Source organism: Sphingomonas sp. HMP9, from assembly GCF_013374115.1.
Lineage (GTDB): Bacteria > Pseudomonadota > Alphaproteobacteria > Sphingomonadales > Sphingomonadaceae > Sphingomonas.
Window position 1 is genome coordinate 2,073,748 of record NZ_AP022673.1, and the last position, 230,686, is coordinate 2,304,433.

210 protein-coding genes, 3 tRNA genes and 4 pseudogenes (2 of these 217 running past the window's edge) are annotated in these 230,686 nt (G+C 64.3%); 104 read left to right on the plus strand and 113 right to left on the minus strand.

All coding sequences use genetic code 11. The features are described 5' to 3' along the window. The 5 genes from gmk to HMP09_RS09175 all read right to left on the minus strand — a co-directional run. On the minus strand, window positions 1–105 hold the beginning of the coding sequence (gene gmk, locus HMP09_RS09155) for a guanylate kinase (protein ID WP_176500103.1). It extends 546 nt beyond the left edge of the window; only the first 105 of its 651 coding nucleotides appear in the window; its start codon is at window positions 103–105; its stop codon lies off the left edge, out of view. Between the two features lie 72 nt (window positions 106–177). Further along, on the minus strand, window positions 178–378 hold the full coding sequence (locus HMP09_RS09160; RefSeq protein WP_056065647.1) for a hypothetical protein: 201 nt from the start codon (window positions 376–378) through the stop codon (window positions 178–180). Beyond that, window positions 375–587 (minus strand): hypothetical protein, encoded by a 213-nt coding sequence (locus HMP09_RS09165; protein ID WP_056019850.1) that lies wholly within the window; start codon window positions 585–587, stop codon window positions 375–377. Before HMP09_RS09165 ends, HMP09_RS09160 begins: the two co-directional genes overlap by 4 nt. A gap of 158 nt (window positions 588–745) precedes the next feature. Then, window positions 746–2,137 (minus strand): class II fumarate hydratase, encoded by a 1,392-nt coding sequence (gene fumC / locus HMP09_RS09170; protein ID WP_176500104.1) that lies wholly within the window; start codon window positions 2,135–2,137, stop codon window positions 746–748. 190 nt (window positions 2,138–2,327) lie between these two features. Next, on the minus strand, window positions 2,328–2,813 hold the full coding sequence (locus HMP09_RS09175) for an SspB family protein (RefSeq protein WP_176500105.1): 486 nt from the start codon (window positions 2,811–2,813) through the stop codon (window positions 2,328–2,330). Between the two features lie 71 nt (window positions 2,814–2,884). Here HMP09_RS09175 and hisB point away from each other — a divergent pair, with 71 nt between their 5' ends. The 9 genes from hisB to HMP09_RS09220 all read left to right on the plus strand — a co-directional run bounded on the left by hisB (window position 2,885) and on the right by HMP09_RS09220 (window position 8,957). After that, on the plus strand, window positions 2,885–3,472 hold the full coding sequence (gene hisB / locus HMP09_RS09180; RefSeq protein ID WP_176500106.1) for an imidazoleglycerol-phosphate dehydratase HisB: 588 nt from the start codon (window positions 2,885–2,887) through the stop codon (window positions 3,470–3,472). After that, window positions 3,469–3,786, plus strand: a complete 318-nt coding sequence (locus HMP09_RS09185; protein ID WP_197942422.1) for a YciI family protein — start codon at window positions 3,469–3,471, stop codon at window positions 3,784–3,786. Before hisB ends, HMP09_RS09185 begins: the two co-directional genes overlap by 4 nt. After that, the gene (gene hisH / locus HMP09_RS09190) at window positions 3,783–4,388 is read left to right on the plus strand and encodes an imidazole glycerol phosphate synthase subunit HisH (protein ID WP_176500107.1); all 606 of its coding nucleotides are present in this window, start codon (window positions 3,783–3,785) and stop codon (window positions 4,386–4,388) included. Before HMP09_RS09185 ends, hisH begins: the two co-directional genes overlap by 4 nt. Next, window positions 4,385–5,119, plus strand: a complete 735-nt coding sequence (hisA, locus tag HMP09_RS09195; RefSeq protein ID WP_176500108.1) for a 1-(5-phosphoribosyl)-5-[(5-phosphoribosylamino)methylideneamino]imidazole-4-carboxamide isomerase — start codon at window positions 4,385–4,387, stop codon at window positions 5,117–5,119. Before hisH ends, hisA begins: the two co-directional genes overlap by 4 nt. Window positions 5,120–5,363: 244 nt before the next feature. After that, the gene (gene hisF, locus HMP09_RS09200) at window positions 5,364–6,161 is read left to right on the plus strand and encodes an imidazole glycerol phosphate synthase subunit HisF (protein ID WP_176500109.1); all 798 of its coding nucleotides are present in this window, start codon (window positions 5,364–5,366) and stop codon (window positions 6,159–6,161) included. Window positions 6,162–6,165: 4 nt separating this feature from the next. After that, window positions 6,166–6,342, plus strand: a complete 177-nt coding sequence (locus HMP09_RS09205) for a hypothetical protein (protein ID WP_176500110.1) — start codon at window positions 6,166–6,168, stop codon at window positions 6,340–6,342. Window positions 6,343–6,374: 32 nt separating this feature from the next. Beyond that, on the plus strand, window positions 6,375–6,692 hold the full coding sequence (locus tag HMP09_RS09210) for a phosphoribosyl-ATP diphosphatase (protein WP_176500111.1): 318 nt from the start codon (window positions 6,375–6,377) through the stop codon (window positions 6,690–6,692). A gap of 164 nt (window positions 6,693–6,856) precedes the next feature. Continuing rightward, window positions 6,857–7,234, plus strand: coding sequence for a histidine triad nucleotide-binding protein (locus HMP09_RS09215; protein ID WP_176500112.1), 378 nt, complete (start codon window positions 6,857–6,859; stop codon window positions 7,232–7,234). A gap of 112 nt (window positions 7,235–7,346) precedes the next feature. Further along, the gene (locus HMP09_RS09220) at window positions 7,347–8,957 is read left to right on the plus strand and encodes an amino acid permease (protein WP_176500113.1); all 1,611 of its coding nucleotides are present in this window, start codon (window positions 7,347–7,349) and stop codon (window positions 8,955–8,957) included. A 181-nt stretch (window positions 8,958–9,138) separates the two neighbouring features. On the opposite strand, the gene HMP09_RS09225 is transcribed toward HMP09_RS09220, so the two are convergent. Continuing rightward, window positions 9,139–10,137 (minus strand): adenosine kinase, encoded by a 999-nt coding sequence (locus HMP09_RS09225; protein ID WP_176500114.1) that lies wholly within the window; start codon window positions 10,135–10,137, stop codon window positions 9,139–9,141. 438 nt (window positions 10,138–10,575) lie between these two features. Between HMP09_RS09225 and HMP09_RS09230 the strand changes: the two genes are divergently transcribed. Together HMP09_RS09230 and HMP09_RS09235 are read left to right on the plus strand one after the other, a co-directional pair. After that, on the plus strand, window positions 10,576–11,277 hold the full coding sequence (locus HMP09_RS09230) for an EI24 domain-containing protein (RefSeq protein ID WP_176500115.1): 702 nt from the start codon (window positions 10,576–10,578) through the stop codon (window positions 11,275–11,277). Further along, window positions 11,274–11,645, plus strand: coding sequence for a hypothetical protein (locus tag HMP09_RS09235; protein WP_176500116.1), 372 nt, complete (start codon window positions 11,274–11,276; stop codon window positions 11,643–11,645). The genes HMP09_RS09230 and HMP09_RS09235 overlap by 4 nt, the downstream gene beginning before the upstream one ends. Here the strand turns inward: HMP09_RS09235 and HMP09_RS09240 are convergent. Next, window positions 11,558–12,592: a phosphatase PAP2 family protein gene (locus tag HMP09_RS09240; RefSeq protein WP_176500117.1), complete on the minus strand. Its 1,035-nt coding sequence runs from the start codon at window positions 12,590–12,592 to the stop codon at window positions 11,558–11,560. The two genes, HMP09_RS09235 and HMP09_RS09240, sit on opposite strands and share 88 nt — an antisense overlap. Window positions 12,593–12,651: 59 nt before the next feature. Then, window positions 12,652–13,719, minus strand: coding sequence for a tRNA epoxyqueuosine(34) reductase QueG (gene queG / locus HMP09_RS09245; protein WP_176500118.1), 1,068 nt, complete (start codon window positions 13,717–13,719; stop codon window positions 12,652–12,654). Window positions 13,720–13,736: 17 nt separating this feature from the next. Here queG and HMP09_RS09250 point away from each other — a divergent pair, with 17 nt between their 5' ends. The 4 genes from HMP09_RS09250 (at window position 13,737) to msrB (ending at window position 17,858) form a co-directional block, all read left to right on the plus strand. Beyond that, window positions 13,737–14,690 (plus strand): ABC transporter ATP-binding protein, encoded by a 954-nt coding sequence (locus HMP09_RS09250; protein ID WP_176500119.1) that lies wholly within the window; start codon window positions 13,737–13,739, stop codon window positions 14,688–14,690. After that, on the plus strand, window positions 14,687–15,931 hold the full coding sequence (locus HMP09_RS09255) for an ABC transporter permease (protein ID WP_176500120.1): 1,245 nt from the start codon (window positions 14,687–14,689) through the stop codon (window positions 15,929–15,931). Before HMP09_RS09250 ends, HMP09_RS09255 begins: the two co-directional genes overlap by 4 nt. Before the next feature lie 141 nt (window positions 15,932–16,072). Beyond that, complete coding sequence (locus HMP09_RS09260) at window positions 16,073–17,308, plus strand: cytochrome P450 (RefSeq protein WP_176500121.1); 1,236 nt, start codon at window positions 16,073–16,075, stop codon at window positions 17,306–17,308. Window positions 17,309–17,357: 49 nt separating this feature from the next. Then, the gene (msrB, locus tag HMP09_RS09265) at window positions 17,358–17,858 is read left to right on the plus strand and encodes a peptide-methionine (R)-S-oxide reductase MsrB (RefSeq protein WP_197942423.1); all 501 of its coding nucleotides are present in this window, start codon (window positions 17,358–17,360) and stop codon (window positions 17,856–17,858) included. Between the two features lie 384 nt (window positions 17,859–18,242). Here the strand turns inward: msrB and HMP09_RS09270 are convergent, their stop codons facing one another. The 4 genes from HMP09_RS09270 to HMP09_RS09285 all read right to left on the minus strand — a co-directional run bounded on the left by HMP09_RS09270 (window position 18,243) and on the right by HMP09_RS09285 (window position 23,357). Next, window positions 18,243–18,866: a CHAP domain-containing protein gene (locus tag HMP09_RS09270; RefSeq protein WP_107957749.1), complete on the minus strand. Its 624-nt coding sequence runs from the start codon at window positions 18,864–18,866 to the stop codon at window positions 18,243–18,245. A gap of 137 nt (window positions 18,867–19,003) precedes the next feature. Then, entirely contained in the window at window positions 19,004–20,884 is a 1,881-nt protein-coding gene (locus HMP09_RS09275; RefSeq protein WP_176500122.1) for a M1 family metallopeptidase, read from the minus strand. Between the two features lie 198 nt (window positions 20,885–21,082). Then, window positions 21,083–22,507 carry an MFS transporter gene (locus tag HMP09_RS09280; RefSeq protein WP_232090158.1) on the minus strand — a complete coding sequence of 475 codons (1,425 nt, stop codon included), beginning with the start codon at window positions 22,505–22,507 and terminating at the stop codon, window positions 21,083–21,085. Window positions 22,508–22,529: 22 nt separating this feature from the next. Continuing rightward, a complete protein-coding gene (locus HMP09_RS09285) occupies window positions 22,530–23,357 on the minus strand; it encodes an SDR family NAD(P)-dependent oxidoreductase (RefSeq protein WP_176500123.1) in 828 nt (275 codons plus the stop codon). 130 nt (window positions 23,358–23,487) lie between these two features. On the opposite strand from HMP09_RS09285, the gene HMP09_RS09290 reads away from it, so the two are divergent. Beyond that, window positions 23,488–24,276 carry an SDR family NAD(P)-dependent oxidoreductase gene (locus HMP09_RS09290; protein WP_176500124.1) on the plus strand — a complete coding sequence of 263 codons (789 nt, stop codon included), beginning with the start codon at window positions 23,488–23,490 and terminating at the stop codon, window positions 24,274–24,276. Between the two features lie 36 nt (window positions 24,277–24,312). On the opposite strand, the gene HMP09_RS18400 is transcribed toward HMP09_RS09290, so the two are convergent. Beyond that, complete coding sequence (locus HMP09_RS18400) at window positions 24,313–24,933, minus strand: hypothetical protein (RefSeq protein ID WP_232090159.1); 621 nt, start codon at window positions 24,931–24,933, stop codon at window positions 24,313–24,315. A 740-nt stretch (window positions 24,934–25,673) separates the two neighbouring features. Beyond that, a complete protein-coding gene (locus HMP09_RS09300) occupies window positions 25,674–27,929 on the minus strand; it encodes an NADP-dependent malic enzyme (RefSeq protein ID WP_176500125.1) in 2,256 nt (751 codons plus the stop codon). Window positions 27,930–28,159: 230 nt separating this feature from the next. On the opposite strand from HMP09_RS09300, the gene mutS reads away from it, so the two are divergent. The 3 genes from mutS (at window position 28,160) to HMP09_RS09315 (ending at window position 32,396) form a co-directional block, all read left to right on the plus strand. Further along, window positions 28,160–30,739 (plus strand): DNA mismatch repair protein MutS, encoded by a 2,580-nt coding sequence (mutS, locus tag HMP09_RS09305; protein ID WP_176501690.1) that lies wholly within the window; start codon window positions 28,160–28,162, stop codon window positions 30,737–30,739. Window positions 30,740–30,940: 201 nt separating this feature from the next. After that, entirely contained in the window at window positions 30,941–31,921 is a 981-nt protein-coding gene (locus tag HMP09_RS09310; protein WP_176500126.1) for a cation diffusion facilitator family transporter, read from the plus strand. Window positions 31,922–31,973: 52 nt separating this feature from the next. Then, the gene (locus HMP09_RS09315; protein WP_176500127.1) at window positions 31,974–32,396 is read left to right on the plus strand and encodes a glycine zipper 2TM domain-containing protein; all 423 of its coding nucleotides are present in this window, start codon (window positions 31,974–31,976) and stop codon (window positions 32,394–32,396) included. 64 nt (window positions 32,397–32,460) lie between these two features. On the opposite strand, the gene HMP09_RS09320 is transcribed toward HMP09_RS09315, so the two are convergent. After that, the gene (locus HMP09_RS09320) at window positions 32,461–33,777 is read right to left on the minus strand and encodes an Nramp family divalent metal transporter (RefSeq protein ID WP_176500128.1); all 1,317 of its coding nucleotides are present in this window, start codon (window positions 33,775–33,777) and stop codon (window positions 32,461–32,463) included. Between the two features lie 184 nt (window positions 33,778–33,961). Continuing rightward, window positions 33,962–34,585: a DNA-3-methyladenine glycosylase family protein gene (locus HMP09_RS09325; RefSeq protein ID WP_176500129.1), complete on the minus strand. Its 624-nt coding sequence runs from the start codon at window positions 34,583–34,585 to the stop codon at window positions 33,962–33,964. 60 nt (window positions 34,586–34,645) lie between these two features. Between HMP09_RS09325 and HMP09_RS09330 the strand changes: the two genes are divergently transcribed. After that, on the plus strand, window positions 34,646–34,963 hold the full coding sequence (locus HMP09_RS09330; RefSeq protein ID WP_176500130.1) for a 2Fe-2S iron-sulfur cluster-binding protein: 318 nt from the start codon (window positions 34,646–34,648) through the stop codon (window positions 34,961–34,963). A gap of 161 nt (window positions 34,964–35,124) precedes the next feature. Here the strand turns inward: HMP09_RS09330 and rlmB are convergent, their stop codons facing one another. After that, a complete protein-coding gene (gene rlmB, locus HMP09_RS09335; RefSeq protein ID WP_176500131.1) occupies window positions 35,125–35,868 on the minus strand; it encodes a 23S rRNA (guanosine(2251)-2'-O)-methyltransferase RlmB in 744 nt (247 codons plus the stop codon). Window positions 35,869–36,039: 171 nt separating this feature from the next. On the opposite strand from rlmB, the gene HMP09_RS09340 reads away from it, so the two are divergent. The 8 genes from HMP09_RS09340 (at window position 36,040) to HMP09_RS09375 (ending at window position 47,330) form a co-directional block, all read left to right on the plus strand. After that, window positions 36,040–36,126 (plus strand) — tRNA-Tyr (locus HMP09_RS09340). 185 nt (window positions 36,127–36,311) lie between these two features. Beyond that, window positions 36,312–38,720 carry a glycogen/starch/alpha-glucan phosphorylase gene (locus HMP09_RS09345; RefSeq protein ID WP_197942492.1) on the plus strand — a complete coding sequence of 803 codons (2,409 nt, stop codon included), beginning with the start codon at window positions 36,312–36,314 and terminating at the stop codon, window positions 38,718–38,720. Continuing rightward, entirely contained in the window at window positions 38,717–40,879 is a 2,163-nt protein-coding gene (gene glgB / locus HMP09_RS09350) for a 1,4-alpha-glucan branching protein GlgB (protein WP_176500133.1), read from the plus strand. Before HMP09_RS09345 ends, glgB begins: the two co-directional genes overlap by 4 nt. A gap of 59 nt (window positions 40,880–40,938) precedes the next feature. After that, window positions 40,939–42,201: a glucose-1-phosphate adenylyltransferase gene (glgC, locus tag HMP09_RS09355; RefSeq protein ID WP_176500134.1), complete on the plus strand. Its 1,263-nt coding sequence runs from the start codon at window positions 40,939–40,941 to the stop codon at window positions 42,199–42,201. Window positions 42,202–42,406: 205 nt separating this feature from the next. Continuing rightward, the gene (gene glgA / locus HMP09_RS09360) at window positions 42,407–43,852 is read left to right on the plus strand and encodes a glycogen synthase GlgA (protein WP_176500135.1); all 1,446 of its coding nucleotides are present in this window, start codon (window positions 42,407–42,409) and stop codon (window positions 43,850–43,852) included. Then, on the plus strand, window positions 43,849–45,468 hold the full coding sequence (locus tag HMP09_RS09365; RefSeq protein WP_176500136.1) for an alpha-D-glucose phosphate-specific phosphoglucomutase: 1,620 nt from the start codon (window positions 43,849–43,851) through the stop codon (window positions 45,466–45,468). Before glgA ends, HMP09_RS09365 begins: the two co-directional genes overlap by 4 nt. An 18-nt stretch (window positions 45,469–45,486) precedes the next feature. After that, on the plus strand, window positions 45,487–46,323 hold the full coding sequence (locus HMP09_RS09370; RefSeq protein ID WP_176500137.1) for an HpcH/HpaI aldolase/citrate lyase family protein: 837 nt from the start codon (window positions 45,487–45,489) through the stop codon (window positions 46,321–46,323). Between the two features lie 194 nt (window positions 46,324–46,517). Further along, window positions 46,518–47,330: a FadR/GntR family transcriptional regulator gene (locus HMP09_RS09375; protein WP_176500138.1), complete on the plus strand. Its 813-nt coding sequence runs from the start codon at window positions 46,518–46,520 to the stop codon at window positions 47,328–47,330. A gap of 20 nt (window positions 47,331–47,350) precedes the next feature. Here the strand turns inward: HMP09_RS09375 and uxuA are convergent, their stop codons facing one another. Further along, on the minus strand, window positions 47,351–48,523 hold the full coding sequence (gene uxuA / locus HMP09_RS09380; RefSeq protein ID WP_176500139.1) for a mannonate dehydratase: 1,173 nt from the start codon (window positions 48,521–48,523) through the stop codon (window positions 47,351–47,353). 222 nt (window positions 48,524–48,745) lie between these two features. On the opposite strand from uxuA, the gene HMP09_RS09385 reads away from it, so the two are divergent. The 10 genes from HMP09_RS09385 (at window position 48,746) to HMP09_RS09430 (ending at window position 59,176) form a co-directional block, all read left to right on the plus strand. After that, complete coding sequence (locus tag HMP09_RS09385) at window positions 48,746–49,045, plus strand: hypothetical protein (RefSeq protein WP_176500140.1); 300 nt, start codon at window positions 48,746–48,748, stop codon at window positions 49,043–49,045. A 42-nt stretch (window positions 49,046–49,087) separates the two neighbouring features. Then, complete coding sequence (locus tag HMP09_RS09390) at window positions 49,088–49,879, plus strand: hypothetical protein (RefSeq protein WP_443026411.1); 792 nt, start codon at window positions 49,088–49,090, stop codon at window positions 49,877–49,879. Between the two features lie 72 nt (window positions 49,880–49,951). After that, window positions 49,952–50,278: a Rap1a/Tai family immunity protein gene (locus HMP09_RS09395; protein WP_176500141.1), complete on the plus strand. Its 327-nt coding sequence runs from the start codon at window positions 49,952–49,954 to the stop codon at window positions 50,276–50,278. A gap of 124 nt (window positions 50,279–50,402) precedes the next feature. Beyond that, the gene (locus HMP09_RS09400; protein ID WP_176500142.1) at window positions 50,403–51,896 is read left to right on the plus strand and encodes a carboxylesterase/lipase family protein; all 1,494 of its coding nucleotides are present in this window, start codon (window positions 50,403–50,405) and stop codon (window positions 51,894–51,896) included. Window positions 51,897–51,910: 14 nt separating this feature from the next. Then, window positions 51,911–52,672: an SDR family NAD(P)-dependent oxidoreductase gene (locus tag HMP09_RS09405; RefSeq protein WP_176500143.1), complete on the plus strand. Its 762-nt coding sequence runs from the start codon at window positions 51,911–51,913 to the stop codon at window positions 52,670–52,672. Window positions 52,673–52,801: 129 nt separating this feature from the next. Then, a complete protein-coding gene (locus HMP09_RS09410) occupies window positions 52,802–54,982 on the plus strand; it encodes a TonB-dependent receptor (RefSeq protein ID WP_176500144.1) in 2,181 nt (726 codons plus the stop codon). 4 nt (window positions 54,983–54,986) lie between these two features. Continuing rightward, entirely contained in the window at window positions 54,987–56,387 is a 1,401-nt protein-coding gene (locus HMP09_RS09415; RefSeq protein ID WP_176500145.1) for an FAD-binding oxidoreductase, read from the plus strand. Beyond that, on the plus strand, window positions 56,384–57,676 hold the full coding sequence (locus HMP09_RS09420) for an MFS transporter (RefSeq protein WP_232090160.1): 1,293 nt from the start codon (window positions 56,384–56,386) through the stop codon (window positions 57,674–57,676). Before HMP09_RS09415 ends, HMP09_RS09420 begins: the two co-directional genes overlap by 4 nt. Before the next feature lie 67 nt (window positions 57,677–57,743). After that, window positions 57,744–58,493, plus strand: a complete 750-nt coding sequence (locus HMP09_RS09425; RefSeq protein WP_232090161.1) for a helix-turn-helix transcriptional regulator — start codon at window positions 57,744–57,746, stop codon at window positions 58,491–58,493. Further along, window positions 58,490–59,176: a FadR/GntR family transcriptional regulator gene (locus HMP09_RS09430; RefSeq protein WP_176500146.1), complete on the plus strand. Its 687-nt coding sequence runs from the start codon at window positions 58,490–58,492 to the stop codon at window positions 59,174–59,176. Before HMP09_RS09425 ends, HMP09_RS09430 begins: the two co-directional genes overlap by 4 nt. Before the next feature lie 39 nt (window positions 59,177–59,215). Here the strand turns inward: HMP09_RS09430 and egtD are convergent, their stop codons facing one another. From egtD to HMP09_RS09450, 4 genes are all read right to left on the minus strand, one after another. After that, complete coding sequence (gene egtD, locus HMP09_RS09435) at window positions 59,216–60,193, minus strand: L-histidine N(alpha)-methyltransferase (RefSeq protein WP_176500147.1); 978 nt, start codon at window positions 60,191–60,193, stop codon at window positions 59,216–59,218. Next, window positions 60,193–61,461, minus strand: coding sequence for an ergothioneine biosynthesis protein EgtB (gene egtB, locus HMP09_RS09440; RefSeq protein ID WP_176500148.1), 1,269 nt, complete (start codon window positions 61,459–61,461; stop codon window positions 60,193–60,195). Before egtB ends, egtD begins: the two co-directional genes overlap by 1 nt. Before the next feature lie 48 nt (window positions 61,462–61,509). Next, entirely contained in the window at window positions 61,510–62,094 is a 585-nt protein-coding gene (locus tag HMP09_RS09445; RefSeq protein WP_176500149.1) for a cob(I)yrinic acid a,c-diamide adenosyltransferase, read from the minus strand. A gap of 99 nt (window positions 62,095–62,193) precedes the next feature. Then, on the minus strand, window positions 62,194–62,424 hold the full coding sequence (locus HMP09_RS09450; RefSeq protein WP_056052241.1) for a twin transmembrane helix small protein: 231 nt from the start codon (window positions 62,422–62,424) through the stop codon (window positions 62,194–62,196). 83 nt (window positions 62,425–62,507) lie between these two features. Here HMP09_RS09450 and HMP09_RS09455 point away from each other — a divergent pair, with 83 nt between their 5' ends. Beyond that, the gene (locus tag HMP09_RS09455) at window positions 62,508–62,858 is read left to right on the plus strand and encodes a DUF3147 family protein (RefSeq protein WP_176500150.1); all 351 of its coding nucleotides are present in this window, start codon (window positions 62,508–62,510) and stop codon (window positions 62,856–62,858) included. Window positions 62,859–63,057: 199 nt separating this feature from the next. Here the strand turns inward: HMP09_RS09455 and gluQRS are convergent, their stop codons facing one another. Next, the gene (gene gluQRS / locus HMP09_RS09460) at window positions 63,058–63,900 is read right to left on the minus strand and encodes a tRNA glutamyl-Q(34) synthetase GluQRS (RefSeq protein ID WP_232090162.1); all 843 of its coding nucleotides are present in this window, start codon (window positions 63,898–63,900) and stop codon (window positions 63,058–63,060) included. Between the two features lie 92 nt (window positions 63,901–63,992). Between gluQRS and HMP09_RS09465 the strand changes: the two genes are divergently transcribed. From HMP09_RS09465 to ppc, 3 genes are all read left to right on the plus strand, one after another. Next, the gene (locus tag HMP09_RS09465) at window positions 63,993–64,559 is read left to right on the plus strand and encodes an HNH endonuclease (protein WP_055882270.1); all 567 of its coding nucleotides are present in this window, start codon (window positions 63,993–63,995) and stop codon (window positions 64,557–64,559) included. Window positions 64,560–64,584: 25 nt separating this feature from the next. Next, window positions 64,585–64,959, plus strand: coding sequence for an EF-hand domain-containing protein (locus HMP09_RS09470; protein ID WP_176500152.1), 375 nt, complete (start codon window positions 64,585–64,587; stop codon window positions 64,957–64,959). 93 nt (window positions 64,960–65,052) lie between these two features. Next, window positions 65,053–67,728, plus strand: coding sequence for a phosphoenolpyruvate carboxylase (gene ppc / locus HMP09_RS09475; protein ID WP_176500153.1), 2,676 nt, complete (start codon window positions 65,053–65,055; stop codon window positions 67,726–67,728). Between the two features lie 115 nt (window positions 67,729–67,843). Here the strand turns inward: ppc and HMP09_RS09480 are convergent, their stop codons facing one another. Beyond that, window positions 67,844–68,236 carry an acyl-CoA thioesterase gene (locus HMP09_RS09480; RefSeq protein WP_176500154.1) on the minus strand — a complete coding sequence of 131 codons (393 nt, stop codon included), beginning with the start codon at window positions 68,234–68,236 and terminating at the stop codon, window positions 67,844–67,846. Further along, window positions 68,233–70,287, minus strand: a complete 2,055-nt coding sequence (locus tag HMP09_RS09485) for a S9 family peptidase (RefSeq protein WP_176500155.1) — start codon at window positions 70,285–70,287, stop codon at window positions 68,233–68,235. Before HMP09_RS09485 ends, HMP09_RS09480 begins: the two co-directional genes overlap by 4 nt. 502 nt (window positions 70,288–70,789) lie before the next feature. On the opposite strand from HMP09_RS09485, the gene HMP09_RS09490 reads away from it, so the two are divergent. Continuing rightward, complete coding sequence (locus HMP09_RS09490) at window positions 70,790–72,586, plus strand: aminopeptidase P family protein (protein ID WP_176500156.1); 1,797 nt, start codon at window positions 70,790–70,792, stop codon at window positions 72,584–72,586. Here HMP09_RS09490 and HMP09_RS09495 read toward each other — a convergent pair. Beyond that, the gene (locus tag HMP09_RS09495) at window positions 72,579–72,716 is read right to left on the minus strand and encodes a hypothetical protein (RefSeq protein ID WP_176500157.1); all 138 of its coding nucleotides are present in this window, start codon (window positions 72,714–72,716) and stop codon (window positions 72,579–72,581) included. The genes HMP09_RS09490 and HMP09_RS09495 overlap by 8 nt on opposite strands. A gap of 89 nt (window positions 72,717–72,805) precedes the next feature. On the opposite strand from HMP09_RS09495, the gene HMP09_RS09500 reads away from it, so the two are divergent. Next, a tRNA-Thr gene (locus HMP09_RS09500) sits at window positions 72,806–72,880 on the plus strand. 408 nt (window positions 72,881–73,288) lie between these two features. Here HMP09_RS09500 and HMP09_RS09505 read toward each other — a convergent pair. Beyond that, the gene (locus HMP09_RS09505; RefSeq protein WP_176500158.1) at window positions 73,289–74,824 is read right to left on the minus strand and encodes a hypothetical protein; all 1,536 of its coding nucleotides are present in this window, start codon (window positions 74,822–74,824) and stop codon (window positions 73,289–73,291) included. Between the two features lie 176 nt (window positions 74,825–75,000). Between HMP09_RS09505 and HMP09_RS09510 the strand changes: the two genes are divergently transcribed. After that, the gene (locus HMP09_RS09510) at window positions 75,001–76,353 is read left to right on the plus strand and encodes an IS1380 family transposase (protein ID WP_176500159.1); all 1,353 of its coding nucleotides are present in this window, start codon (window positions 75,001–75,003) and stop codon (window positions 76,351–76,353) included. A 157-nt stretch (window positions 76,354–76,510) separates the two neighbouring features. Here the strand turns inward: HMP09_RS09510 and HMP09_RS09515 are convergent, their stop codons facing one another. Then, window positions 76,511–77,878, minus strand: a complete 1,368-nt coding sequence (locus HMP09_RS09515) for a hypothetical protein (protein ID WP_176500160.1) — start codon at window positions 77,876–77,878, stop codon at window positions 76,511–76,513. Between the two features lie 523 nt (window positions 77,879–78,401). Here HMP09_RS09515 and HMP09_RS09520 point away from each other — a divergent pair. From HMP09_RS09520 to HMP09_RS09530, 4 genes are all read left to right on the plus strand, one after another. Beyond that, entirely contained in the window at window positions 78,402–79,784 is a 1,383-nt protein-coding gene (locus HMP09_RS09520) for an RNB domain-containing ribonuclease (RefSeq protein ID WP_176500161.1), read from the plus strand. A gap of 435 nt (window positions 79,785–80,219) precedes the next feature. Then, on the plus strand, window positions 80,220–80,702 hold the full coding sequence (locus HMP09_RS18405; protein WP_232090163.1) for a hypothetical protein: 483 nt from the start codon (window positions 80,220–80,222) through the stop codon (window positions 80,700–80,702). Next, a complete protein-coding gene (locus tag HMP09_RS09525) occupies window positions 80,638–81,378 on the plus strand; it encodes a DUF4113 domain-containing protein (protein ID WP_232090164.1) in 741 nt (246 codons plus the stop codon). The genes HMP09_RS18405 and HMP09_RS09525 overlap by 65 nt, the downstream gene beginning before the upstream one ends. Before the next feature lie 50 nt (window positions 81,379–81,428). After that, complete coding sequence (locus HMP09_RS09530) at window positions 81,429–81,773, plus strand: hypothetical protein (protein WP_176500163.1); 345 nt, start codon at window positions 81,429–81,431, stop codon at window positions 81,771–81,773. 4 nt (window positions 81,774–81,777) lie between these two features. Here the strand turns inward: HMP09_RS09530 and HMP09_RS09535 are convergent, their stop codons facing one another. The 4 genes from HMP09_RS09535 to HMP09_RS09550 all read right to left on the minus strand — a co-directional run bounded on the left by HMP09_RS09535 (window position 81,778) and on the right by HMP09_RS09550 (window position 83,321). Further along, the gene (locus tag HMP09_RS09535; RefSeq protein ID WP_176500164.1) at window positions 81,778–81,963 is read right to left on the minus strand and encodes a hypothetical protein; all 186 of its coding nucleotides are present in this window, start codon (window positions 81,961–81,963) and stop codon (window positions 81,778–81,780) included. 68 nt (window positions 81,964–82,031) lie between these two features. Beyond that, a complete protein-coding gene (locus tag HMP09_RS09540; RefSeq protein ID WP_176500165.1) occupies window positions 82,032–82,226 on the minus strand; it encodes a hypothetical protein in 195 nt (64 codons plus the stop codon). After that, window positions 82,219–82,875, minus strand: coding sequence for an SOS response-associated peptidase family protein (locus HMP09_RS09545; RefSeq protein ID WP_176500166.1), 657 nt, complete (start codon window positions 82,873–82,875; stop codon window positions 82,219–82,221). The genes HMP09_RS09540 and HMP09_RS09545 overlap by 8 nt, the downstream gene beginning before the upstream one ends. 113 nt (window positions 82,876–82,988) lie before the next feature. Continuing rightward, window positions 82,989–83,321, minus strand: coding sequence for a hypothetical protein (locus HMP09_RS09550; protein WP_176500167.1), 333 nt, complete (start codon window positions 83,319–83,321; stop codon window positions 82,989–82,991). A 45-nt stretch (window positions 83,322–83,366) separates the two neighbouring features. Here HMP09_RS09550 and HMP09_RS09555 point away from each other — a divergent pair, with 45 nt between their 5' ends. The 3 genes from HMP09_RS09555 to HMP09_RS09565 all read left to right on the plus strand — a co-directional run bounded on the left by HMP09_RS09555 (window position 83,367) and on the right by HMP09_RS09565 (window position 87,202). Next, window positions 83,367–83,693, plus strand: a complete 327-nt coding sequence (locus HMP09_RS09555) for a hypothetical protein (protein WP_176500168.1) — start codon at window positions 83,367–83,369, stop codon at window positions 83,691–83,693. A gap of 390 nt (window positions 83,694–84,083) precedes the next feature. Continuing rightward, the gene (locus HMP09_RS09560; protein ID WP_176500169.1) at window positions 84,084–84,977 is read left to right on the plus strand and encodes a hypothetical protein; all 894 of its coding nucleotides are present in this window, start codon (window positions 84,084–84,086) and stop codon (window positions 84,975–84,977) included. 2 nt (window positions 84,978–84,979) lie between these two features. Then, window positions 84,980–87,202 carry a UvrD-helicase domain-containing protein gene (locus HMP09_RS09565; RefSeq protein WP_176500170.1) on the plus strand — a complete coding sequence of 741 codons (2,223 nt, stop codon included), beginning with the start codon at window positions 84,980–84,982 and terminating at the stop codon, window positions 87,200–87,202. Window positions 87,203–87,663: 461 nt separating this feature from the next. Here HMP09_RS09565 and HMP09_RS09570 read toward each other — a convergent pair whose 3' ends face one another. Continuing rightward, a complete protein-coding gene (locus tag HMP09_RS09570) occupies window positions 87,664–88,662 on the minus strand; it encodes a hypothetical protein (protein ID WP_176500171.1) in 999 nt (332 codons plus the stop codon). Continuing rightward, window positions 88,659–88,787, minus strand: a complete 129-nt coding sequence (locus HMP09_RS18540) for a hypothetical protein (protein ID WP_269473557.1) — start codon at window positions 88,785–88,787, stop codon at window positions 88,659–88,661. The genes HMP09_RS09570 and HMP09_RS18540 overlap by 4 nt, the downstream gene beginning before the upstream one ends. Window positions 88,788–89,245: 458 nt before the next feature. On the opposite strand from HMP09_RS18540, the gene HMP09_RS18675 reads away from it, so the two are divergent. Further along, window positions 89,246–89,551 carry a helix-turn-helix transcriptional regulator gene (locus HMP09_RS18675; RefSeq protein ID WP_176500172.1) on the plus strand — a complete coding sequence of 102 codons (306 nt, stop codon included), beginning with the start codon at window positions 89,246–89,248 and terminating at the stop codon, window positions 89,549–89,551. Beyond that, window positions 89,548–90,114: a hypothetical protein gene (locus tag HMP09_RS09580; RefSeq protein WP_176500173.1), complete on the plus strand. Its 567-nt coding sequence runs from the start codon at window positions 89,548–89,550 to the stop codon at window positions 90,112–90,114. Before HMP09_RS18675 ends, HMP09_RS09580 begins: the two co-directional genes overlap by 4 nt. A gap of 85 nt (window positions 90,115–90,199) precedes the next feature. Here HMP09_RS09580 and HMP09_RS09585 read toward each other — a convergent pair whose 3' ends face one another. From HMP09_RS09585 to HMP09_RS09615, 7 genes are all read right to left on the minus strand, one after another. Beyond that, on the minus strand, window positions 90,200–91,861 hold the full coding sequence (locus HMP09_RS09585; protein WP_176500174.1) for a hypothetical protein: 1,662 nt from the start codon (window positions 91,859–91,861) through the stop codon (window positions 90,200–90,202). Window positions 91,862–91,883: 22 nt separating this feature from the next. Then, window positions 91,884–92,084 (minus strand): hypothetical protein, encoded by a 201-nt coding sequence (locus HMP09_RS09590; RefSeq protein WP_176500175.1) that lies wholly within the window; start codon window positions 92,082–92,084, stop codon window positions 91,884–91,886. Window positions 92,085–92,194: 110 nt separating this feature from the next. Continuing rightward, window positions 92,195–92,503 carry a helix-turn-helix domain-containing protein gene (locus HMP09_RS09595; RefSeq protein ID WP_176500176.1) on the minus strand — a complete coding sequence of 103 codons (309 nt, stop codon included), beginning with the start codon at window positions 92,501–92,503 and terminating at the stop codon, window positions 92,195–92,197. 83 nt (window positions 92,504–92,586) lie between these two features. Then, window positions 92,587–93,642: a ComEC/Rec2 family competence protein gene (locus tag HMP09_RS09600; protein WP_176500177.1), complete on the minus strand. Its 1,056-nt coding sequence runs from the start codon at window positions 93,640–93,642 to the stop codon at window positions 92,587–92,589. Beyond that, window positions 93,639–95,114, minus strand: coding sequence for a hypothetical protein (locus HMP09_RS09605; protein ID WP_176500178.1), 1,476 nt, complete (start codon window positions 95,112–95,114; stop codon window positions 93,639–93,641). Before HMP09_RS09605 ends, HMP09_RS09600 begins: the two co-directional genes overlap by 4 nt. Continuing rightward, entirely contained in the window at window positions 95,111–96,316 is a 1,206-nt protein-coding gene (locus tag HMP09_RS09610; RefSeq protein ID WP_176500179.1) for a caspase family protein, read from the minus strand. The genes HMP09_RS09605 and HMP09_RS09610 overlap by 4 nt, the downstream gene beginning before the upstream one ends. Before the next feature lie 199 nt (window positions 96,317–96,515). Continuing rightward, window positions 96,516–97,481, minus strand: a complete 966-nt coding sequence (locus HMP09_RS09615) for a hypothetical protein (protein ID WP_176500180.1) — start codon at window positions 97,479–97,481, stop codon at window positions 96,516–96,518. A 98-nt stretch (window positions 97,482–97,579) separates the two neighbouring features. On the opposite strand from HMP09_RS09615, the gene istA reads away from it, so the two are divergent. The 7 genes from istA (at window position 97,580) to HMP09_RS09650 (ending at window position 106,153) form a co-directional block, all read left to right on the plus strand. Next, window positions 97,580–99,103, plus strand: a complete 1,524-nt coding sequence (istA, locus tag HMP09_RS09620; RefSeq protein WP_176499629.1) for an IS21 family transposase — start codon at window positions 97,580–97,582, stop codon at window positions 99,101–99,103. Beyond that, entirely contained in the window at window positions 99,093–99,872 is a 780-nt protein-coding gene (gene istB, locus HMP09_RS09625) for an IS21-like element helper ATPase IstB (protein WP_176499042.1), read from the plus strand. Before istA ends, istB (HMP09_RS09625) begins: the two co-directional genes overlap by 11 nt. A 146-nt stretch (window positions 99,873–100,018) precedes the next feature. Further along, entirely contained in the window at window positions 100,019–100,828 is an 810-nt protein-coding gene (locus tag HMP09_RS09630; protein WP_176500181.1) for a helicase-related protein, read from the plus strand. Next, complete coding sequence (locus tag HMP09_RS09635; protein ID WP_176500182.1) at window positions 100,818–101,813, plus strand: ParB N-terminal domain-containing protein; 996 nt, start codon at window positions 100,818–100,820, stop codon at window positions 101,811–101,813. Before HMP09_RS09630 ends, HMP09_RS09635 begins: the two co-directional genes overlap by 11 nt. A 140-nt stretch (window positions 101,814–101,953) precedes the next feature. Continuing rightward, window positions 101,954–102,970 (plus strand): DGQHR domain-containing protein, encoded by a 1,017-nt coding sequence (locus tag HMP09_RS09640; RefSeq protein WP_232090165.1) that lies wholly within the window; start codon window positions 101,954–101,956, stop codon window positions 102,968–102,970. Then, window positions 102,963–104,612 carry a radical SAM protein gene (locus HMP09_RS09645; protein ID WP_176500183.1) on the plus strand — a complete coding sequence of 550 codons (1,650 nt, stop codon included), beginning with the start codon at window positions 102,963–102,965 and terminating at the stop codon, window positions 104,610–104,612. Before HMP09_RS09640 ends, HMP09_RS09645 begins: the two co-directional genes overlap by 8 nt. Beyond that, on the plus strand, window positions 104,609–106,153 hold the full coding sequence (locus tag HMP09_RS09650) for an ATP-binding protein (RefSeq protein ID WP_176500184.1): 1,545 nt from the start codon (window positions 104,609–104,611) through the stop codon (window positions 106,151–106,153). Before HMP09_RS09645 ends, HMP09_RS09650 begins: the two co-directional genes overlap by 4 nt. Before the next feature lie 172 nt (window positions 106,154–106,325). Here the strand turns inward: HMP09_RS09650 and HMP09_RS09655 are convergent, their stop codons facing one another. Next, a complete protein-coding gene (locus HMP09_RS09655) occupies window positions 106,326–108,206 on the minus strand; it encodes a hypothetical protein (protein WP_176500185.1) in 1,881 nt (626 codons plus the stop codon). On the opposite strand from HMP09_RS09655, the gene HMP09_RS09660 reads away from it, so the two are divergent. The 4 genes and pseudogenes from HMP09_RS09660 to istB (HMP09_RS09675) all read left to right on the plus strand — a co-directional run. After that, entirely contained in the window at window positions 108,132–109,286 is a 1,155-nt protein-coding gene (locus tag HMP09_RS09660) for an IS4 family transposase (RefSeq protein ID WP_176500186.1), read from the plus strand. The genes HMP09_RS09655 and HMP09_RS09660 overlap by 75 nt on opposite strands. Before the next feature lie 41 nt (window positions 109,287–109,327). Next, complete coding sequence (locus tag HMP09_RS18680) at window positions 109,328–109,543, plus strand: hypothetical protein (protein ID WP_176500187.1); 216 nt, start codon at window positions 109,328–109,330, stop codon at window positions 109,541–109,543. Between the two features lie 164 nt (window positions 109,544–109,707). Further along, entirely contained in the window at window positions 109,708–110,823 is a 1,116-nt protein-coding gene (locus HMP09_RS09670; RefSeq protein ID WP_176500188.1) for an IS110 family transposase, read from the plus strand. Between the two features lie 340 nt (window positions 110,824–111,163). Next, window positions 111,164–111,790 (plus strand): annotated as a pseudogene (gene istB, locus HMP09_RS09675) (IS21-like element helper ATPase IstB); the annotation flags it as partial. Between the two features lie 53 nt (window positions 111,791–111,843). Here istB (HMP09_RS09675) and HMP09_RS09680 read toward each other — a convergent pair. The 8 genes from HMP09_RS09680 to HMP09_RS09715 all read right to left on the minus strand — a co-directional run bounded on the left by HMP09_RS09680 (window position 111,844) and on the right by HMP09_RS09715 (window position 125,333). Further along, the gene (locus HMP09_RS09680; protein WP_176500190.1) at window positions 111,844–112,272 is read right to left on the minus strand and encodes a transposase family protein; all 429 of its coding nucleotides are present in this window, start codon (window positions 112,270–112,272) and stop codon (window positions 111,844–111,846) included. Between the two features lie 246 nt (window positions 112,273–112,518). Continuing rightward, a complete protein-coding gene (locus tag HMP09_RS09685) occupies window positions 112,519–113,895 on the minus strand; it encodes an alpha-amylase family glycosyl hydrolase (protein ID WP_176500191.1) in 1,377 nt (458 codons plus the stop codon). Window positions 113,896–114,335: 440 nt separating this feature from the next. Beyond that, entirely contained in the window at window positions 114,336–115,835 is a 1,500-nt protein-coding gene (locus tag HMP09_RS09690; protein ID WP_176500192.1) for a tryptophan halogenase family protein, read from the minus strand. Window positions 115,836–115,890: 55 nt separating this feature from the next. Continuing rightward, window positions 115,891–118,878: a TonB-dependent receptor gene (locus tag HMP09_RS09695; RefSeq protein ID WP_176500193.1), complete on the minus strand. Its 2,988-nt coding sequence runs from the start codon at window positions 118,876–118,878 to the stop codon at window positions 115,891–115,893. Between the two features lie 155 nt (window positions 118,879–119,033). Continuing rightward, window positions 119,034–120,470 (minus strand): tryptophan halogenase family protein, encoded by a 1,437-nt coding sequence (locus tag HMP09_RS09700; RefSeq protein WP_232090166.1) that lies wholly within the window; start codon window positions 120,468–120,470, stop codon window positions 119,034–119,036. Window positions 120,471–120,526: 56 nt separating this feature from the next. After that, window positions 120,527–121,525 (minus strand): cupin-like domain-containing protein, encoded by a 999-nt coding sequence (locus tag HMP09_RS09705; protein ID WP_197942425.1) that lies wholly within the window; start codon window positions 121,523–121,525, stop codon window positions 120,527–120,529. A gap of 24 nt (window positions 121,526–121,549) precedes the next feature. Then, complete coding sequence (locus HMP09_RS09710) at window positions 121,550–124,039, minus strand: glycoside hydrolase family 31 protein (protein ID WP_176500195.1); 2,490 nt, start codon at window positions 124,037–124,039, stop codon at window positions 121,550–121,552. An 85-nt stretch (window positions 124,040–124,124) separates the two neighbouring features. After that, window positions 124,125–125,333, minus strand: coding sequence for a LacI family DNA-binding transcriptional regulator (locus tag HMP09_RS09715; RefSeq protein ID WP_232090167.1), 1,209 nt, complete (start codon window positions 125,331–125,333; stop codon window positions 124,125–124,127). A gap of 117 nt (window positions 125,334–125,450) precedes the next feature. On the opposite strand from HMP09_RS09715, the gene HMP09_RS09720 reads away from it, so the two are divergent. After that, window positions 125,451–125,669, plus strand: coding sequence for a hypothetical protein (locus HMP09_RS09720; RefSeq protein ID WP_176500196.1), 219 nt, complete (start codon window positions 125,451–125,453; stop codon window positions 125,667–125,669). Here HMP09_RS09720 and HMP09_RS09725 read toward each other — a convergent pair. From HMP09_RS09725 to tnpC, 15 genes and pseudogenes are all read right to left on the minus strand, one after another. Further along, window positions 125,616–127,004: a DUF6880 family protein gene (locus HMP09_RS09725; protein ID WP_176500197.1), complete on the minus strand. Its 1,389-nt coding sequence runs from the start codon at window positions 127,002–127,004 to the stop codon at window positions 125,616–125,618. The two genes, HMP09_RS09720 and HMP09_RS09725, sit on opposite strands and share 54 nt — an antisense overlap. Before the next feature lies 1 nt (window position 127,005). Beyond that, window positions 127,006–127,248: a hypothetical protein gene (locus tag HMP09_RS09730; RefSeq protein WP_176500198.1), complete on the minus strand. Its 243-nt coding sequence runs from the start codon at window positions 127,246–127,248 to the stop codon at window positions 127,006–127,008. 142 nt (window positions 127,249–127,390) lie between these two features. Next, a complete protein-coding gene (locus HMP09_RS09735) occupies window positions 127,391–127,558 on the minus strand; it encodes a hypothetical protein (protein WP_176500199.1) in 168 nt (55 codons plus the stop codon). An 855-nt stretch (window positions 127,559–128,413) separates the two neighbouring features. Beyond that, window positions 128,414–130,600 carry a TonB-dependent receptor domain-containing protein gene (locus HMP09_RS09740; protein ID WP_232090168.1) on the minus strand — a complete coding sequence of 729 codons (2,187 nt, stop codon included), beginning with the start codon at window positions 130,598–130,600 and terminating at the stop codon, window positions 128,414–128,416. Beyond that, complete coding sequence (locus tag HMP09_RS09745; protein ID WP_176500201.1) at window positions 130,585–131,766, minus strand: IS256 family transposase; 1,182 nt, start codon at window positions 131,764–131,766, stop codon at window positions 130,585–130,587. Before HMP09_RS09745 ends, HMP09_RS09740 begins: the two co-directional genes overlap by 16 nt. A 122-nt stretch (window positions 131,767–131,888) precedes the next feature. Then, window positions 131,889–132,767: pseudogene (locus HMP09_RS09750) on the minus strand (TonB-dependent receptor); the annotation flags it as partial. Between the two features lie 58 nt (window positions 132,768–132,825). Further along, window positions 132,826–134,133: an MFS transporter gene (locus HMP09_RS09755; protein WP_176500202.1), complete on the minus strand. Its 1,308-nt coding sequence runs from the start codon at window positions 134,131–134,133 to the stop codon at window positions 132,826–132,828. Further along, window positions 134,123–134,530: an acyl-CoA thioesterase gene (locus HMP09_RS09760; protein WP_176500203.1), complete on the minus strand. Its 408-nt coding sequence runs from the start codon at window positions 134,528–134,530 to the stop codon at window positions 134,123–134,125. Before HMP09_RS09760 ends, HMP09_RS09755 begins: the two co-directional genes overlap by 11 nt. Beyond that, entirely contained in the window at window positions 134,527–135,378 is an 852-nt protein-coding gene (locus HMP09_RS09765; RefSeq protein ID WP_332103216.1) for an alpha/beta fold hydrolase, read from the minus strand. The genes HMP09_RS09760 and HMP09_RS09765 overlap by 4 nt, the downstream gene beginning before the upstream one ends. Next, window positions 135,272–135,577, minus strand: a complete 306-nt coding sequence (locus tag HMP09_RS09770; RefSeq protein WP_176500204.1) for a DUF4387 family protein — start codon at window positions 135,575–135,577, stop codon at window positions 135,272–135,274. The genes HMP09_RS09765 and HMP09_RS09770 overlap by 107 nt, the downstream gene beginning before the upstream one ends. Next, complete coding sequence (locus tag HMP09_RS09775; RefSeq protein ID WP_176500205.1) at window positions 135,570–136,958, minus strand: acyclic terpene utilization AtuA family protein; 1,389 nt, start codon at window positions 136,956–136,958, stop codon at window positions 135,570–135,572. The genes HMP09_RS09770 and HMP09_RS09775 overlap by 8 nt, the downstream gene beginning before the upstream one ends. Beyond that, window positions 136,958–138,346 carry an MmgE/PrpD family protein gene (locus HMP09_RS09780; protein WP_232090868.1) on the minus strand — a complete coding sequence of 463 codons (1,389 nt, stop codon included), beginning with the start codon at window positions 138,344–138,346 and terminating at the stop codon, window positions 136,958–136,960. The genes HMP09_RS09775 and HMP09_RS09780 overlap by 1 nt, the downstream gene beginning before the upstream one ends. An 11-nt stretch (window positions 138,347–138,357) precedes the next feature. Beyond that, entirely contained in the window at window positions 138,358–139,404 is a 1,047-nt protein-coding gene (locus HMP09_RS09785; protein ID WP_176500207.1) for a TauD/TfdA family dioxygenase, read from the minus strand. Window positions 139,405–139,529: 125 nt separating this feature from the next. Beyond that, entirely contained in the window at window positions 139,530–140,717 is a 1,188-nt protein-coding gene (locus HMP09_RS09790) for a citrate/2-methylcitrate synthase (RefSeq protein ID WP_176500208.1), read from the minus strand. Between the two features lie 313 nt (window positions 140,718–141,030). Further along, the gene (tnpC, locus tag HMP09_RS09795) at window positions 141,031–142,314 is read right to left on the minus strand and encodes an IS66 family transposase (RefSeq protein WP_176500209.1); all 1,284 of its coding nucleotides are present in this window, start codon (window positions 142,312–142,314) and stop codon (window positions 141,031–141,033) included. Between the two features lie 278 nt (window positions 142,315–142,592). Between tnpC and HMP09_RS09800 the strand changes: the two are divergent. After that, window positions 142,593–143,548: pseudogene (locus tag HMP09_RS09800) on the plus strand (IS630 family transposase). Between the two features lie 155 nt (window positions 143,549–143,703). Here the strand turns inward: HMP09_RS09800 and HMP09_RS09805 are convergent. Next, window positions 143,704–144,645 (minus strand): GlxA family transcriptional regulator, encoded by a 942-nt coding sequence (locus tag HMP09_RS09805; protein ID WP_176500210.1) that lies wholly within the window; start codon window positions 144,643–144,645, stop codon window positions 143,704–143,706. A gap of 90 nt (window positions 144,646–144,735) precedes the next feature. Between HMP09_RS09805 and HMP09_RS09810 the strand changes: the two genes are divergently transcribed. Both HMP09_RS09810 and HMP09_RS09815 read left to right on the plus strand, forming a co-directional pair. Further along, window positions 144,736–145,320 (plus strand): cysteine hydrolase family protein, encoded by a 585-nt coding sequence (locus HMP09_RS09810; RefSeq protein ID WP_176500211.1) that lies wholly within the window; start codon window positions 144,736–144,738, stop codon window positions 145,318–145,320. A 193-nt stretch (window positions 145,321–145,513) separates the two neighbouring features. Next, window positions 145,514–146,056, plus strand: a complete 543-nt coding sequence (locus HMP09_RS09815) for a LysE family translocator (RefSeq protein WP_332103217.1) — start codon at window positions 145,514–145,516, stop codon at window positions 146,054–146,056. 379 nt (window positions 146,057–146,435) lie between these two features. Here HMP09_RS09815 and HMP09_RS09820 read toward each other — a convergent pair whose 3' ends face one another. Beyond that, the gene (locus HMP09_RS09820; protein WP_176500188.1) at window positions 146,436–147,551 is read right to left on the minus strand and encodes an IS110 family transposase; all 1,116 of its coding nucleotides are present in this window, start codon (window positions 147,549–147,551) and stop codon (window positions 146,436–146,438) included. Window positions 147,552–147,902: 351 nt separating this feature from the next. After that, complete coding sequence (locus tag HMP09_RS09825) at window positions 147,903–148,469, minus strand: TetR/AcrR family transcriptional regulator (RefSeq protein ID WP_176500213.1); 567 nt, start codon at window positions 148,467–148,469, stop codon at window positions 147,903–147,905. 117 nt (window positions 148,470–148,586) lie between these two features. Between HMP09_RS09825 and HMP09_RS09830 the strand changes: the two genes are divergently transcribed. Further along, window positions 148,587–150,023 carry an 8'-apo-carotenoid 13,14-cleaving dioxygenase gene (locus HMP09_RS09830; RefSeq protein WP_176500214.1) on the plus strand — a complete coding sequence of 479 codons (1,437 nt, stop codon included), beginning with the start codon at window positions 148,587–148,589 and terminating at the stop codon, window positions 150,021–150,023. Window positions 150,024–150,561: 538 nt separating this feature from the next. On the opposite strand, the gene HMP09_RS09835 is transcribed toward HMP09_RS09830, so the two are convergent. The 3 genes from HMP09_RS09835 to HMP09_RS09845 form a co-directional block, all read right to left on the minus strand. Then, a complete protein-coding gene (locus HMP09_RS09835; protein ID WP_176500215.1) occupies window positions 150,562–150,978 on the minus strand; it encodes a hypothetical protein in 417 nt (138 codons plus the stop codon). Continuing rightward, window positions 150,975–151,616 (minus strand): hypothetical protein, encoded by a 642-nt coding sequence (locus HMP09_RS09840; RefSeq protein WP_176500216.1) that lies wholly within the window; start codon window positions 151,614–151,616, stop codon window positions 150,975–150,977. Before HMP09_RS09840 ends, HMP09_RS09835 begins: the two co-directional genes overlap by 4 nt. Window positions 151,617–151,699: 83 nt before the next feature. Continuing rightward, the gene (locus HMP09_RS09845; RefSeq protein WP_176500217.1) at window positions 151,700–152,113 is read right to left on the minus strand and encodes a hypothetical protein; all 414 of its coding nucleotides are present in this window, start codon (window positions 152,111–152,113) and stop codon (window positions 151,700–151,702) included. 306 nt (window positions 152,114–152,419) lie between these two features. On the opposite strand from HMP09_RS09845, the gene HMP09_RS09850 reads away from it, so the two are divergent. Then, entirely contained in the window at window positions 152,420–153,574 is a 1,155-nt protein-coding gene (locus HMP09_RS09850) for an IS4 family transposase (protein ID WP_176500186.1), read from the plus strand. Between the two features lie 127 nt (window positions 153,575–153,701). On the opposite strand, the gene HMP09_RS09855 is transcribed toward HMP09_RS09850, so the two are convergent. From HMP09_RS09855 to HMP09_RS09865, 3 genes are all read right to left on the minus strand, one after another. Further along, entirely contained in the window at window positions 153,702–154,970 is a 1,269-nt protein-coding gene (locus HMP09_RS09855; protein ID WP_176500218.1) for an IS256 family transposase, read from the minus strand. A gap of 60 nt (window positions 154,971–155,030) precedes the next feature. Then, complete coding sequence (locus HMP09_RS09860) at window positions 155,031–155,192, minus strand: hypothetical protein (RefSeq protein WP_176500219.1); 162 nt, start codon at window positions 155,190–155,192, stop codon at window positions 155,031–155,033. A 274-nt stretch (window positions 155,193–155,466) separates the two neighbouring features. Continuing rightward, the gene (locus tag HMP09_RS09865; RefSeq protein ID WP_176500220.1) at window positions 155,467–155,745 is read right to left on the minus strand and encodes an ArsR/SmtB family transcription factor; all 279 of its coding nucleotides are present in this window, start codon (window positions 155,743–155,745) and stop codon (window positions 155,467–155,469) included. Window positions 155,746–156,373: 628 nt separating this feature from the next. On the opposite strand from HMP09_RS09865, the gene HMP09_RS09870 reads away from it, so the two are divergent. From HMP09_RS09870 to HMP09_RS09895, 6 genes are all read left to right on the plus strand, one after another. After that, on the plus strand, window positions 156,374–157,138 hold the full coding sequence (locus HMP09_RS09870) for a hypothetical protein (protein ID WP_232090169.1): 765 nt from the start codon (window positions 156,374–156,376) through the stop codon (window positions 157,136–157,138). Window positions 157,139–157,205: 67 nt separating this feature from the next. Next, the gene (locus HMP09_RS09875; RefSeq protein ID WP_176500221.1) at window positions 157,206–158,087 is read left to right on the plus strand and encodes a 3'-5' exonuclease; all 882 of its coding nucleotides are present in this window, start codon (window positions 157,206–157,208) and stop codon (window positions 158,085–158,087) included. Between the two features lie 250 nt (window positions 158,088–158,337). Continuing rightward, complete coding sequence (locus HMP09_RS09880) at window positions 158,338–158,562, plus strand: hypothetical protein (RefSeq protein WP_176500222.1); 225 nt, start codon at window positions 158,338–158,340, stop codon at window positions 158,560–158,562. Further along, a complete protein-coding gene (locus HMP09_RS09885) occupies window positions 158,562–159,230 on the plus strand; it encodes a hypothetical protein (protein ID WP_176500223.1) in 669 nt (222 codons plus the stop codon). The genes HMP09_RS09880 and HMP09_RS09885 overlap by 1 nt, the downstream gene beginning before the upstream one ends. Before the next feature lie 445 nt (window positions 159,231–159,675). Next, window positions 159,676–160,029: an antitoxin Xre/MbcA/ParS toxin-binding domain-containing protein gene (locus tag HMP09_RS09890; protein ID WP_176500224.1), complete on the plus strand. Its 354-nt coding sequence runs from the start codon at window positions 159,676–159,678 to the stop codon at window positions 160,027–160,029. Between the two features lie 74 nt (window positions 160,030–160,103). Further along, window positions 160,104–160,535 (plus strand): hypothetical protein, encoded by a 432-nt coding sequence (locus HMP09_RS09895; protein WP_176500225.1) that lies wholly within the window; start codon window positions 160,104–160,106, stop codon window positions 160,533–160,535. Here HMP09_RS09895 and HMP09_RS09900 read toward each other — a convergent pair. The 4 genes from HMP09_RS09900 to HMP09_RS09915 all read right to left on the minus strand — a co-directional run bounded on the left by HMP09_RS09900 (window position 160,532) and on the right by HMP09_RS09915 (window position 166,149). Beyond that, window positions 160,532–161,059, minus strand: coding sequence for a hypothetical protein (locus HMP09_RS09900; protein ID WP_176500226.1), 528 nt, complete (start codon window positions 161,057–161,059; stop codon window positions 160,532–160,534). The two genes, HMP09_RS09895 and HMP09_RS09900, sit on opposite strands and share 4 nt — an antisense overlap. After that, on the minus strand, window positions 161,056–163,536 hold the full coding sequence (locus HMP09_RS09905; RefSeq protein WP_176500227.1) for a hypothetical protein: 2,481 nt from the start codon (window positions 163,534–163,536) through the stop codon (window positions 161,056–161,058). The genes HMP09_RS09900 and HMP09_RS09905 overlap by 4 nt, the downstream gene beginning before the upstream one ends. Window positions 163,537–163,786: 250 nt before the next feature. Continuing rightward, window positions 163,787–165,178 carry a hypothetical protein gene (locus tag HMP09_RS09910; protein WP_176500228.1) on the minus strand — a complete coding sequence of 464 codons (1,392 nt, stop codon included), beginning with the start codon at window positions 165,176–165,178 and terminating at the stop codon, window positions 163,787–163,789. A gap of 224 nt (window positions 165,179–165,402) precedes the next feature. Beyond that, window positions 165,403–166,149 carry a hypothetical protein gene (locus tag HMP09_RS09915; protein WP_176500229.1) on the minus strand — a complete coding sequence of 249 codons (747 nt, stop codon included), beginning with the start codon at window positions 166,147–166,149 and terminating at the stop codon, window positions 165,403–165,405. Between the two features lie 35 nt (window positions 166,150–166,184). Here HMP09_RS09915 and HMP09_RS09920 point away from each other — a divergent pair, with 35 nt between their 5' ends. Further along, complete coding sequence (locus tag HMP09_RS09920) at window positions 166,185–166,808, plus strand: hypothetical protein (protein ID WP_176500230.1); 624 nt, start codon at window positions 166,185–166,187, stop codon at window positions 166,806–166,808. Here the strand turns inward: HMP09_RS09920 and HMP09_RS09925 are convergent. The 7 genes from HMP09_RS09925 to HMP09_RS09955 all read right to left on the minus strand — a co-directional run bounded on the left by HMP09_RS09925 (window position 166,805) and on the right by HMP09_RS09955 (window position 175,396). Next, on the minus strand, window positions 166,805–167,242 hold the full coding sequence (locus HMP09_RS09925; RefSeq protein ID WP_176500231.1) for a hypothetical protein: 438 nt from the start codon (window positions 167,240–167,242) through the stop codon (window positions 166,805–166,807). The two genes, HMP09_RS09920 and HMP09_RS09925, sit on opposite strands and share 4 nt — an antisense overlap. A 306-nt stretch (window positions 167,243–167,548) precedes the next feature. Next, window positions 167,549–168,709 (minus strand): hypothetical protein, encoded by a 1,161-nt coding sequence (locus HMP09_RS09930; RefSeq protein WP_176500232.1) that lies wholly within the window; start codon window positions 168,707–168,709, stop codon window positions 167,549–167,551. A gap of 199 nt (window positions 168,710–168,908) precedes the next feature. Next, complete coding sequence (locus HMP09_RS09935; RefSeq protein ID WP_176500233.1) at window positions 168,909–169,253, minus strand: hypothetical protein; 345 nt, start codon at window positions 169,251–169,253, stop codon at window positions 168,909–168,911. A gap of 35 nt (window positions 169,254–169,288) precedes the next feature. After that, on the minus strand, window positions 169,289–169,888 hold the full coding sequence (locus tag HMP09_RS09940) for a hypothetical protein (RefSeq protein WP_176500234.1): 600 nt from the start codon (window positions 169,886–169,888) through the stop codon (window positions 169,289–169,291). 605 nt (window positions 169,889–170,493) lie between these two features. Beyond that, on the minus strand, window positions 170,494–173,124 hold the full coding sequence (locus tag HMP09_RS09945; RefSeq protein WP_176500235.1) for an AAA family ATPase: 2,631 nt from the start codon (window positions 173,122–173,124) through the stop codon (window positions 170,494–170,496). After that, complete coding sequence (locus HMP09_RS09950) at window positions 173,121–174,239, minus strand: metallophosphoesterase family protein (RefSeq protein ID WP_176500236.1); 1,119 nt, start codon at window positions 174,237–174,239, stop codon at window positions 173,121–173,123. Before HMP09_RS09950 ends, HMP09_RS09945 begins: the two co-directional genes overlap by 4 nt. A 173-nt stretch (window positions 174,240–174,412) precedes the next feature. Next, window positions 174,413–175,396, minus strand: a complete 984-nt coding sequence (locus HMP09_RS09955) for a helix-turn-helix transcriptional regulator (RefSeq protein WP_176500237.1) — start codon at window positions 175,394–175,396, stop codon at window positions 174,413–174,415. Between the two features lie 63 nt (window positions 175,397–175,459). Here HMP09_RS09955 and HMP09_RS09960 point away from each other — a divergent pair, with 63 nt between their 5' ends. Next, the gene (locus HMP09_RS09960) at window positions 175,460–178,795 is read left to right on the plus strand and encodes a TM0106 family RecB-like putative nuclease (RefSeq protein ID WP_176500238.1); all 3,336 of its coding nucleotides are present in this window, start codon (window positions 175,460–175,462) and stop codon (window positions 178,793–178,795) included. A 257-nt stretch (window positions 178,796–179,052) separates the two neighbouring features. On the opposite strand, the gene HMP09_RS09965 is transcribed toward HMP09_RS09960, so the two are convergent. Both HMP09_RS09965 and HMP09_RS09970 read right to left on the minus strand, forming a co-directional pair. Next, window positions 179,053–179,574 carry a hypothetical protein gene (locus HMP09_RS09965; RefSeq protein ID WP_176500239.1) on the minus strand — a complete coding sequence of 174 codons (522 nt, stop codon included), beginning with the start codon at window positions 179,572–179,574 and terminating at the stop codon, window positions 179,053–179,055. A gap of 384 nt (window positions 179,575–179,958) precedes the next feature. Further along, on the minus strand, window positions 179,959–180,246 hold the full coding sequence (locus HMP09_RS09970; RefSeq protein WP_176500240.1) for a hypothetical protein: 288 nt from the start codon (window positions 180,244–180,246) through the stop codon (window positions 179,959–179,961). 86 nt (window positions 180,247–180,332) lie between these two features. Between HMP09_RS09970 and HMP09_RS09975 the strand changes: the two genes are divergently transcribed. The 3 genes from HMP09_RS09975 to HMP09_RS09985 all read left to right on the plus strand — a co-directional run bounded on the left by HMP09_RS09975 (window position 180,333) and on the right by HMP09_RS09985 (window position 181,745). Then, the gene (locus tag HMP09_RS09975; RefSeq protein ID WP_176500241.1) at window positions 180,333–180,992 is read left to right on the plus strand and encodes a hypothetical protein; all 660 of its coding nucleotides are present in this window, start codon (window positions 180,333–180,335) and stop codon (window positions 180,990–180,992) included. A gap of 166 nt (window positions 180,993–181,158) precedes the next feature. After that, window positions 181,159–181,449 (plus strand): hypothetical protein, encoded by a 291-nt coding sequence (locus HMP09_RS09980; protein ID WP_176500242.1) that lies wholly within the window; start codon window positions 181,159–181,161, stop codon window positions 181,447–181,449. A 5-nt stretch (window positions 181,450–181,454) separates the two neighbouring features. Then, window positions 181,455–181,745 (plus strand): DUF1488 family protein, encoded by a 291-nt coding sequence (locus HMP09_RS09985; protein ID WP_176500243.1) that lies wholly within the window; start codon window positions 181,455–181,457, stop codon window positions 181,743–181,745. Window positions 181,746–181,833: 88 nt separating this feature from the next. Here HMP09_RS09985 and HMP09_RS09990 read toward each other — a convergent pair whose 3' ends face one another. From HMP09_RS09990 to HMP09_RS10000, 3 genes are all read right to left on the minus strand, one after another. After that, entirely contained in the window at window positions 181,834–183,216 is a 1,383-nt protein-coding gene (locus HMP09_RS09990; RefSeq protein WP_176500244.1) for a tyrosine-type recombinase/integrase, read from the minus strand. Between the two features lie 241 nt (window positions 183,217–183,457). Continuing rightward, window positions 183,458–184,471: a zinc-binding alcohol dehydrogenase family protein gene (locus HMP09_RS09995; protein WP_176500245.1), complete on the minus strand. Its 1,014-nt coding sequence runs from the start codon at window positions 184,469–184,471 to the stop codon at window positions 183,458–183,460. A 43-nt stretch (window positions 184,472–184,514) separates the two neighbouring features. Beyond that, window positions 184,515–185,576 carry a Gfo/Idh/MocA family protein gene (locus HMP09_RS10000; protein WP_232090869.1) on the minus strand — a complete coding sequence of 354 codons (1,062 nt, stop codon included), beginning with the start codon at window positions 185,574–185,576 and terminating at the stop codon, window positions 184,515–184,517. Between the two features lie 70 nt (window positions 185,577–185,646). Between HMP09_RS10000 and HMP09_RS10005 the strand changes: the two genes are divergently transcribed. From HMP09_RS10005 to HMP09_RS10020, 4 genes are all read left to right on the plus strand, one after another. After that, complete coding sequence (locus HMP09_RS10005) at window positions 185,647–186,540, plus strand: aldo/keto reductase (protein WP_176500246.1); 894 nt, start codon at window positions 185,647–185,649, stop codon at window positions 186,538–186,540. Continuing rightward, complete coding sequence (locus HMP09_RS10010; protein ID WP_176500247.1) at window positions 186,537–187,604, plus strand: LLM class flavin-dependent oxidoreductase; 1,068 nt, start codon at window positions 186,537–186,539, stop codon at window positions 187,602–187,604. Before HMP09_RS10005 ends, HMP09_RS10010 begins: the two co-directional genes overlap by 4 nt. A gap of 365 nt (window positions 187,605–187,969) precedes the next feature. Beyond that, a complete protein-coding gene (locus HMP09_RS10015; protein ID WP_176500248.1) occupies window positions 187,970–189,232 on the plus strand; it encodes an MFS transporter in 1,263 nt (420 codons plus the stop codon). 86 nt (window positions 189,233–189,318) lie between these two features. Further along, on the plus strand, window positions 189,319–191,637 hold the full coding sequence (locus tag HMP09_RS10020) for a TonB-dependent receptor (RefSeq protein WP_176500249.1): 2,319 nt from the start codon (window positions 189,319–189,321) through the stop codon (window positions 191,635–191,637). On the opposite strand, the gene HMP09_RS10025 is transcribed toward HMP09_RS10020, so the two are convergent. Further along, window positions 191,604–192,707 carry a GNAT family N-acetyltransferase gene (locus HMP09_RS10025; protein ID WP_176500250.1) on the minus strand — a complete coding sequence of 368 codons (1,104 nt, stop codon included), beginning with the start codon at window positions 192,705–192,707 and terminating at the stop codon, window positions 191,604–191,606. The two genes, HMP09_RS10020 and HMP09_RS10025, sit on opposite strands and share 34 nt — an antisense overlap. A 126-nt stretch (window positions 192,708–192,833) precedes the next feature. Here HMP09_RS10025 and HMP09_RS10030 point away from each other — a divergent pair, with 126 nt between their 5' ends. Genes HMP09_RS10030 through HMP09_RS10040 form a run of 3 tightly spaced genes read left to right on the plus strand, consistent with a single transcriptional unit; the run spans window position 192,834 to window position 194,955 of the window. Then, window positions 192,834–193,292 (plus strand): DUF2721 domain-containing protein, encoded by a 459-nt coding sequence (locus HMP09_RS10030; protein ID WP_056065567.1) that lies wholly within the window; start codon window positions 192,834–192,836, stop codon window positions 193,290–193,292. Beyond that, the gene (locus tag HMP09_RS10035; RefSeq protein ID WP_176500251.1) at window positions 193,289–193,717 is read left to right on the plus strand and encodes a DUF4345 domain-containing protein; all 429 of its coding nucleotides are present in this window, start codon (window positions 193,289–193,291) and stop codon (window positions 193,715–193,717) included. The genes HMP09_RS10030 and HMP09_RS10035 overlap by 4 nt, the downstream gene beginning before the upstream one ends. A 59-nt stretch (window positions 193,718–193,776) precedes the next feature. Further along, complete coding sequence (locus HMP09_RS10040) at window positions 193,777–194,955, plus strand: MBL fold metallo-hydrolase (protein WP_176500252.1); 1,179 nt, start codon at window positions 193,777–193,779, stop codon at window positions 194,953–194,955. Window positions 194,956–195,186: 231 nt separating this feature from the next. On the opposite strand, the gene HMP09_RS10045 is transcribed toward HMP09_RS10040, so the two are convergent. Both HMP09_RS10045 and HMP09_RS10050 read right to left on the minus strand, forming a co-directional pair. Beyond that, window positions 195,187–195,573: a VOC family protein gene (locus HMP09_RS10045; RefSeq protein ID WP_176500253.1), complete on the minus strand. Its 387-nt coding sequence runs from the start codon at window positions 195,571–195,573 to the stop codon at window positions 195,187–195,189. Between the two features lie 169 nt (window positions 195,574–195,742). Further along, a complete protein-coding gene (locus tag HMP09_RS10050; protein ID WP_176500254.1) occupies window positions 195,743–196,573 on the minus strand; it encodes a ferredoxin--NADP reductase in 831 nt (276 codons plus the stop codon). Window positions 196,574–196,846: 273 nt separating this feature from the next. Here HMP09_RS10050 and uvrB point away from each other — a divergent pair, with 273 nt between their 5' ends. Continuing rightward, a complete protein-coding gene (gene uvrB, locus HMP09_RS10055; RefSeq protein ID WP_176500255.1) occupies window positions 196,847–199,045 on the plus strand; it encodes an excinuclease ABC subunit UvrB in 2,199 nt (732 codons plus the stop codon). 111 nt (window positions 199,046–199,156) lie between these two features. Here uvrB and HMP09_RS10060 read toward each other — a convergent pair whose 3' ends face one another. Further along, window positions 199,157–199,531, minus strand: a complete 375-nt coding sequence (locus tag HMP09_RS10060; RefSeq protein WP_176500256.1) for a PRC-barrel domain-containing protein — start codon at window positions 199,529–199,531, stop codon at window positions 199,157–199,159. Window positions 199,532–199,643: 112 nt separating this feature from the next. Here HMP09_RS10060 and HMP09_RS10065 point away from each other — a divergent pair, with 112 nt between their 5' ends. Beyond that, complete coding sequence (locus HMP09_RS10065; RefSeq protein ID WP_232090170.1) at window positions 199,644–200,225, plus strand: hypothetical protein; 582 nt, start codon at window positions 199,644–199,646, stop codon at window positions 200,223–200,225. 560 nt (window positions 200,226–200,785) lie between these two features. On the opposite strand, the gene HMP09_RS10070 is transcribed toward HMP09_RS10065, so the two are convergent. From HMP09_RS10070 to HMP09_RS10085, 4 genes are all read right to left on the minus strand, one after another. After that, on the minus strand, window positions 200,786–201,274 hold the full coding sequence (locus tag HMP09_RS10070) for a DUF2501 domain-containing protein (protein WP_176500257.1): 489 nt from the start codon (window positions 201,272–201,274) through the stop codon (window positions 200,786–200,788). Between the two features lie 82 nt (window positions 201,275–201,356). After that, window positions 201,357–201,977, minus strand: a complete 621-nt coding sequence (locus tag HMP09_RS10075) for a hypothetical protein (RefSeq protein WP_176500258.1) — start codon at window positions 201,975–201,977, stop codon at window positions 201,357–201,359. Window positions 201,978–202,027: 50 nt separating this feature from the next. Next, complete coding sequence (locus HMP09_RS10080; protein WP_176500259.1) at window positions 202,028–203,545, minus strand: fumarate hydratase; 1,518 nt, start codon at window positions 203,543–203,545, stop codon at window positions 202,028–202,030. Between the two features lie 249 nt (window positions 203,546–203,794). Next, window positions 203,795–204,574, minus strand: a complete 780-nt coding sequence (locus tag HMP09_RS10085) for a hypothetical protein (protein WP_176500260.1) — start codon at window positions 204,572–204,574, stop codon at window positions 203,795–203,797. A 205-nt stretch (window positions 204,575–204,779) separates the two neighbouring features. Here HMP09_RS10085 and HMP09_RS10090 point away from each other — a divergent pair, with 205 nt between their 5' ends. After that, window positions 204,780–205,478 (plus strand): NAD-dependent deacylase, encoded by a 699-nt coding sequence (locus HMP09_RS10090; protein ID WP_176500261.1) that lies wholly within the window; start codon window positions 204,780–204,782, stop codon window positions 205,476–205,478. A 34-nt stretch (window positions 205,479–205,512) separates the two neighbouring features. On the opposite strand, the gene era is transcribed toward HMP09_RS10090, so the two are convergent. From era to lepB, 3 genes are all read right to left on the minus strand, one after another. Further along, window positions 205,513–206,436: a GTPase Era gene (gene era, locus HMP09_RS10095; protein ID WP_232090171.1), complete on the minus strand. Its 924-nt coding sequence runs from the start codon at window positions 206,434–206,436 to the stop codon at window positions 205,513–205,515. Between the two features lie 176 nt (window positions 206,437–206,612). Further along, entirely contained in the window at window positions 206,613–207,275 is a 663-nt protein-coding gene (rnc, locus tag HMP09_RS10100) for a ribonuclease III (protein WP_232090172.1), read from the minus strand. Beyond that, window positions 207,272–208,096 (minus strand): signal peptidase I, encoded by an 825-nt coding sequence (lepB, locus tag HMP09_RS10105; protein WP_176500264.1) that lies wholly within the window; start codon window positions 208,094–208,096, stop codon window positions 207,272–207,274. Before lepB ends, rnc begins: the two co-directional genes overlap by 4 nt. A 126-nt stretch (window positions 208,097–208,222) precedes the next feature. On the opposite strand from lepB, the gene pgi reads away from it, so the two are divergent. The 5 genes from pgi (at window position 208,223) to HMP09_RS10130 (ending at window position 213,917) form a co-directional block, all read left to right on the plus strand. Beyond that, window positions 208,223–209,713 carry a glucose-6-phosphate isomerase gene (gene pgi, locus HMP09_RS10110; RefSeq protein ID WP_176500265.1) on the plus strand — a complete coding sequence of 497 codons (1,491 nt, stop codon included), beginning with the start codon at window positions 208,223–208,225 and terminating at the stop codon, window positions 209,711–209,713. A gap of 162 nt (window positions 209,714–209,875) precedes the next feature. After that, complete coding sequence (locus HMP09_RS10115; RefSeq protein WP_176500266.1) at window positions 209,876–210,253, plus strand: DUF4174 domain-containing protein; 378 nt, start codon at window positions 209,876–209,878, stop codon at window positions 210,251–210,253. A 107-nt stretch (window positions 210,254–210,360) separates the two neighbouring features. Continuing rightward, on the plus strand, window positions 210,361–211,716 hold the full coding sequence (gene gorA, locus HMP09_RS10120; RefSeq protein WP_443026412.1) for a glutathione-disulfide reductase: 1,356 nt from the start codon (window positions 210,361–210,363) through the stop codon (window positions 211,714–211,716). Between the two features lie 72 nt (window positions 211,717–211,788). Next, complete coding sequence (locus HMP09_RS10125) at window positions 211,789–212,985, plus strand: thiolase family protein (RefSeq protein ID WP_176500268.1); 1,197 nt, start codon at window positions 211,789–211,791, stop codon at window positions 212,983–212,985. 155 nt (window positions 212,986–213,140) lie between these two features. Then, entirely contained in the window at window positions 213,141–213,917 is a 777-nt protein-coding gene (locus HMP09_RS10130; RefSeq protein ID WP_176500269.1) for an SDR family NAD(P)-dependent oxidoreductase, read from the plus strand. 6 nt (window positions 213,918–213,923) lie between these two features. Here the strand turns inward: HMP09_RS10130 and HMP09_RS10135 are convergent, their stop codons facing one another. The 5 genes from HMP09_RS10135 to HMP09_RS10155 all read right to left on the minus strand — a co-directional run bounded on the left by HMP09_RS10135 (window position 213,924) and on the right by HMP09_RS10155 (window position 218,999). Next, window positions 213,924–214,148 carry a hypothetical protein gene (locus HMP09_RS10135; protein ID WP_176500270.1) on the minus strand — a complete coding sequence of 75 codons (225 nt, stop codon included), beginning with the start codon at window positions 214,146–214,148 and terminating at the stop codon, window positions 213,924–213,926. Between the two features lie 7 nt (window positions 214,149–214,155). Continuing rightward, window positions 214,156–215,472 carry a dihydrolipoamide acetyltransferase family protein gene (locus HMP09_RS10140; protein WP_176500271.1) on the minus strand — a complete coding sequence of 439 codons (1,317 nt, stop codon included), beginning with the start codon at window positions 215,470–215,472 and terminating at the stop codon, window positions 214,156–214,158. Then, a complete protein-coding gene (locus tag HMP09_RS10145) occupies window positions 215,472–216,479 on the minus strand; it encodes an alpha-ketoacid dehydrogenase subunit beta (protein WP_176501702.1) in 1,008 nt (335 codons plus the stop codon). Before HMP09_RS10145 ends, HMP09_RS10140 begins: the two co-directional genes overlap by 1 nt. A 56-nt stretch (window positions 216,480–216,535) precedes the next feature. After that, window positions 216,536–217,825 carry a 3-methyl-2-oxobutanoate dehydrogenase (2-methylpropanoyl-transferring) subunit alpha gene (locus tag HMP09_RS10150; protein ID WP_176501703.1) on the minus strand — a complete coding sequence of 430 codons (1,290 nt, stop codon included), beginning with the start codon at window positions 217,823–217,825 and terminating at the stop codon, window positions 216,536–216,538. 139 nt (window positions 217,826–217,964) lie between these two features. Beyond that, complete coding sequence (locus HMP09_RS10155; protein WP_176500272.1) at window positions 217,965–218,999, minus strand: fumarylacetoacetate hydrolase family protein; 1,035 nt, start codon at window positions 218,997–218,999, stop codon at window positions 217,965–217,967. A 150-nt stretch (window positions 219,000–219,149) separates the two neighbouring features. On the opposite strand from HMP09_RS10155, the gene HMP09_RS10160 reads away from it, so the two are divergent. The 4 genes from HMP09_RS10160 (at window position 219,150) to HMP09_RS10175 (ending at window position 222,303) form a co-directional block, all read left to right on the plus strand. Next, window positions 219,150–219,404 (plus strand): DUF6894 family protein, encoded by a 255-nt coding sequence (locus HMP09_RS10160; RefSeq protein WP_176500273.1) that lies wholly within the window; start codon window positions 219,150–219,152, stop codon window positions 219,402–219,404. Between the two features lie 184 nt (window positions 219,405–219,588). Then, window positions 219,589–220,317 (plus strand): Crp/Fnr family transcriptional regulator, encoded by a 729-nt coding sequence (locus HMP09_RS10165; RefSeq protein ID WP_176501704.1) that lies wholly within the window; start codon window positions 219,589–219,591, stop codon window positions 220,315–220,317. Between the two features lie 225 nt (window positions 220,318–220,542). Then, entirely contained in the window at window positions 220,543–221,982 is a 1,440-nt protein-coding gene (locus HMP09_RS10170) for a DEAD/DEAH box helicase (protein WP_176500274.1), read from the plus strand. Window positions 221,983–222,036: 54 nt separating this feature from the next. Beyond that, window positions 222,037–222,303: a hypothetical protein gene (locus HMP09_RS10175; RefSeq protein WP_176500275.1), complete on the plus strand. Its 267-nt coding sequence runs from the start codon at window positions 222,037–222,039 to the stop codon at window positions 222,301–222,303. A 161-nt stretch (window positions 222,304–222,464) separates the two neighbouring features. Here HMP09_RS10175 and HMP09_RS10180 read toward each other — a convergent pair whose 3' ends face one another. The 5 genes and pseudogenes from HMP09_RS10180 to HMP09_RS10200 all read right to left on the minus strand — a co-directional run bounded on the left by HMP09_RS10180 (window position 222,465) and on the right by HMP09_RS10200 (window position 226,283). Then, the gene (locus tag HMP09_RS10180) at window positions 222,465–223,130 is read right to left on the minus strand and encodes a nitroreductase (protein ID WP_176500276.1); all 666 of its coding nucleotides are present in this window, start codon (window positions 223,128–223,130) and stop codon (window positions 222,465–222,467) included. A gap of 100 nt (window positions 223,131–223,230) precedes the next feature. Continuing rightward, on the minus strand, window positions 223,231–224,526 hold the full coding sequence (gene hslU / locus HMP09_RS10185) for an ATP-dependent protease ATPase subunit HslU (RefSeq protein ID WP_176500277.1): 1,296 nt from the start codon (window positions 224,524–224,526) through the stop codon (window positions 223,231–223,233). A gap of 119 nt (window positions 224,527–224,645) precedes the next feature. Further along, window positions 224,646–225,188 carry an ATP-dependent protease subunit HslV gene (gene hslV / locus HMP09_RS10190; protein ID WP_056053053.1) on the minus strand — a complete coding sequence of 181 codons (543 nt, stop codon included), beginning with the start codon at window positions 225,186–225,188 and terminating at the stop codon, window positions 224,646–224,648. Between the two features lie 236 nt (window positions 225,189–225,424). Further along, a pseudogene (locus HMP09_RS10195) lies at window positions 225,425–225,652 on the minus strand (3TM-type holin); the annotation flags it as partial. Window positions 225,653–225,746: 94 nt separating this feature from the next. Beyond that, window positions 225,747–226,283, minus strand: coding sequence for a glycoside hydrolase family 108 protein (locus tag HMP09_RS10200; protein WP_176500279.1), 537 nt, complete (start codon window positions 226,281–226,283; stop codon window positions 225,747–225,749). A 645-nt stretch (window positions 226,284–226,928) separates the two neighbouring features. Here HMP09_RS10200 and HMP09_RS10205 point away from each other — a divergent pair. Beyond that, the gene (locus HMP09_RS10205) at window positions 226,929–229,211 is read left to right on the plus strand and encodes an NADP-dependent malic enzyme (protein WP_176500280.1); all 2,283 of its coding nucleotides are present in this window, start codon (window positions 226,929–226,931) and stop codon (window positions 229,209–229,211) included. A gap of 130 nt (window positions 229,212–229,341) precedes the next feature. Here the strand turns inward: HMP09_RS10205 and HMP09_RS10210 are convergent. Both HMP09_RS10210 and HMP09_RS10215 read right to left on the minus strand, forming a co-directional pair. Beyond that, window positions 229,342–229,418, minus strand: a tRNA-Pro gene (locus HMP09_RS10210). Between the two features lie 107 nt (window positions 229,419–229,525). Further along, window positions 229,526–229,834, minus strand: coding sequence for a putative quinol monooxygenase (locus HMP09_RS10215; protein WP_176500281.1), 309 nt, complete (start codon window positions 229,832–229,834; stop codon window positions 229,526–229,528). Between the two features lie 159 nt (window positions 229,835–229,993). Between HMP09_RS10215 and yajC the strand changes: the two genes are divergently transcribed. Then, window positions 229,994–230,335 (plus strand): preprotein translocase subunit YajC, encoded by a 342-nt coding sequence (yajC, locus tag HMP09_RS10220; RefSeq protein ID WP_176500282.1) that lies wholly within the window; start codon window positions 229,994–229,996, stop codon window positions 230,333–230,335. After that, window positions 230,335–230,686, plus strand: partial view of a protein translocase subunit SecD gene (gene secD / locus HMP09_RS10225; protein WP_176500283.1) — the 5' portion only. Its footprint extends 1,253 nt past the window's final position; the window shows 352 of its 1,605 coding nt (coding positions 1–352); it begins with the start codon at window positions 230,335–230,337; its stop codon lies off the right edge, out of view. Before yajC ends, secD begins: the two co-directional genes overlap by 1 nt.

Sequence of the window (230,686 nt, forward strand, 5' to 3'; positions counted from 1 at the left end):
TCGGCGCGCGATCGTCGACTTGCCGGCGCCCGACGGCGAGGACAGGACGAACAGGACGCCGCGGCGACGGAAACCATGCGGGTCGGACGGAAGTGTGTGGGGCATGCGCGCCCTTGCCGCGGACTGCGCATGGGCGTCAACCCATGCGCGGCCCGCATGTGTCATTCCGGCGGCGGATCAGTAGCCGGCCTTGCGCGCCTTGTTGCGGTCATACGCCTTCTTGGCCGCGTAGCCGCCGCCGAGGACCATGCCGAGCGGACCCATGCGACGCAGCACGCTCATTGCGACCACGCCCTTGACCGCGCCCGATGCGCCGCCCGAACCGTCACGACGACCCATTTCGCGGCCAACCAATGCACTGATGATACGTCCGATCATGACTTAACCTCTCCGAAAACCTGGTCCTTGAGTTCCGCTGCACCGCGCAGCACCGCCCAGCCGATCGCGTAGGTCACGGCCAGCGGCACGACGATCTTAAGTACGTTGGCGGTGATCGCACCGATGATCGCGCCGTCCGCGTTACCGTCATCGCCGCTGAGCGAGTCGATGCCTGCGCCGATCAGCGCGCCTATGGTCGTTGCGCCCACGTAATTTCTCCTGTCCGTGTGGCGGGTTAGCGCGCGAACGGCGATTGGGTTCCGACTTCACCAGCATCCGTCATCCTGGACTTGATCCAGGATCCAGAGTCACGACCCGCAACGCTTTTGGCTCTGGATCCTGACTTTCGTCAGGATGACGGGGTGGGTCAGCGGCCGAGCATCGATTCGGGTTTGACGACTCGGTCGAAGGTTTCCGCATCGACCAGCCCGAGCGCGAGCCCCGCTTCCTTCAGCGTCAGTCCCTCGGCGTGCGCGTGCTTGGCGATCTTCGCGGCCGCGTCGTAGCCGATCTCCGGCGCCAACGCGGTCACCAGCATCAGCGAGCGGTCGAGCAGGTCGGCAATGCGGTCGCGATTGGGCTCGATGCCATCGACGCAGCGCTCCGCAAAGCCCTCCATCGCGGTCGCGAGCAGGTCGATCGAGCGCAGCACGTTCGCGCCGATCAACGGCTTGAATACGTTGAGTTCTAGGTGCCCCTGCATCCCACCGATCGTCGCCGCGACATGGTTGCCCATCACCTGACCTGCGACCATCGTGAGCATCTCGCACTGCGTCGGGTTGACCTTGCCGGGCATGATCGAGCTGCCCGGCTCGTTCGCAGGCAGGTCGATCTCGCCGAACCCGCAGCGTGGGCCCGAGCCCAGCAGGCGGATGTCATTGGCGATCTTGGTCAGCGCTACCGCCAGCGTGTTGAGCGTGCCCGAGAGGTGGACGAGCGGATCGTTCGAGGCGAGCGCCTCGAACTTGTTGCGCGCGCTGACGAACGGCAGGCCGGTGATCGTCGCTACCTCTGCCGCGAACGCATCGCCGAATCCGGCGGGCGCATTAAGGCCGGTGCCGACCGCAGTGCCGCCCTGCGCGAGGATGACCATGCCGTGGCTGATCGCGGGCTCGATCCGGTGGCGGCAGCGATAGAGCTGGTTGGCATAACCGGAGAATTCCTGGCCGAGCGTCAGCGGAGTCGCGTCCTGAAGGTGCGTGCGGCCGATCTTGACGATGTCGTCCCAGGCCTTGGCCTTCGCGTCGAGCGCGGCGTGGAGCCGGTCGAGCGCGGGGATCAGCCGCTTTGTCGTGGCGATCGCGGCGGCGATGTGGAGCGCGGTCGGGAAGCTGTCGTTCGACGACTGGCTCATGTTGACGTGGTCGTTGGGATGGACCGGCGACTTGCCGCCGCGCGTGCCGGTGAGGACCTCGTTGGCGCGGCCGGCGATGACCTCGTTGACGTTCATGTTCGACTGCGTGCCGCTGCCGGTCTGCCAGATGACCAGCGGGAACTGGTCGTCGAGCGTGCCTTCGATGACTTCTTGCGCGGCCGACTCGATCGCGTCGGCGATGTTGGCGTCGAGGCCGTGCGACCGGTTCACGCGGGCGGCGGCCTGTTTGACGAGCGCCAATGCGTGGACGATCTCGATCGGCATCCGTTCGCGAGTGCCGAACGGGAAATTCTCGACCGATCGCTCGGTCTGCGCGCCCCAATAGGCGTCGGCGGGGACTTCGATCGGGCCGATCGAGTCCGTTTCTGTGCGGGTGTTGGTCATACAGGGTCAACCTTCCGGGGCGTGCGCTGGATCCCTCGCCCCTGCGGGGAGAGGGAGGGAGGAGCCGCAGGCGACGGAAGGGTGAGGGGTTTTGGGGCTCAGGACGCGGATCCCAACTCCCCTCTCCCTTCCCACGGCAAGGGCCGCGGGCCCCTTCCCTCTCCCCGGAGGGGCGAGGGAGTTTAGCGGGTCATTTCTTCCGCTTGAAATCCACCGCGACGACGTTCGAGCCGTCTTCGATCGGCACCGCGGTCGGCCCGTCATTCTCGGGCTCGTCATGCTCGCCGAGCGCCTCGTCCGCCCCTTCCTGCGCCTGGAAGCGCAGTTCGAAGCTGACCGCCGGATCCTGGAACGCGGTGATCGCCGAATAGGGAATCACCAGCTTCGACGGGACCTGGTTGAAGCTCAACCCGATCGAGAAGCGCTCGTCGTCGACGATCAGGTCCCAGTAGCGGTTCTGCATGACGATCGTCATCTCGTCCGGAAACCGCTCGATCAGCCGCTTGGGGATGTCGACGCCGGGCGCCTGGGTCTTGAAGGTGATGTAGAAATGATGCTCGCCGGGAAGCCCGCCGGCCTCCGCGACCGAACCGAGCACGCGGCCTACCACGGCACGCAGGGCTTCTTGTACGATCTCGTCGTAGGGAATCAGGCTATCGGGCAGTCCATCGGTCATATCCCTTGGGTAAAGCTATTCGATTGGCGGTCAAGATTGCATGCGCCGGTCAGCGCGTTATGGGAGGTGGCATGCGCACCGCCACGATTTCCCGCTCCACCGCCGAGACGGCGATCGACGTCACCATAAACCTCGACGGGACCGGCGTTTACGACGTCGAGACCGGGGTCGGTTTTTTCGATCACATGCTCGAACAATTGTCGCGCCATTCGCTGATCGACCTGCGCGTGCGGACCAAGGGCGACCTGCACATCGACGAGCATCACACCGTCGAGGATACCGGCATTGCGATCGGCCAGGCGTTCGCGCAGGCGCTCGGCGACAAGCGTGGCATCACGCGGTACGGCGATGCGCTGTCGCCGATGGACGAGACTCTCACGCGGGTCGCGCTCGATATTTCGGGGCGGCCGTGGCTGGTGTGGAAGGATTTGTTCTCGCAGACGCGGCTCGGCACGATGGATACCGAGATGTTCGAGCATTTCTTCCACAGCTTCGCGCAGGCCGCCGGCATCACGCTGCACGTCGAGACGCTGTACGGCACCAACAACCATCACATCGCCGAGGCCGCGTTCAAGGGCGTCGCGCGCGCGCTGCGGACCGCGATCGAGATCGATCCGCGCAAGGCGGACGCGATCCCGTCGACCAAGGGCATCTTGTGAGCGAGCCGTTTGCGCGGACCGATGCACCATTGTGCGTCGTCGTGCTGCGCTATGTCGCGCCGCTGGATGCGATCGATGCGCGGATGAAGGACCACGTCGCGTGGCTCAGCAAGGGCTATGCCGAGGGCGTGTTTCTCGCATCGGGTCGGCAAATGCCGCGTACGGGCGGCGTCATCCTGATCCGCGGCGAGAAGGCGGCGGTAGAAGCGGTGGTTGCGACCGATCCGTTCGTCAGCGGCGGGCTTGCGACGGCCGAGATCACGGCGTTCACCGCAAGCATGGTCTTGCCGGAAATCGCCGAGTTGCTGTCGTGACGCTCGCGCTGATCGATTACGGCGCGGGGAACCTGCATTCGGTCGAGAACGCACTGCGGACGGCGGGATGTGCCGATCTGGTCGTGACGTCGGATGCCGATGTCGTCGCTAAGGCCGAGCGGATCGTGCTGCCGGGTGTCGGCGCATATGGCGCCTGTGCGGCGGCGTTGCGCGCGGTGCCGGGGATGGTCGAGGCGTTGAACCAGCGGGTTCGCGACGAGGGTACGCCGTTTCTGGGCATCTGCGTCGGCATGCAGTTGATGGCCGATGCAGGCGAGGAAATGGGGACGCATGCCGGGCTCGGCTGGGTTTCGGGCCGGGTGCGTCGCCTGGAACCGGGCAGCAGCGACGTGAAGGTGCCGCACATGGGCTGGAACGACGTCGTCCCGGCGCGCGCGCATCCACTGATCGAGCCCGGCGAGGCGTATTTCCTGCACAGCTTCGCGTTCGAGGGCGCCGACGTTCTCGCGACGACCGACCATGCCGGTGCCGTCACCGCGGCGATCGGCCGCGACACGATGATCGGCGTGCAGTTTCATCCCGAGAAGAGCCAGCGCTACGGCCTGGCCTTGCTCGAACGATTCCTGGAGTGGCGGCCGTGAGCCTGATTATCTTTCCCGCAATCGACCTCAAGGCGGGTCAGGTAGTGCGTCTCGCCGAGGGCGATATGGACCGCGCGACCGTGTACGGCGACGATCCGGCGGCGCAAGCGATGCTGTTCGCCGAGGCGGGCGCCGAGCATCTGCATGTTGTCGATCTCGATGGCGCGTTCGCGGGCGCCTCGGTCAATGGCGATGCGGTGCGATCGATCGTGGCGCAGTTCCCCGGACATGTGCAGCTCGGCGGCGGGATCCGGACGCGAGCCAGCGTCGAAGGCTGGTTCGACCTGGGCGTGTCCCGCGTGGTGATCGGGACGGCAGCGCTGGAGGACCCCGAGTTCGTGCGCGGCGTGGCGAAGGATTTCCCCGGCGGGATCGTCGTCGCGGTCGACGCGAAGGACGGCATGGTCGCGACCAAGGGCTGGGCCGACGTGTCGACCACCAGCGCGGTCGATCTCGCGCGCCGGTTCGAGGATGCGGGGGTGGCGTCGCTGCTGTTCACCGACGTCGGCCGCGACGGGATGCTCAAGGGCTGCAACGTCGAGGCGACGGTCGACCTCGCGCGGTCGGTCGACATACCGGTGATCGCAAGCGGCGGGGTGAAGGGCATTGCCGAGATCCACGTGCTGGCGCTGCATGTCCGTGATGGGGTCGAAGGCGTGATCACCGGGCGGGCGTTGTACGACGGCCGGCTCGATCTCGCGGCGGCTTTGAGCGTGGCGAAGGCCGCATGAGGGGTCACGCGGAGACGCGGAGACGCGGAGACAGTGAGAATTTTTCGCGCAGAGGCGCAGAGAGCGCGGAGGTAGTGCGCGGCAGCGTTCATCTTTTTGCTACCGCCATCGGTATCCCGCGGGCCTCGCTGCCCCCCCTCTTCTCTGCGTCCTCTGCGCCTCTGCGCGAAATAGTCTTCTTAGCGGCTCCGCCGCGTCTCCGCGTCTCCGCGTCTCCGCGTGAACACATTCTTCGGGCAAGCGCGTGACGGTCCGCGCCCGAGTCATACCTTGTCTCGACGTAGCCGACGGCCGCGTCGTGAAGGGCGTGAACTTCGTCGAACTGCGTGACGCCGGCGATCCGGTCGAGCAGGCGCGCGCCTATGACGCCGCCGGGGCGGACGAACTGTGCTTCCTCGATATCGGTGCGTCTCATGAGGGTCGCGGTACGATTCTCGACGTCGTGCGGCGAACGGCGGCCGTATGCTTCATGCCGCTGACCGTCGGTGGCGGCGTGCGCACCGCGGACGATGCGCGCGCGCTGTTGCTCGCGGGCGCGGACAAGGTGGCGGTCAATTCCGCCGCGGTCGAACGGCCGGAGCTGGTCGCGGACATCGCCGAGCGCTTCGGCAGCCAGTGCTGCGTCGCGAGCGTCGACGCGAGGCGCTCCGGCGAAGGCTGGGAAGTGTTCACGCATGGCGGGAGGCGGGCGACCGGGATCGACGCGGTCGCGCATGCCTTGAAGCTCGCCGAACTGGGGGCGGGCGAATTGCTCGTCACGTCGATGGACCGCGACGGTACGCGCAGCGGCTATGACCTCGACCTGATCCGCGCGATTTCCGACCGGGTGGGCGTGCCGGTGGTCGCCAGCGGCGGGGTCGGCGGGCTCGACGATCTCGTGGCGGGGATTCGCGACGGGCATGCGAGCGCGGTGCTGGCGGCGTCGATCTTCCATTTCGGGCAAGCCTCGATCGGCGATGCGCATGCCGCATTGGCGGCGGCGGGCTTCCCGGTGCGGACGCCTATTCTGGCGCCGGTTCGGGCGCCGGTTCGGGCGGCCTAGCCCGATGGTCGCCCTGCCCCTTCTCGCGGTGCAGTCGGGGCATAGCGGTATCGTCCATCCGCGCACCGGGCCCGAACTGTCGGACATCGCGCTGTTCGTGGTCGCGGCGGTGGGCGTGTGGCTGGTACGGCGGGCGCTGCGGACGCGGTTTGCGAAGACCCGGCCGCCCGAGAAGGATTGACCCGCCTGCCCTGCTACGCCAGCACGCAGCGCATGGACCCCGTATTCGACCGCCTCGAAGCCACCATCCGCGCGCGCCGCGATGCGCCCGCCGACACCTCCTACACCGCCAGCCTGTTCGCCAAGGGCCGGCCCAAGATCGCGCAGAAGCTTGGCGAGGAGGCCGTCGAGACCGTGATCGCGGCATGCTCGGGCGATGAGGCGAGCATCGTGCCCGAAGCGGCGGACCTGATGTTCCACCTCGCCGTCCTGCTGGCGGATGCGGGACTAAGCCTCGACGACGTACGTGCCGAGCTTGTGCGGCGCGAGGGCGTCGGCGGGCTCGTCGAGAAGGCGGGCCGGACGGGCTGACCTACCCACCTCCGTCATCCCCGCGAAGGCGGGAATCCAGACTGGCTAGCCATGCCGCGGGACGGCTGACGTTCGAGGATATGGATCCCCGCCTGCGCGGGGATGACGGAATTGGCCATGTTCCGGCGAAAACGGGCTATGATCGCGCAAAAGGAGCCCGTCCTATGCCAATCGACGCCACCCAGCCTTACGACGACCAGAACATCTTCGCGAAGATCCTGCGCGGCGAGATCCCCTCGAAGCGCGTCTACGAAGACGCGTTCGCGGTCGCGTTCCACGACATCAATCCGCAGGCGCCGACGCACCTGCTCGTGATCCCCAGGGGCGCCTATGTCTCGTGGGACGATTTTTCCGCGCGCGCGCCCGACGCCGAGATCGCCGGCTTCATCCGCGCGGTCGGCACCGTCGCGCGCGACGCGGGACTCGTCGAACCGGGCTATCGCCTGCTCGCGAACATCGGCCAGCACGGCAACCAGGAGGTGCCGCATCTGCATGTTCATGTCTTCGGCGGCCGTCCCTTCGGGCCGATGCTGACGCGATAGGCCAGCTTCACCGCACTAAAGGATTGCGCGTAATAAAATTGCCATTAGGCTCGGTCGCTTGTGCAAGGGGGCCTTATTGACCCGGCCCTCGCAATCCCCGGGGGGTACCGAATTGATTTTTGGGCGCGTAAAATCGCTGGATGCCATTTTGGCGACGGCAGAGAAAAAGGGTCTGGCGCGAACGCTCAGCGCCTTCCAGCTGACGCTGCTGGGCGTCGGCGCGGTGATCGGCACGGGTATCTTCGTGCTGACGTCGGAGGCGGCGCAGAAGGCCGGGCCGGGCATGTTGCTGAGCTTCGTGGTCGCAGGCTTCGTCTGCGCGGTCGCGGCGCTCTGCTATTCCGAGCTCGCGTCGATGGTGCCGGTGTCGGGCTCGGCCTATACCTACACCTATGCGGTGACGGGTGAGCTGCTCGCGTGGATGGTCGGCTGGGCGCTGATCCTCGAATATGCGGTCGGCGCGAGTGCGGTCGCGGTGGGGTGGTCGAACCATCTGGCCGGGCTGCTCGACGGGATCGGCTTCCACATCCCCAACGGGTTGCGCAACGCAGACGCGCTGATGGCGCACGTCCAGGTCGCGTTCGGTGCGACGCCGAACGCCGATCTGCAGACCGCGATGACGGTCGGCGGCTTCATGAATTTGCCCGCGGTCATCATCATCGGCCTCGTCACGTGGCTGCTGGTCGTCGGCACGACCGAGAGCGCGCGCGTCAACGCGGTGCTGGTGCTGATCAAGATCGCCGCGCTCACCGCGTTCATCGCGCTGACCATCCCGGTGATGAAGGCCGATAACTTCCAGCCCTTCCTGCCCTACGGCGTCGGCAATCCGCTGAGTTCGTCGGGTGTCGGCGTGCTGGGCGCAGCGGCATCGATCTTCTTCGCCTATGTCGGCTTCGACGCGGTTTCGACCGCAGCGGAAGAGACCAAGAACCCGCAGCGCAACGTACCGATCGGGCTGATCGCCAGCCTCGGCATCTGCACCCTGTTCTACCTGCTGGTCGCGTCGGGCGCGATCGGTGCGATCGGCGCGAACCCGGTGACGACCGCCAATGGCGGCATCCTGGCGCCGGGGTCTGCCGAGATGGCCGGCCGCTGCGCCGCGATCGTCGCGTCGGGCGCGATGGAGCCTCTGGTCTGCTCGAAGGAAGCACTCGTCCATGTGCTGCAGGTCATCAACTGGCCGATCATGGGCCGGCTGGTCGGGCTCGCCGCAGTGCTGGCGCTGCCGTCGGTCGTGCTGATGATGATGTTCGGCCAGACCCGCGTGTTCTTCACGATGGCGCGCGACGGCCTGTTGCCCGCCAAGCTCGCCTCGATCCACCCCAAGTTCCATACCCCGCACGTCGTGACGATCGTGACCGGCATCGCCGCGGCGATCGCGGCGGCAATCCTGCCGGTCGGCAAGCTCGCCGATTATTCGAACGCGGGCACGCTGTTCGCGTTCATGATGGTGGCGATCTCGGTGATGGTGCTGCGCAAGACAGATCCGAGCCGCAAGCGCCCGTTCCGCACGCCCGGCGTGTGGATCGTCGCACCGCTCGCGATCATCGGCTGCGTCGGGCTGTATCTGTCGCTGCCGCTCACCGCCAAGCTGGTACTGCCGGGCTGGGGCGCGATCGGGCTGCTGATCTACTTCCTCTATAGCCGCTCGCGCAGCCATGTCGGGCTCGGGGTCGACGATGGTCCCGATACCGACGACCGGGCGCCGCCCGGTACGCTCTGACACAGGACGCAAAAAGGGCCGCGGGAGGAGACTCCCGCGGCCCTTTTTTTGTGCGCGGCGCACCAAATTCGTCATCCCCGCGAAGGCGGGGATCCATATCCTCCAGCGTTCGCGAGTCTATCGCGAGGCCAGCCGGTATGGGTTCCCGCCTTCGCGGGAATGACGGTGTCGTGGGCTTGGCTCAGCCGATATGCTTCGCCGCCAGCGCCTTCATGTCGACCATCGGCCGCGCGCCGACATGGCTGATGATCTCGGCGGCGCAGACCGCGCCGAGCTTGAGCGACGCGTGCAGGTCATGGCCCTGCGCCTGGCCGTGGAGGAAGCCCGCCGCGAACAGGTCGCCCGCGCCGGTGGTGTCGACGACCTTGGCGATCGGCTCGGCCTTCACTTCGGCGCGCGCACCGTGCTGGAGGGCGCAGGCGCCGTGCTCGCCGCGGGTGACGACCAGGGTCGGGACCTGTGCGGAAATCTTGGCGACCGCTGCGTCGAAATCGTCCGTCTCGGCAAGCGCTGCAAGTTCGCTCTCGTTGGCGAACAGGATGTCGATCAGGCCGTCCGACAGCAGCTGGCGGAAATCGCCGCCGTGGCGCGAGATGCAGAACACGTCGCTTAGCGTAAAGGCGACCTTGCGCCCTGCCCCACGCGCGCAGTCGATCGCGGCACGCATCGCGGCGCGCGGCTCTTCAGGATCCCAGAGATAGCCTTCGAGATACAGGATCGCGCTGTCGGCGATCATCGCGGTGTCGATCGCGGCGGCAGGCAGGAACTGGCCTGCGCCAAGGAAGGTGTTCATCGTGCGCTGGCCATCCGGCGTCACGAAGATCAGGCAGCGGCCGGTGGTCGGGTCGCCGGCGCGGACGGGGGTCGCGAACTCGATGCCGATGCTGCGGACGTCGTGCGCGAAGACCTGGCCGAGCTGGTCGTCGGCGACCTGGCCGATGAACCCGCATTTGCCGCCGAGCGCGGCGATGCCGGCGACGGTGTTGGCCGCCGAGCCGCCGGAAATTTCCATGCCCGGGCCCATCTTGGCGTAGAGCGCGTCGGCTTCTTCCGACGAGAACATGAGCTGCATCGAGCCCTTGGCGACGCCGATCTCGGCGATGAACGCGTCGTCGGCGGTGGCGAGGATGTCGACGATGGCATTGCCGATCGCGACGACGTCGTAGGTGGGATTGGACAAGGGGCGCACTCCGGGCGGACGGGAAAACGCTTGCCGTAAATGGCGGGGGGGATTGGTGCAACCGGTGTGGGGGGTGGGCCGCGTCGGTTAGATCTCGGCAGAATCGTCATGTCCACCACCCCGGCGGAGGCCGGGGCCCAGTTGGAAAGGTGGTAGTGACGAAACGCGATCCTTTGTTACTGCTGTCCCCCAACTGGGCCCCGGCCTCCGCCGGGGTGGTGATCGTGGGTTGTGACGTCCGCAATTCTAGCTGTTTTCGCAGACAGTGACGGTACAGCCGCCCCTTCTGTTCCCTCGCGAACGCGGGGGTCCAGGATCTCGGGCGGTTCGCTTGGTTTAGCTGGGCCCCCGCGTCCGCGGCGGAACGGAAGGGTTGACGCCCTCGGTCACAAACCAACGCGCGTTGACCTGAGCCGCCCTCCCCGCCATCCCAAGCCAATGATCCGCGCGTTCCTGCTCTCGCTCCGCCAGCTGACCGATCCGCCGGTCCTGCGCGTGTTCGTCAAGTCGATGGCGGTCACTCTGCTCGTCTTCGCGCTGCTCGGCATCGGGACATGGTGGGGCACGCAGGCCGCGCTCGCCGCCTGGCTGGGCTGGGACGCGGACGGAGTGGCAGCCGCATTCGCGCTGTTCGTCACGGTCCTCGCGCTATGGCTCCTGTTCCGCGCGGTTGCGATCGCAGTCGTCGGGGTGTTCGCGGACGAGGTCGTCGAGGCGGTCGAGGCGCGCCATTATCCCGACGCGCTCAAGACCGCCCGCCCCGTTCCGTTGGCTCGCAGCCTCGCAATGGGCCTGCGCTCGGCCGGGCGCGTCGTGCTCGTCAACCTGCTGATGCTGCCCCTCTACATCGCACTGCTCGTCACCGGCATAGGCACGGCAGCGGCGTTCTTTATCGTCAACGGCTGGCTGCTCGGCCGCGATCTCGGCGACATGGTGGCGGCGCGGCACATGGACGCGGCGGCGATGCGGGGCTGGCGTGCGACGACCAAGGGTGGGCGGTTCGCGCTGGGGCTTGCGAACACCGGGCTGTTCGTGGTTCCGGTACTCAACATCGCCGCGCCCGTTCTGGGGGCCGCGATGGCGACGCATTATTTCCATGGTGCGCGAGCGACATCGATGTTGGACAAGGGCCGAGCATGACGCGACTGACGACGATAGCGATCGCCTTGGCACTTGGCGGCGGCTTGGCCGGTTGCGCCGCACCGGTCGCCAAGCCTGCGATCGGCCGCCCGGCCATACCCTATACGAGCGTCGGACTGGAACGCGTGCTAGGCCAGGATGCCGCCGGCCTGGCCAAGCTGTTCGGCCAACCCGATGCCGACGTCCGCGAAGGTGCGGCCCGCAAACTCCAGTTCCAGAGCGGCATCTGCGTGCTGGACGCGTATCTCTATCCCAAGGGATCGGATGCCCCGCGCGTCACCTATCTCGATGCGCGCGAACCCGACGGCAGCACGATCGACCGAGCGAGTTGCGTCGCGGCGCTGACCCGGCGCGAGGGGGGACGGTAGCCCGTGGCCGTCGGCACATCGGCCTTGCCGGCAAGCGAAATCCCGATCACCGCCACCACGCAGCCAGCGACGATGTCGATCAGATAATGTCCGCCGATGGGGACCGCAGATATGAGCATCGCGCCATTGAGCAGGATCGCCGGCCAACGGATCGCACGCATCGATGATGCCGCCCAGCCCAGGAGTACCGCCGCTGCGGCATGGAAGCTGGGAAAGGTGACGATGCCATCGAGATCGACGAACCCGATATGGTGCAAGGTACCGGCTCGCAGTTGGGAAAGTACCGTCGCCTGATGCCAAGGCGTTGGATCGCGCATGGCCGGAACATCGGCCGCCGCCAAACCGAAATGGGCATAGGCGCCGACCCCGGGAAAAAGCACGAAGAGCGCGCAGGTGACGAACAACGTCCCCAGCCACGCCATCAGAAACGTCCATACGCGACGGTGCTGGCCAGAAAAACTGAGCATCACGATCAGAAGCATCGGCTGCCAGCCGATGCTTTCATACACCCAATTCGCGGCGGCCATCAGGATGTGGCGATGCGAGAGCCACAGCATTGCCGCCGGCCAGTCCAGCCCGGGGATTACGGCGCGGTCGATCGCGGCGAGTGCCGGGTCGATCAGAGGCCGGTCGCTCGTCCCGAGAGCGAAGGTCAACAGCGTTATGCCGACGCACCCGGCTATGAACAGACCGCCCCCTTGCGCCAGCGTCGCGAGCCGATCGAACCCCCTGCCCTGCAGGCAGAGGCCAACGCCGATCGGCGTACCGATGATGACCGCGGCCATGGCGAATTCGTCCAGCGCGATCGTCAGATGACGGACGGACACGCCGAGCAGCGCGACTGTCCATGCGATCGCGACCGCGGCATAGACAGGCACCGCCCCCTTTCCCACAACCGATCGTGACACGGGCTCAACCCCGGCGATCGATACGATAGTCGCGCGCATGAAACCTCCGCCTGTGGCGATTCCCTACCAGCAGAGAGGTTACGAAGGCGGTAAGATAGTCATCCGCCACCGTGTTCGCCGAACCGGGACAGCGCCCAGTCCGCGGCGTCGCGCACCACCGCGTTCTCGTCCGACAGAAGACCCTGCACGAGCGGGGCCAGTCGTAAATCACCGCTGTTGCCCGCCGCGATCAGTGCGTTGCGGACCATCCGGTCGCGGCCGATCCGCTTGATCGGGGAGCCGGCGAAAACCTGGCGGAAGCTCGCGTCGTCGAGCGCTAGGATGTCCGCCAGCTCCGGCGCAACGAGTTCCGCACGCGGGTGGAAGGCGAGGTTCGCGTTGGCGGCGGCGGCGAACTTGTTCCAGGGGCACACGGCCAAACAGTCGTCGCAGCCATATATGCGGTTGCCGATCGCGGCGCGGAATTCGTGCGGGATCGGCCCGGCATGCTCGATCGTCAAATAGGAGATGCAGCGGCGGGCATCGAGCTGGAACGGCTTCGGGAAGGCGTCGGTCGGGCATGCGGTCTGGCACGCGTCGCAACTGCCGCAGGTGTCGACGCCGCCCTTGTCCGGCGCCAGATCGAGCGTGGTGTAGATCGCGCCGAGGAACAGCCAGCTGCCATGCTCGCGACTGACGAGGTTGGTATGCTTGCCCTGCCAGCCAAGCCCCGCGGCTTCGGCGAGCGGCTTTTCCATCACCGGCGCGGTGTCGACGAACACTTTCAGGTCGAACGGGGGCAGGTCCCGTTCCGCTTCCGCTGCCAGCCAGCGCCCGAGCGCCTTCAACTGGCGTTTCACGACATCGTGATAATCAGGGCCCTGCGCATAGACCGAGATGCGCCCTACCCCGCCCTCGTCTGCCAGCCGCAACGGGTCATCCTTCGGCGCATAGCTCATGCCGAGCGCGATCACGCTGCGGACCTCGGGCCAGAGGCCGGCGGGACTTTCGCGGTGGTGCTTGCGCTCCTCCATCCAGATCATGTCGCCGTGACGGCCGTCCGCGAGCCATTGGTAAAGGCGCTCGCCCGCGCGCGGCGCGGCGTCGGCGCGCGCAATTCCGCAGGCGGCGAAGCCCAATTCGGCCGCTTTGGACTTAAGTCGGTGTTCCAGCTTGTCTTGCGCCACGTCCGCCCGCTACCACGATGCTACCCTCGGGAGGAAGATTGCGCGTGAACGATGAATGGGCGGTCACTGCGAGCGGAATCGTGAAGCGGTTCGGCGACCGGCGCGTGGTCGATGGGGTGGACATCATGGTGCCACGCGGTTCGGTGTACGGCGTGCTCGGCCCCAACGGTGCCGGCAAGACCACCACCTTGCGCATGCTGCTGGGGATCATCGAGCCCGACGCCGGATCGCGCACGCTGCTCGGCTACGACAATCCGAGGGATGCGAGCGACCGGGTCGGCTATCTGCCCGAGGAACGCGGGCTGTATCCGGCAATGAAGGCGCGTGAGGCGATCGCGTTTCTGGGGGCTCTGCGCGGACTCGACTGGAAGACAGGACGCGAGCGTGCGGTGGTGCTGATGGAGGCCGCCGGGCTCGGCCATGCGGTCGACGAGAAGATCCGCAAGCTGTCGAAGGGCATGGCGCAGCTCGTGCAGCTGCTCGGCTCGGTCGTGCACCAACCAGATCTGCTGGTGCTCGACGAGCCGTTTTCGGGGCTCGATCCGGTCAACCAGGAGCGGCTCGAGGCGTTGATCCTCGCCGAGCGCGACCGCGGCGCGACGATCCTGTTCTCGACGCATATCATGAGCCATGCCGAGCGGCTGTGCGACCGGCTGGCGATCATCGCCGGCGGCAAGCGCCGCTTCGAGGGGACGGTGGCGGACGCGCGCGGGATCCTGCCGCAGCGGGTTCACTATACGCCGCACCGGCCCGATCCGGCGATCCGCGGCGTGTTGCCGGCGGATGCGGCGGCGGACGGGGATAGCTGGCGGTTCGAACTGCCCGACGAGGGGATCGAGAGCTTGCTCGTACGGTTGATCGACGCGGGGTACGGGATTTCGGGGTTGTCGATCGAGCGGCCCGGTCTGCACGAGGCGTTCGTCCGGATCGTGGGACAGCATGCACCCGTGCCTCAGGAGACTGCCGCATGACCCGCTTCCGCCGGACCCTGCGCCAGACCTTCACGATCGCGCGGCGAGATTTTATCGCCACGGTATTCACGCCGATCTTCCTGCTGTTCCTATTCGCGCCAGCAATTATGGGAATGTTCAGCATCATCGGCGGAATGGGTGCTCGAAGCGCTACCACAGGGGCGCAGGACACGACGCGTATCGTCGCGATCATCTCTGCTCCGCTCAACCGGCCTATCGCTCAGGCTGATACGCGATTGCGCGACGTGTTCGGCGGCGACGAAGCGCCGCCTAGTCTGACGACCGTCACGCCCACCGGCGACCCGGCCGCGCAGGCGCGCGCCGCGTTCGAGACAAAGGACATTGATGCGGAGGCAGTGCTGTACGGCCCGCTCGATGCGCCGCAGATCCTGTACGGCCCGCGCGGGCGACGGTCGGCGGATTATCTCGGCTTGCTCGCCCAGACGACGCTGGCCGCGCAGAAGCTCGGTGGCACGCTGCCAACGATCGCCGCGACCAAGACGCGCATCACGCGCTCGACCACCTCGGTCGGCGGCCAGCACCAGTCCGCGTTCTTCGCGGTGTTCGGGATCTTCTTCCTGACGCTGTTCCTCTCGGGCCAGGTCGTCGGCACGATGGCGGAGGAGCGCAACAACAAGGTGATCGAGGTGCTTGCCGCGGCGGTGCCGCTCGAATCGGTGTTCTTTGGCAAGCTGATCGGGATGTTCGGCGTCGCGGTGCTGTTCGTCGCGTTCTGGGGCACCGTTGTCACGCAGATCACGTCGCTGATGCCCGCTGCGGCTGCGGTCGCGCTGGGCGACCTGACGCCTGCGATCGGCGTGCCGATGTTCGCGCTGCTGTTCGCCGCCTATTTCAGCATGGCGTATCTGTTGCTCGGCTCGGTATTCCTCGGCGTCGGCGCGCAGGCCTCGACGATGCGCGAGATCCAGATGCTGTCGCTGCCGATCACGATCCTGCAGGTGGCGATGTTCGGGCTGTCCTCGGCCGCGGTCGCGCATCCCGGCAGCTGGATCGCGACCGCTGCCGAGCTGTTCCCGCTGTCGTCGCCGTTCGCGATGGCCGGCCGCGCGGCGAACTCGCCCGCGCTGTGGCCGCACGTCGCGGCGCTCGCATGGCAGGCGCTGTGGGTGACGATCTTCATCACGGTCGGCGCGCGGCTGTTCCGGCGGGGCGTGCTGCAATCGGGGAGTGCGCGGCCGTTCTGGCGGCGGAAGGCCAAGGCAGCGGCGGCGGCGGCGTAAGCCGTTCTCCTGCGAACGCAGGAGCCCAGGATTACAAACAGTTATGTTCGCGACCCTGGGCTCCTGCGTTCGCAGGAGAACCGCTCTATTGACATAGGTGTCAGCTAAGACTCTCCTGCGCAAAAATGCGGGAGAGAGATGATGGCTACTCTGGTGCGCAATGTGGACGTGACCGTCGATCCGCTCGATGTGAGCCGCGCCGAACTCTACCGCGACGATATGTGGCAGGCGCCGTTCGCCCGGCTGCGCGCCGAGTCGCCGGTGCATTACGTCGAACACTCCGACTACGGCCCCTATTGGTCGGTCTCCAGCTACAAGGGCATCGTCGAGGTCGAGTCCCTCCCCGATCTCTATTCCTCCGAGGCGGGCGGCATCACGATCGCCGATTTCGTCGCCGAGCGCGATGTCCGCATGCCGATGTTCATCGCGCGCGACCGCCCCGTCCATACCGGCCAGCGCCGCACCGTCGCGCCCGCCTTCACCCCCAGCGAGATGACGCGGATGTCGGGCGATATCCGCACCCGGACCGCGGCCATGCTCGACAGCCTGCCGTGGAACACGCGCTTCGACTGGGTCGATACCGTCGCGATCGAGCTCACCACGCAGATGCTCGCGATCCTGTTCGACTTTCCGTGGGCGGACCGGCGGAAGCTGACCTTCTGGTCGGACTGGGCGGGGGATATCGAACTGGTGAAGACCGAGGAGCTGCGCCAGCAACGCCTCGTCCACATGTTCGAATGCGGGTCGTATTTCAAAACCCTGTGGGACGCGAAGATCGACAAGGCGCCGACGCCTGACCTGATCTCGATGATGATCCATTCGGATGCGATGGCGCACATGGACCACAATGAATTTATCGGGAACCTCATCCTGCTGATCGTCGGCGGCAATGATACGACGCGCAATTCGATGTCCGCGCTCGCCTACGGCCTCGACAAGTTTCCCGAGTCGCGCGCCAAGCTGGAGGCGGACCCGGGGCTGATCCCCAATGCGGTGAGCGAGATCCTGCGCTGGCAGACGCCGCTCGCGCATATGCGACGGACCGCGACGGCGGACACCGAACTGATGGGCCAGCAGATCAAGGCGGGCGACAAGCTCGCGCTCTGGTACATTTCGGCGAACCGCGACGAGAGCGTGTTCGGCGAGGATGCGGATTCGATCCAGGTGGATCGCCCGAACGCCCGGCGACATCTGGCGTTCGGGCACGGCATCCACCGCTGCGTCGGCGCGCGACTCGCCGAGATGCAGATCGCGATATTGCTCGAGGAGATGGCAGCGCGGCGGATGCGGATCAACGTGCTGGCCGAGCCGACCCGGGTCGCGGCGTGCTTCGTCCACGGCTATCGCACGCTGCCGGTGGAAATCAGCAAATACTGAGTGTTGGCGTCACCTTATCGGTCGGTTCGCGCGTACCTATATCCGAATCATGGAGACCGATATGACTCAGGACCGCCGCGCTTTTCTCACGCTTGCCGGAGCGGGTGTCGCCGGCTTTGCGCTCTGGGGATGCTCGTCGCAGCCCGCACAGGCGGCCGAGCGGTTCGAGGTGACTCTGACCGACGCGCAGTGGCGCAAGAAGCTGTCGCCGGACGCGTATACTACGCTGCGCAAGGAGGGTACCGAGCGGCCCTATTCGAGTCCGCTCAATGGCGAGCACCGCGCAGGCGTCTTCTCGTGCCGAGGGTGCGGTCTGCCGAATTTCTCGTCGAAGACCAAGTTCGAGAGCGGCACCGGCTGGCCGAGCTTCTGGCAGCCACTGCCGAACGCGGTGCGGACGCGGGTCGATTCGACGATGGGAATGGCGCGGACCGAGGTGCATTGCCGGCGGTGCGGCGGGCATCTGGGGCATGTGTTCGATGATGGGCCGAAGCCGACGGGGAAGCGCTATTGCATGAATGGCGATGCGCTGACGTTCAGGGCTGCGTGAGAACTTTCACCTGAATGTGCTTGGCGCGTTTTGCGGATGAGCGAATAGAATATGTTTCCCCGCGAAGGCGGGGATCCAGACTGGGCGCCCGCATTCGCGGGAGAACAGGGCAGCACGACTGGGCGACCATTTTGCGCTGTCACATTCGCGCGCTTTCGTAGCGGCTTCTGTGCGTTTGCACCTCCCCGGCGGAGGCCGGGGTCCAATTGGGAGACGTCGCTGATCGACGTTGCGCGCTGTTACCGAAACCTCACCAATTGGGCCCCGGCCTTCGCCGGGGAGGTGTTTCTTTCGGGTAGCGTTAAAGCGCTAGACTGTCTGGGGGGCGATCAGCGCGAGACGTTGGGAAGGCAACGGATGCCGGACCAGCCGGGCACCACGGGCTTAGTTCGCCTCGTTCACCAGCGTGAAGATACCGCGGGGGTCGGTCGGGCCGTGCTGCACGCTCGCGAGCTGCGCGGCGTTGGCGCGCTGCGTTGCGGTGACGGTGCGCGTGGCGCTGGCCATCTGGAACGAGGGCTGCGCAGGCGCGTCGAGCGTGCCGCCGGCCGGGGCATGGCCCGAATAGATGAAGCCCTTGGTCGGATAGGCCGAGGTGCCGAGGCCGCCCTGCGGGCCGTACCAGACCTTGACCATGCTCCAGTCGCCGGCGTCGGAGACGTCGACTGCGCGGACGTTGGTCTCGACGGCGCCGGGGCGCGACCAGTTGGCGTGGGTGAGGAGGACTTCGCGGTCGCTGACGACCTTCGAGACCATCGCGACATGGCCGACGCGCATCCGCGAGGTCGGCGAGAAGGCGAGGACCGAACCGGCCTTCGGGGTGTGGCCACGCTCGTAGCGACCCTCGGCCTGGCTCCACCAGGTGTTCGCGTTGCCGCGGATTTCGATGCCCGACACCGAGCGAGCAAACGTTACACACTGCCAGAACTGGGCTGCTGCCGGTGTGGCCGTCATCAGGCCGCACGATACCACCAGCGCAAAACGCGCTGCTAACGCCTTGAAATTCATCGAGACCCCCCGGCCAAAACCCGTTTGTCGCATTCTGGCTACGGGAGGTTCGATTTAATTGAAAGTCGGCCGGGAACCATATCCGACGAAGCGTGTTACCGCGCCGACCAACGCCCCAAAGCGTCAGCCAGACTGGCTCAGTTCATCAGTTTCCAGCCGGTTATGCGGTCCACGGTGACCTGCGTGACCGCATGATAGCCCGGCCGCGCCTTGCCGTAGATATCCATCGCGAGCTTGTGACCCCAGTCGCCCGAGTCCATCATCTGCTGGAACAGCGGCGCAACGAATTTGCGGCGGCCCTGCGAGGTCAGGAACTGCTCCGCCGAGGCGTCGGCCGGCGCATAGTGATTGGCGAGCGCGAGTTGCAGCCAGGCGAAGCGGATCTCGGCATTGCCGGTGCTGTTCCAGCCGAACGCGGCGTCGAGCGCCTTCAGCCGCTCGGCGGGGAGTGTGCGCGGGAGCTGCGACAGGAAGCGCGTGATCTCCTGCGTGGTCGCCTTGCCTGGGACACCGGACACGGGCCCGCCTGCCGCATAGGCCTTCGCCGCAGCATCGACCGCGGGGAACGCAGCGGATGTGACATGCACCGCGTTCGCGGGGATGCCGGGGCTGTAGACCCAGGTGTCGACGCCGATCGTCGTGGCCTCGGCGGGGGTCAGCAGCTTCGATTTCAGGTCGGCGAGGAAGCCCGCGCTGGTCTGCGGCTGGAAGGCGTGGCGGTCGAAATAGCTGCGCAAATACGCGTCCCAGCGCGCGCGGCCGACCTGTTTCTCGATCGTGCGGAGGAACGATGCGCCCTTGTCATAGGCGATCTGCGTCATGCCATCGTCGGGATCGCGCGACGCGTCGAGATCGAGGTGGAGCTGCGTGTCCTTCGACGTGAGCCCGCCGGCTTCCTTCACTGCGGCCTGCATATCGGTCCAGGCGAGATCGGCCTCCATGTCCGCGCGGCGCTTGCCGTACAGCGCCTCCATGATCCGGTTCTCGAAATAGCTGGTGAAGCCTTCGTTGAGCCAGAAATCGTCCCACGTCGCGTTGGTCACGAGATTGCCCGACCAGCTATGCGCGAGTTCGTGCGCGATCAGCGAGACGAGGCTGCGGTCGCCCGCGATCGCGGTCGGCGTCGCGAAGGTCAGCGTCGGGTTCTCCATGCCGCCGAACGGGAACGACGGCGGCAAGACCAGCACGTCGTAGCGGCCCCAGCGATACGGGCCGTACAGCCCTTCCGCGGCGGCGACGAACTTCTCGAGCTCGCCGAATTCATACGCGGCCTTGGCGAGCGTCGCGGGTTCGGCCCAGATGCCGGTGCGCGGGCCTGTCGACTTGAACGCGATATTGCCTACCGCGAGCGCGATCAGATACGGCGCGACGGGCTTGTCCATCTCGTATTCGAACGTGCAGCGATCGGCCGCGCAGACCGGCTTGCCCGACGACAGCCCGCTCATCACCGCGACGAGTTGCTTCGGCACCGCGATCTTCGCCTCCCAGGTCTGGCGGATGCCGGGCGAATCCTGCGTCGGGATCCAGCTGCGGTTGAGGATCGCCTCGCCCTGGCTGAACAGGAACGGCTGTTTCTTGCCCGCGGTCTGCGCCGGCGTCAGCCACTGGAGCGCCTTCGCGTCGGGCGACGAGGCGTAGGCGATGCGGATCCTCTTGGCGCCGTTCAGCGTGACGGTCAGCGGCGCACCGTGGATCTTGTCGACCGCACCGACTTCGTAGGCCAGCGGCTTGCCTGCCGCGTCGGTGATGTTGACGATCTTGAGGCCGTTGTCATCGAGCACGACCTGCTTGGCGCCGGGGGCAGCGAGGATGTCGAGCGTCGCGATCCCGCGGATGACGTGCGTGTCGAAATCGGCGGCGAGATCGAGCGCCACGTGCGTGACGCGGGCCTCGGCGGGGCGGGCGTAGCTGTGCGGATCACGCGCGTCGGGGGTGGTGAGGATCGGGGCGATCGTCTGCGCGACGGCGGGGGATGCGAGGACGAGACCGAGGGCGGTGGCTAGTGCGGGGATACGCATGGAAACTCCGATGTCGCCGTTCCCCGAGGGCGGGAAGGCCATGCGTCGGTCCTAACGTGCAGTTCCGCTTGCTGGAAGGGAGGGACGCGCAGCGCCTTCCACTAGCCCCGTCATCCTGACGAAAGTCAGGATCCAGAGCCGTAAAGGACAGTCCTCCGTCACCCTGGATCCTGACTTTCGTCAGGATGACGAAGGTGGTTAGGTCGGTTTCGTTGCCAGCCGCGCCAGCCGTGCCTCATGTTCGACCCGCCCAAACGGAAACCGCGCGAAAAAATACGCCGAGACGCAGGCGAGCGCGACGTACAGCCCGGCATAGATCAGCGTCAGCCGGTCGATCGTCGCGACCGGCACCGTCCCCGGGGTCGCCTTGGCGGGGAAACCCGCCACTGCCAGGATCATCCCGGCGAAGAAGATGCCGATCCCGCTCGTGCATTTCTGGACGAAGAACGAGCCCGCGAAGAACACGCCTTCGGAGCGCCGCCCGGTCTTCGCCTCCGAATCCTCGACCACGTCGGCCATCATCGACGCGCCGAGGATGAACCCGGTGACGTTCGACGCGGTGCCGAGGATGAAGAGCCCGAACAGCATCGGCAGCAGCGCGCGGTCGCCGACCTCCGGGAACACGCCGAGCATCCGCAACCAATAGGGCGCGGTGTTGAGCGTCGCGCCGAGCAGCACCGCGGCGAGCGCGACCCTGGGCTTGCTCCCCGTCCTGCCCAACCGCGGCGCGGCGAGGAACGCGAGGAACACGCCCGTGAACAGCGCGATCGTCAGGTAGACGAACACCGGCCCCTTGAAGCCCCAGACATAGGTGTAGAGATAGTTCGACATCGCATAGCTGATGCCCTGGATCGTGTACGCGCAGACGCCCGCCGCCATCAGGATCGCGAACGCGCGGTTCTTCACGGTCTGGCGAAGTTCGGCGAAGGACTCGCGCAGAGTCTGGCGGGCGATCGGCGGGTTGGGCAGATGCCTGATCTCGTGGTGCGTGCCGAGCGCGGAGACGAGGATCGCGACGCCGATGGCGACCGCGCCCGCCAGCGCGAACCCGGCATAGCCCGCGCGGTTGAGCAGGCCGTTCGGGAACGCCGCGGTGGGGCTGAGGAAATACTGGTACGCCGACAGCAGCATCAGCAACCCACCGACCCAGCCGAACAGATAGCGATAGGCCATGATCCGCGTCCGCTCGTCATAGCCCGAGCTGAGCTCGGGGGTCAGCGCGACCGACGGCACCTCGTAGCAACTCACCGCGCTGCGCACGAGCACCGCCATCGCGAACAGCCAGACGAGCGTCTGCGGCTGCGACAGCATCGCCGGCGGATTCCACAGCAGCAGCCAGCCGATCATGATCGGCAGCGCCGACGCATACATCCACGGATGCCGCCGCCCCCACCGGGTCCGGGTCCGATCGGAGAAGAAGCCGACCGCGGGATCGACGAACGCATCGATCAGCAGCGCCATCATGATGACCAGCCCGACCGTCGCCGATGGCAACCCAACGACCTGGTTGTAGAACAGCAGCAGGAACGTGCCGAACCCGGAATCCTTCACCCCGTACGCCACCGCGCCGAAGCCATAGCTCGCCATCGTCGCGGTCGACAGGCGCCGGGCCGAGGCGGTCATAGCGAGCCGGTCATCGGGGCGGTCATTTCAGGCTATCGAGGATCGAGAACAGCGACGGTTGCGCCGGATCCCAGCTCGGCCGCGTGCCGATCGTCATGCCGCCGTCGACCAGGATGTGCGTGCCGGTGATGAAGCTCGCATCGTCGCTAGCGAGGAATGCGACCGCAGCGGCGATGTCCTCACCGGTACCGGGGCGGCGGATCGGCTGCGCGTCGGCGGCGATGTGTGCGATCATCGCGTCGGCCTTGCTGATCTTCGCCGCGTCGAGATCGAGCATCCGCGTAAAGATGTTGGTGACGATGAAGCCGGGGACGACCGCGTTCACGCGGATCGCATGCCGCGCGAGATCGGCGGCGGCCTGCTTGGTCAGGTGCAGCACCCCGGCCTTGGCGGTGGAGTAGGCGGTCGGGGCATAGCCCGTGCCGAGCGCGGACACCGACGAGGTGTTGACGATCGCGCCGCCGCCACGTTTCGCCATCAGCGGCGCCGCGTAGCGGATGCCGAGCGCGACCGAGCGGAGGAGGAGCGCCTGCGTGCGGTCCCAGTCCTCGGGCGAGATCTCGCCGATCGGGTCGCGCGAACCGCCTGCGCCGGCATTGTTGAACAGGATGTCGAGACCACCTGCATCGTCGGCGGCCTGCATCAGCGCCTCGATATCGCCCGCCTGGAGCACGTCGGTGCGTTGGAACAGGATACGGCCGTCGGACGCGTCGGCGATCGCGCGGCCGCCGGCCTCGTCGATGTCGCCGATCAGCACGGTGGCGCCTTCTTCGGCGAGCCGCAGCGCGGTCGCCCGGCCGATGCCGGACGCGCCGCCGGTCACGACGGCACGTTTGCCTGAAAACCTCACACGCACTCTCCTGCTTTTTGGCGAGCATAGTATGGCTTCGGCACTCGTCAATGACAGCTCGTTCGAAAAACGGGTTTGCGGCGGGCGGCGCTCGGCGATACCAAGCAGGCAAACTTTTGGAGGATGCGTGATGGATACGACCACCCTGTTCCGGCTCGACGGCCGCGTCGCGCTGATCACCGGCGGCAGCCGCGGGATCGGCAAGATGATCGCCGCGGGCTTCATCGCGCAAGGGGCCAAGGTGTATATCTCGTCGCGGAAAGCCGCCGCCTGCGAGGAGACCGTTGCCGAACTCGGGCCGAACTGTATCGCGCTGCCGCAGGACGTCTCGACGGTGGCAGGGTGCAAGGCGTTGGCCGAGCAGTTCGCCGAGCACGAGTCGAAGCTCGATATCCTCGTGAACAATGCGGGCGCGGCGTGGGGCGTGCCGTTCGAGGAGTTTTCGGAGGTCGGCTGGGACAAGGTCATGGACCTCAACGTCAAGTCGCCGTTCTTCCTGACGCAGGCGCTGCACGCGGCGCTGAAGGCGTCGGGATCGCGCGCGAAGCCTGCCAAGGTCATCAATATCACCTCGATCGACGGCCAGCGGCTCAACCCGTGGGAGACGTACAGCTATCACGCGTCGAAATCGGCGCTGATCTATCTGACGAAGCGGATGGCCGCGCGGCTGGTGACGGATTCGATCAACGTCACCTCGATCGCACCGGGGGCGTTCGCGAGCGACATGAACAAGGCCGCGCGCGATCACGGCGACGCGGTGGCGGAAGGGATTCCGGCGAAGCGCGTCGGCGTCGACGAGGATATGGCGGGCGCCGCGATCTATCTCGCCAGCCGTGCCGGGGATTATGTGATCGGCGAGACGATCACGGTCGACGGCGGGCTGGTACACGCCTCGCTGGGGACGAGCATCGACGCGTAAGCCGCATCCGGACGCCCGCCCCCGGCAGCGGGCCGTCTATCGCACGCCGGTGACCGCGGCCGCCGTGATGGCGGTTGGCGATCCGGTTGACGGCGCGGGCGGCAGATCTTCCGCGCCCGGCACATCCCAGCGATCCATCGTGATCGCCGAGCACGCATAGGTCGCCCGATTGAAGATCCGGGCCGGTTTCAGCGCGGCCCCAAGCGCCGGCTGCGATGCCGCAAGCGTCCGCCGTGCATCGTCGATATGCGACGCGTAGGCGAGCGTCGTCACGGAGCCCGTCTTCAGCTTGGCGTTCACGACCGGAACGAAGTCCCCGACATAGCGTATTGTGCCGGGCTCGACGTGGAACGTCGGTGCGCCGAAGCAATAGCCGGCCGTGCCGATCTTCGCGACGACGGCGGTCGAGGTCACGACATAATCGCCTGGCGTCACGCGGATCACCTGCACCTCATAGGGCGCCTTGCGATCGACGCTGCCGACGGCGACGTCGTACACCGTCGTGTCGCCGGTCTTCTTCCAGTCTTTCCGGCGATAGAGCAGGTCGCGGCCGACGGGATCGTACCGCGCGAGCTGGACGAGCGCCGAACGGCCGGCGCTGTGCGCGTCGGGCCGGCGAAACGCGACGACCACCGCTGCCTCGCCGGGCGCGAGCACGAATGGCGCGCGGGGATCGACCTTCTTGCCGAGATAGACCGATCCCGGGCCGGCAACGGGCGCATCGAGTTTAGGGCGAGATCGACGGGCTGCGTAAAGATGGTGCGTTCGGTCACCTTGCCATCGACGCGCTCGGCGCCGACGATCCCGTTGAAATAGGCGTCGCGTTGGGCATCGGTCATCGCCTTGAGGCGCCGCGATGTGGCCAGAGGCACCTCGACCATCCGCCAGCCGTCGATCATCAGACAATTGCGCCGATTGGCGCGGCGTTGCTGTCCCTCGACAATGGCACTGCCGAGCAGTCCGCCCAGCCCGCCCCCGATACCCGCCGCAAGCGGCGAAACCAGCGTCGGATTATAGGAATAGGGGATCATGCCCGATGGCGTTCGCGATCCACGCGCGATCAGGCGGCAGCGTTGCCAGGCAGCATCGTAGGTGCCCCGGGTAGCGCCCGGACGATTGTAGAAATGCTGGTCGCTGATCCCGCGCCGAATCCTTTGCGATATCTTCGGGCGTATCTCTCGGATCGACCGGCGGCGACTGAGGGACGGCGGCATGCGTCGTCCCCCCATAAGGCACGGGGATCATCGCCTGCGCCGCAACCATGGTCGCCGACAAACAGGTCGCGAGCGTACTCGCGACCACAAACTTCACCGTCATGACATCCCCCACCCTATCGTCGCGACGGACCCTAGTAACGGGTCGCCGGACGGCAAGCGGAGTTGGACCCGATTTCGAACCTATCGGGCGATGCCGCCCGCCGCGAGGACGGCCAGCGTCACCAGCTCGCTTGCGGTCGAGGTCATCGGCGCGACCTGGACCGGCTTTTCCATGCCGATCAGCATCGGGCCGATGACCGAGTCGCCACCCAGTTCGCGGAGCAGCTTCGCCGAGATGTGCGCGGACTGGAGCCCCGGCATGATCAGCACGTTCGCGGGGCCGGACAGCCGCGCGAACGGGTAGTTCGCCAGCTGCTTCGGGTTGAGCGCGACATCCGGTGCCATCTCGCCCTCATATTCGAACCCGACCTGCCGCCCGTCGAGCACCGTCACCGCATCGCGGATGTTGTCGAGCCATTCGCCCTTCGGATTGCCGAAGTTCGAGTAGCTGAGGAACGCGACGCGCGGCTCATGCCCCATCCGCCGCGCGACCGCCGCGGTCTGCTCGGCGAAGTCGGCGAGTTGCTCGGCAGTGGGGCGTTCGTTGACAGTGGTGTCGGCGATGAACACCGTGTGGCTCTGGCCGACGAGCAGGTGGATGCCGAACGGCGTCTTGCCCGCGAGCGGATCGATCACGCGGCGGATCTGGCGCATCGTTTCGCCATAGGTGCGCGTGATGCCGGTGATCATCGCGTCGCCCTCGCCGAGCTGGAGCAGCAGCGCCCCGAAGATATTGCGGTCCTGGTTGACCATCCGCTCGCAGTCGCGGCGCAGATAGCCGCGCCGCTGGAGCCGCGAATACAGGAAGTCGACCATCTTCGGCACGAGCGGCGAGACGCGGCTGTTGTGGAGTTCGAAGCTCTCGGGATCGGTGACGCCGAGCGCGCGCAGCCGCTCGGGCACGTCGTCGCGACCGACCAGCACCGGCGTGCCATAGCCGCCTTCCTTGAACGCGATCGCCGCGCGCAGCACGACTTCCTCCTCGCCCTCCGCGAAGATGACGCGCTTCGGGTGAGCGCGCGCGCCCTCATACGCCATCGAAAGGACCGAGGTGGTCGGGTTGAGGCGTGCCCTCAACGAATGGCGATACGCCTCGATATCGAGGATCGGCTTGGTCGCGACGCCCGACTCCATCGCCGCTTTCGCGACCGCGACGGGGACGACTTCCATCAGCCGCGGATCGAACGGCGCGGGGATGATGTACGCCGGGCCGAAGCTGTGGCTGACGCCGTACGCCGCGGCGACCTCCTCGGGGACGCGTTCGCGCGCGAGTTCGGCGATCGCGTTGGCGGCGGCGATCTTCATCGCGTCGTTGATCCCCGTCGCACGCACGTCGAGCGCCCCGCGGAAGATGAACGGGAAGCCGAGCACGTTGTTGACCTGGTTCGGATAATCCGAGCGGCCGGTCGCGACGATCGCGTCGGGCCGCGCCGCCATCGCCAGTTCGGGGCGGATCTCCGGCTCGGGATTGGCCATCGCGAAGATGATCGGCGCGGGGGCCATATCCTTGACCATCTCGGGCGTCAGCGAACCCGCCGCCGAGAGCCCCAGGAACACGTCGGCGCCGACGAGCGCCTCGGTCAGCGTGCGCGTCTCGGTGATCGCGGCGTGCGCGGACTTCCACTGGTCGACGCCCTCGCGGCCCTGATAGATGACGCCCTTGCGGTCGCACAGGATGACGTTGTCGCCGCGCACGCCCATTGCTTTCACGAGCTCGGTGCAGGCGATCGCCGCCGCACCCGCGCCGTTGACGACGATCTTGACCTCGGAGAGTTTCCGCCCGGTCAGCAGGCATGCGTTGATGAGCCCTGCCGCGGTGATGATCGCGGTGCCGTGCTGGTCGTCATGGAAGACCGGGATGTTCATCCGCTCGCGCAACGCCTGCTCGATGATGAAGCATTCGGGCGCCTTGATGTCCTCGAGATTGATGCCGCCGAAGGTCGGCTCCATCAGCTCGACCGCGTCGATGAAGCGGTTCACGTCCTCGGTCTTCAGCTCGATATCGATCGCGTCGACATCGGCGAAGCGCTTGAACAGCACCGCCTTGCCTTCCATCACCGGCTTGCTCGCGAGCGGCCCGAGATTGCCCATGCCGAGGATCGCGGTGCCGTTCGAGATCACCGCGACGAGGTTTCCCTTGGCGGTATAGTCGTAGACGGTGGCGGGATCGTCGTAGATCGCCTGCACCGGCACCGCGACGCCGGGCGAATAGGCGAGCGCCAGGTCGCGCTGCGTCGCCATCGGCTTCGACGCGATGATCTCGATCTTTCCCGGCCGGCCTTCCGAATGGAAGAGGAGCGCCTCGCGTTCGGAGAATTGCAGCGTTTCGTCGGACATGGGCGGGGACCTCTCTCTTTGGCCGCTATCCTTACGCAGGGGATTTCCATTCGTCACCCCGGACGCTTCGTCCAAGCTGGCATCGTTCTCCTGCGAACGCAGGAGCCCAGGGTTCCGAACGACCGCGCTGCTTGATCCTAGACTCCTGCGTTCGCAGGAGAACGGGACCGGATGACGCGGCAACAAACTCCCGCTAGATCGCGCCGATGGCCAATCCCGCCCCTACCCCCATGATGACGCAGTATCTCGGCCTGAAGGCGGAGGCGGACGACTGCCTGCTGTTCTACCGCATGGGCGATTTCTTCGAATTGTTCATGGACGATGCGCGGATCGCGGCGGGGGTACTCGACATCGCGCTGACCGCGCGCGGCGAGCATGAGGGCAAGCCGATCCCGATGTGCGGTGTGCCGGTGCATGCCGCGACGGTTTATCTGCAACGCCTGATCAAGGCAGGCCACCGCGTCGCGATCGCCGAACAGGTCGAGAGCCCCGCCGAGGCCAAGGCGCGCGGCGGCTCCAAGGCGCTTGTCGCGCGCGCGATCGTCCGCGTCGTCACCGCCGGCACGCTGACCGAGGAGGCGCTGCTCGACGCCCGCAGCGACAATTGGTGCGTCGCGATCGGAGAGGTCGGCGGATCGGTGGCGATCGCCGCCGCCGACGTCTCGACCGGCCGGTTCGAGATCGTCGAGGTCGCGGCCGACGCGGTCGACGCCGAGCTCGCACGGCTCGGCGCGGCGGAAGTCGTCGCCGCGGAGGCGAGCGTGTTCGCGGAGGCTGCCACCACGCTCCGGCCCAAGCTCGACTTCGACAGCGCCGCGGGCGAGGCCCGTCTAAAGCGGCTCTACGGCGTCGCGACGCTCGACGGATTCGGCCAGTTCGGCCGCGCCTCGCTCGCCGCGGCGGGCGGGCTGGTCGCGTATCTCGAGCATAATGCCAAGGGCACGATGCCCTTCCTGCGCCCGCCGCGGATCGGCCGCGCCGCCGAAACGATGGCGATCGACGCGGCCACGCGCGAGAGCCTCGAGCTAACCTGCACCACCGGCGGCGTCCGCAAGGGCAGCCTGCTCGACGCGGTCGACCGGACCGTCACGGGCGCGGGCGCGCGGTTGCTCGGGGCGGATCTCGGTGCACCGCTGATGGATGCAGGCGCGATCGATGCGCGGCTCGATCTCGTCCGGCTGTTCCATGACGACCAGGCCGCGCGCGAGCGGTTGCGTTCGACGCTGCGTGCGTTGCCGGACATCGGCCGTGCGCTCGGCCGGCTGGCTGCGGGGCGTGGTGGCCCGCGCGATCTCGGCCAGTTGCGCGACGGGCTTGACGGCGCATGGAGCCTTGGCGAGCGGCTCGACGGGATCGACACGCCGCCGCCGCTGCTCCGCGACATCGCGCCACGGTTGCGCGGGCATGGCGCGCTGATCGACCTGCTCAAGCGTGCGCTGGTGCCGTCGCCGCCGATCGAGGCGTCCGATGGCGGGTACATCGCGGCAGGCTATGACGCGGCGCTCGACGACCTGCGCGATGCGGGCGCAGGCGGCCGGCGTGCGATCGCCGCGCTGGAGGCCGAGTTCCGCACCAGCACCGGCGTCACCGCGCTGAAGATCCGCCACAACGGCGTGCTCGGTTATCATGTCGAGGTGCCCGCGCGCGCCGCCGATCCGCTGATGAAGCCCGACAGCGGCTTCACGCATCGCCAGACGCTGGCGGGTGTCGTGCGGTTCAACACGCCCGCGCTGCACGAGGTCGCGGCGAAGGTCTCGCAATCCGGCGCGCATGCGCTGGCCGCGGAATCGGCGCATCTGGAGGACCTGACCGCGCAGGCGCTGGCGTCGCGCGAGGCGATTGCGGCGACCGCGGATGCACTCGCGCGGCTCGACGTCGCGGCCGGCCTGGCCGAACGCGCGGCGGAAGGCGCGTGGGCACGGCCGTCGCTGGTCGATCATGCGTGCTTCGAGATCGAAGGCGGGCGGCATCCGGTGGTCGAGGCCGCGGTGGCGAAATCGGGCGACCGGTTCGTCGCGAACGACTGCAACCTGTCCGAAAGCTCGCGGCTGTGGCTCGTCACCGGCCCGAACATGGGCGGCAAATCGACCTTCCTGCGCCAGAACGCGCTGATCGCGGTGCTGGCACAAGCGGGCTCCTACGTGCCCGCGACCAAGGCGACGCTCGGTCTCGTCGACCGGCTGTTCAGCCGCGTCGGTGCGTCGGACAATCTCGCGCGCGGCCGCTCGACCTTCATGGTCGAGATGGTCGAGACCGCGGCGATCCTCGCGCAGGCAACGCCGCGGTCGTTCGTGATCCTCGACGAGGTCGGGCGCGGCACCTCGACCTATGACGGGCTCGCGATCGCGTGGGCGGTGGTCGAGGCGATCCATGAGGACAACCGGTGCAGGTGTCTGTTCGCGACGCATTATCATGAGCTGACGCGGCTCGCCGAACGCTGCGAGGCGCTGTCGCTGCATCACGTCCGCGCGCGCGAGTGGAAGGGCGAGCTGGTGTTGCTCCACGAACTCGCCGACGGCCCGGCGGATCGCAGCTACGGGCTCGCGGTCGCGCGGCTCGCGGGCATGTCGCCGGTGACGGTCGCGCGCGCGAAGGCGGTGCTGGCGAAACTCGAGGCGGGCCGCGCGAAGACCGGCGGGATCGCCGCGGGGCTCGACGACCTGCCGCTGTTCGCCGCCGCGGCGCAGGTCGAGGAGGTCGCCTGCGACATGCTGCGCGAGGATCTGGCGAAACTCGACATCGACGCGATGAGCCCGCGCGATGCGCTCGACGCGCTGTACCGGTTGAAGGCGCTCGCCAACGAGGGGTGATTCCCCTGCCCCCGACACGCCGTCATCCTGGGCTCGACCCAGGATCCAGCGTAACTGACCGCAGCATCTGCCGCTCTGGATCCCAGCTTTCGCTGGGATGACGAAGAGGGATTGGGGAACGCATAGCGTGTTGATCTCGCGTCCTAGTATCTCACGACAGGTCGATGCTAGGCGGCCACCGGATTTAGCGGAGTGCGGGCCTTGGGCGGACATCATCACGGGCATGACCATGGCCATTCGCACGGGGGCCATTCGCACGGGGGCCATTCGCACGGAGGCCATGCGCATGGCGGCCACAGCCACGCCCCAGCCTCGTTCGACCGCGCCTTCGCGATCGGCATCGGGCTCAACATCGTGTTCGTCGCAGTCGAGGCGGTGGTCGGCCTGCGGATCGACTCGGTCGCGCTGCTCGCCGACGCGGGCCACAACCTGTCCGACGTGCTCGGCCTCGTCGTCGCCTGGGGCGGGACGATGCTCGCACGGACTGCGCCGACCAAGCGCTTCACCTATGGGCTGAAGGGCTCGACGATCCTCGCCGCGCTCACCAACGCGCTGCTGTTGATGGTCGCGCTCGGTGCGATCGTGCTGGAGGCGTCGCAGCGATTCTCCGACCCTGCCCCCACCGCAGGCCTGACCGTGTCGATGGTCGCGGGCGTCGGTATCGCGGTCAACGCGATCACCGCCTGGATGTTCGCACGCGGACGCAAGGGCGACGTCAATATCCGCGGCGCCTATCTCCATATGGCCGCCGACGCGCTCGTCTCCGCGGGCGTGGTGATCGCGGGGCTGATGATCTGGCGGACCGGGCTCAGCTGGATCGATCCGGCGGTCAGCATCGTCATCGCGATCCTCATCTTCTGGCAGACCTGGGGCCTGCTCCGCGAGACGGTCGAGATGTCGCTGTCCGCCGTCCCGCGCGGGATCGCGTTCGACGATGTCGATGCCGCGCTGTGCGGCCTGCCCGGCGTCACCGGGATCCACGATCTCCACATCTGGCCGATGAGCACGACCGAACCGGTGCTGACCGCACATCTGGTGATGCCCGGCGGCCACCCGGGCGATCATTTCCTGAGCGATGCCAGGACGATGCTCCACGACCGGTTCGGGATCGGCCACGCCACGCTGCAAGTCGAGACCGGGGGCGACCATGATTGCTCGATGGCGGACGCGGCGACGGTTTGAACTTTTACGAGTGCGCGGGTGTTGTGCCAACATAGATCAGGAGCACTTACCCATGAAGAAGCATTTCATCGCCGCCTTGATGTCGGTCGCTGTCGTTGCCCCCGCCATGATCCCCGTCGAAGCCACCGCGCAACGTCGTGACGATCGGCGGGACGATCGGCGGTACGACAATAACCGTCGCGACGACCGCAACTGGCGCGGCGACAACGATCGCAACTGGGATCCGTCGCGCAGCTACCAGAACGGCAATTACCGCGAGCGTAAGCTCAGCCGCAACGACCGCATCTATCGCGGCAAGGACGGCCGCGCCTATTGCAAGCGCAACGACGGCACGACCGGTCTGGTGATCGGTGCGCTCGGCGGCGGCGTGCTGGCCAACCTGATCGGTGGCGGGACGCTCGGCACGCTGGCGGGTGCCGGCGGCGGCGCACTGCTGGGCCGGTCGGTGGACCGCGGCAACGTGAAGTGCCGCTGAGCTTCGACCGAAGCCTGAAGGAATGACAAAGCGGCGGCCGAGCGATCGGCCGCCGTTTTGATATCTAGAGCATACCGTACAGCAAGGTGCCGTTCAGGCCGATGATCACCGCGGCGATCACCCAGGCAAGAATCCTGAGCCAGGCCGGGCTGACGAGCGTGCCCATGATCGTCCGATCGCCGGTGAACTTGACGAGCGGGACCACCGCGAACGGAAGTTGCAGGCTGAGCACGACCTGGCTCAGCACTAGCAGCCTGGTCGCCCCTGCATCGCCTGATGCGCCGACCACGAACACCGCGGGCACGATCGCGAGCAACCGCGTCACGAGCCGCCGCGCCCAGACCGGCATGCGCAGGTTGAGGAAGCCCTCCATCACGATCTGACCCGCGAGCGTGCCCGTCACCGTCGAGTTCTGCCCCGACGCCAGCAGCGCGACCGCGAACAGCACGCTCGCCGCGCCCATCCCGAGCATGGGGGCGAGCAGCTGATACGCCTGGTCGATCTCGGCGACGTCGGTGCGGCCCGCGACATGGAAGGTCGCCGCCGCCAGGATCAGGATCGCGGCGTTGATGAAGAACGCCAGACCCAGCGCCACCGTGCCGTCGATCGTCGCCATCGTGATCGCGTCGCGCTTGCCCGCGTCGTCCCTGGCGAACGCGCGGGTCTGCACGATCGACGAGTGGAGGTAGAGATTGTGCGGCATCACGGTCGCACCGAGGATGCCGATCGCGATGTAGAGCATCGCCGGGTTGGTCACGATCTGCGTCGTCGGGACGAGGCCGCCTAGCACGCCCGCCATGTCGGGCCGCGCCAGGAACAGCTCGAAGATGAAGCATCCGGCGATGATCACCAGCAACGAGACGACGAACGCCTCCAGCTTGCGGAACCCGAAGCGTTGCAGCGCGAGGATCAGGAACACGTCGAGCGCGGTCAGGACGACGCCGTAGACGAGCGGCAGGCCGAACAGCAGCTTCAGCGCGATCGCCGTGCCGAGCACTTCGGCGAGGTCGCAGGCGATGATCGCAATCTCGCAGAGGAACCAGAGCACGACCGAGACCGGCTTCGAATATTGCGCGCGGCAGGCCTGGGCGAGATCGAGCCCGGCAACGATCCCGAGCCGCGCGGACAGCGCTTGCAGCACCATCGCCATCAGGTTCGACAGCAGCACCACCGACAGCAACGTGTAGCCGAACGCCGACCCGCCGGCGATGTCGGTCGCCCAGTTGCCGGGGTCCATATAGCCGACCGCGACCATGTAGCCCGGCCCGACGAACGCGAACAGCCGCCGCCAGAACGACGCGCCCTCGGGGATGACGATGGTCCGATGACTCTCGGCGAGCGAGTTGGCGAAGTCCGAGGCGGGAAGATTGGGCGCTGACATCGGGGGCTGCTTTGCCGGACGGGGCGAGCGAGAACAAGCGCTTGCGTCCGGGCGGACCGTCAAAGTCGCCCTCTCCCCGTCCGTCACCCCAACGAAAGCTGGGGTGTCCCGGTTGGCGGGTGTCACGGCTCGAACGGGAAGATCTCAGCGTTCGCTGGAATGACGGGGGCGGGGAAGCCTCCCCTCAGATCACCTTCATGTCCGCCTGGTAATGATGCCACGCGAAGATCGCCGCCGCGCCGCGGTGCGGGCGCCAGGCCTCCGCCACTTCGCGCGTCAGCTTCTCGCTCGGCCGGGTCTCGTGGCCGAGGATCCGGCCGACCTCGATCTGGATCGCCAGGTCGCCCGCGGGCCAGATGTCGGTCCGCCCTTCCGCGAACAACAGGTAGATCTCCGCCGACCAGCGGCCGATCCCCTTGACGCGGACCAGCGCGGCGATCGCCTCCTCGTCATCCTCGGGCAGGTTGGCGAGATCGAGCCGGCCGCTCGTCACCTCATCGGCGAGGCTGCGCGCATAGCCGAGCTTCTGGCGCGACAGGCCGGCGCTGCGCAGCGTCTCGTCGCTGGCGGCGGCGATCTTCGCCGGATCGCCCGCGCCGCCGACGACCGCGTCGAGCTTGTTCCAGACCGCCGCCGCCGAGGCGACGCTCACCTGCTGCCCGACGATCGTGCGCAGCAACGTCGCGAAACCGCGTTCGCTGATCCGCGGCGCGGGGTGGCCGGCATTGCCGACCGCGACCGCAAAGGCGGGCTCGATCTCGCACAAGGCCGCCATCGCGGTTTTGAGCTGGTCTGCGTTCAGGCCCATGATGCTTGATCCCAGCGCCATGCAACGGCATGAACGATCGTAGATTTTTCGGAGAATGACATGCCCAAGCTTATCGTCGTGACGCGCGAAGGGGAAGAACGCGAGATCATCGGCGAAGCGGGCCTTTCGGTGATGGAAGTCATCCGCGACGCCGGCATCGACGAGATCCTGGCGCTGTGCGGCGGCTGCTGCTCGTGCGCCACCTGCCACGTCCATGTCGACCCGGAGTTTGCGGCCAAACTGAAGCCGATGGGGCCGGACGAGGACGACCTGCTCGATTCGACCAGCGACCGCGATGCGGGATCGCGACTGTCGTGCCAGATCGAGCTGACCGATGCGCTGGATGGCCTGAAGGTCCGCATCGCCGCGGAGGACTGACGGGAATCCCTCTCCCCGCCGGAGAGAGGGAGGGAGGCGCTCTTGCGCCGGAAGGGAGGGGGGCGTTGGGACGAACCGTCCCGAGCCTCAAGCCCCTCACCCTTCCCGCCGCAAGCGCGGCGGGCCCCTTCCCTCTCCCCGGCGGGGAGAGGGAGCTCAGGTCACCGCGTCGTCACGGCATACAACGCGATCGCCGCGGCGTTCGAGACGTTGAGGCTCTCGACCTTCTCCGAGATCGGCAGCTTCGCCAGCTCGTCGCAATGCTGCTCGGTATTCTGCCGCATGCCCTCGCCCTCGGCGCCGAGCACGATCGCGATCCGCTGCGTGCCCATCGCTTCCGACAGCGTCTGCGTCGCGTGGCCGGTCAGCCCGATCCGCCAGAAGCCCGCCGCAGCGATTTCTTCCAGCGCGCGGGCAAGGTTCACCACCCGGATCCAAGGCACCGATTCGAGCGCACCCGAAGCCGCCCGAGCGATCGTCCCCGATTCCGGCGGCGCATTGCGGTCCGGCGTAATGATCCCCAGCGCATCGAACGCCGCTGCCGACCGCAGGATCGCGCCGACGTTATGCGGATCGGTCACGCCGTCCAGGATCACCAGCGGGCGATTGTCGTCCTTGCCGTGCTCGAGCAAGTCGGCCAGCCACATGTCCTCGAGCGGCTCGACCTCGATCACCACGCCCTGGTGCGGTGCGTCGCCCGGCACCAGTCGCGCCAGATCCGCCGCCTCGGCATAGGTCACCGGTACGTCGGCGGGCAGGTCGAACCCCGCCAGCGCCTCGCGCGTGCCGAGAATCTTGCGCACCGTGCGCTCCGGATTGGCGAGCGCCGCCCCGACTGCGTGCTTGCCCCAGAAGCGGGGGCGGCCTGCTGGCGCCTTGCTCGGCCTGTGTCCCTTGCGTGCCATGTTCGCTCTCTATGTCGTCGATGTGAGTGTATGTATGGGGCGTCCTTGTCGGCAATCGGGCCGCGCGGCAACACCGAACCATGAAACTTCGCAAAACCTGCGTTGACACACAGGGCGCGCTTCGCCATTGAGCCGCCTCGCTTGAGAGAGCGACGTTCGCAAGAGCGGCCTGGACAGGTGGCCGAGTGGTTAAAGGCAGCAGACTGTAAATCTGCCGGAGTTTCTCCTACGTAGGTTCGAACCCTACCCTGTCCACCACCGCCTCATGGCGGTGATGGGATTTTCCAAAATCAAGGCGTTGATCGCCGACATTCTTTTCCGAAGCGGGAAGGAAGTCCGCGTGACATCGGCTCGTGGACGGCTAGGATCACCGCCACCGTAACGATTTCGGAAATCGCGTGACCTCAGATCCTGCTGTTCAGCAATCCGCCCGACCGCCCGTCATCCAGGAGCTGGCCGACTCGATCCTGGACACGCTCGTCCACCGCATCGGCAAGGATGCGCAAGCCGCCCGACCGCATGATTGGCTGGCCGCGACGATCCTGACGGTGCGCAACGATATCGTCGAACGCTGGATGGCGTCGACCAAGGCGGCGCACGCGGCGGGTGCCAAGCGCGTCTATTATCTCAGCCTCGAATTCCTGATCGGCCGCCTGCTGCGCGACGCGGTGACCAATCTCCAGCGCAACGACGAGGTCACGCGCGCCCTCGCCCTCCACGGCGTCGACCTTGCCGCACTGGAGGAGATCGAACCCGACGCGGCGCTCGGCAATGGTGGCCTCGGGCGTCTCGCCGCGTGCTTCATGGAAAGCATGGCGAGCCTCGCGCTGCCCGCTTACGGCTACGGGATCCGCTATGTGAACGGCATGTTCCGCCAGCGGATCGACGATGGCTGGCAGGTCGAGATGCCCGAGAACTGGCTCGCCCACGGCAACCCCTGGGAGTTCGAACGCCGCGAGAGTGCGTATTTCGTCGGCTTCGGCGGCGAGGTGACGGTGACGGACGCAGGTTCGAATGGCGGCCAGGTCCACTGGAGCCCGTCCGAAGCCGTCGAGGCCACCGCTGTCGACACGCCCGTGGTCGGCTGGCGCGGCGAACACGTCAACACACTCCGTCTCTGGACCGCCCGCGCGTTCGATCCGATCAAGCTCGACCGGTTCAACGCGGGCGACTTTTCCGGCGCGCTCGCCGACCAGCTCCGCGCCGAAACGCTCACGCGCGTCCTCTACCCCAACGACTCCACCGCCGCGGGGCAGGAGCTGCGGCTGCGGCAGGAATATTTCTTCTCGTCCGCCTCGATCCAGGACATCGTTCGCCGCCACATCCAGTATTTCGGCGACATCCGCACGCTGCCCGACAAGGCAGCGATTCAGTTGAACGATACGCACCCCGCGGTGTCGGTCGCCGAACTGATGCGGCTGCTGATCGACCATCACGAATTCGCGTTTGACGAGGCGTGGAAGATCACGCGCGCCACCTTCGGCTACACCAACCACACGCTGCTGCCCGAGGCGCTGGAGAGCTGGCCGCTGCCGCTGTTCGAACGCCTGCTCCCACGGCACATGCAGATCGTCTACGCGATCAACGCCAAGCTGCTGCGTGAGGCTCGCGGCACCGAGGGGATCGACGACCGCGCGATCTCGGCGATCAGCCTGATCGACGAGGGTGGCGAACGGCGCGTGCGGATGGCCAACCTCGCCTTTGCCGGATCGCACAGCGTCAACGGCGTCGCCGCGCTCCATACGCAGCTGATGAAGAAGACGGTCTTTGCCGATCTCCACAAGCTCTACCCGACCCGAATCAACAACAAGACCAACGGGATAACACCGCGCCGCTGGCTGCAGCAGTGCAACCCCGGCCTCACCGCGCTGATCCGCGACGCGATCGGCGACGGCTTCCTCGACGACGCCGAAAAGCTCATCGATCTGGATGTTTTCGCTGACGATTCCGGTTTTAGGGAGCGGTTTTGGACGGTCAAGCGTTCGAACAAGGTGGCATTGGCAAATCATATCAAGGACAGCATGGGGCTGCGCATCGATCCAGACGCGCTGTTCGACGTGCAGATCAAGCGCATTCACGAGTATAAGCGCCAGCTGCTCAACATCATCGAGACGGTCGCGCTGTACGACCAGATCCGCAGCCATTCCGAACGCGACTGGACGCCGCGCGTGAAGCTGTTCGCGGGCAAGGCGGCGTCGAGCTATCACAATGCGAAACTCGTCATCAAACTGGCGAACGACGTCGCGCGCCGGATCAATGCAGACCCGTCGGTCGGCGGGCTGCTGAAGGTCGCGTTCCTGCCCAATTACAATGTGTCGCTGGCCGAGAAGATCATCCCCGCTGCCGATCTCAGCGAGCAGATTTCGACCGCGGGGCTAGAGGCGTCGGGCACCGGCAACATGAAGTTCGCGATGAACGGCGCGCTGACGATCGGCACGCTCGACGGCGCCAATATCGAGATCAAGGACCGTGTCGGCGACGACAACATCTTCATCTTCGGCATGACCGCGGACGAGGTCGAGGCGAAACGCGCGAACGGCTATGATCCGCGCGCGACGATCGATGCGTCGAGCGAACTGCGCCAGGCGGTGTCAGCGATCGCCTCGGGCGTGTTCTCGCCCGACGATCGCCAGCGTTACGCGGGCCTGATGGGCAGGCTGTACGAGGGCGACTGGTTCATGCTCGCCGCCGATTTCGACAGCTATGCCGCCGCACAGCGCAGCGTCGACACGCGCTGGAACGATCGCGACGCGTGGGTCGCCTCGACCGTGCGCAACGTCGCGCGCGTCGGCTGGTTCTCGTCCGACCGCACGATCCGTGAGTACGCTCGCGATATCTGGACGGTGATGTGAAGCCACCCGAAGGCGCCATCGTTGCCCTGATCGAGGGGCGTCACGACGATCCCTTCTCGTTGCTCGGCGTGCATGCCGGGCCGGACGGCACGTTCGCGCGCGCCTGGTTGCCGGGCGCGGCGACCGCTGAGGCGCATGCGCTCGACGGCAAGACGCTCGGCACCCTCCCCCGGATCGACGATCGCGGGCTGTTCGAGGGGCCTATCGACGGCGATCCGCAGCCGGTGAAATATCATGCCGAGGGCGGTGGCGCGGACTGGTGGGTGACCGATCCGTACAGCTTCGGCCCGGTGCTCGGCCCCATCGACGACGTGCTGATGGCCGAGGGCAATCACCACCGCCTCCACGACAAGATGGGCGCGCACCTGATCGAGCATGAAGGCGCCCACGGTGTCCATTTCGCGCTCTGGGCGCCCAATGCGCAGCGCGTCTCGGTGGTCGGCGACTTCAACGACTGGGACGGTCGCCGTCATGCGATGCGCAAGCGCGGCGACGTCGGCGTGTGGGAGATCTTCATCCCCGACATCGCCGAATATCGCGCGTATAAATACGAGATCGTCGGCCCCGATGGCCAGCTTCAGCCGCTGAAAGCCGACCCGTTCGCCTTTGCCAGCGAACTCCGCCCCGCGACCGCGTCGATCACGCGTACGCTCGCGCACGAATGGGCGGATACGAGCCACCGCGCGCACTGGGCCTCGGTCGATCCGCGCCGCGTGCCGATCAGCATCTACGAGGTGCATGCCGGATCGTGGGACCGCGACGCCGAGGGCTGGTTCCTGACCTGGGATGCGCTCGCCGACCGGTTGATCCCATACGTGGTCGAGATGGGCTTCACGCATATCGAGTTCATGCCGATCAGCGAACACCCCTATGATCCGAGCTGGGGCTATCAGACGACCGGGCTCTATGCGCCGTCTGCGCGGTTCGGCGACGTCGAGGGATTTGCGCGGTTCGTCGACGGTGCGCATCTGGCCGGGATCGGCGTGCTGCTCGACTGGGTGCCGGCGCATTTCCCGACCGACGCGTTCGGGCTCGCGCATTTCGACGGCACCGCGCTGTACGAACACGAAGACCCGCGGCTCGGCTTCCACCCCGACTGGAACACCGCGATATACAATTTCGGCCGCCACGAAGTGTCGTCCTTCCTCGTCAACAACGCGCTGTTCTGGGCCGAGCGCTACCATATCGACGGACTGCGCGTGGATGCGGTCGCGTCGATGCTCTATCGTGATTATTCGCGCGAGGCGGGCGAATGGATCCCCAACGCGGACGGCGGGCGCGAGAATTGGGAAGCCGTCGCGTTCCTGCGCGCCATGAACCGCGCGGTGTACGCACAACACCCCGGCATCTTCACGATCGCCGAGGAATCGACCTCATGGCCGGGCGTATCCGCCCCCGTGGGCGACGACGGCAAGAGCGGTGGCTTGGGCTTCGGGTTCAAGTGGAACATGGGCTTCATGCACGACACGCTCCAGTACATGGCGCGCGATCCGCTGCACCGGAAGCACCATCACGGCGAGATCAATTTCGGTCTCGTCTATGCGTTCAGCGAGAATTTTGTCCTCCCGCTGAGCCACGACGAAGTGGTTCACGGCAAGGGCTCGCTGCTCACCAAGATGCCCGGCGACGACTGGCAGCAATTCGCGAACCTGCGCGCCTATTACGCGTTCATGTGGGGCTATCCGGGCAAGAAGCTGCTCTTCATGGGACAGGAATTCGCGCAGCGCCGCGAGTGGTCCGAAGGTCGCGCGCTCGACTGGTGCCTGCGCAACAGCCGCAGCCATGAGGGCGTCCGCAACCTCGTGCGAGACCTGAACGCGGTCTATCGCGACAAGCCCGCGCTCCACGCGCTCGATTGCGAGGCCGAGGGTTTCGAATGGCTGATCGCCGACGATGCCGCCAATTCCGTCTTCGCGTGGCTGCGCAAGGCGCCGGGCGCGAAACCGGTCGCGATCATCGCCAACATGACGCCGATCGCGCGCGCGCCCTATCGCATCCCGCTGCCGCTCGACGGTCGCTGGTGTGAGATCATCAACAGCGACGCGCACGAATATTGGGGCAGTGGCCTCGGCAATCTTGGCGGCGTGGTCGCGCAGGACGGCGCGGCATGGGTCACGCTGCCCCCGCTCGCGACGATCATGCTCGAGTTCGAAGGCTAAGACGGAACAACCCGCGGGTGCCGGGGCGTTATACCGCGGACGATTAGGGAGAGACGGACATGGTTGAACGGCGAGGACAGCCTTTGGCGCGCGACGCGATGGCGTATGTGCTGGCCGGCGGCCGCGGCAGTCGTCTGATGGAGCTGACCGATACGCGCGCGAAACCCGCGGTGTATTTCGGCGGCAAGGCACGCATCATCGATTTCGCGCTGTCGAACGCGATCAATTCGGGTATCCGCCGGATCGGCGTGGCCACGCAGTACAAGGCGCATTCGCTCATACGCCACCTCCAGAGCGGCTGGAACTTCCTGCGCTCCGAGCGCAACGAGAGCTTCGACATCCTGCCCGCCTCGCAGCGCATCAGCGAGTTCCAATGGTATGAGGGCACCGCCGACGCGGTGTACCAGAATATCGACATCATCGAGAGCCACGCGCCCGAATACATGGTCATCCTGGCGGGCGATCACATCTACAAGATGGATTACGAGCTGATCCTGCAGCAGCATTGCGAGACCGGCGCGGACGTTACGATCGCCTGCCTCGAAGTGCCGCGGATGGAGGCGGTCGGCTTCGGCGTGATGGCAGTCGACGAGCATGACAACGTTACCGCGTTCGTCGAGAAGCCCGCCGATCCGCCCGCCGTGCCCGGCAGCCCCGATATCGCGCTGGCATCGATGGGAATCTACGTCTTCCACACTAAACTGCTGTTCGACGAACTGCGCCGCGATGCCGAGACGCCCGGCTCCTCGCGCGATTTCGGCAAGGACATCATCCCGTACCTCGTGAAGCACGGCAAGGCGGTCGCGCACCGCTTCTCTGATAGCTGCGTGCGGTCGGGCACCGAGGTCGACGCCTATTGGCGCGACGTCGGCACGGTCGATGCGTATTGGGAAGCAAATATCGACCTCACCGACGTGGTGCCGAAGCTCGACCTGTATGATCACAGCTGGCCGCTCTGGACCTATTCCGAGGTGACGCCGCCCGCAAAGTTCGTCCATGCCGACGACGGCCGTCGCGGCGAAGCGGTATCGAGCCTCGTCTCGGGCGACTGCATCATCTCCGGCTCCTCGATCCACCGCAGTCTGATCTTCACCGGCACGCGGGCCCATAGCTATTCGATGCTGGATCAGGCGGTGATCCTGCCGCACTGCGTGATCGGCCGGGGCGCCCGCCTGTCTAAGGTCGTGGTCGATCGCGGCGTACACATCCCGGACGGATTGGTGGTCGGCGAAGACGCGGAATCCGACGCCCAACGCTTCCGCCGCACGGACAGCGGCGTCGTGCTGGTGACGAAATCCATGATCGACCGGCTGACCACGTGATGACGAGCGCAAGTCCTCCCCGGCACGGGGAGGGGGACGGTTCGCCATCGGCGAAGGGTGGAGGGGGCGCATCGCGCGCGTATCGTCTGCGAGCGCGGGCGTACCGTCCGCGAGTATATCGTCTGCGAACGCGGGCGTATTGTCTGCGGAAGCCCCCCTCCGCCATGCTTTGCATGGTCCCCCTACCCGTGCCGGGGCGGATGTGATGCGCGTCCTCTCCGTTGCGTCCGAAGCCTACCCGCTCATAAAGACCGGCGGTCTCGCAGATGTCGTCGGCGCGCTCCCGGCGGCGCTCGCCCCGCATGGGGCAACGCTCACCACGTTCCTCCCGGGCTATCCTGCGATCGCCCCGCTCACCAGGCGCGCAAAAGTCGTCCATCGCTATGCCGACCTGCTCGGCACCGAAGCCCGAATCCTGAAGACCAAGATCGGCGACCACCCGCTTTTGGTCCTCGACGCCCCTGCGCTGTTCGCCCGAGGCGGCGGCCCGTACGGCGATGCGACCGGCGCGGACTGGGCCGACAACTGGCGCCGCTTCGCCGCCTTCAGCCGCGCCGCCGCCGACCTCGCCTCGGGCGTGGTCCCTGGCTACGACTTCGACATTCTCCACGCGCACGACTGGCAGGCTGCGATGGCCCCTGCCTATCTCCGCTACGCGCCTGGGCCCCGCTTCCCCGCTAAGACGGTCGTCACGATCCACAACATCGCGTTCCAGGGCCGCTACGGCTACGACATCTTCGCTGGCCTCGCGCTCCCCGACATCGCCTTTGCGCTCGACGGCGTCGAATATTACGGCGGTGTCGGTTTCCTCAAGGCCGGGCTCGAAGCCGCCGACGCGATCACGACCGTCAGCCCGACCTACGCCGCTGAAATCCGTCGTGGCGAGTTCGGCATGGGGCTAGAAGGTCTGATCAACGACCGCGCCAACCGGGTGACGGGCATCGTCAACGGCATCGACCCCGCCGTCTGGAACCCGGAGACCGACGCCTCCCTCCCCGCCCGCTACACCGCGCGCACGCTGGCCCGGCGCCGCACCAACAAGCGTGCGGTCGAAACACGCTTCGGCCTCGACACCGGCAACGGCCCGATCTTCACCGTCATCAGCCGCCTCACATGGCAAAAGGGCATGGACGTGCTGGCCGACACGCTGGACGAACTCGTCGCGCTCGGCGGCCGGCTCGCGCTGCTCGGGTCGGGCGATGCCGCGCTCGAACAGGCCTTCCTCGCCGCCGCCGAACGCCACCCCGGCCGGATCGGCGTGTGCATCGGCTATGACGAACCCGTGTCGCACCTGCTGCAGGGCGGCGCCGACGCGATCCTGATCCCGTCGCGGTTCGAGCCCTGCGGCCTGACTCAGCTCTACGGCCTTGCCTATGGCTGCATTCCCGTCGTCGCTCGCACCGGCGGGCTTGCCGACACCGTGATCGACGCAAACGAGGCCGCGATCGCCGCGGGCGTCGCCACCGGCGTCCAGCATGACGGCGTCACGCCGGAAGCGCTCAGCCACGCGCTGCGCCGAACGCTCGCCCTCTATGCACGCCCCGATCGCTGGGCCATGTTGCAGCGCAACGCAATGCGGGCCGACTTCTCGTGGGACGAGAGCGGTCGCCGCTACGCAGACCTTTACGCAAGCCTGACGGGGACCGCATGATCCGCACCGTATCGACCACGCCCTACACCGACCAGAAGCCCGGCACGTCCGGCCTGCGCAAGAAGGTGAAGGTCTTCCAGCAGGCGAATTACGTCGAGAACTTCGTCCAGAGCGTGTTCGACGTCGTGGCGGACAAGGCTGGCGCGACCTTGGTGATCGGCGGCGACGGTCGTTTCCTCAACCGCGAGGTGATCCAGGTCGCGATCCGCATGGCGGCGGCGAACGGCTTTGGTCGTGTGATCGTCGGCCGCGGCGGCATCCTCTCCACCCCCGCCGCAAGCCACATGATCCGCAAGCGCGGCGCGATCGGCGGACTCGTCCTCTCGGCGAGCCACAACCCCGGCGGTCCCGACGAGGATTTCGGGATCAAGTACAACATCGCCAATGGCGGCCCCGCGCCCGAATCGATCACCGATGCGATTAACGCGCGCACGCTGGAGATCGACCGCTGGCTGACCGTCGACGCCGCCGACATCGATCTCGACCAGGACGGCGACGTCATGGTTGGCGACATGCCCGTCGAGGTTGTCGACCCGGTCGAGGATTATGCCGCGCTGATGGAAACGCTGTTCGACTTCGACGCGATCCGAGCCGCCAAGCTGACGATGGCGTTCGACGCGATGAGCGCGGTTACCGGGCCCTATGCGACCGAGATTCTCGAACGCCGCCTTGGCTTCGCGCCCGGCACGGTCCGCAACGGCGAACCGCTCCCCGATTTCGGCGGGCACCACCCCGATCCCAACCTCGTCCATGCACACGACTTGTACGAGTCGATGATGGCGCCGGACGCACCCGATTTCGGCGCCGCCTCGGATGGCGACGGCGACCGCAACCTGATCATTGGCAAGCACCGCTTCGTAACCCCGTCGGACAGCCTGGCGATGCTGGCAGCGAATGCGCACCTAGCCCCCGGCTATGCGAGCGGCTTGAAGGGGATCGCCCGCTCGATGCCGACCAGCGCCGCTGCCGACCGCGTGGCCGAAGCCCTCGGCATCCCAGCGTACGAGACGCCGACCGGCTGGAAGTTCTTCGGCAACCTGCTCGACGCGGGCATGGCGACGATCTGCGGCGAGGAGAGCGCGGGCACTGGCTCCGATCACGTTCGTGAGAAGGACGGGCTTTGGGCGGTGCTGCTGTGGCTCAACATCCTCGCCGTTCGTGGCGACAGCGTCGATGCGATCGCGCGCGATCACTGGGCGAAGTTCGGCCGCAACTATTACGCCCGCCACGATTACGAGGGCATCGAGACGCCGCGCGCCGACGCGCTGATGGCCGCCCTGCGTTCGAGCCTCGCCACGCTGCCCGGCCAGCAGTTCGGCGATCTCACCGTCGAGACCGCGGACGAGTTCGCCTATACCGATCCAACCGATGGCTCTATAAGCCGTAACCAGGGCGTCCGCGTCCTCTTCGAGGGTGGCAGCCGGGTCGTGTTCCGCCTGTCGGGCACCGGCACCACCGGCGCGACGCTGCGCGTATACCTCGAACGCTACGAACCCGTCGGCGGCGACCTCGACCGCGACACCGGCGAGATGCTCGCCAGCATCGTCGCCGCCGCGGAATCGATCGCGGGGATTGCCCGGCATACCGGCCGCACCGCGCCCGACGTGGTCACCTGATCCGCAACGGCCGATAGCATGACGACCAGACGCCGCCGCAGCGCGCTCTACATGCCCGCCTCGAACGCCCGCGCCATCGCCAAGGCGCGGATGCTCGCATGCGACGTCGTGATCCTCGACCTGGAGGACGCCGTCGCCCCCGACGAAAAGGCCGCGGCGCGACACCGGGTGGTCGAAACTGTCCGCGAAGGCGGGTTCGGCGACCGCGAACTGGTGGTGCGGGTCAACGGCATCGACACCGCCTGGTATGCCGATGACATCGCCGCGAACCACGCGATCGGCATCGCCGCGGTGCTCGTCCCGAAGGTCTCGTCGGTCGCCGACCTGGTCGCGATCCGCGCCTCGCTCGGCAAAAACGGCCCGCCGATCTGGGCAATGATCGAGACATGCGCCGCCATCCTCGCCCTCCCCGCTTTATCCGCAGCCGCCACCGAGACGCGCCTTACCGCGCTGATCGCGGGCACCAACGACCTCGCCAAGGACATGCGCTGCCGCCTCGGCACCGATCGCATGCCACTGATCCCGGCGCTGACCGCGACCGTGATGGCAGCGCGCGCCGCCGGCATCGTAGCACTGGACGGCGTTTGCAACGCGCTGGACGACCCGACCCGCTTTGCCGCCGAGTGCATGCAGGGTGCCGTACTGGGGTTCGACGGAAAGACGCTGATCCACCCCTCGCAAATCGATGCGGCGAACGCAGGTTTTGGTCCGAGCGAAGCCGAATTGGCGTGGGCGCGCCAGATCGTCGCGGCGTTCGAAGCCCCCGAAACTGCCGACAAAGGCGCCATCCGGCTAAACGGCCACATGGTCGAACGCCTCCATCTGGCCGAAGCAGAAGCCATACTGGCCCTCTAACGGGTCGGGGCGCGCTGGGTTATCCACCGCCGCGGCACAGGTGGCGCTGCCGCTAAGTACTGCGGCCCCGCGTCTCCAGTTGCGGCCTCACTCCAATTTCGGCTCACGTCCGCGCCTGCTCAGCCTAGGACCGAAAATCTCTTGTCGTCTCGGCATTGTCAGACGTCTATCACCTTGGCGATGGGAGCTTATCAATGACGAACATCAACCCCGACCAGGCGAGCTCGTCACCGGGCACGAATTCGGACACGCCCAGCGCATCGATCGCAGCCACGCAGTCCGACGCGGCACCGCCCCCTCGGCTGCCGCGCGGTACGGGTCGTCGCCTGCACGGCGCGATCGCGCACAAGCTGGGCACCGCGATCCTGTCGGGCGAATATCTGCCGGGCGACACCTTGTCGGGCGAGGTCGCGTTCTCGGAGGCGCTGGACGTGTCGCGCAGTGCCTACCGCGAGGCGGTCCAGGTGCTGATGGCGAAGGGGCTGGTCGAAAGTCGGCCGAAAACCGGCACGCGCGTCCTGCCGCGCAATCGCTGGAACCTGCTCGATCCCGACGTACTCGCCTGGGCCTTTGCCGGGGAACCTGACATCGCCTTCGTCCGCGGGCTGTTCGAACTCCGCGCGATCGTCGAGCCCGCCGCCGCCGCGCTGGCCGCTGAACGACGCGATCGCGCCGACCTCGCGGTGATGAAGGAATCGCTCGCCGCGATGCGTCGCCATACGCTTGCCACCGAAGCCGGCCGGGCCGCGGACCGCGAGTTCCACAACGCCGTGCTGCAGGCGACCCGCAACGACGCGCTGGTCGTGCTCAGCGCCAGCATCGGCGCGGCGGTAAGCTGGACCACGCAGTTCAAGCAACGCACCCGTTCGCTGCCGCGCAACCCGATCCCCGACCACGTCCGTGTCTACGAAGCGATCGCGGCGAGCGATCCCGCCGCCGCCAACGCCGCGATGCGCAAGCTCGTGGACTTGGCGCTCGATGATACGCAACTTGCGATGACGCGGTAGGCGTCGGTCTCAGGCCGGCGTCAAACGGTGCCCCGGCCATACGCGATACCCGTCTCCAGCCCGCGCAGTTCGGCCAGCCCGCGCAACCGCCCGATCAGCGAATAGCCGGGATTGGTCCGCTTGGTCAGGTCGTCGACCATCTGGTGTCCGTGATCAGGGCGCATCGGCAGCGACCGCCCCGTGCGCGCCTGCAAGGCGACCAGTTCGGTCATGATCGCGGGCATGTTGGCATCACCCTCCAGATGCGCCGCCTCATGAAACGCGCCACCGCGTTCGCGCTGCACCGATCGCAGATGCACGAAGCCGATGCGCTCGCCGAGCCGCCGGACTATCCCCGGCAGGTCGTTGTCCGCGCGCACGCCGAACGACCCGCTGCAGAAACACAACCCGTTGGCGACCGACGGCACCGCCGCGAACAGCGCGCTCACGTCTGCCTCGGTGCTGACCACGCGTGGCAGGCCGAAGATCGGGAACGGCGGATCGTCGGGATGCACCACCAACCGAATGCCCTCGGCCTCAGCGACCGGACACACCGCCTCCAGGAATGCCACATGGTTATCGCGCAACCGGCCCGCGTCGATGTCGGCATAGGTTGCGATCTGTTCGAGCAACTGCACCGAACTGAAACTCTCCTCGCTCCCCGGCAGACCGGCGATGATCGTCCGCTCCAGCGTCGCGCGTGCCGCCTCGTCCATCGCCGCGAACCGATCGGCCGCGATCGCGACAACATCGGGCGCGTAGTCACGCTCGGCACCGGGGCGGCGCAGGATATGGATATCATAGACGGCCAGCGCATGAAGCTCGAACCGCAACGCCCGCGCACCATCCGGCAACGCCCAGCTCAGGTCGGTCCGCGTCCAGTCGAGCAACGGCATGAAATTATAGGTCACCACCTCAATGCCCTGCCCCGCCAGATTCCTGAGGCTTGCGACATAGGCCTCGATCAGCCGGTCCCAGTCGCCCGAGCGGCGCTTCAGATCCTCGACGACGGGCAGGCTCTCGACCACTTTCCAGTCCAGCCCGGCATCCTCGATCATGGCGCGACGCGCGGCGATGGCGTCCTCGGTCCACACATCGCCATTGGCGACCTCGTGCAGCGCCGTGACGATCCCCGTCGCGCCGGCCTGGCGGATGGCGCTGAGCGGCACCGGGTCGTTCGGGCCAAACCAGCGCATGGTCTGGGTCATCATCATTCGCCGACTTCCATCCTGTGTCTATCGCCCGCCCGCGCTGCGAGCGTTGTCGGAGCCGCTATAGATTTGGTCGGACACCTTGCAAAACCGTTTGCAGCGTCTGTTACGTTCCGCCCTTCCCCCACGACCTCGCCGCATTACCCGCACGCCTCGGCTATAATCGATTGTTGTACCCGGCGAGCGTGGGATGAGTGCTGCGACCCACGTTCGAGAGGTGAGTAAATGCGTTCCAATCTTCCTAAATATTACACGGCAGCCCTGATTCTCGTTGGCGCGACGACGCTTGGCGGTTGCGCGACGAAGGGCTTCGTCCGGGAGCAGATCGCTACCGTAAATACCCGCATCGACGGCATGGACGGTCGCCTGCGCACCGTCGAAGGCACGTCCGGCCAGGCGCTGGCCCAGGCTCAGGCGGCTGCCGGTCAGGCGCAGCAGAACGGCCAGCGGATCGACCAGATCAATGGCCGTGTCGACGGCATGGAACAGCAGTTGCAGCAGCGGCAGCGCAAGCCCCGCGGCTAAGCGTCACATCGCGCACGTCGATTGCCCGGCCGGACACGTCTGTTGAACATCACCGCGACTCTCGACGGGCCGTGCCACCGCGCCTTGCGCATTGGCACGGCCACGGCGTTGGCGATCGCGTTGCTTGCACCGCAGCTTTGTCTGGCCGCGTCGTCCAGCGCAAAAGCATCACCCAGCGCACACGTTCGCAAGCGCAAGCCACCGGCGGCAAAAGTGGTAACCCCGCCCGCCGTGTCGGCAGAAGATGCCGCGCAAGCTCTCGCCCCCGCGCGATCGGACGACGCCAGCCGCATGATCGCATGGGTCGCGGCCGCGCGCGACAATGGCGCGCTTCCCTATGTCGTCATCGACAAGCAGGCGGCGATGCTGTTCCTGTTCAACGCGAAGGGCGACTTTCTCGGGCAGGCGCCGGTGCTTCTGGGCGTTGGCATCGGCGATGATTCGTCGCCGGGCGTCGGCGCAAAAAGTCTGGCCGAGATCGGCCCTGCCGAACGGACCACGCCAGCGGGCCGGTTCATCGCCAAGTTCGGCCGTGCTCTGGGTCACCAACGCGTCTTGTGGGTCGATTATACGAACTCGGTCGCGCTCCACGCGGTGATCACCACCAACAAGGCCGAGCACCGGGTCGAGCGCTTGCAGTCCCCCACACCCGACGACAACCGCGTCAGCTTCGGCTGCATCAACGTCGGCACCGGTTTCTACAGCAAGAAGCTGCGCCCGCTATTCCAGCGCAAGGGCGGCATGGTCTATATCCTGCCCGACACCAAATCGCTGGATGAGGTGTTCCCGCGCGTGCGCCTGCTGCCGTATCTCGACACGGTCGCGAGCGAATAGACCATAGCGCCCACGTGGCGCAGTCCGGGGTCCAGCGCAGATCGTGCCGTACCGACCTGGAAGGGGAAAGTTATGATGATGCTGATGGCGGCCCTACTGGCCGCGGCCGACCGCCCGGTCGTGGTGAGTTCCGTGACGACCGCGCAGCTCGTCGAACTCTGCCGCGGCAACGACACCGATCCCACCCCGAATTTCTGCACCGGCTATATCATCGCGGCCTTCGATACATTGTCGTTGTCCCGCGAGATCTGCCCGTTACAGACCCGCGCGTCGAACATCCAAGTCGTCGCCACGACCCGCAAATATTTGCGCAAACATGCCAAGGTGACGGGCACGGGCGCGCCCTCGTTCGTCGTGCGCGACGCCCTGCAAGAGGCATTTCCCTGCAAGCGTAGATAACCGCGCCGCGGCACGGTCCGCTTCAAAGACGATCACTGTCGATGGCAGCCGTGCATGGCATTCGTACCGGGGAGCATAGCGGCACCGCTTTCCGATTCGGTCCAAAGCGCGGCAAGATGCGGTCATGGTATCGACACGCAACGCCATCGTCAGCCTCGCGGCAGGCGATATCCAGGGCCGCTCGGAAGACGGCATCTCGATCTACCGCGCGGTCCCCTACGCGACTGCGCCGGTCGGTGAGCGACGCTTTGCGGTCCCCCAGCCCGTTGCCGAATGGACCGGCGTCCGCCCTGCCATCGATCCAGGGGCCAACGCATCACAGCGCACGCGCACCGTGCCGTCACTTGATGCCGTGCCGCTGATCGGCACGGGCTGGTCGAAGGGCGACGACTATCTGACGCTCGACGTGCTTCGTCCCGATGACCAGCGCACCGCCCTGCCCGTCATGGTGTTCATCCACGGCGGCGGCTTCGTCGTCGGCAGCAAGAACGCGTCGGTACAGGAGGGGCGGACGTTCGCGCGCGACGGAATCGTCTATGTCGCGCTCAACTACCGCATGGGGATCGACGGCTTCCTGCCGATCCCGGGCGTGCCGACCAACCTCGGCTTGCGCGACATGATCGCCGGACTCGGCTGGGTGCAGGCGAACATCGCGGCGTTCGGCGGCGATCCTGGAAACGTCACCGTGTTCGGCGAAAGCGCGGGTGCAATGGCGATCGCCGATCTCGTGACGTCGCCACTCGCCAAGTGCCTGTTCCGCCGCGCGATCGTGCAAAGTGGGCACGGCGGCATGACGCGCGACATCGGCGTTGCGCAACGACTGGTCCGCAAGCTCGCGAAGCTCCTGAACATCACGCCCGATCGTGCAGGATTCGCAAGCGTACAGCCCGGCGACGCGATGCTCGACGCGGTGGAGAAGGTCTCGATGCCGACCACACGGCTCGACCTGCGTGGTCCCGACGGCCGCGAACCCGTGTTCGGGATCAGCCGGTTCGTCCCCGTGCACGGCGACGACATACTTCCGAACCCGCCGCTCGAAGCGCTCAAGCAAGGCGCCGGCGCCGAGGTCGACCTGCTGATCGGCAGCAATGCCGAGGAGATGAACCTCTACCTGATCCCCAGCGGCGTGCGCGACAAGGTGGGCAAGCTGCTCGCCTGGTTCGTCCTGCGCAAGTCGCAGCCGCGCGCATGCGCCGTGCTCAAGGCGTACGGCTTGGGCAATGGAAAGGCAGCGGGCCAGGCACTGACCGATGCGATGACCGACCTCGTCTTCCGCTGGCCGGCGCGCCGGTTCGCCGAAGAACATCGCGGGCGCACGCACATGTACGAGTTCGAATGGCGCTCGCCGCGCTTCGACGGACAGCTCGGCGCGTCGCACGGCATGGAATTGCCGTTCGTGTTCGACAGCCTCGCGACGTGCACCGGCGAGGACGGACTGTGCGGTACCAATCCCCCGCAGGACCTCGCGAGCCGTGTCCACAGGATCTGGGTCGACTTCGCCCGCGACGGATCGCTGCCCTGGGCGCCGTTCGAGCGCGATACGCGAATCGTCTACAAGCTCGCCGCCGGCGAAGCAGAGGTCGAAGCGCCGATGCCCGCCGCGCGCTTCCTGCCCTGACCGAGAAAGCCCGCATGTATCTCGACCGTCTGCGCCTCGATGGCCGCACCGCTCTCGTCACGGGTGGCGCGCAAGGCATCGGCTATTGCTGCGTCGATGCGCTGGCCGAAGCCGGTGCACGCGTCACGATCGCGGACCGCGACGCCGACGCGATCGGCGCGGCGATGGAGTCGCTCCGCGCGAAAGGCCATATCGTCGAGGGCGTCGTCCTCGACGTGACCGATCCGGACCGCGTCACGCAGGTCGCCGATCAGGCGGGCGTTATCGACATCCTGGTCAACAATGCCGGCATCGCCCGCAGCGAGACCGCGGCGGAAGACGTCACCGACGAGCATTGGCGCAACGTCCTCGACGTCAATCTCAACGGCACCTTCTGGTGCGCCCGCGCCTTTGGCCGTCACATGCTCGCCGCCGGAAAGGGCAGCATCGTCAATGTCGGGTCGATGTCCGGCTTCATCGTCAACCGTCCCCAGCCGCAAAGCTATTACAACGCGTCGAAGGCGGCCGTGCATCACCTGACCAGGAGCCTCGCGGCGGAATGGGCACCGCGCGGCGTCCGGGTCAATGCGGTCGCGCCGACCTACATCGCGACCCCGCTCAACGCCTTCGCCGACCAGGACGGCGAGATGTACAAACGCTGGATCGACGGAACGCCGCAAGGCCGCCTCGGCGAGCCCGAAGAGGTCGCATCGGTCGTCCATTTCCTGGCAAGCGACGCGGCAAGCCTGATGACCGGCAGCATCGTCCTCGCCGATGGCGGCTATACCTGCTGGTAATGGACCCGACCGACCGGCCAAGTCTCCAATCCGATCGGCATAGCCGTCACCCTTTCCGATAGGTCGAGTCGAGCGCACAACCTTTCAGACAGGTGAGCAAAGACTCGCCAGCCGTAGAGAGGATTATCGATGCGCCTTCGCACCCTGCTTGCTGCTTCCACCGCGCTCGTCCTGGCGCTACCCGCGACCGGCTGGGCCCAGGTCGCCAACACCCCAGATGCGACCGCCACCACCCCGCCCGGACAAGCCGCCTCCGCGGCGCCGCAGACCGGCGACCAGGACATCGTCGTCACGGCGCGCAAACGCGCGGAGACTCTGCTCGACGTGCCGATCGCCGCGACCGCGATCAGCGGCAACACGCTGACCGAACGCGGCATCAATTCGGTGCGCGAGGCCGCCGCCCTGACGCCCGGCCTGAACATCACCAGCGACGGTGCGGGCCGCGCGTTCGTCTCGATCCGCGGCGTCGGCGTGACTCTCGTGCAATCCGTCCAGCCTGGCGTCGGCCTGTTCATCAACGGCATCTACCAGCCGAACACGTCGTATCTGAACAACCCGCTGCTCGACATCGACCGGATCGAAGTGCTGCGCGGCCCGCAGGGCACGCTCTACGGCAAGAACACGCTGGGAGGCGCGATCAACGTCATCACCCGCCAGCCTTCGAACGCGGTCGAGGCGCGCGGCAACCTCAGCTTCGCCGGCCCCGACGACAGCATCCTCGCCTCCGCCTCGGTCAGCGGCCCGATCATCAAGGACAAGCTCCAGGTCCGGATCGCCGCCGGCCACCGCCAACAGGACGGCTTTCTGCGCAACCCGCTGCTCGGCACCGACGCCAGCCCGTTCAAGACGGACTCGCTGAACGGCACGATCCGCTTTGCGCCGGTCGACGACATCGTGCTGACGGTGAACGGCTATTACGACTGGGTGAACGGCGCGAACACGCCCTATTCCCGCGTTACCGGCCCGACCGATTATTCGCGCATCGTCCAGTTCAACGCATTGTCGCGCGTCGAATATCGCTACCGCGGTGTCAATGCCCGGCTCGAGGCACCGATCGACGCGATCAATTCGAAGTTCACGCTGCTCGGGTCGTACGACGCGCGCAACGGCGTTTCGCCGGACACCGACGCCGATTTCGGCCCCGCCAACATCGCCCGCTCGACGACCACCGACAAGCTGCGCACCAAGACCGTCGAGGCGCGTCTCGATACCGAGCTGAGCAGCACTTTCAGTTCGCTGGTCGGTCTGTTCTACAGTCGCGAGACGACCGGCGCGACCGACACGACGCGAATCATCCCCGCCAACCTCACGCGCCTTACCAACAACGCGACCAAGGCGGACACCTATGCCGCGTTCGGCACGCTGTTCTGGAAACCAAGCCCGGCATGGGAAGTGGCGCTCGGCCTGCGCTACGACCACGAGGATCGCAGTGCGGAGGGCGACGTCGCGATCTCGGTCGGGCCGGTCAACCTTCCCGTCACCGTCACGAACGCGAAGCTGAAGTCCGATCAGGTCGAGCCGCGGCTATCGATCACCCGCCACTGGACCAGCCAGCTGATGACCTACGCCTCGGTCGCGCGCGGCTATCGCGGTGGCGGCTTCAACGCGCCGACCGCGCCGATCCGCACCTACAAGGGCGACTCTGCCTGGACCTATGAGATCGGCTCGAAATACGTGTCGCCGGACCGCGTGTTCAGCCTGTCGGGCGACGTCTTCTACAATGATTATTCCAACTATATCGGCCTCAACTCGATCGCGCCGGCGGCCGGCGGCGGGCTCGTCACCGTCGATCTCAACAGCGGCGATGTCGAAAGCTACGGCGCCGAGTTGGAGGCGACGGTGCGCCCGGTCCGGAACTGGACGATCAACGGCAGCGTCACTTACCTCCACGCGCGGCTCACGGACTCCTCGCCCTACACGGCGGTCACCGGCCGCCTGTTGTCGTCGGATCGGCTGACGTTCCAGCCCGATTTCTCCGGCAACATCTACAGCGACTACACGATCCCGCTGGGCGGCACCGACTCGGTGACGCTGACCGGCGGCGTCGTCGCCAAGGGTCGCCGTCTCGCGGGCACGCTCAACCAGACCACGCCGACCTTCCTCAAGGGCTATGCGCTGGTCAACACCGCGATCACCTATCGCACCGGTCCGCTCGAAGTGGCGGTGTTCGCCAACAACCTGCTGCAAAGGGACTATTTCGACGCGTACATCGAAAAGACCACGTTGCAGCTCGCCGGGCTCCCCGCCTCGGATCTCGGCATCATCGGCGAGCGCCGCCGTATCGGCGTCCGCCTCGGCTTCAGGTTCTGATCCCATGCTTCTCGATACGTCCTTCGTCCGAGCCGCGCTCGACCCCGCTTTCCTGGACCGGTTGCGAGACCGGTTCGGGACCAGCCTTCACCTGACCGACGCGATGCTGCGCCAACACGGCTCGAACGAAGCGCATTTCGACGTCGTGCTTCCCGATGCGGTCGTGTTTGCCCGCTCCACCGAGGACGTGGTCGACCTGGTCACCTTGTGCGTCGCCGCCAACGTGCCGATCGTGCCGTTCGGCGCCGGCACCTCGATCGAGGGAAACGCGGTGCCGGTGCGCGGCGGGGTCAGCGTCAATCTGGGCGAGATGAACCAGATCGTCGCGGTCAATGCCGACGACTTCGATTGCACCGTCCAGGCCGGGTGCCGCCGCGAGCAATTGAACGAGCACCTGCGCGATACCGGGCTGTTCTTTCCGATCGATCCGGGCGCCAACGCGACGATCGGCGGCATGGCCTCGACGCGCGCCAGCGGTACCAACGCGGTCCGCTACGGCACGATGCGCGAGGCGGTGCTGAGCCTCAAGGTCGTCACCCCCGACGGCAAGGTCATCACGACGTCCCGGCGCGCGCGCAAGTCCGCCGCAGGCTATGACCTGACGCGGCTCTATGTCGGCAGCGAAGGCACGCTCGGCATCATCACCGAGGTCACGCTGCGCCTTCATCCGATCCCCGAGACGATTTCGTCGGCGGTCTGCGGTTTCGAGAGCCTGGAAGGCGCGATCACCACCGTCGTCCAGGCGATCCAGGTCGGCGTGCCGCTCGCGCGGGTCGAGATCCTGGACGACATGCAGATCAAGGCGGTCAACGCCTGGTCGAAGCTCGGCCTGCCCGAGGTGACGACGTTGTTTTTCGAATTCCACGGATCGCCGGGCGGGGTTGCCGAACAGGTCGAGATGGTCAGCGCGCTCGCTGCCGAGAATGGCGGCGGCAATTTCGCCTGGTCCAACCTGCCCGAGGAACGCGCCAAGCTATGGAAGGCGCGACACGAGGCCTATTACGCGGCCGTCGCGCTGCGCCCCGGTGCGGTCGGCTGGACCACCGACGTGTGCGTGCCGATCAGCCGCCTGCCCGAATGCATCACCGCGACCAAGCACGACCTTGCCGGCGCGAGCATGCCCGCGACCATCCTCGGCCATGTCGGCGACGGCAATTTCCACGTGATCTTCGCAATGGACCCAAGCTCGAAGGAGGAACTGCGCGAAGTGAAGGCGATCAACGATCGCCTCGTCGCGCGCGCGCTGGCGATGGACGGCACCTGCACCGGTGAACACGGCATCGGTCTCGGCAAGCAGGACTGGCTGGTCAAGGAGCTCGGCGACGCGGTCGACGTGATGCGCGTGCTGAAACGTGCGCTCGATCCGAAGAACCTGTTCAACCCCGGCAAGATCTTCAGCCTGTGAGTCCCGCGACGCCCCCCTTCGGCCGCGCGCTCGCGCCGCTGTTTGCGCTGGCCTTGGCGATGATGCTCGGCTTCGCGCTGATGGGCTCGTTCGGCACTGTGCAGGAAGGCGCGAAGGCCGAACTGCACCTCAGCGACTATAGCCTCAGCCTGATCCAGGGGCTGAGTGCCGCGTTGCCGCTCGCGCTGTTCTCGATCCCGATCGGCATATTGGTCGATCGTCACAACCGCGTCCGCATCATGCTTGCCCTCGTCGCGACGTTGGTCGTGGGAACACTGATGACCGCGTTTGCGAACAGCGTCTGGTTGTTGTTCGTCGCGCGGATGCTGACGGGCATCGGCGCGACCGGTGCGCTGACCGCGGCGCTGTCATTGTGCGCCGATCTCTGCGCGCCGACCCAGCGCGGTCGTGCGCTGCTCATCATCAATCTCGGCAAGTCGCTTGGCCAGGCGATGGCGTTCGGACTGACCGGCATCCTGTTCGGCATGGTCGCGCATGGCCGCGCACCCGACTGGTTCTGGCACGCGGCACCGTGGCGCAGCGCGCACCTCATGCTCGGCATCCTTGCCGCTATCCTGATGATACCGCTGTTCCTGTTGCGCGAACCCGCCCGCCAGGAAGTTGCCGCGAGTACGCATGCCCCGTTCCGCGTCGTCGCCGGCGAACTCTGGGCGCGCCGGACGTTCCTGCTCCCCTTGTTCATCGGTCAGGTCGGCGTCGTCATGGCCGATGCCGCCGCGGCGATCTGGGCCGCCCCCGTGCTGTCGCGCAGCTTCCACTTGCAACCCGACCAGGTCGCCTACTGGATGGGACCGCTGATCTTCTTTGCGGGACTGTTGGGCGCGATCTTCGGCGGGTTGTCGGCGGATTGGGGCCAGAAGAGCGGGCGACAAGGTGGCCTGCTGATCGGCGCGGTCTGCGCCGCCGCGGTCGGCATCCCCGCCGCGCTGTTCCCGATCGCTGGATCGGTGCCGGTATTTGCGGCGGCGCTCGGCGTCTTGTTATTGTGCGGTGCCGCGACGGGCGTGGTGACGTCGGTCGCGCTGACCGTGCTGATCCCCAACGAGCTTCGCGGGCTGTGCATCGGTGCCTTCATCGCGATCGCAGGGCTGATCGGCTTCGGCGTCGCACCGACATTGGTGGCCGCCGCGAGCAGCCTCTATGGCGGCGAAAGCCATCTCGACCAGGGCCTGGCCACGATCGGCGTGCTTACCAGCCTCCTTTCGGCGACCGCGTTTTTCATCGCGATGCGTCGCGCGCCCGTGTCGGCGACTGCCGAACCTATCTGAAAGCCCTTGCACGAGCTATCGGATAGGTTATGGCTGACCGCCTACCTGGAAAACGGGAGCGAGAGGCATGACGAAAGCACGAATCGACGTATCGCCGGAAATGATCGCCTTTATCGGCGACGGAAGTGTCCCGCCCGACGCTTGGCCTGAAGCCGCTATCGGTTTCAGCTACGTCCTCTCCCCTGCAATCTGTGCGTTCCACCTAGACGCCCAAGCCAGCGACGACCTCGCCGCGGCCGATATCGTGTTCGTCGTGACGCGTGAGGCCTGCATCCGCACTTTCGGCATGCTGCCGGATGCCGATGGGACCTGGCACATGCCGAGCGAGATGCGGAGCATCGCGCTGGCGGTCCGTGATTGTCGACTGACCGGTCTGGCCGCGGCCACGTTGCGCGTCGCGAAAAGCATCGAACTCCTCTGCGTCACGTTCGAACAGCTTGGCGACGGCAGCCTGATCCCGGCCGACGGCTCCGGTGCGCTGACCGCCTCCGAGGCGCGCCGCATCGCTGCGGCACGCGACCTGATAGACAAGCGCTGGAACGAGAAGCTGACGCTGGAGACGATCTCACGCGCGTGCGGCATCAACCGCGCGCAACTGACGCGCGGGTTCCGGTCGATGTTCGCGATGAGCGTCGCCGATGCGATCTCCGATCGTAGGTTGGGCGGCGCGCGGCAGCTCTTGCTGGCCACCGACCTGCCGGTCTCGGCGATCGGCTACAAATGCGGCTATCTCAACAATGCGAGCTTCACGCGCGCATTCTCGCGCCGCTTCGGCCAGGCCCCGACCCAGCTGCGCAATTCACGGCTCGCAGCATGAGCGATTCGCTGGTCGACCAGGCCGTCCGCCGCGTCCGCGCGCACATCCGCGACCACGATCTCAAGGTCGGCGACACCCTGCCCGGCGAAGGCCATTTCGCCACCGAACTCAGCGTGAGCCGCGCGGTCATGCGCGAGGCCTTTGGCGCGCTCGCCGCGCTACGCCTGATCGACGTCGGCAACGGCCGCAAGGCCAGGGTCGGCGCCATGGACGGTTCGGTGATGGCCGCATCGATCGACCACGCGGTCGCGACTGCCCAGGTGACGACCACCGAAGTCTGGGACGTCCGCCGCACGCTGGAACTGCGCACCGCCGCACTCGCCGCGGATCATCGCAGCGACGCCGATGCCAGGACGATCACCGATCACGCGCGGCAAATGGCATTCCACGCGAACGATCTCGATCGGCTCATCGGCCATGACATCGCGTTCCATCAGGCGATTGCACGCGCTGGCGGCAACGCGCTGTTCCACCAGATCGTCCGGTCGTTCGAACAGTTGATGCGGGTCGCCGTCCCGACCGCCTGGGATACGCGAGAGACCGAGATGCAACGCAGTACGGTGTTCCGCGTGCATGAAGACATTGCCGAAGCCATTGCGGACCGTGCCCCGAAGGCCGCCACCGAACTCATGGAGACGCATTTCGACAACTCGATCAGCGACCTGTTCTCGCGAACGGCGTAATGGAGCCGATCGCCGTTCGCCTGCGCGTGCGGCAGACGATCAGGGTGCAGGCCTCTCCACCTGAGCCTCGGCGAGATACACGCCGAACAGTCCCTCGGGATCGGTCCATGCCGCCACTGGCGTCCACCCGCCCGATCGCAACAGGATCCGCGCATCTCGTGCGCCATATTTATGCGAGTTCTCGGTATGGATCGTCTCACCCACGACCATTTCGAACGACCGCCCGTCGACGGTAAACGCAACGTCCTGCACTGCCTCCAGATGCATCTCGATCCGCGCGCGATCGTCGTTCCACACCGCCTTGTGGCGAAACGCATCGATCGGGATATCGCCGCCCAGTTCGCGGTTGATCCGCTCGAGCAGATTGAGGTTGAACGCCGCCGTCACGCCCTGTGCGTCGTCATACGCCGGCACCAGCACGTCTTCGCCCTTGATCCGGTCCATCCCGATTAACAGCATCGCACCCACACCGAGCGACGTGCGCATCGCACGCAGCAGGTCGACCGCCATCAACGGGATCATGTTGCCGATCGTCGACCCCGGAAAGAAGCCGAGCTTCGGAGTATCCGCGATCGTCTTCGGCAGGCTCAGCGGCCGCATGAAGTCCGCCTCGAACGGCAGCACGAGCAGATCGGGAAACTGATCGCCCAGCACCTTCGACGATTCACGCAGGAAATCGCCCGAGATATCGATCGGCACATAAACCGACGGCGCGACGGCCTCGAGCAGGATCGGCGTCTTGGTCGACGACCCCGACCCGAACTCGACGACCGCACGACCTTCGCCGGCAATCGTCGCCACCTCGGGACAGGCCGTCTCCAGGATCGCGCGCTCGGTCCGCGTCGGATAATATTCGGGGAGGTCCGTGATCTTCTCGAACAGTTCCGACCCGCGCCGATCGTAGAACCACCGCGCCGGGATCGCCCGCGGCCGCCGGGCAAGCCCATCCAACACGTCCGCACGGAACTGCGGATCGGCGAGCGTCTGCTGGCCGTCCTCGATCTCAGGCTTCAACATCAGATATCTTTCGCGAGGCGCACGCCGGTGAACTGCCACCGTTGATGCGGATAAAAGAAATTCCGGTAGCTCGCGCGCGCATGGCCGCGCGGCGTGGCACAGCTGCCGCCACGCAGGATGAACTGCGAACTCATGAACTTGCCATTATATTCGCCGACCGCGCCGGCCGCGGTCACGAACGCGGGATAGGGACGATATGCGCTGCCCGTCCATTCCCAAACGTCGCCGAAGAACGCCGGGCCATTCGCCGCAGGTCGCGGTTCGACGGGTCCAGCGACATCCATCTGGTTGCCACTCGTCGCGTCGTGCGCGGCCGCGGCCGCCTCCCATTCGAACTCGGTCGGCAACCGTGCGCCCGCCCAGCTCGCATAGGCATCCGCCTCGAAGAAGCTGACATGCGTCACCGGCGCGGCGGGATCGATCGCGCGCCGACCGTCGAGCCCGAACCGCGTCCAGCCTGCCTCGCCTTGCTCCCAATAGAGCGGCGCGGCGATGCCTTCCGCCTTCACCCAGGCCCAGCCGTCCGCCAGCCAATGGCGCGCCTCTGTGTATCCGCCATCGGCAATGAACGCCGCCCATTCGCCGTTCGTCACGGTCCGATCCGCGATCGCATGCGGCGCCAGCAGCGCCTTGTGCCGCGGCCCTTCGCAATCGAATGCGAAGCCGTCGCCGTCATGCCCGACTTCGACGATCCCGCCGTCGTGCTCGACCCAGCCGATCGGGCCCGGCATTTCGACCGGCACCTTGCGCGGCGCCGACCACATCGCTGGCTCGAGCGGGTTCTCCGAAAACATGTGGAGGATGTCGGTCACCAGCAATTCCTGGTGCTGCTCCTCGTGATGACAGCCAAGCGCCACCAACGCCTGCGCGCCCGTCGACAATCCCGGCAGCGCGTCGAGCAGCGCGGCATCGACATGCGCCCGATACGCCCGGACCTCGTCGAGCGACGGCCGGGTCACCATTCCGCGCCGGTCGCGCGCATGACGCCGCCCTTCGGCTTCGTAATAGCTGTTGAACAGGAACGGGAACCGCTCGTCGTGCAGCGCATAGCCGGGGACGTGATCGCGCAACACGAACGTCTCGAAGAACCACGTCGTATGCGCCAGATGCCACTTGGTCGGCGACGCGTCGTCCATCGACTGCACCGTCGCATCCGCATCCGACAGGGGTGCCGCAAGAGCGAGCGTCAGCGCGCGAACCGCAGCGAAACGGGTACTCACATCCGACGGATGAGGAACGGTGAGATCTGGACGAACAGGCTGCGGCATCGGTCTTCCTTCAATGCGTCGCCCAGTACCGCAACGCGCGAACGCCGATCACGCCTGCGCGCGCGTAGCCCCCGGTTGCCATAGAACGTCGCCGGCCCCGTTTTGGTTCACCGCGCGCGATGCCACGAACAGGAAATCGGATAACCGATTAACATACGCTAATGCCGCGGGATTCAGCGGCATATCATGCGTTGCCGCAACGGCGGACCGCTCCGCGCGTCGCGAAATCGCCCGCGCCAGATGCAGTGCTGCGGCTTGTGGCGACCCACCCGGCAGGATGAAGCTGCGCAGCGGCGCGAGGTGGACGTTCATCGCGTCGATTTCGCGCTCAAGCCGCTCGACCTGCGCCGGTACGATCCGCAACACCATCTCCGACGGTGCGAACCCGTCATCGCCCGCAGGCGTCGCAAGGTCGGCACCGAGGTCGAACAGGTCGTTCTGGATCCGCTCCAGCGCCGCGGCCAGCGGATCGCCGCCAAGCGCCACGACCGCCACGCCGATCGCGGAGTTCGCCTCGTCGACATCACCGATCGCCTGCATCAGCGCACTGGCCTTCGACACGCGCGACCCGTCAACGAGCCCCGTCGTTCCGTCGTCACCCGTCCGCGTATAGATCTTGTTGAGTTTGACCATTTTTATGCACTAATACCCAAAACCGTCATATGACGAACGTCAGGATGACGGGCGCGTATGAACTGCAGAAGCGACAAAGATTGAGGGGCAGCCTCTGTTCTAGTTCCGCCCAGCCGCGAACAGGATCACCACGACGATCAGGATCGCCAGCGCCTGGAAGAAGATCCGCTGCTGCATCATCCGATTCGATTTCAGTGACGCCGCGCTCGGGCCGTTCCCGTCGCGCACCTGCGCCGTACCCTCCTGCAGGAACGACACGACGCCCCGCACCAAAGCCACGACGGTCGCGATCATCGCCGCGATCAGGAGGATGACGAGGAATGTGTTCATGACCCGAATGTAAGCGCGCGAAGGCGGGGTAGCAATGGCATGGATAGTGTTGCGGACGTCCGCATGATGCGCGCAAATGCTGCATGTTATACTTGACGCTGAAAGCCCTGATCTCGGGCATACTGATCGCCGCCGCCTCGGAGATCGCCAGCCGCTATCCCGGTTTCGGGGCGCTTGTCGCCTCGCTGCCGCTCGTGTCCGTGCTCGGCATGATCTGGCTCTGGCGTGACAAGCCCGATCCCCGAACGATGGCCGCGCACGCCGGCGCGACCTTCTGGTACGTGCTGCCGTCGCTGCCGATGTTCCTGCTGATCCCCGCGATGCTCCGCCACGGCGCACCATTCTGGGTATCGCTGGTGGCCGGCTGCCTACTGACGATCGTGCTGTACGCAGCGATGACCTGGGCCGCACCGAGGCTGGGGATCGAGCTCTAGCAGCGACACGCTCGTTAAAGGCCCTTACCCAAGACGATACCTCCACCCCGGCGAAGGCCGGGGCCCAGTTGGAAAGGCCCCAGTAACGGAACGCAGTGCTCAGTTGGCACCGTCCCCCAACTGGGCCCCGGCCTCCGCCGGGGTAGTTGCACCAATAAGCCACCGCACCTTCCCCCCCGCACCCCCGCCGCGGGCTTGGTCATCCCCCGCCAGCGCGCACCCGCGCCGCCAGCGCCGCCCCGTCCTCCCCCGCCGCGCGCATCTCCGCCAACGACCGCGCACCATCGCGCTTAGCGAGCCGCCGCCCCGCCGAATCCATCACCAGCGGATGATGGTGATACGCCGGCACCGGCAATCCCAGCAGCGCCTGCAACACCCGGTGGACATGCGTCGCCGCAAACAGGTCCACCCCGCGCACCACGTCCGTCACGCCCTGCGCGGCATCGTCGAGCGTTACCGCAAGATGGTAGCTCGCCGGTGCATCCTTGCGTGCCAGCACGACGTCGCCCTGCGCCAGCGGATCGGCGACGACCGTCCCGGCGGTAGAATCATGCCACGTCAGCGCCCCGACCTCTGCCCCCACCTGTGCCAGCGCCTTCGCCATATCCAGCCGCCAGCAGCACGGCCCGGTGCGCGCCGCAATCTCCGCGTCGGACAGCTCGCGGCAGATCCCCGGATAGGCCGGCCCGACCGCCCCCTGCGGTGCGGACGCACTCGCCGCGATCTCCGCCCGCGTACAGAAACACGGATAGACCAGCGCGCGCGCCTTCAGCCCTTCCAGCGCCGCATCATAGGTCGCCAGCCGGTCGGACTGGACCATCAGCGAGTCCCACCGCAGCCCGAGCCACGTCAGATCCTCGAAAATCCCGTCGACGAATTCGGGCCGACTCCGCGTCCCGTCGATATCCTCGATCCGCAACACGAACCGCCTGCCGCGCGCGCGCGCGAAGTCGTGCGCACGGACGGCCGACACCGCATGCCCCAGATGCAGCCGCCCCGTCGGGCTCGGCGCGAACCGCGTTACGACCGGTCCGTCGCTCACCACGCTTGACCGACCGCTGTTCGTCGTGCTGTCATGGCGGTGTCATCGCTATCGTCCATAGGGCGCTCTGCGAAGCCTGAGTGGGAGGAGCCGTGTTTCACCCCGATCTGATGCGTCATCCGGATGGTTGTCCGGCGCTCGTGCTGAATGCCGATTATACGCCGCTTTCCTATTATCCGCTCAGCGTCTGGCCGTGGCAAACCGCGGTCAAGGCTGTCTTTCTCGATCGTGTCGACATCGTCGCCACCTATGAACGCGAAGTGCGCAGCGCCAATTTCGCGTTGAAATTGCCGTCGGTGATCGCGCTCAAGCAGTTCGTCCGACCGTCGCAATTTCCCGCCTTCACCCGCTTCAACTTGTTCCTGCGCGACAAGTTCACCTGCCAATATTGCGGCAAGCTGCGCGATCTTACCTTCGACCATGTCATCCCCCGCGCGCAAGGCGGTCGTACCACGTGGGAGAACGTCGTCACCGCCTGCTCGCCCTGCAACCTGAAAAAGGGCGGGCGCACGCCGAAACAGGCGGCGATGCCGCTCCATATCGAGGCGATACGCCCGACCAACTGGCATCTCCAGGAACACGGCCGCAGCTTCCCACCCAACTACCTGCACGACACATGGCACGACTGGTTGTATTGGGACGTCGAGCTCGAGGCCTGACGGCGTCGACACGACGGGAGATTTTATGCAGGTCAAACTGGTAGCGGCGCTCGCCGCAACGGGAATTCTGGTGTCCGCGTGTGGCAACAAGGACGAGCAGCGTGCGCAGGCCGACGCCAACGCGGTCGGCTTCGTGCCCCCCTCGGTAACCTCGCGGCTCGACTTCGGTGCGAGCATGGAGCGTCGTTTCCGTACGCTCGATCGCAACGCCGACGACCGCATCACCAAGGACGAGCTCCCGGCACCGAATGCGCGCATCAAGGCGTTCGACCGCAACAACGACGGCGTCATTACCGCAATCGAATGGAGCGAAGGCACACTCGCCTGGTTCGACAAAATGGACCTCAACCACGACGGCACGGTCACCTCCGAAGAGCGCGCGGAGTCGCGCAACCGGTGAGCCACGTAATTATGTGTCGACGACGGCGGGGCCAACGCGACAAATCTACCGTATGAGGTTGACCTGATCCCTGCCGCAGCGCAGCAGGGAATCATGGCCAGCCTCCCCGCAATTGCGAACAATTCCGACATCCGCTTCCTCGGCAAACTGCTCGGCGATGTCATCCGCGCCTATGGCGGCGAGCGACTGTTCGAGGCCACCGAGACGATCCGCAAGGCATCGGTCGAGCGCCACCGCGACGTGTCCGAGGGCAAGGTCGCCGACGACAGCGCGGTCGATCTCAGCCTCGAAAAGCTCAGCCTCGACGAGACGCTGGATTTCGTCCGGGGCTTCATGTTGTTCTCGATGCTCGCCAATCTCGCCGAGGACCGCCAGGGCATCGCCGCGGAGGACGGCGCCGACCTCGCCTCCGCGATCGCCCAACTCGAATCCGAAGGCATCGACCGCACGCAGATTCGCGCGCTGCTCGACCACGCGCTGATCGCCCCCGTGCTCACCGCGCACCCCACCGAAGTGCGCCGCAAGAGCATGATCGATCACCGCAACCGCATCGCCGAACTGATGGCCCTGCGCGATCTCGGCCGCGACACCACGCCCGATGGCGACAGCGTCGACGACGCGATCCTCCGCCAGATCGCGTTGCTCTGGCAGACGCGCGTGCTGCGTCGCGACCGGCTCTACGTCACCGACGAGGTCGACACCGCGCTCAGCTATCTGCGCGACGTCTTCCTCCCCGCGCTCCCCGCGCTCTACCAGCGCTGGGACCGCGCGCTCGGCGAACGCATCCCCAGCTTCCTGCGCCCTGGCAGCTGGATCGGCGGCGACCGCGACGGCAACCCGTACGTCACCGCCGACTCGCTCCGCACCGCGCTGTCGAAGGCGAGCGAAGCGGTGCTCGGCTATTATTGCGAAGCGGTCCATGCGCTCGGCGCCGAGCTGTCGATCTCGACCGAGCACGCGCCGGCGGATGCCGCGGTGCAGGCGCTCGCCGACGCCAGCGGCGACGACGCCGCCAGCCGCGCCGACGAACCCTACCGCCGCGCGCTCTCGGGCATCTACGCGCGCCTTGCCGGGATGCACGACGCGCTGACCGGCAAGCCATCACCGCGCCCCGGCCGTCTCACCGGCGAACCCTATGCCAGCCCAACCGACTTCCGCGCCGATCTCGTCACGCTCGCGCACGGCCTCGGCACCGCGCTAAAGACCGGGGGCGCGCTCGGCCGGCTGATCCGCGCGGTGGAGACGTTCGGCTTCCACCTCGCTACATTGGACCTCCGCCAGAACAGCGCGGTCCACGAACGCGTCGTTGCCGAACTGCTGAAGGTCGCCGGCGTCGAAGACGACTATCTGTCGCTCGACGAAGACGCCCGCGTCGCGCTCCTCCGCCGCGAACTCGCCAACGCCCGCCCGCTGACCTCGCGGTTCGCCGAATACACCGACGAGACCGCAGGCGAACTCGCCATCGTCCAGGCCGCCGCCGACGCGCACGCCGCCTACGGCCCCGCCTGCATCGCCAACTACATCGTCTCGATGGCGCAGTCGGTCAGCGACCTCCTTGAAGTGAACCTGCTGCTCAAGGAAGTCGGCCTCTACCGCCCCGGCGAAACCCCCACCGCGGCGATCATGGCGGTCCCGCTGTTCGAGACGATCGGCGATCTCGAAGCCGCCCCCGACGTCATGACCGCCTGGTTCGCACTCCCCGAAATCGCGACGATCTCAAAGGCGCGCGGCCACCAGGAAGTGATGATCGGCTATTCCGACAGCAACAAGGACGGGGGATATCTCACCTCCACCTGGCAGCTCTCGAAGGCTTCGACCGCGCTCAAACCCGTCTTCGCCGCGGCAGGCGTCGGCATGCAGCTGTTCCACGGTCGCGGCGGCGCAGTCGGGCGCGGTGGCGGCTCGGCATTCCGCGCGATCCGCGCCCAGCCACCGGGCACCGTCCAGGGCCGCATCCGCATCACCGAACAGGGCGAAGTGATCGCCGCCAAATACGGCACGCGCGACGCCGCGATGACCAATCTCGAGGCGATCGCGTCGGCCACGCTGCTCGCGAGCCTGGAGCCGGAACGCCTCTCCAACGCCGACAATGCCAGCTTCTCGGCCGCGATGGATAAACTCAGCGACACCGCGTTCCACAGTTACCGCGACCTCGTCTACGGCACGGAAGGCTTCCGCACCTTCTTCCGCCAGATGACGCCGATCGCGGAGATCGCCGGCCTCAAGATCGGCAGCCGCCCCGCCAGCCGCACCAAGTCCGACCGCATCGAAGACCTGCGCGCGATCCCCTGGGTGTTCAGCTGGGCGCAGGCGCGCGTCATGCTCCCCGGCTGGTACGGCGTCGGCCGCGCGATCGCCGATTTCGAGGACAAGGCGCTGTTGAAGGACATGGCGCAGGGCTGGCCGCTCTTCGCCTCCGCGCTCGCCAATCTCGAAATGGTGCTGGCAAAGTCCGACATCGCCATCGCCGAACGCTATGCGGGGCTCGTCGAGGACGATAAACTCCGCGAAATCTTCACGACGATCCGCGACGGCTGGCACCAGACCCACGACGGCCTGCTCACCGTCACCGGCCAGTCCCGCCTGCTCGAAAAGAACCCCGCGCTCGAATCCTCGATCCGCCTCCGCCTCCCCTATATCGAGCCGCTCAACCTGCTCCAGATCGAGTTGATCAAACGCCGCCGCGCCGGAGAAGACGACCCCCGCATCGGCGAAGGCATCCTCCTATCCATCAACGCCATCGCCACCGCGCTGCGAAATAGCGGCTAAGAAAAGCTCCCCTCCCGCCTGCGGGAGGGGTCGGGGGAGGGGCGCGCCCCAAAGACCGGACGCCAGTACGTACGTCGCCCCCTCCCCTAACCCCTCCCGCAAGCGGGAGGGGAACTTAGGTATAAAACGGCGCAGCGATATCCTCGCGCACCCGTAGCAACCGCCCGGTCGCCCGGTCCAGCAAAGCCCAGGTCGTCACTGCCTCGAGCTTTACCCGCCCGTCACCGCCGACAAACCGCACATGCCGATCGAATCGAGCCCCCTTGGGCAGCGTCTCGACCCACGTCTCGCCAGTCACCGTCTCCCCCGACACCATGCTCGCGCGGTAATCGATCTCATGCCGCGTCACGACCCACATATAGGCCAGCTTGTGCTCGGCCGGTGCCACAGCCTCCCAATGCGCGGTGGCGATCCGCTGGATCCACTGCACCCACACCGCATTGTTGACGTGGCCCAGCTCGTCGATGTCGCCGTCCTCGGCAGTGATCGAGAGCGCGAACCGGCTCATCCCGCGACGCCCAACTGCCACAGCACGAACGCATGCTCCTCGGCACCTTCGCGCAACGATTCGAACCGCCCCGACTTGCCGCCATGCCCCGCGCCCATGTTGGTCTTGAGCAGCAGCACATTGTCGTCGGTCTTCATCAACCGCAACTTGGCCGCCCATTTGGCCGGCTCCCAATAGGTCACACGCGGATCGTTCAGCCCGCCGCTGATGAACATCGGCGGATAGGCTTGCGCCGTGACGTTATCATACGGCGAATAGGACCGGATCAGCTCGAACGCCGCCTTGTTCTCGATCGGATTGCCCCATTCGGGCCACTCACCCGGCGTCAGCGGCAGCGTCTCGTCGAGCATCGTGTTGAGCACATCGACGAACGGCACGTCCGCGATCACTGCGCCCCAGAGTTCGGGATCGGAATTGATCACCGCGCCCATCAGCTCGCCGCCCGCAGACCGCCCCGCAATCGCGATCTTCCCCGCCGACGTCCACTTGCCGTCGACCAGCGCCTTGGCGACATCAACGAAATCGTTGAACGTATTCGCGCGCTTCTCGAGCTTCCCGTCGAGATACCATTGCTGCCCGAGGTCATCACCACCCCGGATATGCGCGATCGCATAGGCGAACCCACGATCGAGCAGGCTCATGCGGCCCGTCGAGAAACCCGGCGGGATCGCATAGCCGTATGCGCCGTACGCATAGAGGAACAAAGGCGCCGACCCGTCGCGCACGAACCCGGCCGGATAGACGATCGACACCGGTATCTCGGTCCCGTCCCGCGCGACGATCTTCAGCCGCTCGGTCGCGTATTTCGCCGGATCGTAGCCGCTAGGAATCTCCTGCACCTTGAGCATCGTCCGCTCGCCCGTATCGACGTCGTAATCATACACCGTCCCCGGCGTTACCATCGACTCATAGCCGAGCCGCAGCACGGTCATGTCATATTCGGGATTGTCCCCCAGCCCCGCGACATAGCTCGCCTCGGGAAAGTCGATCCGCTTGCCTTCGGTCGGCGTCTCGTACCGGTGGATCGCGATCTGATCCAACCCGTCCTCGCGCCCGTCGACCACGAAGAAGTCCTGATAGCATTCCACCCCCGTCATGTAGAAATGTGGGGAGGCCGGGATCAGTTCGCTCCACGCGTCCGGCGCCTCGACCAGCGCGGTGCACAGCCGGAAATTCGGATCGACGTCGTTGGTGTGGATGAACAGCGTCCCGTCATGCTCGTCGACATCATATTCACGCCCGACCTTCCGCGCCGACACAAGAATAGGCACCGCCAATGGCTCGTGCGCAGGCAGCAGATAGAGTTCGCTCGTCACATGGTCGCTGGTCGCGATCACGATCCATTTGCGCGAACTCGTCTCGCCGACCCCGACGCGAAAGCCCTCGTCCTCCTCGTGGAACAGCACGACGTCCTCGGAGATCGGCGTCCCCAACCGGTGGAACCGCGCATTGTCCGTCCGCCACTGCTCGTTCGCCAGGCCGTAGAGAAACCCCGCATCGTCCGCTGTCCAGACGATCTCGCTCAGCATCCCCGGAATGACATCGGGCAGATGCTCGCCGGTGGTCAGGTCCTTGACCCGGACCTCGAACCGCTCGCTCCCATTGTCGTCGATCGCATAGGCCAGATACCGCCCGTCATTGCTGACCGAGAACGCACCGAGCCGGAAATATTCATGCCCCTCCGCCAGTGCCGGCTCGTCGAGCAGCAACTCGTCGTCACCCCCCGCAACGGGCTTGCGCCACCACTTCTTATATTGCCCACCGGTCTCGTACGCGGTCCAGTACAGCCAATCGCCGTCCTTCTGCGGCACCGAGGATTCATCCTCCTTGATGCGCGCCTTCATCTCTTCGTAGATCGTGTCGACCAGCGCGGCCTGCGGCGCCATCTGCTCCTCGAAATAGACGTTCTCGGCGGCGAGATACGCCAGCACGTCTTCGTCATCGACCTCGGGATAGTTCGGATCCTTCAGCCACGCATAGGGATCCTCTATCGTCACGCCATGCGTGGTGAAGCTATGCGGGCGCTGGTCGGCAATGGGGGGAGTGGTCATGCCAGCGTGTTAGCCGCGCCAAGGGTGGAAGCCAACGCTCGTCCCATTGGACGGAAGCCCCTGCCCCAATGTTTCCCCGCGAAGGCGGGGACCCAGTCTGGGCTCCCGCCTTCGCGGGAGAACAAGGGGAGGGAAGGTACGATAGCAGCTGAAAAGCGCCACCCCGGCCTAATCTACCACCCCGGCCTACTTCACCACCCCGGCGAAGGCCGGGGCCCAATTGGAGAGGTCGCTGTAAGGGATCGCGTACCTCCGTTAGCAGCGTCCCCCAATTGGGCCCCGGCCTCCGCCGGGGTGGTGACACTGCAAGCGCACTCCGCCCCCCAAGCCCGCTGTCCTACACACCCCGTTTCTGTCACACCCCCCGGCATGGCCCAAGACCGCCCGATCCGCCCCCGCACCCCCGCCGTCCACCCGGCTGCTGAGGCCCCATCGAGCGCGAACCAAACCCGCGCGAGCGTCTGCACTTTCTATACTTCACTTTCGACGAGAGCCTGAACCGATGACCCCAGCCGACCGCCTCACCGCCCTCCGCGCCCAGCTAACCACCGATAAACTCGACGGTTTCGTGATCCCGCTGACCGACGAGCACATGAGCGAATATGTCGGCGGCTACGCGCAGCGGCTCGGCTGGCTGACCGGCTTCGGCGGGTCGGCCGGGACCGCGGTGGTGCTCGCCGACCGCGCGGCGATCTTCACCGACGGCCGCTACACGATCCAGGTCCGCGAGCAGGTCGACGGCGCGCTATGGGACTATGCCGACGTCCCCCAGACCAGTCCCGCCGCCTGGCTAGGCCAGCACGCGCCCGAAGGCGGCCGGATCGGCTACGACGCGTGGCTGCACACCGGAAGCTGGGTCGCCGAAGCAACTACCGCGCTCGCCGATCGCGGCGCCACGCTGGTCCCAGTCACCGCCAACCCGGTCGACGCGATCTGGACCGACCGACCGCTCCCCTCGCCCGCCAAGCTGACCGTCCAGCCCGACCAGTTCACCGGCGCCCCGTCCGCCGAGAAGCGTGCGGCAATCGCCGACTGGCTCGCCGAGAACAAAGCCGACGCGGTCGTCCTCACCGCGCTCGATTCGATCGCCTGGGCCCTCAACGTCCGCGGCGGCGACGTCGACCACACCCCCGTCGCGCTCTCCTATGCGATCGTGAGCGCGGACGGCACCACCGACCTGTTCGTCGCCCCCGACAAGCTTGACGACGCGGTCCGCCAGCATCTCGGCAACGCCGTCCGCCTTCACGACCGCACCGCGTTCGCCGCCGCGCTCGGCGCCTATGACGGCAAGCGCGTCGCCGCCGACCCCGAGCGCGCCGTCGCCGCGATCACGCAGGCGCTGAAGGCAGGCGGCGCGAAGATCCTGCCGCTGCGCGATCCCGTCGTCCTTGCCAAGGCGATCAAGAACCCGGTCGAGATCGGCGGTCACCGCGCCGCCTCCGCGCGCGACGGCGCAGCCCTCTCCCGCTTCCTGCGCTGGGTCGAAACCGAATGCGTGAAGGGCGGCCAGACCGAACTCTCCGCCGCCGCCAAGCTGCTCGCCTTCCGTCAGGAGACCGGCGTGCTCAAGGACACCTCGTTCGACACGATCTCCGCGACCGGCCCCCACGGCGCGATCCCGCACTACCACGTCACCGAAGAGTCGAGCGCTCGAATCGAACCCGGTCAGCTCTACCTCATCGACTCCGGCGGCCAGTACGCAGACGGTACCACCGACGTGACCCGCGTCATGCCGATCGGCGACCCGACCGAGGAAATGCGCGACCGCTTCACCCGAGTCCTGAAGGGGCATATCGGCATCGCCACCGCAGTCTTCCCCGACGGCACGATGGGCGGCCAGATCGACGCGTTCGCCCGCCGCCCACTGTGGGAAGCCGGGCTCGATTTCGGCCACGGCACCGGCCACGGCATCGGCGCGTATCTCGCGGTCCACGAAGGCCCGCAGCGGATCGCCGCGCCAAACTATCCCGGCGGTGCGGCGATGGAGCCGCTGCGCGCCGGCATGATGCTGTCGAACGAGCCCGGCTATTACAAGGCCGGCGAATACGGCATCCGCATCGAGAACCTTATCCTGATCGAGCCGCGTGACATTCCCGGCGCCGACCGCGCGATGCTCGGCTTCGAGACGCTCACCTTCTGCCCAATCGAGCGCACCTTGATCGAACCCGCACTGCTGACGCCCCAGGAGCGAGCCTGGGTCGACGACTACCACGCCAAGGTGCTGGCGGTGCTCACCCAGGAAATGGCCGATGAGGCGGATCGCGCTTGGCTTGCCGCCAAATGCGCCCCGCTTACTTGAGCGGCTCGTCCTCGGCTGCAGGCGCGGCGCTAACAGCCCGCGCCTGCGCCTTCCGGCGACGCAGGTTTTCGCGCAGCGCGGCGGCCATACGCTCCGCCTTCTCGGCCGCCTTTCTATCCCGATCATCCATAAATCCGCCCTACATCGCCGCACGACAGCTTGACAACCGCGCCGCCCTCGTCTCTTAGCCCCACTCCGCCGGCAGCGATGCCAGCGAGTGCTGCCGTAGCTCAGTGGTAGAGCGCATCCTTGGTAAGGCTGAGGTCGTGAGTTCAATCCTCACCGGCAGCACCAGTTTTCAATGACTTAGCGTCGGCGGGCCGAGTGCCCGCCGACTCTGGCAAGCACCCAGCAAGCCACTATCCATGCCCGCGTCGGCTTTCCCAGCTATCGCGATCGGGATGAAGCGCGGCTGGAACGGGACAAGCTGCCCAGAAGCGACCGTCCAACACCACAGATCGCCAGCGCTTTAGGTAGGTGCGATAGACGGCAGACATCGGCTTTCTACGTTCGGAAGCCGGCGACGCCCAGATCGACCTTGGTGCACCAAGGACCGGGCGGTTCCGGGTTGGCCGTCGGATGAGCGTGGCGTCATGGAAACGATCGAGATCGATGAAGGATCAGACTTTCAGCCTGCCCCGATGGCGGACTCGAATGTACCGTCAACTGAATGATAGACGGTTCGGATCCGTCGGGCCGAACCTATGAAAGCGTCGCATCCAGTATGAAGACGTGGACTTCGCGCTCTTCGCTAGACAGCGAAAGAGCCTGTCGCCTGAGCCTTGCTTCCACGCTGGCGCAAGCACCGGTGTCGTGTTCCACGCGTCCTCCGACTTCCGCTTTGAACCAGGAGTCGCACACGTACCATCCGACGAGGTAGAGACCCGCCATATCTCCGGTTGTCGCCAGGTAGCGGTCGGTGAGTTGGTCCCGCATCGCCCTGAAGAGGTCGGGGTTCCAACATCCTTTGACTTCGATGGTCATCGCCGCGACGAGGCTCCGGCCGTGCGCGAAGGTAGAGGGTGCGAACGCCCGGATCTGTATGTCGGTCCGTTGGCCCTGAGTAGCCGCGACCCGTGGCCTGATTTCCACTTCTCGATCGGCGGCAATCGACCGTCCCGCGAGATCTTGCCTCAGGTGATCGGCGATGAAATCGGAGAGGAAGTTCTCATTCTTCGGGGTTGAGAGCTCAGGCCCCTCGTTCCAGAGCGCCCGCACCAGTGGTGTCTGCCCCTTCAGTCGGCGCTGTGCGCGGGCCAGCGACTCCAGCACCACCTTGCTCAGATCCCTGCTGTTTCGCACCAGTCTCGCCTCAGCATCCTCGGCAAGCTTCAGGAGCGTTTGGGGCGGCACAGCGGTCGCGCGCCCACGCCCGGGGTCGATCAGGCGTAACTGTTGAAGACGCGCATCCATGGAAGCGTCGAGGATTGATCCCTCGTCCGAATCCTGTTGGTCGTCGTCGCTGTCAACGGGACCACTGCTCTCTTTCGCTTCTTCCGTGAACCACCGTGGCGGCCTCCATCTGTCGAAGTCTTCCGGCATCTGCGTCGCGCAGGCCAACACTTCGCGAGCGCCCTGAAGATTGAGCCCCGCCGTCCGCAGGGTGGACAACGGACGGCGCCGATTGCGTTTCTTAGCAAGTTCTGAGGCAAGCGTTGCGAAGATGACCTTCGGTAGGCCCGGTGCGACCGCGACCGCCTGACCCACCAGCCACTCGAGATCATGGTCGCAAACGAGGAACGCCGCCTCTAGCAGCCTCTTGGAGATGGTCTCGTCCGGGGCGATGCTCGCGATTTGAGCAATGAGGGCACGGCGTAGATCGTCCGTGGCTTCGGTAGGCATGCCGCGGTTGTGCAACGTGTCGGACCAGAATACCCAACGATGGTGGTCCGGAATGGCCACGAGCATCGCGGTCAGCGCTTCCCGCACGTCCGGGATTTCAAGGTGGCAAAAGGCACGTTTGGCTATTCCGGATGTAATGAGGACGATGGTGTCGAGTTCACCCTCTTGCCAACTCACTCCGGTCGCCACCTCGGCTACCGCCCGTAGCGCGCCGGGCAATTCCGCGATCGTCATCCCTGCAAGCAGCTTCAGGCAGAAGATCTGGAAAGCGCTCAAATAGGGAGGCCGAACGTGCGGAAGCAGTGCGATCGTGTCGCCGGCGGTCGCGAGCTTCGGGTGGACGATGCTCAGGACGCGCGCGAGGAGTACCAGGTCGCGGTCGTCGTCGAACCCCACGCGCGCGGCGCTGAGGATGGCCTTCCGCTCGGATTCCACAGCGGTGAATGCTAGCCCGGATTATTCATCGGGATCCCAAATCGGTGGTGGCGATCGTGGCCTAAGTCTCTGATGTGGAGTAGAGACAGGGTGCTTACGCCGTCCCTCTGCTCCAGACAGAAAGTGCCACGACCGCCATGGCTGACGATAGCGGGTTTTCCTTCACCTTCCCAGCCATTCGTGGTCGGAAAATTACTGCCGCGTTCGACGGCGGTCGGCTGACGTCGGACGGCGGCGTACTGCTGCTCGCACAGGCCGAGCGGCGGTTGGGGATCGCAGATCGGCTCGCCGCCTGCATCGCTGATCCGCGCGATCAGGGTCGGGTGATCCACCGGGTCGCCGACATCTTGCGCGCCCGCATGCTGGCGATCTCGTGTGGGTATGAAGACGCCGACGATCTCGACACCCTGCGGCATGATCCAGGATTCAAGCTGGCGCTCGGCAAACTGCCGGGTGATCCGTTCGGGCTGGCCAGCCAGCCGACGATGAGCCGGTGGGAGAACGCGCCGACTACGCGCGAGTTGATCCGTCTGACCGGTACGCTGGTCGACCTCTATTGCGCGAGCTACCCCGTGCCACCTGCGGCGGTGACGCTCGACATCGACGATACCGTCGACGTCGTACACGGCGCGCAGCAGCTCTCTTTCTGGAACGGGCACTACGGCGAGCGCTGCTTCCTGCCGATCCATGTCTACGACACCGCTACCGGGCGGCCGGTTGCGATGCTGCTGCGCACCGGCAAGACGCCGTCGGGCAAGGAAGTCGCCGGCCATGTTCGCCGGCTCGTGCGACGTATCCGTCGCCACTGGCCCGATACCCGGATCACGCTGCGCGGCGATGGTCATTACGGTCGGCCAGAGCCGATGGCCTGGTGCGAGGCGAACGGCATCGACTACATCTTCGGGCTGCCCGGCAACCGCACGCTCCACGCCGATCCCGTCATCGTTCGGGAAGGCGATGCCTGCGCGACCGACCGGGCATTGCAGGGACTGGTCGAACTACGGCGTTACGCAGAGACGCGCTACGCTGCGAAAACCTGGGGGAATACCGAACGTCGCGTCGTTGCTCGCATCGAGGCGAGCAGCCTCGGCCTCGACATCCGCCTCGTTGTCACCTCGCTTGCCGAGGGCAGCGCCGAACGGATCTATGACACGCTCTACTGCGCTCGCGGCCAGGCCGAGAACCTAATCAAGCTGCATAAGGCGCAGCTGAAAAGCGACCGGACCTCCTGCCGCTCGGCCAACGCCAATCAGATGCGGCTCATCCTCCACACCGCCGCCTACTGGCTGATGTGGGCCGTGCGGCACGCTATGCCCGCAACCGCCCCGCTTCGCACCGCCGAGTTCGCGACCATCCGCCTGCGGCTGCTCAAGGTCGCCGCGCGCGTCGTCGAAACAACCAGCCGCATCCGCATCGCCTTCGCAAGCGCCTGTCCCGATGCCGCGCTGTTCCGATCCATCGCGCTCAACTTGCGCACCACGGGCCCATGATCGATGCGGCAGTGGCCGCCAGACGAACCCCGCCCAGCAACTCCGCCCCAACCTGTGAACCCGCGATGAGACAGGCGCTTGGGACCCATGCGCCTTGCCCGCGGCTACACGACGCCTGCGCTGACCCATCGGCTGAGAAACGCTGCCGGTGAATAGATCAGGCTAGAGCTTCGAGGCTCGCCGCCCGCACGTCGAACGGCTCCCGGGGATCTCTTCCAACACGCAGCAGGGTCGCGGGTGGCATTCCTTCGCCCACGAATTGCGCCAGCGATGCTGCGAAGACGCGCTGCTCCGTCGAAAGGCCCGCGTCGCTCACGATCCCGGCAAGTTCAGAGGAAAGGTCGGTCGAGATCAGGACGAGGTCACCGCTCGCATCGAGCTCCTCATGGTTCAGAAGGCCTTTTGCGTTCGCCGCCAGCAGCCCTCGCGCGAGCTTCGCCCGCTCTTCGTTGGTCTGCCGGGCTATCCCGGAGCGCAGCACGATCTGGGGATCGTACTCGACCAGCCAGTCGAACAAGTCCTTATTTGTCGCTGCGAGCCAGGATGCGACCTCGGAGCGATCGAGTGCGATCGGGTTCAGGGATGGCTCCGCCACTTCGATCAGCGGTGCAATCTGTTTGAGATGCATCTTCCGTTGGTTCAAGAAGCGGGCCGCCAGGAAATCCATGAGGCTCGGATGCGCGAACGCGAAGCGATCGCCACCTTCGGAACGGAATAGGCTGGTGCCGACGACCTCGTGCACGCCAGTCCGCCGGACCTCCACCCGTCCGCGTTCCGTCGGCTCGTCCCCGCCGACAGCTGCTTCGATCGACAATGCGGAATCCGTTGCTGCATCTGCGTCAAGATCGATGATGGGTCGTCCGCTAAAGAGCATCATAGCGGCGATGCGGCTTGCGACGGCAACCCGCCCCTCGACGTCGAGGGTTCCAAGATATAGATCGACGTCGCTGTTCGCGCGCTGCCGCCGTGTCTTTTGGCTTTCGCGCAGAAGCTGTCGAACACCGAGGTCGTACAGCACCTCGCGCCGCACAGGTGGTCTTGGACCGGCCCTCCAGAGGGAGAGCAGCATTCGCAACGTAGCAGGCTGCGCCGCAAGCGGTCCGGCGCGCACCGCCCGCACATACTGCACGAACTCGGTAGGGGGTACGCCGTCTGTTCGGGCAGCCCTTCTTACATCGGCCTCGGACAATGGCGCGATGCTCAACTCTTGAGCGTCCGGCCCGAACGCCGCGACAAGTGTTTCTAGAAGGGTCTCACACGGTATGCCACTTCTGACCGCCACCCGGACCGAGACGTGGAGATCCGCCGGCCCGGACAAACTGCAAAGGAACCTGCCGAGTTCGTCCATCAGCGTTGGTTGGGTTAGCAGTGCTGTATCGAGCCCCTCGATGAAGATCGTATTGCCGACCTGTTCCGCTGCTCGCTGCAAATCGACAAGCGGAAACGAGGGAAATGCTGCAAAGTCGATCTCGCTGAAGGGCCGTCGCTCTACGCTAAGTCGTTCCCTTTCCTGGAGCATCGCCACGCTCTTCCCGGCGCCCGATGGTCCGCGCAAGAGAAGCACCCCCGGGCCGGCCAGATCGCGGAGTGTCCTAGCCTCCGCGAATTCTGGAATGAACGAATCAAGATCGGTCGAGAGCAGGCCTTGGATGCCAGGCGTGATCGGCTGACCAACTGGGAGCCAGAGCCTCTCCCAAGGGTAGACGCGGTCTGGCAGGCGATCGTGTGCCATCTATTCCCTAACTACATGTGGGGGTCAGCTTCGCCGGTCATATCGGCGATACCTGGATGCGGGTACGGTCCATCGCTGCATGGAGAAAATTTGCTGCTTGCCCACGCAGCCGGCGGCGAGCTCGGTGGCCCAGACGTTAGCTCGGGGGTTTCATCTGGAGGCGATGCCGCCTCCCTCGGACGTTTCCGCGTCGCCAACCTCACAAGTCTTCGTCGGCGATTAGCGGCCCTGACGTTGCATGCGTTTGCGAGCCGTAGGCTCAGGCCGTCATTGGTCACTGTATTCTGGATGTGGACCTCGCGTATAGGCGAGTCCGATGAAAGCACTTGTCGATCCCGATCACGCGCTTGACGCCGGACTTGCCGCGATCCGCACCGAATTCCAGGTTCCATCAGGCTTCCCGGCGGACGTGCTGGCTGCAGCGGAACTAGCGGCGCGGCGCGTTCCTACGGCGCACATCGACAGGCTCGATCTACCCTTCGTTACGCTGGATCCGGCAACTTCGACGGATCTCGATCAGGCGTTCTGCATCGAGACGAGCGGCGAGGATCTTCTGCTGCGCTATGCCATCGCCGACGTGGCCTGGTTCGTTGAGCCTGGCGACGTGATCGATGCCGAGGCGTGGGCGCGCGGAGAGACGCTGTACCTGCCCGATGGAAAGGCCGGCCTGTATCCCCCGATCCTGGGCGAACATGCGGCGAGCCTGCTGCCGGACGGTCCGCGACCTGCGATCGTATTCATCGTTCGCGTCGCACCTGACGGCGGGGTGAAACTCGACGGGGTGGAACGCGCGATCATCCGCAGTCGGGCCAAGCTGGCCTACGACGGCGTCCGCGCCTCCGATCTGCCACTGCAGATGGACGAGCTGGCGCAACGCATTGCCGAGGCGGAGCGCCGCCGCGGCGCCTCGCGCGTCGACCCGCCGGAGCAGCAGGTGGAAGCGGTGCCTGGCGGAGGATTTGCGCTGTCCTTCCGGCCGCGGCTTGTTTCCGAGGATCACAACGCTGCGCTGTCGCTTGCCACCAACCTCGCCGTTGCGGACGCGATGCTCGCGCATCGCACCGGGTTGTTCAGGGTCATGCCCGAACCTGACACGGAAACGGTGACGCGTCTGCGCGCTACGGCTGCCGCTATGGGCATCTTCTGGCCAGACGATATGTCGCTTCAAACCTTCGAACAGACTTTGAACCCTGCGCCCCCTGGTGGCGCTGCGATGATGCTGGCGATCCGGCGTGCCGGGTCCGGGGCGAGCTACGAGCCCTATCGATCCGACACGAAGCCTTGGCACGCAGCGATGGGCGCGACCTACGCCCACGCGACGGCACCGTTGCGACGATTCGCCGACCGCCACGTCGTCATGGCGGCGCTCGCCATCGCAAACGGCCGTGAGGTCCCCGATCCCATCGCCGCGGCGTTCGAGAAGCTGCCGCCCGTCATGGCACGCGCCGGCGCGCGGCAGGGTCAGATCGATCGAGCGGTACTCGATCTCGCCGAGACCGTGATGCTCGCGGGCCAGGTGGGTAGGACGTTTCCTGCGATCGTCGTAGACGCTGATACGCGGCATGCCCGCATCCAGTTGCGCGATCTGCCGGTACTCACCCGCATCGCGGCAAATAGACTGACCCCGGGCGACCGGATCGACGCACGCCTTGTCGCGGTGGACGGCGCGCGGAGAAAGATCGACTTCGACCTCGTCTAGGACGTCTCGGTCAATCGACCTGGTTCTGACGCTCGACGGCTGGGTCACTACCAGTCGATCATCGTGTGACGCCCGCTTAATTCAGGTGGATCCCTGGACTTAAGGCAATCCTACATCGTAGCGAGACGCCTCCTGCCTTGGTCGTTCATAGGGGCGCTCGCATCTACCTACGTTGCCCGCAGCGGACGGATGCAATGCGCTGCGCTGCAAAGTCGATTGAAGACCCGACTGACCGTCGTCAACCCTTCAGCTCGACCATCTGCTTCCTGAAGTTACCCGTCGATCCTAGAATAGATCAGACAGGGAGCCCGGCTGGGTCGTCCCCGACTGGAGACGACTTTGGCAAAGCTCCCGACGAGGCTAGCCGTGGCGATGCACGAGGCAGGTCATGTAGCTGCTAGGATGCTCACACCGCACGGTCCGCCGATATATTCTGTGTCCGTCGGCGATGGTCATGGAGATGTGCTGGGCTACGTCGACACGATGGCGGAGTGGCAACCGTCGCGCATGGAAGCGGCGGGAGCTTCGCCTGTAGACGAGTTGCGCCACCGGACATTCGCGTGGAACGATATCCTGTTCTATCTGAGTGGTCCCCTGGCCGAACTCCGATGGCGGCGGCGCTCGCGCGAGTTTCTTTGGCTTGCAGCTTCGGAGATGGCCGAGCGTCGCATTGGCGACGAAGATATCGACGATGACAGCGATCTCGGCCGTGTGCGGCGGCGACTTTGTTGGCTGCAGCCGGGAGACGAACGCGCCGCCTTCATACGGGCATGGCTCGAGGCCGAGGAGCTGGTCGCCCGCAACATGCCGGCGACAGAGTGGATTGCGAGAGAACTCTGCGACTGCGGATGTGATGCACGCCTTCGCGGTCGGCGACGTATGGGGCGTCGGCGGTGCGACTGCGCGCAAGCTCACTGATCTCGGCATCCACACGGCCGGCGCCCTGCGAGACATGCCGATGAAGCAGGCTCGCGCCGTCGGGACGGTCGTCCTTGAGCGGCTGGTTGCCGAGTTGCGCGGCGTCCCGTCCAACGCGGTCGAGTCCGTTGAGCCGCGCCGCAAGGGCATGGCCGTCACCCGGTCGTTCGGCACGCCGATCTGCGACTTCGAACGGATGATGGGCGCGTTGTCGCAGTATGCGCTGCGGGCAGGAGAGAAGCTGCGATCGCACGGGTTGGTTTCTGCCCGGCTGACCGCGTTCTTCCACACCAACAAGCACAAGCCAGATCGTCCGCAGTACGGCGCATCGAGGATGGTGACCCTTCATCCGATGACGAACGACAGCCTCGAACTGATCGCAGCAGCCAGGCGCGGTGCGGAGAAGGCGTGGCGCGATGGTTACGCCTATACGAAGGCTGGAATCATGCTCGACGATCTGTTGCCCGAGGACGAGCGGCCGCGCACTCTGTTCGAGGAGGATACGGCCAAGCGGGACCGACTGATGGGCGCGCTCGACGCGATAAACGCAAGGTTCGGGACGTGGACGGCGGTAACGGCATCGCAGGGGTTCAAGCGCGAGTGGAAGATGCGATCGGAGATGCGGTCGCCGGCGTGGACAACGGACATAGCGCAGGTGCCAACGGTTCGAGCCTGAACGCAGCGAGACCGTATTGCATTTGGCCTGCAGCGCCGCGAGTACGACGCATGCCCCACGCCAGCAACATCGTCTATTGCGACGGCCCCGACAGTCCTCATGCGTTCGACATCGTTCCGCTCCAGCCTCGCAAGGGTAGTCTGGATGCCATGTGCCCGGTCTGTCAGGGCAGAGGACAGTGGAACGCGGAGATCGATCTCGTCAGCTTCCGCTGCAAACGCACGGCCTGCGATCGGTGCCGTGGTGCGGGATGGGTCGAGACCGGTAACGATCCGGTCGGGCTGCCGGATACGGAGATTGCACCGGGCGGATATCCGCGGTGGACCCTCCGCTACGAATCTGCCGACGAAGCCCCCCGCATCGATACCGCGAATCTCGGACTATCGCAGACCTGACCTGTTACTGTTCGGGCACTGGCGCGCCGAGCTTCGCCGCTATGCGCGCGACTTCCTCGTCACTCGGCTCTTCCGGCAACTCTTCGCCGGGCAGCAATGCTTCGTCGGGAATGCCCGGCGCCGTGCCCGCTATCGGCTCGTCGATAGCCCGCTCATTTGCGCCGTCCGTGATCTTCTCTCTGTTCGCCATGACAGACTCCTTCATCGCCCAAACGCACGGACGACGGTACGGAGCCAAACTATTGGTCAGGGACCGCGCTACTGCTTGGATGCGGCGGCGATCACATCCACCGCAGCGGCGACCCGACGCCAGTCCTGCGGGTTGGCGGTGTCTCGAAGGATGTCGAAGAGCCTGGCCGCGAATTGTTCGGGATCATCGTCTCCGAACTCTGCCGCGATCATCGACGCTTTTTCCCAGACCTCCCGATCGGACATGGCCGTCTGTTCAACCAAGAGGCGAACCTCCGCGCGTCGGAAACACCGGGCCGCGCACAGTCATCTGATCGGCCGGATATGGCCGCTGCAACGCCAGCACGTCGTCATATCCGCCGGCGAGCCAGCGCTCGTGATCGGTCGGCCGCAGGATCGTGATCATAGCCTTCGGATGTATCGGCGCCACCAGTTCGTTCGCATCGCATGTGACCATCGCGAAATAGCGCTGGTCGCCGACCTGTCGCCAGAAGCCCGCGACAGCGAATACGGGTTGATCGGAAACCGCGAACCACATTTCCCCCTTGATCGGCTTCTTGCCGTCGCCGAGGTCGGTGGGCTCGCGCGCCCACTCGCAGAACTCCGTCAGTGGGATCAGGCAGCGGTTGGCAGGATCGCTCACGAGCGAACGCCACTGAGGGAGGTGAAGAGTGCGTACGTTGGTCTGCGCGACCTTGCGGCCGGCCTGCTTCCCCTGCCCCGCCAGGACGTCCCATTCCATCAAGTCGAGCCCAGGTCGATCGCCTTCGTTCCGCACGACATAGGCCCGGCCGAAGGGTCGCAGTTCCTTCGGATCGAAGCGGTTGTCCATCGGCCTGTCGGTCAGCCACTTCGCACCGAAGCGCTCGGTGATGGTTTCGGGTTCGCCGTCGAACCTTGCGCGGTTACACATCAGAACATTCCTACTTCGTCGCTACTGTCGATACGGCACCGGCAACGAAGAGCAAGCTGGCGAGCGCAACCTCGATCCCCTTCCGAGAGCGATGGGTTTGTCGCGCCCGCGCCTCACTCATCGAGGTTCCGACGTCGCATCTCGTCGAGGAGCGTCTCGGCAGCCAGGTCTCCTACCTCACCCTCGGTCTGTTGATACGCGGCGAGAAGCTCGTCGTCGGTCGCGCTCACCATCAGGCCTTCGGTCTGCGACGTAAAAGTATCGACTTCCTCGGCGGCTATTTTCGCGGCTTCGTCCGACGACGCTTCGCCGATTCCCGAACCAGCCGCCGGCGCCATGACGGCGTCCTGTTTGAAGACGTCGAACGCTTCCGCCGCTTCGTTACGTTGCTCAATCAGGGCTCGAAGCTGGCCGAGAAGATCAAACTCAGATAGGTCGTTTTCCATGACGGCAGCCTATGCGAGCTCGAGTGATTCGGGCAAACCGTTCGGATGAACATCATGAAAGTGGACGACCAAGCCAAGATCGACCTGTTTCAGGAGATCATGCCTATCGTCATGCAGTACCTGGCGGCGAACTCGCCGGACGAAGCACTGATCGCCGACGACATCATCGACTTCTTCGCGTTGTCGATCGCCTCCGTCATCCAGAACGACACGAACCTGACGACCCCGCAGTTGCAGCGCAGAGGCGTCGAGGCAGCCGGTAAGCACATTGCCCATTGGGTTCGGCTTCTTAAACTCGATCACGAACAGCGCGGCGCATCGCTCCTGGCGATGACCATGGGCGCGGTCGCGTCGGACGATACCGAACACTGACTGCTGCTTCGCGCCGGCATGATCTGCGACCGTGCAGATGGAAATCACCGCATTCGTCAGGAACGAGAATGCGGTCGTCGTCGAACGCGGGCGACGCGGACCCATTGTTGCCTTGCGGCATCCCGCTTTCCATTGCCTTTGTCGCAGCTACGTTGGCCATACCGGACGCTGTAGGGATCGGATCATCAACTCGTGTGCTACCGGCGTTTCGTAACGGCCGTTCGCCAAGCGCATGGTGCTTATCAGGTTCAAAGAATTGAAACCGATCTGAACCGATCGGGTGGACTTGGCATCCAGGCACGTTATCCGTCCCGTGCAGGGGAGCCATTACATGCCTGGAACAGCTGAATTCAGCGCAAACGCGTCGTCGTTCTCGCTGTCGACGCCACTATGATCGACATGCCAGCTGCCGCAACCGCGCTGGAGGGACCACGTCAGGACGAGTACTGGTCCACGGTGCGGGACGACAGACCGTACGCCCAAGGCGACATTCTTCGGAAGTTCGCAGCAGGAAGTCCTGATGATCCCGAGTTCGGACTGATCATCACGGCCGATTGCGACATCGCCCAGGCAAAGGCTGCGGACCGTCTGACCTTCGTGGAAGTCGTCACCACGCGGACGTACCTCGAGCGGGTCTGGATACCCGATCAGCTTCAGAAGTTCGTGAAGAAGCAGGCGACCGCCGCGGCGCAGGCCCTCGCGGGAGTGATGCGCCGTTCGGAACTCCCGTTCGAGCTTCGAGGCGACCAACTGCTCGACTGGCTGAGGCGGAGATCCGTGAAATCGATTGACAAGGCCGTGAACCGGACGGGCAAGGCGCTTGACGCCAAGCTCGTCCTGAATTTGAACGCGTTGCAGTGTGCGTTGGGGGTCGGCGGTCACATCACGCCGCTTGCGCAATGGCGTGCGCTCCGCACGACTCTTGGTGACTCCGACGAGAAGCAACGCGCCGATCTGACTTCCGCCCTGGCTGGCGGGGGTGGCTTTCCGGATTTCTTCCTGCTTCCGGAACTGCCCGGCGCGAGCGGGTTCGGCTATGTCGCGCTGCTCCGTTTCATACGTACGGTTCACGCGCATGAGGTCTTCGCGAGCGAGGTCGATGCGCGGGTCCAGGGTCAACCCGATGCTCTGCACCGCGTGGGGTGCCTGACCGACGGAATCAGGTTCGCGGTGACCCAGAAGCTCGCCTTCCTGTTCTCGCGCATCGGCCTGCCCACGCATTTCGAGGACGCGACAAAGTCCGCGGCGGCTCTGGCCGCCGAAAGCCTTTTCACTGGAGCCTGACGATGTCCTACGATGCCTTGGTAATCGACGAGGGCGCGATCGCCATCATCGATACGGCGATGATCGAGTCTAACTGGTTCGGCGAGTTCGGCCTCCCGGAGAACACGGCCGGGCTACGGCGCGCCGTGGTCGGAAACATCGTCTATCTGCTGTCCGAGAAGGCGGACATCAACGATGGTCTTCTGGTGGTCAACACCGGCCCCGACGGCGTCTTCGCGGCCGCCGCGATGCCCCAGGCCAGGTTCGAACGGGTTCTCCGCGTCGCACTGCGCAAGTTCGATCGCAACATCGCGCTACCCGTCCAGTGGCAGCCATATCATGATGGTGCCCGGCTGTCGGTCTACGGCGAGCCGGTCGGCAAACGATCGAAGGTCAGGCTCTATTTCGACCAGTCGGCCGGCGACGGTCGCGATCTCTTCGCATATGCCGTGACCGACGGCCCGAAGACGTTGTCCCAGGTGTCTCCGGACAATGCTCTGTACGAGCGGGCGATCGAGAACCTCGAAGCTGCGGCGTTGGCCGAAACGCCACCGAGTCCGGACGTCGGTTCGTTCGGCATACTGCTGAGCGAACCCCTGGGCCGTCAGATCTCGGGTGCGGCGACGTTGCAGGAATGGCTCGACCGCAAGCTCAATCCTCATCAGCTTTCATTCGTCGAGAAGTCTCATGACCAGCCCGTGAGGCTGCGGGGCGCGGCCGGCACGGGCAAGACGCAGGCGATGACGATCAAGTGCATCAAGGACCTTCTGGAGGACCTCAACGACGGAAACGTCAAGACGTTCGCTTTCCTGACGCACAGCTCCGCACTTGCGCACGATGTCATCAGGGGGATGTTCTCCGCCCTGGATCCGACCGAAAGATGGCGCACGAGTGAGACGGTGGACGGGCAACCAAAGCTGTGGGTCGGCACGCTGTATGAATTGGCCGAGGAACGGCTGAGCTACGCCCAGAAGGGGCTCAGACCGTTGTCCCTGGACGGGCAGGAAGGCCGAGAATACCAGAAGATCCTGATCGAGGATTCGATCAGGAAGATCATCGACTATGCAAGGATCGTACTCGACGTACTTTCCGACGAGGCTGAATTCCTCGATACCTTGTCGTCTGCGGAGCGGCGGGCGGCGCTGGTCGACGATCTGATGAACGAATTCGCCGGCGTTCTCGATGCGGAGAACATCCGCAAGGGTACGTCGGACGCCGAACGCTATCTGAGTGGCCCCCGCGAGCCATGGCAGATGCAGCTCAAGACCAAAGCTCAACGCGAGGCGGTGCTCGAGATACACGACGCCTATCGCGCCCTGCTCAAGCACGAGCGTCTCCTGAGCATGGATCAGATGACGGCTGATTTCGGCCGCTATCTTACGACTCATGAGTGGGAGCAGCTTCGCGAGAAGCTTGGGTTCGATGTCATCTTCGTCGATGAATATCACTATTTCAGCCGAAACGAGGCGATGACGCTGCAGGGAATATTCCATCCCCGCGCGCGGAAATCGGGCAAATGGCCATTGCTGATGGCCTATGATTTGAAGCAGAGCACGTCGGATGCCGCTTTGGGCGGCGGCATGGAGCGGTTCCGCAACCCCGGCGTGGGCGTCTCGGCAATGATCGACCTGAAGGAGAACTACCGCTCGACGCCGCAGATCACGAAACTCCTGCAGGACCTCGACGCGTCATTCCCGGCGATGGACCTCGAGGGCGAATACGACACTCACATCGCCTCCTCCGAGCAGGCGATCGGGCCGGTTCCATTGCTCAAGATCTACGCGCGTGACCAGGATCTTCTCGATGCCGTATTCGAGGAGGCAACCGCCGACGCCAGGAAGATCGGCGGCCGCAAGGTCGCGGTGCTGTGCCTGAACGACTATCTCTTCGAACGCTACCTCAAAGCATCTCGCATCGCCGGCAAGTACGTGTCCCTGACGACGCGGGAGGATCTGAAAGGCGTGCAATACGCGAGGGGGCGCTGCATATTCAGCATGCCGGAGTACGTCGCGGGGCTTCAGTTCGATGCGGTGTACCTGCTTCACGTCGACCAGTCCGACCTCGGGGACGAAATGCTCAGCCAGGGCGCCCGGCGACGCTACGTCAACAGGGTATATCTCGGCGCGAGCCGTGCCCAGACGAAACTGATGATGTCGGCATCCATCGAGCGTGGGGGCCGAAGCGAGATACTGGACAGTCCGCTGCATGCCGGAAGCATGGAACAGCTGGATATCGGACTACGCTAGGAGACATGGACGTCAACGCCAGATGTTTGGAGGGTGGGCGGCCGCCGTCCCCCACGGACAGTATGGAGATTTGAAGGTCACTGCCTTGCCTCGGGATAACGCACCACGCTGAACATCTGCTTAGGGTCGCACCATGCCGCCATAGGGTCACATTCTTCAGCAGTGTGGCGAGCGCAGATGAATAGGTGCGAGGATTTTACCTACGCCTTGCCTCACCGAACCACCGCGAGCTGCCACGTTTCTAGCGCGCTTGTATGACGTGGCGCCTCCCTCAAGTTATGTGGCTCGTCGGCGCAACTCGACGATCCGCGGCGCGTGACCGGGCATTGCCTTGATGTCCGACACGTCGAACACCTTCGATCACAAGCAGTACGCGCGACGCGCCGTGCCGCAATGCAACTGCAGCCCGTCATCGACCGGCGTGCGTCTCGGACACTGCCGCCGACGCACGCCTCGGGTCATCACAACGGAAAGAGCTGGTCGCGCGGTTCGAGCGTTTCGGCGTCGAACACGTGGAAGCGAGGCTCGAGGGTGACTTTGGAGATTCCCGCGGAGTCTGCCGCGTCAATGACGACCGCCCCCTCCAGCAGGGGACTTTCAACTATGACGCTCGCCGGCTTGCCGGATAGACCAAGCGTGGAAGCCGGCTTCTCAGGCCCCCGAAGTGAGAGACTAGAGTCCGTGTAGGAGATCTGATCGGTGATCGCGAAGCTCCCTTTGATGAGCCCGTCTGCCCAACGGAGGGTCAGTGACAGGTCGTCGCAATGTAGAACGAAGCCGTTCTCGCTTTCGCGCATGCGCCTTATCACCGCGGGAACGTCCTGCCCGCTGCTGCGAAGAGCCGTCAGGGCCACGGCGTCGATCGCGCCGGCCGCTCCGACGCCGTCGAACCAATTCTTGCGAACGCTGCGAACGGTCTGACTGAGAACGACCCGTTCGTCCGTCAGATCGCTGACGATGGCCTCGCCATATTGGGCGACGACGCTGTAGCGGTTGGGAACGAGCGCCGCGCTCAGCATCTCGATGGTCACTTCTACACTGGGGACTGGGTTTGATCCTGCCTCGACCGTAGGGGGTTGGATGTCGAGTAGCTTCCATGCGAGGCCGCGCCGCTTCGCCTTCGCGATCTCCCGCTTTGCGGCGACCTTCGTTTCGGCGATGATCTCTTCGAGCACATCGTGGTAGTCGAGCATGCGTTGATAGCTGGACGCCTGCTCCTCAACCAACTCTACGATGTCCGCGAACGTGAGTTCGTCGCTATCACTGACCACGGACTGGACGGTGACTCTCACCTTCGCGGCGGGGTACCGAAATCGAATCCGAGTGTCTCGACCGGTCTCGCTCTTGAATGTGGCGACGATCTTCTCCGGGGCCATGTCGATCCCATCATCTTTAAGCTTCCGGGCAATCAGGAGCTTGGCGAGTTGGACGTCCGGCGTATCGATCGTTGTGTGCATCATGAGACTTCACCTTTCCAGCCCAGCTTGTTGGGCGCAGGATCTTTTTTCCGCTCCATTGCGTGATCCAAGAAAAAGCGCCCCGCCAGGCGACTTGAAGCAAAGTCATTAAGAAACATGATCGCCACGGCAGCCGTGCCGGGCGCAGACGAGCCGCTGCGCCGGTTCCGTCGGGGGATGGCTACGAGATCCCGGTTGACCGCGCCGAACTCATGAGCACGTGCACGAGCGGTTCGGAAGAACGCCGTGTGGTCATGACAAGCGGGCGACTGGCTGGTTGGGCCCGACCGCATCTGTTGGCCGGTGGTTAGACCGCACAGACACCGGAGGGAGGGGGGACCCGCTTGTTAATATCCTGGCGTCAGCTCGAGGCGAAGTCACGAGCGGGCTCAAGGTCGAACAATCAACCCGGAGAGGCCCCTGCCCTTAGGTCTACGAGACATTTGACCATGTCCCCTGCACGAGATTCGGCGGGGCCTTGGTTCCGGTGCGAGCCCCCGCCGTTGGCAACCTGATCCGACCTGCCGTCTTGCCAGCACGGCCGCATCCTGCTTGACTACCCCCCTATGTAGAGTATCTACATTGCATGGCAGATAAACCACCCCGCCTTACGCCACAGACAGCACGAGTTCTCGACTGCCTCATCTCGGGTTCTGGACTTTCGGGTGTTGAGATCGGCCGTCTGACCGGGTTGGCATCCGGAACGCTCTATCCGCTTTTGTTGAGGCTGGAGGATGCTCGGTGGGTTTCGAGCGAATGGGAGACTACTGACCCCAGCGAGCTTGGTCGTCCTCGACGTCGCTTCTACTCGATGACGAACCTTGGTCTCGCCTTCGTGAGAAGAGCGGCGGCGGCGCAGTTGGGCCCTCTTTCGCGTCTGGCATCCGCATGAGCTGGTTGGCTGGACTGGTGCTCGCTGGGTTTGGCGCCCTGATGACCGATTGGGTCGGCAAGGAGGCGCAGAACTGGGCACCGAAGCTGATACTCCGCTTCCTCACCACAGCCGTGCGGCGCCTGCCGGAGACGCGACGGACGAGGCTGGGGGAGGAATGGCAGGCGTCCCTTCTCGAGCTACCCACCCCGCTCTCGCAGATCATGTTCACGGTGGGCATCGTGATCGCCGCCGAGCGGATCAGGGCACGGGAGCGAGGGAAGGCCGGTACCGGGCTCACCGGCGTGCATTCTGGCATGGGGGCGGTCGCAGGCGCGGTCGTCATGACCGGGGCGGCTGTCTCGACCACGCGGCGAGTACGTGGCATCGTCTGGTTCTCGGCCTGCGTGATGATTGTTCTCGGCTTCTACCTCGTGAATATACAGGTGATGACCATGAGGACGCAGCTCAAAGCCACCGAGGCTTCGATCCGCAAGGCACGGCGCGAGATCACGGTTCTGGAAGCAAGGGTTGCCGCGGGCGAGGCGGCCATCCGTCCGGCGGCGGGATCGATGCCGAGATAGACCTGCGATCGTTCGGAGCTCCGACGTTCCCGATCGACCTTGGCGTTCGCTTCAGACCATTTCAGACGGATGCGATCGGTTCTACTCAGGCCGCGGTCGCAGGTTGGATCGCGCATTCCGTGAAGTCGCGCCATCCTCGCACCTTTGGGAAATATGCCCGGTCGTTGCCGATGATGCGGAGACGGGTCGCGGCCTCGTCACCCGGCTTATCGCCATCGAAGGCCTCCCCCATGAAGATGCCGGGGATATGGGCCAGCAGGACGGCTCCGTCATCGAACCTGTTGCCGGTCGCGTCGATCACGACATGGCCGCGAACCAGTCGTTTGCAGGGGTCCGGATCCACGATGTCGGCGGGCAGCGAGAACTCCGTCACCCACACGAAGCGTGGGAGCTGCATGACCCCGATCTCGTCGAGCAGTTCGGGCGCGGCCGTGTTGCGCATCATCCGATGCTTATATTTCCAACCGCTCGTCAGGTAGGTCCGGGCAAGCAGCGTTGTGGGATCACGGCCGTAAAATTCCGGGTCGGCGTCCCAGGTCGGTCCCGATCGTTTCGTCTTGGCCAGCTTGAGCATCTTCTTACGGTCTTCGACCATCTGCTCGACCTTGTCGCGGGCAATGGCCTCTGCGACCTCTGCCTTCAGAAAGACCTTGCCTGGCAAAGGCACTATGAGAAAGATCGCGTCGTCCATGGAAGCTTCGGTGGTTGCCGGCTCAGTCTCATCTGCGCCTGATCCATGGGCATCCAGGTCCGCTCCGGTCGGCGATGTCGCCTCCCTCGTCACCGGCAGCAACTGGTAGGCGCCGCGCTGGTCGTCATTGACCAGGATGTGGATCGTGCGGTCGGACGGCGCTGGTTCGGCTTCCGCGACCGGCGCGAGGGGTTCCGTGACGGTGCCCACCGCCACGACGGCGTGTCCGACCCGATCTTCCCGTTTCAAGCCGACGATGACGGGGATGCCGGAGTCGAGATATTGCGAAATCGTACGGGTGTGAGGGATGTCCCATACGTTGTTTTCCGACTGGTAGACGACCGGATGCTGGCCCATCGACCGCAACGCACGCACGATGTTGTCAGCATTCAGGGATTCGGATCCGACCGGGAGCGACATCGACAACGCCGAATCCGTTGGCTTTATCGCAGCTTCGGTGATGTCGATGACGGAAAACCAGGCCATCGAATGGCGGTTGTGCAGGTGACGCCCCGCCGCCCATATCGTCGCCTGCGCACATGAACCGGTGAGTGTGCCCTGCTCTGTGAGCGGCGCGCCCTCCACCTCTAGTTCAGCGCCCAGCAGGTGCACCCGATAGACCGAGCGCACCGCGATCTCGGCGCCGTCCGGGAGCCCGTGTCTACACGAGACCAAAGCATGACTGACCGGAGCATGCGCAAGCGGGCGTACCACTATGTATCCCAGGTAATTGCCTCTGCCCTCCTCCTGCAGGCTGACCGCGATCTGAGCCGGATCGGAGGACGCCCAGACGCGACTCAGATCGGACGCGAAGAAGTGTATCCGTCGGCACTGCTTGGGTCGCTGCCGATGGAGCGTCGAGTAGAACGCTCCGAACGCGGCGGAAAAGTCGCGATCGATGTAGGAGGATTCCTCCAGGAGGTGGACGGCGCCGGCCTGCTTGAACGATTCGAGAAGTCCGGACAGCAGGTCACTGCGCCGTTTCGGATCCAGGTCATCGCGCACCGCTTCCCAGTCTTCGGACTCGAGGTCCGCGTATGCGTAAGTGGATTGCATGCAGAGTGGTCAGCGAGCTCGCTCAGCGGAGCCGGATGGTGCCCAGCCGCTGCTCGGCACGCTGGCTGGACATCTCGTAACGCTCGATCTTGCTGACAGCCTTCTCCGACAGGCCAGGATTTACGCTATCCCGATCCTTGCCGCGGAGGATGACGACTGGCACCGTCGTCCCTGCCGCGATGAACTTGATCAGCTTCTTGTTCAATGTGTTCCTCTTCGCCATGTCGCCGTCCCTCCGTGTAGAGTGTCGGCCACCGGTAGCCCGGTAGCACCGCCCTTGGTTGCTTTCAATCCGACGCGTCAGCACGGCAAAGAACGCGGTCTGCCGAATGTTCATCGTCGACTTGGGTCGCGCCGGTGGCCCACGAGTCGGACCAACTCGACGCAATCCTTCTGAATGGACGCGATGAGCGAAGCGATCCGAACGCTCTCCCTGTCTCGAGTGGATGGCTTGCCGCGCGCGTCGAGCCAGGACGTCAGCGCCTCGGTGACACGCCGGCTAGGTCGATGAGCCGCGCGGGCGAGCTTGCTGTAGTGGCCCTGAGTGAGGTTGCAGGCGTCGGCGACCTCGGCTTGCGTGAGGCCGTTATCCCTGCGCTCATTCTCGACGAGCTCGATCAGAGATGGGGGCTGCGACGACATGGGAGAAGTATACGCCCCATTGCAGGATATGCAACGCATAATGCTATGCATATCCTGCAATACACTAGCTCCGTTCGAGTGAATCAGATGTCGATTTCCAACGCCCCGTCGGGATCGCCGTAGACGGTGGTGAAGTCGTGCTCGAGCTTCAAAGCGTCGGCATCCCACGGACCGCTCCATTTCGTCCGGTAGTTGAAGTAGAGCGTCTTCTCTCCGGATGAATATGCAAGCAGCCTCGCGATCGCCTCGGGATCCGGATGACCGTGCCGCTTGCCGTTGGTCGAGATCACGAAGCGCCGGCAATCGAGTAGCTTGATAAACGCCCGTGTGGTGTTGCCCTTGCTGCCATGATGCGAGACCTTCAGCAGGTCTATGGGCAGCCGGCCTCCAGCCGCCTCCGCGAGCGGCTGTATCGACGAGACCAGAAGGTCCGGATGGGCGTCTCCGGCGAACAGTGCCCGGCGGCCTTGCCATTCCGCGATGAACGCGATGCTGGAGCCGTCTGGCGGTTCCGAGTCCTCAGGGGTGGCGGAAGCTAGTTTGGCAACATCGAGCACAGTCGGCATTTCGCCGCCTCCCAACGACTGAAGCCCGGCTGGCGCCGCTTCGCGGGCCGCTATCCGAGCCGCCTCGGCAGTTCGCCAGGAGGACCACTTGCGTCGCAAGGCTGCGATCTTCGCCAGATCGGGGGAGAGGATCGTGATCTTGAGCCCTTCGAGGTCGAATGGCTTCGGGCTTGTTTCGACGGACACGGTCCCACTGTCGAATCCGGAATTCAGAGTCCACTCGCGCTCGCCGATCAGTCGCGAATATTCATCTCCCTGGGCGAAGCCGAACGGCTGGATGCCCGCCATCTGGTCGTATCCGTTGTACCAGACGTGCTTGGGCCGCAACGGCTGTGCGTCGTCATTGGCGATCTTGAGGACGCCGTCGATGTGATCGGCGTCGATATGCGTCAGGACCAGTAGTTCCACCTCGCCCTTGTCGCCCGCTACAGCTTTGAAGCGCTTCTTGAGATGCGCGTAGGCGCTGGCCCGGCCACCATCGATCACCACGTGTCGGCAGTTCCCGTCGACTCCGAACGTGAGGAGCAGACAATCTCCGTCCATAGCCGGCAGTACGGAAAGATGAAAGGTCACTGCTTCGCCTCTGGATAACGCAGTACGGTGAACATCTGCTTCGGGTCGCACCGCGCCGCTATGGGACCCACATCGTTCAGCAGAGTTGCGGCACGCGGATGGTCAGTCGCGAGGATCTCAAGCATCTCGCGCATCAGCAGAAGCCCTGCGCTGTAGTACGGCACCCCCGCCTCGTATGCCTGCTCCAACGCGGCCATGATCAACGCACCGTCTTCCGCGGCACCTGGGCGAAGGATCATGTGTCGCGCGTTCACGATCGCGCAGTCCGGCAACCACGGGAACAGCCGGACGATGTCCGGGAGCCATGCGGTCCAACGGTCCTGTTCATCCGGGTCGCTCACGGCCAAACCGACATAGGCTGCGGCACACGCGGCAAGAGGGTTCGCCATCCTACCGTAGATCCTGCGCTCGATGGAGCCATTCCGTTCCAGAGCCGCGATCATGGGGCGGAGCGCCGCCAGACGGCCGCGGTCGAAGTAGGTTAGTAACCCGTCGAACTCGGCGTCGTGGATCGCCACGGAGGTGCTCGCGCGACCGGTCAGTCTGGCATCCACGAGGATGTCGACCGGCGAAAAGCCCCCGTCGACACGACGCCAGGGTGCGGGAATCGACACGGCCTCCAACCCTTTGGCCCCACGCACCAGACCCCACACACGCGTCCCGGCGGCATCCCCGCGAACGACGTCCGGCGCTAGCCGCCAGATGGACGCACCTGGCTGGACCTCGTCCGCGTCTGGCGCCAACCAGGTCTTTCCTCCCGAACTCCAACTCGAGGGTCCGTCCGAAAGTATTCGCCAGCTGTTCATGCCGTCGAACGTGCCTTTCGGCGCGAGGCCCAACCCGACCGGACGTTCAGTTGTCCGTCCGGTACGCGGCGCCTTCCTGTCCTCTGCGCGCTTCTTCGCCAGGTCGGAAGTTCTGGAGTGGCTGCTTCCCACTCGGGCAGCGACGGTTTGTTGAGGCCGGAGACCGCCAGCCGCGAACCGCGCCGTCCGCGAACCCACGCGTCCGCCGACCGCGCCTCGACTGGTTACGGTCGAAGGGACGGTTTTACTCGCGGCGACCCGCCCGTTCGAAGTCGTTCTGGGAAGCGAAATCGTCGCTTCCGATCGGGGCCGATCACTGACCGCCTCCTCCAATATGTCTGCGAGTGACACCACACCCGATGCCGCCTGCAGACTGAAACCGGCGAAACCGGCCGAGGGCTCCTGGAAAGTCAGCGGGACGCTGGCTCCCGCTTCCATCTCGAATGCCTGCTGCAACACGCGCCCGGATGCGAGAAAGAGCTGAACGTTGTAACTGCCGGCTTGAAGGGGGACCTTGAGACCCTCTCCGCTTGAAGGAACGATCAGATCAAGCGCCGACATGTCCGCGCCGTGCGGCGCGAGTCGTTCTATCCGGGCCACGACGTCGTACGGGTTCGTTCCGCCTCCCTCCCCGAGTATCCTGAGGCTCAACGATCCGTCGATCATGGCAGTCTCCTCGTAATCGAGAGGTCGAACGGCACTTCGGGCGGAAACACCATGGTGGTGCCATTGCCCTCGGTGAAGGGGGCATCGTCGCCGAAGATGGCGTGAAAGCTGTATTTGTCCGGGTCCAACAGGATCTCCATCTCCCGGGCATCGGGCTTGCTACCCGGGTCATGTTCATGGGACCGCGCATCGCCACCGTCGCGCTGGGTCGTGAGGGTGAACTTCGATCCCCATGCCTCCAACGGGTTGCAGGTGAGGTAGACGGGGACCTGTACGCGCGCCGGCTTATGGATCTTGAACCGGCCCGACTTGATCCTATCCGGCTCCTGCTCGACACCCGCCGCCTTTGCCAGGCGTGCGGTGTAGGTGCCCAATGCGGTCTGCAACCCGTCCGTCCCGACCCACATGTCGAGATCGCGTTGCGCGCCGCCGCCGCTCAGAGCGCGAAGAAGCGCCTCGGCGTACAGGCTGAGACCGTTGACCCGTCCCCAGCTTTTCGCGAGGTCGGAAGTCGCGAGATGGATGCTCTGACGTGCTGGCGTCCCACCACGAGCCTTGATGCTCGAACCATTGAGTACGCGTCTCCCCACTCCGCCAAGCTGCGTCGTCATGTCGACGACGGAGTCCGACGTCCGACAAGCGTCGACCAGAAAGATCTGATACTCCGGGATCTTCGTCGCCATGGCGGCGTGGAACTTCTCGAAGTTCACCGATTGATCAAACGGGTCCTCCGTGACGGCCCCGAAATCGCGGCAGAGAAGGGTCTGCGTGCCGGAAAGCACGCCGTGACCGCAAAAGTAGAAGATCGTCTGGCTTTCCTCTGAGCTGGACGCGCGGGATAGCCACGCCCGGATCGCAGCCAGTACGGTCTCGGTGCTTCCGTCCGGCAGGTCCGCGTTCGGAATGGTGGCCGCCGCATGCTCATACCGGTACGGCTCCGGCGTGGATACGACCATGGCAAGGCTGGCAAGGGGACGCTCGTCATTCACGAAGTTGCCGTCGAGAAACCAATCTGCCAACGCCTTCACCGACTGCGGCGGCGCGTCTAGCTGCTCCATGCCGTCGGCAAGCTCGAGCTTCTCCTTCACACCGTCGATCAGGTGATCGTACTCGCCTATGCCGATGAGCAGGACATGCGTTCCTGGACCTTCGCGATCAGATGCGAAGATCAGTGCCGGATCCGCTTCATGGATCTCAAGCAAGACGTGTGGTCCAGAATCTTGGAACGGTGCACAAGGATTTCCCGGGTTTCGCCCCTTCGACGCTCAACGCGCCAGGATCGGCCGGTCGCTTTACAGGTGGCAATGCAGGAACTCCGCGCCGTGGATCATTGATCGGCGCAACCGTTTCGGAACGTGGCGTGGCAGGTGCGTGTCATGGGATGACACGGTCGGCGCGGCGCTAACTAAAATCCAAGGTGCCAGCGACGGAGGCGACGACCCGGGACACCTCCGAGAAGTTGCGTTGATCCAGTTGCTCGCGAAATGCGTCCATCAACTCGCGCAGAACTTCGTGCTGAGCCTCCTCGCGGACCTTCTCGACGTTGACGCTCACGCCGAGCTTTCGAACGGCCCGGGTCTTCGTATCGAGCAGCCGGTTCTCCAACGACCTGAGTTGCGACGCGTTCTCCATGTCCGCGTACTTGAAGGCTCGGCTCACTCGCCGCTGGAGCTTGGTCACGTCGGTGGAGACGAGCAGAAGATTGTCGGTATCGACCTTCGGCGCGCTCGTCAGCGTCTTCGCGCGATCTTCGATGTCCTTGGCATCCTTAGCCAGACGTCGGATCGAATGCTGCGAGGCTTTGGAAATCTCGTAGGCCCGTTTTCCCAACTCATCGCACCACTCGATGATCTCGGTCTTCAGCGTCTCCCAGTTGACGTCCTCCTCGAAACCGTCGCGGCGGGAGTTGGGTATGACGAAGGTCGGATCGACGAAGATCTCCCCCACGTACCAGTCGTTGAACCGACCATAGGACTTTGCGTCGGGAACCTGGGAAAACAGCTCGCCCATGATTTGGGTGCCGTCGATCTGGATGTTCCTGACCCTGACCCGGATCGCCCGCGTGCTGTCGTTCTTGAATGCCCCGGGCTCGCGCTTGAGACCGACCCAGCCCCACCACTTCCCACTCTCGCCATCCTTGATGTCGATGTCATTCAGTGTGACGTCATCGCGCCCCACTGTGTATTCCGCACCGTACGATTTGCGGACCTCCACCACCCGGTCACCGGAATGCACGTCGATCCGGACTTCCTCCAAGCCCCCCGTCTGTGCCGTGACGGCAACATGTTTACCGATGTTTCGGCTTTTGGCCGCCTTCTCGATCTGCCCCTTGAAGGTGAAATCGTCGGCGTAGGTGTTGATTTCCACTGAGAGCTGACCCGGAGAAGGCATAAATTTCCACCGAGAAGTGACCCGTGTCTCAACCTCACCCCGGCAGGCTGTCGGGGGATCAAGGAGTGATAGACATGGCGTTACTGAGCGTGATCCGGCGCTGGGCATTCCGGGACGGGATGTCGATCAGGGAGATAACCCGACGTACGGGGCTGTCGCGTAACACGATCCGCAAATACCTGCGGTCGGACGCGGTGGAGCCGAAGTTCGAAGTGGTCGACCGGCCGAGCAAGTTGGATCCGTTCGCCGACCGGCTATCGGGATGGTTGAAGACGGAAGCTGGCAAATCGCGCAAGCAACGGCGTACGGGCAAGCAGATCCATACCGACCTGGTCGTGCTGGGCTATGACGGGTCCTACAGTCGGGTAGCGGCCTTCATCCGGGCGTGGAAGGCCGACCGTCAGGTCCAGGAGCAGACGACGGGCCGGGGCACGTTCGTGCCGCTGGTGTTCATGCCCGGCGAAGCCTTTCAATTCGACTGGAGCGAGGACTGGGCCATCCTGGGCGGCGAACGGGTGAAGCTGCAGGCAGCGCACACCAAGCTGTCGCACAGCCGGGCGTTCATCGTGCGAGCGTATCCGCTCCAGACCCACGAGATGCTGTTCGATGCGCACCAGCATGCCTTTCGGGTGCTGGGCGGAGTGCCGCGGCGCGGGATCTACGACAACATGAAGACCGCGGTCGACCGTATCGGCACGGGCAAGGCGCGGCAGGTCAACGCGCGGTTCGCGGCGATGGCGAGCCACTATTTGTTCGAACCCGAATTCTGCAATCCGGCATCGGGCTGGGAGAAAGGTCAGGTTGAGAAGAACGTCCAGGATGCGCGTCGCCGGCTGTGGCAGCGACTGCCCGAACTTTCCGACATTGCTGCGCTCAACGCATGGCTGGAAGAGCAGTGTATCGCACAGTGGGCACAGATTCCGCACGGCAACCTTCCCGGCACCGTTGCCGAGGTATGGGCGCAAGAAGTGGCGGACCTGATGAAACCGGGGCGCCCGTTTGATGGCTTCGTCGAACATACCAAGCGGGTATCGCCGACCTGCCTCGTGCATTTCGACCGCAACCGTTACAGCGTCCCGGCTTCCTTCGCGAACCGGCCGGTGAGCCTGCGGATCTACCCTGAGCGCATCGTCGTGGTCGCGGAAGGGCGCAGGGTGTGCGAGCACGCCCGGGTGATCGACCGGGCGCACAGCTCGCCAGGACGGACTATCTACGACTGGCGCCATTATCTGGCGGTGGTTCAGCGCAAGCCGGGTGCCATGCGAAATGGTGCGCCCTTTACCGAATTGCCCGACGCCTTTCGGAAATTGCGCGAGCGATTGCTCAAGCACGCGGGCGGCGACCGGGAGATGGTCGATATCCTGGCACTGGTGCTCCAGCACGACGAACAAGCGGTGCTGTGCGCGGTCGAACTAGCGCTCGAGGCCGGCGTCGCCACTAAAACCCACATTCTCAACATCCTGCATCGGCTGGTCGACGGCAAGACCGCCAGCGTCACGCCCATCGATGCCCCACAGGCGCTCGTCCTGCGACGTGAACCCCAAGCCGATGTCGGCCGCTACGACACGCTTATGAAGGAGGTGCGCCATGCGTCATGATCCCGCCAGCGCCGCGGTCGTTGTCATGCTGCGCGATCTTCGCATGTACGGCATGGCCCAGGCCGTAGGCGACCTCATCGAACAAGGCGCGCCTGCCTTCGATGCGGCCGTTCCCATCCTGTCTCAGCTGCTCAAGGCCGAGATGGCGGAGCGCGAAGTCAGATCCATCGCCTACCAGATCAAGGCTGCAAAGCTGCCGGCGTACAAGGATCTGACCGGCTTCGATTTTACCTCCGCCGAAGTCGACGAGACCATGGTTCGCCAACTCCATCAGGGCGATTTCATCGACGGCGCCGATAACGTCGTCCTGATTGGTGGCCCCGGCACCGGCAAGACGCACATCGCTACCGCGCTCGCTGTGCAGGCCATCGAGCACCGGCGCCGGAAGGTCCGGTTTTTTGCCACCGTCGACCTGGTCAACGCGCTCGAGCAGGAGAAAGCCATGAACAAGGCCGGGCAGCTCGCCGAGCGCCTGCTTCGCCTCGATCTCGTCGTCCTCGACGAGCTGGGCTACCTGCCGTTCAGTTCCTCGGGCGGCGCCATGCTGTTCCACCTGCTCAGCAAACTCTACGAGCAGACCAGCGTCATCATCACCACGAACCTCAGCTTCAGCGAATGGGCCGGCGTCTTCGGCGACGCCAAGATGACAACCGCGCTCCTCGACCGCCTTACCCACCATTGCCACATCGTCGAGACCGGCAACGACAGCTTCCGGTTCCGCGTCCGGTCCGAGGCCGACAAACCGAAAAAGGACAAAGCCTCACCTTGACCCGCAACCCCGCGGGCATGACATGAACCCTTCGACGCGGGTCACTTCTCGATGAAAACTCCGGGTCAACTCTCAGTGAAAATCAACAGAACGATCTCTGGCGGGACGAAACCAAGCGGGCGGCGTTCGAGACGAAGCTCGCGGGAGTGTTTGAACGTATTGCGTCATTCACGGTCCGCGAGACCAAGGCGACGGCCGGGATCCAGCTGCCTGACAAGATCATCGAGAACGTGGCGGTCGAACTCGAACCGCGGCAGGCGGCGCTCTACGCGGATTTCCGTGATCGGACCCGAGCCGAAGTCCTGACCGAAGACGGTCTGGTCGAGGACGATGCGGAGGCGATCCTCAAACGTCTCCTTCGACTGGTGCAGGTGGCGTCCAACCCACGACTTGTCGATGCGGGGTACGAAGAGGCGCCCGGCAAGTTGTCCGTCCTCGACCGCATCGTGGACACCGCCGTCGCGGAGGGATCGAAGGTCATCGTCTGGACCAGCTTCGTCGCCAACGCGACCGCGCTGGCCGTGCATCTCGGTCGCCATGCCGCCGTCCTCGTTCACGGATCGCTGGACATGGAGGCGCGCAACCAGGCAGTCGCCTCGTTCAAGACCGATCCTAGGGTGAAGATCCTCGTCGCGACCCCAGGTGCGGCGAAGGAGGGGCTCACGCTGACCGTCGCGAACCATGCCGTGTTCTACGACAGGTCCTTCAGCCTCGACGACTACCTTCAGGCACAGGACCGCATCCACCGCATCTCGCAGACCCAGACCTGCAAGGTCTGGAACCTCGTGGGCACTGGAACCGTCGACGAGTGGGTGGACTCGCTGCTCGCGGCCAAAAGGCTCGCCGCGCAGGTTGTGCAATCGGATATTAACGCCGCGCAGTACAACTCGCTGGCGGACTACGATTTTGGCAAGCTCGTAGGGCAGATACTCGGCGCGGGAAATCATGAGCAGTAGTTCACATAGCGGCGTCATCACCCTCCGCGGCAACGACATACCGACCGTCACCCGGGACATCGAGCAGTCGAAGCTCCGCTTCTATGCCGACAACCCCCGCATATATTCGCTCGTGCGGTCCGATGGACATGAGCCCGACCAGCAGCTCATTCTCGAGAAGCTGTTGGAGCACGATCACGTTCACGTGCTCAAGGATGACATAGTCGCCAACGGGGGGCTGATCGATCCTCTGATCGTACGTGATGGGGACATGGTGGTTCTGGAGGGCAACAGTCGTCTGGCGGCCTACCGCCATCTGGCTGGCAAGGAGCCGATACGCTGGGGTCGCGTCCGATGCACCGTGCTCCCGGCGGACATGGACGAGCAGCTGATCTTCACCCTGCTCGGCCAGTATCACGTCAAGGGAAAGACCGACTGGGCACCGTTCGAGAAGGCGGGCTTCATTCACCGGCGGATCACGGAGCAGGCCCTGGAGATTGACGCGGTGGCGGAGGATCTCAGCATACGCAAATCGGAAGCCGAGCAGCTCGTTCGGGTGTTCCGGTTCATGCTCGACAAGAAGGTCGCCGCTCGTGATCACTGGAGCTATTTCGACGAGTATCTTAAGAGCCGCAAGATTTCCAAGGCCCGCGAACTCCACCCTGAGCTGGACGACGTTTTCGTGTCGCACGTCGATGCAGGCGTCATCCCCCGCGCGATAGAGGTACGTACCAAGCTCGCCGTCATCTGCGGCGGCAACCCCAAGAACCTCAAACGCTATGTCCAGGGCATCGTCGGGTTCGAGGACGCGTACGAGACCGCGTCCGTGGCGGGCGGCGACAACGTGTCGTTGGCGAAGCTGCGACGTTTCCGCCAGTGGATCGTCCAGAACGACAGCGAGGACGACATGCGCGAGGCGACCAAGGCGGTCCGCGACAAGATGCGGTTCGAACTCAAGGAGATCGAACGGCGCACCAAGAAGCTGAAAGAGTTGCTGGGTGGCTAGACAGCGGCGCTCCCCGACCCGCCGAGCCGATGCATTTTTGCCATTGACCGCGATTTAGAAATCGATCTTGCCGACCTGGTCTGCTAACGGCACATTTCACTGCGGAATCTGCAGCGGTGGAATGCAACTTGGCGAGGCGGATGATGCACAGGCTGGAATGCCATATCGGTCGATCGGCCAATCGGAGGGTTCTTCTGGGGTTTGCCTCGTCGCGCCTCCTGAAGTCGCTCAGCTGGGCCGACATTCTCGACGAGGAGGCCGGCCGGGGTTACCAACGTCGGTTCAATTCGGCCCACAGCCTTGATTTTCGCCGGTACATCCAGACGCCGGGAAGCGCGACGATTCCGCTGACGTTCAATCTGCGGCCATCCGAGACGCTGGGGTGGCGCATAGTCGAGCATGATGGCCGGAACGCCGTGCTGGAGATCGATCCCGCCGCCGGCCGGGTGCTGTCCCAGGTCGACTGCCAGCATCGTCTCGGCCATCTCGGCGAATGCGACGTCGAACTGCCCTTCATGTGCTTCGAGGGCCTGAGCGTCGTCGAGGAGACCCAGATCTTCGGCGTCATCAACGGCAAGGCCAAGGGCCTGAGCAAGAGCCTCCTGGACTATCAGGATGCGCAGATGTGCAGCGATCTCGCTTCGGAGAGACCCGAATTGTTCATTGCCCTGTGCCTGACCAACGATGCTGCATCGCCATGGTTCAGAGCGCTCGATTTCGGGGGATCGTCGACGTCGGGACTGACGCGGCGCGCTTCTCTCCGGACGATGCAGAAGGCTGCCCGCAGGTTTCTCACCCGATCCGACATACTGCGCAAGGTTCCGGCCGAGACCGCGGCGCGGCTGGTCATCGACTTCTGGGTCGCGGTGTCGGTGGTGCTGCGCGAGGCCTGGTCGAAACCGCGCACCCACCTCGTGAGCAAGGGGGTTGGCGTGTATGCGCTCATGGACCTTGCCGGCGATCTGATCGCGGAGGCCGGCGCCAGCGCCAACCGGGACTATTTCATGGCGGAGTTGTCCGACTTCGCGGACGGCTTCGACTGGTCATCGTCGGGATCGTTCGCCGGGCTGGGCGGTGAGAAGGGAGCGGCGACTGCCGCACTCCTGCTGCGCGACGCAAGAAGGAAGAGCAAGATGAAGTTGGTGCAGAATGGCTAACAAGCGCATCCTGCTGATCGAGCCCGGGTACAAGAACAAGTACCCTCCCCTGGGCCTCATGAAGATCGCACAGTACCACGGCCCCGACGGCAAGAACGATAACATCACCTTCGTGAAGGGTGAGGATCCGTCCGTCATGTCGCAGGCGTGGGACCGCATCTACGTGACCACGCTGTTCTCGTTCGAATACCCGAAGATCGCGACGAGCATCGACTACGCGTTGAAGGTCGCGAACGGCCAGGCGGACAAGGTCTTTGTCGGCGGCATCGCCGCGTCCCTGATGCACGAACGCTTCCTCAAGGAGCGCCGCTGGCAGGGTGTCAGGTTCATCAAGGGTCTGCTGAGCCAGCCGCCCGCGGTATCGCTTCAGCTCGATGACTTCGCCGAGGAGCTCTACTCCGACGACGTGACGGGTCGACCGATCGAGGACATGGTGCCAGACTACAGCATCCTGGACCAGATCGAGTACAAGTACCCCGTCCGCGATGCGTATTTCGCGTACACGTCACGCGGCTGCATTCGGAAATGCCACTTCTGCGGCGTGCCGAAGCTCGAGGGCATGCAGCGTGACGTGGAGTCGCTGAGCGATCTCGTCCGCGCGATCGACGACAAGTACGGTCCGAAGAAGGACCTCATCCTCATGGACAACAACGTCGTCGCCAGCGCGCGGTTCAAGGATATCATCGCCGAGATACGCGACCTCGGCTTCGTGCCGGGCGCCAAGCTGCTTCGGCCGGGGTCGCGGGTACCCGTGCAGCGCCGCGTGGACTTCAATCAGGGCGTCGACGCACGCATCCTCTGCAAGGATCCGATGTACCTGAAGGAGCTGTCGTCCATCTGCCTGAAGCCGCTGCGGATCGCGTTCGACCATCTCGGGGTGAAGAAGCCCTACGAGAAGGCGGTCAGATACGCCCACGACCATGGGCTGAACGAGTTGTCCAACTACATGCTGTACAACTTCCATGACGGCCCCGACGATCTGTTCGAGCGAATGCGACTGAACGTCACGCTGAACGAGGAGCTCGGTGTGAGGATCTGGTCTTTCCCCATGCGGTATCAGCCGACCGATCGGCCGGACCGGGGGCACATCGGCGAGAAGTGGTCGAGGTACCAGCTTCGATCGATGCAGATCATCCTGCAGGCGACCCACGGCATCGTCAGCGGCGAGCCCAGCTTCTTCAAGCAGGCCTTCGGGAACACGGCGGCGGACTACGAGCGAATCCTGATGCTACCCCACGATTTCATCTTCAACCGTCATTGGTACGAACGCTTCGGCGGGCAGGAGGAGCTTGCCCAGTACCGCAGCGCCATGGCCAAACTCGACGAGCATGGTTGCAGGGAGCTGCTCGCCCTTCTCTCATCGACCGATCCGCGTCATTTCCACACGCTGGGCAATTTCGCGACGACGGCTGCGGTCCGCCGTGTGCTGCCATTCTACATTCCCAAGCCGAAGGACGAACTCTTCGACATCTGGGCCAGGCAGAAGGCCCTCACGCGCGGCGAGATCACGGCCGACCAGACCCTTCCAGAGGACGAAAGGGTCGAGGATGCCGGTCTGGACTACGAGGATGAGGCCGTGCTCGCCACGATGTTCGATGCCGCACCGCAGCGGATTGCCCTTGCGCACCAGGTGGCCGCATGAGCGTGTCTCAGGTCAAGATCAGGCAGACCGAGGACGATGCACCGCAGGGCGCGCCCGCGGTGGTCGGCAAGGATCTGCTGGAGCTGATATCCAGCGCGATGTACGTCGAGCCGCTGACCGTGTTCCGCGAGTACGTGCAGAACGCGGCGGACTCGATCGACGACGCCCGAGCCGCAGGCGTTCTTGGCGACGCTGACGCCGGGACCGTCGAGATCCAGTTGGAACCGGGGGCACGATCCATCCGGATCCGTGACAACGGCATGGGAATACCGGCTGATCAGTTCGAGGGACGCATGCGTGCCATCGGGGCCAGCACGAAGCGCGGCTCGATGGCCCGCGGGTTCCGCGGTGTCGGCCGTCTTGGCGGTCTGGCATACGCACAGCGCCTGATCTTCCGGTCACGTTCGACACCCGAAGAGCCGGTGAGGGAGATGATCTGGGACTGTCGCCGTCTGCGGACCGGCATCAAGAGCCAGAGCGTCGTGGGTCTCGGCGACTTCGTCACCGAGATCACATCCGTCACGAATGCGTCGGGTGATTTCCCGCCCCGGTTCTTCGAGGTCGAACTTGCGGGCGTGGTGCGACAGGGTGACGATCGCCTTCTGCGGGCCGAAACCGTCGCCGACTATCTCGCTCAGGTCACGCCGGTGCCATTCGCCGAGGAGTTCTCGCTGGGTCGTGACATCGAGGCCTTCCTCGCGCCCCACCGTTCCACGCCTCCGCTGACGATAACGGTCAACGACGGCGCTCCGCTCCGACGTCCCTACCGGGACGACACTCCGGCCGGTTTGAGATCCGACATCCGTCTGCGGGAGCTGTCCACCTTCGAGATACCCGGGATGGACGGTGGACTTGCCGCGCTCGGCTGGGTGGCACATCACGATTATGATGGCGCCATCCCGTCGGCGGCGCGGATCAAGGGCCTGCGGGCCCGCGTTGGAGACCTTCAGATCGGCGGTTCGTCTCTGCTGGAGGAGATCTTCCCCGAAGCTCGGTTCAGTTCGTGGACGGTCGGCGAAGTCCACGTGCTCGATCCGAAGATCCTCCCCAACGGCCGCCGCGACAACTTCGAGCAGAACGGCCATTATGCGAACTTGTTGAACCATCTCTCCCCGGTCGCCCGGGACATAGCGAGGAGGTGCCGCTCGAGTTCGGCTGATCGTCAACGCACGCGCGCGTTCGAGACCCAGGCCGCCGCCGTGGACGAGCAGCTCGACGTTCTGGAACAGGGCGCTCTGGGCGACCAGGCACTCGTCGAACTCTCGGCGACGCTGGAGAAGGCGGTGGCGAGGGTCGAGAGGACGGCCCTCGCGGCTGACATGCACCATCCCGCGAGCGAGACGATGCGCGAGCGCAGCGTTCGCCAGCGCGAGCGGCTGGTGGCGATCTGCGGCACCGAACAACCGCCCTCGCCCCTTGATCGCCTGCCCGACGAGAGGCGTGCCATCTACCAGGAGATGATCGACCTCATCTACCAGTGTTCGGTCAATCGGATCGCGGCGAAGTCGCTGGTTGATAGGATACTGGAAAAGCTCGATTGAGATACGCGGACGGGATCGGTGTCGCACTCCGCGTGGTTCCGACCGCGTTCGCCTCGGGGGCAGGCACACTGTAGAAGGGAAGACGTTCCGGCTGCCCTCGATGGATCCGGCTCGTGGTCGGTAGCGCCGCCGAACGTCGGATACCGCGAGCAGTCGCCATCTGCGTCACCGATTAGCGACGATTGTGCTTCTTCCGTTCGCGACCGACCCATTTGGCGAGCTCGATACGCGCTCTGCGAAGGCCAGCCGCGTCTTTGCAGATCGCCCAAGGAGACATTCCAAGCGCGGCGTCGTGATACTTCATGAACGATTTCGCGGTGGCCTGATCCAGCCCCTTCTCGGCATCGGCCAGGAGTTGTTGCCGATAGCCGGTCGCAAGTCTGTCCGCGGCAGCAGCCGCCGCGAGCGCGAAGTGATGAACGTCGACGACGCGGAGAGCCTCGGTCAGGCCGGCTGCGCCGTCGCGTGCCAGTTGGGTCGGCGCGCGGCCCGCCGCGCCCGACGTGGTGGCCCATGCCGGTCCATCCGTCCCCAGCAATGCGGTGGCCGAACGGGTGATGGACGCCTCGCGTTCTGCTGCCTCGCGCTCCTTCTCTTGCGCTACGCGGTGTCCTGCTCGAGCGAGCTCGCCTTGAAGGGGCAGACCCAGCGTCTGGCGGACCCAGGTTCCACCTTCGACCATGCCGCGGATCGCCGACAGGGCGGTTTCGAACGGTTCCCAGGTCGACTTGTCGCTCTCGATCAGCTCTTCGAGAGTGAGATCGAAGCCTGGAATGGGTGCTGTCCGCCATGATGCGAGAGAGAACTCGCCGTGCTCCTCGACTGGGACGGAGTCCACGATCACGTCGATCGTGGACTCCGACGAGCGGCGGCGACGGTCCTTGATCTGCCATGCAGCATGGGCATTCTCGACCGCCGCAATCCGGTCCTTCGGAAGCGTGAACATGCCGAACCGGTCGGACCGCAGCACATCGTGATCGCAGAGATGGTCGAGGAAGGACCGTACGGCGTTCTTCGGTAGATCGAGGCTGCGCAGTTCCAGGGGCAGCGCGGCCCGTACGTCGAGCGCCAGAGCTTCAGGCATGTCCGCGGCGACGCAGTCATCGATGCTTCTCAGTACGCTCGACACGTCGAACTCCGGCAGTTCGAATTCGTCGACGGGAACTTCGATCATCCGCTCGATGATCGCGGCCTGCCAGTGCTCGTTGACGACGGTGAACCCCATGGCGTTCTGGTCCTCCACCAGAAGACCCAGCAGTCCCCGCTTGGCGATCGCGTCGTGGTCGCCGGTTGCGGCAACACCTGTTTGAATGCCTGCGACGATCTGGACGATCAGATCGGCGTCATCCTCGCGTCTGCGCCGTGCCTGCGCCTCGCGCAGCCTATCTGCAGCCTCCGCCCGGGCCTGCGCCTCGACCGCCTTCTTCGCCGCGCTCGCCGCCCGTTCCGCGATCGTGGTTGCGAGACGTGCCTGGGCCTCGTCCGCCTTTCGGTTGAAGAGCCACTCGCGCGGCGCGCCCTTCACGAGCGCCTGTTCGATTTCGTGCCTGTCGCTGCTTTTGCGCCATCTGAAAAGGTCTATCTCAAGGGTCGCGAGCCCTCTGTCACGCAGCTTGGCGATCTTTTCCGGACCGCAGGCATGCGTCACCATCACCTCTACCAGCACCTGCCTGCCATCCTCCGTCGTGAGGATCACGTCCGGGACGATGTCACCGAGGCCCTTCTCGAGTTCGGCATGGTCGAACTGGAACATGCGTTCCCTGTAGGTCTGGAGAACGTCCTCGCCGGCGGACGCGAGGACCGCGGGAAGCAGGATCAGTTTCTCGCGGTTCAAGACGTCCTTCGCCCAGATGTGCGCATTGGTTTCGGCGTTGTTCCCGCAACCACTTGCGTTCCTCGCCGATCCCCTCATTTTCCGGATGACGTAGGGCGAGAATGGTGATTCTGTTTTCCCGGTTGGAATGGGGAACAGACGTTCATGAATGGCCAGGCGGCGTTTTCTTCTGATGGGGTTCATTCGTTTGTCGCTGAACTTTTTGGTGAGGATCTGCACGCGAAGCGGGTGACATCGCTTGCAAATGCGACGGTCGGCACGCTGCGTGCGTCGTCGCTGGCGGTCAGTGCCATCGGGCACGGGCTCGCGCTGGCACAGGGTGGGCTATCGCGTCACGCGATCAAGCAGGTGGACCGGTTGCTGTCGAATGACGGGATCGATGTCGATGCGCTGATGGCCGGGTGGGTTGTGTATTGCCTTGGCAGTCGCACACAGATCGTCGTCGCGATGGACTGGACCGAGTTCGATGCCGACGGTCACTCGACCTTGATGGTGTCGTTGCTCACCGAGCATGGCCGGGCGACACCGTTGTTATGGCTGACAGTGAGCAAAGCGGAGCTAAAGGAGAGGCGCAACTACTATGAATACTGGGTCGTCACCCGCCTTGCCGAACTCCTGCCGAGCGCGGTGAAGGTGCTTCTGGTCGCAGACCGCGGCTTTGGCGATACCAAGCTGTACGCGGTGCTCCGCGATGAGTTGCGCTTCGATTACGTCATCCGATTTCGCGGCAACATCAAAGTGACGGCCGCAGGCCAGAGCCGTCCGGCGAAGGAATGGGTCGGCCCCTCGGGGCGCGCCAGGCTGCTGCGCGAGGCGACCGTCACTGCGCAGGACTGCCCGGTCGGGGCTGTGTTGTGCGTGCATGCCAAGGACATGAAAGAGCCATGGTGCCTTGCCACAAGCCTGATCACGGCGTCGGCAAAGACCCTGATCGACCTCTATTCCCGACGCTGGGGCATCGAGTGCTCGTTTCGGGATGCCAAAGACTGGCGGTTCGGGATGGGAATGTCGGCAACCCGTATCTCAACGCCAGCCCGGCGCGACAGGCTGTGGTTGATCGCCGCTCTTGCTATCGTGCTGCTGACCGTGCTCGGAGCCGCAGGCGAAGCCATCGGCTACGACCGGCATCTGCGAACCAGCACGACCAAGCGACGCGTGCACTCCCTGTTCCGGCAAGGCGTGATGTACTATCAACTGATGCCCACCATGCCCGACGTACGACTACGCCCCCTCATCAGCCGGTTCGAACACCTTATCCAGAAGCAACAGATCCTCAAAAAAACCTTCGGGCTAATCTGAAATGAGGGGATTCATGAGGCCGCACCGACCTGTTCGTGTTCATGACCCGGCGCGACGTGCCCTACACCAACAACGGCTCGGAGCGCGCGCTGCGCATGTCGGTGATCTTCCGCAAGGTAACATCATATCGCAGATACATGCCAAGCGCCTGCGGTCCTCACCGGATGCGTACTTCTAATTGGCCACTTCTCCCGTCGGACTCGGAAATCCGGACAATGATCTCTTACTCGCAGTTGCTGCAAGCAGCGCCGAGCTAAGTGCCGGCAAACCCTGGTTGTCGCACATTGTACGTGTGGAATGACCGAAAACAGGTGTTTTGCGCCGCCCGAGCCGGCCTGCCGGAGCTTAGACCCGATGACTGCGGGAAGCCTTTGCGGCTCTGAGATGTTGGCGATGGAGTAGTCAGCAACGGAGGCGAGTCATGACGGATGTGGCGAAGTATATCGGGCTGGATGTGCATAAGGCGACCATCGCGGTCGCGGTTGCCGAGGGCGAACGCGGGGGTGAGGTCCGCTTCGTGGGCACCGTAGCCAACGATGACGATGAGATCAGGAAACTGGTCAAACGACTGGCAACACCAGGCGCGACGCTGAGCTTCTGCTACGAGGCTGGTCCTTGCGGCTACGGGTTACAACGTTTGCTGATCAAGCTGGGGCAGCCGTGCATCGTGATCGCGCCGTCGATGATGCCGAGGCGGCCGGGCGACCACGTAAAGACGGATCGGCGAGATGCGATGACGTTAGCACGCCTGTTGCGGGCGGGGGAACTGACGGCGATCTGGGTACCGGATGAGGCACATGAGGCGGTGCGTGACCTGATCCGCGCCCGGCGTAGTGCGCAGGACGATGCGACCGCAGCCAAACAGACTGTCCGCAGCTTCCTCCTTCGACACGATCGTCGTTTCGGAGGACGGTCTGCATGGACGAAGATGTATTGGCGATGGCTATCCGAACAGCGCTTTGATTATCCGCATCAGCAGCTGGCGTTTGAGGAGCTTCAGAAGCGGGTTTTAGAGGCTCAGGCCCGTGTCATCCGTCTCGAGTCAGCGCTTGGCGAGGCGGTGGCGACATGGCATTTCGCCCCGCTGGTGCGCGGACTTCAAGCCCTGCGTGGCATCAAGCTGGTCAGCGCTGCCACGCTGGTGGCCGAAATCGGCGACCTCACTCGTTTTGATAATCCCAAGCAGCTGATGGCGTATGTCGGCCTTGTCCCGTCCGAGCACTCCAGTGGCGCGCGCACCCATCGCGGCCGCATCACCCGAGCGGGGAACGCGCAGGCACGCACCACGCTCGTGGAAGCGAGCTGGTCCTATCGGCTGCCGGCGCGTGAGGAACGGCGTTACCGGGAACGCGTCGCCGATCTGCCGGAGGAGGTTCAAGCTATCGGCTGGAAAGCGCAGGTGCGACTATGTCAGCGTTTCCGTCGATTGTCGGCAACCGGCAAGCCGCAGCCCAAGGTAACGACCGCGATCGCGCGCGAACTGGTCGGCTATGCCTGGGATATCGCACGCCGGATGGCGCCTGCGAAGGCCAACTGATTTGCCAGTGGCGACAACAAGAGGAGGCGCCAGCGCATCAGCTGTATAGCCTTGGCCGGCGTGCCGCGGGCACCCGACTGTGATGGGCAATCCACGGTGTACGGTGGGGCAGGTTCGTCCGACGCCCGAACTTAGACGGAGGATAGGCCCAGCGACGGATACGGGTAGTGCGGTGACCAATCCGCGGATGAGAGCTTGATCAATCGTCGTCGATCAGGAGTCCGCGGCACACCCGCCAAGGTTCAAACAGTCGCTGGCGTTGGCGTCAGCGGAGGAGTAAACTTGGCCAGCGTCTCAGATGGCAGTCATGAGAGCGTATATCTGGGTCCGTTCTATGTACCGACCCCCAGCTGTGAAGAGCTTCGACACGTTCGACTTTGCGGCCATCCCGGGCCTCAACAAGATGCTCGTGCTGGAGCTTGCCCGCTGCGAATATGTCCTGCGGCGCGAGAACATCATCGCGCTGGGTAATAGCGGCACGGGCAAGACGCACGTCGCGCTCGCCCTCGGCTTGGCCGCCTGCCAGAAGGGCTTTACCGTGACGTTCACGACCGCGGCCGCACTCGTCAGCCAACTGCTGGAGGCGCGCGACGAACGCCGCCTGCTGAAGATGCAGCGCGACCTTGCCGCGGTGAAGCTGCTGATCATCGACGAGCTTGGCTATGTGCCGCTGTCGCCCACTGGCGCCGAGCTGCTGTTCGAGGTGTTCTCCCAAAGGTACGAGCGTGGCTCCACGATCGTCACCTCCAACCTGCCGTTCGAGGACTGGACCCAGGTGCTCGGCAGCGAGCGGCTCACCGGCGCGCTGCTCGATCGGCTCACCCACCACGTCAGCATCCTGGCGATGAACGGCGACAGCTACCGGCTGAAGCAGTCCGCCGGGCGCCGACGCTCCGCCGCCAGAAGGGAGCAAAACCAGGCCACCGAGATCATCGACCCCGAAACAGGCGAGGTCACCACCACCTGATCGACGACAACAACGATATGAAGAGGGCCCCGATCGGGGCCCTCTTCATCTCGTCAGGCCCACATCAACAATGGCCTGCTTTTACTCCGCCCCGCTGGCCTGGAATCCGACCGGCGTTGACACAAGACCTTGCCGTCGATCGCAAGAACCCGGCATTGACCTTGGGGAAGCACGCTCGCCGCATTCAGATCTGCGGCGTGTGACCGGAACGCTGCCTCGACATGGGCCGTATCAAGTCCGCTCAGGATCGAGCGGATTGACGTACGGGCGGGCGGCGCCTTCCAGCTTAGCCCGAACGCTGTGTTCAGACGCTTCAAATGTACCCGGACGAAGGTATGAATGCCGCGGTAGGAGTCGGCGCCGCTGACAATCGCCAAGATCGCAAACAGGAGGATATAGCGTTGCTCGAAGCGCTTGCCTTCGGCACGGCGTGGATCCGCGACCATATCGAGCCGCTGGAGGATAGGGGCAAAAGCGTTCACTGCAGCAACTTCTGATCTGTTTCAGCCGCCTCGGATAGATTCAGACAACTTGCCGTTTGGGAATCCTTGATCGTCATCAGCGCTCGCAAAATCACCGACCGTGGCGCTGGGGACTCACGAACGAGCCAGCTGACAGTCCGCCGCGCGGCCGCTCAGGCAGGAGAACTGAACGACCCTGTGAGATTCCCCCGCTCGGCCGTTTAACCCGGAGAACTGAACGACCCTGCCCATCACCCCCTGTCACGTTTACTTAACACCTACAAACAAGCGATAGCTCCAAGCGGGCATATCAATCGTCTCATCGCCGCCGCCTTGAATCACGGAGGAGCCCATTGCGTCATGCCAACCGCCCGGCAGCGTCAATAGAGATAGTCGGGGGGACCGCCGTTCCTTGGAAAGGTTAAATACCGCCAAGACCGTATCGCCATCGACCGAGCGAGAAAAGGACAGGACGTGATGTGCGGCGTCGTTCATAACTTCGGTAACCCGTCCGCCCCAAGGGCGTGCCCATAACGCCTTGTGCTGCTTCCTTACCGCAAGCAATCGCGCGTAAAGTGCCCCTTCAGGATCTTCATGCCATGTAATTGGATCATGTTCAAACAACTTTAGCCGCTTACGATTGCCAGCTTCTTGGCCGTTGAATATCAATGGCATGCCCTCGCTGGCAATAGATAGCGCGATCGCAGCATTAAGAGCAGGCCCGAAGCGCTCGAACTCAGTACCGCCGGCGATGACGTCGTGATTGCTAACATACAGCATGCGAATTGCATTCGCAGGCCAGAACTGCGCATCCCAAGCGTAGTAAGCACGGAGTTCATCAACACTGCCGCGTCCAACAGCAATTGCCTCGATTGCTTTCGCCCAAGACCACCCATAGGTCGCATCAAATGCACCAAAGCTTAGGTCTCGGCTTTCCCATTCCGCCAACATGAAGACCGGCTTAATTCGATCCAGTGCAATCCGCGTCTTCTCCCAGAAGTCGAGCGGGACCAGCCCGGCAGCGTCAACGCGAAAGCCATCAACACCCGCATCGCGAACCCAGAATGCCATTGAGTCCTTCATATAGCGGCGCAGGCCGGTAGCGCGATAATCAAACTGAACGACATCACCCCAATTAAACCACGGCGGAGATATTAGTCTGCCGTCCGGACCATGAGCGAACCAATCCGGATGAGCAGCGACGAGTGGATTATCCCAAGCGCTATGGTTCCCAACCCAGTCTAGGATGACCTTCATGCCTAACCGGTGCGCCGTAGTCGTAAAGCGGCGAAGATCGTCAAGGCTGCCATAGGCTGGATCAAGGTCTCGGAAATCACGTACTGAATAAGGGCTCCCAAGCGGCGGTACGGCTCGGACCTTCCCCGATGGGTGAATGGGCATCAGCCAAACAATCCCAATACCCAGCGCTTTAAGACGGGGCAGGCCTCGCTCAGCAGCTGCAAACGTGCCCTCGGGACTGAACTGGCGAAGGTTAAGCTCATAGATTGCCGCGTTCTTTACCCAGTCCGGGTGCTGTACGCCTTGATACGCTGAGGTCGCAGCGATGGGGCGGGTGTTGCTTTTGGCTGACAGCGACGTAGTTAATGCCATGCCAAGTGCAATGCTGATTATCTTGCTTAACATTGCAGCTCTGACGTCTGGCGATGACCCGGCATAATTTCGGATTGCGATGCTGGCGCCGAACTTCGCGCTGCTATGCTTTGCGTGACTGTCGGAAGTACCCGGCGAAGCTCGCCATTCGACTCCTGCCGCAGCGCGAACAACGCTACCCGCCCCGAAACAGCGCGTTGGCCAATCATGATTTTAAAACAGCCAACGACACAGCGTCAGCTCGCTGACGATGTGGACCCGAAATGCCACTTTGCATTGTGTGCTACGCCTCTCTTAGTCAAAGTCATGGTCCAGTAAAACTGTATCGGTCTAGTCTTCTTGCATACCTGAGCGATATTAATATCGGGAGAGCCAAAGTCTGCGAAAGATAAAATCGACAATTTGCTAGCTGCGGCTCCTATTATTAGGATATTATCACTATATTGTGATCAAATCATCCGGCGTAAATGGCTTCATTGATTATCCACAGCAGTTGCACAGTGACTTGCTATGAAATCGGCATGGCGGGGCAGGGCGCCCGCGATCCTTCGCGCGTTCGTCCTTACGTCCCTCAGGAACTTGACGAGACTTGCTGGGTCGACTCGTTCCGCAAGCGGCGACCAGCCGTCTGGCTCTACACCCTGCCCGATCATCACCTGTAACCATGCGGGATCAGTGAACAGGTCGCCTTCCTCTTGCGTCAGTTGCGCTCGGGTGCGGAAGCCACGAATTTTCTCAGCCAGCGTTTCGGGAATGGCCATCTCGCGGCAGCCCCGCCAGAATGGCTCTTCGCGCCCATTGGCGTAATAATGGAGGATCAAGAAGTCACGAATACGGTCGTATTCTGCATGAGTCTGACGGTTGTATGTATCGCGAGCGGCCGTGTTGTCCTCCAGGGCAGGAAATAGTGTGAAAAGTCGCGCAATCCCGGACTGCACCATATGTATGCTGGTCGACTCAAGCGGTTCCATGAACCCCGAGGCAAGACCCAGTGCGACGACGTTACGCTCCCAGAAGCGGTGCCGTTTGCCTGTCGCAAAGCGTAATGGGCGCGGATCGCCGATTGCCTTGCCGTCCAGGTTGGAAAGTAACCGCGCTGCCGCCTCGTCGTCGGAAAGATGGGCGGCCTGATATACCAGACCGTTGCCAATCCGGTGCTGCAACGGAATGCGCCATTGCCAACCGACCGGCCTCGCCGTGGCGCGCGTATAGGGTAGTAAAGGCGCAGTCGGTGTGCTGGCAACAGCCATCGCCCGATCGCACGGCAACCAATGCGACCACTCCTCGAATCCGACCCCCAACGCTTCGCCTAGCAACAGTGAATGGAACCCCGAACAGTCGAGGAAGAAGTCGCCGTCGACCTGCGTGCCGTCCTCGAGCGTGACGCCTGCGACATCACCGCTCTCGCCTTGACGGCGGACAGCGACGATACGGCCCTCGACCCGTTCGACGGCGCTTGCCTGTGCGACCCTGCTCAGCAGTTGAGCGAGCAATGTTGCGTCGAGATGATATGCGTAGGCAACATTGTCGTGCCTTCCGAACCGTGCGTCCGTAACGGCACCCGCAGTTGGCATATAGTCGGCCAGCGGTCCGGCAATACCCAGATCGATACCGCGCAGCCAGTGATGGTGGAATGGCAGGATGCCAAGTTGGCGGCCGACGGCACCAAAAGCGTGAATGTAGCGCGATCCCACACCGGACCAGTCGACGAATTCGATACCGAGCTTGAACGTACCCTGCGTCGAGGCAAGCAATTTGTTCTCGTCGAGCCCCAGAGCGGCAGTCAGGAAACGTATTTGCGGGATCGTCGCCTCGCCGACTCCGACCGTGCTGATCGCATCCGATTCAATTAAGCGGATGCGGGTGGTAGTAGGCACGAAACGCGCAAGCATCGCGGCCGTGACCCAGCCGGCGGTGCCGCCGCCAACAATAATTATAGTCCGTAAGGCATTCGGCGTATTCGAGGCTTGCATGGCGCTCTGACTACGATGAAACCGCCGCCGGCTCGTCCACCAGCGGCGGTCAAGATTAGAATTTATAGGCGATGCCAGCGAGGAAGCGGCGTCCGTAATCCTGCGAGTCGATGATCAGGCCGGATCCGGAATCCTCAGTGACGAACGGCGCGCTCGTCAGGTTCTGGCCCTGAACGATGATGCCGAGGCCCTTAAGAGGCCCACCTTGCAGTTCGTAACCGATCTGCGCATCAACGATGGTCTCGCCGCGCGCCACGCGGTTGCGTGCACCCGGCCCGAGGGAGATCACTTCAGCGAGGAATCCCGAGCGGTAGCGAATGCTACCGCGCGACGAGAAGCCCGCCTTCTCGAAGAATACGGTACCGTTCGCGACGTGTTTTGACAGCCCAGGCAGCGATTGGGTTGGGTTGTCGGGATTCGCCTGAATGTTCGACTTTGTATAGGAATAACTGCCGACCACACCGAACCCGTCGAGGAACGAGGTGAATAGATTGAGCGGCAAGGTTAGTGACGCTTCGCTGCCATAAATAGTACCGCCGCTTCCGTTCACAGGCTGGGTTAGCACCCCGATCGAAGTGCCAGGCGTACCATCGATGGTAGGCGAGTTCTGAAAGTCAAATAGCGTCTTCTGATCGTAAATATACGACTCGAGGTATTTATAAAAGCCAGCAAGCGCGAAATAGGCACCCTTGTTGAAGTAATGCTCGTAAGAGATATCTGCGCTATCGGCGATCCAGGGCTTGAGTTGCGGATTGCCGCCAGAGGCCGAAAAATAGCCCTGGTAGGGATCGAGGTTGCCAACCTGCCCAGAATTACGTGAAACGTTGAACGATGCCTTGAGCTGGTCCATACGCGCGCGCGCCAGGGTCCGCGCGATGCCTACACGGAGCACATTGTGATCGTCGAAGCGCATGCTCATATTGAGACTGGGCAGCACGTCGACATATTTCCGACCGCCGTCGTTGACGAGGGGGGTGCCGGTAAGGTTCGAGAAGCTGCTGGAAGCCTGATCAGTGTAGACTATCTGCGCACCGGCGTTGCCGCTGAAAGAGCCGTTGGCCGTCGGCGTATTGAAGTTGAAGCGCAGCCAACCAGTCGCGACATTCTCCTTCAAATCCCATGTATTGTAAGCAGTCGGCTCGAGCGCCGCTACCAGCTTTGTTAGGATGCCAGCGTTTACAAGGCCGACCGGGTCAAAGCTGACCTGGCCGGGAATGCCGAGATAAGCGAGGCTGGTAGTGCCCAGATGGTAGCGGTCCGGTACAACAACGCTGGTGTTATGCGCCGGATCATCGATATTTGCTTGCGCCGACAAGAACAGTGAGGTCGGCACGTACAGCTTCTTGCGCGCGGTGTAATTGGCGCCAAGCTCGACGGCATAGCCTTCTCCGAGATCGCGCGAGACGCTGCCGCGGATGGCGTACAACTCGTCCTTGACGTGCGGCGCGCTGTAAAAGCCATCCTGCCCGCCCGGAACCGCATTCGGGCGATCGCCGCCGGCCCAACCCTGGGGGCTGGTTAGCTTGATCAAGTTGGGGTCGGCATAATTCAACGTCGGATCGAACGTAGTAATCCCGTTCGACTCAGTCTGAAAGCCCAATGTGTCGTATGGGCCGTTACCGACGCCGCGCGATGTGCCAGAATAGGTCTCGATATAGACGTCGTCACGCTTGACGCGCGAATAGCTTATGTCGCCTACGAAAGTCCATCCGCCGGTCGTGTATTTCGAATTTAAGCCGCCCGAGAGAATTTCAGCATTACGTTCTACATAGTCGTTACGAACGATGCCCTTTACGTTGTTCCAAGTCCCGGCGGTGATTGAGTTACCGGTTACGGTGTAGCCTGGCGCCAGCGTAGCGTTTGCCCAGTAGAGTGGTAGCTCAATACCACGTAAATTCTGCTCTTCCTTAAATTTAGTATAGAGCACGTCGAGTGTCGTCGTCCAATCGCTATTAGGCTGCCATTCGACGGTACCGATAATGCCGGTGCGTGTCAGTTCGTTCGACTGCACGAAAGGCTTGGCGCCCCCGATCACGTACTTGCCTTGCGCGGAAGCATATTCCGGGCGAACTTTGTAAGTACCGTCGGGCTGCAGCGCGCCATACGTCGCGTTGTTGCCATCGAACTGAGGATAGCCCCAGGCGTTATAGCGCTCGAATTGGCTCGGCGATTCGCTGTGGGCGATCCCCAGCGTGACACCCAGCGTATCGTTGGCGAACTGATCGACATAGGTCGCACTAGCCCGGAAGCCCTTGTCCTTGCTGCCGGCGTTCAGCTTGCCCTTGGTTACGACTTCGCCGCGCAGATTGGCTGCGAACACGCGTTTGCCGTATTCGATCGGGCGAATGGTGCGCAGGTCGATCGTGCCAGACACGCCCTGGCCGATAAGCCCGGCCGAAGGCGTTTTGTAGACCACGACCTGGCCGAGCAGCTCGGATGGATATTGGTCAAATTCGACAGCGCGGTTATCGTTGGTCGTCACCTGTTCACGTCCGTTCAGCAACGTCGTCGAAAAGTCAGGCGCAAAGCCGCGGACGCTAATAACTTGGTCCCGACCATCGACGCGTTGCGCGGTAACACCGGGCAGGCGAGCAATCGACTCGGCGATCGAATTGTCGGGCAGCTTGCCGATGTCCTCGGCTGAGATGCTTTCGAGAATCTGGTCAGAGTTCCGCTTCTCGGCGATCGCGTTGGCGATGGCCGCGCGGAAGCCGGTGACAACGATGTCGTCGCCAGCGGGATCCGCTACGATCGCCTGTCCAATCGATGTCGCCTGAAGCTGCGTGGCATTCCCGCCGGTCTGCTCGACTGGCTGCTCAGCGCTGGTACCTGGCGTTTGGGTTGCCTGGGGGTTGGCGCTGCTGGGAATATTGGTTGTCGGAACGCTGCCAGTGTCGGTGGAAGTCGCCTGCGCTGACGCTGGAGATGCAAAAGCGAGGCCTAGCGAAAGTGCGGCAATGCTGGCCGTGGAGGACAGCCCCCCCCCGCTACGGCGGCTATTCGCAGAGCATGTAGGCTCATATTTCGAATTCGAATATTTCATACTATCCTCCCCTTTACCGTTCTCTATCGAGCAAGCAGATCGTGAGCACGGTATGCGCAATCGTTTACCCTTCCTGTTGTTGGAAGCGCAACGGTACTTGGAAACAAAACCGAAATAATGCCGAGGGTGTGGCTGGAACGACACGGCGTTTCCCGTCAAATGCTGAGTCTGCGCAGCCATTCGTCGTGCGTAGGCATGCACTCAGCCGCTTGCGCTATAATTTGGCGCAGCGCGGCAAGCTTCGCGCTTGCGTCCACATGCGAGCGCTGATCGACGAGTGGGGCATATTCGTCTGGATTGATTCCTTGGCCGACCAGCACCGCGAGCCAGTTGGAATTGACGAAAAGTTCGGCTCCAGGCGACACCAGCCGTCCGCCGGCACGGAAATGTTTGATGCGGTAGGCGAGCTCATCCGGAATCGGCATATTGCGACATCTGCGCCAAAGTTCGCCCTCGGTACGCGAGTTGGCATGGTAATGAAGGATCAAGAAGTCGCGAATACGGGCATATTCCTGACCTGTGAGTCTGTCGTATTCGGCGCTTGCGAGCGGATCACTGCTCCGGTCCGGGAACAGCGCAAGGAAGCGTTGGATACCGCTCTGAACGAGATGCAGGCTCGTCGATTCAAGCGGTTCCATAAACCCCGCAGCTAGTCCAAGCGCCAGACAATTACGGTGCCAGAAACGTTCACGGCGGCCCGTCGTGAAGCGGAGCAAGCGCGGCGCCCCGATCGCTTCGCCCTCGAGGTTCGCGAGGAGGATGTCGCCGGCGGCGTCTGCGTTTAGGTAATCACTGCAGAATACGTGGCCGTTGCCGGTGCGATGTTGCAGCGGGATACGCCAATGCCAGCCAGCGACGCTCGCAGTCGAGCGGGTGAAGGGGGGGCGTTCGGCGGTCGATTCCGAAGCGACCGCAACGGCACTGTCGCACGGCAGCCAGCGGCGCCAATCCTCGTACCCGACCCCTAGCGCCTGGCCCAGCAGGCGCGACGAGAAGCCGGTACAGTCAATGAAGAAATCGCCTTCGATACGGCGGCCGTCGGATAGCGTGATGTAGGTGACGGCGCCTGATTCACCATCGAGCCCGACGTCGATGACGCAACCTTCTGTTCGCACCACGCCGCGCGTTTCGGCGATCGTACGCAAGAATGTCGCGAACAGAGATGCATCGAAATGATAGGCGTAGTCGAAGGTTGATTGAACCATCCGCGGGTTGGCAACCGGATGCGCGAAGCGACCTCGCTTAGCCATCGCCCACGCCATCGAATAGTCTTCGAGCGCTCCCCCCCCTCCCGTCGTTCGCTCACGCAGCCACCAATGATGAAGCGGTACGCTGTCGAAGCCGATGCCATAGGTACCGAACGGATGGGCATACCGCTTGCCCTCGCGGTGCCAGCCAACGAATTCGATGCCAAGCTTGATCGTGGCGCCGGTAGCGCGGATGAAAGTTGGTTCGTCGATCCCGAGTCCCTGAACATAGGTTTTGATTGGTGGGATAGTCGCTTCCCCAACGCCGACTGTGCCGATCTCCTCCGATTCAACCAGTTCGATCGCACATTCGCCGAGCGCAGTCGCAAGCGATGCGGCCGCCATCCAGCCAGCCGATCCGCCGCCGACTATCACGATCTTTCGTAAGGGCCGCGACGGCATCATGGCCGCAGCGTGCCAGCGATGATCGTTGTGATCCGCTTACGTATCTCAGGCGTCATCGCGCCAAACACGCCGCGCGCGTCCTCGGGCAAATGCGACATGGGATCGCCATTCGTACCGAAGATATAGTGATCGAACATCGTTCTCCAGGCGTCGCGCTCGGTCTCGGGAAGTTCCCGCAAGGTTAGAAGCGCGTGAAATAGCGTGAGAAGTGGTGTCATCAGGTAGTCAGGACCATCGCGCCACCAGAAATTGATCATGGCGCCGACCGGATCGAGCGATTCGACGTGATGCCACCACAGGCTTGGCACATAAAGTGCGTCGCCAGGTCCGAGTTCGGCGACCTCGGCAGCGGCCATGGCATGGGTAAAATTCGGGTATCGCGTGAGGTCTGGCGCGGCGAAATCAACCAGGCTGATCGGCTGACCGGCGAGCGTGAAGTCAAGCGGTCCAACATAAAGGTTCTTGACCTGCTCGGTCGGGAATAAGGTGAAGCGGCGGCGCCCTAGCACGACGCAGGCAAGATTCTGTGGCACGTCCCAATGTGCGGCGGTGCGCGTCCGGGTGCCGAGCCAGAGCGACACCAACGTCTCGCGACTTTCCTCCAGCAGTGGCATTGGCAATGCGGCGCGTAGCGCCGGGATCGTCGCGCCGATCGGGATGCCGCCCGCGTAAGCGGAGAAGGCGGTTGGATCGTCGCCATGTGCGAGGATGTATGCGAGCAACTCCGTCAGCGTCACCTCGCGGCGTTCGTGGTCGAAGTCCTTGAGATCGTCCGAATAGCCGAACCGGCCCGCGTTCGTGGGCGCGCCGAACCATGCCTTAACCGGCGCAGTAGCAGGCACCGCGGTTACATAGTCCGCGAACTTATTGGGAGAGAGCTTTGCGGCGGCAACGATTGGCCAGTCGCTTACGAGGCTACGCAGCACGACCGGCCGGGCGGCGGGGACTATCTCATTCTCGAAGTAAGCCCGGTCGATGTTTTCGAAAATCGGCACAGAGGGCGTCCCCGGCCACATCAGTTAGCGGCGCGCAATGGCAACACGAGTTGCGGTCATTGGTGTGTCGATTGTAAAGCTGACAGTTTGCGCGTTTGCGTCGCCAATGCTCGCGACGGTACGATCCCCGCTCTTTACTGCATTAGTGCCCTTCCACCCATGGACCGTCACCGCCACCTGCTTCCACCACGGCGAGAACCTGCCTTGGGGCGTCTCGAAGTCGAGCGTCACGCCTTTGGCGGTCACTTGGCACCGCACGGTTTGCCGCATAAACGCACCTGACTGAAAGGCCATCGAATGGCCGTCGTCGGCGTACAGGTCGCCTGCGCAATCGTCGCCTGGATATACGTCAAGTGATAGCGGCCCCCTAGGGATTTCACTGGTGCTTTGCACGACCTGCTGGCGCGGCAGGATCGTTCCAGCGCGAACGAACACCGGTAGGTAGTCAAGCCGCGGGGTTTCAGTGACGATATCGCCCTTGGTCTTCACCCCTCCGGTGGCCTGCGACGCCGACTGGATCTGGCCCTCAGTGTCCGCCTGTGCAACGCCCGACCGCTTGCCGGTCCAGTAATCGTACCAGCCGCCTGCTGGAAGGCACACATCATAGGCTTGCGGCGATTCCGGCTTGGGCGGTGGCGCGACTAACAAGCTCTTGCCCAGCGTGAAGGTCATCGACTGGTCGCACGACATCGTGATCGCCGAGGGGTAATCATAAAACACGGGCCTCAGGATAGGGTCGCCGCTCCGTGCATTCAGTTCGGCTAGGCCATAAAGATATGGCATCAGCTTGTAGCGTTCCTCAATAAAGCGGCGGCGAACCGCGAGCTGCTCGGGGCCGTCGACCCAAGGCTCGACGCGCGGCGTGCCTTTGGCGGAATGGTTGCGGAATACGGGGTAGAACGCTCCAATTTCGAACCAGCGCGTCAGCAGATCGGGGCTGGGTCCCCCCGCGAAGCCGCTGACGTCGGCGGCACCGTAGGAGAAGCCTGAAAGCCCCATGTTGATGATCTGCTGCACCGATAGCTTCAGATGGTCCCAGGTCGCACTATTGTCGCCGGTCCAGGTCACGGCATAGCGCTGCCCGCCCGCATAGCTGGCACGCGTCATGACGAATGCACGTTCGTCGGGGTTTAGCTTGCGCAAACCCTCATAGGTCGCGCGCGTGTTCTGCATGCCGTAAACATTGTGAAGTTCGGCATGTGTGCCGGTGCGCGGCGCAAAGCCGTCGCTGTCAATACGATGGACGATGTCAAGCGGCATCGTCTTGGTCGGCGTTTCGAAGATCGCGGGCTCGTTCATGTCATTCCAGGCACCAGCAACGCCGTCGTCGATCTGCTTTTGGAACAAGGTGCCGTACCAGTCGCGCACCGACGATTGGGTGAAGTCAGGGAATACTGAGGGGCCGGGCCAGACCGGGGCGACGTACACACTGCCGTCGGGGTTGTGGACGAAGCGATCGCCCTTCATTCCCTCGTCATAAGGTCGATAGCCTTGATTTGGCGCGCGGGCGACATGGAGGTCAGTGATCGTTACGACCTTGAACCCTTCCTTACCGAGGTCGCTCACCATGCCCTTTAGGTCGGGGAATGTTTTCGTATTGACCGTAAACGGACGGTTGCGGTCCTGAAAGTCGATGTCGAGCCACATCACGTCAGTCGGAATTTTCTCGGACCGCAAACGGGCGGCGACCTGCTTGGTCTCGTCTGCGGACATATAGCTGTAGCGTGATTGTTGATAGCCAAGCGCCCACTGCGCCTGAAGCGGTGCCTTTCCAGTCAGGTCAGTGTAGCGGCGGACGACCTCAGCTGTCGAAGGCCCCGCAATCACGTAATAGTCGATCGGGCCTTCGGGCGCGCCGAACGAAAGGATATTCTCCTCGCGGTGACCAAAGTCGAACGAGGCGCGCCACGTGTTGTCGAGGAAGATGCCGTAGCTGCCGCCAGCACCGCCAACGCCGATGAAGAAAGGGATCGATTTGTAGATAGGATCGTCGCTGCCGGAAAATCCAAAGGCGTCGGTGTTCCAGTCGACGAAGCTCTTGCCGCGCCGGTCGAGACCGCCAGTCTTGTCGCCCAAGCCGAAATAATGCTCTGCCTGAGGCATCGACTTGCGAAGCGTAAACCCCTTACCCTGTATCATCAGCGGCTCAATCGCGTCGTTTGTGATGACCTTACCGGCTTTGTCAGTTACGGTTAGGCGCATAGTCGCGGGATCGATCGCGACAACCATCGCCGCAGTCGAGAATCCGTTGACAGTCGATTTTGCCGACACGGAATGGGCGCGTGCCTCAGGCGAAACTGCCCAACTTGCGTCCTCTGCGAATACACCGCCTTTTGCGACGCGGACGCGCAGGATGGAATCGCTGATCGCCGCAACCCGCATCGTGATCGCGCCTTGTTTGACATCCACGCCGTTAGCGGTCGCGGTAACGGTAGTCTGTGCAAAGGCGGATGCGGATATGCCCAGCGGCGACACAGCGACAAGAGCCAGAGCAATGGCGGGGCGGTTCTTCAAGACGTCTCTCCCATTCGATTCCGAGTTTCACGGTCGATCGTTGCTTATGCAATCGTTTACCCGGGGTGTGTCAAGCTAGACCATGTCATGCGGACTGGCGCCTGACCAAGCTCAGTGGGATGCGCACCGACCCGGTATCCTTGCCCGCCATCCGGTCGAACAGCAGATCAAGAATTGTCTCTGCGGCCACAGTCAGATCCTGCCGAATCGTGGTCAGCGACGGCATCATGTGAGCAGCCAGCGTGACGTCGTCGTACCCGACAACTGCGACATCATAGGGCACGTTGCGACCGAGCTGGGCTAAGGCACGGATCGCGGCCATCGCGATCATGTCGGAAGCGGCGACCACCGCGTCGATGTCTGGTTGCGATGCAAAATCGGCGACGAGCGCCTGGGACACTGGGTCGACTGCCAGCGGCGTGGGAATGCTGGGACCGGGTTTGATTCCTGCAGCGGCATGTGCGTCGCAGTAACCAGCATAGCGCGCGTAAAGTTCGGGTATGTCAGTCATCCCCGCAAAAGCGATGCGCGTCTTGCCCATTTTAAGCAAATGCTCAGTCGCAAGCCGCCCGCCCAACCGGTTGTCGGTGCCGACACAGCAATACGGTTCGTTCGCGCTTTCGCCCCACACTACCAGCGGCTTATAGTTCCGCCCAACTGCTTTTAGCACGGCATCCTGATCCGACTGGCACAGTACGACGATGCCGTCTACGCGACCGCTGCGCGACAAATTGGCGAGCCATGCAGCGTCATGCGGTGTCACCGCTTCCAACAGCATCGCATGTTCGCGCCGAGCAAGCCCGTCCATGAGGTTGCCGATCAGCGTTGTGTAGAATGGATCCGAAACACGCTGTGCGCTCTGGTGGCCAAGCGGGATGACGACACCAATCGCCATTGTACGGCCAAGCCGCAAATTGCGGGCGGTCTGGTTTATCTGGAAGCCGTAATGATCAGCGACGTCCAGCACGCGCTGGCGCGTCTCGGAACTGATCCGGGCTTTGCCCGACAGCGCGCGAGACACAGTGGCGGGGGTAACGCCCACGATCGCTGCAATATCCGCCAAGGTCTTGACCTGCCTGATCGTTTCCACCCCGTTACTCCAACCCGTGCAGTCACCCCGCTTAGGAATGGCGCCTATTTTTACTACCGCCTGACGCTCCTGACAGCTTAGCGTGCGTATCGTCAACGGCGTCGCCCGCTCATTTGGTAGGATGCGAAAGCGCCGATCGACCATACCCAAAGGAAGACCAAGCGACATATATATCTGCAAATTAATTAGAGAAACGGCTGTCATAACAGTTGCTTATATATACTCATTAGAAGCAAATGATCGGCAAAAGCTGTAGAACGCGCGAACTGCATTTGCGTACGTTCAAAACCGAAGGATCCCAGTTTACCGAGTGAGGAGGGTATGGCGCTCACCTCCTTCAAGGAAGAGACCGCCGGGTATATCGCCGAAAAGATGACTGGGCCGCAGTTGTGGTCCGTTGAAAAGGGCCAGGCGGGAGGAAATGGTTTTGTTCTAGCGGGAGGCATCGCGCTTGGTGGCCTATGGGTCAATCCGCCGTCACCCGATCTATTTATCGATGAGGCTCCAGAAACCAATTTTCCGGCCATGCTGACGCCGTAAGTCGGCGATCCACACCGCATGCGACGACACTAAACTGCCCTCAATAGCGTCCGCCAGCGCCGCTGCCGAAAACAGATCGCGCGCGGCGTAGGGATAGTTTTTGGAGCTCGCGCGCTCGAGCACGCCGTCAACCAATCGCCGATACACAAGCGTGGCGGCATCGGGATGGTCGAACGCGAGCATGTCTGCGGCCGGTCGTAGGATCGTGTAGTCCCTGCAGTCCAGCTCATCGGCGCGATCACGCACCAGATCGCCGGCGCGTTTGGAATCCGGCCACTCAATCAGGAAGGCAAGAGCGAGCGTCGGCTCGCCGTGGCGCAAGACGAAATCGAGGGCATCCCGCTCGGCCGCAAAGTCTTCGAACGCTGGTACGCCCTTCAACCAGGCACGAAGCACTTCCGGGTCGAGCCAGCGCTCGAAGATTTTGCGGCGCTCTGCCTGGGCCATCCCGGTCCGCTTCAGCTTCTCCAGCGCAAGAAGACGCAGCCCTGCCATTTCGCGTTCGTTGTGGCCGCGATCGGTTGGAGCGTCGATCCACTCCAGCGCCTCGTCCGCTCGTCCGTGGTTGATAAGCCGTTCCGCGACACGCGCATTGAGAAGGCTGTTGCGGCGTTCCGGATCGACCGTGGCGATGAAGGCGTTGACGTCGTCGTCGAGATCCGCCAGCGCCGGCATCAGCCAGTTGACCTTATAGTCGTAATGCCGTCGCTCTTCACCGCTCAGCGCAGCCTGACGTTCGAGCAACATGCGCCGCATCGCAGCCCGGCCTTCTACGCCCAAGGCAGGTGACGCCGCCTCCGGTAGCTCATCGAAGACACCGTAGCCGTCAACCTCGATGAGTGAGAGGATTTCAGTCGCAAGAGCGGTCGGGTTCCGGTTGCCAGAATTAACCCACAAGGCGCCGAGATCTTCACCGCCCTGGCGGAACACATCACCCAGTGACCCGCTGCTGTCATCCGATCGTTCGTACACGGACTCGGCAAGGCTGAGGAACACTCGCATCTGTTGGATCGCGAGCTCGGGGGATTGCTGTGCCAGTGGTCCGACGATATTTTCGCGCAGCTGATCCAGTTCACGTGCCAGCGGCCGGACGTCGTTCCAATCCAGAAAGCTGGTCGAGCGGCGAATGGTCTTCAGGCGCTTACCGATCTCATGGCCGAGTGCGGAAGGATCGTTCTTAGCGGCCAGTGCCATCCGAACCGTGCGCGCAAACACCGGATCGACTTTGGTTTGCGTAAGTATCAGATCGGCAAGGCGTTCCGCGCCAAGTGCTGCCAGGGTTTCGGCCTTCAACGTCCGGGAGCGCGTGGTGACGGGTTTGGTGCGAGCCGACATGTCAGACCCCGGCAGCCTGTGCGCTCGTATCCGTGGGGCTGGATGACGTGGGTAAAGAAGCCGGCTCCCCGGCGGGAGGTTCACGTAGCGTGGCGACGATCATTGCGAACAATGCATCCTCGGCCCGCTCTTTCAGCAGCGCATCGCGCGATGACAGATCGGCTCGAAGCCATTGCGGCATGCGACCGAGCATCTGCCGGACGCCGTTGGAAAGATTCCCCTGCATGCGATCGTTCAAGACCATGAGCAGGGCGATACCGCAAGATCAATGGCTGAGGCATTGATCAATGGTTTTGGCGAAATACGCGCCTCCGCCGATACGAGCTGCGTGGCGGGGGCAGACCAGAAGCAGTTTAACGGCGGTCAGCGCGGACGTGCCGTTGAACTCATATCGCAACGTCTGCCGCAGTCAGCAAAATTGGTGGTTCACCGCCAAGACGCTTTACGAATTCGCGCAGCGCAATGCGGTGAATGTCGCTTTCGAATTCGATGAAGACCTCAATTGCGGTTTCGGGGTCAATTCCCTCCAGCTCCGGGTTCAGCATCTCCGCCAACGCTTCGCTTGTAATCAGAAACTCGACGGACCAAGGTCAGTGGTTCCAGTGAACCCGATGCTGTCCCGCTCGGCGACCCAATAGCCGTCACCACGATCGAACCTGACGCTTGGCTTTGCCATGATCGTTCACACCTCCAACAGGGTTGCAGGCGGAAGATGCTCGGCAAGCGCCGCAATGGCTTCACCTGTAAATGTCGTGCTGGAAGCTCCGTCGAGTTGAACGGGATGATCCGTTGTCAGGGTTGCGTCGGCTTGATGCGGCCGATCCAGTTCAAGCCAGTCGCGGACAGCACTCTCGAGACTCGTGGTCCTCAGTCGACACTCTGGCATAGCCAATGAGCAAGCGCAGGTTCCCCTCAGGGCAAGAAAGCCGTCAAACAGCGGCGGTGATTGACGTTGTTTCGCTTACCTGTTTTCCTTACCTTCACGCAGGAGGGAACACCAGCGGCGACGATCGGGATCAGAATTCGGCAATCATCCGGACGTTTGCCTTACCACCCGCTCAAACCCGGTTGCCCCCGTTTTGTGATGCGCTCCAGCAACAGCATCTGATCGCGTGCATGACCCTGGATATATGACATGAGCGCAGCATACTCCGGTCAGCCAGCCAAGGGAATCATCCAGACCTGTTTTCGCACGGTCTGGATCGTTTGCGGGAAAGTTCGTGGCAAGATATTGGTGAAGCCATTTTGCGGAGGACCGATGGGGAGCCAGGGGCAAAAGGGATTGCGGGTCATCGTCCTGCATACCGCTCACGGAGGGCCTGATACGAATTGGTTTCCCTGGCTCCAAGCCGAGCTTGAGCAAGTAGGAGTTGAGTTGGTGCGGCTCCGCTTCAATGTCTATCCACAGGTTAAAACTTGAATCCGGCCGCAACGCCGTACCGTCGGGGCTCGATCGTAAATATGTTCGTAAACAGGCCAGCGGATTGGTCGGCGGTAAATTGGCCAGTGACCGCATCATTGGCAGTCAGGTTCTGAACAAAGCCACGTAGATACCACCGGTCGTCTCGACCGTTCAGCTGGATCTGCATGTTTACCACTTCGTAGCCGCGAACCCGGTCGATATTGCCGTTGAAGATCGAAGCCGTATAGTTGCCCGTATAGTTTAAGTCGGCTCTGGGAACGAGCGACATGCCATTGCGGAAGTCGATAGTGTACTGAGCGCCTACAGAGAATTTGTAGGTCGGAGCCTGGGGTAGCTCGTTACCACGAAGGTTCACCGGGATGCCATCGGCAACGGTGAACGGTAGCGCGCCGGTCGGCGTAGCGAAAAGCGCGCGCAGCCCGGTTGACGGGTTGGCTGCTGTGCTGGCGAGCACTGAACAAACCCCAAAGGTGCCAGTAGTCGTCGTGGAGGGTATCGCGACCGGTGCGCGCAGCCCAATGCCGCCGTTGACGGCCGCGACATACTGGTTGGCTGCAGCCGCGTTTCCTGGCGTCGTCGACGTGACGACGCAGTTCGACGCGTTGGTGATGTCCTTGATGATCACGGCGTCTGAACGACCGCCTGACGGGTCACGGGTGTTGATCAAAAGTTTGTCGTCGGACACCTTCGAGCGCTGATAGCTGGCGTTGATATTGACCAGGAATGCCGGAACTGGCCGCATGATCGCCTCTGCCTCGACACCATAGATATTTACATTGATATTATCATTGACCGAGGTGCGGTTGACGAGCCGCGCGAGTTGAAGTCCGTTATATTTGTAATAGAATCCCGTGAGATTAAGCCGCAGTTTTCCATTAGCGAAGCTGTTTTTTGAGCCGATTTCGAACGCATCGACTTTTTCCGGATTGAAGGTCTGGGTAAAATTCACGTTAGCCGGAAGCGCGGGATTGATGCCGCCGGATTTGTACCCGCGTGAGTATGAGACATATAAAAGATTATCACGTGTGATTTTGTAATCCAGGACCGCTCTCCCTGTTAGTCGGGAGAATGCGACGCTTCGCACTGAGTATTTCTGAATACCCGGTGTCGTCGTGTCGTAATCGGCCGCCGCATAATTCGGCCCATCTTCGATCGATGTCGTTCCGATCGGCGTCAGCACGCTTAGCAGAAGATTTCGCTGGTTGATGCTCTTGGCATCGTGATTGTATCTAAGGCCAAGCGTAAGCTTCAGTTTATCGTTGATCGCAACATAACCCTCGCCAAAGATACCATACGATTTGAGGTGAAATTCATCCGAATCATTGCGGAAAAATGGTGTGGCCAAGAACGCGTTACCGTTTATTTCCGGAATAGCTTGTGAACTGGCCCCGCCCAAGATTCCCGACGCGTAATCGAGACCAAATGCATTGATGAATGTATCGTTTTGCGTGATCTTGTGGTCGACGTATATTCCGCCAAATAAGAAATTAAATGGCCCATCAAACGAACTGTCGATATGCGCTTCTGCCGAATATTGACGATTGGCCTGCCGCGCTCGATCAAAATCGATACTTTGTGGGAAGCAGCCGATGCCGTGACCACCATAAATACCGACATTATTGGAGTCCGCTGCTGATTGGCACAGCCCACCATTCGGGCCGTTAGGTATCAACGTGGTGCGAACCCCATTTAGAAAGGCTGCGCGACCGCCTGGACGTCCAAGCGCGTCAAGTGCAATCAGCCCGGAATTGTTAATCAACGAGTTCTCGACGGCGAGGTTATAATCGGTCTGTGCGTCTACGCTGTTCCTCGTATATCCACCCGTGAAGTTCAGCTTTATCTTACCGAAGTTGTGATAGAATTTAGCCGTGTACTGCTCTTCATCGGCAAAATAGGTAGGAGTAAAATCGACATTGACGGTGCGATTGTCGGTTGGGTTGATGACGCCGACATAAGAATCCGGACCATAGATGCTCAGAAGCCCAAACGGTGCAAGGGACGTGCTTCGAAGACCCAGAAACTCGCGTGAAGTGAATATCGAGGCGAGAGACGCATTACCGTTGCTGGTTTCGTTAGGCAGCGTGTCGGGCAAGCAGCCGAGAACCCCGGTGGGGTCGATTGTGCAACATGAAGTATGGAAATTGCTGCGGGGCGTGATCACCCATTCCGGCATTCCCACTTGATGTAGGCCTTGCTGTCGCTGACCCATGTTTCGTCAATCTCGACGAGAACAGCGGAGACGAGGCGCAGGAGCGCCTGGTCGTTGGGGAAGACCCTGACCTTGACGGTGCGTCGCTTGAGCTCTTGCTGGACGGCGCGCTCGATCAGGTTCGAAGTACGCAAGCGTCGGCGATGATGCTCGGGCAGCGTAAACACAGCCAAACCTTCGGGAACGGCGTTTTCCAGCCATGTCGCGAGACTGGGGGCAGTGTCACGGTAGCCGGCAACGAGCTCATCGAGCGCGACCTGGGCCTTGGAGAGCGTGGCAGCATTCCAGACACTGCGCAGCTCGGTACCGATGCGCTCGCGGATGACAGTGTTGGGAGCGTGGTGGATGGCGTTTGCGGCCAGGTGGAATTGGCAGCGCTGCCAGGTAGCGGCGCCGAGCACGGCGCGGCGGGCGGCACGCAAGCCGGCATGATCGTCGGAGACGATAAACTCGACGCCGCGCATGCCGCGTGCGACCAGGTCGTCAAGAAAGCCACGCCAGTGGACCTCGGCTTCCGACAGGGCGACGCTAACGCCCAGCACCCGGCGCCGCTCGTCGGGGCCGATGCCGATCGCCGAGAGGACGGCAGCATCGCGTACGACGCCGCCTGCACGCATCTTCTCGTACCGGGCGTCAAGGATCAGGTAGCGGATCTCACCGAGCGGGCGGTTGCGCCATGCCTCCAGCTCCTCATCGAGCAGGGCTGCGGCGCGGCTGACCTGGGATGAAGACAGGTTCTCGATGCCGAATTCGCGCAGCACCGCCTCGGCCTGGCGGGTCGAGACGCCCTTTACGTACATCTCGGCCACCGCCAGCATCACCGCGCGTACCGAGCGACAGCCGCGCTCCAGTGACTGCGGAAAGAACGGCTCAGCGCCATGGCCGGCGGTCTTGGGCACCGCCACGTTCACCGTACCTGCCGGCGTGTCGATCCGCTTTGACTTGTAGCCATTGGCATAGCCCCGCCGGTCGGTCGTGCGCTCGTAGTGTCCTGCGCCCAGGAAGCGCTCGCGCTCGATCCGCATCGCCATCTCGAACGTCCGCGCGAACACCGCGGCGATGCCCTCGGGGCCGTGTTCAATCAGCTGTTCCAGTACTGCATCGATCGCCGTATCATGCTTGCTGTCCATTCGTTCTCTCCACAGGTGTGTTGCAACTCCATGGAATGCCGAAGATGGGCAGTTGGTGCCGGGGCATGCTCCGGCACCAACTTACAAATCCCGACCCGATCGAATTTCCAGACCTCGCGTTACACAACCGTGGGGTCGCGATGGCACAGCTGTTTTTGAATGCGCGACCGGTTGTCCTTTTCTCGAAAATAATAGCCGATTAGGTCAAGCCTGGTGTCGCTGTCTGGTTCCCAGGAAAGTGTTCCGCGCACCGAATAAAGATCGCGATCGTCGATGTGGCTGTCGTCGTACAAGTTCTTTGTAAAGCCGCCGCGCTTCAGATAGGTGCCTGCGACGCGGATGCCGATCGTGTCGGTAATCGGTAGATTGAACATCCCTTTGACGCGCTTTGAATTGTAATTGCCGTACTCGAACTCACCAGCTGCGTGGGTTCCGGACAGGTCCGGTTTGGCTGTGATGAAATTGACCACGCCAGAGGTCGCATTGCGACCGAACAACGTACCTTGCGGCCCACGCAGAACCTCGATGCGCTCGAGATCGAAGAATTCGCTTTCAAAAAGTCGTGTCGTAACCAACGGCATGTCGTTGACGTGGATTGCGGTCGCGGCGTCGCATGTCGGACCGGTGCAAAGGTCGCCGACGCCCCGGATCGTGAAGCTCGACGAGCTGAAATTCGTTTTGGTGAAGGTGACGTTGGGCAGTGTTTGTTGAAGCGCGGTAGGGTTGACGATCTGCTGCCGTTCGATGTTCTCAGCGGTAAACGCAGATACCGCGATCGGCACGTCCTGTAGACGCTGCGACTGGCGCTGCGCAGTGACGACGATGTCGTCCGTCGCACCTTGAACCTGCGGGACGTTTGCGTTGGTCCCGGTCGCTTTCTGATCCGGGCCTTTAGTTGGCTCAGCGTTCTGAACTGACGTGGTCGTTGCAGCCTGCGCCGCTGCCGGTTCGGTCGCCAGCAAGGTAAGCGCGGTCGCGGCGAGCAATTGAGATTTTTTCATAGTATTCCTCTCCCTATTCACGCCAGGCTTTGCCCGTGCGTTGTTGTTTTTCGCCCGATCATCCCGGCGTCGCTTGGTCATCGACCGAAGTTCTGTGCGCTGCATCGTCTGGGGCAGGAATTGTGACGAGTGCGACCGGGGGCGGGGCATTGAGCGATAGGAATGCCACTGCCGCAGCGACCATGCCGCCGAGCGAAATTAGCAAGGCGATCCCGTAACTTCCGGTTGCATCATGCAGGCGACCGAATCCGATGATGCCGGTTGCGGTGCCGATAAGCGCTAACATCAGCAGCGTGCCATAAATTTCCCCGTAGGATCGAAGGCCGAACAAACGGCCGGTGAAGAACGGGAGGAGGTCGTGCTCCGCACCGTTCATGATCCCCGCGACGAACACCGCGATCATCAGGATCGCGAAGCCCGGCTCGGACAATTGCAGGAGTGCAAAGCCTATCCCTGAGAATAGGGCAGCACCGGCCGCGACCGTTTGCGGTCTGAAACGATCGACCAGCAATCCAATAACGACGCGGCCGGCAACTTGCGACGATCCGTAACTGGCAAGCAGCAATGCCGCCTGTGTCGCAGACAAGCCGTGATCGATTCCGAATGGTACGAGTTGCGAGACCAGGCCTACGGTCCCCATGTTGATGAGCATGACCCCGACAGCCAATCGCCAGAATGTGCCGGTCCGCCTAGCCTGCCGACCAGTGTAGTTGGTGTCCGATTGTGAACCGTTCGAACGATCAAGCTGCACGAGGCGAAGCGAAGGCGCGCGGCGGATCGACAATAGTACGAGCGGCAATGCGACAAGTGAGGTCAGAACACCAAGTGCCAGAAATCCGCCGCGCCACCCCGCGCTGGCGATGATGAGGCTAAGGACAGGCGGGACGCAAATGGTAGTCACCGATTGACCCGACGTCGCTATGCCAAGCGCCGTGCCGCGATACCTGGTGAATGCCGACGAGATCAGCTTCCCATAAACCAACGCGCTGGTGCCGGGCACCGCGAGCACCAAGCACAGTACAAGGCCTTGGAACTGCCACAGCGACCCGGAAATGCGCGAAAGTCCGACATATGCGATGCCGAGAAGCAGCATAGCGGCGACGATCACCGATCGCACACCGATGCGGTCGGTCAGACGCCCGACAAAAGGCGCGACCAACCCGCCCACCAGGCCCAATCCTCCCGCGGTCGCGATGTCGCCGCGGCTCCAGTGCAAATCGGCCATCATGCCGGGCGTGAATAGGCTCGACAGATTCTGGTACAGGCCCGAGCCGGTGCCGATGCCAATCATCCCGCCGACGACGAGCGGCCATCCCCGCCGCCATTCTCCGTGACCGGCAGTATGCGCCTGATCCTCAAGCCGCATGGAAGCACTCCACGACGCGCTGTGACAACCGCGATGGCTGCAACGTCTCGGCATCGACGCAGCACCAACTCGAATGAACTTCGGCCAGCACCTCTTCGCCGCGCCGAATGACGGTGTCGTAGAAAGCGCGAACGCCGTGAAACCTAGTCAGCAGCGTTATCGCGAACACGTTGTCGTGTGCGAACGCGGGCTTGCAATAGGTGATCTCGTGCTTGAGAGCGACCCAAAGGTGCGAGGCGACGGCGTCCGCAGGTGCTAACGACCGCCAATGGCCTGTCACCGCCGCCTGAACCCATTTAAGATAGGAGGCGTTATTGACGTGTCCCATGAAGTCGATGTCGTCGCTGACGACCTTGATGGGGTGTAAATGAGGGACAGGGCCGACCGGCAGCGTCATGTCGACGAACCTTCCAAACGTAGCAGCAGGGACGCCAGTTCGGCAGGCGCCGAGATCATGGCGTCGTGTCCCGTGGCGATCTCGTGATATTGCCAGCTTGGCTGGGACGCCGCGAAGGCGGCACAGGGGTCGTTGATCGGAAAGACCGGTGCGGTGCATCTGATGTACGCAGCCGGCACACCGTTCGCGATCGGATTGCGGAGGACCACCGGCGACGTGTAGCCACCGGTCGGGTGAGGGGTCAGGCGACGGTCGACCCATGCCGCCTGTGCGGCATCATCGATCCCGAAATGCTTCGCGGGCGGCGCTGGCACCTGCGTCCCACCATCGGGTAGTCGTGCGAGCGCCGCCATGCGGGCCGAACGCTCCGCGTCCGGCATCATGTCGAACAGTGATTTGCCCGCCAGCGGCGTCACAGCGTCAAGGTATACCAGTCGCTTGAGCCGGTGCGGCATTCGGTCGGCGACGCCGCTGATTACCGTCCCGCCAAAGCTGTGCCCGATAAGAGTGACCTCGCTCAGATCCTCGCTCTCGATGAGGTTGGTAATGTCTAAAACGAAAGTGTCGATCGTCAGTGCGGCCGACATCAGATGCCGTCGCTCGCCAAGCCCCGTCAACGTCGGGGTGAATACGCTGTGACCCGCATCCCGCAGTGCCGTCGAGACGGCGCGCCAGCACCACCCGCCGTGGAACGCGCCATGAACCAGAACGAAGGTGTTACCCCGAAGAGCGAACGCGTCCTCAAACATCGACGTCAAGCAGTCGGACATATTGCTGCCCGCCGTGCATATCGCGCTCGATCGCGCCGCCTTGCGGTTGCGCTCTCGGGTAGGAGAGTTTGACGACATTGAGATCCGGCACGGCGAAGCGTTTGATCTGGGCGGATTCTACCCCGAACAGGTCGCCCATCGCTGCCACGCCGATCGCAGGCGCATCCGCGTAGCGCGCGTACGCGTCGGCATCTGCGAAAAACACATCGACCGTGATCCAATAAGGACCGGCATTCTTCGACCGGACATGCCGGCACACGTTGCGCAGCTTAGGCATCGGTCGGCGCTCCCAAATCAGCGTACTCGGTGCGGACGAGCGCAAGTGGATCTTCGACCGCGACGACATGGTTGAGGCGGAACTCGAAAACCTGCCCGCGCTCGATCTCGGACGGGGAAAAGGGAAAGGCATAGCTTGGCAGCTCGGCGTTCATCTCGAGCGGCATATGGAAGAAATACGGGTTGCAGGTCTTGGCGATCTGCGTTGCGATCTCCTGCGTCGCCGCAGTCGCGACAAACAGCAGTCCGATCTCGCGCGGTGCGACGGCATCGGTGACCGCCTCTGCCGAGACAGCATTCCACCCATAGGGACGTAGCGATATGTCGAATTTGCCCGCCCGGTCTCCCATCGCCGCGACGACACGCCCGGTCAGGATATGGTGCATCTGCGCAACGAAGCGATCTACCTCGGCCAGCACTCCGGGATCCTTGATCCCGACCAGCATGATCGTCTGGAACGACGCTCCCGCCGCTCCCTCAAGTTTCATAGTGTACGGGCGAGGTTCGAAGACCGATCCCGACACCACAACGACGCGGCCATCGACATCAGCGTATCGTGCGTTGCTTACGTCAAGGATCCCACCTGGTTCGACAAGCCGGAAGGGATCACTGTTTTCATAGAGCATGTGCGCTGACACCGTCTCGATCGAGCAGGCATTGTCCGCGCTCAGTGGTTCGATTTCGAATGCGTCATGACCGACGCGGATCAGCACGCCCCCGTCGCGCGGGTTCACCGTCGCCTGCCCGCCGCACTCAGCAATCTTGCCCGAATGCCAAGCAGGCCCAAGCCCAGCGCCTCGCATGATCGGCACCGCAGCGATGACGGCGGTGTCGGTCGTACGCCCACCAAGGACGATGTCGGCGCCCGCCGCGAGCGCGGCAATATAGGGTTCTGGCCCCATCAGCGCGACGATCCGGTCGCAGGCGGCGAAACGGCTGGGGTCGCTGTCTTTCAGCGGCGCCAGCGGCGTGATCCGCCCGTCCCTTGCCATCGCTTCCATCATCACCGGCTGCTGTTCAGAATAGAGCAGCGCGATACGGGGCCGGACTCCCAGCTCGCGCGCGATCTCCAATGCGATATCGCGCGTCCAGTCGAGCGCCGCGTCGCAGCCGGATGTCCCACATGAACCGATCAGCAGCGGCAAACCGCTTTTTGCCTGCGCCTTCATCAGTACGGCAAGGTCGGTCTTGATCGCGTCGCGCGCGTATTTGGACTTGCCGGTCGCGAGATACGCTGGGCCGCTGTCGGTCGAACCGGCATCGCAGGCGATGGCATGTGCGCCGAGCGCGATGCCGGCCGCCACGTCCTGCGGACGGACGCCAGTGCCGAGCGCCCCAACGGGGACCAGTACGTTGATCGTGTGGGTGAGCCGCTCGAACATCAGCGGGTTTGCCCGGCAGCAAGCGTGATCGCGAACGGCGCTAGAATGTCGCGGATCGGTATTTCGCTATCGAGCCTCTGGAGCGAATCGAACGCCGCTCGTGTCTGCTCTGGTGACAGCACGCTCACGGCGCAGTCAGAAAACTTACGCCACATCTCTACGTCCGACATCGGATCGCGCGGTCCACGGCCCATCGCGCTCGCGGCTTCCCCCGTGAGTACCCGTCCGTCGTCCAGATCTACTTTGACGTGGGCGGCGAACTCGTTGCCGTCTTCTTTGTCGGGAAACGCGTCGATTGAAGTCACGGCCAACAATCTGCGGATCGCGGGTTGGCGATATGCATCGCCTTCGAAATCTGCGAGCCCGACGTGACGGTCGATGAGCGCGCGGGCGGTGACATACTGCAGGCTGAATTTGGCGCCGAGCGGCGACTGTGGATCTGGGTTGTCGGTGTGGGGCAGGCGCATACGGTGCATACGGATATGCAAGGCCGTGACCTGCGCCGGGTCGATCGCCTCCGCCTCGGCCAGAGCAATCATTGCCAAGATCGCGGGATGCGTGCTGCCGCAACACGGGAATTGCTTCAGTCCCGTCTCGGGCTGCTCGACTTCGAGGGTGTCGCGCTCGGCGAGCATCCGCTCGGGATGTACTTGGTCGAGACCATCATAAGCCTGCAGGAAGCCCTGCTTATGCTCCAACGCGCCTGGGTTGGCGGTGAAACCTTCGCTCGCGAGTAACGCCGCCATCAGCCCGTCATGCGCCGCTTGGCCGACGTGGAGCGGCTTCACCATCGTACCGAAATTCGCTTTTATCCCCGATGCGCTTGACGCGGCGATCGCGATCGCGATCGCGGTCTTCTCCACGTCGAGCTTCAGGAGGCGGGCCGCCGCAGCCGCGGCACCGAACACGCCGAGCGTTGAGGTCGGGTGCCAGCCCTTTTCATAATGGTGTGGGTGAACGACGCGACCGATCCGGCACTCAGCCTCGTAACCGATGATGAACGCCTCCAGCACCTGTGCGCCGGTGCTCCCCAATTGCTCACCTAAAGCGACGACCACCGGCACCACCGGCACCGACGGATGTCCGCCCATGCTACGCGCCATGTCGTCGTAATCCACCGCGTGTGCTGCGGTGCCGTTGATCAGCACCGCATCAAGAACGCGCGTCCTGAGCGACGTGCCGAGTATCATCGCGTCACCGTTGGCGCCCTCGCCGCCAAGAACACGGCGGGCAATCAGGGTTGCTTTCTCTGCGGCACCCGCAAGCGTGATGCCGATCGTATCGACCACCGCCATCGCCGCAAATCGGCGTGCGTCGTTCGAGGCGCGCGACAGGTTGATCGTCGCGAGGTGTTCGGCGAGGGTGGTCGCCAACGAAGGGGGTGTCATCAGCACAGATCTCAATCCTTGGCCGCAACCGTTGCAAAGCTGTGCTCGCCGGTGCGTGACGGGAACCCGCCGCGGACTGCGCCGCCCCGCTGGTCCTGGTAAATAGGACTCATGGCCGGGCTGAGATCACGGCTGTTCGGGACCGACAACCACATCCGCAGCAGGTGGCGCTTGCGGTCGGGCTCGTCGAAATCCTCGAACTCGGTGCGCGAATGATAGGTCACGTGATTGTTAAGTAGCTGAATGTCGCCGGGCTCGAACATCATGCTGAAGTGGAATCTGGGCTGCTGCGCTAGGCTGTTCACCAGATGCATCGCTTCCAGCTGCTTGGGACTCAGCTCACCCAACTCGGGGTGATCCTGGTGCGCGGAGAAGATGTGCGTCTTGATGTCTCGGGCCGAGAACTTACCCGCGTGATCGCTGTAAATCGGTTGCTGGTAATATGGTTGCTGGCCCGGCGCTTCCTGGCCTTTCCAGCTCCAGTAGAAGGGCTGGTATAGCACTTCGAGAAGGTCGGGACGGGTACGCGCGATCTCGTTGCGGATGGCGACCGAACTGCAGATCAAGCTGAGCCCGCCGCTCCTGGCTGCGCGGAGCACCATCAGCGCGACGACATCCGCAGTGTCGGTGTGGAAACCGAGCGCCTGCTTCGACATATAGCCGCGCCCGGTCGTGCTGTTCACGTCGGCACCGAAATTCTTCACGTCGCCAAGGAGGTCGCCGGTGCTGCTCTGCGACACGGCCGTACCCACGTAGAGGCCAAAACCCCAGAAGATGCGACGCAGTTGCTCCTTGTCGTAGTTGAGTGCGGGGAAACCACGCAGCACGACAAGCCCGCGGCCATTTTCGAGCCGGTCGAGAATTGCGGGTGCGATCCGGTCGATTGAGGAAAGCGGAAAGTTTTCCTTGGTCAGATCGGAAAGTTCGAGACCGGCTGCGACGCTCTGTCGCATTGCGTGATCGATGTCATCAATCTGCTCAGGCGTAAGCTCGATAATCCACTCGGCCGGATCCGCGAGGTCAGCGGCCATCCACGCAGCGGGAATGTCGTAAGTCATCGTCATGGTACGCCCTCTCGACGAGCGCCCGATTTCTTTGCATCGGTCGCGGGTTGAGAGTGCAATGCTTGCCAATCAAATATGCGTCAATCTTGATGCATAACGTCAACATTCAATGCCTGCCATTACTCCATGGGCAATATACCGCTGTAAGCCGCCCCAAATCGAACTACGGAGGCATGTTCACGCTGTTCGCCCGCATGCGCGACCCAACCGACCAGCCGCCCCGCGAGGGCCAAAACGCCGTCACTGTGTGGAAATCCAATTTCCCGTTCGACAAAGATGCACGGCAAGATGACGTCAGGCTCTGCGCCTGCCACATCCCGCGCGGCCTCCAGCGCGCGGAACAAGCGGCTGACATGTTGTTCCTGCCCAAAGCGCTCGCGCAACGCGGCGAGAAGTGATGCCGCGCGAACATCGACCGTGCGGTACACGCCGCCATCGAATCCGGGCAGCGGATCGCCGGCGCGTACGCGCTGAAGTATTGGGAGCGTAGGATCTGGCGCCGCGACAATTTCCTCGATCAGCCGACGCACTGCATATGTGCGCCCCGCCAGGATGCGACGGCCCCTCGTCGTGTTCAGTCCAACCGCAACCGCTTGATAGGGTGTGACCCCAACATTTGCCGCTGCCCGGACCGCGTACGTTGCGGGCGCCAATTCATGATCGGCAACCAATACGAGCAAGCGGCGCACGATGTCGGCATAATCAGCCGGCGCCTTCATGCGGTCGACGATATACTGATGGATTGGCTCTGATGACGAGCTTCGGTCGCCGACGAGTACGGCCGCGAACCTGCGAATAATGTCGGCGCCCGATCGGGCATGGCCCAGCCGGTCGAGATCATGGCTGCGAGCGTTCTCGGCTTGGAACATAGGCAGCAGGCTGATGAAGCGGTCAATCGTATCTAGCCGAGCAAGTCGATCGTGCAGCGCTGGAATGGCTAAGGCGAACGGAGGCGCTTCATCGGCGAAAACGTCGACGTACTCTACTTGCCAGAGATGCGCAGCGACTTCTTCAATTGAACAGGTCTGAGACATCGCAAGAGCCGAGCGGCCACGGTAGAACGGACCTTCCTTTGTCAGCAGGGTAATTGCGGTCGAAGGCACGAGATTGGCGTCGGCAGCCGGACTCGCGGTTTCCCGGCCTCGCTTCGCCAGCCGATCAATGTCCTCGTGCCAATACAGGCTCGCTTTTGATCCAGTGGCCGTCTGAGTCCGGATGCGCTTTCGCGAAACATAGGCGTAGAGGCTGTTGACGCTGATACCCAGCGCAGCAGCGGCCTCCTCAGCGGTGTAGTAAAGTGAGTTCACTGTTTCGCGTTAACCCCTGCCCGCCCGTAGGGCTATTTAAGATTGCTTGCTATAGCATGTTCGCATCGCGGCTGATGTGATCCCCGCCTTTTATCCAGCGGCAACCAGAGACCGGCCAGTGTTTGAGGGTCCCCCGGTTTCTCATCCAGTTCGAGGGTAAATATCCGACGTTCATTCGGTTGCTTTGGCAGCCGCGGCAGCACATATTCGATCGGCGTCAGCCAGCCCAGCGATGTGTGAGGACGGCTCTTGTTATAATTCCGGCTCAGGCGTCGATCTTGGGTAATTACCCACCCCCCAATCTGACGGATTTTTAGGCGCCCAGGGTTGCTGCGATCGTACCGAAGATGTCGGCACCGGGCGTGAGACGTGCGGTGGCGACGACGGTCCTGACATCGGCTTCGCCTTGGGCGGCCCACATGGCGCGGTATCCGTTGGTGACCTTGCGCTGGATGACAGCGGGGCGAAGGTCGCGCTCGCACGCGTTGTTGGTCGGCTCGACCTGACCGGGCCAATAGGCAAAGGTCAGGAGCTGCTCTCTGGCGCGAGCAAACTTGTTCTGGAGCTTTCGCGTCAGATCGCACGCCGTCGCCGTATTGAGGATATCGCCGATGGTTCGCTCCAGAGCACGTCGCCTGGCGGCAATCGTGGATGGTGCGAGATGGCGGATGTTCCTGGCCAGCCTGAACGCCTTACCAAGCCATAGTTTGAGGCGCATCGGCAAGAAGTCCTCACTGTTCTGGAGCGCGTAGGCGACATCGCGCGCAAGATGGGCGAGGCAGGCCTGGTGTGCATCGGCATGACCTTGCTGGGCTGCATAGCGGTCAGAGCACCAGACGTCCGGGCGATGCCCGTCCATCATGGTGCGTACCACGATCGCGCCGCGGGTCGGGGCCGCTGTGTGAACGACGGCACGGTCGCACCGAAAAACCCAGTGGTATGAGTTGCTGCCTTCGATACGCACCCCGGTCTCATCCGAGCTGACGACGCTTGCCTGACGCAAGCTCGACACCGCGTCCTCGCGTCCGCCCACGAAGTGCTCCTGTGCACGGCGGAGCATGTTCATCAGGCCGCCCTGACTGATCGTCAGGCCGAACAGGTCGGCAAACGCCCCCTGAAGTCGTTCGTAGGACAGCGCCTGAAAGGTCTTCAGATAGGTCGCGATCGCATGGATCCGTGCGCCGAACGGCGTTCCTTTTGCTGCCTCGGGCAACGCTGCCGCAACGCGCATCCCGCACGATGGGCAACGGACCGCCAACCGCCTGTGGCGCTCTACGATCGGCTTGATTGGCGGGAGTTCGAGCGTATCGTACTCGCTCACCGTCTCGGCAGCCAGATCGGCTGGCAGTGCGGCGCAACAGCCCGTGCAGGTGTCCGGACGATGATCGATCGCGCGATCGAATGCCTCGCTCAGTATCCGGCTATGCCCCTCGTGCCCTGGCTTTCCACCGCCGGGCCGCGATGCCGCGCGCCGCTCCTTGCGGTCGGTTGAGGGCGGCTTCGACGATGTCCGCGACGTCTTGTCTGGACGCTGCAGACGCAGCACCAGCTCGATCAGTTCTTCGCGGCTCAGGCGCTCAAGATCCGGACGACCCATACACCCTTTGAATCAGCGATCGCGCTAATCCGCAAGGGGGGTGGGTAATTACGATCTTGGCCCGGATCGCATGTAGTGTAACCTAAGCCTTGAACTCGCCCGTGTACCTCGTCCGCGTCGTCTTCATTGCCGTCCATCGCTCACGTCCGGGATAGCTTAGCCTCCTGTCCAAATTCTCGGCACCACCTCAGTGATCGCCTAGAGCGTCGAACGTGAAACCTGAATCGTAGGATTCACATCGGCATCGATCTGTGATTCACTGGTACCGGAGGTGTGTCATGGGCAAACCGCATTCTGGTGATCTTCGGGTTCGAGTGTACGATGAGATAGCGGGGGGCGGTTCCCGGCGGGCTGCAGCGCGGCGGTTTGGTGTCAGTGCGAGTACCGGTGTACGTCTTGCGAAACGGATGGCGGAGACGGGATCGCTGGCACCTGCCCGGCAGGGACGACCACCTGGGCAAGGCAAGCTGGCCGCTCACCGGGATATCCTGATCCGCTGGGTTGATAGGCAAGGTGATATCACCATGCCGGAGTTGGCAGCACGGCTGGCAGCGGAACGCGACGTGGTTGTCCATCCCGCCTCAGTGTCGCGGTTTCTACGGACGTTGGGGTACACCTTCAAAAAAAACACTGCTGGCCACCGAAGCCGTACGCCAGGACGTAGCTGAGGCACGTCGGACGTGGCGTAGCGCGCGTCAGCCCCGGATGCGCCAGGAGCCGCACCGCCTGATATTCGTCGATGAAACCGGCACTACGACGAAAATGGCGCGACTGCGTGGACGCGCGCGGCGTGGAGAGCGCTACAAGGCGCGTGCACCCTTTGGCCATTGGGGAACCCAGACGTTCGTCGCCGCCCTGCGCTGCGACGGCCTGACCGCGCCCTGGATCATCGACCGCCCGATGAACCGTCAGATTTTCGAGACCTGGGTCGAAACCCAGCTCGCGCCCACGCTTCAGCCGGGCGACGTCGTGATCCTCGATAACCTGTCCAGCCACAAGAGCGAGAAGGCCAAGGCGATCCTTGAGGCGCGCGGCGCGTGGTTCCTGTTCCTTCCAGCCTACTCGCCCGACCTCAATCCGATCGAGATGGCCTTTGCCAAACTCAAGGCCCATCTCCGCCGGATCGGGGCCAGAACCATCGAGGCTGTGGAAGGCGGTCGGCAGCATCTGCGACCTCTATTCCGACGATGAATGTTGGAATTACTTCAAAGCGGCAGGGTATGTACCAGATTAAACGCTCGATGCTCTAGGTGTTTAGTCTCGGCATCTGCTGGATTGGGTTGACGATGAATTGCTCCGGCTCTGAAGTCCAGATTTTGGCGATGTAGTCGTAGGGTATGAGGCCGCTGAGCTTCTTGAGGCAGCGGTTGTTGGGGAGGTCAAGCAATCTCAGGACAGACGCGAAATCCGGCGTATTGCCTGCGGGGGGTGGCCATAGCGGGCCACGAACGCTCGCCTCATGCGCTCCGGGTCGTTGAAGCCGACGGCCCGTGCGATCACCTCCACCGGCTCCGACCCGTCCTGAAGGCGAAGGTACGCTGCTTCGACGCGTAAGCGTTCGATCGCTTTGGCGGGCGTCTCCCCGGTCTCCATCCGGAAAGTGCGGCAAAATTGACGCGGGCTGAGCCTCGCGGCCGCGGCCAACCGCTCGATCGGCAGCGGCTCTGAAAGGTGCTCGCGCGCAAAGGCGAGCGCCACTCGCATCCGGTCGGACTCGGGTTCCATCTGCGACAAAGCGGAGAATTGCGCCTGGCCACCGGGACGCCGGTGATAGACGACCAGCTCGCGGGATACCTGGCGCGCCAGTTCGACGCCGTGGTCGGCCTCAATCAGCGCCAGCGCCAGGTCGATGCCAGCGGTAATGCCCGCCGACGTCCATACCGGGCCATCGGCTACGTAGATACGGTCAGCCTCGACCGACACGGCCGGGAAGCTTTCCTGCAGTTCCCGTGCACGCGACCAGTGCGTCGTGGCCCACCTGCCGTCCAATAATCCCGCCCCAGCAAGCAAGAAAGCGCCCGTGCATACACTGGCGATCCTCGTAGAGCGGGCAGCCACCCGCTTCACGGTTGCGACCTCATCCTGACGCCGCACGGCGTTGATCGCGCCCCCGACCACTAGCAGAGTGTCGAGTGCGTCGTCATCTGCCCGAGTCGTCTCGACACGCAATCCCGCACCGCTCGTCATCTGCCCGCCCGCCCGCGACAGGGCGCGCCACCTATAAAGCTGCCGCCCCGACGCCGCATTTGCGGCGTTGAAGGCGTCCAGTGGCCCCGCCAGATCGAGCAGCTGATGATGGGGAGGGACATAGAAGCCGATGCAGTGCGTCATGACCTTTTTTAAGGGCTCATTGTCCTTTGCGCCAGACTCGATTTCGCTATGGTCGGATGAGCCACTCCCCCGCTTTTAAGGACAAGGCCGATGCTGCCGACCAATGCGACCTTGCTCGTGATCGACGTTCAACAGGGCTTTCTCGATGCGTCCTGGGGACCACGCAACAATCCGGACGCAGAAGCGAACATCGGCCGGTTGATCGCTGCTTGGCGACGGGACGGTCGATGTGTCCGCCATATCCATCACTCCTCTCGTTCTGCTGCGGGCACCTTCTTCCATGGCACGGCAGGATATGATCCCAAGCCCGAGGCAGCGCCCGCGTCTTGCGAGCCGATCTATGTGAAAGCGACCAACAACGGCTTTATCGGAACGACCCTGGAACAGGATCTGCGCGACGCGGGCGTGGACACGCTGGTTGTGGTTGGCCTGACCACGAACCATTGCGTCTCAACCACGGTCCGGATGGCAGGCAATCTCGGCTTCACCGTCTATTTGGTCGACGACGCGACTGCGACATTCGATCGCGTGGGCCTGGACGGCGGGATGCGACCCGCCGGGCAGGTCCACGCCGCAGCGCTGAGTGATCTTTCAGAGGAATTCGCTACGATTATCAGCACCGACGACGCGCTGCGCGCATTGGAAACCCGCGGGCCGCTGGTAACCGCTCAGTAGGGTTTGGTCGTCGCTTAGACCCATGCCAATCGGCCTCTCCCTGGCCTTTGTACTCGATCCCGATGCCTATGCCGCGCCCCTTGCCTGAACCCTGCGACCTTTGAGGAACGTTATGGCGCTGAATACCTGGATAGTGTTCGTCTGCACCGTAGCCTTGCTTAGCGGCACGCCTGGTCCAAACATGCTTCACGTCATGACGCGCAGTATCGCATTCGGCGTGTGGCGTTCGATTGCGACGATGGCGGGCTGTCTGACGGCGCTCGTTCTCGTGCTGTCCGCGTCGGCGGCCGGCATGGGAGCCGTACTGGTGGCGTCGCCCGAGCTATTCGCGATCCTACGCTATCTGGGTGCCACCTATCTACTCTATCTCGGCGTGAAGGCATGGCGGGCACCGGTCGAGGGCAAGGGTCCGGATCATGGCGCGGTGGCTTTCGGCTCGGCGCTGCGCCTCTATCGCAACGGTCTCGTGGTCGGATTGAGCAATCCCAAGCTGCTGTTGTTCGCCGCTGCCTTCCTGCCGCAGTTCGTCGACCAGCGGGGCGATGCGGCTAGCCAGTTCACCATCCTCATTGCGACGTTCGCGGTTATCGAGACGAGCTGGATGACTTGCTATTCGTTCGGGGGCCGGTCGATCGCGCTGTTCCTGACGAAGCCGGCACGGCAGCGTTTCTTCAATCGCGTGACAGGGAGCATGTTCACTGGGTTCGGGGTCGTTCTCGCATTCACCAAGGCGTAACGATTTCTGACAACGCTGCGATCTGACAATCTATGAGGCGGTGAGAGAAGGCTCCAAAACGTACGCTCTCATGACTGCCATCTGAGACGCTGGCCAAGTTTACTCCTCCGCTGACGCCAACGCCAGCGACTGTTTGAACCTTGGCGGGTGTGCCGCGGACTCCTGATCGACGACGATTGATCAAGCTCTCATCCGCGGATTGGTCACCGCACTACCCGTATCCGTCGCTGGGCCTATCCTCCGTCTAAGTTCGGGCGTCGGACGAACCTGCCCCACCGTACACCGTGGATTGCCCATCACAGTCGGGTGCCCGCGGCACGCCGGCCAAGGCTATACAGCTGATGCGCTGGCGCCTCCTCTTGTTGTCGCCACTGGCAAATCAGTTGGCCTTCGCAGGCGCCATCCGGCGTGCGATATCCCAGGCATAGCCGACCAGTTCGCGCGCGATCGCGGTCGTTACCTTGGGCTGCGGCTTGCCGGTTGCCGACAATCGACGGAAACGCTGACATAGTCGCACCTGCGCTTTCCAGCCGATAGCTTGAACCTCCTCCGGCAGATCGGCGACGCGTTCCCGGTAACGCCGTTCCTCACGCGCCGGCAGCCGATAGGACCAGCTCGCTTCCACGAGCGTGGTGCGTGCCTGCGCGTTCCCCGCTCGGGTGATGCGGCCGCGATGGGTGCGCGCGCCACTGGAGTGCTCGGACGGGACAAGGCCGACATACGCCATCAGCTGCTTGGGATTATCAAAACGAGTGAGGTCGCCGATTTCGGCCACCAGCGTGGCAGCGCTGACCAGCTTGATGCCACGCAGGGCTTGAAGTCCGCGCACCAGCGGGGCGAAATGCCATGTCGCCACCGCCTCGCCAAGCGCTGACTCGAGACGGATGACACGGGCCTGAGCCTCTAAAACCCGCTTCTGAAGCTCCTCAAACGCCAGCTGCTGATGCGGATAATCAAAGCGCTGTTCGGATAGCCATCGCCAATACATCTTCGTCCATGCAGACCGTCCTCCGAAACGACGATCGTGTCGAAGGAGGAAGCTGCGGACAGTCTGTTTGGCTGCGGTCGCATCGTCCTGCGCACTACGCCGGGCGCGGATCAGGTCACGCACCGCCTCATGTGCCTCATCCGGTACCCAGATCGCCGTCAGTTCCCCCGCCCGCAACAGGCGTGCTAACGTCATCGCATCTCGCCGATCCGTCTTTACGTGGTCGCCCGGCCGCCTCGGCATCATCGACGGCGCGATCACGATGCACGGCTGCCCCAGCTTGATCAGCAAACGTTGTAACCCGTAGCCGCAAGGACCAGCCTCGTAGCAGAAGCTCAGCGTCGCGCCTGGTGTTGCCAGTCGTTTGACCAGTTTCCTGATCTCATCGTCATCGTTGGCTACGGTGCCCACGAAGCGGACCTCACCCCCGCGTTCGCCCTCGGCAACCGCGACCGCGATGGTCGCCTTATGCACATCCAGCCCGATATACTTCGCCACATCCGTCATGACTCGCCTCCGTTGCTGACTACTCCATCGCCAACATCTCAGAGCCGCAAAGGCTTCCCGCAGTCATCGGGTCTAATGCTGATGACCTTCCGGATTTCAACTCGCCAATCCTGATGTAGGTGACGGTTCCGCTCGGCGGGAGGTCGATCAGCCCGCTGCGAGCCGGTCAGTTACGGCTGTCAAGAAGACGTCATACCTCCAAATGAAGAACTCGGCGAAAGTTGCCCGATAGGCAACCGCCCTTGATGTCGCGGTGGTCCGGCGCGGTGCGAGCGCGGCGTAGGAACGGTGCGCTTCGGCAGCGTGCTGCAGGCGTTGGTAGATGGCGCCTCTGAGTGGGGCGGTTGGGCATCAGGTCGGCGGCACCGCCTCACGAACTCCGAGGAGGCTCTGCACGTTGACGATGGACGCCACCAGATTTCGGTCGAACGGCACCTGCCCGTCAAGAAACAGCATTGCCAGTCCGTGCACGAGCGACCAGCACTGCAGGGAGTAGGTTTGCACGTCCGCTCCTTCGGGCGCGAACCGAGCCGCGTTGACCATCAGGTCTGCCGATCCCTTAGACTGCTGGCTAAGCGACGGGTCGAGCGTCATCACGAGCCTGAAGAGCGCGGGATTGGCGACGGCGAACTCCACGTACGCGCGACCCGTGGCGAAGAAGCCTTGCTGTCCGCCGCCAGCAGCATCCGAAGCCGCCGCTGCGGCTTCCTCGAGCTGCGTCAGGCCCACGCGGGCGAGGGCCGCCAAAAGCGACGCTTTGTCCGGAAAGTGGTGATAGACGGCCGGCGCGCTCACCCCGACGCGACGCGCGATCTCGCGCAGCGAGATTTGCTCGACAGGGTCCGCGCTGAGTATTTTAAGACCGGCGTCAAGGAGAGCTGTGCGCAGGTCTCCGTGGTGGTACGTCTTTATGGGCATTGAGGGGAGTTAGGCGAATGCGCCATTCGAGCAAAGGCGATCATCATTTTCCAATGCCATCTTGACTCCGATCGAACTATACCAATCTTAACGGTGTTAGTTTGAATGGAGGTTGTCATGGACTCGCCTACTGCCGTTATCCGACGCGGTGCTGAAATTGCCGTTGGTGCTGTCGCTGAACTCAGCCATCAGGCGCGTTCGCTAATCGGTACCGTGGCCGGGGCCGAACATCCGTTCCAGTCGGGCGTGCACGAGCCGATGCGCGACGAGCTGACGCTTACCGAGCTCAGCGTGACGGGCACAATACCTGCCACCCTGAACGGCGTGTATCTTCGCAACGGACCGAACCCGATCGACCCGCCGACCAAAGGGGGGCACTGGTTCCTCGGCGACGGGATGATCCACGGCTTGGAATTGCGGAACGGGCGGGCCATCTCCTACCGTAACAGGTTCGTGCGCTCCACTAAGGTAAGCAAGCATCTTGGGGAGGCTCCGGCGCCGGGGCCCCGGCACGGCAGCGACAACGTCAACACTAATGTCCAGTCGATCGGCGGCCGCATCTACGCGCTCTGCGAAGCCGCCGCCTTTCCCGTTGAGCTGGACCGTGAGCTAGGCCACCAGGAGCACAACCCGTTCGACGGGACGCTCAAGGGCTCGTTCACCGCCCATCCGCATCGCGACTGGTCTACCGGCGAGCATCATGCGGTCGCGTATGAGCCCAACTCGCCCGACAAGCTGCGGCACGTCGTCCTGTCAGACGATGGGAAAGTGCTGCGCGACCTCGCCATTCCCGTCGAGGATGGCCCAATGGCGCACGACTGTGCCCTGACGAAAAGGTACTTCGTCGTTCTGGACCTCTCGGTGACCTTTTCAATGGGGTCGCTGCTGTCTGGTCACAAGCTTCCGTACCGCTGGAACCCCAAGCACCAGGCTCGTGTCGGCCTGCTGCCTCGCGATGGTGGCGCGGACTCCATAATCTGGTGCGACCTCGACCCGGTGTTCGTATTCCATGTCGCCAATGCCTACGACCACCCGGACGGGCGGGTGATCCTCGACGTAGTCGCCTACGACAGAATGTTCGACACAAAGGCGGAAGGGCCCGATGCCGTCGGGCGGTTCGAGCGCTGGACGGTCGATCTCCTGACCCGCGCCGTGGACCGTCAGGTTATCGATGGCAACCCGCAGGAGTATCCGCGACCCGACGACCGGCTCTGGGGCCAGCCTTACCGCTACGCCTACGCGATCTCCCTCCCCGTAAGCACCAACAACTTCAGCGGCGGGACGGAGCTCTACAAGCACGACCTCCATACGGGTGCGCGGGAGATCCACGACTTCGGGCCGGGCCGATTTCCGGGCGAGTTCGTGTTCATTCCCGCCTCGGCTGATGCGGCGGAGGATGAGGGCTGGCTGATCGGGCTGGTGGTCGACTCGAACCAGCAGACGACAGACCTGGCCATCCTCGACGCGCGGGCGATCACGGGCGAGCCGGTGGCGACGATCCACCTTCCGCACCGGGTCCCGCCCGGGTTCCATGGCAACTGGGTGCCCGCCTGATGAATGGTGTTCCCGAACCCGGATCGGCGAGAGCCGCGACATCCGCCTTGGTGCCGCCTTGGGGGCCCGCTCGAACAACGGAGACGAAGGATGGCATACAAAGCACTACCCCGGCGACCGGCGTCATCGAGAGCACTCTCGTCCAACGACGTCCCGCTGATGTGCATCGGATTTGTGCATCATGGAAGCTCTTGGTTTGGGTCGCTTTCAGTCTGATGCGGAACTCGTGAGTTTCGCATCACGAATGGCAGGAATTGACCGATCATCATCTGACAAATCCCAGCCGGAAAAGTGGCTATTTTCCCGACGATGCTACCAGGTTAGCGAGGCAAGTAGCCTTGATCGACTATTGCTCCGCTTTCCACGTCGACGGTGAACCGTGCTTTGGTCCCACGTCGCCCGGCGTTGGTTTCAATCTCGAAGCGATCACGACCGCCAAACCAGCCGCGCCGGAACGTGCAGCGGACTGGTTCTGCAAACGACCATCCATTCGCTTCAGCTTGGGCGCGCGCAATGGCGACAGCCTCGCCCTCCGCGATCATCGGACAGCCGGCCTTGGGCCAGTGGAAACCGACACGCGCATCAGCACCCCACCTAGCACAACTGTACCTATCGCCTGTCCTTCTACCGCTACTTGGCTGACGGTCACGTAGCCATACAAAAGGGGAAAGCGCCACTGCCTCACTGCCGCCGCCAACCCGTTTACTTTGAGCTGGGCATAACCTTCCGCCAGCATTTCCTCGATGTAGCGCAGCAACGCGGAGCGGGTGTAGCCGGTCATGTTCAGCGATGCGCGAAAGCGGCGCAACCGCCCGGTCCTTGGTGAAAAGAAGCGATGTACCAATTCGTGTAGCAGCGTCAGCCGCTGCTCGCTCAAGGATTGATCGCGGGATACTTGGATGCCACCATATTCATCGGTGACGCCAAGGCTGTCCAGCGTCGCTGGTCGGGTCACGCGCAATTGGTTGCCCGCTGGCGGCGGCGGGCCGACCGGTTCCATCGGTTGATAGCGAGGCACGCCGCGGCTACGCACCGCGCGGTGCGGCTACGCACCGCGCGGGTGCCGCCACGCAGAAGTACCGCCTGCACGGTGGATATGCCGAGGATGGTCACCGCCCGCGCGAAGTGCTTACCGGCGATATCGAGTTCCCGCTCGCTTCGAGCGCGTACCGCGGTTTCCGCGAAATCCAGCATCTCGCGCGCGCCTTCGAACACTGAAAAGCCGAGCGCGACTACCCCGACCGCGAGCAGGATCACATCGACAAATTCACCGACGCCGATCAAATGCGAGCCCGCCCACGCGACTACCGATGCGCCGATAATTGCTAGCGAACGCGGTTCGAGTAGCGACGCGACGATCTGACGCGCTTCGGTGGGAAGATGCGGAAGAGAAAGGCGGATTGCCTCGCCCACCTTTTCTGTTGGTGATAATGCAGCCGTTCTATCCACGGCACTCTCCCGAGCAGTTTGGGCACACATCATGGCCGGATTATCTACAATCGTCCAGTTAACTCCGCAGATCCGGCTGCCGTCGGTTGCTAAGACCTGCTTTTGATTATTCAAATAATCATAAGTCAGACTCGACATGGACATGAGTTACGACCCTCGTCTTGATGCAAAACTTTTGATTTCTGCGTCAGGTCGACGATTATGCGGTGAGCCGGTGCTACGTCAACTTAGCGTGCATTCAGAGTTCCCAAATGCTTCTCGGGCCGCTCGCCTTCGCCGATCCAGATTGCAGTCGCACTAAAATATTCGAACGGGTTATCGAGCGTCGGCCTGAGATCTACCCGAGTGCCATTAAGCTGACGATTCAGCGGGTCTGTAATGATAGCGTTGGCACCACGTGCGCCGGCCAATGCGCGCAAATGGCGCTCAAGCACGCGCGGAAGGGTATCTCCATCGTCCTTGACCCAAACCTTATCGACCACACTGAAGTGCCCCTTTACGTCAGCCGCCGCCTTGAAGACCTGCACGTCCTGGGCTTTCACACGGACTGGCTGCGTCAACGCCACCCCCGGCGGACCAATGCGCTCAACCGCACAACTAGACAGCAAAATCGCAGAGCTAATCACGAGCATTATTTTCACGCGGGCTCTCCCCAATTCCGAAGAGAGAATGCTGATAGACCGGTACAATGACAATAGCGCTGGCCCTGCTGGACAAGGGCACTTAACGGCTGCCGTTCATCGGCGGTTTGATGCAAAACTTTTGATTTTTGCATCAGACCGGCATTCTCGGAATCGATCCTCAATCGAGACTGCGATGGTTGTCTTGATCGCCGATCTCAAACGGGAAGGTGCTGGCTGGCGTCTCACCGATCCCCTCATTTTCCGGATGACGTAGGGCGAGAATGGTGATTCTGTTTTCCCGGTTGGAATGGGGAACAGACGTTCATGAATGGCCAGGCGGCGTTTTCTTCTGATGGGGTTCATTCGTTTGTCGCTGAACTTTTTGGTGAGGATCTGCACGCGAAGCGGGTGACATCGCTTGCAAATGCGACGGTCGGCACGCTGCGTGCGTCGTCGCTGGCGGTCAGTGCCATCGGGCACGGGCTCGCGCTGGCACAGGGTGGGCTATCGCGTCACGCGATCAAGCAGGTGGACCGGTTGCTGTCGAATGACGGGATCGATGTCGATGCGCTGATGGCCGGGTGGGTTGTGTATTGCCTTGGCAGTCGCACACAGATCGTCGTCGCGATGGACTGGACCGAGTTCGATGCCGACGGTCACTCGACCTTGATGGTGTCGTTGCTCACCGAGCATGGCCGGGCGACACCGTTGTTATGGCTGACAGTGAGCAAAGCGGAGCTAAAGGAGAGGCGCAACTACTATGAATACTGGGTCGTCACCCGCCTTGCCGAACTCCTGCCGAGCGCGGTGAAGGTGCTTCTGGTCGCAGACCGCGGCTTTGGCGATACCAAGCTGTACGCGGTGCTCCGCGATGAGTTGCGCTTCGATTACGTCATCCGATTTCGCGGCAACATCAAAGTGACGGCCGCAGGCCAGAGCCGTCCGGCGAAGGAATGGGTCGGCCCCTCGGGGCGCGCCAGGCTGCTGCGCGAGGCGACCGTCACTGCGCAGGACTGCCCGGTCGGGGCTGTGTTGTGCGTGCATGCCAAGGACATGAAAGAGCCATGGTGCCTTGCCACAAGCCTGATCACGGCGTCGGCAAAGACCCTGATCGACCTCTATTCCCGACGCTGGGGCATCGAGTGCTCGTTTCGGGATGCCAAAGACTGGCGGTTCGGGATGGGAATGTCGGCAACCCGTATCTCAACGCCAGCCCGGCGCGACAGGCTGTGGTTGATCGCCGCTCTTGCTATCGTGCTGCTGACCGTGCTCGGAGCCGCAGGCGAAGCCATCGGCTACGACCGGCATCTGCGAACCAGCACGACCAAGCGACGCGTGCACTCCCTGTTCCGGCAAGGCGTGATGTACTATCAACTGATGCCCACCATGCCCGACGTACGACTACGCCCCCTCATCAGCCGGTTCGAACACCTTATCCAGAAGCAACAGATCCTCAAAAAAACCTTCGGGCTAATCTGAAATGAGGGGATTCATGAGCTTGCGTTCCCGTGATGGCTGAAGTGCGCAGCGGTCCTCTTGCCCTTCTTCGCGATCAGGGTGCGACCGCACGCCGGAGAGCTATGCTGGAATTTGGGTGACGAGGCGATCAGGCGGCGCGGGTTGATTGGCTGTCGATGACTTCGGTGCCGTCACGGAACCTGACACCGGCGACGACTTTGGGCAACTGGTTCTCGCCCTTCAGCCGACGCCATTTCCTGGATGCGGCGATGACGAGCTTGAAGACCATGAGGCGTGCCGTCTTCGGCGACAGCGCGCCCTTGGTGCGCACCGTCCTGTGGCGCACGGTCGCAAACACGCTTTCGATTGGGTTCGAGGTTCGCAGATGGTCCCAGTGCTCGGCGGGGAAGTCGAAGAAGGCTAGCAGCCTCTCGCGGTCCTTGGTCAGGCATTCGACCGCCTTGGCGTATTTCGCGTCATATTTCTCGGCAAAGACTGCGATCGCCTTCTCCGCCGCTGCGCGCTCAGGCGCGCTGTATATCTCGCGCAGGTCGGCTTTCATTGAGGGCTGCACCGACTTCGGCACTTTGTTCAGTACATTGGCGACCTTGTGCACCCAGCAGCGCTGGTGGCGCGTGCTTGGCCAGACTTCGTCGAGCGCCTTCCAGAAGCCGAGCGCGCCATCGCCCACCGCGATCTCGGGAGCGATCGTCAGGCCGCGCCGTTTCACCTCGACGAGCAACTCGCGCCAGCTCTGGGCGCTTTCACGGACGCCCACCTGGAAGCCGACCAGCTCCTTCCTACCCTCAGGCGTGGCGCCGATCAGCACCAGCATGCACTCGGAATGGTCCTCCATCCGCGCCTGCAGGTAGACGCCGTCCGCCCACACATACACGTAGCGGCGAGCAGATAGGTCGCGCGCCTGCCAGTGCTCGTATTCGACCTGCCATTCAGCGGTGAGCCGACCGATCACCGCCGGCGAGAGGTTGGGCGCGTCCTTGCCGAGAAGCGCTGCGAGCGCCTCCTGGAAATCGCCGGTAGAAACCCCGCGCAGATAGAGCACCGGCAGCAGCGCATCGAGGCTCTTCGTTCGCCGTGCCCAGCGCGGCAGGATCGCCGACGAGAAGCGCACACGCTCCCCTCCCTCGGCCGCGCCGCGATCACGGATCTTCACGCGCGACACTGGCACCGGCCCGATCCCGGTCTGGACCTGACGCTGGGGTCCATGGCCGTGGCGCACCAGGCGCGGCCGCCCGTCCGGCAGCCGCAGATCCTCTCGTGCCGCCAGGAACGCCTCGGCCTCCAGTTCCACCGCCTGCGCAAGCAGGCGGCGAGCTCCGGCACGCAGCACATCGGTCAACGGATCGTCGACATCATCGGGCTGGCGAAATCGAACAACGTTGGTAGGGTCGGTCATGGCGTATCGCTCTCCTCGAGAGGTTCTGGCAGGTTCGTCACCCGCCTCGATACGCCGCCTTCAATCCTCCACCGTCACCCATTTTCCAGCATAGCTCCACGCCGGACACTTGCAGGCGCAGGCGAGGCCGCTTGCCACCGCCCCGATGTGCGCCAAGGTCCCATCCGCCCGTTCGCCGTACACCAGCTCCGCGCCGAACGCGGCGAACGCGGAATGGTCCACGTAGCCCAGTGGGTTCGGTCCTGGGGAACCGGCGGGATCCGCTGCCGACCTCGGACGAGGTTCGGCGCGAACCGGCGGTTTCTGCCGCCGGTCAGGGGGCGTGGACTCCAATGATCCCATTTGCCGCTATCCCGGCTTCCGAAGGCATGGGAATCGCCCGCGATCGGTCCTGCGACCGGTCAAGGCCGCGCCACGACCACCCGAACGGTTTCGTTCATCGTGAAGGATGGTTCGTCCTCCGCACCGATCGCGGTCCAGTCATACACCATCACGTTTAACTGTTTCGCGTGAATTTGGAGACCAGCAGATCGGAAAGTTCGGCCACAGGTGCCGTGACGGCGCTGTAGATCACCGTCTTGCCGACCTTCTCGGACGCGACGAGCCCTGCGCGCGCGAGGATCGCCAGGTGCGCACTCATTGCGCTCGGCGCGGAATTCGTCGCGGCGGCGAGGTCCCCGGATGCAACCCCCGCGGGAAACGCTTCGACCAGCCTGGTGTAGACGTCGAAGCGCGTCGCCTGGGAGAGCGCGGACATCACCTGCATGGCCTTCATGTTTTCCACTCCTTCACTGATAAGCGAACTGCCGCCCCCTTCAAGCGGGTTCGCGCAGACATCCTTACCGAAGTGGTAACACTAAATAGTTTCGCGAATCATCGCAATGACGTTCCTTCTCATAAATCGCGATTTTTGGCGGCTGCCCCTTCACATCCGCGATGGGACCGAGGCGGTCGATGGGGAAGATATGCCGATCGGAGCCTTAGATCGAAGTAGGTCGTCTCCCCTCGTCCATACCGTAGAAGGGTGATGGGTATTGAGCCGTACCGTACAGGATCGAATGGACGGGAGGGTTCTCAGGTCAGGTCTGTCGGGATCGCCCATCGCGGCTGTGGCGGTACATTGCTGCGAGGCGGACCGGGGGTATGAGCGGGGCAGCTTCGCTCCCCTCATCTGTCCCCCCGATCGAATACCGACTTCGCCAGTTCGAAATCATGTCGCCTGTCTGGCCGAAATCTCATGCCGCCGGACTGCTTTCACGCATTGGCGACACGACTAACAAAATAAATACAATACAACGATTCGCGAAGTGTTGTATTGAACGTCGATGTGGTCCATATGGCGGTTGCCGGCGCAAAACCGCCTGTGACGGCTTGAGGGAACGTGGCGGTAGTGGAGCACTATTATGAATGTGATCGTTGCCCAGACCGCACCGTCGACCAGACCGGTCGCCATGCAGTTCGAGGAGGGGCGGACCGCCCCTCTGCTCGATCCGCTCGACGCGGACTCCCCTGACGATCAGATCGTCGTGACAACCCGTCGCGCGATCTGTCGCGTGGCGCTGGTCGCATCGGAGACCGCCGGCCGGTTCGAGCGGGAGTCCGTGAAACATGATCCGATGTCGTGGATGCTGGCGCCCAGGCTCGTGTTCGACGGCGCCACAGCGATCGACGCGTGTCTCGATCGCGATGCCTGCCTGCGCGGCATCCTGGTACACGGTCTCGGTCTCGGCTTGGACGTGGAGCGCGCGGCGGTCGACGCGCTGATCGCTGAGGATGGCGACGACTTCGACGAGCGCGAGGCTGAATATCTGTACGGCGATCGGCCGCGAGGCATCGGCAACCCGGCCCATAGCCGCGCCAGCCGCGCGACCAGGTTGCGTCTGTACAGTGCGACGATCTGCGACACGCGGGACAACACCATGTTCCAGGCGTTTCACGCGTCGGTCGCGCGCAGCGCGGTCGAGGTACGTAAGCGGCTTTCGCGCAGCGTCGGCGCCGAGTTGGCGGAAGTGGCGGAGATCCGTCTCGGACTCCACGAGGCTTCGCCGCTCGTGATCGCACTGGTGCCCGCGGCAGTGGTCGAGGTGATCCGCCAGATGCAGCGCGACTGCGCATCGCCGGGCGCCAAGACCTTCGAGGTCAACATCCACCAGAGCATCCAGGCCTGACGCCACTCTCGAGCAGGTCCACCGCCGCCGGAAACACTGGCCGACTGGACCGCTGAAGGAACATCAGATGAGCAATCAGCTTGCAGTCGACCGCGACGCCGCGGTCGAGGACGGAGTCGTGCGCGTCCTCCACCCGCTCAGGTTGCGCGAGGGTTCGACCGGCGAAGGCGACGGCACGGGCTCGTACGTGGGCGTAGGCATCGACGTCGAGACGACGGGCCTCGACGCGACCACGGGTAGGATCATCGAGCTCGCGCTGCGACGTTTCCGGTACGACCGCAACGGTGTCATCACGGACATCGACGAGGCACACGAGTGGCGCGAGGATCCGGGTGAGCCGCTCACGCCCGAAATACAGGCACTCACCGGGATCACCGACGCCGACCTCGAGGGTCGCGAGATCGATGAGGAGGCGGCGACCCGACTGCTCCGCTCGGCCAGCTTCGTCGTGGCGCACAATGGTAGTTTTGATCGCCGCTGGGTGGAGAACCGCCTGCCCGGCGCTCGGGGCCTGAACTGGTGCTGCTCGATGTCCCAGGTCGATTGGAAGGCCAGAAACTTCGACGGCAAGATCCTCGGATACCTGCTCGTCCAGGCCGGCTACTACCACTGCGGTCACCGCGCGTCCGCAGACGTCGACGCGATGATCGAGATCCTTCGCCACCGGGACGCCGACGATCGCACCGCGCTCGCCGAGATGATCGAACGCGGCGCGCGGCCGGGCTGGATCGTCCGAGCCAAGGGCGCCGACTTCGGCGTCAAGGATCTGCTCAAGGGGCGCGGCTACCGCTGGTCCGCCGACGACCAGGTGTGGTGGCGTGAGATCGAGGACGCCCGCCTCGTCGAGGAGCAGTTCTGGCTGGCGGGCCACGTCTACTCGATGAACGCCAATCCGAAGGCGATATGCCCGGATCTCGAACGGGTGACGTCGCGGACGCGCTTCCTGTGACGGTATCCGCGACGGCTCCGCGTCGTCGCGCCGCCGACACCGACACTTCGAACATCCACTGACGGAAAGGAGGACGGACATGCGCAGGAAGACAATCGAGACGACGGGCGGGACATTATGACACCGCGCCTCGGCGACGCCGGGGCGCGGCGATCATGACTGATCCGATGGCGAGGTGGCGGCTGGAACGACGCCGCCCCCTCCCCATCGGACGACGACGTAGAAGTCTGAGCCCCGAAGGAGAGCGTCCATGGCTCGAAAACCAACTTACACCACGCAGGAGATCACCGTCGAAACGGCGAGTGAGCGCGTAGCCGTCGTTCCGAACGCTGGCCGGATCGCCCGGATCGCGGGCCCGGACGTCGGCGTATACCGCGATCAGGGAACGACCCTCGTGGTTGACCCGCCGTACATGACGCGTGATCGCGTCATCCAGGCCGATGAAATCCTCATGGTTGCCAAGGCGGTGCAGTGATGGCGCCGGTCGATACCGCGGCGATTGACGGCCGCATCGCCGAATTTATCGGAAGGGTGGAAGCGGAGCGAACCCGCCTCTTTCACGAGCATCTCCACGCCACCGTCCGGCGCGCGTCCCCGCTTCTGCTCGGCTTGGCGACCATGGAAGGCGTATCCATCGCAGAGGCTGTTTCACAGTCCCGTCCGCCTGAGAATTGGCCCCGCATGCCGCTCTACGACTTTCCCCCGAGCCGTCTGCGAGTATCTCAGCTTCGCCCGATCCGCAGGGGCTCGACCAATCTCCACGAGGAACGGCGCTTCCGCCGCGTCTTCTGCGATCCCGGCGTCATAATCCGCCCGGTCGACGATCCCCGCGGGCGTTTCGCAGTGCGTCCGCACTCGGGAATGCTGGCCTTCACCGCGGCGATCGGTCCCTCTCTACTGAGCGCGTTCGGGGCGACGGCGACGCTGATGCTGCGCGATCCGCTCCCCGACACGCTGGCGATCGCGATGCCGGGGCGGCCTCTGCGGCAGCTCATCGACCACCCCCTGTTCAGCGAGCATCCGTGCCGGGTATTGCGCTTAGACTCCGACACGCAGGCCGGATCCTCGATCCTGTCGTTCCGGGTTCCGCTGGTGCCGTTCGAGATCCCCCGGCCTGAAGATGCAACGGTAGCTTCAGCGTGATGTACTGTCCAAGATCCGCATGGGAAGTTCGCGCCGACGACACCGCGTCGCCAGCCGGCGTCGTCGTCGTCTCGCTGACTGATCCATTCCGTGCTTCCAAGGCGCGTTTTCCTAACGAGGACGTGGGAATATCGACCGGTAGCACCGCAGCACCGTATTGCATTGCCGATGGACTGAATGGCCCGGCTTGCAACCCCTGCCCCCCGATGCATTGGACGTCGCCCTCGTGGGAGGCCGTCGGCGCCCCGTCGCCACCGGCCTTCGGTGGTGCACGGACGATATTACCACTCGGCCGATCATCAGACTGACGGGCTGGCTGGGCTTCGGTTGTTCCGCGATCAGACCAAAGTAGTCCTGCGTAGTCGATCGCGGGACGCTGTCCGTGATCCAGCGGACGCCTGCCCGTCGCCCCCATGAGGGAACAACCATGACGGCGGAGGACCATATGGCCGACGAGAACGCGATCGAGATGCGCGCGATGATTTCGCGTTGGGACGCAACGCGCCAGCGTTGGGGGCTGGAAGACTGCGAGGAGGCCGGGCTGCTCGGTCATGACGCACTTGTCAGTCCCATGACCGGGCTTGCGAACTGGGGTGCGCCGAAGATGGAGCAGCGCATGCGGCTGCTGATCGACTTGGCCGCGGCGCTCGACGCGCTTCTGGTCGACGAGACGCGGGTGAGGGAATGGCTGCACCGCCCCCGGCGCTCAGTCGGGAGTCACACCCCGATCGAGGCGATGTCCACGTCGGTCGAGTGGATCCGCGCATTCCGCAACGCCGCGCGCGAGTTTGTGGCATGACCGGCATGCCGGGGTTCTTGAACCCGGTCGGTGAGCAGACGTCGGGCGATAGCCCCGCGCCACGTTTGTGACCCGTGGAAGCGATGTTGTTGGATTGGCGGCGCGATGGCGCCGACACGGTACTCGGCTGCTCTATGGTCGTGCGTGGCGCCGCCGAGGCACTGCGGCTGGTTGAGGGCCTGGCACGGGACGCACGGTATGGAGAGTACCGCATCACCCCGATCGGCATACCGCCGATCTATTCATCGGCGCCTCTGATCAGGGCGTGGCACGACGGCGGTGGCGAACTTCCCATGCCGTTGTCCAGCAGCCTGTGGCGACGCGAGAGCCATCGGGCGGCCGAGATCGAGATGCTGACGGCAAGCCTTCGATCATCTCTGCAGGCCGCCGCCCGTCGTGGTTTGATTCCACAGTCGACGGCGGCGGAGATCGTACGGTTGGTCGAGGCCGCGGCCGATGGCGGCTACGACGCGGGCGACGTGACGCACGGTCCGTTGTCGCGTTAAACGGCTGCCTTGCCGGCATCCGGCCATAGCTCGTCGTAGATGCCAGCTTCGAGGCGATCGACGTCCTGCCTCAGCATGGCATTGTCAGCACTTAGACGAGCGATTCGGACCTTGAGGTCCCTGATCTCTTCGAGCGCGCGCACGAGGTGGGCCTTGACCTTGTCGAACTCCACCTTGGACACCCAGTCGTCCAGTTCTTGCCGGTCACCCCCGCGCAGTTTCCGGGTAGGCCGGCCTTCCAGTGCCTCTCTGGCGTTCCAGCGGGACTGAGCCGCATACATCAGATCCTGTTCGTCGTAGACGCGGTTCTTGCTGATCCCCTTGCCGGTATGATCCAGGATGGCGGCGACGTCAGGGAACCGTTCAGGCTCATCGGTCTCCAATACAGCGATCGCGGCGGCTACGCGCTGGCGGCGCAGTTCCCGCTGCCCGTCGCGGTCGTCGGCGAGGTGTGCGGGTCCGTCGACTCCATTGCTGAGCCTCGCACGTTTCGCTTCGCCGTCGCGCTCTCCGTCGTCGGTCATTTCAGGTTCCTCCTGTTCTTTTCCGCTTCGATGCGGTCGATCTTGGCGATGCGGACCTCGTCCGCGTCCTCTTCGAGCTGTTCGGGCGTCAGCGACGAATAGAGCTCGATAAAGCCCGCGCTTCGGTGACCCAGGCCAGCCCCGAGAACGCTTTGCGTCGCACCCTTGCGTCGTGACCTGTTCGAAGCGCCGGCGCGCAGGTCGTGGAAACGCGCGTCCGAGACGTTGACGAGCAGGAAGTTGAGGTAGAGACGCAATGCGCGTGGCCTGACGACTTTGCCGTCGAATGCGAACACGTAGGGACCGGGTTCCAGTTTCCACGCGAGTTCCGGCCAGGGGGCGACGATCGCCGGCTCTTCGATGCGGCATCGGCGGCACGTCAGATCGAGCAGCGCGACGCTCTCTAGGTAGTGGTTCTCGTCGCACTCGAGGAAGTGGACCAGACCGACCGGATCGCGCCGGTTCAACTTCCGGCTGGCGATCCAGCCGAAGGCGTCGCTACCCGCAGGATCCTCCCAATGGTCACCGAACTGGTCCTGCTGGAGGAATTCCGACGGCCGGCACCATGTCTGTGTCGTGGCATCCACCCCGTGGGCGGCAAAGCGCAGCGCGTGCTCCGCCTCTTCGTGCGGGACGAACACGCGCGGGTGCCGACGCTCCGAACGCGACGCCTGCCGCGCCAGTCTCGCGCGCTCGGAATCGAATTGGAGGAGCCCGCTGCTAGCAGATGGGTTCCGTGGGATGCGCCAGCGGCGGCGGAGATCTTCCTTCATTTCGAGCTGGCCGACGTCGAGCCACCCCCCGTCGACCAGGGCATGGTGCCGTGCGAGCATTGCGAGCAATGGCATGGTGGATGACGAGTCCGGCTGATCGACGTTCGTTGCCGAAAGGAACTCGCACGCGAACTGCGAGCCGAGGAACGGCGGGCGGCGCAGTCTGTGGGCTTCGGTCGGCGGGTGTCTGAGCGGAAAGAGGGCGCCGCCGGCGGTTGCTTGCGAGGCGCGCCAGACGTCAGGCGCGGGCTCCATCGACCAGTGACGGTCATTGAGAAGCGACGCCCAGGCGTCATCGATGCGCCACCATCGGTACCGCCGGATCTGCTGCCTGCCGGTCGGCTGACCGGTCTCGGAGAGCTCCGGGCCCTCTACGAACGTGTCCCAATAGGGAAGAGCGCACCCGGCGTCGCTGAGCAGGAAGTCGATGGCTCCCCGTCCCTCAGTTCCGTCCACCTTGATCTGGAGGATGCGATGGGCCGCCGCGTCGATCACGCGATCGTAGGCGTTCTTGACCCGGTTCGCGAACTTGGTCCGGCTCGCCCCGTAGGTTTCGCGGTCGTCCGCATATTCCTCTTTGACCCGACGCAGGAACTCCTCGCGGTCGCTCTGCTCAGCTGGAGCCTGATCGAGTATGCCCTTCGACCCGTCGGGATCGAACGCGAGCATCGTCTTGCGGGCGTGCCGCAGGAAGCTGGCGGCGTCCTGCACCATGCGGTCACGCCAACCGCGGCTACCCCTTATGACCAGGAGATCCCCGAAGGCGACGTGTTCGAACGCACGGTCGATGTCAGCGGTTACCGCGAGGTTCAGCGCCGGGTTCTCGGCGATCGCCTCATTGGTGAAGGAACTGAGCGAACGGAGGTAGCGCGGTATCATGACGGGATGTCGTGTCACGGGTGCCTTCGAGTATGTGAAGAACGCGGCTGGCACGAAACCTACGGTGATGCGACTCAGGCGGGCACGGCTCGTCGCGTCGGGGCCGACGAACCGCTCGGCGTCCTCCTCGGCGGTTTCGAAGCAGCTGTTCGCCAGGCCGGCCAGGAACGGCACACGGGCCTTCATCTCCTCCTCCGAGACCACGACATGTGTTGCGGGGGATGGTTTGCCGTGGGCGATGTCGGCGCGCTCGGCGCGCACGGCCTCGATGATGGCCTTGGTCTGGATGGTCCTCACCACCATGAACTGCCGCAAGTCGGCTCCGCAAGTGGGGTTGTGGGTGAGAGTGCGTGCGGCCGCACGGATGACGGCGCGGGGAGGCAGTCGGTCCGAAGGTGGGTTGGCGAACTTGAAGAAGCTCTTGGCGATGGCGAAGTCCTCCATCGAGGAAGGCTCCTCCAATTCCTTCTCCCACTTGTTGTAGATGGAGGACATCCTCATCGCCGGATCGAAGTGGTAATAGATGCGCCCGTCCTCTTCGGTCGTTTCGATCTGATGAAACCGCTCGAAGGTCGGCCACGCGCTCCAATGGACATGCAGCAGTCGCAGCACGCCATACCGGACCATCATGACCTTCGTTCCGGCCAGCGCGGTGATGTCGACTAGACCGTTGGCGTCGGCCACATGCCCGTCGGCGGGTCGCAGCAGCATCATGGGCATGAGAATGCGGCCGTCCGGTTCGACGACGGACGCGTGCCAGTCCCATTTCCGGAAACCTCCCTGGAAGCTGATCGGATACCGCCAGTTGTATTGGTCGTAGCTCATCTGATGGACTTTCGTTCGGAGTAGTGGCGCGCCGCTATTGTGGGGTCAGTGTGAGCCAGCGCGATCGCGATCTGCCCACGGGCCGAGGTGACTCGGCCGTGCTGCTCGCGATGAACCATCGTTCTCGCGTGGCACGCGTCGCGTTCTCGAAGCCAATCGAGGCGACTCGATGCGGGAATGCCGGGGTCAGGACGATGTTTCATTGCTTCATGCACCTCCGATGAGAAGTCGGATCGGATCCACTCGGTGATCATTGGGCGCTGCCGCGCATGGCTTGAGCGAGCTTGAACTTCGCTGACACGGGACTGCGGCGGGCCTTCTGGCGGGCGAGGACGCCCTTGGTCGCCCCCGGGAGCCTTTGGGGCTTCGGATCGACGCCCTCGCGACGTGCCTTGTCCCCGGCGAGACGCGTCAGCTTCTCCTCGCGCGCGAGGACCCAGATGGCGTGCGATGCGTAGTTGTGGTGCTGATGCGTCTTATGCCCGCGCTCGTTGGTGAGCTGCTGCTCGAGATATGCGATGACCTTGCCGTCGCTCGTGGTACGGTGGATGCGAAGATATTCCCGCTCATGCAGTGCACGCCTCGCCCAGCGCGATGTGGCTGGACAGAGCTTTCCACGCCGCAGAACGAACACCTTGGCCTTGACGAGCGCTTTGACCTCTAGGCGGTGGTAGCCGGGGTATGAGTAGTACTTGTTCGTGCCGGGCTGGAAGAACACATACCATTTGTCGAGTTCGTCGAATTTCCCCTCCGCCCACCAACGACGGAGCGTTGCGAGGTTTGGGAAGCTGGGGTCGGCCGCGTGGCGGGCCTCGATGCATCGGTGGATGCCATCGCGGGCCTCTTCCGAGAACGTGACCGGCAGGCTCGGGACCCGGCGTCCGCGATTATCCTCGTCGGTCCCCTTGTTCGAGCCGATGATGTCGATCTCGAGATCGTAGAACGCGAAGGTCGTGAAGTTCAGATCGGCCCACCGGCGGCCATCGTCGCGATTGACGCAGGAAATGTTGGTGACGGCGTGGTCGCCAAGCAGATCCCTGCAAGCCTGGTACTGCTTGTCGGCAAGGGTATCGGGGTCTTGGTTCGACGGCTTGTAGACCTCGGCCTCCTGCGAGATGAACAGCGTGCCGGCGTTACGGATCTGGCGCTTGGCCATCTCGGGGCCGTATACCTGCACGAGATGGTCCATCTTCGCTTCGCGGGTCTTCTCATGCCAGCCCTTGACCACGGTCGGGTTGTCGCCGACGCGCAACTGGAACTTCGGACTACGCAGAGTTTCGAAGAGTCGACGCACCACGCTGGGGCCGCGCATCCAGTAGTTGACGGGACCGTCCAACTTGCTGACGTAGTAGCTGCCGTCACCGAACTCGGTCAGTTCGAGATGCAGGCCCAGGTCCTCCTCGATCCACTTGATGACGCGCCGGACCGCTTTCGAGTTGCTCTCGAAGAGGCACGCCCAATCCGGCTCTTCAGAATACATTCGGAAGTTGAGGAACCGCTCCAGCAGAGCGCGATACATGGTTCGCCCCGACCTTTTGTAACCGAGCAGGACCGAGGTCATCAGCATGGACGCGTCGCGGCTCACGCCTCGGTCGGTACGGACGTTGATGCGCCTGCCGCGCTCCCTCAAAACGATATCCAAGACGCTTCCTTTAGAAGAACGTTCTTCATATAGTCCAAGAATGGGGTGGATGCGAGCGCCTGGAACCGATTAGCTCGATTGGCCTTGGACCTTCCCCTAACCACACTGAAACAAGGCGATATTTTTTCGCTAGGATTTTCCCGGACATCAGGGTGTGTAACAACGACTGTTTGTTATACAGGGGTCTGGTAGCTGGGAATTTCCCGGCAATTATCACGGCAAATTCATTTTCTCGGGCGGTGGCCGAATCGATTCGCTGCCGCCTCCAAGTCGGGGCTCGTGGTAAACTGAACAAGGTGCGGCCGGGCGGCAGAATGCCGCCGGATGTAGTTGGCCAGAGCTGACCAACTGTGCGCGAGCGTGGCAGCATCACGCCGCTCGGCAGCGAGCTCGTGCAACCGAAGTATCATTGTTGCAACGGTATCCACCTCCGCCTTACGCCTGCGTGGAATGAGCGTCTTGCCCGCACCAATTGGGTCCTGCTCAGCCTCACAGGTGAAACCCAGGCCGGCGCAAGCCTCGCGCAGCTTCGGCCAGTCGCCGATCCCCAATCCCGACGACTTCATGACATCCCGATGGCGGATCGGTTCGGCAGGGAAAAGCCCGTCAAGCTCGAACATCCAATGCCTTGCGGCTCTACGTCGGATAACGGGAAAGTCGTGGCGCGACCCGTTGTAGGTCACGACCTCGCCACTACCGTCGATGGCGATCTGCAGAACTCGGTTCAGGGAGAGGAGGATGTCGAATTCGTCGGTTGGCGTGCCGAGCGAGTCCAGCTCGACGACGCTCCAGTCACCCCGGGGCCCTTCTGACATCACCAGCCAGGCGGCAGCGGATATGTGATGTATCGCAACGTTGCGGGTAGCAGCCCTCTCACCCCCGGCGAGCATGTCGACCGCTTGCGGATCCGGGGCCGTCTCAAGGTCGAGTGCCACCAGCGTGATGGGCATGTGGCGGATTGATTCAGTCATGGTAGTGTTCTCCATCCGGATTGTGGGAGTGCGTTTTGAGGATCGGCTACAGCGACATTGAAGCGGTGGTTCGCTCGATCCATGGATCGGGAGCGAAGCCGACCGCTCTCCTGGGCCGGCTGAAGTATCTGCAGCGCTTCGATTGGCCTCCGGGCGGCGCGAAGGGCCAAGGTTCACGGGCAGGCTATGGTCTTGAGCAGCTACTTGCGCTGATGCTCGCGTTCGAGCTGTTGGAGTTGGGCCTCCCTCCGATGCGCGTGGTGCGGCTGCTTCGCACCGGCTGGGACCCGACGCTGCGGGCGATGGTCATTGGCTGGGCGTCGGCATTCGGCGGTGCGCGGCCTATCTTCCTGGCTCTCTCTCCAAGCGCGCTGGAGGAGTTAGGCATGCCGGAGGACGAAACACGTCCGTCGCCGGATAGACTAATGCCGGTCGCGAGATCTCAGCTTGATGCTTGGCGGGACGACTTCAGGACCGGATCTCCCGCGCTCTATGTTGCCGATCCAAGACGCATAGCCTCTGCGGCCAAGACTGAACTCGCTGAGCTTGGAATCGTGCGCGCCGGCGACACCGACCAAGCCTTCCTCGACCTCGGCTCGAGTCTTTTCGGTGTTAATGAACCGCTTATCTGGCAAGTCGACGGGGTTCGGGCCGACTAGATCTTCCTGCGGCCGCGGTTCACGACCGATCGGCTCTTGGCGACTGCGTCCTTCAACGCAGCTTCAGTGTCCTGGAGGTCGGCATAGGGGGCGTGCTTGCGGAGCAACTCGGCTAGCGCCTCGGTCGCAGCCTTCCGGGTCGGGAATTTATTACGGATTCTCCCTTCGGCACTGTCGATGACAACTTCGGGCAGCCGATGTCGTGTCGGCAGGCTATCATGCCAGTTCGAGATTCCAAGCAGTGCATGCTGTAGCTGGATGCCGGCAAATTCGACATTGGCGTGCTTCGACATCGACTGGCTCATGAGTTTGAACACGCGTTCGCGTTTCGCGGTCAGGAGCACGGAGGACGCGGGCGCGGCCATCGTCGTCGCTAGAAACAGCGCCTGCGTCAGATAAGGTGCGGCCTCGTCGTCGGCTGGGAAATCGTTCAATCGATCCTCGTGGACGGTATGGAGACCGAACGCCGGTGACCGCCAGGATGGCACGAACGGACGGGGCGTCGGCGCCCAACGGATGTCGGCGCCGGCAGGATGTCAGGTTGTGCGTTGGGACGGTCCGTTTTCCATCCAACCAAGTGAGAAATCGAATTCATTCTTCAGTTCGTCCCAAGCACGCCGTCCACCTCAGTATCGTTCATTGTAAGTGCGCAATGTTCTTACGTACCCTTCGCATCACGGCGCAGGGGAAAGACGAAAACATCATACGCCCTTTCCCCGAGCGCCTTGCGCATCGCGGCATCAGGCGGCGGAACGTTCAGCACGCCAGATCCGCCCGGTGTCTGCGTCGAAGAGCATCTTTTCGGACAGGTCGAACACGATGTGATCGATGCGCCTGTTCTCCACCGCAACGATCGGACGCGATGCGAACGTCGGGTGCGAGACGAGGTCGCCGAGCGACTTGCCGACGAGATCCACGTGGCTCTTGGTGCTCTCTCCGCTTTGGAACCAAAGATACTCACCATTCCAGTACGCCCCATCCAGCTCGATGGAAGCAGCGACGCGACCGCGAGAGCTGATCAGAGAAAGTGACGTTTCGCGGTCGAGGTGCTGGACTTTGAGGTTCACGCATTGGGTCTTCCAGACCTGCTCCAGAACCTTCGCGGCATCAAGACCGTGCACCGCCAGCAGGTCGAGCGTGATCGCATCCACTTCCAAGTCGGCTCCCTTAGCCTCCATCTCGGCGATCAGGTCCTGGAACTCACGCTGCTCCTCGACGAACGGCGCGAGTTCGTCCTCGACGTGATCAGGCTCTTCGACGGTAAAACTGGATGTCGTGGTACGCAGAAAGAATGACGTGTGACGGATCGACACGCACGCCAAGACGTGAAGAGCCGCCTCCTTCCACGAACGATCCGTCAAGTGGTGCGCATACGTCTCCTTAAAACCGACGTCGTCCAACGAAATGTCGAGGCTATCGGCACGCACCTTCGCGACTGCCGCGTTCGCGGCGTGCCGGATGTCCCGGATGTACTTCTCGAGCGTTTTCTCGGCCGTTTTCAGATTGGCCAACGCCGTGGCGAACTCGCGCGCGTGCCAAACCCGGTCTTCGGCAGCACGGGTGTGAAAGAAGCCTTCCATCGGCTTCAACGGCAAGTTGAGTTCGGTGCCGACCGGTACGCGAAGGAGGAAGGGATAGCCTTCCGTGTCCTCATCGATCCAGGATCGCCGGATCACGATGTCCGGCCTTCCCATCGCGGCGAGCTCTTCGCGGACTAGGGCGACGAACTGACGGTTCGTAAAACCGTTCAAGATTTCGCCGTTCGGCTCCTTAGCCTCTTCACCGCCATCGGAAGCATGTCCCGCCTTACGCGTCGCTTCGCGCGATCCGCTGTCGGTGACCTGTCCATGCATGTCGTTCGCAATGCCTGCTGCGGCGGCGATGTCGTTCTGGAATTCCATTCAATTTTCCTTTCCTGGAGGTCGTTCCGAACATACCGCTCCAATTTAGATTATTCTGATAACGAAGCGCCTGTGGTGTCAGCGTGGCGGCCAGCCGGTAGAAGAGGTGTCGACGTCGTGTGATGCTGGACAGCTGATCCTAGCGTCATGTCCGAAGCCGGCGCTTGAGCTCGAGCAGACCGCCCTCGCGATAGACGCTTCATTTTAGCAGCTGCTCAGCGAGCTCCAGGTCGACGTGAAGTGTATCGTCCGTAAGCTCTGCCCGAACCACGACTGCGTCGCCTGGAATGAGCGGGTGCTCGATCAGGTCGCCGAAGCGACGCCCATGCCAGGCGACGAGCACCGTGTCCGGTAGCACGCACTTGCGAAGGATGAATTCGGAACGGTCGAAGGTCCATCCCGCTGCCCACTCGCCGACGAGACATCTGATCACACCTTCGTCCCAGACGAGCTCGCCGACATAGTCATCGCCGTCGCCGCCACCGAACTGGAAATCGATGGCCGGCCGATCGTTGAGGCGAGCGACCAGATCGGATCGCGACATCGACGAAGCGTCAACCAGGTTCAGAGCATCGTCATCTATCCAGCCGACCGATCCACAGACGTCCGCGAGCAGCGCAGTCGTTTGCGCTCCGCGTGATCGGCGACCAGATCCGCCAACTCAGACCCGAACACCCCGACGTCGTCAACGCGATGGCGATGAATGCCCATCCTTAGATTTTCACCGAGCGTCTCGATATCGGCCAGCATCAGGTAGCCGGGAGAGACGTCGGACACTTTCAACCCGATCGCGATCAGACGGGCGGGATGAAGCCCGCCGGCGACCGGGGCGATCGCCTCCTCGATCAGTCGCCGTAGAGATCGCGACCCTTCTTCCCGCTGAGCGAGGTCGCGGAACGTCGCCGCGGCTTCCAGCAGGCGTTCCACCCAGATCCTGACTGGTTCACGCTTGTTGTATTGCAACTGCATGTCGAACCTGAATTCGCACTCTTCGGCGTCGGAGAGCGGGACCGCGCGGATATGCAGGGAATTGCCGTGATCGGAGCCGTGCCTTGCGGGCGCCAACGAGAATTCGCCAAGCATATCCAAACCCCGCCGGGTGTTGTTGGCACACGACAATATGGCGTCCATCTCGGACTTGAGCTCCGGATCGATGTCCTGCTGTTCGAAGCGGACCATGTACATCCTAGCTGGCGTCGGATCATTCTTCGCTGACATGCCACGTACCTCACTACGTATTGCTTTTGGCTTGATCGACTCCGTTTTCTACATCAGTCAGAGTTACCGCCATGCAACACTGGAAGCGCCGAACTCTGCTTGACCGTATTGGACGGGAAGGCGATGTCCTATAGAAGATCATCCGCCTCGGAGCGCCGATCTCTCATCTGATCCGATCCACCCGCTCGAATGCAACGACGTAACACCTCGCTTCCATCACTTTGGACAGGCCGTCATCAAATCAATCTCGATACCCGTCTCCGATGAACTAGCCCCCGGAGCCTTTCGGAAATGTTACAGGGACGAGCCTTCGACGCGACGCTCCACCACGCCCCGAAAGAGGGACGCCTGCACGGGGTGGGCATTGTAGACCCTCGCCGCGCGGGGTCCGTCCTCGCGCACTTGCTCCGCGGTCGTCGAGCGCGGTCAGCAGACTGGATCAGGCGCAGTTAGAGACGGCGTTGCCGGTGTTGGCGGGCTCCGTCGCGGCCGATGCGATTTAGCGAGAGGTTGAGAATGTGATCGGGCTTATCGATCCTTCCCCGGAACGGGATCGTCCGCTTCGCTCATGGTAGGGTGATCCGATTGGCAGCGACATGCCGGAACGCCTTCGAGCGGCAGGTCAGCAGGATGACCTGCATCCGTTTCGACGCCTCCTGGAGGATGTCGGTCATCGTCTCCAGGCGTGCGTCGTCCGAATACACGAGCGGATCGTCGAGGATCAGCGAGATCGGCGCCCCGTCGTCCAGCAGCATGTCCGCGAACGCCAGGCGCGTCAGGATGGCGAGCTGTTCCTGAGTGCCTTTGCTGAGGTCCCCACACGTCTCGTCGATGCCCGCCCGGGTCACGCCCGCCAGGCCAAGCCCGTCGTCGAACGACAGTTGGCATCCCGGCAGCAGCTGCCCGATGTATCCCGCCGCCCGCCTGGTGACCGGGCCGAGGAACGTCATTGAAGCGTCTTTCGCGGCCTGCGTCAGCGTGGAACGCAGTAGCTCCAACTTATCCGCCTCCGCCCGCAGCCGTTCGCATTTCGAGGTCGCGGCCTCTTCCTGCTCGCGCGTTTCGGCGACGCGACCGGCCGGCCCGGAGGTCCCTTCCCGGACCACTGAAGCCTCGAGCGAAGCGATCTTCGCCGTAAGTTCGAGCTGTTCCTGTCCGGCGCGAACGGTCGAGCGGTCGATGTTCTCGGTGCGTCGCGCGATCGCTTCTAGATTGAACGCCTGCGATCCCTCGCGGGCCTTCTCCCATCCCTCCAACTTCGTCGCGCGCTCGCGCTGCGCTTCGGCGAGCGCGGCGTCCAGCGCCGCCCGGTCTCCAACCTCGCGGGCGACCCGGACATTCTCCGAAGCCGCCTCGGACTCTCGTATCGCCGAGGCGAGCTCGGCGGCCGCGGTCGCCATCGCGGTCTCGGCCTTCGACAGCGCCGAGCGCGCTTCCTCGTGCCGCCCCATCGCGGTCGCCTCCGCGAGCTTGGCTTCCGCCGATCCCCTCTCGAGTCCCGAGACGTCGTCCACCGGTGAACTTCCGCCGCAGACCCCGTCACCCAACTCGGCGACATAGGCGCGCAGCGCATCGGCTCCCGGACCAAGACCGATCGTGGGATCGCCCGGACAGGCCGCAGCGATCTGAGCCCGAAGGGCTTTCAGCTCGCGCGTCGCGGCGGCGGCCCGCTCGTTCCTGGCGACGCCTGCGGGGTGCGAATCCACCCCAAGCGTTTGGCGGGCTGCGGCCACTTCGTCACGGGCAGCCGCCAGTTCGACGTCGATGGACCGCCCCGAGCCCTGCGGCGGCGTCACTGTCATGGTGCCGGCTCCGACGATCTCGAAGCGGGTGACGGTCAGAACGTCGGCGCCCGAGATGTCGCTCGGCTCGCCGTCGATCCTGAGATCCATCCCTTCGGCCAGGTCGATCTCGACCTTGACCGTCCCGGCATCGAACCGGGCCTGTGCCTCGATCGCGGCCCGTTCCAGCGTCGCCAGTTTCTCGAGATCGCCTTTTTCGACTGCCCCCTTGGACTCGACGGCGAGATCGCGCTCGCGCTCTTCGAGGCCAGTGAGGGCGTTGCGAGCGTCGATCGCCCGTCGTGCGGCCGCGGCGGTCGAGAACTCGCGAACGCGTTCGTTGGCGGCCATGACCGCGTCGTCCGCGATCCGTCGTGCGGCGCGAGCCTCGTTGAGGGTCGATCTGCGGGACTTCTCGTCGTCGCTCGCCGTGTCCAACGCCGACTGCGCTTCCTCCTTCGCGGTCTGTTTCAGACCCAAAGCGATGCCGGCCTCGTCCACGCGACGCTCGACCGAGTCGAGACGCTCGATCCGCGCCGCCGCCGTCTTCGCCACCTCGTCGGCTCGCCCGTGCTCCGCCTCCGCGGCCATTGATCGCAATGCCGCCGTTTCGGCGACCTTCTGGTCCGCCACGAGTTTGCGTCGCTCCTCCGCCGTTTCCGGATCGACGAGATCGCGCTGGACAATTTTCAGCCGCGCTTTTGCGGTATCGAGTTCGGTCAGCGACTGCTCGTACTCGCGGAAGACGGTCTCCGCCTGTCGGCGCGCCTCGGCGGTCGACGTCACCAGGGCTTCGGCGGCCGCCAGTTCTCCCTTCGACTTACCGTTTCCCGCCGTGCGCAATGCCAGGTACGCAGTCTCGACATTGCCTCGGATGGCGTCGAAGCGTCGGCCTCCCGTGACCGCGCCAACTTCGGCCTCAAGCACGCCGCGCACGGTGTCGCGCACCAGGCGGTTCGGACTTTCGACCGCGAACGCGCTGGCCTGCTCGACCCAGAGCATGCCGAGCGGGCCTCGCGTCTCGTGGTCGCTGCTCCTGTTGTTTCCACGCTCGAAGCCGAGGAGCTCCTGCAGGGCGTCCTCGGCCGCCTCGCTGTCGCGGCGGCCGCCCGCTCCGGTGAGCCGCACGCTCGGCGACCTAATAAACTGCTTTTCGAGCGTCCAGGCCTCCCCCTTCACCTCAAAGCCGACGGCGACGCGCGGAGCGACGTCGTCCCCCTTCGGCAGGAAGGATCGGGTCAGGTCATTCTTCGTCGAATAGCGGATGAAGAACACCGCGCGCAGCGCTTCGAGAAGCGTGGACTTGCCCATCTCGTTGGGCTCGACGACGATGTTCAGACCATCGGTGAAGCCTTCGATCCGGAGCGGATCGCGGAACTTGCGGAAGTTGGCCAGTTCGAGCGACCTGATGATCATCGCGCCGCCTCCGCGTCGTACCGCATCGCCTCGACATAGAGCCTTTCGAGCGCGGCGGACGCGACATGGGAGTTCACCCCACCACCGTCAGCCAATTCCTGGAGCGTCGTGGACGCTGCGGCGAGCGCCCCCTGCACGTCTATCCGGGCGACGTCCTCGACGGTGGGTTTTGCGATGAAGCCCTCCGCATCGAGGTCGAGGTGTCGGAGTTCGTGCGCGACGCGACCTTCGATCGTCGCCATGATAGCGACGCGCTGGGCCAGACTGGCGACGCCGCCAAGCCTGAGCGAAAGCAGCACGTCCGAGAGGCGCCCCTCGTCGCGGAGCGCTCCCAGTTCACGCTCCCGATCCTCCACCGTCGCCAGTTCCCAGCGTCGTGAAAGCCATCGGAAGCGGCCGGTCTCGACGCGCTCGAACACCGGCGCGTCGCCGGCACGTGCGTCGACGGAGACGCACGCGCCCGGCTCGTCCCGTCCGAACCGGTCGGTCTCGGGAGTGCCGCTGTACGCGGTGCGATCGCCCACCGCGAGAAAGCCATGCCAATCGCCAAGAGCCAGATAGTCGAGGCCGGCCGAGCGCGCCCGATCCGGCGGTATGATGTTGGAGCTCTCACCGGTCGCGCCGAACTCGGTGATCGAACCGTGCGCCAGGCCGATGCGGAGAGACCCCGGCGGGGTCGCCATGTCCACCATCGCGGCGGTGGGATCGAGGACGGTCTTGCGATGTTCGAGCGGTGCCGGCAGCAGCCACGCGCCCTCCTCCATCTCGACCGCCTCGGGCGTGTCGACGATGCGGACGTTCGCCGGTGCCAGACGTCGGACCCTGCTCCACAGACCGCCGGCGCGCGAATGGTCGTGGTTCCCGGGCATGAGCCACCACGTGACGGGGGCCCGCTCCATGCGCGAGACGGCCTGCCCGACGATCCGATCGCCCGGATCCACGTTGTCGAACACGTCGCCGGCGACGACGACATGATTGGACCCGGTGCCCGCCGCGACGGCCGCGATCCGGTCTATCGCGTCGAGCCGGGCTTCGTTCAGGGCGCTCCGAACGTCCGGCGGAAAGCGGGCGAAGGGCTTGCCGAGCTGCCAATCGGCCGTGTGGATCATCTTCATGAGGTCACCAATCCGTTCCGTATCGATCCGACGTCGTTTCACATATGGGTGTCAGATTCTGTCATGCTCGAAAATTCTAGCAACTCCGTCGTGAACCGATCCGCTACGGCAACGCCGTAAAGGCACGACGGAAGCCACTGACCATCTCCCGGAGGGGTTCGGGAGACAGCACCTCAACGGCGTCGCCCCACGCGTAGAGGTGCCATCTCCCGGAGGGGTTCGGGAGACAGCACCTCAACGGCGTCGCCCCACGCGTAGAGGTGCCAAGTCATCTCGAGATGTCCGGAGGCCTCGAATCGTACGATGAGCGATCCGTCGACGGTCTCCTCGGTCTTCTGTGTGGGATGGAAGACGTAGCGACGGGCATGGGCCGCGGCGTCCGGCCGGAATCGCCAGATGACTTCGCCGTGCTCCTTCTCGCTCTCGCAGGAACCGAAGCCCTTCTCGGCATGGCTCTTCAGATTGAAGGCCGGATCGATCTCGAACGTCTGGTCGAGCGCCTCAGCGTAGTAGATCTCCTCGACGCGGTAGTGCTGCAGCTTCGCGTTCGGACCCTTCGCCGTGTCGCGCGCGACAAGGTAGCGACGGACGCCGAGCAGCAGACCATGTGGCGCGACCACCCGTTCGCTGGGATCATCCTCGTCGCGCCTGCGGTACAGGATCCGGAGCAGGCACGGCCCCTTCAAGGCGTCGTATATCGCTTCGACCACCTCCTCGTCGGCGGCGGGCCGGGGTCCAGGGCGCGCGGCGTGACCGAGCGCCTCGAGCACAGCCTCCTTGTCGACGTCGAGACGCGTGCCCTGTTCCGGTGGGATGAGAGCCCGCACCTTCCGTTCGAGGCTGCGGGCGCGGGAGGCCTCCTGCTTCATGCCGGCGTGGTCGAGCAGCGAAATCGCTTCGGCCAGGGCGACGAGCTCGTCGGAGGACGGTGTCAGCAGGTGCGCTATGTGCCGGGCGGGTATCCGCCACCGGGCTCGCCGGTCGTCGCCGATCCAGTAGTCCGTCTGTGCGAAGGCGGACTGCAACGCGGCGGTCATGCGCTGAGCCGTACGCTCCGAGCACCCGAACTCCGCGACGATGTCGTCGAGCGTCACGCCTCGCCGACCGGTCGCCATCATCGCCAGCCTCAGCAGTTCCTGCGCCTTCGCGAACGACACGACTCTTCCCCGACAGAATTTGTCACCCATATACGATATCGGAAAGCCGAAGGGGACTGGAAAATGCGCCTGCTCGACGGACAGTTGCGGCTATCGGCCTCCGACCTGATGCGGTTCAAGGGTTGTCGCCACGCAACGACGCTTGATCTCCGACTGATGGAGGTCGGCGACATCGTCCCGGCCGCCGAGAGGGACGAAGCGGCGCTGCTCCAGCGGCAGGGCGACGCCCACGAACTGGCGTTTCTCCAAGGACTCCGGGCGTCCGGTCGTTCCATCGTCGAGATCCCCAGGGACGGCGTCTCCCTGGAGAGGTCGGTCGAATTGACCCGCGAGGCGATGCTGGCCGGACCGGACATCATCTTCCAAGGCGCGATGCTCGGCGGCCCTTGGGGCGGCTACTCGGACTTCCTCGAACGCGTGGATCGCCCGTCCGTGCTCGGCGCATGGTCCTACGAGGTTGTCGACACCAAGCTGAAGCGCAAGCCCGATCCGACGCACGTCCTTCAGCTGGCTCTCTACTCCGATTTGCTGGCCGACGTTCAGGGTGTGAGGCCGGAAGCGGCTCACCTCCAGTTGGGTGATGGCAGCCGTTTCACGGTACGATTGGCCGATGTTGCCTCCTATGCGCGTCATGCACGCGGCGTCTTCGGCAAATTCTTGGAAGAGCGGCCCGAGACCCGATCGGATCCGGTGTCCTCATGCGCACTGTGTCGCTGGAAGGACCATTGTCGCGAAGAGTGGGAACGGACCGACAGCCTGTCGCTGGTGGCGGGCATCACGAAGTCGCAGCGCAGCAAGTTCGAGACGGCTGGAGTCACCACGCTGACCGAGCTGGCGACGATCGACGAGCGCGTACCCAAGCTCTCGGCGGACACGCAGGACCGGCTGCGCACCCAGGCCAGGTTGCAGATGGCGCGCCGCGCCGGTGGGCTGCCGGGCTTCGAACTGCGGGACTACCAGCCCGGCAAGGGCTTCGGCCTGCTGCCCGAGCCAGACGATGGCGACCTGTTCTACGACATCGAGGGCGATCCCTACTACGAAGGCGGCCTCGAGTATCTGCACGGTGTCTGGTTCCGGCAGCACGGCGACTGGACCTTCCGCGCGTTCTGGGCGCACGACCGGGAGGCGGAGGGCCGATCGGTCGCGGAACTCCTCGACTTCTTCGTCGAACACCTTCGACGCCACCCAAGGGCGCGGATCTACCACTACGCCAACTACGAGATCGCGGCGCTACGCCGACTTACCGCCGAGCATCGCGTCGGCGAGGCCGCGATGGATCAGCTGCAGCGGGAACGCCGCTTCGTCGATCTGTTCAAAGTGGTGGCGGGTTCGCTGATCGCGTCCGAGAAGGGATATTCCATCAAGGATCTTGAGGCCTTCTACATGGAGAAGCGCGACGCCGACGTCGCCTCCGCCGGCGCCAGCGTGGTATTCTACGAGAACTGGCGCGAGACCGGCGACGACGAGCTGCTCGCCAAAATCTACGACTACAACCGGACCGACTGCATCTCGACCCAGCTGCTGCGCGACTGGCTCGTCCGCGACGTGCGTCTAGGCGGCATGCCGTGGCCGCAGCTCGGCGAGGTGCCGGACGCCGGTGCGCTGTTGAACGTCGATATCGAGGACGCAGAGGTGGAGACGCTGCGTCAGCGCCTCCAACCCGTCCGCCTGCGCCTGGGCGACGATGTCGCCGACCTGCTCCTGGACCTCGCCTTCTTTCACAAGCGCGAGGACAAGCCGGCGTGGTGGGCGATCTTCGATCGGCTGGCGCAGGAGAGCGAGGAGCTGGTCGACGACCTTGATTGCATCCAGGGGCTCGTGGCCGTCGGGGCGCCGGTGAAGGTGACGGCGAAGTCGTTTGAACGCACCTACAGCTTCCCGGTGCAGGAGACGAAGCTTCGCGCCGGTAAGAAGCCGTGCGTCAAGCCGGCGGCGATGCCCGAGGACGTCGACCTTCGTCAGATGGACGCCGAGGCGGGGATGCTCGTCCTCCGCCGGTCCATCGCGAAGGGTCTCCTCCCCGACACGCTGGATCTGATCCCGTCGAAGCCCATCGCCAACGGCGCGCTCCGCACCGCGATCGCTGCGGTGACCGACGAGATCATCGGCAACACTGGGCTGGCACGCGCCGTAGAACAGCTGCTGACGCGGCAGTCGCCGTCGTTCGACGACGGCCCGAGGCCCGGGGGCATCGTCGATCCCGACGGCGATCTGCCGACGCAGACCAGCGCGGCGATAGCCGCGATGGATCGGACGACGCTCGCGCTCCAGGGACCACCGGGCACCGGCAAGACCTACGTCAGCGCCCTGTCGATCGTCGACCTGGTGCGGGCAGGCAAGCGCGTCGCCGTTTCGTCGAACAGTCACAAGGCGATCGGCAACCTGCTCGAGGCTGTTGCGACCCGGGCATCCGGCGAGGGCGTGAACTGCCGCGTCGTGCAGAAGGCGGCCGACGAGGGCGATGACGACGCCCATCCCGGCATCGTCCTGGTCTCCGACAACGACGCGCCGGAGATCGCCGCCGCCCATGTGGTCGGCGCGACGGCCTGGCACTTCGCGCGCTATGCCGCGCCGGCGTTCGACTACCTCTTCGTCGATGAGGCGGGGCAGGTGTCGCTCGCGAACATCCTCGCGATGTCCCGCTCCACGCGGAACCTCGTGCTCGTCGGCGATCCGATGCAGTTGCCGCAGCCCCTTCAGGGAACGCACCCCGGACGCAGCGGCGAGTCCTGCCTGGAGTATCTCATCGACGGGCATCGCGTGGTGCCGGGGGACCGCGGCATCTTCATGCCGGTGAGCCGCCGGATGCATCCAGCTGTGTGCAGCTTCATCTCCGGCGCGGTGTACCAGGACCGTCTGCTGTCCGACGATGCGGCGGCAAGACAGGATCTGCGCACCGTGGACGGCGTCTCCCTGGTCGGCGCGGGCGTGCGTCCGGTCCCGCATCTCGGCCGTTCGCAGGTCAGTCCCGAGGAGATAGAGGCGATCAGGGCCCAGATCGCCAAGGTCGTCGGATCGACCTACCGCGCACGGGACGGTGTGGAGCGCGTGGTCGGCCACGGCGACATCCTGGTGGTCGCGCCGTACAACGCGCAGGTGAACGCGCTGCGGACCGCACTTCCCGCAGCCGTCCGTGTAGGCACCGTCGATCGCTTCCAAGGCCAGGAGGCACCCGTGTGCCTCGTCTCGATGACGACGTCGAGCGGCGAGGAACTGCCACGCGACATTGCCTTCCTGTTCTCGCTGAACCGCATCAACGTCGCGGTGTCTCGCGCGCAGGTCTCGGCGGTCGTGTTCGCGAGCCCGCTTCTCCTCGAGACTCCGTGCCGGACGGTTCCCGAGATGATGCTCGTCAACGCCCTCTGCATGCTTCGCGAACACGGTGGTGACGGCTTCTGATGATCCCCCGGTGCAATCGGACAACCTTGGGTCATGCAGGATGCGCGATGGCAAGCCAGATAGCCGGTTCCTATTCTTCGTCGACAGCTCGCCGGGATGTCGGCGCCGACGCCATTCACCATGTTTCGCAAGGGATATTTAGCAACTTCGTGCGAAATCCCGTTACGCTGAGAGAGAAGTTTCGAACGAAGCGTATTCCGTCATAACCTGACGAAGCATGTCGCCGGACCAACGAATTGGCCCGGCGGAACCGATGGCTATGCGGCCTTGGCGAGTTCGGGCAGGGGGAAGACGTCGCCGCGGCTCCGTTGCTCAGCCTCTATGTCCCGAAGGCGGCTATAGGCGCGCGACATCGATGCCGTGGCCGACTTGTGGGTCCTCGCGGGCGCCTTGGGCATGTGGCGCAAGCGGAGGTCGTCGTCGAACTTGAAGGCGCCGAACTTGAAGTTGTCCGGTATGAGGCAAGCGCGATCGCCCGCTGCTGCCATATGGAGCATGCAGTTCTCGATCGTGAAGGCCTGCTCGCCGACCATCGCCACGAGGCCGATCGAGGGCACGTGCGGGGCATCCTTCGAGTGGCAGATCCAGATCACGGGGCGGCCGGTCCGCCGGACGGTCTGGGCGAAGGACAGCAGCTGAATGGCATGCGGAACGGAACCGCTGATGATCACCTGGACCTTCTGGATGAATTCCTGATCGCGGCCGGGCCGGCCACTCAGCAGGTGGGCGACGGCGCCCATGTAGTTGGCGGCGATCTGCTGGTTGTTGACGCTGGTCATCTGTCTCTGTCCTTATTGAGCTAAATTTTCCCCACGCTTTGCGAGGAACACTCATTTCCGGACAAATCAGGACGGTGCCTGCCGGCGCTTATGGGACTTTCTGAAAGGACGGCCTGCTGGCCTGTCGTTCGGTCGGCACCGATGCGTCGTGGGGGGTGCGACTTCCGGTTTTTGGGACCGAGCGCCGCGCCCAACCTTCTTCGGAAGACGGCTCGCCCGATCGTGCCGTTGCGGCATCGAGGCACTTCATGGGAATGACGAACGGTGGTGATGATGCCGCCGGCTTGGAGCGGGACGACCGCGACGCTGCCTGCGGCCCGGCCTAAGCCTATCTGTAATGGCATCTCGGATCGGCGGCATGGCCATCCGGCGGTCGGCTGTCGATCATCCGAAGTCACTCGTGGCCAGATGCGTGTGCTTCTCTTCCCATTCGAGCAGATCGGACACGCGGTATCTTACACTGCCGAACTTGATCCGTTGAATGTATCGCGGGGAGTCGATGCCCGACGATCGACGTTTCTCGAGGAAGCCCGGCGCGCGTCTGAGAAAGGAGTTCCCTTCAGCGGACGTCAGCAGGCGCTCGATCTCCCGGTCCTCGGTGTGGGTCGGCGACGGAGGAGCCGCGCTTACCTGGGCCAAGGGACGCGCGCTGATGGACGTTCCACGTATCATTCCCAAGCCTCCCTTCAAGTTGACCGATCAAGCATCTTTCCGGCTATTGTCATTCGTTTCCATTTGCGTCAAGCGAAAGCGCTCGATTGGTCAACTTCGGAGATCCTGTGCCGGAATTCCTGTTCTCGCGTGCCACGGCGTTCAACATGCTTTCGTTCGCGTTCCGCATTCCCCAGGACGGACTGAAGGCCATGACTCCAAGGGTTCGTGTGCTCTCGACGCTCGGGGTGCCGAGCAAGCCCCGGACCGACCCGAACGTCCATTTCAAGTACGACCTCCGGGACGTCTCGGAACTCGCCGTGGCGTTCGCGCTGATGGATGCCCACATGCCGCCGACGTTGGCGGCGCGTTACGTCACCGAGGCTTGGGACAGGTTTAGGGTCTTCGCGTTCGAAGGGCTGAGGGGCGCCCTGCCGGATCGGATCTCCAACCGGTATCCAGCGTCGAAGGACACCGGACCGATCGCCATCGTGGCAGGAAACGCGATCTCGTCGCTTGGCAGCCGAGGGGTTCGGGACGGCGCCTCGGCGCTGGACCTCGCTCCGGTGACCCTCCTGAAAGGGGTCGCTGGGCTTGCTGCGGCCGTATCCACTCCCGCATCGATCGTCCTGGACGCCAGGGTGTTCATGCCACGGATCATCGGTGCCCTACTGAGCCTAGCTCCCCGTGACGAGGAATTGCGAGCGTCGCTGGATCGGCTCCGCGGTCATGAGGAAGAGCCGCGTGCCGCCTCGGGGAAACGCTGACGAGCCTCTGGGTCGCACGGACGGACGGCCGATCTGCGCCTCAGCGTATGGGGAGCATGTCGACGCAATGAACTATTCGGCGGCTCGGGCCTTTCTCTAGGATAGGCGGGCCGGCGGTCGCCAAGCAGCGTGATCGTCCGGCCTTCGCGTGACAAGGGAGTACGACATGACGGAAGCGACATGGGGTCAGGCCGCCAAGACCCCTGATATCGACTGGCGGATGAGCGCCGCTCTCGAGGACGTCCCGCGTGGCGAAGAGGATGTCGCCGAAGTGACCAGCCTTGAGGGCGCGGTCCGGGCGTGGCTCGAACTCGATTCCGAGCACCGGACCGCGGCTACGCTGACCGCCGAACGCCCCGTCCAGGTCGACGGCGTGTCGCTGACGTCATTCGTCGGCGACGGCATTGCGACTCTCGCCGAACGCCTACCACCGTCTTCCAGAAACGCTTCGGTCTGAGCGTCGTGTCTCGACCAAGCGTCCGCTTCGAACTCTGCGACTACGATTGGGTCGCGGAGCGCGACTGCGTCGGCTTCGTTGGCACGACGGACCTGGGCCAGGTCGAATTCCTGATCACGGCCGACGCCTTGGCGGAACTGTTGAACCCGGAGCTCGACGGCGTCGATCCGGAAACGGCCTTGGAGACATTCGTCGAATACGAGACCGACATCCACCGCATCGCGCTGCGCGAATTCGTCAAGCGTCTCGGGGGCGAGCCGCCAATACTGCTCACATCGGCCGATCTCGACAGCTGAGGCGGACATCCTTGCGAGTTCTGCCGGTCTGTCGCACTGGTCGCGCCCAGCGATCGACCTCGGACAGCCCGATCGATCCTCGGAACCGTCATGGAAACGCGACCTTGTGCTTCTTCATGATCTTCTCAAGACGCTTCTCCCACTTCGCCAGCGTCTCTCGCTTCTCGCGGGCGTACTGGTAGAGCCAGTATGTCCCCGCGACGCCGTCCAGAGTACCCGACACATGATTGAGGATCGCCTCCGCGTAGGCGATCGGCACACGCATCTCGCCGCACATCGTCGACAGGGTACGGCGCATGTCGTGGCGAACCCACGGGGCGAAGGGGCCGTGGGTTCGCCACGCACTCTCTCGAAGCGCAGAGTCGATCAGCACGTCCACCTCCGCCTTCGACTTGCTGAATCCGGACACTGGCGTCCGTCCGTTGGTCGTCAGCAGCAATCCTGACCTGAGCTGGGGGTCGGGCTCTATCGTCGTCAGCAGGCGTTCGAAGACCGGCAGGATCGGCACCAGATGGTCGCGCTTGTTCTTCGTCCTCGCACCGGGGACGATCCATTCCTTTCGGTCCAGGTCGATCTCCTCCCATGTCATGCCGCTCACCTCGCGTAGCCGCAAACCCGTCAGGATGAGTATTCGCATGTGCATGGCGAACTGCCAGGCAAGCTGGGGCAACACCGACCAGAGCAGGGCGATCTCCCATTCCGAGAGTGTTCGATTGCGCTTGCCCTCCTTGTACGGCCGCTTGAGCCCCAGCATCGGCGATGACTCGAGGCCATCGTGCTCGATGCCCCACATCAACGCCGCGTTCAGCCATTTGTGGGCCTTGTTGGCGGCAGACTTGCTGCGCTGACCGATCTGCGACCGCAGGTCCTTGCAGTCCTGCTTGGTGATCTGCCGCACCGACTTGCCCTGGAAGAAGGGACGGATATCCCGATCGAACGTGCCTTGGATGTCCGACAGGCTCCGCAGATCGTTCGCCTTCACATGCTCCTCTATGTAGCGGTCGGCGAACGCGTTGAATTCGTAGTGCACCTCCTCCAGCGCGGCTTGCTCCGCCGCCGCTTCCACAGTGCGTCTCTGAGCGATGGGATCGATGCCGCGGTGGACCTGCTCGAGCAGCGACCGGGCCTCCTCCCGCGCGGCGTCGGGCGACCAGGGCGAGCCGTACTTGCCGATCGTGTAGGTCTGCGTCTTGGCGCCCTTCGCCTTCATGCGGTACTGCACCACGAAGACGATGGTGCGGTTCGGATTCACGCGGATGCCGTAGCCCTTGAGCTGCTTGTCCCAATGGACGCGCCTGCCGTCTTCGGTGGAGGGGAAGGTGATCTCGTTGATGAACCGCTTGTTGATCGTGACGGTCTTGTCGACCTGCGTTTCGGCGGTCTGCGGTGTTGGCAATGGCTTCGTCCTGGCAATCATCTGGCAAGCAGCCGAATGGAAATCGGCGGCAAGCCAGGGAAACAGAACGTCCATCTAAATGACGGTTTTCCGCGGGAAAACCCGCCCACGGTAACAGACGGTAAGCCAGAGAAACCCGAATCCGATAATTGGTAAGGCTGAGGTCGTGAGTTCAATCCTCACCGGCAGCACCATTCTTTTCAACATTGGTGATCGTGACGAGCATCCCCTTCGGGGACACCGGCGTCGGTCGGTGTCGGTGATTCCGCGCTGGCTCGGGATTCACGGGCCGTCACGCTTCGCGAAGACCGACGCGTCAGATCGAGATGATGGCCTTCATTACGCTGTCGGCCTCGGCGATCAGGGCGGGAACGCGCTGTGGTGCGTCCTCCAGCGTCAGCGCGTGCGTCTGCAGGACCGCGGTCGGGATCGAGCCACCGCGTATGCTTGCGATGACGTGATCGAAATCGCTCGACAGCGCGTTCCGGCTGGCGAGCAACGTGGTCTCGCGCTTGTGGAACTCGGGGTCCGAGAAGACCAGATCGTCCTTGCATAGGCCGACCAGGACATAGGTGCCGCCATGCGCCACGTGCATCAGGCCGCCGCGCATCGCGTGGATGTTGCCCGTGGCGTCGAACACGACGTCGAACATGTCGCCATCGGTCATCGCGCGGAGCGCCCCGGTCGCGCTATCGTCGGCGACCACGACGGTCTCGAACCCCAGCCGGTCGCGGACGAACGCCAGGCGGGTTGCACGCGTATCGAGGAAGGTGACCGATGCGACCCCCATGATCCGCGCGAACAGCGCCGTGGCGACACCGATCGGGCCCGCCCCCGTGACCAATATCCGCGCATCGGATGCAGGCGCGGCGCGCCGTACCGCATGCGCCCCGATCGCCAGGAACTCGACCATGGCGGCCTGATCGAGCGACAATCCCTGCGCGTCGACGACCGATGCTTCGGGCACGGCGAGCCATTCGCACATGCCGCCATCGGTGTGGACGCCAAGCACCGCGATGTTGACGCAGCAATTCGGCCGGTCGCGACGACAGGCGATGCAGTGACCGCAAGCCCCGTACGGATTGACCGTAACGACCTGTCCGGGCGTGAAGCGGGAGCCGGTCGGCGCTTCGACGACTTCGCCCGCCAGCTCGTGGCCGATCAGGCGCGGATAGGACAGATATGGCTGTGTCCCGGCATAGATATGGTAGTCCGTTCCGCAGAGCCCGGCACGACGCATCCTGATCAGGACGTCGCCGTCCTCGCGGAGTGGCATCGGCCGGTCAGCGACGACAAGCGATCCCGGCGTTACGCAAACCAGCGATTTCATGGCTATACTTCCTCGGCGTGGCGACGGTCTATCGGAGATGAACCTATAGGCCCAATTCGGTCATCAGCACGGCGCGGTGCTCGCGCGCGCTGATCTCGGCGGCGGTGCCGATCGCGACGGCGCGCAAGCCATCCTCGGCGGTGACCTGGACCGGACCCTCGCCACGTACCGCCGCGGCGAAGGCGACGTGCTGGTAATAGGTCGCGCCTTCGTGCGAGCCCGCGGCTTTCGCTGCCGGGTCGACGGCGACGTGGCAGCGTTCGACCTGCTTCGGGTTGAGGAAGCCGACGCGCGGAGAATAGACCAGCTCGCCGGCGGGGATGAGGACGTCGAGGCGCGCTGCATCGCCGGTCGCGGACATCTCCTCCTGGTTCTCGGCACCGTCGGCGAACATGCTGAGGTCGAGCATCGCCCGCACGCCATTTGCAAAATCGACGGTGGTGAAGCTGTTGTCGATGATGTCGGGGCGCTGGCCGTCATAGCGCTCATCGACGTGGTTCACGTCCATCGCGCCCGAACAATAGACGCGGACTGCTTCGGCACCGACGATCAGCCGCATGAGGTCGAAGAAATGACAGCATTTCTCGACCATCGTGCCGCCGGTATTGGCCGAGAAGCGGTTCCAGTCACCGACCTTGGGCAGGAACGGGAAGCGGTGTTCGCGGATCGAGAGCATCTGCAACCGGCCGACGCGCCCACCCTTCACCTGTTCGATGAACGCAGCGGCGGGCGGCATGAAGCGGTATTCCATGCCGGTCCAGAACGGTTTCGCATGGGACGTGGCACGCTCGACGATCCAGCGCGCGTCGTCGATCGTCGTCGCCAGCGGCTTCTCGCAAAGGATGGCCGCGTCCATGTCCAACAGCCGTTCCAGCACGTCGCGGTGCGTGTTGTTGGGCGCGGCGATGACGATCGCATCGACATCGGCACCGGCGGCGAACGCCTCGACCGAGTCGAACCGGGCGACGCCGGCGGCGCGGTCGCCCAGAGCATCGCCCAGTGCCTTGGCAGCCCAACCGATCGAGGTCGCGACCGGATCGGCGATCGCGACGATCTCGGCACCAGGCAGGATCGCGAGGTTGCGGATGTGTTCGACGCCCATCATGCCCGTTCCGACGACGCCGTATCTGATCGTGGCTACCAAGCTGTCATTCCCTATGCCATGAGCCGCCCTTATGACGACGATCCGCCTTTCCAACGACCTCCGCCCGCTCGGCAAGAGCGAAATCCTTGTTTCGCCGATAGCCTGGGGCATGTGGCGGCTGGCCGGAGAGGTCGCGCCGGTCCGCGCGATGATCGACGCTGCGCTATCGGCGGGGATCAATTTCTTCGACACCGCCGACATCTACGGCTGCGACGTGCCTGCGGGGTTCGGCTCGGCGGAGGCGCTGTTCGGGCGTGCGCTGGCGGAGGATGCCACCGTTCGCGCGAAGATGGTGATCGCGACCAAGGCCGGCATTCGTCCCGGCATCCCGTATAATTCGAGCGGGGGGTATCTCGCCGATGCCCTTGATGCGTCGCTGACGCGGATGGGGATCGAGCAGGTCGACCTGTACCAGATCCACCGTCGCGATTTCCTGACGCATCCGCACGAGGTGGCCGAGACGCTGACCCGGATGATCGCGGCGGGCAAGATCCGCAGCATCGGCGTGTCGAACTACAGCATCCACGAGTTCGATGCGTTGCAGTCGTTTCTTGGTCACCCCATCGTCAGCACGCAGCCGGAGTTCTCGCCGCTGCGGACTGCGCCGCTGTTCGACGGGACGCTCGATCAGGCGATGCGGCTCGACGTCGCAGTAATGGCGTGGTCGCCACTCGGTGGCGGTCGACTGGCGCAGGGTGACCATCCCGCTGCGACGTTGCTCGCGGAGCACGGCGCGCGCTACGGCGTCGATGCAGCGACTGCGACGCTCGCGTGGATCATGGCGCATCCGGCGCGGATCATTCCGATCGTCGGCTCGCAGACCCCGGCGCGGATCGCGGCGTCAGCCGACGCGTACAAGGTCGAGTGGACCCGCGCCGAATGGTATGCGGTGCTGCAGGCCGGGATGGGTGAGAATTTGCCATGAACGACCTGCCCCCCTGCGAGATCAGCTGGTTCTCGGCGCTGTGCGACGATGATTACGAGTTTCTCGGCGTGCCCGATGCGGCGCTGAAATCAAGCTGGGAGCATTGCCGCGACATCGTCATGCAGGCGGAGACCGCGGGCTACGACAATATCCTGCTGCCGTCGGGCTATGCGCTCGGGATCGACACGACCGCGTTCGCGGCGGGGATCGCGCCGATGCTGAAGCGGTTGCGGCTGCTGATGGCGGTGCGGATCGGCGAGAGCTGGCCGCCGCAACTCGCACGACAGATCGCGACGATCGACCGGATGCTGGGCGGGCGGCTAGCGATCAACATCATCTCGAGTGACCTGCCTGGCGAGAAGCTGGAGAGCGCGCCGCGATATGCGCGGACAGTCGAGGCGATGCATATCCTGCGGACCTTGTTGGACGGCAAGCCGCTCGATCATGATGGCGAATTCTGGAAACTGAAGGTCGATCCGCCTCGAGTGACGACGGTATCGGGGCAATGTCCGGCGCTGTATTTCGGCGGGCTGTCGGAGGCTGCGCGTGATGCAGCGGCAACCAACGCGGACGTGTATCTGATGTGGCCGGATACGATGGATGCGGTGCGGGCGATCATTGTGGATCTGCGGTCGCGGGCAGCCAAGCATGGCCGGACGTTGCGGTTCGGGTACCGGGTGCATGTCGTGGTGCGCGACACCGAGGCGGAGGCGCGTGCGGCCGCCGATCGGCTGTTGTCGAAGCTCGACGATGCCGAGGGTCACGCGATCCGGGAGCGGTCGTTGGACTCGCAGTCCGCCGGCGTGCGCCGTCAGGCCGAACTGCGCGAAGGGTCGGATGACGGGTATGCCGAGGCTAATTTGTGGACCGGGATCGGTCGGGCTCGGTCGGGGTGCGGGGCGGCGATCGTCGGCGATCCGGATCAGGTGCTAGCCAAACTGAACGCGTACCGGGCCGAGGGTATCGATGCGTTTATTCTCTCCGGGTATCCGCATGCGGCGGAGGCGGATCTGTTCGCGCGGCATGTCTTGCCGCGGATCTCGCATGGGCCGCTGATTATTTAGGAAGCGCGCGCCCTGCCAATTGCGCCACCCCCGGCGAAGGCCTGGGCCCAATTGGGGCACGTTGCTAACTGCCTACTGCGCTTCGTTACAGCGACCTTTCCAATTGGGCCCCGGCCTGCGCCGGGGTGGTGGTGGTAGTTCGCCGGTGGCCCGCCCCTTCCCTTGTTCTCCCGCGAAGGCGGGAGCCCAGTCTGGATCCCCGCCTTCGCGGGGAAACAGACTTGATTGCTTGGGCGGGAGGATCGCCGGACGAATCTGCGGTGACGCAGGGCGTGCGAGCCTCTCCTGCCCGCGCAACCAAATAACCGGGTCGGCGAAGAGAAACTGGCTAGCCTCTGCGCGCCGGTCGTCCATGCTACGAGCTTATGACCAAGCCTACTAAGACCGTCGCGCAACTCAGCGCACGTGCGCGCGCGCTTCTGTTCGCGCTCGTCGTTACCGCGGGGATCCTCAACCTCGTCGATCGCCAGATCATCTCCGTCCTGAAGCCGACGATCGCCGCCGATCTCGGCTGGAGCGACGACGATTACGGGACTTTGGCCGCGTGGTTCCAGGGCGGTGCCGCGTTTGCGTTCCTGTTTACCGGGTGGATCGTCGATAAGCTCGGCGTCAAATGGGCGAACCCGATCGGCGTCGTTGCGTGGAGCATTGCGGCGATGGCGCATGGCTGGGCGCGGTCGATGAGCGAGTTCGTGATGATCCGCGTCAGCCTCGGTGCGACCGAGGCGATGGGCACGCCGACGGGGATCAAGACGATCGCGTCGGTGCTGCCGAAGAACTGGCGATCGAGCGGGTTCGGCGCGACCAATGCCGCCAACAGCATCGGCGCGATCCTGGCGCCGCTGGCGATTCCCGGCGTCGCGGTGCTGGTCGGCTGGCGCGGGACGTTCGTCGCCGCAGGGGCGCTCGGGCTGATATGGGCCGCGGTCTGGCTGATCGCGACGCGGCGCGTGGCATTCTCCCCGCCTCGCCCGATCGAGACGGCGACCGAGACAGACGCCGCCGCTCCCCTCCCCGACTATGGCCCAATCCTGCGCAACCGCCAGACATGGGCAATCGCCGTGGCCAAAATCCTGTCGGACGCGACATGGTGGCTGTTGCTGTTCTGGTTGCCTGATTTCTTCCACCGGCAATACGGGCTGACCGGCGTCGCGCTCGGCGTACCGCTTGCTATTGCCTATGGTGGCGCAGCGATCGGGTCGTTGCTCGGCGGCGGCGTTTCGACGCGGTTGTTGGGTCTGGGCTATAGCGTCGACACGGTGCGCAAAGGCATATTGCTGGTCGCCGCGCTCTGCGTATTGCCGATCCCACTGGTTCTGTATGCGGGCAACTACGCGGTCACGATCGGGTTAATGGCGCTGACGCTCGCAGCGCATCAGGCATTCTCGACCAATCTCTTCGCGCTGATCGCCGATGTCGTGCCACAGGACAAACTGGGGCGCGTGACGGCGTTCGGGTCGTTCAGCGGCAATGTCGGCGGGATGGTGATCGCCAAGGTCGCGGGACTCGTGCTCACCGCGGGCCTCGGATACCTTCCGCTGTTCCTGTTCGCGAGCGTCTCGTACCTGCTCGCGGTCGGGTGGATCCATCTGCTGTTGCCGGTGCTGCGACCGATCGAGGCGCGCTAAAGTTGACACGACGCGGCGCAATGCCATTCTTTATACCCATCATCAGAATGGGAATTAAAAGACGCTATCATTTTGGGAGGGAAATCATGTTCGACCCACGTACCCGGCGCCTCGGCCTGGCGCTTGTGGCCAGCACCGCGCTCGCAACGCCGACGTTTGCGCGGGACGTGCAGGCACCCGCTGCCGTTGCGCCGGCTGCCCCGGCTGCGCAAAGCGACGAGGTCATCGTTACCGCGCGCTATCGTAACGAGACGCTCCAGTCGGTGCCGATCGCGATCACCGCGGTCAGCGGGCAATCGCTCGCCGAGCGCCAGTTGAACACGGTCGAGAACATCGCCGCGACGATCCCCTCGGTTGGCTTCCGGAGCGGCGCGTCGAACAAGGACCGTACGATCTTCATCCGCGGCGTCGGCACCATCACGACCTCTCCGGGCGTCGAGCCATCGGTGTCGACCGTGCTCGACGGCGTCGTCCTCACCCGCCCCGGCCAGTCGACGCTGGACCTTGGCGAGGTCGAGCGGATCGAGGTGCTGCGGGGGCCACAAGGCACGCTGTTCGGCAAGAACGCATCGGCCGGCGTGGTCAACATCGTCACGCGCAACCCGACCGACGAATTCCGCGCATTCGGCGAGGCGGGCATCACATCGGACGGGGAATATCGGATCAAGGCCGGCATCTCCGGCGCGCTCGTCCCCGGCAAGGTGCAGGGACTGATCGGCGGTCTGTACGACAATTATAAGGGCAACGTCCGCAACGTCGTGCAAGGGAAGGACGTCAATGGCTACCGGCGTTACGGCGCACGCGGCAAGCTGGTCGTCACGCCCTCCGAAGACCTGAAGTTCACGATCATCGGCGACTATCTCAACTCGCACGATACCACCCCGACCAGCGTCTATGCGGCCAGCAGCCGTACCGCCTACCCCACCGGGATCGTCACCAACTCGCCCGACCTCGCCGCCGCCTTGGGAGCAAACGCGATCGTCGCGGGACCGAGCAATCGCCGGACCAACAACAATTCGATCACCGACGTGAAGGACGAGAATTACGGCGGATCGTTCACCGGCGAACTCGCGCTCGGCGACTACCATATCACCTCGATCACCGGCTGGCGGCAATGGCTCAACAATCAGCGCCAGGATTACGACAGCGTCGCCGCGCTCTCGACTGTCTTCCCGTCGGGGCAGGATGCGGGCAGCGTCAATACCAAGCAATTCTCCGAGGAACTGCGGCTAACGTCACCCAAGGGCGGGCTGATCGATTACGTCGTCGGCGCCTATTATCTCCACGCGACCACCGACGAGCAATATCAGCGCACGCTGACGTCGCTCGCGGCGGGCGGCGCGCAGACCACGACGACGGGCGTCGCGAACTACGGCATCACCAACGACAATTACGCGCTGTTCGGTGAGGCGAACGTCAATTTCACGCCGAAATTCCGCGGCATCGCCGGGTATCGCTCGACGTGGGACAGCCTGGATTTCTACCATGTCCGCACTTCGACCGCGGATCCGCTCAACACTGGCGCAGCGGCGTTCGATCGGCCCGGCGTTCGCGCCTATCACAACGCGACCGGCGGCATCGACAAGCGCGGCGACAGTTATCGCCTTGGGCTCCAGTATGATCTGGGCGAACACGCGCAGACCTATTTCACCTACTCGCACGGCTATAAGGGCCCGGCGTACAACGTATATTTCAACATGCGTTCGCTGAACGCGACGACGCCGCTCGACGAAGTGCCACTGAGCCCGGAGACGTCCAATTCCTATGAAGTCGGGCTGAAGGGCAGCACGTCGGATCGCAGCGTCAGCTATAGCCTCGCGGCATTCACGACGAATTTCGACGGGTATCAGGCGAGCTTCAACGACGTGGTCGCAGGCGCGCAGGTCAGCCGGTTGATCAACGCCGGCTCTGTGCGCTCGCGCGGCATCGAGGCGGACGTGACGCTGCGCCCAACCAAGGGCCTGACGCTCGATATCTCAGGTGCCTATACCGACGCGACGGTACGCAACTTCCTCTGCCCGACCGGTGCGCCGACGAGCTGCAACATCGACGGCCAGCCGCTCCCCTATGCGCCGAAGATCAAGCTGTACGAGAATGCCGCGTACAAGTTTGGGCTGACCGATACGCTGGCGCTGGAACTCCAGACCGACGTGACGTTCAGCAGCAAGGTCCAATATTCGCTCGCCGAGACGCCGAGCACGGTGCAGCCGTCCTACGCGATCTGGAACGCGAGCGTCGCGGTGCTGAGCGATACGTCCGGCTGGCAGCTGCGCGCGTATGTGAAAAACCTGACGAACACATCCTATTCGTCGTTCCTGACCGCGGGCACGTTCGCCGGCACCGTCCGGTTCGTGCCGCGCGACGACAATCGCTATGTGGGGCTGCTGCTACGCAAGGACTTCTGACCAAGGAAGGCGCCGAACGTCCGGCCTGCCAGCGCGGGCAGGCCGGGTTTCAGCAGGAGCCAGTCGCGGATCGGTGACCCGAGCCGCGCGCCAAGCACCTGTTTATACCCACTGTCGCCCGATCCCCAGTCGACCCGGCGTACCCCGCGATCCCGCGCGGCGACGAGGTTTCGCCACTGGAGAAGCTTGCCGGGAGACTGCTTGGCGAAACGTGGATCGTAGCTGTTGGCGACCGCGTAGAGCAGGTCGCCGGTATCGATGTCGAACGAGAAGGCGGCCGGATCGCCATCGATCGTGAGCAGCGCGGCCCGAAACATCGTGGCGAGCGCCGTGTCCGCCGCGGCTGCCTGCCAGAAGGCAAGATGGGCGCCGCGCGCGAACTTCGGATCGGTGCGGTCCGCCTGCCCGACCCAGCTTGCCGCCTCGACACTTCCCAACGCCGCGAACTTGGTGGGCCAGTCCGCGCCTGACAGGAAACGCCATTCGGGTGCGCCATGCTCGGCCAGATGCTTTTCGTGAAAGCGATTCTTGCGGAGCGTTGAATTGCGCGGCCAGGGCTCGGTTGCCGTATCCGGCGGCGGCAAATCGAGGGTCCAGGTCTCACCCAGCTGGCGATCGATCGCGACCCAGCCCTGCGCACGCGCCGCCTTCACCAGTGCGCGCACCGCAGGGTCGTCGTCCTGCACCGGCCCGATCCGCAGCGCGTTCACATGGCTGGCCAAAATCGACAACGCGACCTTGAACGTCGCATCGCTGGCGCCGAGCCCGACGCCGAAGCTGCGGAACGGCCAGTAGCAGCCCGGCACCGCGGCCATTCGCATGAACCCCAGACCGAAGGGGACGAACGGCAGCGTCAGGACGGGCGCGCCGTCTTCCTCGACCACCAGCGTCCTGGCGTGCCCGCCATAGGCTGCGAGCGCGGCGGCATACCAGCCGAAGCGCAGGAAGCGGTGGCTGGCGGCGCCGCGCTCGGCGACCGTATCGATCGCGGCAGCGAGTCCTTCGACCACGTCGCCGCGTATGGCGGGCGGCAGGCAAACGAAATCGGCAAGGAGCATCGGCCTGGACATCTGCGTCGGTCTACCGCGCCGAAGGTTACGATTGCATGGTCTTTTCAGCGTATTGGTAGGAATAACGCGTGCCCGCGCGTTGTGCGCGTCCTTCCTATCGACCGCATTTTACCACATGGTGCCCACATGCCGACGATACCCGCCGTCTCGACAATCGCCCAGACGATCCAGCTTTCCCTAGCGCCCGTGTTCATGCTGGCGGGTATCGGCCAGTTGCTGAACGTGCTGGCAGGCCGTCTGTCGCGCGTAATCGACCGTGCGCGAAAGCTTGAGCATCTCCACGCGAGCAGCACCGGGCCCGAGCATGTCCGCTTCGTCTGGGAACTGCGCCTGCTCGACCGCCGGATGACGATCATCAACGCCGCGCTGTTCCTTGCAGTCTCCAGCGCGATCATGACGTGCATCCTGATCGCGCTGCTGTTCATCGCCGAACTCGCAAAGCTGCATTTCGGGACCTACGTCGCGGTGTGCTTCATCCTGGCGATGATCCTGCTGATCGCGGCGTTGATATCGTTCATCTTTGAGGTGCGGATTTCGCTCCGCGCATTCCGCATTCGCCCCGAATTGCTGAGGCCGCTGCCATGACCGGATCGATCGAAAAGCGTCTATTACAGGCCGTGATCGCAGTAGCCTGCCTGTTGCCGCTGGTCGTCGGCGGTCAAGGCGTCCTCCACGGACCTGCGCCCTTCGGGCATCTGGCCGACGTGCCGAAGGATCTCGACAGCCATTTCCGGTATATCTCGGGAATATTCTTCGCGACGGGGCTCGGGTTCGTCAGTTGCATCCCCGACATCGAGCGCAAGGGAGCGCGGTTCCGGCTGCTCGGCGGGCTGATCTTCGTCGGTGGCGTGTCACGGCTGATATCGTTGATCGCTGTGGGCGTGCCGTCGCAGGGTCATGTGCTCGGCTTGGGAATGGAGACGATCGTCGTGCCGTTGCTGATGCTCTGGCAATGGAATTTCGCCCGGCGTAGCGCATCGCGTGCGACGGGACCCGACGGCCGGAACTGAACGATGATCGCCAGCGTGCGTTAGGCCCCGAGACTTCAACCTATGCAGACAGGAACGCCGTGACGTCACTATCGAAGATCGTCGGCGGTGCGATCCTGTTGCTGGTCGTGATCGGCGCGCTGATCGTGACGATCGTGCCGCAATTCCTCGACCGGATCTATTATCGCGGATCGGCGTCGGGCCATTTCGACGGTGCGCGGTTCTTCAATCCCGACGGCGACGCGGATACCAAGCAGATCCAGCCCAAGGGAAGCGGCGGTGGCCGTGCAAGTTTCTTCTGGAAGTATTTCACGGGCAGCGACGGACGGCCCGCGTGGCCGAAGTCGGTGGCGGTCGAGCGGATCGCGCCGCCCGCTCGGGTCGAGGGTGAGCGGATGGTCGTGACGTGGGTCGGCCATGCGAGCGTGCTGATCCAAACGGAGGGGCTGAACATACTTACCGACCCGGTCTGGGCGGAGAAGGCCGGCCCGCTCGGGACGGGTCCTCGCCGTGTCGCCGAGCCTGGAATCGCGTTCGATGCGCTGCCCAGGATCGACCTCGTGCTGGTCAGCCACAATCATTACGACCATCTCGACAAGGCGACGCTGAAGCGGCTCTGGCAGCGGGATCGGCCACGGATCGTTACCAGCTTGGGCAACGACAGCGTGATCGGCCAGACCGGCGCGACGGCGACCGCGCTCGACTGGGGGCAGCGGGTGGCGATCAAGCCGGGTGTCGCGGTCACGGTGACGCGCAACCATCACTGGGGCAGTCGCTGGTTCACCGATCGCAACCGCGCGTTGTGGTCGAGCTTCGTCGTGACGCTGCCGGGCGGGAACGTGTTCTTTGCGGGTGATACCGGGATGGGCGACGGGAATTGGCCCGGCGAGGCGGCGGCGCTGGGGCCGATCCGGCTGGCGCTGATCCCGATCGGCGCGTTCCGGTTCGTCGGTGGGCAGATGGAGTCGGGCAGCCATATCGGGCCGGTCGATGCGGTCGAGGTCTATAGGCGGCTGGGTGCGGCGCATGCGATCCCGGTCCACTGGGGGACGTTCCGGCTGTCGTTCGAAGGCTATGACACGCCGCCGAAGCTGCTGGCGGCGGCCATGCTGTGCACCGGGCAGAGCGGGTTCGCGCCGGTCGCGATCGGCCGGCCGACCGAGGTTGCAGGCTATGCCACGCCGGCGACGGGGACGCCGATGCCGCGGGCGGCTTTGCTGAAGTGCCTCGATACGCCGGCGGTTCGGGCGTTGCGGTAGACCGGGGGTATGTGTCTCAGAAAGCTCGCCGCGCCGTAGCACCGATAGAGCCACCACCCCGGCGGATGCCGGGGTCCAGTTGGGGGAGGCTGCTGGCAGGGGATAGCGCTTGATTACTGCCCCCTTTCCAACTGGGCCCCGGCCTTCGCCGGGGTGGGATGGAAGCCAGGGTGGTATGCAGGCCGGATGGTATCTGAGCCGAGGGGGCAATCGTTAAATCGGACCCCCTGCTCACCCGATCTTGAATACGCAGAGCTTGTTGTCGTCGAGGTCGCGGCAATACGCGCCGTAGAAGCTCATCTCATCGGGACCACGCAGGCCGGGGGCGCCTGCGTCCGCACCGCCGAGTTCGATCGCCTTGCCATGGACCTGGTCGACCTGCGCGCGCGGATCCGCGGCCAGCGCGACCATCGTGCCGTTGCCGGTGGTCGCGGCTTGGCCGTCATAGGGCTTGCCGACGACGAGCATCGGCTTGGCCGCGCCGGCGCCGTAGAAAGTCAGCTTGCGATCGTCGGGCAGCTGCATAAGGCGCTTGCCGCCGACGGTCGCGAACAGCGCGTCGTAGAAGGTGAGCGCGGCGTCGATATCGTTGGTGCCGAGCGTTGCGTAGCCGCTCATGCGTCTCTCCTCTTGGTGCTTGAGGAGGCATATCGACACGGTTCTGTGGCGGAGACAATGCGCCTCGCCCGCCACCCAATCCGTCATCCTGGGCTCGACCCAGGATCCAGAGCAACGATGCTCGCGCTATGTGGCTCTGGATCCTGACTTTCGTCAGGATGACGGCGGCTCAGCCGACGAAGGCGCGCTCGATCACGAAGGTGCCGGGCTTCGAATTCGCGCCCTCTTCGAAGCCTTGCGCCTCGAGCATCACCGCGAATTCCTTGATCATCTCGGTCGAGCCGCAGAGCATCGCGCGGTCGGTTTCGGGGTTGAGCTTCTGGTCGCCGCGGACCGGGTGGCCGAACAGCGATGCATCCTCGATCAGCGCGCCGATCCGGCGCGTGGTGCGGAACGGCTCGCGCGTCACGGTCGGGATATAGTGGAACTGCGTCTGCGCCTCGTCTGCGATCAGCGGGTCCTCCGCGAGCAGCCCGACCATCTCGTCGTGATAGGCGAGATCGCTCACGCGGCGCACGCTGTGCACGACAATGACCTGCTCATAGGCCGCATAGACGTCGGGATCGCGCATCAGGCTGAGGAACGGCGCGAGGCCGGTGCCGGTCGAGAACATGAAGAGTCGCTTGCCCGGCAGCAGCGCGTCGAGCACCAAAGTGCCGGTCGGCTTCTTGCCGAGATACACTTCGTCGCCGGGCTGGACGAGCTGGAGCTTGGAGGTCAGCGGGCCGTCCTCGACCTTGATCGACAGGAACTCCAGCTCCTCCGAATAATGCGGGGACGCGATCGAATAGGCGCGCATGATCGGCTTGCCGGTTTCCTGAGGAAGCCCGATCATCACGAACTCGCCCGAGCGGAAGCGGAAGGTCGACGGGCGCTCGACCGCGAAACTGAACAGATGTTCGTTCCAGTGACGCACCCACAGCACCTTTGCGTTGAGGAACGCTGGGGTCTCGGGGATCAGCACGGGGGCGCGCGTGGCTTCGAGGATCGGGGCGGTCATGCGTCTATTCCTTCGGCCGCGCAGAATCGCGCTGGCGGGTCAATGCTTGCGAAACGGTCGCAGTATTGGCGTGCGCCGCATGGGTCAACAACAGCAAAGCTTTGGGAGAGGCAAACCGGGGCCTTATCCATGGTTCTCCTGCGAACGCAGGAGCCCAGAGTCGCGGGCAGCATCTCTCGTAATCCTGGGCTCCTGCGTTCGCAGGAGAACACGAGGGGGCGGTGCTCGAAGGCACGTTGCCGACTGACCGGATGTTCCCCATATTCCCCCTCGATGGCCATTCAGATCCGCACCAGTCTCGCCGAGCCCGAAACCGGCGAGAGCTTCGTCCCGCACCGCCCCACCGCGCGCCCTAACAAGGTCGAGGGGGGCAAGGCGTTCAAGCTCGTCAGCGAGTATGAACCGGCGGGCGACCAGCCGACCGCGATCGCCGAACTCGTCACCGCGATCGGCGACGGCGAGAAGGATCAGGTGCTGCTCGGCGTCACCGGATCGGGCAAGACCTTCACGATGGCCAGCGTCATCAACCGCGTGCAGCGGCCCGCTTTGATCCTCGCGCCGAACAAGATCCTCGCAGCCCAGCTGTACGGCGAGATGAAGTCGTTCTTCCCCGAGAACGCGGTCGAGTATTTCGTCAGCTATTACGATTATTACCAGCCCGAGGCGTATGTCGCGCGGTCGGACACGTACATCGAGAAGGAATCGTCGACCAACGAGTCGATCGACCGGATGCGGCATTCGGCGACGCGTGCGCTGCTCGAACGCGACGACGTGATCATCGTCGCGTCGGTGTCGTGCCTGTACGGCATCGGCTCGGTCGAGACCTATTCGGCGATGATCTTCGACCTGAAAAAGGGCACGACGGTCGACCAGCGCGAGATCGTGCGCAAGCTCGTCGCGCTGCAGTACAAGCGCAACGACGCGGCGTTCCAGCGCGGCAATTTCCGCGTGAAGGGCGACACGCTGGAGATCTTCCCGTCGCATTACGAGGACAGCGCGTGGCGCATCTCGTTCTTCGGCGACGATATCGAGGAGATCACCGAGTTCGATCCCTTGACCGGCAAGAAGGTCGCGTCGCTGAACTCGGTGCGCGTCTATGCGAATTCGCATTACGTGACGCCCGGCCCGACGCTGAAACAGGCGGGCGAGGCGATCAAGCATGAGCTGGCCGAGCGGCTCAAGGAACTGGTGCTCGAGGGCAAGCTGCTGGAAGCGCAGCGGCTGGAGCAGCGGACGAACTTCGATCTGGAGATGATCGCGGCGACTGGCAGCTGTGCGGGGATCGAGAATTACAGCCGCTTCCTCACCGGCCGCATGCCGGGCGAGCCGCCACCCACGCTGTTCGAATATCTGCCCGACAATGCGCTGCTGTTCGTCGATGAGAGCCATGTCACGATCGGCCAGATCAACGGCATGTCGCGCGGCGATCACCGGCGGAAACTGACGCTCGCCGAATATGGCTTCCGCCTGCCCTCGGCGATCGACAACCGGCCGCTTAGGTTCAACGAATGGGACGCAATGCGGCCGCCGACGACCTATGTCTCGGCGACACCGGGCAGCTGGGAGATGGAGCAGACCGGCGGCGTGTTCGCCGAACAGGTCATCCGTCCGACCGGGTTGATCGATCCCCCCGTCGAGATCAAGCCGGTCGAGGAACAGGTGCAGGACCTGATCGTCGAAGTCGGCAAGACGACCGCCCTCGGCTATCGTACGCTCGTCACGACGCTCACCAAGCGGATGGCGGAGGATCTGACCGAGTATATGCACGAGGCGGGGATCAAGGTCCGCTACATGCACAGCGACGTCGAGACGCTGGAGCGCATCGAGCTGATCCGCGACCTCCGGCTGGGCGTGTACGACGTGCTGATCGGCATCAACCTGTTGCGCGAGGGATTGGACATCCCCGAATGCGGGCTGGTCGCCATCCTCGATGCGGACAAGGAAGGGTTCCTGCGCTCCGAGACCTCGCTGATCCAGACGATCGGCCGCGCGGCGCGTAACGTCGACGGCCGCGTGATCCTGTACGCCGATCGCGTCACCGGATCGATGGAGCGCGCGATGAACGAGACGTCGCGCCGTCGCGAGAAGCAGGTCGCGTACAACACCGAACACGGCATCACGCCGACGACCATCCGCCGCAACATCGGCGATATCATCGCGCATGTGGCGAGCCAGGATCAGGTGACGATCCCGATCGATGAGGACCGGCCGCACATGGTCGGGCATAACCTGCGGGCGTATATCGAGGATCTCGAAAAGCAGATGCGCAAGGCAGCGTCGGATCTCGAATTCGAGACCGCCGGGCGGCTGCGCGACGAGATTCGGCAGTTGGAGAACGAGGAACTGGGTCTGCCGGTGGACCAGCAAAAGGCGCCGGTCATGGGTCGCTCTAACGAGGGCAAGCCGGGGACGCGGAAGACGCGCTACGGGAAGAGCCAGAAGATGCGGATGGGCGGCTCACGCTCGCGTTGACGCGCCCACCTCCGTTTTCGTCACCCTGACGAAGGTCAGGGCCCAGAGCTGCGGACGCTGCGGTCAGTAACTCTGGGTCCTGACTTTCGTCAGGATGACGAAGGGGTCAGCTTAGCCGACGACGAGGTCTTCGCTGCTCGACCCGTAATAGCTTGCAACGCGGTCGGCATAGGCCTGGTCGAAGACGGGTGCGTTGTTCGACCAGCTCGGGCCACCTTCGAGGACACGCTTGTCGATCGTCACGACGTAGAGGTCGCGGACCGCGTCGAACTGGAGCAGTGCGAAGGGCAGCGGGTAGAAGCTCTTGCCCATGCCGAGGAAGCCGCCGAGGCTGAGCACGGCGTGCGTCGCGCGACCGGTGCCCTTGTGGACCATGAAGGCGTGGACCGATCCGACAGCGTCGCCGTCGCGGCTCTCGACCTTCATCGTGCCGGCAACGCTCGCCTGCACGAGCAGCTGAGTCGGGGTCTGGGCGGCGTCGGACATGCGTGTTCTCCTGAGATCTTCCGTCGTTGAACCGGTATCACCGTGCGGCGGTTCCCGGCTAGCGCGCTTCGTCGTGCTTGAGCCGCCGCCGGGCGTGCCGCATAGCGATGCGATGCGTATCCAGTCCCCCTGTTCCGTCGGCTTGCGATCGCTTGCCAGCTCCATCGTCCTGGCGCGACTTGCCGGTCTGGCGACGCTCGCATCGATTGCCGGCTGCGTCCCGCCGCCGCGGGCCGAAGCGCCGCCGCCGCCGAGCACGGTCGCCGCGGCGCCTGCTCCCGCACCGCGCCCCGTGCCGATCGCCGCCGATTGGCGCGACTGGCCCTATTCGCCGGGAACATGGGTGTATCGGCGCGACGCGCGCGGCTCGATCGCGCTGTTCGGGCCGGCGAATGCCGACGCCTCGCTGACGGTGCGGTGCGATACCGGCGCGCGGCAAATCTATCTGGCGCGCGCCGGCAGCACGGCGACGCCCCTGACGATCCGGACGTCGAGCGTGACGCGCGCCGTGGCGGTCCAGCCGACGGGCAGTATGCCGGCCTATGTCGCCGCGGCGCTGATGCCGAACGATTCGCTACTGGAGGCGATAGGGTTCAGTCGTGGACGGTTCGTCGTCCAGCAGGCCGGGCTGCCCCCGCTGGTGGTGCCCGCCTGGGCCGAGATCGAGCGCGTGACCGAGGATTGCCGCGGCTGAAATCGACGAAACGACAGCCGTGAAGGATTGCCCGAAAACTTCTGTAAAACAAGGCTTGTATCGCATCCCTGTCCAGCACACATTGCGGTTGCGGTCAGGCTTGGCCGCGTTTTTTCCACAAGCGAAAGGAGGTGATCCGATGTCTCATGGTTCAGCAGTGAGTTCGGTTCGGTTCGTTCGGGGGACGCACCGCTAAGTCCGCCGGTTCGCGTGGGGAGTATCCTCTCCCAGTCAACACGTGAGCCATAGGATAGGTGGTACGCATGGTCCTCCGGGCTGGAGCTCTCCGGCCGCTGACCATGTCAGGAGGCTGCCGGTTCGTCGGGAGACGAGCCGGCAGCCTCTTTTCATTTTTGGGCTAATTTCTGCCTGGGGTGGTGCGGGCGCGACCGGCGCTGGTGATCCTACGCGGTACAGCCACCCTTCCCACACGCTCCGTCATCCTGACGAAAGTCAGGATCCAGAGCCATCAAGGGCGTGCTTCGTGACCCTGGATCTTGACTTTCGTCAGGATGACGGGAGAGGGTGCTAAGGATTCCCGCCTTGCGTCCCGATCCGCCCTACAGAAACGCCTTCGCCCGCTTGAGCACGACGTTGCAGAGCTGCGTCTTCACCTCGCCGCCGAGATTGCCGAGCGCGAGCGTCTGGCCATTGCCGGCCTGGACCTGCCCCGCCTGTCCCGCCGCATAGCCGGGCGAGGTCTGGACGTCCCTGCGTCCGGTCAGCTGTTGCAGGATCGACTGCGCGCCGCTGGCCTGCGGCGTCGCCTGCGCACCGGTCTGGCCGCCGGTCAATCCGCCGAGCATGCCGCCCTGCCCGAGCAGCCTGTTCTTGAGGCAATAGCCGAGCAGTCCCGCGGCATTGCCCGCCCCGACCGATCCGACGCTCGGCAACCCGCCACCGAGCAGGCTCCCCAATCCGCCGAGCCCTCCGAAACCGCCCTGCGCCGCGCGCTCCGTCTGCGGTGCGGCGGTCTGAGATGCAGCCGTCTGCGCGGCGGCGCCTGTTGTCAGGTTGAGCGCGGCGGCAAGAGCGATGGCGGTTTTCATGATACGCAACTCCGATGGGGACCATTCACCAACGGCAGAGCGCCTACCCCGTTCCGATACGTTGCCGTATGCAAGCCCCGACTCAGCGCTGGGCGAACAGCGCGTCGACCGATCCGCCATTGGCCGCCAGCACCGTCGCCACGCGGTGGCGGGCATCGTGATAGGCCAGCGCGGTGGCGCGGGGATCAGTCCGGCGCAGACGCCCGGCTTCCGCGTCGGTCAGGCTGCTTTCGGCGGCGACATGATCGGCATAGCCTTCCGCGACCCAGGTCGGGAGACGCGCCGCGAGCAGTTCGCCGAGATGGTCGGCGATCATGATGTGCGTCGTCTCGTGCGCGATGACGCCCGACAGCGTGCGCGTGTTGCCGAGGTCGCGGTCGGTCGTCACGCGATCGGCGGCGATATCGCTCCGGTTGAACACGAGCGCCGACCCGAACGGCCGACGAAACGCGAAGGCATGCGGCGACTGGACGGCGAGCACGCGCCAGCGCCAGCCGCCGTTCGTCAGGAACAGCGACCGGTGCACGGGCCCCGTGTAGATGGGGCTCGATCGCAACAGCGTTTGCGCGCGCGAGAGTTCGTCGACGATCCGCGCGTCAATCGGGCGCTCGGCGTAGACGGTGACGTCACCGACCCGCCGGCTGAACGGAAACGCCAGAACCTGCGGCGCGTAGGCCAGCGTGAGCGCGAGCAGGAGGAGCACGGCAAGCGTACACCCGACGGGGCCGACCCGCCTCCTGCGCGCGCGCGTGGTCATGCGGGGGTGAGCAGCCCCTCCCGTGCAATCTTCTCGCGCCAGACGAGCGGGGCGAGCTGGTGGACGTTCTCGCCCGCCGAATCGACCGCGACGGTCACCGGGAAATCGGCGACTTCGAATTCGTATATCGCCTCCATGCCGAGATCCTCGAAGCCGACGACCTTCGATCCCTTGATCGCGCGCGCGACGAGATAGGCCGCGCCGCCGACCGCCATAAGATAGGCCGACTTGCGTTCGGCAATCGCCTTGGTCGCGTCGGCGCCGCGCTCGGCCTTGCCGACCATCGCGAGCAGGCCCTGGTCGAGCATCATGCGCGTGAACTTGTCCATCCGCGTCGCGGTGGTGGGGCCTGCGGGGCCGACCACCTCGTCGCCGACCGGATCGACCGGGCCCACATAATAGATGACGCGACCGCGGAAATCGACGGGCAGTTCCTCGCCCCTCGCCAGCATGTCGGCGATCCGCTTGTGCGCGGCGTCGCGCCCGGTGAGCATCTTGCCGTTCAGCAGCAGGCGGTCGCCATGCTTCCACGTCTGCACCACCTCGGGCGTGAGCGTGTCGAGATCGACGCGGATCGCGGCCTTGTCGGGGGTCCAGTTCACATCCGGCCACTCCTTCAGCTTGGGCGCTTCGAGATAGACCGGGCCCGAGCCGTCGAGCACGAAATGCGCGTGGCGGGTGGCGGCGCAGTTGGGGATCATCGCGACCGGCTTCGACGCGGCGTGCGTCGGCCAGTCGAAGATCTTTACGTCGAGGATGGTCGAGAGCCCGCCCAGCCCCTGCGCACCGATGCCGAGCGCGTTGACCTTGTCGTAGATCTCAATCCGCAGCGCCTCGATGTCGTTCTTGGGCCCGCGTTCCTTCAGCTGCGCCATGTCGATCGCGCCCATCAGCGATTCCTTGGCGAGCAGCATCGACTTCTCGGCGGTGCCGCCGATGCCGATGCCGAGCATCCCCGGCGGGCACCAGCCTGCGCCCATCTGCGGGATCATCTCAAGCACCCAGTCGACGATCGAATCGCTCGGGTTCATCATCTTGAACTTCGACTTGTTCTCGCTGCCGCCGCCCTTTGCCGCGACGTCAATCGAGACGGTGTTGCCGGGCACCATCTCGACATGCATCACGCTCGGCGTGTTGTCCTTGGTGTTGCGGCGCGTGAAGGCGGGATCGGCCAGGATCGACGCGCGCAGCTTGTTCTCGGGGTTGAGATACGCCTTGCGCACGCCTTCATCGACAACCTGCTGCAAGGAGCGGGTCGAATCGAGACGGCAATCCTGGCCCCATTTGACGAAGATCGTGACGATGCCGGTATCCTGGCAGATCGGGCGGTGGCCCTCCGCGCACATCCGGCTGTTGGTCAGGATCTGCGCGATCGAGTCCTTGGCGGCGGGCGATTTCTCCGCCTCGTACGCAACGCCCAAGGCGCGGATGTAATCCATCGGGTGATAGTAGCTGATGAACTGGAGCGCGTCGGCGACGCTTTCGATCAAGTCGGCTTCGGTGATGAGGGTCATGCAGCGCCTTTGCGGATACAGGGTTGCAGGCGTCTTAGCGGCGATCGCGCGATTTATGAAGACGGCGCCATCGCGGCGACCGCGGCGCGAGCGGCCAAAGGTTACGACAAGGTTACACCAATGCGCGCCGATCGCGGCAGATACCGATCCGCAAAAAGCGGCCGAAGTGCCATAGATCCACTTCAGCCGCCTCGCACCGAGTTCAACGTACCGGCACACGGGCCGGGACGCATCGCTTGATCGGCAGGATTACATCGGCGGGGTCAGGCTGTCCTTGCCGACCGCGACCGACTTGGCACCCGACGCGCCGGTCGAGGTGATCGCGAACAGCTTCTGGCCCTTGGCCAGGACCGAGCGCTCGGCCGGCTCGAACCGGACGATCGGCGTGCCGACAGGCACGACGACCTGCGCCTTGCCGCCCTTGTAAGAGATGCTCAGCTTCGTCTCGCCGGGCTTGCCTGCGCCACCGGTTACGGTGCCGTTGGTCATGCCGCTCTGCTGATCGACCGTGCCGTTGGTCATCGCGCTCTGCCCGTCGACGGTGCCGTTGGTCATCGCGCTCTGCCCGTCGACGGTGCCGTTGGTCATCGCGCTCGACCCGTTGGTGCCACCGCCTGCGGCCGCGACCGCACCGGGGACGTCCCAGGGATAATGCCCCTCGCCAGTGCCGCGCATCGCCTCGGGGAAGATGACGAGTTCGACCGCGCGCAACGCGTTATCCGGGCCGGTCGTCGCGGTGCCGATGAAATCACCGTCCTTCAACGTCGAAAGGTCCGACTTCACCACCCAGGCGAACTTGGTCGTCGCGTCGAGCGGCACGCTGACCGATTTGCCGTCATAGGTCTGGACGGTCAGCGCGTCGGTGCCGACCGCGGTGATCACACCGCGGACGCGAGTGACGTCGGACGCCGCACTCGCCGTCGCACTGGTATTGGCGGCGGCGCTGTTGGCGTCGGTCGACGTCTTGTCGCCACAGCCTGCAAGGACCGCGACCACGCCGCAGAGCAGCATCAGCTTTTTCGTCAACATCGGGTCGGATCCTTCGACTATCATAGCGCGCGGTGCCATGATGGCATCGGCGATCGGTTTGCGGGCGACCATGAAGACATGGTCGGTCCGGTTCAACGCCGGAAACGTGCAACCGGACGCATCACGTCGCCGCAACGCGTGGACGCGCGCGATATCGGCGCGGCTGCGGCTATCCTGCCGACAGCGCAGTGCGTAGACTGTGGCGATGCAGGATATACGGAACATCATCGTTCTGACGGGTGCGGGCATCTCCGCGGAGAGCGGCATCGCGACGTTCCGCGGGCCAGGTGGCTTGTGGGAAGGCCACCGGGTCGAGGATGTGTGCACGCCCGAGGCGCTCGCGGCGGATCCGGAACTGGTGCACCGCTTCTACGATCTGCGGCGCGCAGCGCTGGCGGCGGTCGAGCCGAACGCGGCGCATCGGGCGCTGGGGCGGCTGGATGCTGCGTGGGCGGGCGAATTGCTGATAGTCACGCAGAATGTCGATGACCTGCACGAGCGGGCGGGGGCGACGCGGATGCTGCATATGCATGGCGAGTTGCTGTCGGCGTTGTGCGCCGTGTGCAGCGCTCGCGAGCCTTGGGCGGACGCGCTGCCTGAGGGATCGGTGTGCGGCGCGTGCGGGTCGTCGGCGTTGCGGCCGGACATCGTGTTCTTCGGCGAGATGCCGTACCAGATGGAGCGGATCGAGGCGGCGCTGGCGCGGGCCGATCTGTTCGTATCGATCGGGACGTCGGGCGCGGTGTATCCGGCGGCAAGGTTCGTGCAGACCGCGGCGTATCATGGTGCTGCGACGCTGGAACTGAACCTCGATCCGTCGATGGGGAGCGTGTTCTTCGAGGAGACGCGGATCGGGGCTGCCGGGGTGCTGGTGCCGGATTGGGTGGATCAGGTCTTGGAGTAAAACTGTTCCTCCCCCGCCAGGGGGAGGATTGGCATCAGTCCACCCAGTCGAGGCCCATGTCGCGATAGATTTCGCGGTCTTCGTCCCAGCCGGGTTTGACCTTGACGTGCAGGTACAGGTGGACGGGCTTGCCGGTGATCGAGGCGAGTTCGATGCGTGAGCGCGCGCCAATTTCCTTGATCCGCACGCCGCCCTTGCCGAGCACGATCGCGCGCTGAGTCGGGCGTTCGACGAGGATTTGCTGGTGGATCTCCAACGACCCGTCCTGGCGCTCGATATACTGCTCGGTCTCGATCGTGCTCGCATAGGGGAGTTCGGCGTGGAGCTGAAGATAGAGCTGCTCGCGCGTGACCTCGGACGCGAGCGCGCGCTCGGTCGAGTCGGAGACTTGGTCTTCGGGGTAATGCCACGGGCCTTCGGGCATCGCCTTGGCGAGCCGCGTCTTGAAGTGCGCGAGGCCGTCGCCGGTGCCGGCGCTAATGAAGAACGTCTCGGCGAAGGGGAGCAGCGCGTTCAGCTTCTCCGCGTGGATCAGCAGCTTGGTCTTGTCGGCGAGATCGACCTTGTTGAGGATCAGCCAGATCGGTTCGGTGCGGCCGACCAGCGACTCGACGATTGTCGTGACCTTCCCGCCGATCCCGCCCTTGGCGTCGACCACCAGCGCGATGATGTCCGAGCCCTCCGCGCCGCCCCAGGCGGCGGCGACCATTGCGCGGTCGAAGCGGCGCTTGGGCTCGAAGATGCCGGGGGTGTCGACGAGCAGGATCTGCGTGTCGCCTTCGATCGCGACGCCCATCAGCTTGGCGCGCGTGGTCTGCGCCTTGGGGCTGACGATCGCGACCTTTTGGCCGACGAGCGCGTTGACAAGCGTCGACTTGCCTGCGTTCGGGGCACCGACGATGGCGACGAGGCCGCAATGCTTGGGGGTGGACGTCTCGGAAGTGGTTGGTTCGGTCACGCAGGTTCTTTTCGGCATCGGGATAGTCGGCGCCGGTCATACAGATAAAACGCGCGGCCGTCATTCCCGCACCCGTCGCATCCGTCATCCTGACGAAAGTCAGGATCCAGGGTCACGCAGGCTGTCGCTTTTGGCTCTGGATCCTGACTTTCGTCAGGATGACGGAGAAGGTCGGGTCAGCCGAGCTTTTCCAGGAGCGCCTTGGCGGCGGCGGTTTCGGCTTCCTGTTTGCTGGAGCCCATTGCGGTGGCTTCGGCCAGCTTGCCGACCGAGACGAGGATCGTGAATTTGGGCGCGTGGCCGGGGCCGGAGCGCTCGACGACGGTGTATTCGGGGGGCTTGCGGTTATGCGCGGCTGCCCATTCCTGGAGCGCGGACTTGGGGTGTTGCGGGGCCTTGGCGCCGGCTTGCACCCTGTCGCCCCAGGCGCCGCGGACGAACGCGCGGGCGGCGTCTAGGCCGGCTTCGCGGTACCAGGCGCCGATCAGCGCCTCCATCACGTCGCCGAGCACGTTGTCGCTGTCGCTGGCGCCGTCGTCGCGCGCCTGCTTGCCGAGTTTGAGGTGTGGGCGGACGCCCAGTTCGCGGGCTACGTCGGCGCAGACCAGACCCGTGACGAGCGCGTTGAGGCGCTTCGACAGCGAGCCTTCGGGGTCTGTGGCGAACAGTTCGTACAGCCACTCAGCGATGATCAGGCCGAGCACACGGTCGCCGAGGAATTCGAGACGCTCATAGTTGGCCGCGGCCTGGCTGCCGTGGGTCAGCGCGCGCTCATAGGGGGCGAGATCGGTGGGAACGCGGCCGAAGAGCGTCTTCAGCCAGCCGGATAGGTCGCTCACAAGCCTTCCCCGATGCGGCTCCACCGCGCGGCGCTGACCCAGGTCCAGGGTTTGAGCCATTCGGCGTCGCCGTCGGTCGAGAAGAAATTGACGACCGCCTTGCCCTCGACATTCTCAAGCGGGACGTAGCCCATGCCCTGCGGCGCGGGGAAGCGGCTGTCGCCGCTGTCGTCGCGGTTGTCGCCCATCACGAAGATGTGGCCCGCGGGGATGGTGTAGAGCCCGGTGTCGTCGCGGTCGGGGAGCTGGGCCTGGTCGAGGACTTCGTAGCTGCGGCCGCCGGGCAATGTCTCGCGGAAGCGGGGGTAGCGGCAGATCTGGACGTTCGCGACGACGTCGACGAACGGCGCGCCGCACTTCTCGGCGTCGAAATTGGCGGTGAGCGGGATCGTGAAGTCGGCGATGCGGAGTTTCGGGATCGCCTTGCCGTTGAGGTAGACGGTGCCCTGGCGCATCTGGACGGTCTCGCCGGGGAGGCCGATGACGCGCTTGATGACGTCGTGATCGAGCACTTCGGGCGCGCGGAAGACGACCACGTCGCCGCGGGTCGGCGTGCTGCCGAAGATGCGGCCGGGGATCAGCGGCACGCCACCGGGCAACGACCAGCGCGAATAGCCGTAGTTCCACTTCGAGACGAAGAGATAGTCGCCGATCAGCAGCCGGGGCAGCATCGATTCGGACGGGATGCTGAACGGCGCGAAGATGAAGCTGCGCAGGATCAGCACGACCAGCGCGAGCTTCAGCAGGAAGCGGAAGGTCTCGCCCATTTCAGAACGGGGTGTCTCGGAGCGCTGGGGTTTCGTCTTCGCGTCATTTGCCATGCGCGCGGGTTTGCGCACCGCGTGCGGGACGTCAAGCGTCGGCAGGACACGATTGGCCGAATGAGGCGTTGTCGCGGTCTCGCGCTTGCAGCATTACTCGCGCGCACGTCTATTCGGAGAAGTAGCATGACCGCCGACTGGTCCACGATCGAAGCCCTGCCCGCCGCCAAGCTGACCGACCTGTTCGCAGCAGATTCGGAGCGCCTGTCGAAGCTCAGCCTCGACGTCGCGGGCATCCATTTCGACTGGTCGAAGACGCATCTGACGACCGACATGATCACCGCGTTCGAGGCGATGGCCAAGGCGCAGGATCTGGCTGGCAAGCGCCAGGCGATGTTCTCGGGCGAGATCGTCAACGTCACCGAGGGCCGCGCGGTCGAGCACACCGCCGAGCGCGGCGAGGGCAAGCCCGAGAGCGTCGCGATCGCGCAGGCGAGCCATGCCCGGATGCGGACGCTGATCGACGCGATCGAGGCGGATGCGCTCGGGCCGGTGCGGCATATCCTGCACGTCGGGATCGGCGGGTCGGCGCTGGGGCCGCAATTGCTGGTCGATTCGCTCGGGCGCGACGACAAGCGCTACGACGTCGGGATCGTCGCCAATGTCGACGGGGTGGCGCTGGAGGATGTGTTCGCGAAGTTCGATCCGGCGGCGACGTTGCTGGTGGTCGCGTCGAAGACCTTCACAACGACCGAGACGCTGATGAACGCCGAGGCGGTGTTGCAGTGGATGACCGAGCATAATGTCGAGGACCCTTACGGCCGCGTGATCGCGCTGACCGCCGCGCCTGAAAAGGCGATGGAATGGGGTGTCGACGAGACTCGCATCCTGCCGTTTTCGGAGAGCGTCGGCGGGCGGTATTCGCTGTGGTCGACGATCGGGTTTCCCGCGGCGATCGCGCTCGGTTGGGACCGGTTCGAGGAACTGCTCGAAGGGGCCGCGGAGATGGATCGGCATTTCCGGCTTGCCGCGCTGCACGAGAATGCGCCGGCGCTCGCGGCGTTCGCCGACCTGTATTACACGCAGATCCGCCATGCCGAGACGCGCGCGACGTTCGCCTATGACGAGCGGTTGCGGTTGCTGCCGAGCTATCTCCAGCAGCTGGAGATGGAGTCGAACGGCAAGTCGGTGACCGCGGAGGGCGAACCGCTCGGGCGGCCGTCGGCGGCGATCACCTGGGGCGGGGTCGGGACCGAGGCGCAGCACGCGGTGTTCCAGTTGCTCCACCAGGGCACGCACCTCGTGCCGGTCGAGTTCGTCGCGTCGATCGAGCCGGGCGATACGCTGCCCGACGAGCATCATCGTGCGCTGTTGCTCAACGCGTTTGCACAGGGCGCGGCGTTGATGGCAGGCAAGCAGGTCGAGGATCCGGCGCGCAGCTATTCGGGTGATCGGCCGTCGTCGACGTTGCTGCTCGACGATCTCGATGCGCGCACGCTGGGGGCGCTGATCGCGTTTTACGAGCACCGCGTGTTCGTGAACGGCGTGCTGCTGGGGATCAACTCGTTCGACCAGTTCGGGGTGGAGCTGGGAAAGGAAATGGCGAAGGCGGCGGAGAAGGGCGGACAGACGTTCGACCCCTCGACGGACGATCTGATCACGCGGGCGTTTGGGTGATTTGGGGGAGGCTAGCCCTCCCCCTGATCCGCTCAAATCTTGTTCCCCCGCGGAGGCGGGGGCCCAGGATACCGCTCGCAGCGCTCGTGACCCTGGGCTCCCGCTTTCGCGGGAGAACAATAGCTCGCGGGAGAACAACTGACGGTTGCGCGTTCGTCCTATATGCCCTTTCTCCTCGCCGTAGCGCTCGCCGCCTCCCCTACCCTCGGGCAGATGAAGTGGGAGCGGCGCGTTTTGATCGTTGCAGCCCCTTCTGGGGAAGATGTTGCGCTCGCTGAGCAACGTCGCATCCTTGCGAGCTGGAAGGCGAAGAGCGACGACCGCGATCTTACTATCGTCGAGGTCATCGGCGGCCAAGTCCGCGGCGCGGGCGACCCCGCCGCATCTATCCGCCGCAAATACCGTCTTCCCACCACGTTCACCGCGATCCTGATCGGCAAGGACGGCGGCGAGAAACTGCGCAGCGCCAAGCCCTTCCCCACTGCCGTGCTGGAACAGACAATCGACGCGATGCCCATGCGGCGGGCGGGTCGGCGATAGAGCCGGCCGATCACCCTGATGGCTGCGCTGGCCTTGTCCGCGCATCCCCCCTGCCCCAGATGGCACCCAAAGCCGCAGCGCGGCGGCGCGACGTACAAGGATTGCCTGTGACCGATACCCAATTCGACTATGACCTCTTCGTCATCGGCGCAGGCTCGGGCGGTACGCGCGCATCGCGCGTCGCCGCCGCGCATGGCGCGCGTGTCGCGGTCGCGGAGGAATACCGGGTCGGAGGGACCTGCGTCATCCGCGGCTGCGTGCCGAAGAAGCTGCTGATCTATGGCGCGCATTTCGCCGAGGATCTGAAGGACGCCAAGCGTTTTGGCTGGCAGGTGCCCGACGATTGCGCGTTCAGCTGGCCGACGTTGCGCGACAACGTGATGGAAGAGGTCGACCGGATCAATGGCGCCTATACGACCACGCTCGAGAACAACCATGTCGAGATCATCCATCAGCGCGCGGTCGTCGCCGGCCCCAACGAGGTGACGCTTGCCGACGGCAGCAATAAGACCGCGGCGAAGATCCTGATTGCGGTCGGCGCGCATCCCCTCGTGCCCGACTTCCCCGGTTCGGAACACGGCATCACCTCGAACGAGGTGTTCCATCTCGACGAGGTGCCGAAGCGCGTGTTGATCGCAGGCGCGGGCTATATCGCCAACGAGTTCGCGGGGATCTTCCACCAGTTCGGATCGCACGTGACCTTGGTCAACAGGACCGACGTGATCCTGCGCGGCTATGACGAGTCGATTCGCGACCGCCTGCTCCAGATCTCGATGAGCAAGGGCATCGATTTTCGCTTCAACGCTGCGTTCGAGCGTATTGAGAAAGGCGAAAATGGCTGCCTGACGGTGCACACGCACGGGCACGAGCCGATCGTCGTCGACCTCGTGATGTTCGCGACCGGCCGCCTGCCTAATACCAAGGGCCTCGGGCTCGAAACCGCAGGCGTCGAGCTCGACGCGGCGGGCGCGGTGGTCGTCGATGACGACAACCGGTCGAGCTGCGACAGCATCTTCGCGGTAGGCGACGTCACCAACCGCATCCAGCTGACCCCGGTCGCGATCCGTGAGGGGCAGGCGTTCGCCGATACGTTCTTCGGCAACAAGCCGACCCGAGTCGATTACGCCAACGTCCCCGCTGCTGTGTTCAGCCACCCGCCGATGGCTGGCGTCGGCATGACCGAGTCGCAGGCCAAGCAGGCGCTGGGATCGGTGAAGGTGTACACGTCGGACTTCCGGCCAATGAAGAACGTGCTGGCGGGCCGGAACGAGCGATCGCTCTACAAGATGATCTGCGACGGCGAGACGGACCGCGTCGTCGGCATCCACATGATCGGGCCGGACTGCCCCGAGATTCTACAATCCGCCGCGGTCGCGGTGAAGGCGGGGCTGACCAAGGCCGATTTCGACGCGACGGTCGCGCTGCATCCGACGATGGCGGAAGAGCTCGTTCTGATGAAGTAAGGCGGCAGGGCTTTCCGCCATGCGCACAATTCGGTAGATCGGCCACATACCTGATCCTCGAAAGGTTCCAGCATGCGTGAAGCCGCCATCGTATCGACCGCCCGTACCGCTATCGGCAAAGCCTATCGCGGCGCGTTCAACGCGACCGAGGCGCCGGTGCTGGCGGGGCATGTGATGAATGCGGTCGTCGATCGCGCCGGGGTGGATCCAGCGCGGATCGACGAGGTGTTCTGGGGCATCGGCAACCAATGGGGCACGCAGGGCGGTAACGCAGGACGCATGGCGATCTTCGCCGGCGGACTGCCCGAGTCGGTGCCCGCGTTCACGCTCGACCGGAAATGCGGGTCCGGGCTGACCGCGGTTGCGGTCGCGGCCCGGACGATCATCTGCGACGAGGCCGATGTCGCGCTGGCCGGCGGGATGGAGTCGATCAGCTACACCGTCACAAAGGATGCGCCGCGCTACGTCAATGCAAGCGTGATCGCCAAGGAGCCCGCGGCTTATATCCCGATGATCGAGACCGCGGAGATCGTCGCCGAGCGCTATGGCATCAGCCGCGAGGCGCAGGATGCCTATGCGGCGATGAGCCAGCAGCGCGCGGCGGCGGGGCTCGCGAGTGGCGCGTTTGCGGAGGAGATCGTGCCGATCACCGTCGAGAAGGCGCTGTTCGACAAGCAGGGCAATCACGCCGGAATCGAGAGCGTCACGTTATCGCAGGACGAGGGCATCCGCGCGGGGACGACGCTGGAGGGCCTTCGCGGGCTGAAGACGGTGTGGGCGGGCGGCGAATTCACCGGCCCCGGCACGAGCGTGACCGCGGGCAATGCTAGCCAGCTGTCGGACGGCGCGTCCGCGCAGTTGCTGATGGATCGCAGGACCGCGGAGGCCGAAGGCAAGGAGATCCTCGGTATCTATCGCGGGTTCCAGGCGGCAGGGTGCAGCCCGGCGGAGATGGGCATCGGGCCGATCTTCGCGATCCCGAAGCTGCTCGAGCGCGCAGGGCTGTCGGTGGGCGATATCGGACTGTGGGAGCTGAACGAGGCGTTCGCGTCGCAGTGCCTGTATTGCCGCGACCATCTCGGCATCGATCCGGAGAAGTATAACGTCAATGGCGGCGCGATCGCGGTGGGGCACCCGTTCGGGATGACCGGATCGCGGCTGGTCGGGCATGCGCTGATCGAGGGGCGCAAGCGGGGCGTGCGCTATGTCGTGGTGTCGATGTGCACTGCGGGGGGCATGGGTGCTGCGGGGTTGTTCGAGATCGTTTGAGGTTGGACCGGCGCGGGCGTGCCCTCACCCTTCCCACGGCGAAGACGCCGCGGGCCCCTTCCCTCTCCCCGATGGGAGAGGGAGATGCGCGGCTGGGGCATTGCCAACGTCCTGAGCCGGGCGCAGGTTTGCGCATTCTCGATGGGGCGCGGGCTATGACGACGGCATTGATTACCGGCGCATCGGCGGGGCTGGGCGAAGGCTTTGCGCGTGCGCTTGCGGCCGAGGGGACCACGCTGATCCTCACCGCGCGGCGGGTCGTTCGGCTCGAGTCGCTGGCGACCGAACTGCGCGCGGCGCACGGCGTCACGGTGCATGTCTTTGCTGCCGATCTCGCGGATCCGGATGGCCCGTCTGCGTTGATCGCGGCGATTGCGGCGGCAGCGCTGCCGGTCGACGTGCTGATCAACAATGCCGGGTTCGGTGCGCGGGGGGACTTTGCGGACCTCGACCGTACGCTGCAACTGGGGATGATCGATCTCAATTGCCGCGCGCTGGTGGCGCTGACGCATGCGGTCCTGCCGCAGATGATCGCGCGCGGGTCCGGCGGGATCCTCAACCTCGCCTCGGTCGCCTCGTTCCAGCCGGGACCGTGGATGGCGGTCTATTATGCGAGCAAGGCGTTCGTGCTGAGCTTTTCCGAGGCGCTGCACGAGGAGGTGAAGGCCAAGGGCGTGCGGGTGGCCGCGTTGTGCCCCGGCCCCACGCGCACCGAGTTTGCCGATATCGCCGGGCTGGGTGACACCGCGCTGTTCGAACGGCTGGCGAGCGATCCGGGTGCGGTGGTGCGGGACGGGCTGGCGGCGCTGGCCGCGAACCGGGCGGTAAAGGTGTCCGGCCTGCTCAACGTCGCGATGACCGAGGGGATACGCTTTACGCCGAGAAGCCTCGCGCGGCGGATTGCCGGCGCGTTGCAGAAGGCACGCGACTGAGGCGGGTCAGCGGCCGACCATGCCCGTCACCGCAATCTGCCCGCCACGATCGACGATTTCGCCATGAACCATGCCGCTGACGAGAACGGTCGCCCCGCACTCGACGATCAGCGTGCCGTCGATCATGCCCGCGATCTCGGCGACGGCGTCGGCCGGTACGATCGCGGTGCCCTGAAGCATCCCGTCGAACCGGCCTTCGATCGTCAGATCACCGCGGTGCATGCTTTTCACGCGCGCCTCAGTCCGCGAACAGAAGGACGGGCGTTTCCAGGTACTTCTTCAGCCCTTGGACGAAGCTGGCCGCATCCCAGCCGTCGACGACGCGGTGGTCGCAGCTGATCGAGAGGTTCATCAGCTTGGCACGGACGATCTCGTCGCCCTTGAAGACGGGGCGCTCGACGATCTTGTTCGGGCCGATGATTGCGACTTCGGGGCGGTTGATGACCGGGGTGGTCGCGATGCCGCCGAGCGGGCCGAGCGAGGTGACGGTGATCGTGCCGCCGCCCATCTCGTTGGGGGCGAGCTTGCCGGCGCGCGCGGCTTCGGCGAGGCGGGTTATCTCGGTCGCGAGCTGCCAGACGTTGCGGTCCTGTGCGTCGCGGATCACGGGGACGGTGAGGCCTGCGTCGGTCTGCGCGGCCATGCCGAGGTGGATGGCGCCGTGCCGCGTGACCACGCCTGCTTCGTCGTCATAGCGCGCGTTCAGCATCGGGAAGTCGGGGATCGTCTTGCAGATCGCGACGATCATCAGCGGGAGCATCGTCAGCTTGGGGCGGCCGCCGCGGTTGGCGTTGAGGTCGGCGCGCATCGCTTCAAGCGCGGTGACGTCGATCTCGTCGACATAGGTGAAGTGCGGGATCGCGCGCTTCGACGCGGCCATGTTCTCGGCGATGCGGCGACGCATGCCGATGACCTTGATCGGCTGGTCTTCGCGGGCGCGTGACGCGTGGGGGGGGTGATAGCCCTCGCCGGAGCCGTAGCGGAGGTAGGCGTCGAGATCGGCGTGGCGGACTCGGTCGGCGTCGGTCTTTACCGAGGCGAGGTCGATGCCGAGATCGCGCGCGCGGGCGCGGACCGCGGGGGATGCGAGCGCGTGCGCCTTCTGCTCCCTCTCCCCTGCGGGGAGAGGGCTGGGGTGAGGGGTTGGGGCCGTTGCCGGCGTTTCCGCCTGGGGCTGCCCCTCTCCCCGGGGGGGAGAGGGAGTTTCGGTTGCCACCTCCTCGACGCCCGGGTTCTCGGCTTCGTATTGCTCAGCCGTCTCCGCCTGCGCCGCCGTCGGCGGTGCGGCCACCACCTCGTCTCCGCTCTCGACCGCATCCGTCTCGATCACCACCAGCGCAGCGCCGATCGACACCTGATCGCCGACCTCGCCCGCGAGCTCGACGACGACGCCGGTTACCGGCGACTCCATCTCGACGGTGGCCTTGTCGGTCATCATGTCGGCGATCGGCGAGTCTTCCTCGACACGGTCGCCGATGGCGACGTGCCAGGCGACGATCTCGGCCTCGGAGATGCCTTCGCCGATGTCCGGCAATTTGAAGGTGAAGCGGGCCATTATGCGTCCTTCATGATCTTCTTGAGGGCCTCGCCGATGCGAACCGGCCCCGGGAAATACGCCCATTCGAGGCTGTGCGGGTACGGCGTGTCGAACCCGGTCACGCGCTCGATCGGCGCCTCGAGATGGTAGAAACAGCGTTCCTGGACGATCGCCGACAGCTCAGCGCCGAACCCGCTGGTGCGAGTCGCCTCGTGGACGATCATGCAGCGCCCGGTCTTCTTCACCGACGCCTCGATCGTCTCGATGTCGAGCGGCACGAGCGTGCGCAGGTCGACAATCTCGGCATCGATTCCCGCCTCGGCGACCACCGCGGCGCAGACATGGACCATCGTGCCGTAAGCAAGGATCGTCAGCGCCTCGCCCGCACGGACAATCTTCGCCTTGCCGAGTTCGATCTTGTAATAGCCGGTCGGGACTTCGCCGGCCGGGTGCTTCGACCAGTTCTGCGACGGGCGATCCCAATAGCCGTCGAACGGGCCGTTGTAGATGCGCTTGGGTTCGAAGAAGAGCGTCGGGTCGTTGTCCTCGATCGCGGCGATCAGCAGGCCCTTGGCATCGTAGGGCGTCGACGGGATGACCGTCTTGATGCCCGACATGTGCGTGAACAGCCCCTCGGGCGACTGGCTATGCGTCTGCCCGCCGAAGATGCCGCCGCCGAACGGCGAGCGCACCGTGATCGGCGAGGTGAACTCGCCGGCGGAACGGTAGCGGAGACGCGCGGCTTCGGAAACGAGCTGGTCGAGCGCCGGGTAGATGTAATCGGCGAACTGAATCTCGGGGACCGGGCGCAGGCCGTACGCGCCCATCCCGACCGCGACGCCGATTATGCCGCATTCGGTGATCGGCGTGTCGAACACGCGCGTCTTGCCGTGCTTGGCCTGGAGCCCCGCGGTCGCGCGGAACACGCCGCCGAAATAGCCGACATCCTCGCCCATCACGATCACGTCGGGATCGCGCGTCATTATGATGTCCATGGCGGAGTTGATCGCCTGGATCATGTTCATGCGGGTGGTTTCGCCGCCGTCCACTGCTTCGGCGTCGGGTGCCTCGATCATGTCGGTCATGCCTTGCGATCCCATGGACGGCCGCTTGCCGCCTCTTCATCGAGCATCTGCTGACGCTGCTCCTTCAAATGCCACGGCAGTTCCTCGAACACGCCGTCGAACAGCGATTCGAGCGGCTGGTGCAGGCCGTGGCCGAGAATGCCGTTCTTCTCGGCTTCCTTCTGCGCGGCCTTGACCTGCTCGGCGAGTTCCTTGTCCTGCGCGGCGTGCCGCTCATCGTCCCATTCGCCGATCACGATCAGGTGATCCTTCAAGCGCTTGATCGGGTCGCCGAGCGGCCACGCATTGGGTTCGCCTTCGCTGCGATACTGGCCGGGATCGTCCGAGGTCGAATGGCCCTCCGCGCGGTAGGTGAAGTGCTCGATCAGCGTCGGGCCCTGATTGGTCCGCGCGCGCTCGGCGGCCCATTGCGTCGCGGCGTACACCGCCAGCGCATCGTTACCGTCGACGCGAAGCCCGGCAATGCCGTAGCCGACAGCGCGCGCCGCGAACGTCGTCGCCTCGGCGCCGGCGAACCCGGAGAAGCTCGAGATCGCCCACTGGTTGTTGACGACGTTGAAGATCACCGGCGCGCGGTAGACCGCGGCGAAGGTGCAGGCGGAGTGGAAGTCGCCCTCGGCGGTCGAGCCCTCGCCGCACCACGTCGCCGCGATCCGCGTGTCGCCCTTGGCGGCGGACGCCATCGCCCAGCCCACGGCCTGCGGATATTGCGTCGTGAGGTTGCCCGAGATCGAGAAGAAGCCGGCTTCCTTGACCGAATACATGATCGGCAGCTGCTTGCCGCCGAGCCTGTCCGCGGTGTTCGAATAAATCTGGTTCATCATGTCGACGAGGCTCCAGCCCCGCGCGATCAGCAGGCCCTGCTGGCGATAGGACGGGAAGCACATGTCCTCGTAATCGAGCGCATAGGCCGCAGCGACCGCGACCGCCTCCTCGCCCAGCGCCTTCATGTAGAAGCTGGTCTTGCCCTGCCGCTGCGCTCGGAACATGCGCTCGTCAAACGCGCGGAGCAGCGCCATGCTGCGCAGCATGCGGCGCAACACGTCAGGCGAAAGCTTGGGATCCCAGGGGCCGACCGCGTTGCCGTCGTCGTCGAGCACGCGGACCAGCGTGTAGGCGAGATCGGTGAAGTCCGACGCCTTGTCCGCGGTGTCGGGGCGCCGTGCCTCGCCGGCGGGCGGCACGTCGACGTCGGCGAAGTCCACCGCATCGCCGGGGCGGAACTTGGGTTCGGGGATATGCAGCGTAAGCGGCTGCAAATTGGCGCGCGGATGCTCGCTTGCCATCGTCATTCCATCTCCATGAGGCCGCTGTGACCGCGGAACACTCTTACCGAGGCTTGTTATTAAATTTCAACGCAGATTGCGAGGGGGAGTTGCGCATTCACGATATGCCGCGCGGATTTTTTCTCCCCCTCCGCTGGAATCAGCCGCCGACGATCTGTTCGATCACGCCGAAGATCGGGTGATGCTTGTCGTCTTCGGCCCAGATACGCACCGTGTCGCCCTTCTTAAGGAACGGCGTGACGGGCTTGCCGCCCTGGATGGTCTCGATAGTCCGGACTTCGGCGAGGCAGGAATAGCCGACGCCTCCCTCCGCGATCGGCTTGCCGGGGCCACCGTCGGGTCCACGGTTCGAGACGGTGCCCGATCCGACGATCGCCCCCGCCCCCAGCTTCCGCGTCTTGGCGGCGTGTGCGACCAGCGTACCGAAATCGAACGTCATGTCTTCGCCGGCCTCGGCGCGGCCGAGCGGCTGGCCGTTGAGATCGACCATCAGCTTGCGGTGCAGCTTGCCGTCCTTCCACCAGTCGCCGAGCGAGTCGGGCGTGACGAATACGGGCGAGAACGCGCTCGCCGGCTTCGACTGGAAGAAGCCGAAGCCCTTGCCCAGTTCGCCCGGAATCAAATTGCGCAGCGACACGTCGTTGGTCAGCCCGACCAGCAGGATCGCCGCCAGCGCAACATCGCGGGTCGCGCCCATCGGCACGTCGCCGGTGACGACGACCACCTCCGCCTCCATGTCACAGCCCCATGCTTCGTCGCCGAGCGGAATCGGATCGCGCGGCCCCAGGAACCCGTCCGATCCCCCCTGGTACATCAGCGGATCGTGCCAGAAGCTGTCTGGCATCTCCGCCGCGCGCGCTTGCCGCACCAGTGCAACGTGGTTCACATAGGCCGAGCCGTCCGCCCATTGATACGCACGCGGCAGCGGCGACTCGGCGTCGTGCTCGTGGAAGCGCCGCATCGGGATCATCTCGTGTTCGAGATCGGTTGCCAGATTCGCAAGGTCGAGCGAGAGCCGATCCCAATCGTCGAGTGCGGCCTGCAGCGTCGGAGCGATATGACTCGCATCGGCATACCAGGCGAGATCGTTCGAGACGACGACAAGCTTGCCGTCCCGTCCCTGCTTGGCGTTGGCACGGGTGGCACCGAGATGCTTCAGGCTGGCCAGTTTCATGCGGCGTATCCTCTAGTGTTTGCACGCATCCTACGCCCGCGACGCAGTTCAAGTCGAGCATGCAGCGCGCAGAGAAACTGATTTTGGTAAGAGCCGAGCGGTTTGCAGGCTGCTAGGATCGGGGTCGCGTAACAGTTGAGGAAGTCGAGCATGCCCAGATACTTCTTCGACATCGACAACCATAAACACGTCAATGACGATGACGGCACCGACCTGCCCGACGACGAGGAAGCACGCGTCCAGGCGATCATATTCGCAGGCGATTACCTGAGCGACCACCCGGGTATCGCACGACACGGCGCGCAGTTCCGCGTCGCGGTGCGAAACGACCAGGGACGCATGCTGCTGAGCGTCGTCGTGATGGTCGACGAAGCGGGGCAGGATCCGGGTCCGCCTCACACCTAAGTCGGCTTTGGCGATCGCACTGACGAGCGGAAACGCCCGACTTTGCTCGGCAACATTATAACATGGGTTTTGTCGGCCCGCTCAATCCTGGGATAAGGTACGTGTCGCGAGGACACGCTATCCAAGAGAGGGTGACAGCGAGAGACGAGTGCTCCTGCCCTGGATGCGGAGAGTGCCCGTGGATATGTCCACCGTGACTGAACAGGTCATACGGAAGTTCGAATCGCGGGCGTCTCTGCATGCGGACGACCGCGCGAAAATCGCGACCTTGCCATTCAAGGTACGGACGATCGACGCGTCGACCTACATGCTGCGCGAGGGCCAGCGCCCCACGCGATGCGCATTCATCCTCGACGGCATCGCCTATCGGCAGAAACTGACGACGAATGGCGAGCGCGAGATCGTGTCGATCCTGATGCCCGGCGAGTTCGTCGACCTGCAGAACCTGTTCCTCGATGAATCCGATCACGACATCCAGGCGCTGACCCGGCTGACATTGGCCGAGGTGCCGATCGTGGCGCTGCGCCAGTTCGTCGAATCCTGTCCGGCGGCAGGTCAGACGATGTGGATTGATGCGCTGGTCGAGGCATCGATCCACCGTGAATGGCTGCTCAACATCGGACGGCGCAACGCGCGCAGCCGGTTGGCGCATCTGCTCTGCGAATTCTCCGTTCGGTTCAAGACATCGACGCTCGGGGATGCGATGGCCTATGAGTTGCCGATGACGCAGGAGCAGCTTGGCGACGCGCTCGGGCTGACGCCGGTGCACGTCAACCGCGTGCTAAAATCGCTCGAAACGGACGGGCTGATCGCGCGCAAGAAGCGGCAGGTGAGCGTGATCGACTGGCCCCGTCTTCGCGATACGGCCGAGTTCAACGAGCGGTATCTGCATCTCGGCCAGGTTCGGCGCTGAGCCCCGTCCGTGGTGCTGAAGCGCCCCAGGTTGACTTTTTGGCGTCGATGCACGACATAGCCGCCATCGAGGTGTCATGCAGCGTGATCGGACCTGAATAAGGTCCAAGCTCCGCCTCGGTCGTTTCCAACGGGCTTCCCTTTTCACGCGGGGTGTCAAACACCACCGCCCCTCGTGCGTCCGCTTCGTGGATTCGCGAGCCCGGCATCTATTGAGAGACCATTCATGTCATTTGCAAACCTCGGCCTTGCCGAGCCGCTCGTCCGTGCGCTCGAAGCCAAGGGCTATACCGAGCCGACGCCGATCCAGGCGCAGTCGATCCCGATCCTGCTCGAGGGTGGCGATCTGCTCGGCATCGCGCAGACCGGCACCGGCAAGACCGCGGCGTTCGTGCTCCCCTCGATCCAGCGGCTGACTGAAAATCAGAAGCGCGTCCTGCCCACGCATTGCCGCATGCTGGTGCTCGCACCGACGCGCGAACTCGCCAGCCAGATCGCCGACAGCGCGCGCGCTTACGGCCAGTTCAGCAAGATGTCGGTGACGACCGTGTTCGGCGGCACCAGCATCAACAAGAACCGCCAGGACCTGAGCCGCGGCGTCGACATCCTCGTCGCTACGCCGGGCCGTCTGATCGACCTGATCGAGCAGGGCTTCTGCAACCTGTCGATGATCGAGATCCTCGTGCTCGACGAGGCCGACCAGATGATGGATCTCGGCTTCATCCACGCGCTGAAGAAGATCGTCCGCATGCTGCCGAAGAAGCGCCAGACGCTGTTCTTCTCGGCGACGATGCCGGTCGCCATCCGCGAGCTGGCCAGCCAGTTCCTGCTCGACCCGAAGACCGTGTCGGTGAAGCCGGCCGCGACGACCGCCGAGCGCGTCGACCAGTATGTCACCTTCTGCAACCAATCGGAGAAGCAGGCGCTGCTGACGATCACGCTGGCCGATCCGGCGATCGACCGCGCGCTCGTGTTCACGCGGACCAAGCATGGCGCCGACCGCGTCGTGAAGCTGCTGGCCGGCAACGGCATCGCCAGCAACGCGATCCACGGCAACAAGAGCCAGGGCCAGCGCGAGCGGGCGCTCGGCGAATTCAAGCAGGGCAAGGTCAAGGTCTTGATCGCGACCGACATCGCCGCACGCGGCATCGACGTCTCGGGCGTCAGCCACGTCATCAACTTCGAACTGCCCAACGTCGCCGAGCAGTATGTCCACCGCATCGGCCGGACCGCACGTGCGGGCGCCAGCGGCATCGCCGTCGCGTTCTGCGCGGATGACGAGAAAGCCTATCTGCGCGACATCGAGCGGATCACACGCCAGAAGGTGACGGTCCGCGCGCTGCCCGACGATTTCGTCAACCTGTCGAACCAGATCAAGCAGACGCGCGTCAAGACGATGGGGGCGGACCCCGAAGTCCGGATCGACCGTCCGCGCGATCCGGCGCGTCCGCGCGCCACGCATGCGCCGCGCGCAACCGGCGGCAGCACCGGCCGCAACTATGCGGGTGCCAGCCGTGGCGGTCAGGGCGGTGGCCAGGGTGGCGGCGGCGGTCGTCCGCAGGGCGGTGGTCGTCCCGGGGGGCAGGGCGGCGGTGGTCGTCCGGCCGGTGGCGGCGGCGGTGGCCGTGGTCCGGGTCGCGGCGCGGGTCCGAGCTCGGCACGCTAAGCATTCGATCACCTCGCGGATTTGGTGTAAGACCGGCCCGCGAGGAGAATGCTGATGGACGTTTCCACTACCCCGGTCGCCGAGCGCATCGCGCGCGTGCTGGCCGGCCAGCGGATCAGCGCGAATGCGGGCGGCGACGCCGAATCCGCGTCGCAGCTGATCGATTCGGCCTGGGCGGACTATCTTCCCGACGCGCTCGCGGTGCTGCGCACGCTGCGCGAACCTGACCGGGCGATGGCCGCGGCGGGTGACCCTGTCGTCTGGGAGGCGATGATCCTTGCGGGGATCAAGGGCGCCAAGCCAAAGACGGTGGTGCTTTAGGGCCTGCCCTATTCCGTCGCGTGACGCCCCTGCCCCCCCCCAAATGCCACCGTCATCCTGACGAAAGTCAGGATCCAGAGCCAGATGGAGTGGCCCCGCTACCCTGGATCCTGACTTTCGTCAGGATGACGGTGGTGTGGAGTGGTGTGAGCTCTTTGCCATCAGCGGATCGTCGTCAGCCACTCGGTCGTGTCCGCGCGCTCCGTGCGGAGGCGGTTCACCGGCGCGGCCTTGTCCTCGTAGCCGATCGCCATGCCGCAGAAGAGCATGCGGTCTTCGGGGACGTCGAGGAACGCGCCGACCGTTTCCGGATACATCGCCCAGCATTCCTGCGCGCAGGTAGCGAGGCCAGCCTCCACCGCGAGCAGCATCAGATTTTGCAGGTACATGCCGAGATCGGACCATTGCGGCGGCCCCATGCGTCTGCCGACCGTGCAGAAATAGGCGGCGGGGGCGCCGAAGAACGCGAAATTTCGGGCGAACCAGTCTCGCCGTGCTGCCTTGTCGTCGCGCGGGATGCCGAGTTCTGCGTACATCGCTTCGCCGACTGCAAAGCGGCGGTCGCGGTAGGGGGTTGTCAGGTCTTTCGGGTAGATGTCGTAGGCGGGCTGCTCGGTGGCGCCGGTGGCGAGATTTGTCGCCATGGTTGCCTTGAGGCGGGCCATCGGTTCGCCGTGGACGATGGCGATGTGCCAGGGTTGGAGGTTGCCGCCGGTTGCTGCTCGGGCTGCCTTTACGGCGAGGTCGTGGAGTTGGGTCGGGTCGACGGGGGTGTCGAGGAAGCCTCGGACGGAGCGGCGGGCGGCGATGGCTTCGGTCACGTCCATTGGCTTCTCCTATCGGCGTCCGGTTTTCCTGCGAACGCAGGAACCCAGGGTTACGAGCGATGCCCATTGTACCTTGGATTCCTGCGTTCGCAGGAAAACGTTAGAGCACGAAGCGGCTGAGGTCGGTGTTGCGGGCGATCTCTTTCAGCTGGCTGTCGACATAGGCGCCGTCGATGACCAGGTTCGAGCCGCCGCGGTCTTCCGCGTTATAGCTTACCTCTTCCAGCAGCTTTTCCATCACCGTCTGCAGGCGCCGCGCGCCGATATTCTCGATCTCCGCATTCACCTCGGCGGCGATGCGCGCGATCGCGGCGATGCCGTCTTCGGTGAACTCGATGCCGACGCCTTCGGTCGCGATCAGCGCCTTGTACTGGAGCGGCAGCGACGCCTTGGTGTCCGACAGGATCGCGACGAAATCGGACTCGGTCAGCCCCTTCAACTCGACTCGGATCGGCAGGCGGCCCTGCAATTCGGGGAGCAGGTCGCTCGGCTTGGCGACGTGGAACGCGCCGCTCGCGATGAAGAGGATGTGGTCGGTCTTCATCGGCCCGTATTTAGTGGCCACGGTCGTACCCTCGATCAAGGGCAACAGGTCGCGCTGGACGCCCTCGCGGCTGATCGAGCCGCCGCGGCCGTCGGAGACGGCGATCTTGTCGATCTCGTCGAGGAAGACGATGCCGTTGGCCTCCGCGTCGGCGAGTGCGACGCGGCTGACCTCGTCCTGGTCGAGGCGCTTGTCGGCCTCTTCCTCGACGAGCTTGTCCCACGCCGCGGTGACGGTGAGCTTGCGCCGCTTCAACTGCTGGCCGCCGCCGAACGACTTCATCATTTCGCCGATATTGATCATCTGCGGGGCACCGCCGGGGATCTCGAACGGCGTGGTCGGGGCCTGCTCGACCTCGATCTCGACCTCGGCGGTGTTGAGATGCCCGTCGAGAAAGCGCTGCTTGAAGCTTTCGCGCGTCGCGGTGCTCGAATCCTTGCCGACCAGCGCGTCGAGCAGGCGAGCCATCGCCGCCTCCTCGGCCTTGTCCTTCACCGCGACACGGCGGCGTTCCTTTTCGAGGCGGATCGCTTCCTCGACGAGGTCGCGCGCGATCTGTTCGACGTCGCGGCCGACATAGCCGACCTCGGTGAACTTGGTCGCCTCGACCTTCACGAACGGCGCGTCGGCGAGCTTGGCCAGGCGGCGGCTGATCTCGGTCTTGCCGCAGCCGGTCGGCCCGATCATCAGGATGTTCTTTGGCGTGACTTCGTCGCGAAGATCTTCGTCGAGCTGCTGGCGGCGCCAGCGGTTGCGCATCGCGACGGCGACCGCGCGTTTCGCGGCGGCCTGGCCGATGATGTGGGCGTCGAGGGCGGCGACGATGGCTTTCGGGGTGAGCTGGTCGTTCATTTGTTTACTTTCTCCCCTCCCGCTCGGGAGGGGTCGGGGGAGGGCATGGCCGCAGCGGAAGATGTGGGTGGGGTGTATTTCAGCCCCTCCCCCAACCCCTCCCGCAAGCGGGAGGGGGATTACGTGGTGCTGTCCATCGTCTCCACCGTGAGGCGGTCGTTGGTGTAGACGCAGAGTTCGGACGCGATGTGCATTGCCTTGCGGCACAGCACTTCCGCGTCGGTCTCGTATTCGACCAGCGCGCGGGCGGCGGCGAGCGCGTAGTTGCCGCCCGAGCCGATCGCGGCGACGCCGTTCTCGGGTTCGAGCACGTCGCCATTGCCCGTCAGGATCAGCGTCACGTCCTTGTCGGCGACGATCATCATCGCTTCGAGGTTGCGGAGGAACTTGTCGGTGCGCCAGTCCTTGGCGAGCTCGACCGCGGCGCGCAGGAGTTGGCCCTGATGCGCTTCGAGCTTGCGTTCGAGGCGTTCGAACAAAGTGAAGGCGTCGGCGGTGGCGCCGGCGAACCCGCCGATCACGCTGCCGTCGCCGAGCCGGCGGACTTTGCGCGCGTTGGGTTTCATGACGGTCTGGCCCATCGAGACCTGGCCATCGCCGATCACGACGACCTTGCCGCCGCGGCGGACCGAGAGGATGGTGGTGCCGTGCCAGGTCGGCATGGCGTGGGGGTCGTTGCTCATGCCAGCGATGTAGGGTGCGGTTTCGGGGGTGCAACGGGGCGGCTGCGACCTGCCCCCCCCCTGGCGTACGGGTCGCGCGCGGAACCCCACGCTGTCATCCTGACGAAAGTCAGGATCCAGGGTTTCAACCGGTAACGTCCTTGGCTCTGGATCCTGACTTTCGTCAGGATGACGGAGTAAGGGAAGACGGAGCAGGGAATGATGGGGGTGGGCGACTACCGCCCCTTCCCCCATTCGCGCGCCACCGTGTAGCCGAGATAGCCCGTGCCGAAGAGCGCGTAGAGCGGTTCGGGGATTGCGTTGAGATAGGCGGACATGCCGACGGCGATTGCTTGCGCGGTGCTCGGGCGGACCGCGGCGATCAGGCCTGCCGGGATCGCGCCGAGCAGCAAAATGTACATCACGTAGAGGAAGGTCGGGCGCGCGCGGGTGATCCAGGGATCGGGTGCTGGATCAAGGGGTTGCGGGGTCATTGGCGGTCTCCGGCAAAAGTGAAGTATAGAAAGTGCAGACGCTGGGAGCGTTTCGTTTTGCGCGTCAGGTGCGGTTGGCGAGCCAGCCGTAGAGGAAGGCCTCGTTGGCGGGGCGGGTCTCGGCGAGCGCGACGTAGCGTTCGCCTTGCAGCGCCTCGATCGCCTTGAGGAGCACCGTTTCGCCGCCGGGTTCGCGATGCGCGAGGAAGGCGTCGAGTGCGGTCAGCGTGGCGGGGCCGATGCGACCGTCGAGGATCATGTCGGGATAGTCGGTGGCGCCGCGGTTGAGCGCGTTGAGCGCGCGCTGGAGGAAGGTGGCGGCGACGGCGGGCCCCATGTTGACGCCGGTATCGAAGAGTTCCTCGGCGATTTTGGGCGCGCGCGGGGCGATCTGGTCGAAGGCGGGGCGGGTCCAGTAGAGGCGGCGGTAGAGGCTTTCCGCGCGTTCGCGGGGGAAGACGCGCATGTCTTCGGTGTAGCCGTTGGTGCGGGCGACGGCTTGCGTGATGCCGTAGCGGGTCGGGCCGCCGCGGTCTGCGGGGTGGTTGGTGTAGCCGCCTTCGCGGTCGATGACGGCGTCGATGAGGTGGTCGATGGTCATGGTGCGGCTCCCGGTGGTTTCGGGGGAGCGAACCATATCGGTTCGTTGTAGGACAGGGGATTCGTAGGGGTGTTAGCTGCTGTTCTCCCGCATGGGAGAGAGTCCGGGGTTATCTTCGTTGCTGCTCCCCCGCGTAGGCGGGGGTCCAGGGTAATGGAGCACAGCGCTCGGGATTCCTGAGCTCCCGCTTTCGCGGGAGAACGGGGGGTTTCGATCCTCTCCCGCAAGAGGGGAGGTGGCCGGCGCTTGCCGGACGGAGGGGGAGGACACGGAACCGAGGTTTCCCTTTCCTCCCCCTCCGTCACCTTCGGTGCCACCTCCCCCTGGCGGGGGAGGATTGTTGGGGTCGCTTCAATCGAGCCTCCCCGGCGGAGGCCGGGGTCCAGTTGAGGGACGCTGGTAACTGAGCGCGGCGCGTCGTTACATCGGACGTTCCAACTGGGCCCCGGCCTTCGCCGGGGTGGTCGCCCTTCACCGGGGTGGTGGTAGCGGCGGTCGTCGCGCTGCGCCTCATCCGAACCGACGCTACGTCCGCGCGGGGTTGGCGGATCGGTGTGCCTAAGGCTATGCGCTGCCTTGAACATTTGCCGCGAGCTTTGCCCGCGCCCACCCGGTCGCCGCCGCGGCCGACAGGTTAGGAAGACCATGGAAGACGATTTCCGCAAAGCCGCGCTCGATTATCACCGCTATCCCAAGCCGGGTAAGCTCTCGGTCGAGGCGACCAAGCGGATGGCGACGCAGCGCGATCTGGCGCTCGCCTATTCGCCGGGCGTCGCCGCCGCCTGCGAGGAAATCGCCGCGGATCCCGACAAGGCGCGGGATTATACCGCGCGCGGCAACCTCGTCGCGGTGATCACCAACGGCACCGCGGTGCTGGGGCTCGGCGCGATCGGTGCGCTCGCGTCGAAGCCGGTGATGGAGGGCAAGGCGGTGCTCTTCAAGAAATTCGCCGGGATCGACTGCTTCGACATCGAGATCGACCAGCTCGACCCGCAGGCGTTCATCGAGGCGGTGCGCGTGCTCGAGCCGACGTTCGGCGGGATCAATCTCGAGGACATCAAGGCGCCCGAATGCTTCGAGATCGAGACGAAGCTGCGCGAGGTCATGAACATCCCGGTGTTCCATGACGACCAGCATGGCACCGCGATCGTGTGCGCGGCTGCGGTGCGCAACGTGCTTGAGCTGCGCGGCAAGCGGCTCGACCAGATGAAGCTGGTGACGTCGGGCGCAGGCGCGGCGGCGCTCGCGACGGTGGATTTGCTGGTGTCGATGGGGCTCAACCCCGAGAACGTGACGCTGACCGATATCGCCGGCGTGGTGCATGCCGATCGCGGCGACGTGATGCCGCCTAACATGGCGCGTTATGCGCGCAAGACCAATGCGCGGACGCTGCCGGACGTGCTGGAGGGGGCGGACATCTTCCTCGGGCTGTCGGCGCCGCGCGTGCTAAAGCAGGAATGGCTGCACCTGCTCGCACCCGATCCGCTGATCCTGGCGTTGGCGAACCCCGAGCCCGAGATCCAGCCGGCGCTGGTGCATGCGACGCGGCCCGATGCGATCATCGCGACCGGGCGTTCGGATTTCCCGAACCAGGTCAACAACGTGCTGTGCTTCCCGTTCATCTTCCGCGGGGCGCTCGACGTCGGCGCGACCGAGATCAACGAGGCGATGAAGGTCGCCGCGGTCGATGCGATCGCAGCGCTGGCGCGCGCGACGGCGTCGGACGTGGTGGTCACCGCCTATGGCGGCGCGACGCCGGTGTTCGGGCCGACCTACATCATTCCCAAGCCGTTCGATCCGCGGCTGATCCTGCACGTCGCGCCGGCGGTGGCAAAGGCGGCGATGGATTCGGGCGTGGCGACGAGGCCGATCGAGGATTTCGACGCGTATCTGCGCGATCTCGAGGTGTTCGTGTACCGCTCGGGCCAGCTGATGCGGCCGATCTTCGCGCGCGCCAAGCAGGCGGGGCGCTCGATCGCGTACGGCGAGGGCGAGGACGACCGGACGCTGCGCGCGGTGCAGACGGTGATCGACGAAGGCCTTGGCCGGCCGGTGCTGATCGGGCGGCGCGACGTGATCGGCCAGCGGATCGAGGCGAGCGGGCTGCGGATGACGATCGGCAGCGATGTCGAGGTGCTCGATCCGGCGACCGACCGCGAAGTGTTCGAGCCGCTGCTCGCGAGCTACAGCGCGCTCGTCGGCCGCCGTGGCACGCCGCCCGACAGCGCCGAGCGCGCACTCAGGACCCGTCCGAGCGTCGCCGCGGCGATGCTGCTGCGCGAGGGGCGAGTCGATGCAGCCTTGTGTGGTGGCATCGGCGACTGGTGGACGCAGATGACGTATGTCATGCCCCTGATCCCGCGGATGCCGGGCGTGTCGCGACTGTACGCGATGTCGGCGGTGATCCTGCGGACCGGCAGCCTGTTCTTCTGCGATACGCACGTGACGGTCGATCCGACCGCCGAGCAGATCGCCGAAATGACGATGCTTGCGGCCGAAGCGGTCCGCGCGTTCGCGATCGAGCCGAAGGCGGCACTGCTGTCGCATTCGAGCTTCGGTGCGTCGCGGTCGCCCTCGGCGCAGAAGATGCGCGCGGGGCATGCGTTGCTCAAGGAGATGGCGCCGGAGTTCGAGTTCGACGGCGAGATGCACGGTGACGCCGCGCTGTCCGAGGCACTGCGGCGGCGGCTGGTGGACGACAGTCCGTTGACGGGGTCGGCGAACCTATTGGTGATGCCGAACATCGACGCGGCGAACATCGCGGTGTCGCTGTTGTCGGCATCGACCGAATCGGCGCCGCTCGGACCGATGCTGCTGGGGCTCGCCAAGCCGCTGCAGATGCTGGTGCCGAGCGTGACCGCGCGCGGGATCGTCAATCTGAGCGCGATCGCGGTGGGGCATGCGGCGACGGTAAGCGAGACGGCGTAAGCGCGTCGCGGTTCCCCCGCGCAAGCGGGGGTCCAGGGTTACAGGCGGCAGCGCTCGTTACCCTGGGCTCCCGCGTTCGCGGGAGAACAGGAGCAGGCGGAATGTCCCGCATTCCATCGATGTAAGAAAATGGTCGGAGCGACAGGATTCGAACCTGCGACCCCCACACCCCCAGTGTGGTGCGCTACCAGGCTGCGCTACGCTCCGACCGAACGGACCGCAAAGCAGCCCGAGCCGCGCGCTCTACGCAGGGTCGGCGCGCGATGCAAGTCGCAACGCCGCCTCCTGCGAAGATTGGCTCATTCGGCCATCCCTTATTCGCCCATCAACGTGCGCCAGAAGCTGCCCTCATACGCCTTTACGCTGACCTGCTCGATGGTGAACGACCGCAACGCGCGACCGAACGCCTTCTGGTGCTCCGCCTCGCCATGTGCCGCGAGTGCCGCGGGACTGGCCCAGCGTTCGGAGATTCGGATCAGGTCCGGGTCGACCAGATCAAGCGCTAGATTGTAGAACTCGCAGCCGTCTTCCGCGGCGCAGGCGGCCATGTGCGCGATCAGCGTATCGGCGATCTTCGCGCCTTCGCCGGCGGCCAGCTTGATATGCCCCATCACCAGAATCATCGCATCTCTCCTGTTTCGGCGGAACTTCGTCGTGGTCTCTACACGAACCGTCCGCGCCTGCGTCAGTTGCACAGGGCACCAAGCGATGATAGCGGGCGGACCAATGCGACCGGCCGCGCGGCGCGCGAACCGAGCCACCCTTCACAGATACGGAACTCCATGTTCATCTCACCAGCATACGCCCAGGCCGCAGACGGCGCCGCCACGGCCGGAGGCGGGATCGCCTCGTTCCTCAGCCTCGCGCCGCTCTTCCTCGTGTTCGTCGTGTTCTACTTCCTGATGATCCGTCCGCAGCAAAAGCGGATGAAGGCGCTGCAGGCGTCGGTCGCCGCGGTGAAGAAGAACGACAGCGTCGTCACCTCGGGCGGGATCCTGGGCAAGGTGACCAAGGTCGAGGATAACGTCGTCGAGGTCGAGATCGCGCCGAACGTCCGCGTCCGCGTCGTCAAGTCCACGCTGACCGACATCACGAGCCCGAACACGAAGCCGGCAAACGACTGATGTTGGATTTTCCGCGCTGGAAGATCGGGTCGATCATCGGGTTGCTGGCGGCACTCTGCCTGCTGGCGATCCCGAGTTTCCTCCCCGAGAGCACCACGAGCCAATGGGGTCGCATCCCCCATTCGCACATCAACCTCGGGCTCGATCTCGCCGGCGGCAGCTACCTGCTGCTCGAGGCGGATACCGCCGACCTCGCCGCGACGCGGATCGAGGCGATGCGCGACAGCGTGGCCGGGACGATGCGCAACGGCAGCCCCCGAATCGAGATCGGCGACATTTCGACGCGCGGGGGCCAGCTGACCTTCCTGCTGCGTGACCCGAGCCAGGTCGATGCCGCGCGCGAGCGTCTGC

Coding starts and splice junctions, on each gene's coding strand:
- HMP09_RS09805 (WP_176500210.1), bottom strand. CDS start 144,645: ATGACGCACTGCATCGGCTTCTATGTCCCTCCCCATCATCAGCTGCTC.
- HMP09_RS09855 (WP_176500218.1), bottom strand. CDS start 154,970: ATGACCGACCCTACCAACGTTGTTCGATTTCGCCAGCCCGATGATGTC.
- HMP09_RS10045 (WP_176500253.1), bottom strand. CDS start 195,573: ATGAGCGGCTACGCAACGCTCGGCACCAACGATATCGACGCCGCGCTC.
- HMP09_RS10155 (WP_176500272.1), bottom strand. CDS start 218,999: ATGAAACTGGCCAGCCTGAAGCATCTCGGTGCCACCCGTGCCAACGCC.
- glgA (WP_176500135.1), top strand. CDS start 42,407: ATGCGCGTCCTCTCCGTTGCGTCCGAAGCCTACCCGCTCATAAAGACC.
- HMP09_RS09160 (WP_056065647.1), bottom strand. CDS start 378: ATGATCGGACGTATCATCAGTGCATTGGTTGGCCGCGAAATGGGTCGT.
- HMP09_RS10140 (WP_176500271.1), bottom strand. CDS start 215,472: ATGGCCCGCTTCACCTTCAAATTGCCGGACATCGGCGAAGGCATCTCC.
- HMP09_RS09425 (WP_232090161.1), top strand. CDS start 57,744: ATGACGAAAGCACGAATCGACGTATCGCCGGAAATGATCGCCTTTATC.
- HMP09_RS09840 (WP_176500216.1), bottom strand. CDS start 151,616: ATGTCCATGTCGAGTCTGACTTATGATTATTTGAATAATCAAAAGCAG.
- HMP09_RS10015 (WP_176500248.1), top strand. CDS start 187,970: ATGACCAAGCCTACTAAGACCGTCGCGCAACTCAGCGCACGTGCGCGC.
- istB (WP_176499042.1), top strand. CDS start 99,093: ATGCGTCATGATCCCGCCAGCGCCGCGGTCGTTGTCATGCTGCGCGAT.
- HMP09_RS09995 (WP_176500245.1), bottom strand. CDS start 184,471: ATGAAATCGCTGGTTTGCGTAACGCCGGGATCGCTTGTCGTCGCTGAC.
- HMP09_RS09215 (WP_176500112.1), top strand. CDS start 6,857: ATGCCAATCGACGCCACCCAGCCTTACGACGACCAGAACATCTTCGCG.
- HMP09_RS09250 (WP_176500119.1), top strand. CDS start 13,737: ATGCTACCCTCGGGAGGAAGATTGCGCGTGAACGATGAATGGGCGGTC.
- HMP09_RS09730 (WP_176500198.1), bottom strand. CDS start 127,248: ATGGTCTTGAACGATCGCATGCAGGGGAATCTTTCCAACGGCGTCCGG.
- HMP09_RS10145 (WP_176501702.1), bottom strand. CDS start 216,479: ATGAACATGATCCAGGCGATCAACTCCGCCATGGACATCATAATGACG.
- HMP09_RS09395 (WP_176500141.1), top strand. CDS start 49,952: ATGATGATGCTGATGGCGGCCCTACTGGCCGCGGCCGACCGCCCGGTC.
- mutS (WP_176501690.1), top strand. CDS start 28,160: ATGATGACGCAGTATCTCGGCCTGAAGGCGGAGGCGGACGACTGCCTG.
- HMP09_RS10085 (WP_176500260.1), bottom strand. CDS start 204,574: ATGTTGACGAAAAAGCTGATGCTGCTCTGCGGCGTGGTCGCGGTCCTT.
- HMP09_RS09715 (WP_232090167.1), bottom strand. CDS start 125,333: ATGACAGCCGTTTCTCTAATTAATTTGCAGATATATATGTCGCTTGGT.
- hslU (WP_176500277.1), bottom strand. CDS start 224,526: ATGAACGACCAGCTCACCCCGAAAGCCATCGTCGCCGCCCTCGACGCC.
- HMP09_RS09325 (WP_176500129.1), bottom strand. CDS start 34,585: ATGGGCCTGAACGCAGACCAGCTCAAAACCGCGATGGCGGCCTTGTGC.
- HMP09_RS09595 (WP_176500176.1), bottom strand. CDS start 92,503: ATGTCGTCGCAGCCCCCATCTCTGATCGAGCTCGTCGAGAATGAGCGC.
- HMP09_RS09810 (WP_176500211.1), top strand. CDS start 144,736: ATGCTGCCGACCAATGCGACCTTGCTCGTGATCGACGTTCAACAGGGC.
- uxuA (WP_176500139.1), bottom strand. CDS start 48,523: ATGATGATGACCCAGACCATGCGCTGGTTTGGCCCGAACGACCCGGTG.
- HMP09_RS09525 (WP_232090164.1), top strand. CDS start 80,638: ATGCACGCCTTCGCGGTCGGCGACGTATGGGGCGTCGGCGGTGCGACT.
- HMP09_RS09785 (WP_176500207.1), bottom strand. CDS start 139,404: ATGACTTACGACATTCCCGCTGCGTGGATGGCCGCTGACCTCGCGGAT.
- HMP09_RS09935 (WP_176500233.1), bottom strand. CDS start 169,253: ATGTCGCGATCCGATCTGGTCGCTCGCCTCAACGATCGGCCGGCCATC.
- ppc (WP_176500153.1), top strand. CDS start 65,053: ATGGCCAGCCTCCCCGCAATTGCGAACAATTCCGACATCCGCTTCCTC.
- HMP09_RS09205 (WP_176500110.1), top strand. CDS start 6,166: ATGGTCGCCCTGCCCCTTCTCGCGGTGCAGTCGGGGCATAGCGGTATC.
- HMP09_RS09915 (WP_176500229.1), bottom strand. CDS start 166,149: ATGACTGAATCAATCCGCCACATGCCCATCACGCTGGTGGCACTCGAC.
- HMP09_RS09880 (WP_176500222.1), top strand. CDS start 158,338: ATGGCTCGAAAACCAACTTACACCACGCAGGAGATCACCGTCGAAACG.
- HMP09_RS10005 (WP_176500246.1), top strand. CDS start 185,647: ATGACGACGATCCGCCTTTCCAACGACCTCCGCCCGCTCGGCAAGAGC.
- HMP09_RS09375 (WP_176500138.1), top strand. CDS start 46,518: ATGACGAACATCAACCCCGACCAGGCGAGCTCGTCACCGGGCACGAAT.
- HMP09_RS10000 (WP_232090869.1), bottom strand. CDS start 185,576: ATGATGGGCGTCGAACACATCCGCAACCTCGCGATCCTGCCTGGTGCC.
- HMP09_RS09670 (WP_176500188.1), top strand. CDS start 109,708: ATGACGGATGTGGCGAAGTATATCGGGCTGGATGTGCATAAGGCGACC.
- HMP09_RS09945 (WP_176500235.1), bottom strand. CDS start 173,124: ATGATCATCAGGTCGCTCGAACTGGCCAACTTCCGCAAGTTCCGCGAT.
- HMP09_RS09950 (WP_176500236.1), bottom strand. CDS start 174,239: ATGAAGATGATCCACACGGCCGATTGGCAGCTCGGCAAGCCCTTCGCC.
- HMP09_RS09415 (WP_176500145.1), top strand. CDS start 54,987: ATGCTTCTCGATACGTCCTTCGTCCGAGCCGCGCTCGACCCCGCTTTC.
- HMP09_RS09550 (WP_176500167.1), bottom strand. CDS start 83,321: ATGGAAAACGACCTATCTGAGTTTGATCTTCTCGGCCAGCTTCGAGCC.
- HMP09_RS10215 (WP_176500281.1), bottom strand. CDS start 229,834: ATGATTCTGGTGATGGGGCATATCAAGCTGGCCGCCGGCGAAGGCGCG.
- HMP09_RS09820 (WP_176500188.1), bottom strand. CDS start 147,551: ATGACGGATGTGGCGAAGTATATCGGGCTGGATGTGCATAAGGCGACC.
- HMP09_RS09885 (WP_176500223.1), top strand. CDS start 158,562: ATGGCGCCGGTCGATACCGCGGCGATTGACGGCCGCATCGCCGAATTT.
- HMP09_RS09770 (WP_176500204.1), bottom strand. CDS start 135,577: ATGCCTAAGCTGCGCAACGTGTGCCGGCATGTCCGGTCGAAGAATGCC.
- HMP09_RS09640 (WP_232090165.1), top strand. CDS start 101,954: ATGATGCACAGGCTGGAATGCCATATCGGTCGATCGGCCAATCGGAGG.
- HMP09_RS10090 (WP_176500261.1), top strand. CDS start 204,780: ATGCAGGATATACGGAACATCATCGTTCTGACGGGTGCGGGCATCTCC.
- HMP09_RS09560 (WP_176500169.1), top strand. CDS start 84,084: ATGATCGACATGCCAGCTGCCGCAACCGCGCTGGAGGGACCACGTCAG.
- HMP09_RS10030 (WP_056065567.1), top strand. CDS start 192,834: ATGCCGACGATACCCGCCGTCTCGACAATCGCCCAGACGATCCAGCTT.
- HMP09_RS09320 (WP_176500128.1), bottom strand. CDS start 33,777: ATGTCAGCGCCCAATCTTCCCGCCTCGGACTTCGCCAACTCGCTCGCC.
- rlmB (WP_176500131.1), bottom strand. CDS start 35,868: ATGGCACGCAAGGGACACAGGCCGAGCAAGGCGCCAGCAGGCCGCCCC.
- HMP09_RS09905 (WP_176500227.1), bottom strand. CDS start 163,536: ATGAGCTACGACCAATACAACTGGCGGTATCCGATCAGCTTCCAGGGA.
- HMP09_RS09455 (WP_176500150.1), top strand. CDS start 62,508: ATGTTATACTTGACGCTGAAAGCCCTGATCTCGGGCATACTGATCGCC.
- HMP09_RS10065 (WP_232090170.1), top strand. CDS start 199,644: ATGCGTATCCAGTCCCCCTGTTCCGTCGGCTTGCGATCGCTTGCCAGC.
- pgi (WP_176500265.1), top strand. CDS start 208,223: ATGACCGCCGACTGGTCCACGATCGAAGCCCTGCCCGCCGCCAAGCTG.
- HMP09_RS09720 (WP_176500196.1), top strand. CDS start 125,451: ATGGCGCTCACCTCCTTCAAGGAAGAGACCGCCGGGTATATCGCCGAA.
- glgC (WP_176500134.1), top strand. CDS start 40,939: ATGGTTGAACGGCGAGGACAGCCTTTGGCGCGCGACGCGATGGCGTAT.
- fumC (WP_176500104.1), bottom strand. CDS start 2,137: ATGACCAACACCCGCACAGAAACGGACTCGATCGGCCCGATCGAAGTC.
- HMP09_RS09535 (WP_176500164.1), bottom strand. CDS start 81,963: ATGGCGAACAGAGAGAAGATCACGGACGGCGCAAATGAGCGGGCTATC.
- HMP09_RS09445 (WP_176500149.1), bottom strand. CDS start 62,094: ATGGTCAAACTCAACAAGATCTATACGCGGACGGGTGACGACGGAACG.
- HMP09_RS10125 (WP_176500268.1), top strand. CDS start 211,789: ATGCGTGAAGCCGCCATCGTATCGACCGCCCGTACCGCTATCGGCAAA.
- HMP09_RS09780 (WP_232090868.1), bottom strand. CDS start 138,346: ATGACACCCCCTTCGTTGGCGACCACCCTCGCCGAACACCTCGCGACG.
- HMP09_RS10070 (WP_176500257.1), bottom strand. CDS start 201,274: ATGAAAACCGCCATCGCTCTTGCCGCCGCGCTCAACCTGACAACAGGC.
- HMP09_RS09940 (WP_176500234.1), bottom strand. CDS start 169,888: ATGGTCCGCTTCGAACAGCAGGACATCGATCCGGAGCTCAAGTCCGAG.
- HMP09_RS09510 (WP_176500159.1), top strand. CDS start 75,001: ATGGCTGACGATAGCGGGTTTTCCTTCACCTTCCCAGCCATTCGTGGT.
- HMP09_RS09270 (WP_107957749.1), bottom strand. CDS start 18,866: ATGAATTTCAAGGCGTTAGCAGCGCGTTTTGCGCTGGTGGTATCGTGC.
- HMP09_RS09590 (WP_176500175.1), bottom strand. CDS start 92,084: ATGGCGAAGAGGAACACATTGAACAAGAAGCTGATCAAGTTCATCGCG.
- HMP09_RS10150 (WP_176501703.1), bottom strand. CDS start 217,825: ATGGCAAGCGAGCATCCGCGCGCCAATTTGCAGCCGCTTACGCTGCAT.
- HMP09_RS10025 (WP_176500250.1), bottom strand. CDS start 192,707: ATGTCCAGGCCGATGCTCCTTGCCGATTTCGTTTGCCTGCCGCCCGCC.
- HMP09_RS09450 (WP_056052241.1), bottom strand. CDS start 62,424: ATGAACACATTCCTCGTCATCCTCCTGATCGCGGCGATGATCGCGACC.
- HMP09_RS09330 (WP_176500130.1), top strand. CDS start 34,646: ATGCCCAAGCTTATCGTCGTGACGCGCGAAGGGGAAGAACGCGAGATC.
- HMP09_RS09290 (WP_176500124.1), top strand. CDS start 23,488: ATGGATACGACCACCCTGTTCCGGCTCGACGGCCGCGTCGCGCTGATC.
- HMP09_RS09365 (WP_176500136.1), top strand. CDS start 43,849: ATGATCCGCACCGTATCGACCACGCCCTACACCGACCAGAAGCCCGGC.
- HMP09_RS10180 (WP_176500276.1), bottom strand. CDS start 223,130: ATGGACGTGACCGAAGCCATCGCCGCCCGCCGCTCCGTCCGAGGCTTC.
- istA (WP_176499629.1), top strand. CDS start 97,580: ATGGCGTTACTGAGCGTGATCCGGCGCTGGGCATTCCGGGACGGGATG.
- HMP09_RS09685 (WP_176500191.1), bottom strand. CDS start 113,895: ATGTTAAGCAAGATAATCAGCATTGCACTTGGCATGGCATTAACTACG.
- HMP09_RS09280 (WP_232090158.1), bottom strand. CDS start 22,507: ATGACCGCCTCGGCCCGGCGCCTGTCGACCGCGACGATGGCGAGCTAT.
- HMP09_RS09210 (WP_176500111.1), top strand. CDS start 6,375: ATGGACCCCGTATTCGACCGCCTCGAAGCCACCATCCGCGCGCGCCGC.
- HMP09_RS09700 (WP_232090166.1), bottom strand. CDS start 120,470: ATGGCGGCCGCATCGCTTGCGACTGCGCTCGGCGAATGTGCGATCGAA.
- lepB (WP_176500264.1), bottom strand. CDS start 208,096: ATGGCAAATGACGCGAAGACGAAACCCCAGCGCTCCGAGACACCCCGT.
- HMP09_RS09485 (WP_176500155.1), bottom strand. CDS start 70,287: ATGACCACTCCCCCCATTGCCGACCAGCGCCCGCATAGCTTCACCACG.
- HMP09_RS18675 (WP_176500172.1), top strand. CDS start 89,246: ATGGCAGATAAACCACCCCGCCTTACGCCACAGACAGCACGAGTTCTC.
- HMP09_RS09240 (WP_176500117.1), bottom strand. CDS start 12,592: ATGCGCGCGACTATCGTATCGATCGCCGGGGTTGAGCCCGTGTCACGA.
- HMP09_RS09830 (WP_176500214.1), top strand. CDS start 148,587: ATGGACTCGCCTACTGCCGTTATCCGACGCGGTGCTGAAATTGCCGTT.
- HMP09_RS09865 (WP_176500220.1), bottom strand. CDS start 155,745: ATGAAGGCCATGCAGGTGATGTCCGCGCTCTCCCAGGCGACGCGCTTC.
- HMP09_RS09275 (WP_176500122.1), bottom strand. CDS start 20,884: ATGCGTATCCCCGCACTAGCCACCGCCCTCGGTCTCGTCCTCGCATCC.
- HMP09_RS09530 (WP_176500163.1), top strand. CDS start 81,429: ATGCCCCACGCCAGCAACATCGTCTATTGCGACGGCCCCGACAGTCCT.
- HMP09_RS09695 (WP_176500193.1), bottom strand. CDS start 118,878: ATGAAATATTCGAATTCGAAATATGAGCCTACATGCTCTGCGAATAGC.
- HMP09_RS10160 (WP_176500273.1), top strand. CDS start 219,150: ATGCCCAGATACTTCTTCGACATCGACAACCATAAACACGTCAATGAC.
- HMP09_RS09555 (WP_176500168.1), top strand. CDS start 83,367: ATGAACATCATGAAAGTGGACGACCAAGCCAAGATCGACCTGTTTCAG.
- HMP09_RS09875 (WP_176500221.1), top strand. CDS start 157,206: ATGAGCAATCAGCTTGCAGTCGACCGCGACGCCGCGGTCGAGGACGGA.
- HMP09_RS09580 (WP_176500173.1), top strand. CDS start 89,548: ATGAGCTGGTTGGCTGGACTGGTGCTCGCTGGGTTTGGCGCCCTGATG.
- HMP09_RS10010 (WP_176500247.1), top strand. CDS start 186,537: ATGAACGACCTGCCCCCCTGCGAGATCAGCTGGTTCTCGGCGCTGTGC.
- HMP09_RS09570 (WP_176500171.1), bottom strand. CDS start 88,662: ATGATGCACACAACGATCGATACGCCGGACGTCCAACTCGCCAAGCTC.
- HMP09_RS09890 (WP_176500224.1), top strand. CDS start 159,676: ATGGCCGACGAGAACGCGATCGAGATGCGCGCGATGATTTCGCGTTGG.
- HMP09_RS09400 (WP_176500142.1), top strand. CDS start 50,403: ATGGTATCGACACGCAACGCCATCGTCAGCCTCGCGGCAGGCGATATC.
- HMP09_RS09760 (WP_176500203.1), bottom strand. CDS start 134,530: ATGACGCTGCCGGTCGGCCCTGTCCCTCATTTACACCCCATCAAGGTC.
- HMP09_RS18680 (WP_176500187.1), top strand. CDS start 109,328: ATGACCCGGCGCGACGTGCCCTACACCAACAACGGCTCGGAGCGCGCG.
- HMP09_RS09690 (WP_176500192.1), bottom strand. CDS start 115,835: ATGCAAGCCTCGAATACGCCGAATGCCTTACGGACTATAATTATTGTT.
- HMP09_RS09970 (WP_176500240.1), bottom strand. CDS start 180,246: ATGATACGTGGAACGTCCATCAGCGCGCGTCCCTTGGCCCAGGTAAGC.
- HMP09_RS09755 (WP_176500202.1), bottom strand. CDS start 134,133: ATGCGGCTTGAGGATCAGGCGCATACTGCCGGTCACGGAGAATGGCGG.
- HMP09_RS09255 (WP_176500120.1), top strand. CDS start 14,687: ATGACCCGCTTCCGCCGGACCCTGCGCCAGACCTTCACGATCGCGCGG.
- egtD (WP_176500147.1), bottom strand. CDS start 60,193: ATGTTGAAGCCTGAGATCGAGGACGGCCAGCAGACGCTCGCCGATCCG.
- HMP09_RS09545 (WP_176500166.1), bottom strand. CDS start 82,875: ATGTGTAACCGCGCAAGGTTCGACGGCGAACCCGAAACCATCACCGAG.
- HMP09_RS09645 (WP_176500183.1), top strand. CDS start 102,963: ATGGCTAACAAGCGCATCCTGCTGATCGAGCCCGGGTACAAGAACAAG.
- HMP09_RS10080 (WP_176500259.1), bottom strand. CDS start 203,545: ATGACCCTCATCACCGAAGCCGACTTGATCGAAAGCGTCGCCGACGCG.
- HMP09_RS09175 (WP_176500105.1), bottom strand. CDS start 2,813: ATGACCGATGGACTGCCCGATAGCCTGATTCCCTACGACGAGATCGTA.
- HMP09_RS09930 (WP_176500232.1), bottom strand. CDS start 168,709: ATGGAATTCCAGAACGACATCGCCGCCGCAGCAGGCATTGCGAACGAC.
- HMP09_RS10060 (WP_176500256.1), bottom strand. CDS start 199,531: ATGTCCGACGCCGCCCAGACCCCGACTCAGCTGCTCGTGCAGGCGAGC.
- HMP09_RS09520 (WP_176500161.1), top strand. CDS start 78,402: ATGAAAGCACTTGTCGATCCCGATCACGCGCTTGACGCCGGACTTGCC.
- egtB (WP_176500148.1), bottom strand. CDS start 61,461: ATGCCGCAGCCTGTTCGTCCAGATCTCACCGTTCCTCATCCGTCGGAT.
- HMP09_RS09385 (WP_176500140.1), top strand. CDS start 48,746: ATGCGTTCCAATCTTCCTAAATATTACACGGCAGCCCTGATTCTCGTT.
- HMP09_RS09260 (WP_176500121.1), top strand. CDS start 16,073: ATGGCTACTCTGGTGCGCAATGTGGACGTGACCGTCGATCCGCTCGAT.
- HMP09_RS09825 (WP_176500213.1), bottom strand. CDS start 148,469: ATGCCCATAAAGACGTACCACCACGGAGACCTGCGCACAGCTCTCCTT.
- HMP09_RS09300 (WP_176500125.1), bottom strand. CDS start 27,929: ATGTCCGACGAAACGCTGCAATTCTCCGAACGCGAGGCGCTCCTCTTC.
- HMP09_RS10050 (WP_176500254.1), bottom strand. CDS start 196,573: ATGACCGCCCCGATCCTCGAAGCCACGCGCGCCCCCGTGCTGATCCCC.
- yajC (WP_176500282.1), top strand. CDS start 229,994: ATGTTCATCTCACCAGCATACGCCCAGGCCGCAGACGGCGCCGCCACG.
- HMP09_RS09585 (WP_176500174.1), bottom strand. CDS start 91,861: ATGCAATCCACTTACGCATACGCGGACCTCGAGTCCGAAGACTGGGAA.
- HMP09_RS09870 (WP_232090169.1), top strand. CDS start 156,374: ATGAATGTGATCGTTGCCCAGACCGCACCGTCGACCAGACCGGTCGCC.
- HMP09_RS09660 (WP_176500186.1), top strand. CDS start 108,132: ATGAATGGCCAGGCGGCGTTTTCTTCTGATGGGGTTCATTCGTTTGTC.
- HMP09_RS09980 (WP_176500242.1), top strand. CDS start 181,159: ATGACGGAAGCGACATGGGGTCAGGCCGCCAAGACCCCTGATATCGAC.
- HMP09_RS09370 (WP_176500137.1), top strand. CDS start 45,487: ATGACGACCAGACGCCGCCGCAGCGCGCTCTACATGCCCGCCTCGAAC.
- HMP09_RS09960 (WP_176500238.1), top strand. CDS start 175,460: ATGCGCCTGCTCGACGGACAGTTGCGGCTATCGGCCTCCGACCTGATG.
- HMP09_RS09990 (WP_176500244.1), bottom strand. CDS start 183,216: ATGGACGTTCTGTTTCCCTGGCTTGCCGCCGATTTCCATTCGGCTGCT.
- HMP09_RS09470 (WP_176500152.1), top strand. CDS start 64,585: ATGCAGGTCAAACTGGTAGCGGCGCTCGCCGCAACGGGAATTCTGGTG.
- HMP09_RS09815 (WP_332103217.1), top strand. CDS start 145,514: ATGACGCGCAGTATCGCATTCGGCGTGTGGCGTTCGATTGCGACGATG.
- HMP09_RS10165 (WP_176501704.1), top strand. CDS start 219,589: ATGTCCACCGTGACTGAACAGGTCATACGGAAGTTCGAATCGCGGGCG.
- HMP09_RS09765 (WP_332103216.1), bottom strand. CDS start 135,378: ATGTCGTCAAACTCTCCTACCCGAGAGCGCAACCGCAAGGCGGCGCGA.
- HMP09_RS09850 (WP_176500186.1), top strand. CDS start 152,420: ATGAATGGCCAGGCGGCGTTTTCTTCTGATGGGGTTCATTCGTTTGTC.
- HMP09_RS09495 (WP_176500157.1), bottom strand. CDS start 72,716: ATGGATGATCGGGATAGAAAGGCGGCCGAGAAGGCGGAGCGTATGGCC.
- HMP09_RS09405 (WP_176500143.1), top strand. CDS start 51,911: ATGTATCTCGACCGTCTGCGCCTCGATGGCCGCACCGCTCTCGTCACG.
- HMP09_RS10170 (WP_176500274.1), top strand. CDS start 220,543: ATGTCATTTGCAAACCTCGGCCTTGCCGAGCCGCTCGTCCGTGCGCTC.
- HMP09_RS09430 (WP_176500146.1), top strand. CDS start 58,490: ATGAGCGATTCGCTGGTCGACCAGGCCGTCCGCCGCGTCCGCGCGCAC.
- HMP09_RS10115 (WP_176500266.1), top strand. CDS start 209,876: ATGCCCTTTCTCCTCGCCGTAGCGCTCGCCGCCTCCCCTACCCTCGGG.
- HMP09_RS09650 (WP_176500184.1), top strand. CDS start 104,609: ATGAGCGTGTCTCAGGTCAAGATCAGGCAGACCGAGGACGATGCACCG.
- HMP09_RS10020 (WP_176500249.1), top strand. CDS start 189,319: ATGTTCGACCCACGTACCCGGCGCCTCGGCCTGGCGCTTGTGGCCAGC.
- HMP09_RS09775 (WP_176500205.1), bottom strand. CDS start 136,958: ATGTTCGAGCGGCTCACCCACACGATCAACGTACTGGTCCCCGTTGGG.
- HMP09_RS09740 (WP_232090168.1), bottom strand. CDS start 130,600: ATGCCGGAATGGGTGATCACGCCCCGCAGCAATTTCCATACTTCATGT.
- hisB (WP_176500106.1), top strand. CDS start 2,885: ATGCGCACCGCCACGATTTCCCGCTCCACCGCCGAGACGGCGATCGAC.
- HMP09_RS10200 (WP_176500279.1), bottom strand. CDS start 226,283: ATGACCATCGACCACCTCATCGACGCCGTCATCGACCGCGAAGGCGGC.
- HMP09_RS09725 (WP_176500197.1), bottom strand. CDS start 127,004: ATGTCGGCTCGCACCAAACCCGTCACCACGCGCTCCCGGACGTTGAAG.
- uvrB (WP_176500255.1), top strand. CDS start 196,847: ATGGCCATTCAGATCCGCACCAGTCTCGCCGAGCCCGAAACCGGCGAG.
- HMP09_RS09635 (WP_176500182.1), top strand. CDS start 100,818: ATGAGCAGTAGTTCACATAGCGGCGTCATCACCCTCCGCGGCAACGAC.
- HMP09_RS09490 (WP_176500156.1), top strand. CDS start 70,790: ATGACCCCAGCCGACCGCCTCACCGCCCTCCGCGCCCAGCTAACCACC.
- tnpC (WP_176500209.1), bottom strand. CDS start 142,314: ATGGGTCGTCCGGATCTTGAGCGCCTGAGCCGCGAAGAACTGATCGAG.
- HMP09_RS10175 (WP_176500275.1), top strand. CDS start 222,037: ATGGACGTTTCCACTACCCCGGTCGCCGAGCGCATCGCGCGCGTGCTG.
- HMP09_RS09605 (WP_176500178.1), bottom strand. CDS start 95,114: ATGATCGACGGATCGTTGAGCCTCAGGATACTCGGGGAGGGAGGCGGA.
- HMP09_RS09230 (WP_176500115.1), top strand. CDS start 10,576: ATGATCCGCGCGTTCCTGCTCTCGCTCCGCCAGCTGACCGATCCGCCG.
- HMP09_RS10035 (WP_176500251.1), top strand. CDS start 193,289: ATGACCGGATCGATCGAAAAGCGTCTATTACAGGCCGTGATCGCAGTA.
- HMP09_RS09235 (WP_176500116.1), top strand. CDS start 11,274: ATGACGCGACTGACGACGATAGCGATCGCCTTGGCACTTGGCGGCGGC.
- HMP09_RS10205 (WP_176500280.1), top strand. CDS start 226,929: ATGGAAGACGATTTCCGCAAAGCCGCGCTCGATTATCACCGCTATCCC.
- HMP09_RS09745 (WP_176500201.1), bottom strand. CDS start 131,766: ATGGACAGCAAGCATGATACGGCGATCGATGCAGTACTGGAACAGCTG.
- HMP09_RS09480 (WP_176500154.1), bottom strand. CDS start 68,236: ATGAGCCGGTTCGCGCTCTCGATCACTGCCGAGGACGGCGACATCGAC.
- HMP09_RS09900 (WP_176500226.1), bottom strand. CDS start 161,059: ATGACCGACGACGGAGAGCGCGACGGCGAAGCGAAACGTGCGAGGCTC.
- msrB (WP_197942423.1), top strand. CDS start 17,358: ATGGAGACCGATATGACTCAGGACCGCCGCGCTTTTCTCACGCTTGCC.
- HMP09_RS09410 (WP_176500144.1), top strand. CDS start 52,802: ATGCGCCTTCGCACCCTGCTTGCTGCTTCCACCGCGCTCGTCCTGGCG.
- HMP09_RS09965 (WP_176500239.1), bottom strand. CDS start 179,574: ATGACCAGCGTCAACAACCAGCAGATCGCCGCCAACTACATGGGCGCC.
- HMP09_RS09315 (WP_176500127.1), top strand. CDS start 31,974: ATGAAGAAGCATTTCATCGCCGCCTTGATGTCGGTCGCTGTCGTTGCC.
- HMP09_RS09565 (WP_176500170.1), top strand. CDS start 84,980: ATGTCCTACGATGCCTTGGTAATCGACGAGGGCGCGATCGCCATCATC.
- hslV (WP_056053053.1), bottom strand. CDS start 225,188: ATGCCGACCTGGCACGGCACCACCATCCTCTCGGTCCGCCGCGGCGGC.
- HMP09_RS10130 (WP_176500269.1), top strand. CDS start 213,141: ATGACGACGGCATTGATTACCGGCGCATCGGCGGGGCTGGGCGAAGGC.